General features: G+C 54.8%; 216 protein-coding genes, 1 rRNA gene and 3 riboswitches (1 of these 220 cut by a window edge). Of the genes, 60 read left to right on the top strand and 157 right to left on the bottom strand.

Annotated features, from left to right (window positions below; all coding sequences use genetic code 11):
- The 5 genes from QMF38_RS10810 to panD form a co-directional block, all read right to left on the bottom strand.
- Positions 1–966: the 5' portion of a type II secretion system F family protein gene (locus QMF38_RS10810; protein ID WP_281759480.1), read on the bottom strand. Its footprint begins 264 nt before the window's first position; the window shows 966 of its 1,230 coding nt (coding positions 1–966); its start codon is at positions 964–966; the stop codon falls past the left edge of the window.
- A gap of 35 nt (positions 967–1,001) precedes the next feature.
- On the bottom strand, positions 1,002–2,684 hold the full coding sequence (locus tag QMF38_RS10805) for a GspE/PulE family protein (protein WP_058094318.1): 1,683 nt from the start codon (positions 2,682–2,684) through the stop codon (positions 1,002–1,004).
- A gap of 77 nt (positions 2,685–2,761) precedes the next feature.
- Positions 2,762–3,901 carry a pepsin/retropepsin-like aspartic protease family protein gene (locus tag QMF38_RS10800; RefSeq protein WP_281759430.1) on the bottom strand — a complete coding sequence of 380 codons (1,140 nt, stop codon included), beginning with the start codon at positions 3,899–3,901 and terminating at the stop codon, positions 2,762–2,764.
- 209 nt (positions 3,902–4,110) lie between these two features.
- On the bottom strand, positions 4,111–5,154 hold the full coding sequence (locus tag QMF38_RS10795) for a homoserine dehydrogenase (protein ID WP_281759429.1): 1,044 nt from the start codon (positions 5,152–5,154) through the stop codon (positions 4,111–4,113).
- Between the two features lie 120 nt (positions 5,155–5,274).
- Positions 5,275–5,676 (bottom strand): aspartate 1-decarboxylase, encoded by a 402-nt coding sequence (panD, locus tag QMF38_RS10790; RefSeq protein WP_006445870.1) that lies wholly within the window; start codon positions 5,674–5,676, stop codon positions 5,275–5,277.
- Between the two features lie 284 nt (positions 5,677–5,960).
- On the opposite strand from panD, the gene QMF38_RS10785 reads away from it, so the two are divergent.
- Positions 5,961–6,632: a coiled-coil domain-containing protein gene (locus QMF38_RS10785; RefSeq protein ID WP_281759428.1), complete on the top strand. Its 672-nt coding sequence runs from the start codon at positions 5,961–5,963 to the stop codon at positions 6,630–6,632.
- 142 nt (positions 6,633–6,774) lie between these two features.
- Here the strand turns inward: QMF38_RS10785 and QMF38_RS10780 are convergent, their stop codons facing one another.
- From QMF38_RS10780 to QMF38_RS10770, 3 genes are all read right to left on the bottom strand, one after another.
- Positions 6,775–8,070, bottom strand: coding sequence for an MFS transporter (locus QMF38_RS10780; protein ID WP_281759427.1), 1,296 nt, complete (start codon positions 8,068–8,070; stop codon positions 6,775–6,777).
- A gap of 192 nt (positions 8,071–8,262) precedes the next feature.
- On the bottom strand, positions 8,263–9,333 hold the full coding sequence (locus QMF38_RS10775) for a LacI family DNA-binding transcriptional regulator (RefSeq protein WP_058094324.1): 1,071 nt from the start codon (positions 9,331–9,333) through the stop codon (positions 8,263–8,265).
- A gap of 453 nt (positions 9,334–9,786) precedes the next feature.
- Positions 9,787–10,290 (bottom strand): DinB family protein, encoded by a 504-nt coding sequence (locus QMF38_RS10770; protein WP_390854485.1) that lies wholly within the window; start codon positions 10,288–10,290, stop codon positions 9,787–9,789.
- Between the two features lie 218 nt (positions 10,291–10,508).
- On the opposite strand from QMF38_RS10770, the gene QMF38_RS10765 reads away from it, so the two are divergent.
- Positions 10,509–11,762, top strand: a complete 1,254-nt coding sequence (locus QMF38_RS10765) for an MFS transporter (RefSeq protein WP_058094326.1) — start codon at positions 10,509–10,511, stop codon at positions 11,760–11,762.
- A gap of 56 nt (positions 11,763–11,818) precedes the next feature.
- Here the strand turns inward: QMF38_RS10765 and QMF38_RS10760 are convergent, their stop codons facing one another.
- The 14 genes from QMF38_RS10760 to QMF38_RS10700 all read right to left on the bottom strand — a co-directional run bounded on the left by QMF38_RS10760 (position 11,819) and on the right by QMF38_RS10700 (position 28,044).
- Positions 11,819–12,763, bottom strand: coding sequence for an aminopeptidase (locus tag QMF38_RS10760; RefSeq protein WP_281759479.1), 945 nt, complete (start codon positions 12,761–12,763; stop codon positions 11,819–11,821).
- Positions 12,764–12,925: 162 nt separating this feature from the next.
- Positions 12,926–13,681 carry a hypothetical protein gene (locus tag QMF38_RS10755; RefSeq protein ID WP_058094327.1) on the bottom strand — a complete coding sequence of 252 codons (756 nt, stop codon included), beginning with the start codon at positions 13,679–13,681 and terminating at the stop codon, positions 12,926–12,928.
- 46 nt (positions 13,682–13,727) lie between these two features.
- Positions 13,728–13,813, bottom strand: a riboswitch (cyclic di-GMP riboswitch).
- Positions 13,814–13,941: 128 nt separating this feature from the next.
- Entirely contained in the window at positions 13,942–14,583 is a 642-nt protein-coding gene (locus QMF38_RS10750) for a tetratricopeptide repeat protein (RefSeq protein ID WP_058094328.1), read from the bottom strand.
- Positions 14,584–14,770: 187 nt separating this feature from the next.
- On the bottom strand, positions 14,771–17,137 hold the full coding sequence (locus QMF38_RS10745) for a hypothetical protein (protein ID WP_281759425.1): 2,367 nt from the start codon (positions 17,135–17,137) through the stop codon (positions 14,771–14,773).
- 375 nt (positions 17,138–17,512) lie between these two features.
- Complete coding sequence (gene rfbC / locus QMF38_RS10740; RefSeq protein WP_281759424.1) at positions 17,513–18,058, bottom strand: dTDP-4-dehydrorhamnose 3,5-epimerase; 546 nt, start codon at positions 18,056–18,058, stop codon at positions 17,513–17,515.
- Positions 18,045–18,908, bottom strand: coding sequence for a dTDP-4-dehydrorhamnose reductase (gene rfbD, locus QMF38_RS10735; RefSeq protein ID WP_058094332.1), 864 nt, complete (start codon positions 18,906–18,908; stop codon positions 18,045–18,047). Before rfbD ends, rfbC begins: the two co-directional genes overlap by 14 nt.
- Entirely contained in the window at positions 18,905–19,930 is a 1,026-nt protein-coding gene (rfbB, locus tag QMF38_RS10730; protein ID WP_281759423.1) for a dTDP-glucose 4,6-dehydratase, read from the bottom strand. Before rfbB ends, rfbD begins: the two co-directional genes overlap by 4 nt.
- Positions 19,931–19,966: 36 nt before the next feature.
- Entirely contained in the window at positions 19,967–20,710 is a 744-nt protein-coding gene (locus QMF38_RS10725; RefSeq protein WP_058094334.1) for a sugar phosphate nucleotidyltransferase, read from the bottom strand.
- A gap of 191 nt (positions 20,711–20,901) precedes the next feature.
- A complete protein-coding gene (locus QMF38_RS10720) occupies positions 20,902–23,055 on the bottom strand; it encodes a glycosyltransferase family 2 protein (RefSeq protein WP_281759422.1) in 2,154 nt (717 codons plus the stop codon).
- Positions 23,056–23,076: 21 nt separating this feature from the next.
- Positions 23,077–23,817, bottom strand: coding sequence for an ABC transporter ATP-binding protein (locus tag QMF38_RS10715; protein WP_058094337.1), 741 nt, complete (start codon positions 23,815–23,817; stop codon positions 23,077–23,079).
- An 11-nt stretch (positions 23,818–23,828) separates the two neighbouring features.
- Positions 23,829–24,593 (bottom strand): ABC transporter permease, encoded by a 765-nt coding sequence (locus tag QMF38_RS14870; protein WP_390854523.1) that lies wholly within the window; start codon positions 24,591–24,593, stop codon positions 23,829–23,831.
- Between the two features lie 257 nt (positions 24,594–24,850).
- Positions 24,851–25,651 carry a glycosyltransferase family 2 protein gene (locus QMF38_RS10710; RefSeq protein WP_058094339.1) on the bottom strand — a complete coding sequence of 267 codons (801 nt, stop codon included), beginning with the start codon at positions 25,649–25,651 and terminating at the stop codon, positions 24,851–24,853.
- The gene (locus QMF38_RS10705; RefSeq protein WP_198146627.1) at positions 25,623–26,603 is read right to left on the bottom strand and encodes a glycosyltransferase family 2 protein; all 981 of its coding nucleotides are present in this window, start codon (positions 26,601–26,603) and stop codon (positions 25,623–25,625) included. The genes QMF38_RS10710 and QMF38_RS10705 overlap by 29 nt, the downstream gene beginning before the upstream one ends.
- Positions 26,587–28,044, bottom strand: a complete 1,458-nt coding sequence (locus QMF38_RS10700; protein WP_281759421.1) for an undecaprenyl-phosphate glucose phosphotransferase — start codon at positions 28,042–28,044, stop codon at positions 26,587–26,589. The genes QMF38_RS10705 and QMF38_RS10700 overlap by 17 nt, the downstream gene beginning before the upstream one ends.
- 592 nt (positions 28,045–28,636) lie before the next feature.
- Between QMF38_RS10700 and QMF38_RS10695 the strand changes: the two genes are divergently transcribed.
- Complete coding sequence (locus tag QMF38_RS10695) at positions 28,637–30,925, top strand: O-antigen ligase family protein (protein WP_281759420.1); 2,289 nt, start codon at positions 28,637–28,639, stop codon at positions 30,923–30,925.
- A 126-nt stretch (positions 30,926–31,051) separates the two neighbouring features.
- Positions 31,052–31,534 (top strand): hypothetical protein, encoded by a 483-nt coding sequence (locus tag QMF38_RS10690; protein ID WP_058094342.1) that lies wholly within the window; start codon positions 31,052–31,054, stop codon positions 31,532–31,534.
- A 348-nt stretch (positions 31,535–31,882) separates the two neighbouring features.
- On the opposite strand, the gene QMF38_RS10685 is transcribed toward QMF38_RS10690, so the two are convergent.
- Entirely contained in the window at positions 31,883–34,165 is a 2,283-nt protein-coding gene (locus QMF38_RS10685) for a beta strand repeat-containing protein (RefSeq protein WP_281759419.1), read from the bottom strand.
- A 679-nt stretch (positions 34,166–34,844) separates the two neighbouring features.
- On the opposite strand from QMF38_RS10685, the gene QMF38_RS10680 reads away from it, so the two are divergent.
- On the top strand, positions 34,845–35,513 hold the full coding sequence (locus QMF38_RS10680; protein ID WP_281759418.1) for a YigZ family protein: 669 nt from the start codon (positions 34,845–34,847) through the stop codon (positions 35,511–35,513).
- A gap of 9 nt (positions 35,514–35,522) precedes the next feature.
- On the opposite strand, the gene QMF38_RS10675 is transcribed toward QMF38_RS10680, so the two are convergent.
- Positions 35,523–36,068, bottom strand: a complete 546-nt coding sequence (locus QMF38_RS10675; RefSeq protein ID WP_281759478.1) for a hypothetical protein — start codon at positions 36,066–36,068, stop codon at positions 35,523–35,525.
- Between the two features lie 316 nt (positions 36,069–36,384).
- Here QMF38_RS10675 and QMF38_RS10670 point away from each other — a divergent pair, with 316 nt between their 5' ends.
- Positions 36,385–37,023, top strand: coding sequence for a sigma-70 family RNA polymerase sigma factor (locus QMF38_RS10670; RefSeq protein WP_281759417.1), 639 nt, complete (start codon positions 36,385–36,387; stop codon positions 37,021–37,023).
- A gap of 95 nt (positions 37,024–37,118) precedes the next feature.
- Here the strand turns inward: QMF38_RS10670 and fabZ are convergent, their stop codons facing one another.
- From fabZ to QMF38_RS10535, 27 genes are all read right to left on the bottom strand, one after another.
- Positions 37,119–37,562 (bottom strand): 3-hydroxyacyl-ACP dehydratase FabZ, encoded by a 444-nt coding sequence (fabZ, locus tag QMF38_RS10665; RefSeq protein ID WP_281759416.1) that lies wholly within the window; start codon positions 37,560–37,562, stop codon positions 37,119–37,121.
- A gap of 15 nt (positions 37,563–37,577) precedes the next feature.
- A complete protein-coding gene (pgsA, locus tag QMF38_RS10660) occupies positions 37,578–38,117 on the bottom strand; it encodes a CDP-diacylglycerol--glycerol-3-phosphate 3-phosphatidyltransferase (protein ID WP_058094348.1) in 540 nt (179 codons plus the stop codon).
- A 130-nt stretch (positions 38,118–38,247) separates the two neighbouring features.
- Positions 38,248–39,036: a flagellar hook-basal body protein gene (locus tag QMF38_RS10655; RefSeq protein ID WP_281759415.1), complete on the bottom strand. Its 789-nt coding sequence runs from the start codon at positions 39,034–39,036 to the stop codon at positions 38,248–38,250.
- Between the two features lie 94 nt (positions 39,037–39,130).
- The gene (locus QMF38_RS10650; protein WP_281759414.1) at positions 39,131–40,342 is read right to left on the bottom strand and encodes a flagellar basal body rod C-terminal domain-containing protein; all 1,212 of its coding nucleotides are present in this window, start codon (positions 40,340–40,342) and stop codon (positions 39,131–39,133) included.
- A 48-nt stretch (positions 40,343–40,390) separates the two neighbouring features.
- Positions 40,391–41,410 (bottom strand): rod shape-determining protein, encoded by a 1,020-nt coding sequence (gene mreB, locus QMF38_RS10645; RefSeq protein ID WP_281759413.1) that lies wholly within the window; start codon positions 41,408–41,410, stop codon positions 40,391–40,393.
- Between the two features lie 94 nt (positions 41,411–41,504).
- Positions 41,505–41,813, bottom strand: coding sequence for a sporulation transcriptional regulator SpoIIID (gene spoIIID / locus QMF38_RS10640; protein WP_058094351.1), 309 nt, complete (start codon positions 41,811–41,813; stop codon positions 41,505–41,507).
- Positions 41,814–42,096: 283 nt separating this feature from the next.
- Positions 42,097–42,786 carry a M23 family metallopeptidase gene (locus QMF38_RS10635; RefSeq protein ID WP_281759412.1) on the bottom strand — a complete coding sequence of 230 codons (690 nt, stop codon included), beginning with the start codon at positions 42,784–42,786 and terminating at the stop codon, positions 42,097–42,099.
- A 79-nt stretch (positions 42,787–42,865) separates the two neighbouring features.
- On the bottom strand, positions 42,866–43,897 hold the full coding sequence (locus tag QMF38_RS10630; protein WP_281759411.1) for a SpoIID/LytB domain-containing protein: 1,032 nt from the start codon (positions 43,895–43,897) through the stop codon (positions 42,866–42,868).
- A 213-nt stretch (positions 43,898–44,110) separates the two neighbouring features.
- The gene (murA, locus tag QMF38_RS10625) at positions 44,111–45,406 is read right to left on the bottom strand and encodes a UDP-N-acetylglucosamine 1-carboxyvinyltransferase (RefSeq protein ID WP_281759410.1); all 1,296 of its coding nucleotides are present in this window, start codon (positions 45,404–45,406) and stop codon (positions 44,111–44,113) included.
- A gap of 65 nt (positions 45,407–45,471) precedes the next feature.
- On the bottom strand, positions 45,472–46,353 hold the full coding sequence (locus QMF38_RS10620; protein WP_281759409.1) for a YwmB family TATA-box binding protein: 882 nt from the start codon (positions 46,351–46,353) through the stop codon (positions 45,472–45,474).
- A gap of 159 nt (positions 46,354–46,512) precedes the next feature.
- Positions 46,513–46,776 carry a DUF1146 domain-containing protein gene (locus QMF38_RS10615; protein ID WP_083341290.1) on the bottom strand — a complete coding sequence of 88 codons (264 nt, stop codon included), beginning with the start codon at positions 46,774–46,776 and terminating at the stop codon, positions 46,513–46,515.
- A 112-nt stretch (positions 46,777–46,888) separates the two neighbouring features.
- Entirely contained in the window at positions 46,889–47,335 is a 447-nt protein-coding gene (gene atpC, locus QMF38_RS10610) for an ATP synthase F1 subunit epsilon (RefSeq protein ID WP_040288640.1), read from the bottom strand.
- Between the two features lie 33 nt (positions 47,336–47,368).
- Positions 47,369–48,775 carry a F0F1 ATP synthase subunit beta gene (atpD, locus tag QMF38_RS10605; protein WP_040288641.1) on the bottom strand — a complete coding sequence of 469 codons (1,407 nt, stop codon included), beginning with the start codon at positions 48,773–48,775 and terminating at the stop codon, positions 47,369–47,371.
- A gap of 38 nt (positions 48,776–48,813) precedes the next feature.
- Positions 48,814–49,674, bottom strand: coding sequence for an ATP synthase F1 subunit gamma (gene atpG, locus QMF38_RS10600; RefSeq protein ID WP_006445897.1), 861 nt, complete (start codon positions 49,672–49,674; stop codon positions 48,814–48,816).
- Between the two features lie 107 nt (positions 49,675–49,781).
- Positions 49,782–51,290 (bottom strand): F0F1 ATP synthase subunit alpha, encoded by a 1,509-nt coding sequence (gene atpA / locus QMF38_RS10595; protein WP_281759408.1) that lies wholly within the window; start codon positions 51,288–51,290, stop codon positions 49,782–49,784.
- Positions 51,287–51,850, bottom strand: a complete 564-nt coding sequence (gene atpH / locus QMF38_RS10590; protein ID WP_281759407.1) for an ATP synthase F1 subunit delta — start codon at positions 51,848–51,850, stop codon at positions 51,287–51,289. The genes atpA and atpH overlap by 4 nt, the downstream gene beginning before the upstream one ends.
- A complete protein-coding gene (atpF, locus tag QMF38_RS10585) occupies positions 51,844–52,338 on the bottom strand; it encodes a F0F1 ATP synthase subunit B (RefSeq protein WP_040288643.1) in 495 nt (164 codons plus the stop codon). The genes atpH and atpF overlap by 7 nt, the downstream gene beginning before the upstream one ends.
- A gap of 80 nt (positions 52,339–52,418) precedes the next feature.
- Positions 52,419–52,667 (bottom strand): ATP synthase F0 subunit C, encoded by a 249-nt coding sequence (gene atpE / locus QMF38_RS10580; RefSeq protein ID WP_006445901.1) that lies wholly within the window; start codon positions 52,665–52,667, stop codon positions 52,419–52,421.
- A 145-nt stretch (positions 52,668–52,812) separates the two neighbouring features.
- Entirely contained in the window at positions 52,813–53,577 is a 765-nt protein-coding gene (atpB, locus tag QMF38_RS10575) for a F0F1 ATP synthase subunit A (RefSeq protein ID WP_281759406.1), read from the bottom strand.
- Positions 53,578–53,585: 8 nt separating this feature from the next.
- Positions 53,586–53,987 carry a hypothetical protein gene (locus QMF38_RS10570; protein WP_040288645.1) on the bottom strand — a complete coding sequence of 134 codons (402 nt, stop codon included), beginning with the start codon at positions 53,985–53,987 and terminating at the stop codon, positions 53,586–53,588.
- Entirely contained in the window at positions 53,984–54,319 is a 336-nt protein-coding gene (locus QMF38_RS10565; protein WP_232302199.1) for a hypothetical protein, read from the bottom strand. The genes QMF38_RS10570 and QMF38_RS10565 overlap by 4 nt, the downstream gene beginning before the upstream one ends.
- Before the next feature lie 314 nt (positions 54,320–54,633).
- Positions 54,634–55,776 (bottom strand): non-hydrolyzing UDP-N-acetylglucosamine 2-epimerase, encoded by a 1,143-nt coding sequence (gene wecB, locus QMF38_RS10560; RefSeq protein ID WP_281759477.1) that lies wholly within the window; start codon positions 55,774–55,776, stop codon positions 54,634–54,636.
- 84 nt (positions 55,777–55,860) lie between these two features.
- Positions 55,861–56,490: a uracil phosphoribosyltransferase gene (gene upp, locus QMF38_RS10555; protein WP_058094360.1), complete on the bottom strand. Its 630-nt coding sequence runs from the start codon at positions 56,488–56,490 to the stop codon at positions 55,861–55,863.
- A 68-nt stretch (positions 56,491–56,558) separates the two neighbouring features.
- The gene (locus tag QMF38_RS10550) at positions 56,559–57,815 is read right to left on the bottom strand and encodes a serine hydroxymethyltransferase (protein ID WP_281759405.1); all 1,257 of its coding nucleotides are present in this window, start codon (positions 57,813–57,815) and stop codon (positions 56,559–56,561) included.
- Between the two features lie 112 nt (positions 57,816–57,927).
- A complete protein-coding gene (locus tag QMF38_RS10545) occupies positions 57,928–58,584 on the bottom strand; it encodes a TIGR01440 family protein (RefSeq protein ID WP_058094362.1) in 657 nt (218 codons plus the stop codon).
- On the bottom strand, positions 58,559–59,053 hold the full coding sequence (locus QMF38_RS10540; RefSeq protein WP_058094363.1) for a low molecular weight protein arginine phosphatase: 495 nt from the start codon (positions 59,051–59,053) through the stop codon (positions 58,559–58,561). The genes QMF38_RS10545 and QMF38_RS10540 overlap by 26 nt, the downstream gene beginning before the upstream one ends.
- 102 nt (positions 59,054–59,155) lie before the next feature.
- The gene (locus QMF38_RS10535) at positions 59,156–59,701 is read right to left on the bottom strand and encodes a manganese efflux pump MntP (protein ID WP_232302207.1); all 546 of its coding nucleotides are present in this window, start codon (positions 59,699–59,701) and stop codon (positions 59,156–59,158) included.
- A 211-nt stretch (positions 59,702–59,912) separates the two neighbouring features.
- On the opposite strand from QMF38_RS10535, the gene QMF38_RS10530 reads away from it, so the two are divergent.
- On the top strand, positions 59,913–60,779 hold the full coding sequence (locus QMF38_RS10530) for a C40 family peptidase (RefSeq protein ID WP_058094365.1): 867 nt from the start codon (positions 59,913–59,915) through the stop codon (positions 60,777–60,779).
- A gap of 14 nt (positions 60,780–60,793) precedes the next feature.
- On the opposite strand, the gene QMF38_RS10525 is transcribed toward QMF38_RS10530, so the two are convergent.
- The 8 genes from QMF38_RS10525 to rpmE form a co-directional block, all read right to left on the bottom strand.
- Entirely contained in the window at positions 60,794–61,525 is a 732-nt protein-coding gene (locus tag QMF38_RS10525) for a YoaK family protein (RefSeq protein WP_058094383.1), read from the bottom strand.
- Positions 61,526–61,880: 355 nt separating this feature from the next.
- Complete coding sequence (locus QMF38_RS10520) at positions 61,881–62,447, bottom strand: hypothetical protein (protein ID WP_281759404.1); 567 nt, start codon at positions 62,445–62,447, stop codon at positions 61,881–61,883.
- Between the two features lie 228 nt (positions 62,448–62,675).
- Positions 62,676–62,840 carry a hypothetical protein gene (locus tag QMF38_RS10515; RefSeq protein WP_006445918.1) on the bottom strand — a complete coding sequence of 55 codons (165 nt, stop codon included), beginning with the start codon at positions 62,838–62,840 and terminating at the stop codon, positions 62,676–62,678.
- 211 nt (positions 62,841–63,051) lie between these two features.
- Positions 63,052–64,140, bottom strand: a complete 1,089-nt coding sequence (locus tag QMF38_RS10510) for an L-threonylcarbamoyladenylate synthase (protein WP_281759403.1) — start codon at positions 64,138–64,140, stop codon at positions 63,052–63,054.
- A gap of 56 nt (positions 64,141–64,196) precedes the next feature.
- Positions 64,197–64,889: a stage II sporulation protein R gene (gene spoIIR / locus QMF38_RS10505; RefSeq protein ID WP_058094386.1), complete on the bottom strand. Its 693-nt coding sequence runs from the start codon at positions 64,887–64,889 to the stop codon at positions 64,197–64,199.
- Positions 64,890–65,006: 117 nt separating this feature from the next.
- Complete coding sequence (gene prmC, locus QMF38_RS10500; protein WP_281759402.1) at positions 65,007–65,921, bottom strand: peptide chain release factor N(5)-glutamine methyltransferase; 915 nt, start codon at positions 65,919–65,921, stop codon at positions 65,007–65,009.
- Positions 65,918–66,988, bottom strand: a complete 1,071-nt coding sequence (gene prfA, locus QMF38_RS10495) for a peptide chain release factor 1 (protein ID WP_040288772.1) — start codon at positions 66,986–66,988, stop codon at positions 65,918–65,920. The genes prmC and prfA overlap by 4 nt, the downstream gene beginning before the upstream one ends.
- Before the next feature lie 139 nt (positions 66,989–67,127).
- Positions 67,128–67,337 carry a 50S ribosomal protein L31 gene (rpmE, locus tag QMF38_RS10490; protein ID WP_134158834.1) on the bottom strand — a complete coding sequence of 70 codons (210 nt, stop codon included), beginning with the start codon at positions 67,335–67,337 and terminating at the stop codon, positions 67,128–67,130.
- 248 nt (positions 67,338–67,585) lie between these two features.
- Between rpmE and QMF38_RS10485 the strand changes: the two genes are divergently transcribed.
- Positions 67,586–67,771: a hypothetical protein gene (locus QMF38_RS10485; protein ID WP_157057198.1), complete on the top strand. Its 186-nt coding sequence runs from the start codon at positions 67,586–67,588 to the stop codon at positions 67,769–67,771.
- A gap of 118 nt (positions 67,772–67,889) precedes the next feature.
- Here QMF38_RS10485 and rho read toward each other — a convergent pair whose 3' ends face one another.
- The 9 genes from rho to pxpB form a co-directional block, all read right to left on the bottom strand.
- The gene (rho, locus tag QMF38_RS10480) at positions 67,890–69,185 is read right to left on the bottom strand and encodes a transcription termination factor Rho (protein WP_281759401.1); all 1,296 of its coding nucleotides are present in this window, start codon (positions 69,183–69,185) and stop codon (positions 67,890–67,892) included.
- A 401-nt stretch (positions 69,186–69,586) separates the two neighbouring features.
- Positions 69,587–70,234 carry a fructose-6-phosphate aldolase gene (gene fsa, locus QMF38_RS10475; RefSeq protein ID WP_006445926.1) on the bottom strand — a complete coding sequence of 216 codons (648 nt, stop codon included), beginning with the start codon at positions 70,232–70,234 and terminating at the stop codon, positions 69,587–69,589.
- 168 nt (positions 70,235–70,402) lie between these two features.
- Positions 70,403–70,765, bottom strand: a complete 363-nt coding sequence (locus tag QMF38_RS10470; protein ID WP_006445927.1) for a response regulator — start codon at positions 70,763–70,765, stop codon at positions 70,403–70,405.
- Positions 70,766–70,891: 126 nt separating this feature from the next.
- On the bottom strand, positions 70,892–72,508 hold the full coding sequence (locus QMF38_RS10465; protein ID WP_281759400.1) for a CTP synthase: 1,617 nt from the start codon (positions 72,506–72,508) through the stop codon (positions 70,892–70,894).
- Positions 72,509–72,607: 99 nt separating this feature from the next.
- Positions 72,608–73,129, bottom strand: coding sequence for a DNA-directed RNA polymerase subunit delta (gene rpoE / locus QMF38_RS10460; protein WP_006445929.1), 522 nt, complete (start codon positions 73,127–73,129; stop codon positions 72,608–72,610).
- A 220-nt stretch (positions 73,130–73,349) separates the two neighbouring features.
- Positions 73,350–74,138: an enoyl-CoA hydratase/isomerase family protein gene (locus QMF38_RS10455; protein WP_058094391.1), complete on the bottom strand. Its 789-nt coding sequence runs from the start codon at positions 74,136–74,138 to the stop codon at positions 73,350–73,352.
- 20 nt (positions 74,139–74,158) lie between these two features.
- Positions 74,159–74,923, bottom strand: coding sequence for a 5-oxoprolinase subunit PxpA (locus QMF38_RS10450; RefSeq protein WP_058094392.1), 765 nt, complete (start codon positions 74,921–74,923; stop codon positions 74,159–74,161).
- Between the two features lie 22 nt (positions 74,924–74,945).
- Positions 74,946–75,983 carry a 5-oxoprolinase subunit C family protein gene (locus tag QMF38_RS10445; protein WP_058094393.1) on the bottom strand — a complete coding sequence of 346 codons (1,038 nt, stop codon included), beginning with the start codon at positions 75,981–75,983 and terminating at the stop codon, positions 74,946–74,948.
- The gene (pxpB, locus tag QMF38_RS10440) at positions 75,958–76,677 is read right to left on the bottom strand and encodes a 5-oxoprolinase subunit PxpB (protein WP_232302208.1); all 720 of its coding nucleotides are present in this window, start codon (positions 76,675–76,677) and stop codon (positions 75,958–75,960) included. Before pxpB ends, QMF38_RS10445 begins: the two co-directional genes overlap by 26 nt.
- A 71-nt stretch (positions 76,678–76,748) precedes the next feature.
- Between pxpB and QMF38_RS10435 the strand changes: the two genes are divergently transcribed.
- Positions 76,749–77,600, top strand: coding sequence for a glycosyltransferase family 2 protein (locus tag QMF38_RS10435; RefSeq protein ID WP_281759399.1), 852 nt, complete (start codon positions 76,749–76,751; stop codon positions 77,598–77,600).
- 19 nt (positions 77,601–77,619) lie between these two features.
- Here QMF38_RS10435 and QMF38_RS10430 read toward each other — a convergent pair whose 3' ends face one another.
- Genes QMF38_RS10430 through speE form a run of 3 tightly spaced genes read right to left on the bottom strand, consistent with a single transcriptional unit; the run spans position 77,620 to position 79,802 of the window.
- On the bottom strand, positions 77,620–78,030 hold the full coding sequence (locus QMF38_RS10430; RefSeq protein ID WP_281759398.1) for a DUF1934 family protein: 411 nt from the start codon (positions 78,028–78,030) through the stop codon (positions 77,620–77,622).
- A gap of 54 nt (positions 78,031–78,084) precedes the next feature.
- Positions 78,085–78,972, bottom strand: a complete 888-nt coding sequence (gene speB, locus QMF38_RS10425; protein ID WP_006445936.1) for an agmatinase — start codon at positions 78,970–78,972, stop codon at positions 78,085–78,087.
- Positions 78,969–79,802, bottom strand: coding sequence for a polyamine aminopropyltransferase (gene speE, locus QMF38_RS10420; RefSeq protein ID WP_006445937.1), 834 nt, complete (start codon positions 79,800–79,802; stop codon positions 78,969–78,971). Before speE ends, speB begins: the two co-directional genes overlap by 4 nt.
- Before the next feature lie 150 nt (positions 79,803–79,952).
- On the opposite strand from speE, the gene QMF38_RS10415 reads away from it, so the two are divergent.
- Positions 79,953–82,001 carry a transglycosylase domain-containing protein gene (locus QMF38_RS10415; RefSeq protein WP_281759397.1) on the top strand — a complete coding sequence of 683 codons (2,049 nt, stop codon included), beginning with the start codon at positions 79,953–79,955 and terminating at the stop codon, positions 81,999–82,001.
- A 60-nt stretch (positions 82,002–82,061) separates the two neighbouring features.
- A complete protein-coding gene (locus QMF38_RS10410) occupies positions 82,062–83,252 on the top strand; it encodes a pyridoxal phosphate-dependent aminotransferase (protein ID WP_281759396.1) in 1,191 nt (396 codons plus the stop codon).
- Positions 83,253–83,341: 89 nt separating this feature from the next.
- Here the strand turns inward: QMF38_RS10410 and QMF38_RS10405 are convergent, their stop codons facing one another.
- Positions 83,342–83,584, bottom strand: a complete 243-nt coding sequence (locus QMF38_RS10405; protein WP_040288664.1) for a hypothetical protein — start codon at positions 83,582–83,584, stop codon at positions 83,342–83,344.
- Positions 83,585–83,739: 155 nt separating this feature from the next.
- Between QMF38_RS10405 and QMF38_RS10400 the strand changes: the two genes are divergently transcribed.
- The gene (locus tag QMF38_RS10400; RefSeq protein WP_281759395.1) at positions 83,740–84,543 is read left to right on the top strand and encodes a hypothetical protein; all 804 of its coding nucleotides are present in this window, start codon (positions 83,740–83,742) and stop codon (positions 84,541–84,543) included.
- Between the two features lie 358 nt (positions 84,544–84,901).
- Here the strand turns inward: QMF38_RS10400 and QMF38_RS10395 are convergent, their stop codons facing one another.
- The 4 genes from QMF38_RS10395 to moaA all read right to left on the bottom strand — a co-directional run bounded on the left by QMF38_RS10395 (position 84,902) and on the right by moaA (position 87,907).
- Positions 84,902–85,762: a hypothetical protein gene (locus QMF38_RS10395; RefSeq protein WP_281759394.1), complete on the bottom strand. Its 861-nt coding sequence runs from the start codon at positions 85,760–85,762 to the stop codon at positions 84,902–84,904.
- 252 nt (positions 85,763–86,014) lie between these two features.
- Positions 86,015–86,449: a hypothetical protein gene (locus QMF38_RS10390; RefSeq protein ID WP_040288667.1), complete on the bottom strand. Its 435-nt coding sequence runs from the start codon at positions 86,447–86,449 to the stop codon at positions 86,015–86,017.
- Positions 86,450–86,606: 157 nt separating this feature from the next.
- Positions 86,607–86,816 (bottom strand): hypothetical protein, encoded by a 210-nt coding sequence (locus QMF38_RS10385; RefSeq protein WP_058094399.1) that lies wholly within the window; start codon positions 86,814–86,816, stop codon positions 86,607–86,609.
- 56 nt (positions 86,817–86,872) lie between these two features.
- On the bottom strand, positions 86,873–87,907 hold the full coding sequence (gene moaA, locus QMF38_RS10380) for a GTP 3',8-cyclase MoaA (protein ID WP_281759476.1): 1,035 nt from the start codon (positions 87,905–87,907) through the stop codon (positions 86,873–86,875).
- 121 nt (positions 87,908–88,028) lie between these two features.
- On the opposite strand from moaA, the gene QMF38_RS10375 reads away from it, so the two are divergent.
- The 8 genes from QMF38_RS10375 to QMF38_RS10340 all read left to right on the top strand — a co-directional run bounded on the left by QMF38_RS10375 (position 88,029) and on the right by QMF38_RS10340 (position 96,103).
- Positions 88,029–88,436: a methylglyoxal synthase gene (locus QMF38_RS10375; RefSeq protein WP_040288670.1), complete on the top strand. Its 408-nt coding sequence runs from the start codon at positions 88,029–88,031 to the stop codon at positions 88,434–88,436.
- A gap of 29 nt (positions 88,437–88,465) precedes the next feature.
- The gene (locus tag QMF38_RS10370; RefSeq protein WP_281759393.1) at positions 88,466–89,716 is read left to right on the top strand and encodes an aminopeptidase P family protein; all 1,251 of its coding nucleotides are present in this window, start codon (positions 88,466–88,468) and stop codon (positions 89,714–89,716) included.
- A 237-nt stretch (positions 89,717–89,953) separates the two neighbouring features.
- Positions 89,954–90,943: a dihydroxyacetone kinase subunit DhaK gene (dhaK, locus tag QMF38_RS10365; RefSeq protein WP_281759392.1), complete on the top strand. Its 990-nt coding sequence runs from the start codon at positions 89,954–89,956 to the stop codon at positions 90,941–90,943.
- Positions 90,944–90,960: 17 nt separating this feature from the next.
- Positions 90,961–91,611: a dihydroxyacetone kinase subunit DhaL gene (gene dhaL, locus QMF38_RS10360; RefSeq protein ID WP_281759391.1), complete on the top strand. Its 651-nt coding sequence runs from the start codon at positions 90,961–90,963 to the stop codon at positions 91,609–91,611.
- Complete coding sequence (dhaM, locus tag QMF38_RS10355; protein ID WP_281759390.1) at positions 91,590–91,988, top strand: dihydroxyacetone kinase phosphoryl donor subunit DhaM; 399 nt, start codon at positions 91,590–91,592, stop codon at positions 91,986–91,988. The genes dhaL and dhaM overlap by 22 nt, the downstream gene beginning before the upstream one ends.
- 130 nt (positions 91,989–92,118) lie before the next feature.
- Positions 92,119–93,036, top strand: coding sequence for an alpha/beta hydrolase (locus tag QMF38_RS10350; RefSeq protein WP_281759389.1), 918 nt, complete (start codon positions 92,119–92,121; stop codon positions 93,034–93,036).
- A 334-nt stretch (positions 93,037–93,370) separates the two neighbouring features.
- Entirely contained in the window at positions 93,371–94,630 is a 1,260-nt protein-coding gene (locus QMF38_RS10345; RefSeq protein ID WP_281759388.1) for an MFS transporter, read from the top strand.
- A 27-nt stretch (positions 94,631–94,657) separates the two neighbouring features.
- On the top strand, positions 94,658–96,103 hold the full coding sequence (locus QMF38_RS10340) for a gluconokinase (RefSeq protein ID WP_281759387.1): 1,446 nt from the start codon (positions 94,658–94,660) through the stop codon (positions 96,101–96,103).
- Between the two features lie 11 nt (positions 96,104–96,114).
- Here the strand turns inward: QMF38_RS10340 and QMF38_RS10335 are convergent, their stop codons facing one another.
- Together QMF38_RS10335 and gnd are read right to left on the bottom strand one after the other, a co-directional pair.
- On the bottom strand, positions 96,115–97,143 hold the full coding sequence (locus QMF38_RS10335; RefSeq protein WP_281759386.1) for a LacI family DNA-binding transcriptional regulator: 1,029 nt from the start codon (positions 97,141–97,143) through the stop codon (positions 96,115–96,117).
- 140 nt (positions 97,144–97,283) lie between these two features.
- The gene (gene gnd, locus QMF38_RS10330) at positions 97,284–98,180 is read right to left on the bottom strand and encodes a phosphogluconate dehydrogenase (NAD(+)-dependent, decarboxylating) (protein ID WP_281759475.1); all 897 of its coding nucleotides are present in this window, start codon (positions 98,178–98,180) and stop codon (positions 97,284–97,286) included.
- 332 nt (positions 98,181–98,512) lie between these two features.
- On the opposite strand from gnd, the gene dapD reads away from it, so the two are divergent.
- Both dapD and QMF38_RS10320 read left to right on the top strand, forming a co-directional pair.
- Positions 98,513–99,217, top strand: a complete 705-nt coding sequence (gene dapD / locus QMF38_RS10325; RefSeq protein WP_006445958.1) for a 2,3,4,5-tetrahydropyridine-2,6-dicarboxylate N-acetyltransferase — start codon at positions 98,513–98,515, stop codon at positions 99,215–99,217.
- The gene (locus tag QMF38_RS10320) at positions 99,214–100,341 is read left to right on the top strand and encodes an N-acetyldiaminopimelate deacetylase (protein WP_281759385.1); all 1,128 of its coding nucleotides are present in this window, start codon (positions 99,214–99,216) and stop codon (positions 100,339–100,341) included. Before dapD ends, QMF38_RS10320 begins: the two co-directional genes overlap by 4 nt.
- A 236-nt stretch (positions 100,342–100,577) precedes the next feature.
- On the opposite strand, the gene QMF38_RS10315 is transcribed toward QMF38_RS10320, so the two are convergent.
- Positions 100,578–101,738, bottom strand: coding sequence for an aminotransferase class I/II-fold pyridoxal phosphate-dependent enzyme (locus QMF38_RS10315; RefSeq protein WP_281759384.1), 1,161 nt, complete (start codon positions 101,736–101,738; stop codon positions 100,578–100,580).
- Positions 101,739–101,850: 112 nt separating this feature from the next.
- Positions 101,851–101,931, top strand: a riboswitch (ZMP/ZTP riboswitch).
- 77 nt (positions 101,932–102,008) lie between these two features.
- Between QMF38_RS10315 and QMF38_RS10310 the strand changes: the two genes are divergently transcribed.
- Positions 102,009–102,866, top strand: a complete 858-nt coding sequence (locus QMF38_RS10310) for a bifunctional 5,10-methylenetetrahydrofolate dehydrogenase/5,10-methenyltetrahydrofolate cyclohydrolase (protein ID WP_281759383.1) — start codon at positions 102,009–102,011, stop codon at positions 102,864–102,866.
- An 18-nt stretch (positions 102,867–102,884) separates the two neighbouring features.
- On the opposite strand, the gene QMF38_RS10305 is transcribed toward QMF38_RS10310, so the two are convergent.
- The 3 genes from QMF38_RS10305 to QMF38_RS10295 are packed head-to-tail and all read right to left on the bottom strand — an operon-like array spanning position 102,885 to position 105,499.
- Positions 102,885–104,021 (bottom strand): FAD-dependent monooxygenase, encoded by a 1,137-nt coding sequence (locus QMF38_RS10305; protein ID WP_281759382.1) that lies wholly within the window; start codon positions 104,019–104,021, stop codon positions 102,885–102,887.
- A gap of 3 nt (positions 104,022–104,024) precedes the next feature.
- Entirely contained in the window at positions 104,025–104,774 is a 750-nt protein-coding gene (locus QMF38_RS10300; protein WP_006445965.1) for an ABC transporter permease, read from the bottom strand.
- Positions 104,771–105,499: an ABC transporter ATP-binding protein gene (locus tag QMF38_RS10295; RefSeq protein WP_281759381.1), complete on the bottom strand. Its 729-nt coding sequence runs from the start codon at positions 105,497–105,499 to the stop codon at positions 104,771–104,773. Before QMF38_RS10295 ends, QMF38_RS10300 begins: the two co-directional genes overlap by 4 nt.
- A gap of 94 nt (positions 105,500–105,593) precedes the next feature.
- Here QMF38_RS10295 and QMF38_RS10290 point away from each other — a divergent pair, with 94 nt between their 5' ends.
- Entirely contained in the window at positions 105,594–106,601 is a 1,008-nt protein-coding gene (locus QMF38_RS10290) for an NADP-dependent oxidoreductase (RefSeq protein ID WP_281759380.1), read from the top strand.
- Between the two features lie 87 nt (positions 106,602–106,688).
- On the opposite strand, the gene QMF38_RS10285 is transcribed toward QMF38_RS10290, so the two are convergent.
- Complete coding sequence (locus QMF38_RS10285; protein WP_281759379.1) at positions 106,689–106,991, bottom strand: hypothetical protein; 303 nt, start codon at positions 106,989–106,991, stop codon at positions 106,689–106,691.
- Between the two features lie 167 nt (positions 106,992–107,158).
- Here QMF38_RS10285 and QMF38_RS10280 point away from each other — a divergent pair, with 167 nt between their 5' ends.
- The 4 genes from QMF38_RS10280 to QMF38_RS10265 all read left to right on the top strand — a co-directional run bounded on the left by QMF38_RS10280 (position 107,159) and on the right by QMF38_RS10265 (position 111,741).
- Positions 107,159–108,115, top strand: coding sequence for a L,D-transpeptidase family protein (locus tag QMF38_RS10280; RefSeq protein WP_281759378.1), 957 nt, complete (start codon positions 107,159–107,161; stop codon positions 108,113–108,115).
- A gap of 96 nt (positions 108,116–108,211) precedes the next feature.
- Complete coding sequence (locus tag QMF38_RS10275; protein WP_281759377.1) at positions 108,212–109,714, top strand: ArnT family glycosyltransferase; 1,503 nt, start codon at positions 108,212–108,214, stop codon at positions 109,712–109,714.
- Between the two features lie 75 nt (positions 109,715–109,789).
- Positions 109,790–111,325 carry a DNA polymerase/3'-5' exonuclease PolX gene (locus tag QMF38_RS10270; RefSeq protein WP_281759376.1) on the top strand — a complete coding sequence of 512 codons (1,536 nt, stop codon included), beginning with the start codon at positions 109,790–109,792 and terminating at the stop codon, positions 111,323–111,325.
- Positions 111,326–111,459: 134 nt separating this feature from the next.
- Entirely contained in the window at positions 111,460–111,741 is a 282-nt protein-coding gene (locus QMF38_RS10265; RefSeq protein ID WP_040288683.1) for a hypothetical protein, read from the top strand.
- Between the two features lie 55 nt (positions 111,742–111,796).
- On the opposite strand, the gene QMF38_RS10260 is transcribed toward QMF38_RS10265, so the two are convergent.
- From QMF38_RS10260 to QMF38_RS10235, 6 genes are all read right to left on the bottom strand, one after another.
- Positions 111,797–112,333 carry a spore coat protein gene (locus QMF38_RS10260; protein ID WP_281759375.1) on the bottom strand — a complete coding sequence of 179 codons (537 nt, stop codon included), beginning with the start codon at positions 112,331–112,333 and terminating at the stop codon, positions 111,797–111,799.
- The gene (locus QMF38_RS10255) at positions 112,330–112,566 is read right to left on the bottom strand and encodes a hypothetical protein (RefSeq protein WP_281759374.1); all 237 of its coding nucleotides are present in this window, start codon (positions 112,564–112,566) and stop codon (positions 112,330–112,332) included. The genes QMF38_RS10260 and QMF38_RS10255 overlap by 4 nt, the downstream gene beginning before the upstream one ends.
- Positions 112,567–112,583: 17 nt before the next feature.
- Complete coding sequence (locus QMF38_RS10250) at positions 112,584–113,021, bottom strand: spore coat protein (RefSeq protein ID WP_006445975.1); 438 nt, start codon at positions 113,019–113,021, stop codon at positions 112,584–112,586.
- 105 nt (positions 113,022–113,126) lie between these two features.
- Positions 113,127–113,348, bottom strand: a complete 222-nt coding sequence (locus QMF38_RS10245) for a hypothetical protein (protein ID WP_281759373.1) — start codon at positions 113,346–113,348, stop codon at positions 113,127–113,129.
- A gap of 187 nt (positions 113,349–113,535) precedes the next feature.
- Positions 113,536–114,789, bottom strand: a complete 1,254-nt coding sequence (locus tag QMF38_RS10240) for an ATP-binding protein (RefSeq protein WP_281759474.1) — start codon at positions 114,787–114,789, stop codon at positions 113,536–113,538.
- Positions 114,790–114,809: 20 nt separating this feature from the next.
- Positions 114,810–115,727, bottom strand: coding sequence for a ketopantoate reductase family protein (locus tag QMF38_RS10235; RefSeq protein ID WP_281759372.1), 918 nt, complete (start codon positions 115,725–115,727; stop codon positions 114,810–114,812).
- 190 nt (positions 115,728–115,917) lie between these two features.
- Here QMF38_RS10235 and QMF38_RS10230 point away from each other — a divergent pair, with 190 nt between their 5' ends.
- The 6 genes from QMF38_RS10230 to QMF38_RS10205 all read left to right on the top strand — a co-directional run bounded on the left by QMF38_RS10230 (position 115,918) and on the right by QMF38_RS10205 (position 120,820).
- Positions 115,918–116,802: a substrate-binding periplasmic protein gene (locus QMF38_RS10230; protein ID WP_281759371.1), complete on the top strand. Its 885-nt coding sequence runs from the start codon at positions 115,918–115,920 to the stop codon at positions 116,800–116,802.
- A 57-nt stretch (positions 116,803–116,859) separates the two neighbouring features.
- Positions 116,860–117,513 (top strand): amino acid ABC transporter permease, encoded by a 654-nt coding sequence (locus QMF38_RS10225; RefSeq protein ID WP_006445980.1) that lies wholly within the window; start codon positions 116,860–116,862, stop codon positions 117,511–117,513.
- Positions 117,513–118,271: an amino acid ABC transporter ATP-binding protein gene (locus QMF38_RS10220; RefSeq protein ID WP_281759370.1), complete on the top strand. Its 759-nt coding sequence runs from the start codon at positions 117,513–117,515 to the stop codon at positions 118,269–118,271. The genes QMF38_RS10225 and QMF38_RS10220 overlap by 1 nt, the downstream gene beginning before the upstream one ends.
- An 89-nt stretch (positions 118,272–118,360) precedes the next feature.
- Positions 118,361–118,498 carry a hypothetical protein gene (locus QMF38_RS10215; protein WP_281759369.1) on the top strand — a complete coding sequence of 46 codons (138 nt, stop codon included), beginning with the start codon at positions 118,361–118,363 and terminating at the stop codon, positions 118,496–118,498.
- Positions 118,499–118,582: 84 nt separating this feature from the next.
- Complete coding sequence (locus tag QMF38_RS10210) at positions 118,583–119,587, top strand: asparaginase (RefSeq protein WP_281759368.1); 1,005 nt, start codon at positions 118,583–118,585, stop codon at positions 119,585–119,587.
- Between the two features lie 132 nt (positions 119,588–119,719).
- Entirely contained in the window at positions 119,720–120,820 is a 1,101-nt protein-coding gene (locus QMF38_RS10205) for a GGDEF domain-containing protein (RefSeq protein ID WP_281759367.1), read from the top strand.
- A 4-nt stretch (positions 120,821–120,824) separates the two neighbouring features.
- Here the strand turns inward: QMF38_RS10205 and QMF38_RS10200 are convergent, their stop codons facing one another.
- The gene (locus QMF38_RS10200; RefSeq protein ID WP_157057201.1) at positions 120,825–120,995 is read right to left on the bottom strand and encodes a hypothetical protein; all 171 of its coding nucleotides are present in this window, start codon (positions 120,993–120,995) and stop codon (positions 120,825–120,827) included.
- Between the two features lie 242 nt (positions 120,996–121,237).
- Here QMF38_RS10200 and QMF38_RS10195 point away from each other — a divergent pair, with 242 nt between their 5' ends.
- Positions 121,238–124,984, top strand: a complete 3,747-nt coding sequence (locus QMF38_RS10195; RefSeq protein WP_281759366.1) for a glycoside hydrolase family 13 protein — start codon at positions 121,238–121,240, stop codon at positions 124,982–124,984.
- Between the two features lie 69 nt (positions 124,985–125,053).
- Here QMF38_RS10195 and QMF38_RS10190 read toward each other — a convergent pair whose 3' ends face one another.
- The 6 genes from QMF38_RS10190 to QMF38_RS10165 form a co-directional block, all read right to left on the bottom strand.
- A complete protein-coding gene (locus tag QMF38_RS10190) occupies positions 125,054–127,390 on the bottom strand; it encodes a glycoside hydrolase family 31 protein (RefSeq protein ID WP_281759365.1) in 2,337 nt (778 codons plus the stop codon).
- Positions 127,391–127,443: 53 nt separating this feature from the next.
- Positions 127,444–129,162 carry a glycoside hydrolase family 13 protein gene (locus QMF38_RS10185; RefSeq protein WP_281759364.1) on the bottom strand — a complete coding sequence of 573 codons (1,719 nt, stop codon included), beginning with the start codon at positions 129,160–129,162 and terminating at the stop codon, positions 127,444–127,446.
- A 12-nt stretch (positions 129,163–129,174) separates the two neighbouring features.
- Positions 129,175–130,200 (bottom strand): LacI family DNA-binding transcriptional regulator, encoded by a 1,026-nt coding sequence (locus QMF38_RS10180; RefSeq protein WP_281759363.1) that lies wholly within the window; start codon positions 130,198–130,200, stop codon positions 129,175–129,177.
- A 38-nt stretch (positions 130,201–130,238) separates the two neighbouring features.
- A complete protein-coding gene (locus QMF38_RS10175; RefSeq protein ID WP_281759362.1) occupies positions 130,239–131,129 on the bottom strand; it encodes a sugar ABC transporter permease in 891 nt (296 codons plus the stop codon).
- Positions 131,129–132,094 carry a carbohydrate ABC transporter permease gene (locus QMF38_RS10170; RefSeq protein WP_281759361.1) on the bottom strand — a complete coding sequence of 322 codons (966 nt, stop codon included), beginning with the start codon at positions 132,092–132,094 and terminating at the stop codon, positions 131,129–131,131. Before QMF38_RS10170 ends, QMF38_RS10175 begins: the two co-directional genes overlap by 1 nt.
- A 73-nt stretch (positions 132,095–132,167) precedes the next feature.
- A complete protein-coding gene (locus tag QMF38_RS10165; protein ID WP_281759360.1) occupies positions 132,168–133,448 on the bottom strand; it encodes a sugar ABC transporter substrate-binding protein in 1,281 nt (426 codons plus the stop codon).
- Between the two features lie 345 nt (positions 133,449–133,793).
- On the opposite strand from QMF38_RS10165, the gene QMF38_RS10160 reads away from it, so the two are divergent.
- Complete coding sequence (locus tag QMF38_RS10160; protein WP_281759359.1) at positions 133,794–134,735, top strand: alpha/beta hydrolase; 942 nt, start codon at positions 133,794–133,796, stop codon at positions 134,733–134,735.
- A 1-nt stretch (position 134,736) separates the two neighbouring features.
- On the top strand, positions 134,737–135,492 hold the full coding sequence (locus QMF38_RS10155; RefSeq protein WP_281759358.1) for a pirin family protein: 756 nt from the start codon (positions 134,737–134,739) through the stop codon (positions 135,490–135,492).
- Positions 135,493–135,545: 53 nt separating this feature from the next.
- Here QMF38_RS10155 and QMF38_RS10150 read toward each other — a convergent pair whose 3' ends face one another.
- A complete protein-coding gene (locus tag QMF38_RS10150; protein ID WP_281759357.1) occupies positions 135,546–136,163 on the bottom strand; it encodes an NUDIX hydrolase in 618 nt (205 codons plus the stop codon).
- Positions 136,164–136,330: 167 nt separating this feature from the next.
- Between QMF38_RS10150 and QMF38_RS10145 the strand changes: the two genes are divergently transcribed.
- The gene (locus QMF38_RS10145; protein WP_281759356.1) at positions 136,331–137,518 is read left to right on the top strand and encodes an MFS transporter; all 1,188 of its coding nucleotides are present in this window, start codon (positions 136,331–136,333) and stop codon (positions 137,516–137,518) included.
- A gap of 74 nt (positions 137,519–137,592) precedes the next feature.
- Here the strand turns inward: QMF38_RS10145 and QMF38_RS10140 are convergent, their stop codons facing one another.
- From QMF38_RS10140 to QMF38_RS10120, 5 genes are all read right to left on the bottom strand, one after another.
- Positions 137,593–138,951 carry a hypothetical protein gene (locus tag QMF38_RS10140; protein ID WP_281759355.1) on the bottom strand — a complete coding sequence of 453 codons (1,359 nt, stop codon included), beginning with the start codon at positions 138,949–138,951 and terminating at the stop codon, positions 137,593–137,595.
- 174 nt (positions 138,952–139,125) lie between these two features.
- Positions 139,126–139,254, bottom strand: a complete 129-nt coding sequence (locus QMF38_RS10135; protein WP_269744860.1) for a hypothetical protein — start codon at positions 139,252–139,254, stop codon at positions 139,126–139,128.
- 89 nt (positions 139,255–139,343) lie between these two features.
- The gene (locus tag QMF38_RS10130; RefSeq protein WP_281759354.1) at positions 139,344–140,642 is read right to left on the bottom strand and encodes a glutamate-5-semialdehyde dehydrogenase; all 1,299 of its coding nucleotides are present in this window, start codon (positions 140,640–140,642) and stop codon (positions 139,344–139,346) included.
- The gene (gene proB, locus QMF38_RS10125) at positions 140,639–141,766 is read right to left on the bottom strand and encodes a glutamate 5-kinase (RefSeq protein ID WP_281759353.1); all 1,128 of its coding nucleotides are present in this window, start codon (positions 141,764–141,766) and stop codon (positions 140,639–140,641) included. Before proB ends, QMF38_RS10130 begins: the two co-directional genes overlap by 4 nt.
- A 93-nt stretch (positions 141,767–141,859) precedes the next feature.
- The gene (locus tag QMF38_RS10120) at positions 141,860–142,723 is read right to left on the bottom strand and encodes a fumarylacetoacetate hydrolase family protein (RefSeq protein WP_281759352.1); all 864 of its coding nucleotides are present in this window, start codon (positions 142,721–142,723) and stop codon (positions 141,860–141,862) included.
- Positions 142,724–142,985: 262 nt separating this feature from the next.
- On the opposite strand from QMF38_RS10120, the gene yicI reads away from it, so the two are divergent.
- Positions 142,986–145,307: an alpha-xylosidase gene (gene yicI / locus QMF38_RS10115; RefSeq protein WP_281759351.1), complete on the top strand. Its 2,322-nt coding sequence runs from the start codon at positions 142,986–142,988 to the stop codon at positions 145,305–145,307.
- 98 nt (positions 145,308–145,405) lie between these two features.
- Here yicI and QMF38_RS10110 read toward each other — a convergent pair whose 3' ends face one another.
- The 4 genes from QMF38_RS10110 to QMF38_RS10095 all read right to left on the bottom strand — a co-directional run bounded on the left by QMF38_RS10110 (position 145,406) and on the right by QMF38_RS10095 (position 150,782).
- Positions 145,406–145,612 (bottom strand): heavy-metal-associated domain-containing protein, encoded by a 207-nt coding sequence (locus QMF38_RS10110; RefSeq protein ID WP_040288800.1) that lies wholly within the window; start codon positions 145,610–145,612, stop codon positions 145,406–145,408.
- Positions 145,613–145,676: 64 nt separating this feature from the next.
- On the bottom strand, positions 145,677–148,070 hold the full coding sequence (locus QMF38_RS10105; protein WP_040288694.1) for a heavy metal translocating P-type ATPase: 2,394 nt from the start codon (positions 148,068–148,070) through the stop codon (positions 145,677–145,679).
- Between the two features lie 69 nt (positions 148,071–148,139).
- Entirely contained in the window at positions 148,140–148,418 is a 279-nt protein-coding gene (locus tag QMF38_RS10100; protein WP_006446007.1) for a metal-sensitive transcriptional regulator, read from the bottom strand.
- 177 nt (positions 148,419–148,595) lie between these two features.
- Entirely contained in the window at positions 148,596–150,782 is a 2,187-nt protein-coding gene (locus QMF38_RS10095) for a peptide ABC transporter substrate-binding protein (RefSeq protein WP_309298701.1), read from the bottom strand.
- 285 nt (positions 150,783–151,067) lie between these two features.
- On the opposite strand from QMF38_RS10095, the gene QMF38_RS10090 reads away from it, so the two are divergent.
- Positions 151,068–151,976 carry an AraC family transcriptional regulator gene (locus tag QMF38_RS10090; protein ID WP_100218577.1) on the top strand — a complete coding sequence of 303 codons (909 nt, stop codon included), beginning with the start codon at positions 151,068–151,070 and terminating at the stop codon, positions 151,974–151,976.
- A 59-nt stretch (positions 151,977–152,035) separates the two neighbouring features.
- Positions 152,036–154,120 (top strand): beta-galactosidase, encoded by a 2,085-nt coding sequence (locus tag QMF38_RS10085; RefSeq protein ID WP_281759350.1) that lies wholly within the window; start codon positions 152,036–152,038, stop codon positions 154,118–154,120.
- Between the two features lie 8 nt (positions 154,121–154,128).
- On the opposite strand, the gene QMF38_RS10080 is transcribed toward QMF38_RS10085, so the two are convergent.
- From QMF38_RS10080 to QMF38_RS10040, 9 genes are all read right to left on the bottom strand, one after another.
- Positions 154,129–155,343, bottom strand: a complete 1,215-nt coding sequence (locus QMF38_RS10080) for an ammonium transporter (RefSeq protein WP_040288802.1) — start codon at positions 155,341–155,343, stop codon at positions 154,129–154,131.
- Positions 155,344–155,346: 3 nt separating this feature from the next.
- Positions 155,347–155,712 carry a P-II family nitrogen regulator gene (locus QMF38_RS10075; RefSeq protein WP_006446013.1) on the bottom strand — a complete coding sequence of 122 codons (366 nt, stop codon included), beginning with the start codon at positions 155,710–155,712 and terminating at the stop codon, positions 155,347–155,349.
- A gap of 247 nt (positions 155,713–155,959) precedes the next feature.
- Entirely contained in the window at positions 155,960–157,474 is a 1,515-nt protein-coding gene (gene arfA / locus QMF38_RS10070; protein WP_281759349.1) for an arabinosylfuranosidase ArfA, read from the bottom strand.
- Complete coding sequence (locus QMF38_RS10065) at positions 157,474–158,676, bottom strand: sn-glycerol-1-phosphate dehydrogenase (RefSeq protein ID WP_040288697.1); 1,203 nt, start codon at positions 158,674–158,676, stop codon at positions 157,474–157,476. The genes arfA and QMF38_RS10065 overlap by 1 nt, the downstream gene beginning before the upstream one ends.
- A 72-nt stretch (positions 158,677–158,748) precedes the next feature.
- Positions 158,749–160,230: an L-arabinose isomerase gene (gene araA / locus QMF38_RS10060; protein ID WP_040288699.1), complete on the bottom strand. Its 1,482-nt coding sequence runs from the start codon at positions 160,228–160,230 to the stop codon at positions 158,749–158,751.
- 76 nt (positions 160,231–160,306) lie between these two features.
- Positions 160,307–161,020, bottom strand: a complete 714-nt coding sequence (gene araD, locus QMF38_RS10055) for an L-ribulose-5-phosphate 4-epimerase (protein WP_006446017.1) — start codon at positions 161,018–161,020, stop codon at positions 160,307–160,309.
- Positions 161,014–162,708 carry a ribulokinase gene (gene araB, locus QMF38_RS10050; protein ID WP_281759348.1) on the bottom strand — a complete coding sequence of 565 codons (1,695 nt, stop codon included), beginning with the start codon at positions 162,706–162,708 and terminating at the stop codon, positions 161,014–161,016. Before araB ends, araD begins: the two co-directional genes overlap by 7 nt.
- Before the next feature lie 87 nt (positions 162,709–162,795).
- Entirely contained in the window at positions 162,796–164,250 is a 1,455-nt protein-coding gene (locus QMF38_RS10045; RefSeq protein ID WP_006446019.1) for a sugar porter family MFS transporter, read from the bottom strand.
- Between the two features lie 370 nt (positions 164,251–164,620).
- Positions 164,621–166,588, bottom strand: coding sequence for a glycoside hydrolase family 127 protein (locus tag QMF38_RS10040; protein ID WP_040288702.1), 1,968 nt, complete (start codon positions 166,586–166,588; stop codon positions 164,621–164,623).
- 169 nt (positions 166,589–166,757) lie between these two features.
- Between QMF38_RS10040 and QMF38_RS10035 the strand changes: the two genes are divergently transcribed.
- The 3 genes from QMF38_RS10035 to QMF38_RS10025 all read left to right on the top strand — a co-directional run bounded on the left by QMF38_RS10035 (position 166,758) and on the right by QMF38_RS10025 (position 169,866).
- Positions 166,758–168,044, top strand: a complete 1,287-nt coding sequence (locus QMF38_RS10035) for an ABC transporter substrate-binding protein (protein WP_052012199.1) — start codon at positions 166,758–166,760, stop codon at positions 168,042–168,044.
- 114 nt (positions 168,045–168,158) lie between these two features.
- Positions 168,159–169,031, top strand: coding sequence for a carbohydrate ABC transporter permease (locus tag QMF38_RS10030; RefSeq protein WP_006446022.1), 873 nt, complete (start codon positions 168,159–168,161; stop codon positions 169,029–169,031).
- Positions 169,032–169,035: 4 nt separating this feature from the next.
- Positions 169,036–169,866: a carbohydrate ABC transporter permease gene (locus QMF38_RS10025; protein ID WP_100218578.1), complete on the top strand. Its 831-nt coding sequence runs from the start codon at positions 169,036–169,038 to the stop codon at positions 169,864–169,866.
- Between the two features lie 272 nt (positions 169,867–170,138).
- Here QMF38_RS10025 and QMF38_RS10020 read toward each other — a convergent pair whose 3' ends face one another.
- The gene (locus QMF38_RS10020; RefSeq protein ID WP_281759347.1) at positions 170,139–171,257 is read right to left on the bottom strand and encodes a GntR family transcriptional regulator; all 1,119 of its coding nucleotides are present in this window, start codon (positions 171,255–171,257) and stop codon (positions 170,139–170,141) included.
- Positions 171,258–171,382: 125 nt separating this feature from the next.
- Positions 171,383–173,611 carry a Tex family protein gene (locus tag QMF38_RS10015; RefSeq protein WP_232302351.1) on the bottom strand — a complete coding sequence of 743 codons (2,229 nt, stop codon included), beginning with the start codon at positions 173,609–173,611 and terminating at the stop codon, positions 171,383–171,385.
- A gap of 175 nt (positions 173,612–173,786) precedes the next feature.
- Between QMF38_RS10015 and QMF38_RS10010 the strand changes: the two genes are divergently transcribed.
- Positions 173,787–175,043 carry an MFS transporter gene (locus QMF38_RS10010; RefSeq protein WP_281759346.1) on the top strand — a complete coding sequence of 419 codons (1,257 nt, stop codon included), beginning with the start codon at positions 173,787–173,789 and terminating at the stop codon, positions 175,041–175,043.
- A gap of 117 nt (positions 175,044–175,160) precedes the next feature.
- On the opposite strand, the gene QMF38_RS10005 is transcribed toward QMF38_RS10010, so the two are convergent.
- Positions 175,161–175,772 (bottom strand): nitroreductase family protein, encoded by a 612-nt coding sequence (locus QMF38_RS10005; protein ID WP_281759345.1) that lies wholly within the window; start codon positions 175,770–175,772, stop codon positions 175,161–175,163.
- A gap of 124 nt (positions 175,773–175,896) precedes the next feature.
- Between QMF38_RS10005 and QMF38_RS10000 the strand changes: the two genes are divergently transcribed.
- On the top strand, positions 175,897–177,249 hold the full coding sequence (locus QMF38_RS10000; RefSeq protein ID WP_281759344.1) for a sensor histidine kinase: 1,353 nt from the start codon (positions 175,897–175,899) through the stop codon (positions 177,247–177,249).
- Between the two features lie 301 nt (positions 177,250–177,550).
- Here QMF38_RS10000 and QMF38_RS09995 read toward each other — a convergent pair whose 3' ends face one another.
- From QMF38_RS09995 to QMF38_RS09985, 3 genes are all read right to left on the bottom strand, one after another.
- Positions 177,551–178,315, bottom strand: coding sequence for an SDR family NAD(P)-dependent oxidoreductase (locus QMF38_RS09995; protein ID WP_074693861.1), 765 nt, complete (start codon positions 178,313–178,315; stop codon positions 177,551–177,553).
- A gap of 75 nt (positions 178,316–178,390) precedes the next feature.
- Complete coding sequence (locus QMF38_RS09990) at positions 178,391–180,301, bottom strand: DHA2 family efflux MFS transporter permease subunit (protein ID WP_074693864.1); 1,911 nt, start codon at positions 180,299–180,301, stop codon at positions 178,391–178,393.
- A 12-nt stretch (positions 180,302–180,313) separates the two neighbouring features.
- Positions 180,314–180,973 (bottom strand): HlyD family secretion protein, encoded by a 660-nt coding sequence (locus QMF38_RS09985; RefSeq protein WP_074693867.1) that lies wholly within the window; start codon positions 180,971–180,973, stop codon positions 180,314–180,316.
- A 213-nt stretch (positions 180,974–181,186) separates the two neighbouring features.
- Here QMF38_RS09985 and QMF38_RS09980 point away from each other — a divergent pair, with 213 nt between their 5' ends.
- Complete coding sequence (locus QMF38_RS09980) at positions 181,187–181,891, top strand: J domain-containing protein (protein WP_281759343.1); 705 nt, start codon at positions 181,187–181,189, stop codon at positions 181,889–181,891.
- A gap of 37 nt (positions 181,892–181,928) precedes the next feature.
- Positions 181,929–182,690: an SDR family oxidoreductase gene (locus QMF38_RS09975; protein ID WP_281759342.1), complete on the top strand. Its 762-nt coding sequence runs from the start codon at positions 181,929–181,931 to the stop codon at positions 182,688–182,690.
- A 228-nt stretch (positions 182,691–182,918) separates the two neighbouring features.
- Here the strand turns inward: QMF38_RS09975 and QMF38_RS09970 are convergent, their stop codons facing one another.
- Positions 182,919–184,229: a diguanylate cyclase domain-containing protein gene (locus QMF38_RS09970; protein WP_281759341.1), complete on the bottom strand. Its 1,311-nt coding sequence runs from the start codon at positions 184,227–184,229 to the stop codon at positions 182,919–182,921.
- 61 nt (positions 184,230–184,290) lie between these two features.
- A riboswitch (cyclic di-GMP riboswitch) is annotated at positions 184,291–184,378 on the bottom strand.
- 100 nt (positions 184,379–184,478) lie between these two features.
- Positions 184,479–185,600, bottom strand: coding sequence for a TDT family transporter (locus QMF38_RS09965; protein ID WP_281759340.1), 1,122 nt, complete (start codon positions 185,598–185,600; stop codon positions 184,479–184,481).
- 125 nt (positions 185,601–185,725) lie between these two features.
- Between QMF38_RS09965 and QMF38_RS09960 the strand changes: the two genes are divergently transcribed.
- From QMF38_RS09960 to QMF38_RS09950, 3 genes are all read left to right on the top strand, one after another.
- The gene (locus QMF38_RS09960; protein WP_281759339.1) at positions 185,726–186,616 is read left to right on the top strand and encodes a LysR family transcriptional regulator; all 891 of its coding nucleotides are present in this window, start codon (positions 185,726–185,728) and stop codon (positions 186,614–186,616) included.
- Positions 186,617–186,687: 71 nt separating this feature from the next.
- The gene (locus tag QMF38_RS09955; protein ID WP_281759338.1) at positions 186,688–188,091 is read left to right on the top strand and encodes an amino acid permease; all 1,404 of its coding nucleotides are present in this window, start codon (positions 186,688–186,690) and stop codon (positions 188,089–188,091) included.
- 149 nt (positions 188,092–188,240) lie between these two features.
- On the top strand, positions 188,241–188,585 hold the full coding sequence (locus QMF38_RS09950) for an AMP-dependent synthetase and ligase (RefSeq protein ID WP_281759337.1): 345 nt from the start codon (positions 188,241–188,243) through the stop codon (positions 188,583–188,585).
- Positions 188,586–189,257: 672 nt separating this feature from the next.
- Here QMF38_RS09950 and QMF38_RS09945 read toward each other — a convergent pair.
- From QMF38_RS09945 to QMF38_RS09845, 21 genes are all read right to left on the bottom strand, one after another.
- A complete protein-coding gene (locus tag QMF38_RS09945; RefSeq protein ID WP_281759336.1) occupies positions 189,258–189,614 on the bottom strand; it encodes a YciI family protein in 357 nt (118 codons plus the stop codon).
- Positions 189,615–189,779: 165 nt separating this feature from the next.
- Positions 189,780–191,045 carry a glycosyltransferase family 87 protein gene (locus tag QMF38_RS09940; protein WP_281759335.1) on the bottom strand — a complete coding sequence of 422 codons (1,266 nt, stop codon included), beginning with the start codon at positions 191,043–191,045 and terminating at the stop codon, positions 189,780–189,782.
- A gap of 255 nt (positions 191,046–191,300) precedes the next feature.
- Entirely contained in the window at positions 191,301–191,780 is a 480-nt protein-coding gene (gene rlmH, locus QMF38_RS09935; RefSeq protein ID WP_006446044.1) for a 23S rRNA (pseudouridine(1915)-N(3))-methyltransferase RlmH, read from the bottom strand.
- Between the two features lie 17 nt (positions 191,781–191,797).
- Positions 191,798–193,012, bottom strand: a complete 1,215-nt coding sequence (locus QMF38_RS09930; protein WP_237716385.1) for a S1C family serine protease — start codon at positions 193,010–193,012, stop codon at positions 191,798–191,800.
- Between the two features lie 92 nt (positions 193,013–193,104).
- Positions 193,105–193,911, bottom strand: a complete 807-nt coding sequence (locus QMF38_RS09925; protein ID WP_281759334.1) for an MBL fold metallo-hydrolase — start codon at positions 193,909–193,911, stop codon at positions 193,105–193,107.
- A gap of 48 nt (positions 193,912–193,959) precedes the next feature.
- Positions 193,960–194,799, bottom strand: coding sequence for a two-component system regulatory protein YycI (gene yycI / locus QMF38_RS09920; protein ID WP_006446047.1), 840 nt, complete (start codon positions 194,797–194,799; stop codon positions 193,960–193,962).
- Positions 194,796–196,109 carry a two-component system activity regulator YycH gene (yycH, locus tag QMF38_RS09915; RefSeq protein WP_006446048.1) on the bottom strand — a complete coding sequence of 438 codons (1,314 nt, stop codon included), beginning with the start codon at positions 196,107–196,109 and terminating at the stop codon, positions 194,796–194,798. Before yycH ends, yycI begins: the two co-directional genes overlap by 4 nt.
- Positions 196,106–197,872, bottom strand: coding sequence for an ATP-binding protein (locus tag QMF38_RS09910; protein WP_281759333.1), 1,767 nt, complete (start codon positions 197,870–197,872; stop codon positions 196,106–196,108). Before QMF38_RS09910 ends, yycH begins: the two co-directional genes overlap by 4 nt.
- Positions 197,873–198,562 (bottom strand): response regulator, encoded by a 690-nt coding sequence (locus QMF38_RS09905; protein WP_281759332.1) that lies wholly within the window; start codon positions 198,560–198,562, stop codon positions 197,873–197,875.
- Positions 198,563–198,585: 23 nt separating this feature from the next.
- Positions 198,586–199,044 carry a hypothetical protein gene (locus QMF38_RS09900; RefSeq protein ID WP_281759331.1) on the bottom strand — a complete coding sequence of 153 codons (459 nt, stop codon included), beginning with the start codon at positions 199,042–199,044 and terminating at the stop codon, positions 198,586–198,588.
- The gene (dnaB, locus tag QMF38_RS09895; protein WP_052012204.1) at positions 199,041–200,420 is read right to left on the bottom strand and encodes a replicative DNA helicase; all 1,380 of its coding nucleotides are present in this window, start codon (positions 200,418–200,420) and stop codon (positions 199,041–199,043) included. The genes QMF38_RS09900 and dnaB overlap by 4 nt, the downstream gene beginning before the upstream one ends.
- A gap of 9 nt (positions 200,421–200,429) precedes the next feature.
- Positions 200,430–200,873: a 50S ribosomal protein L9 gene (gene rplI / locus QMF38_RS09890; RefSeq protein WP_006446053.1), complete on the bottom strand. Its 444-nt coding sequence runs from the start codon at positions 200,871–200,873 to the stop codon at positions 200,430–200,432.
- 123 nt (positions 200,874–200,996) lie between these two features.
- Complete coding sequence (locus QMF38_RS09885; RefSeq protein ID WP_244885199.1) at positions 200,997–201,293, bottom strand: MazG-like family protein; 297 nt, start codon at positions 201,291–201,293, stop codon at positions 200,997–200,999.
- 165 nt (positions 201,294–201,458) lie between these two features.
- Positions 201,459–201,689, bottom strand: a complete 231-nt coding sequence (gene rpsR / locus QMF38_RS09880) for a 30S ribosomal protein S18 (RefSeq protein WP_040288723.1) — start codon at positions 201,687–201,689, stop codon at positions 201,459–201,461.
- A gap of 86 nt (positions 201,690–201,775) precedes the next feature.
- A complete protein-coding gene (ssb, locus tag QMF38_RS09875) occupies positions 201,776–202,249 on the bottom strand; it encodes a single-stranded DNA-binding protein (protein WP_006446056.1) in 474 nt (157 codons plus the stop codon).
- An 18-nt stretch (positions 202,250–202,267) separates the two neighbouring features.
- Positions 202,268–202,555 carry a 30S ribosomal protein S6 gene (gene rpsF / locus QMF38_RS09870; protein WP_006446057.1) on the bottom strand — a complete coding sequence of 96 codons (288 nt, stop codon included), beginning with the start codon at positions 202,553–202,555 and terminating at the stop codon, positions 202,268–202,270.
- A gap of 117 nt (positions 202,556–202,672) precedes the next feature.
- Positions 202,673–203,773 (bottom strand): redox-regulated ATPase YchF, encoded by a 1,101-nt coding sequence (gene ychF, locus QMF38_RS09865; RefSeq protein ID WP_281759330.1) that lies wholly within the window; start codon positions 203,771–203,773, stop codon positions 202,673–202,675.
- Positions 203,774–204,100: 327 nt separating this feature from the next.
- On the bottom strand, positions 204,101–206,143 hold the full coding sequence (locus QMF38_RS09860; RefSeq protein ID WP_281759329.1) for a molybdopterin-dependent oxidoreductase: 2,043 nt from the start codon (positions 206,141–206,143) through the stop codon (positions 204,101–204,103).
- A complete protein-coding gene (locus QMF38_RS09855) occupies positions 206,106–206,342 on the bottom strand; it encodes a DUF951 domain-containing protein (RefSeq protein WP_074693584.1) in 237 nt (78 codons plus the stop codon). Before QMF38_RS09855 ends, QMF38_RS09860 begins: the two co-directional genes overlap by 38 nt.
- A gap of 15 nt (positions 206,343–206,357) precedes the next feature.
- The gene (locus QMF38_RS09850) at positions 206,358–207,212 is read right to left on the bottom strand and encodes a mechanosensitive ion channel family protein (RefSeq protein ID WP_281759328.1); all 855 of its coding nucleotides are present in this window, start codon (positions 207,210–207,212) and stop codon (positions 206,358–206,360) included.
- A gap of 27 nt (positions 207,213–207,239) precedes the next feature.
- Positions 207,240–207,848, bottom strand: coding sequence for a hypothetical protein (locus QMF38_RS09845; RefSeq protein WP_281759327.1), 609 nt, complete (start codon positions 207,846–207,848; stop codon positions 207,240–207,242).
- Positions 207,849–207,941: 93 nt separating this feature from the next.
- Here QMF38_RS09845 and yyaC point away from each other — a divergent pair, with 93 nt between their 5' ends.
- On the top strand, positions 207,942–208,553 hold the full coding sequence (gene yyaC, locus QMF38_RS09840) for a spore protease YyaC (RefSeq protein ID WP_281759326.1): 612 nt from the start codon (positions 207,942–207,944) through the stop codon (positions 208,551–208,553).
- Positions 208,554–208,608: 55 nt separating this feature from the next.
- Here the strand turns inward: yyaC and QMF38_RS09835 are convergent, their stop codons facing one another.
- From QMF38_RS09835 to rpmH, 13 genes are all read right to left on the bottom strand, one after another.
- The gene (locus tag QMF38_RS09835; protein ID WP_040288730.1) at positions 208,609–209,127 is read right to left on the bottom strand and encodes a DUF4446 family protein; all 519 of its coding nucleotides are present in this window, start codon (positions 209,125–209,127) and stop codon (positions 208,609–208,611) included.
- A gap of 150 nt (positions 209,128–209,277) precedes the next feature.
- Positions 209,278–209,985 (bottom strand): DUF554 domain-containing protein, encoded by a 708-nt coding sequence (locus QMF38_RS09830; RefSeq protein WP_281759325.1) that lies wholly within the window; start codon positions 209,983–209,985, stop codon positions 209,278–209,280.
- Between the two features lie 50 nt (positions 209,986–210,035).
- Positions 210,036–210,887: a ParB/RepB/Spo0J family partition protein gene (locus QMF38_RS09825; protein ID WP_040288732.1), complete on the bottom strand. Its 852-nt coding sequence runs from the start codon at positions 210,885–210,887 to the stop codon at positions 210,036–210,038.
- On the bottom strand, positions 210,880–211,647 hold the full coding sequence (locus QMF38_RS09820; RefSeq protein WP_074693577.1) for a ParA family protein: 768 nt from the start codon (positions 211,645–211,647) through the stop codon (positions 210,880–210,882). The genes QMF38_RS09825 and QMF38_RS09820 overlap by 8 nt, the downstream gene beginning before the upstream one ends.
- A 219-nt stretch (positions 211,648–211,866) precedes the next feature.
- A complete protein-coding gene (gene noc, locus QMF38_RS09815) occupies positions 211,867–212,709 on the bottom strand; it encodes a nucleoid occlusion protein (protein WP_006446068.1) in 843 nt (280 codons plus the stop codon).
- Positions 212,710–212,864: 155 nt separating this feature from the next.
- Positions 212,865–213,584 carry a 16S rRNA (guanine(527)-N(7))-methyltransferase RsmG gene (gene rsmG / locus QMF38_RS09810; RefSeq protein WP_281759324.1) on the bottom strand — a complete coding sequence of 240 codons (720 nt, stop codon included), beginning with the start codon at positions 213,582–213,584 and terminating at the stop codon, positions 212,865–212,867.
- Complete coding sequence (gene mnmG, locus QMF38_RS09805) at positions 213,577–215,463, bottom strand: tRNA uridine-5-carboxymethylaminomethyl(34) synthesis enzyme MnmG (protein ID WP_281759323.1); 1,887 nt, start codon at positions 215,461–215,463, stop codon at positions 213,577–213,579. The genes rsmG and mnmG overlap by 8 nt, the downstream gene beginning before the upstream one ends.
- Before the next feature lie 36 nt (positions 215,464–215,499).
- Positions 215,500–216,879, bottom strand: coding sequence for a tRNA uridine-5-carboxymethylaminomethyl(34) synthesis GTPase MnmE (mnmE, locus tag QMF38_RS09800; RefSeq protein WP_309298700.1), 1,380 nt, complete (start codon positions 216,877–216,879; stop codon positions 215,500–215,502).
- A gap of 101 nt (positions 216,880–216,980) precedes the next feature.
- Positions 216,981–217,631 carry an RNA-binding cell elongation regulator Jag/EloR gene (jag, locus tag QMF38_RS09795; RefSeq protein WP_006446071.1) on the bottom strand — a complete coding sequence of 217 codons (651 nt, stop codon included), beginning with the start codon at positions 217,629–217,631 and terminating at the stop codon, positions 216,981–216,983.
- Between the two features lie 49 nt (positions 217,632–217,680).
- Entirely contained in the window at positions 217,681–218,679 is a 999-nt protein-coding gene (locus tag QMF38_RS09790; protein ID WP_281759321.1) for a YidC/Oxa1 family membrane protein insertase, read from the bottom strand.
- 12 nt (positions 218,680–218,691) lie between these two features.
- A complete protein-coding gene (yidD, locus tag QMF38_RS09785) occupies positions 218,692–218,910 on the bottom strand; it encodes a membrane protein insertion efficiency factor YidD (protein WP_040288737.1) in 219 nt (72 codons plus the stop codon).
- A 21-nt stretch (positions 218,911–218,931) separates the two neighbouring features.
- Positions 218,932–219,270, bottom strand: coding sequence for a ribonuclease P protein component (gene rnpA / locus QMF38_RS09780; protein ID WP_040288738.1), 339 nt, complete (start codon positions 219,268–219,270; stop codon positions 218,932–218,934).
- Positions 219,271–219,325: 55 nt separating this feature from the next.
- The gene (gene rpmH / locus QMF38_RS09775) at positions 219,326–219,460 is read right to left on the bottom strand and encodes a 50S ribosomal protein L34 (RefSeq protein WP_040288739.1); all 135 of its coding nucleotides are present in this window, start codon (positions 219,458–219,460) and stop codon (positions 219,326–219,328) included.
- Positions 219,461–219,942: 482 nt separating this feature from the next.
- Here rpmH and dnaA point away from each other — a divergent pair, with 482 nt between their 5' ends.
- From dnaA to QMF38_RS09735, 8 genes are all read left to right on the top strand, one after another.
- A complete protein-coding gene (dnaA, locus tag QMF38_RS09770; protein WP_281759320.1) occupies positions 219,943–221,340 on the top strand; it encodes a chromosomal replication initiator protein DnaA in 1,398 nt (465 codons plus the stop codon).
- 228 nt (positions 221,341–221,568) lie between these two features.
- Positions 221,569–222,690, top strand: coding sequence for a DNA polymerase III subunit beta (gene dnaN / locus QMF38_RS09765; RefSeq protein WP_058095369.1), 1,122 nt, complete (start codon positions 221,569–221,571; stop codon positions 222,688–222,690).
- A 2-nt stretch (positions 222,691–222,692) separates the two neighbouring features.
- On the top strand, positions 222,693–222,917 hold the full coding sequence (locus QMF38_RS09760) for an RNA-binding S4 domain-containing protein (RefSeq protein WP_281759319.1): 225 nt from the start codon (positions 222,693–222,695) through the stop codon (positions 222,915–222,917).
- Positions 222,904–224,016: a DNA replication/repair protein RecF gene (recF, locus tag QMF38_RS09755; protein ID WP_281759318.1), complete on the top strand. Its 1,113-nt coding sequence runs from the start codon at positions 222,904–222,906 to the stop codon at positions 224,014–224,016. The genes QMF38_RS09760 and recF overlap by 14 nt, the downstream gene beginning before the upstream one ends.
- 29 nt (positions 224,017–224,045) lie before the next feature.
- A complete protein-coding gene (gene gyrB, locus QMF38_RS09750) occupies positions 224,046–226,001 on the top strand; it encodes a DNA topoisomerase (ATP-hydrolyzing) subunit B (protein WP_281759317.1) in 1,956 nt (651 codons plus the stop codon).
- Positions 226,002–226,056: 55 nt separating this feature from the next.
- Complete coding sequence (gene gyrA / locus QMF38_RS09745; protein WP_281759316.1) at positions 226,057–228,531, top strand: DNA gyrase subunit A; 2,475 nt, start codon at positions 226,057–226,059, stop codon at positions 228,529–228,531.
- 252 nt (positions 228,532–228,783) lie between these two features.
- The gene (locus tag QMF38_RS09740; protein WP_281759315.1) at positions 228,784–229,575 is read left to right on the top strand and encodes a GNAT family N-acetyltransferase; all 792 of its coding nucleotides are present in this window, start codon (positions 228,784–228,786) and stop codon (positions 229,573–229,575) included.
- 398 nt (positions 229,576–229,973) lie between these two features.
- Positions 229,974–230,686, top strand: a 16S ribosomal RNA gene (locus QMF38_RS09735); the annotation flags it as partial.

Here is a 230,686-nt window from a genome sequence, read left to right as displayed (position 1 = left end):
CCCAGAGAGCGATCCGCCATCGCCCAAAGCGTCCCGAACCTGGCGCAAGGCCCTGGCCACATAGCGGTTGCCGACTGCATCGGCAGAGAGCGCGATAGCTTGTAGAGCCGGCAGTGCCGCATGAAAGAGCATTGCCAGAGTTCGCGAGACCTGTGCCATGGCTCGCTTTTCAAACAACTGCCCAAACACGGGCACGCGCAACAGCAGCCGATCCCGCCAGTACAAACTCGGACCATGTCGGTTGACAAACAGAACGGCGGCCACCAGCACCACAAACACGCTGAGGCCGATATACCACCTATGCGAGACCAGACTCGAAGCACCAAGCACCACTCGCGTCGGCCAGGGCAGTTGCAGGTGTTGCGCCGCAAACACTGTGACAAACGTCGGGATGACGCGTAGCAGCAAGAAAATCGAGACGAAAACGGCCATTACGGCTACCACGATGGGGTAGATCATCGCAGAGCGGATCTTCTCCACCGTCTCCCGCTGACGTTCCTGGTACCCCGCCGTATTCTCAAGTACCTCGTCAAGCGTACCGCTTGCCTCGCCCGCCCGCACCATCTGCACAAACAAAGCCGGAAAAACGCGTGGATACTCCGCCAGACTCTCCCAAAGGGGCCGCCCGTCGCGAACGCTTGCCCCAACCTGGGCAATGGCGCTTTTTAAGACGCCCTTTTCCGTCTGTTCGTGAAGCACCTCAAGCGCATTGACCAAGGGAACCCCTGCGCGCACCAACGTCGCAAACTGCCGGCAGAACGGGACAAACTGTTCCCGCTTCACGCCGCTAAAAAGCCCTAAATCGACGTTGATCTCGCGCGTCCAGATCGATTCGTCGACCGGCCGTAGCTCGACGACATACAAGCCCTGCTCGCTCAACTGGCGCACAGCCGCCGCCTCGTCTTCGGCCTCGATGCGCCCCTGCGATCGCTTACCCCGAACAGCCATCGCCTCGTACTGATACACACCCAACTTCGTTCTCTCCTCAACCTACGACCGAATCAAACGAATTCCAGTGCTCCCTCGGCGGCCGTCACCCGCAGCACTTCCTGCACCGTGGTCAGGCCCTGAGCCGCCTTCGCCAGCCCGTCTTCGAGCATCGTCGTCATCCCCCGCTCGCGCAAACGTTGCCTGTAATCATCGGCGGATTGTGCTGTCAAGATGAGGCCCGTCGTCTCGTCGTCCGCCTCCAACACCTCATGAATCGCCATGCGGCCGCGAAAGCCTGTATTGCCACAGGCGGGACAGCCGCGGCCTGCGACGAGTCCATCATGAGACATTCCGTAATGCGCCAAGAGCTTTTCCTCCATCGGCGTCGGTCGGTACGGTTGCTGGCAGCGCGGACAGACGCGGCGAACCAGGCGCTGCGCGACGACCCCGGTCAACGCCGAGGCAATCATATACGGCGCAACCCCCATGTCAAGCAGCCGAGTGACGGTGCTCACCGCATCGTTGGTGTGCAAAGTCGAAAGCACGAGATGCCCGGTCACGGCCGCGCGCAGAGCAATTTCCGCGGTTTCTTCGTCGCGGATTTCGCCAATCATCACAATATCCGGATCCTGGCGCAACAAGGCGCGCAAGCCGCGCGCAAACGTCAAACCCGCCGCCATGTTGACCTGCACCTGATTGACGCCATCCAGTTGGTATTCAATCGGGTCCTCAATCGTGATCACGTTCATCTCGGGCGTGGCCAAGCCTTTAAGCGCCGCATATAGCGTCGACGTCTTGCCTGATCCGGTGGGGCCGGTGATGAAAATGGCGCCATGCGGCCGTGCGAGCATCCGTTCAAACGCTGCAAGATGCTCACGCGAGAAGTCCAACTTCTGCAATTCGAACGTTTGGCCTGAGAGATCGAAGACGCGCATGACAACCTTTTCACCATGCGCCGTCGGCATCGTCGCCACGCGCACATCGAGTTTGTAACCGCTCTCCTCAAGCTCAAAGCGCCCGTCCTGTGGCAACCGCTGTTCCGCGATGTTCAATTGGGCCAATACCTTGACGCGCGCCGTCAAAGCGCTCTGCAGGTGCCGTGGCACCACTCGCTCCGTCCGCAAAAAGCCGTCGATCCGGTAGCGCACGCGAACGCCGTCGGCCTGTGGATCGAGATGGACGTCGCTCGCGCCCGCAGCGGCAGCCTCGACGAGGATCTGATTCAACATGCGTACGACGGGCGAATCGCTGCGCATCGGATCCGGTTCGGCTGCGGCAGGAGTCGGCTCCGGTTGCGCCCTGCGCACGGCCTCGTCAAATGTCTCTTGCAGGTGATAATACTTGCGAATCGCACCTTGGATATCGTGTCGCGTCGCAATGGAAGGCTCGATGGTGAGGTTGGTCGTCATCCGCAAATCGTCGATGGCATAGTAATCGAGCGGATCTGCCATCGCGACATACAGCCGATTGCCACTTTTGCGGTAGGGAATGACTTGATACGATTCGACCAGCCGTTCGGGGACCAGATGTAAAACAGCGGGATCGATCCGCATGTTGCTGAGCACGACATGGGGAATGCCGAGCTGAAATTCGAGTACCTCGACAAGTTGGCTTTCGCTGATATAGCCATTGTTGATCAGCACATCGCCAAGGCGAGACTGCGACTCGCGCTGATCCGCCAAGGCCTTTTGCAATTGCTCTGGCGTCAACAAACCCGCCTCGACGAGAATTTCACCCATTCGTTTGCGCGCCACCGGCCTTCACCCCTTAACCGGATGCAATAGGAAGCCAATCCGGCCGCCGCGGCGGCCAGATGGCGGTTGCTTATCGATCAATGAAAGATGGACAACATATTGTATTTTTGCGAGACGAACAAGTCGTACCCGTTCGCTTGAAAGAAGCCGAATCCGAGCAGCGAGATGCCGGTATAGCTTGGATCGACAATGCAGGGAATGTCGGCGAAGTGCTGCCCGCCGATGTCGAGCGAAACCTCGCTCATATATGCCTGATCTTGGCCACCAATGCCAGACACAGCAATGCTACCGAGGTTGGGCAGGTGCAACAGTTTAGCATCGGCCGCCGTGAACAGCGGTTCATAGGCGCCGGTGTCCAGTTGCAGGGTCAGATTGTCCTTGCCACTACTAGCGTTAAAAAAGACGCCGTTTTGGAAAGTCGTGATGGGCACCGAGGCGAGCAACGTCTCACCTGCGGCCTGTGGCGCAGCCGTTTGACTCGATGCAGCCGGTGCAAACTTCACCGCCGCCGTCTGCTGCACCGTCTTCCCCGCCGGATCAACCCAGGATACCGTGACATACGCCGTTTCCGCCGTGTTATCTTCGACGCCGTTGAACCACATGCCCGAGTAATCGGTCGCTGTATGCAAGGTCGTGCTGCCGCTGGAAGGCGTCAATGTGCTAAAACCAGTCGTCGTGATGGTGATGTTCTGGTTAGGTACAGTGTTCATCCCGTCCAAGGTCGCAATTTGCAGCGGAGCAGGGCTTCCCACTGTCGTATTCTGGGTATCGATCTCGATTTGATAATGATGGTTGACGGGCAAGCTGCTAAATGTGAACCCGCCGCCCTTAAGAGGCGTAGCCTTCACCTTCGCGGCAAGCTTTTGCCAAGGGACATACGTGGTGCCCCCGTAGACGACGCCCTGCACGTAGCCGCCGGTCACCGCAATTTTGCCACCGCCCAGGTCTTCATAGGGCGTTTTCATGGCCGCCATGCCGCTTAGCGCGACATACGTCGTATCGCCAACCGCAATGGCGTCGTACTGCTTGCCACCAATGAGCGCGCGCACATGTCCGTGCGCGAGCGCGTTGGTTTTTACGAGAGCGGCCTTGGTCGGAGCCTTCTGCACCGCCTTGCCGGCCGCGCGCTTCGCTGACGGCTTCGCCGCGTGTGTACCTGCTACGCGATGTTGCACCGTGTGCGGAGATACCGTTTTGGCCGAGACGGTCGCAGCCATGGGTGTTGCCACAAGAAGTCCTGAAACCACCAGGGAAGTCCAAAAAGAACGAGCTGTCTTCACAAAGAATGCCTACCTTCTCGAGATGGTCCAAAGGACATAACCTTCAGACGCAATCTGCTACGTAATTTGATTGGTAGGGTAATTCTGTGTCAAACTGGTCATTTCCTGCACGACTGCCACTGGGATTTACCGACTCCTATCGCCTTTCAGCCCTTGTCTGCGGATTCGCGCACGATTTGCAGCACGTCTTCCAACACGGCACTCGCCGTTGGCAAGGCTCCAGCCCCAGGGCCAATCAAGGTGATGGTGCCCACCACGTCCCCAGTGATGGCAATCGCGTTGTTCACGCCATCGACGAAATAGAGCGGATCGTCCGGCTGCAGCACCTGCAGGCCAACCGTGCAATGGACGATGCCATCCTCTCCCCAGACCGCCGACGCAACGTGCTTGACCTTGGCACCAGCCCGTCTTGCCGCTTCGATTTGTGCCGCATCGACGTTATCGATGCCACGCCGCGGCTTGGTCAATGTCGCCAAAGGTTTTCCGCTGTTTGCCGCCCCAACGAAAGGCTGACCGTCCGCGACGAATTCGGTTTGCAACAAATGCGTATCCACACGCAGTGCCTGCAGGAGAATTTGCAACTTGTAGTAGGCGTCGAAGCCCTCGACGTCCGCCGCCGGGTCCGGTTCCGCATAGCCCAAGGCCTGCGCTTCCTGCAACGCCTCGGCAAACGGCGCCCCCGTCTCCCACATGCGCGTCAGGATGTAGTTGCAGGTGCCGTTGACAATCCCACGCAAGGATTGCACGCGATTGAGTTCGAAGTATGTATGCAAAGTGTGCAAGACCGGAATGCCGCCAAGCACACTCGCTTCGTGGCGCAAGAACAGACCGCGCTTGCTCGCGAGATCGCGCAATTCCTCGCCGTAGAGGGCCATCAGGGCCTTGTTCGCCGTCACGACGGATTTGCCATTTTCGAGCGCGTGTCGCACGACATCATGCGCCACGTCAATCCCGCCCATGACCTCGATCACGATATCGACGTCGTCTGCCTCGCAGACGATCCGCCAGTCATCTGTCAACAGGTGGCGCGGTACATACTCTGGTCGCGGGCGCTCTAGATGCCTTACGGCGATGTGCGTGGCCGCTAGTTGTACGCCTTCCCACGCCCCTTTCCGATCCGCCAGCACTCGCAACACGCCGCTTCCTATGACACCACATCCAACAATCCCCAATCGCACCTGATTTGCCAACCGCCTCTCGCCGCCTCTCTCCATTATGTAAGACCATACCTGGTCAATGCTCTATTAAAAAAAGGGCACCCCTTCGGGATGCCCTTCCACTTCACCCAGTCACTGGCCCGTTTGCACCTGTTACGTCCGAGCTTCGGCCAAGCGCCGATTTTCCTCTGCCTCGCTGTCCAAATGCAATTGTATGCGATTGTTTTCATCGACCAGTACCACAGTTGGCTCATGCTGCAGAGCATCCGCATTTTCGTACATCGCATACGAAATGATGATGACCAAATCCCCTGGCTCTGCCAAACGTGCCGCCGCGCCGTTTAAGCCAATGACGCCCGTCCCCGCATCGCCTGGAATGACATATGTGTCAAAGCGCGCGCCCGTGTTAATATTGACCACTTGCACACGCTCATTTTCCAATAAATCAGCAGCTTCCATGAGCTGCGTGTCGATGGTGATACTACCGACATAATTGAGGTTTGTCTGCGTCACCGTCGCGCGATGGATCTTCGACTTCATCATCGTGCGAAACACGCCAACCCCTCCGTTTCCCATTCTGTGCTGTCGTCAAGGCTGAAAACCGCATTTCGCGGCGTTTTCCTCAGGCCATCTTACTCCCATCTACGCCCTATGACAAGTCAGAAGAGACGGCAACAATGCCAGTGGCTAGCGAAACTAAGCATCCGTCCACGTTACAGTGCGCGATAGGATCTACAAGATCTAAAGAAATCACACAATATTGGCTGGTCAAGGAGCAAGGCATCGTCTAAGATGAGCGGCAAGCAAACGAAACGCCATTGTACAGGAAGTGAGGATCTATGATGGAAGAGCGCTTTGATCGAATGGAGCGCATGATAGAGGACCTGATTCACCTTGTTGGAAATACGAAAGCAGATCTGACAGTGCAGTTTCAGCAATTGTCCAACAAGGTGGATCATTTGACGGATCGCGTCGATGATCTTACTGTTCGCGTGGATGATCTCACTGTTCGCGTGGATCGTCTCACCGAACGCGTCGATGATCTTACTGTCCGCGTGGACCAGCTCACCGAACGCGTCGATGATCTCACTGTCCGCGTGGACCAACTCACCGAACGCGTCGATGGTCTCACCGTTCGCGTGGATCAGCTCACCGAACGTGTCGATGGTCTCACCGTTCGGATGGATCAGCTCACCGTTCGCGTCGATGATCTCACTGTTCGGATGGATCAGCTCACCGAACGCGTCGATGATCTCACTGTTCGGATGGATCAGCTCACCGTTCGCGTCGATGATCTCACTGTTCGGATGGACGGCCTTACAAACACAGTTACCAATCTTAGTAAACAAGTCTACAACCTCGATGGTAACGTGGCCACCTTGACTCGTGACATGCAAACCGTGCAACAAACCTTGAAGCGAATGGACGGGGCATACGCCCTAACGGAAAAGCGCCTTGATTGGCACGCGGCGGAGATTGGCCGCCTGCGTGAGAAGGCGTTTCTCGCCTAATCACTCAAAGTGCCAGAACACATAGCCGCGATTTTCGCAGGCTCACACAAAAAGGCTACCCCGTTCCAGCGTTTTTCGGCCTTGGGGTAGCCCTTTCGCACCTTATTGTTTGCGCAATCCACCTTTTGCTAGGCAGCTCTACCTATTTAGAAATCTGCTGTCCCGGCATGGTTTGCTCGATGCCCGCACCTGGTTTGCGAGCGCGAACCGCCATCGTCAACAGGACGGCAACGACCAACGACAGTGCCATGAAGATGTAGGATGCATTCGGCCCGCCTGTTACGTTGTTCAGGTAACCAACGAAATAGGATCCCACGAACGAGCCCAAGGCCCCCATGCAGTTGATGAGCGCCATGGCGACGCCCGCGACATTGCTCGGTAAAAGGTCGGGAACAATTGCGAAAAACGGACCGTACGGTGCGTACATGGCGCCGCCGGCGATGACAAGAAGAATGAAGGAAGTGGTGAAATGCCCAGACCCGGAAACGTAGGACAGGTAAAAGGCCACCGCGCCGACGAGCAAGGAAACCCAGACGTACGCCTTGCGGGTACTCGGCCGGCGATCCGTCAGAAATGACGTTATCATCATCAAAATGGCGGCAAGTAGATACGGAACGGAAGATAACCAACCGGTGCTTACGATGCCCACATGCGAAGCCGCCTTAATCATCGACGGCAACCAGAGAACGAAGCCGTAGACGCCGATGCTCCAGAAGAAATATTGCAGACTGAGCAAGACAACGGGTCGGGAGGTGAACGCCTCGCGATAGTTCCGCACAGGGGTGATGCCTGCTTGTTCCGCCGCAAGCGCTGCCGCGACAGCCTGCTTCTCCGCCGCACTCAGCCACCTGGACTCTTCTGGTTTGTCTTTGACCACTGCCCACCAAATAAACGCCCATATGATGGAGGGCACGCCTTCAATCACAAACATGCCCTGCCAATGAAACCATTGAATCAGATATCCCGAAATGACCGACATCCATAAGACCGTGATGGGATTGCCAAGGATTAAGAACGTATTTGCGCGTGATCGTTCACCATTTGTAAACCAATGACTGATGAAGATCAGCATCGCGGGCATGACAACGCTTTCAACAACGCCGAGCAAAAATCGGTCTACGTAGAGCAACGGCAGATTGGTGATCACGCCTTGCAACGAAGCGAAGATGCCCCACAAAATGAGTGCCCAAAATACCAGTCTTTTTGCGCTGTACTTCTTTGCATAGTGCGCACCTGGTACTTGAAAGAAAAAATACCCGAGAAAAAATAGGGATGCCAATAAAGATGACGATGCCGCGTTCATATGCAAGGCCTGCTTTAATCCACCCGCCGCACCCAATCCATAGTTTGACCTATCGAGGTACGCCAGGCTGTACGTGATGAAAATCACCGGAATGAGCCGGGACCACCTTGAGCCTGGCAGCGACTGTTGCTCCATGTACATCTCTCCTTCTTGAAAGATGATTCACCCCTGCACTTGGCATGCGCTGATTGCGTGACATGTTCCACATCTTCGAGCATGCGCGAATCGAATGCTGACTCACCCCCTTTAAGCGTTTCGCGTACATCCAGAAGCGGCCGTGTATAGCGAGATGGCATATGGTATCGGTTCCACACTGGCGCGAGAAACTCATTCGCTATGGATTGCCTGCCTATTTGACGAGTGCGTGCGCATGGACTGCCCCGTGGCAACCTTCGGAGTTGAAGCTCTCTCCTGTAGCGTGGCCGCTACGTAAAAGCGCCGTGGCTCCCCCGCATCTCCAGCGAGCCGCGCAATCAGGCGATCTGCGGCCGTCACGCCCATCTCGTAGGCGGACTGCGATATGGTGCTGATCCCCACAATTTGCGCCCAGTCTGGGTCATCAAAACTGATGAGCGCGATGTCATCTGGAATGCGGTAGCCGAGACTCTGTATGGCTAATGCCGCCTTAAGCAATATCACGGCGTTGCCCGTAAAGACGGCCTTGGCAGTCGCCGTCTTACGACTGACAAATGCTTGAAGGAAATCAAGCAATGACGAGTCGTCGACAACTTGGAAGACGGCGCTCTCCTCCCCTACATGGCGCTCTGCAATAAATGAGTGGAAGGCTTGCACTCGTTCAATGCGCGTGCTGATGTCGGCGGTGGGCGCTGTCACATAGGCAATGCTGTGATACCCTTGGCGAACGAGGTAATCTAGAGCATCATATGTCGCTTGGGTATTGTCCATGCCGACGAGATCGACATGCATTCCGTTTACTTCGCGATCCAGGAGTACGACGGGCGTTTTTTCCTTTTGCAAGGCGAGTAGCATGCTTTGGTTGTACCCCGTCGTATGAAGGATGAGACCATCGATATGGTGTGAGCGAAGCGTACGGATATAGTTTTGCTCTTTGGTGGGATCATTGTCCGAGTTGCACACGAGCAAGCTGTAGTGGTGTTTGTGGCAGACGTCCTCGGTTCCGCGGAGGATGGCTGTCGTAAACGGATTGGCGATGTCCGCGACGATGATGCCAATGAGCCTGCTCTGCTTGGCCTTTAACCCGCGTGCCATTTGGCTTGGCTCGTAGTTTAAGCCTTGAATGGCCTGCTCAATCTTGCGATAGGTTTCCTCAGCGATGTATTCGGCTTGATCGCTGAGAAAGCGAGACACGGTTGTCTTTGATACGCCCGCTGCTTTCGCGACATCCGCGATGGTCGGCCGCCGACGGCTATCCTTCATCGGACATTCACCCTCTCGGTGTCTCTTACTCCGTTCCTCGCAAACTCATGGATATGCACAGTCTGCGGAAGTCATATGAAATCGGTTTCATATAATCACTATAGGCTGGCGGCAACGAGGGTGTCAATCCACCGTAAACGCTAGAAATAGGCGCAAACACGCAACATCCCAACGTATGGGCCATTTTTCCGGCCTACACATATGCGGCTCCCACGATGTACGGCTCTTCCTCTAGCACCAAACTTCAGGAAATGCCTTACTTGTGTATGCGGCCCTTACGTGCAGTAAACCAACCCTATAAACGTCCTAAGCTAAGAGCCCCAATATTCGCGGGTAACGCTGTAAATGTTATGGTGTTCCCATGTCCCATTGATGTTGAGATCATATTCCGAGAACCCCTCATCACGAAAGCCAACCTTTTCGAGGGCCTTTATGACTCATCATTCGCGCACTCTATCCCAAAACCAAATCTGTATCTGGAGGGACGTAACCAAGTTGTCGAGCCATCGCCACAATTTGGCCTTTGTGATGGAACTCATGCGTTTCCGTATGCGTCAGCAGCCATAACGGCGTGGTTGTTATCGGGGTCTCTTGCCATCGAACGTGATTTTGCACGTGTGCATCCCACTTGGAATGATAGACTTGCAAAAAATGGTCAACCGTTTCATTCACGAGTTCGAAGCGATCACGAACCCTTTGAACGTCCGAGTTTGTCACCTCATGATCCGACGCGAAAGAAAAATCATGCTGCCGTAATGCAAATGCACCTAGCCAATACAGGTAGCAATCTGCGACATGAATATACGTTTTTATGATGCTTCCGCTCCCGAACCCGGAAACTGGAGCCTGCAAATCTCGCAACGGAATGGATTCTAAAAAGACAAACAACGCCTCTCTTGTGGAACGAATCAGGTCATATTGTTGCTTAAGAAGATGATGCACTGTAGAGCCCCCCATTCTTAACCAATTATATCACTACTAGCCCGCCGCGAAGTCACATCTACCCATATCCACGCCCGTCACATCTTTCCGTTATGCGCAGCCTGGGTAATCCAGCAAAGCCAGATACATAGGTCCTATGACCCATTGCGCTTACTGTAAACAAACGCTAACTTGGAATCTGGCGCCCATGAGACAAGACGGGGTGTCAATCCTGTAAGTGGGAGCCCACACGCATGAATCGTTCACACAGCCAGACCCACGCACAGCCTCTTCCGAAAGAGTCCTATGCGTTTGTCCTTGCCAGTCTATTCAATTCGATGGGCAGTGCCCTCATCTGGCCCCTGACAACTATTTATGTGCACAATGTTTTACACCGCAATTATGCAGATGCCGGCATTGCACTGTTCTTTCAATCGCTGGCTACCATCGTCGGCCAGGTGATGGGCGGGGCGCTTTACGCTCGCCTTGGCCCCCGCAAGCTCATCATCGGCTCGCTCGTGTTGACCGGCTGTGCGCAGTGGAGCATCATCTTCGCGCGCACCTGGCCATCCTATGTCACCGCCATGACCGTCAACGCCTTTCTCGTTGCCATCACGATGCCCGCAGTCAACGGCTTCGTCGGCCAAAGGTGGCGGGCGGTGAGCACGCGGCTTTTCAACGTCATGTACGTCAGCAACAACGTGGGTGTGGCCATCGGCACGACGCTCGCAGGGATTCTTGCGTCCATCTCCTTTTCCTTTACGTTTCTCATCAATGGCCTATCCACGCTGATGTTTGCCGGCTTTCTGGCCGTATTTATGCGCCGCTTCTCCAACGACGAGTTGGCGGATTGGCAGGCGGGTTTTGGCGCTACACGCCAGCAAAGCCCCATCCTGCTGCTTACACGGTACCATTTGTACGCGTTTGTCGGCATCGGTTCCATGCTCGTGAACTTGGCGACGTCCGCTTGGAACTCCGGTGTCGCCCCCTACTTAAATCAGGCAGGGCAATCGCCCGCTTCGTACAGCCTGCTGTGGACCGTGAACGGGATTGTCATCCTCGTCGGGCAGCCGGTGACCAGCTTCATCAATCGGCGGCTCACACAATCCCTCGCGTCGCGGCTCACTGCAAGCGCTATCCTCTATGGCTGTGCCTATGCGCTCATTTTGGCGACCCACGCGACCTATGCGTTGCTCATGGTGGGCATGGTGGTTGCCACGCTCGGCGAAATGCTTATCGCCCCCACCATCCCCGCGCTCGTCACCACGACCGCACGAGAGCATGCCGCCTTTTATCTCGGCGTAGCCGGAGGCATCGGCAGCGGCGGCCGCCTCATTGGCCCCATACTCTTTGGCACCTTGTTCGATCACGCTGGCCTCCCCCCGATTCTCTGGGTGGCGATGGGCGCGTGCGCGATGGCCGTCATGGTCTTCATCGTGCAGCAGCGTTTGGGACAAGCGGCGCCCCATGCGTCTTATGAGACCACAGACGAGATGGGGCGATTGTAGCTGGCGCACGAGGCTCGGCACCACTCGCCTCATACCATAATCCGCAAGGTCATGTCTCACACAAGCAGTTTTCCGTTTTTCATCACCAGTTCGTCGTCGAGATACAGCGTCGGCGCCAGCATGACGACATCCAAGTGCACTCCCGCTTCCACAGTGCCGCCAAACGTCGCGTTGCTGCCAAAGGCCACATGCACCGTGCCTAAGGCCTTTTCATCTTCAAGAATCACACCCGTCAGCCGCGCTTTATCATTCGTGCCGATACCCAGTTCCGCGACGTTTCGGGCAGCGGGCGTGTCTCCGAGCATCGTAAGCCACTCGTCCGCGCGCTCACCCTCCGCCGCGACAAGCAACCCCTCGCGCACGGTAAGGCGCACCGGCGTCTGCACAAGCCCGATGCCCGCCAGCGATCCGTCCACGACCAACTCCCCTGTCGCCGTCCCTTCCACCGGCGCGAGATACGCCTCGCCGGATGGTGCATTCCCTGCTTCCCCTGGATTGCGATAGACACCCGTGCTCGCAATGCCGTGCCTGCCCGCCAAAGAACAGGTGAACACCGCACCGTCTTTTTCGATCCGTGCCACCCGCGCCCTCGTCAGCCGCTCGGCCACCTTATGCGTCAATGCGGCGACCGCGGAAAAGTCTGCCGTCATCGGGCCGTGTTCAAACATATCCTCCGTCACGCCCGGCATCGTGGCCACGCGCGCCCCCGCGTCGGAGGCCCGTTTTCGCGCCTGCGTATGCGTGAGTGATTTCCATGTCGGGCAGACCACCACATCCGCCGCAGCCATGGCTGCCGCAACCGCCGCCGGCGGCTCTGCTCCGTTTTTCGCGCGCGGCTCCATCTCCACAAGGATGGATTCCGCACCGATATCCTTCCCGGCCTGCCATAAACTGCGGCAAATCGCGTCCCGTGTTCCATCTGAGACAATCACTAACGTTTCGCCCGCCTGCAACCCCATCGCATTTACCAGCATGTTGCGCGCTGCATCAATCAATGCCATCGCCTGCACCATACCCTTCTCTTTTACTTGGACGACGCTCTTTCCTCATGCGTCCTTCATCATAACAAAACCCCACCCGCCTGTGCGGGTGAGGTCATGGTTGTTGTGATAGGGAAGAGTCAGTGCCAAGTCATCCACATGACATTCAGTTGTGACTATCCATCAACCTGCTGAGTTGCCTGTGCCATTTGACGCGTCCGTCGCATTGGTGGCGGTGTTGCCTGTCGAGTTGGTCGTGGTCACCGTTACGCCACCTGTGCTGTTCGCCGTCGTATTGCTTGTGGTGCTCGTGTTGTTGCTCGTAGACGTGGTTGCGTTGCTCGTGCTATTTGATGTGCTGACTGTCACGCCGCCAGTTGTGTTTGTGCTGCCAGACGCCTGAGCGGTACCTTCCACCTTGCTCCAATTGGCTTCGAGTTGCGCGAGCGCTTGTTGCACCTGTGCTTCATACGTGGCAATAGCCGCCGTGATGGCTGCTTGATTGCCTTTCGCTTTGGCAATGGCACGCTCAAGCTGCCCATGCGCCTGGGCAATCTTCACATTCGTCTCCGCCGTCAGCCGGTTTGCAGCCTGCATCAGAATCACGGGTTGCTTATCGTCATCACGCTTTTTCTGCTGATCCTTTGCATCCCGCTTGTCATCTTTAGCTTGCCACTTGCCGTGGCCATGTGCGTCATCTCCACTCGTATTCGCCGTGGTGTTGGCACTCGTAGAGACGCTTGCCGTGGAATTTCCGACGATGACATTTGATGTAGCGTTGGCATCGGTGTCCGCCGACCATGTCCAGCCTTGTCCATGTCCGGGATGCGCGCGATGTACGTCACCCCGCGTTGCGGCGTATGCGACCGATGTGGCAGAAGCAATGACAATCGCTGCAGCTCCGATAGACATCATAGATTTCTTTGTAAAGCGGCCCATGTCTGAAATCCTCCCGAAAAGGTCGATTGGCGGTCATTGGGCCCAAGCGGGCAACTGGCTGGCATCATCCACCTGGATGAAGCCCCTCTAGCTTTGCGTCCCATACTTTCGCATGGTTTGCTTTTGACCGGCCTACAACTAGATTTCGAGAGTAGGGAGGAGAGTACGGGGGTTCTGGTTAATCATTCCACACCGAAATATAGATTGCCCTAACCACATCGGTTACATGCAGTTAGGGCAAAGCTTCGATCACGCGAACATCACTTGCTGCTATTCGCTTTACTTGCGGATTGGCCGCCTTCTAAAGTTTGTAGTTCAGATTGTAAGGTAGCATAGGCCGGATCGGACGATTTGACCTTTTTCAATCCTGTCTCAATCACCGATTTTGCGGCTGATACATCTCCTAACTTGGCTTCTGCTGCGGCCAGTTGATACCAGCCAAACGCGTAACTCGGATCAACCTTGGTGGACTGCTCGTAATATGGGATTGCAGACTTTACATCGTTCTTCAGAATGCGATACACATTCCCAATTGCCGTTAATGCCTCACCCGAGTTCGGCTGCAACGCGGCTGCCCGTTTATAATACGTAATAGCCGTACTCGCATCGCCATTCATTAGCGCGCTTTGTGCCGCCGTCAACTGCGCTTTGTAGCTTTTAACATCCTTTTGCGCAATTTGGACCAGATGCTGTTGATTAGCCTTCCCGGCAATGGTTTTCGATCCCGTTATAAGGTTGTTGCCGTGTGTAACAGCCGTCTCGTTTGGATTGGTCAACTTAGCCGTCACTTTCGAATTTGTGCTATTGTTCGAAGACGCAGTATTAGTTTGTCCACACCCAGACAACGCTACAATACAAGCAATCATGCATCCAACTGAAGCAAACGCTGCTCGTTTCTTCATCCTATCTCCTCCGTTGGTCCGTGATGATTTGGGCCACGTAGACATTCCATACCACTACAACAAAACGTGTCTGTATGAAGGACATACAGACACCAGCAATCGTTCTATCAAATTGTAGCATAGAGTGCCTAGAAGGTCATTGCTTGGTCCACATTACCGCGTGATCACTAAAGTGGTAACGGTAATATCAATAATTAGGAACAAAGTACACGCTGCCCACGACCGACGACTGTGACGCCGCATAACCCGGTCCTTGAGCAATAACACTGACCGTAAAGTTTCCTCCTTGCCCATTCGTCATCTGTGCAAGTTCCTTAACATCGTCAGCGCTGAATGTATAAGACGTCGATGTCGACCAAAAACCGGCCTCATACGGATTATTTGAATCCGACGGGTTTTGCGCAACAAGCTGAATGTTGTATACGCTCGCTCCCTGAACTGGGTTCCAAGACACCGTGAGGTTTCCGTCGGCGTCTTCTCTCAGAGTTCCACCAATAGGCGCATCAATCTCCTGAATGTTGGCCGCTGTCCCATACGTTTGGGCGACAACTGATCCAGATGACGAAATACCAGACACCTGAATACTGTAGTCGCCAGACTGAATCGGCGTACCTGCAATACTCCAGCTGTACTCACCATTCTGATAAGTGACGTAATCTGTTGGAACACCACTCTCCCAACTTGATCCTCCTGATGATTGCGGGTTGCCTTGAATAAAATACATGGAAGCACCACCCATTGGAATCCAACTTACAATAAGTGAAGATGGATCGAATGTAGGTGCTTGATACGCGGAAACGTAGGTAGCCCCACTCGATCCGCCGTAGTTCGCGCCGGGCATTGAAGTCGGATTGACGCTGACCCCAGTTGCCTGGGACTGCAGACTATTTCCGTAGGGGATACCATCAACGTTCCCCGCATACTGCGCTTGTAACTGATAATTACCAGATGGAGCGGCACCAGACAAATCTAGATATCCATCACTCGCCAACGTCTGCACGTTGTACGTCTGAGCTGGATCGCCCGCAGTTTTCAGTGTCATGTCTATCCACGTTGCGTCGAGCGCAGGAGACCAACTCACGATATTGTTGTTGACAGAAAGGACGGGCGTAGCCAGCAGCCCATTTTCCGGTGGAGCACCCGGATCTACTTGCGCAATCTTCAATGGTTCAGTTGTTGCATTCTGTCCACTTGATGTACTGGTTCCTGATGTACTGGTTCCTGATGTACTGGTTCCTGATGTACTGGTTCCTGATGTACTGGTTCCTGATGTACTGGTTCCTGATGTACTGGTTCCCGATGCACTTGTTCCTGACGCACTGGTTCCTGCCGTACTTGGACTTGTCGCACTTGGAAGCCCGGGCAGGGATCCCTGCACACCCGTTCCTTGCACAGCGCTAACCGTACCCGTTCCAACCACGGTGACCGTAGCACTCGTCGACGCAATGGTCCCTACGTTGCCGTTCACAACTAGATTTACAGAAGCTTTTCCAGTTACATTCACGGTTGTCACACTGGCACCTTGCTGCACAGTAACCGCCGCACCACTTTCGGATACCTGGACATTGTTGACTTGAGTGCCAGGCTGCACAACGACATTGGCACTGGCCGCGACAATTACATCGGGAAAGGGAGTCGTACCTGAAAGCATAATCGATGGTGCGGACTCTATCAGCAAGTCACCAAGCGTACCACTGGCATTATCCAAGGATACAGCGTATTTTTCACTTGGCCCAATCTCAGTCGTCTGAATAGCGGTCCCACCATTCGCCACGATATGAACAGGGCTAGAGCTCGCTACGACGAGTTGCGGCGCAGCGACACCGTCCAGATGGATAGAGTGAGTAGCACCGGATTCTACAACAATCTGCCCTGTGACCGTAACATTCTTCAAAGTAACATCGCCATTCGATCCAGGGTTTAAATACACATTCCCGTTAATCCGTGCATTTTGAATGCGCGTGTTGGTACCAAGGACAATGACATTTCCATTGACATCGGTTGGAGATGCAGCATCACCGAGAGATTGATTTCGGTTTAGTATTTTTGGAAACGCACCCTTCGGCTGCAAAGACCACACATGTCCATTCCAAGCTGTAGACAAGTTGAGCTGAGTCGTTAAAAAGGTGAAATACCAGATTGGGAAGAATACAGTAGGTTTTTTTGAGGACGGATCGATAGCAACCAATGAATTAAGGCGGTGAATCAGCTTACCGTTGAGCAAAACACGAGTCGACCCGGTGCCGGCTGCACTCTGCCCGGAACCAACAGGCATACCTTCAGGAGTTGTAATGTTAAGTGTGTGACTAACACCATCCCACGTTGCATCAAGACCGAGTGACTTCAGCCCCTGCAGGAGATACCATATTGGCATATAGGTAGTTGTAACTTTCCCATCTTTGGCGACGACGGTTTGCACGTGTGCTGTGTACGATCCTACTTGCAAAGTAGCGGTTGCCCTAGTCTGTACATTGGCCATCGTCACAGGCACATAAGTCAAGGATCCGAGTGTAATCCCGACGGCTAGGAATGACGGCAAAGAACGCACTCCCATACAGCGCCCCCCTTAAAATCAAAATATATGTACGAGAGATAAATGATCGCCACCGAATATATCACGCCAGTCATTACCTATCAAGGAGGATTGCGTTGGGTTCACAGATGGGTGGCCACTTGTCGGCTTAGTGGCGACGATGCCCAAGATTTAATCCGCTTGTGGTTGGGCGCCTTAACCTTCTCGCTACCCCAAGTGCCGAGGCTATCTGCTTGAAAAGAGTGCACTGAACACTAGACTGCTGGAAGTGCGCATATGTGCCAATTGCCCCACGACACTCCCCCGACTCCCTATATGACAGGCCTCGCGGGGAGTGAGAAGCAAAGAGCATACCCAGCACAACCAGTTAAGCAGAGTGTTATACTGAACGCTCTATCAGAAATTCATCTCCGCCTCGCAAAACCGCGGGTGTTTTGCATCCTTTTCTGACAGTACCGCCTTCGTCGTAGGCCATGGAATACCTAGATCCGGGTCGTCCCATAGGATGCCTCGGTCATGTTCGGGTGAATAATAAGAATCAACCTTGTACATCACGTGTGTGTTGGGGACAAGCGTACAAAATCCGTGCGCAAAGCCTTTCGGCACATAAAGCTGCCTGTGATTGTCTGCAGTCAAAATCACTGCAACCCAGCGGCCAAACGTTGAGGAGTGGCGACGGATGTCGAGCACTACATCATAAATGGCACCTTGTGCGACACGTACCAGCTTTGTCTGCGCTGCGGGTTGTAATTGATAGTGTAAGCCTCGCACTGTTCCGGCGACAGCCGAATACGAGTGGTTATCTTGAATAAAATCCTCGTCTACACCCAGTGATGAAAATCCTTTCCGATTGTAACTTTCCGTGAAAAAGCCACGCCCGTCGCCAAACACATCGGGCTCTATCAGAAACACGCCTTCAATCCCCGTCTCAATTCTTTTCATAATAGACCTCCCTCCACTCCTGCATAAAGGCCTGTAGTGCATCACGCCATGGCCGTAAAGGCTCGAACCCAGAGGCGATGAGCATTGTCTGACCTAAAACCGAATATTTCGGTCTTGGGGCCGGCCTTGGAAATTCATCGGTCGTGCACGGAACGACCGGTGTTCGCAGACCCGCCTCCTTCAAAATGGCTTCCGCGAACTCGTACCATGAACACTGGCCACTATTTGTAGCGTGGTAAACTCCATAAGCCTCAGTCGCTACAAGATCTAGTAAGAAACGAGATAAATCCTTCGTATACGTTGGTGAGCCAGTTTGATCCGCCACAACTTTTAAGCGCTCGAGTTGCTCGGCCATTTTCAAAATTGTCTTCACAAAGTTACCGCCATAGCAGCCAAATACCCATGAAGTACGAACAATAAACCACCGGGTGGACAAGCCTTGAACCAGTAATTCTCCAGCGCGTTTCGACTTGCCATAGACGGATGTAGGGTTTGTATTGTCATACTCACCGTATGGACCGTCGGCATCCCCATCAAATACATAGTCTGTACTGATGTAGCACAACTTTGCTCCCGTTTCCTCCGCGACTATCGCCACATTTCGCGTCCCCAATGCATTCACCCGATACGCACTTTCAGGATCCGACTCCGCCAAGTCCACAGCCGTATAGGCGGCCGCATGTATGACTACATCCGGTTGCAACTCACGGACTTTCGAACGAACCAACGTGATATCCGTGATATCCATCTCCTGATGCGAAAGCCCAATGACTTCGACACCATTCCTTTGAGGATAGCGAACAAGTTCTTTACCCAGTTGTCCACTCGCACCCGTCACAAGTACTCTCAAAAGCGGCTCTCCCCCAATCGGGCACCGTACATCTTCTCGTAATAGTTCCGATACGTACCATCACGCACCGCGACCCACCACTCGCGATGATTGAGATACCACTCGATAGTCTCGGAGATACCCGATTCAAATGTGTAGCGTGGCTTCCAACCAAGCTCGGCACGAATTTTGCGTGCGTCGATGGCATAGCGCCGATCATGCCCTGGTCTGTCCGCGATGTGACGAATCAAAGACTCAGGCTTGCCCAAATACTTCAGGACAGTTCGCACAATGTCGAGGTTAGTCCGCTCGTTGTTCCCGCCAATGTTATACACCTCTCCACCTTTACCTTGGCGCATGACAAGATCAATGCCAGCACAGTGGTCCCAGACATGGAGCCAATCGCGAACTTGCTGTCCGTCGCCATACACAGGTAACGGTTTGTCCTCAAGAGCGTTGATGATCATGAGCGGAATTAACTTCTCAGGAAACTGGTAAGGACCGTAGTTATTGGAGCAACGGGTAATATTGACATCCATCCCATAGGTCTCGTGATAAGCGCGCACAATCAGATCTGCGCTAGCTTTGCTTGCGGAGTAGGGACTGTTTGGCTGTATAGGCGTCGTTTCCGTGAAAGCATCATCATCTGGGGCGAGAGTTCCGTAGACCTCGTCTGTTGACACCTGGACGAACTTTTTGACGCCGTACTTTTTCGCCGCGTCGAGAAGGACTTGTGTCCCCATGACATTTGTTCGCACAAACGCGCTTGGATCCAGAATACTCCGATCTACATGTGACTCCGCCGCGAAGTTGACAATTACATCAAAGCCTTGCTCAACGAGCGGCTCAATCTCGTTCGCATTTGTGATATCGGCCTTAACAAATGCATACTGCTTTGCGTCTACGTCCCTAAGGTTATCCAAGTTCCCTGCGTAGGTTAAAGCATCAATATTGACAATCTGGTCTTCCGGATGCGAAGACCGCATATAGCGAATGAAGTTACTACCAATGAATCCGGCTCCGCCAGTAATCAAGATTCTCATTGCGCCACCTCGAACATCTATGTGTAAAAACCTTTGTTATAGACTACCATTATCATATGGAGGGCCATAAAGAATGCTTTGGGCAAGTTCATGCGCTCTCGCCAACGACTTGTGGGTACCGGCATCCGTCCACCAGCCCTGAAGCACGTCATACGTAAGCAACCCTCGCCGCAGGTACTCATTATTGACATCTGTGATTTCGAGCTCGCCGCGAGCCGAGGGCTTCAGCGTTCGAATAATACTGAAAACGTCCGAGTCATACATATAGATACCAGTAACAGCATAGGAGCTCTTTGGTTTCGTTGGTTTTTCTTCAATACCTACAATGTGATCTCCGTCAAGCTCTGGTACACCATAACGCTCGGGATCATGCACTTCTTTGATCAATATCTTAGCCCCGTGTCGTTGCTGGTGAAATCGATGCACATATGGTGAAATATCATCTTCAAATACATTATCCCCAAGAATGACAACGAGTTGATCCTTACCAACAAACTCTTCCGCAAGTCCCAATGCCTGCGCGATACCACCCGCCTGATCCTGAACGCGATAGGTAAATTCAGCCCCAAAGGCATGACCGCTTCCTAACAAGTTCACCACGTCACCCATATGTTCCTTACCGGTGACCACTAGGATATCCCGTATATCGGAGGAGATAAACTTATTGATGGCATGATAAATCATTGGATATTTCCCAACAGGCAGGAGATGTTTATTTGTGATTTTTGTAAGCGGGTACAAGCGAGATCCTGTCCCGCCGGCTAAAATTACGCCTTTCATCCGAGTCCCCATCAGTACGCCCCTCTCAGAACCCTACAAATTAGGTATGCTCATCGACAAAATTATCATAGCCGTAACCGAACTATTTAAAGTGATCCACGCAGTGCGACCGTCACGCCTTTTCAAAGAAGCTATTCCGCATTGTGATCGATAACCTCGCCCCGTTTCGCCCCCCGTGTGCCCAAACATGCTTAAGCCAGCACCCTACTTAACTCTTCGTCAAAAAAAATCGATTTAACAACCTTATCATGGATCACCTCCAAACCTTTGGAGTAAGAGCTCCTACCCGTTCCAAGTGAACGTTTGGCATCATCCTCTATCGCCCAAGTGAGAAGCCCTACTGTTGAATGACTTTCCAACAGGTTGAATACAACCCTTAAGTCGCGCCTCGTGTGGTAAGTGCACCACAACTCAAAGATTGCACCGAGGGCTTCCTCGCTATGAATATTTTCGCTTTTTAGCAACTCCGCTAGCTTAACCTCCACCCCGTGGTCCACATTGTTGAAAGAGCGAAGTGTTCCACCTGTGAGATGCGCCACTGCACGACTTGAGTCAAAGCTAAAGTCTTCTTTATCGAGTGTTAGGAAAGGACTGTAATAGGGATCATCAATGATGTACTTGCTCCATTTTGCCCTAAGCATGTCCATCTCCCACTTTGTGACTCGAGGATCACGGGATGCAGACTCGTGGTGAATAAGCTGGGCATGTGGAGTTACCAAGTTTCTGTAGCCCAGTTCAAACACCCTAATGCAAAAGTCAACATCATTATAAGTGACTGGGAAATCAATCTGGTCAAAACCACCGGCCTCACTGAAAATGTGTTTTTGAACAGCTAGACACGCTCCTGTCACAGCTAGGTAATTCCTAACAGAGATCAAACTTCCAAAGTAACCGGGACTCGAATTAGGAAATCCTCGATGTGGGTGCGCCGCCGCTCCCCCGAGGCCCACGGCGATTCCTGAATGTTGAATGCGCCCGTTTGGATAAAGAAGCTTCGCTCCTACACACCCGACACCAGGCCGAGTTGCATGAGAAACCAACTCCTTTAGCCAATCCCGTGTAGTGACCTCTATATCGTTGTTCAAGAAAACCAAAACATCCCCTGACGCATGTGCTGCACCGACGTTGTTTAAACGAGAATGATTAAACTGGCCATCGTCGCGAACGACGGCAATCCCTTTGTCGCTTAAACACTGTAAATAGTTCAAGGTCATGTAATCACGACTTCCATTGTCGACGACTATCAACTCATAATTCTTGTAGTCGGTTCGCGTCAGTATACTGTTAACACACTGATGCAGTAAGTCTTGTCGGTCCCTTGTACATATAATAATGGAAACTTTAGGTTCGGAAGAGAGATTATACGTCACCCGGTAGTAACCATCTATGCCGGCTTGCTCAACGCTTGCACTAACCCTATTATGCGATAAATGCTCCTCTAGCGCACGGCGTCCCCGTTCGTACGCATATGGCTTCGCGTTTGACGCAAGGGCAACCGACCCCTCAATCATTCGCCAGTGGTAGGCTATGTAGCGGACGTGCCCGATTTTATCGGTCAGAGCTGACGCACGAAGAATCAGGTCGTAGTCTTGGGAACCGTCAAAATCGCTCCTCAAACCGCCTACTCGTTTTAGAAAATCAGCCCTATAAAGACAGAAATGGGTGATATAGTTATGCGAATACAAAAGGTCAGGTGACCAATCTGGCTTGCAGAATGGATCGCTTCTTCTACCGCGGGAATCAATCTTATCTTCATCGGTGTATATCACATCATAGGGCGCTTCCTGTATCTTGCGGACAACCATTTCTATCGCCCGAGGATCCAACTCGTCGTCGTGGTCTAGAAACCCAACATAATCACCCGTGGCCAACCCGATCGCTAAATTACTCGCATTGGAAATACCAGTACTGCCAGCTGAACAGACAACTTTGACCCTTTTATCACGAAGTTGATATGAGGCAAGCAGAGACGCAATTTCCTCGTCTGCAGGGAAGTCATTGCATATGCAAAGTTCAATATTAGGATAGGACTGACGGAGAACAGAGTCTACAGCTAGTCGTAAATATTCTGGCTTAACACGGTATACGGGCATCACGATAGAAATTAAACACTTGTAATCATCGTCCTCCCCAATGATAGTCGCATCAGCGGCCGTTACAACTGAATTCTCCATATACCTTACGAACCGCTGATAGCCCCACGTCTCCTGAGTGCTGAGACGAAGCTTTACTACTGAAGCAGTACCCATTATGCCTCTTTTGCGGACGGAGCCGGCGAGTTTTCTCCATTCACTCATCTTCGAGACTCTATATATAATTTCCCTAATGTACCGAATTGCTCCCATGCAAATACACCTCACTAAATCTTAAATTGAATTCAGATGCAAGTACGCCTGTATTTGTTCTTTCGCTGTCCCTACACTCGCCGTGCCATCTCCTTTCAGTAGGAGCACGTTCTCACACAACCGTTGTATGGAAGAAAGATCATGCGACACATACAAGACAGTAACTCCTCCTGCTCGTAGTTCAGAGATTTTTCTAAGACACTTTTCTTGAAAATTAGAATCTCCCACCGACAGAACCTCGTCCGCAATTAGCACTTCCGGCTGAGAGTGTACAGCTACAGAAAAAGCCAGACGCATATACATACCCGATGAATAATATTTGACTGGCACGTCAATAAACTTTCCATCTATGCCCGAAAAATCAACGATAGATTCGAGTTCCCTTTTCAATTCACTCTTGGTAAGGCCTAGAATAGTCCCATAAAGGAATATATTCTCCCTTCCTGTCAGATCAGGTTGGAATCCTGCCCCAACCTCCAAAAGCGACGATACCCTCCCCTTGACGGAAACAGTCCCTTTGTTCGGATAGAGGATGCCTGCAGCCATTTTGAGTATGGTGCTCTTACCAGCACCATTCGGACCAATAATCCCGAAAGTCTCACCCTCAGCGACCGCAAACGTTAAATCGCGCACGACCCCATGTCGGGTATGCTCTCCGTACTTCCTTCCTTTACCCAAGACTGACACAATTGCATCTTTAATCCCATTCGTTCTGTGGCCAATCAAGAAATACTTGGTAACTCTATCAAATTCTACAACCAAACTCCCACCCCTTACAGGTACTCAACAAGATCTCGTGACCACTTTTGAAACAATCCCATCGAGGCAATTAATAAAATTACTGATCCGGCAATACACAGGCCGAGCAAGTTCCATTCAGGAGGTTGACCGTAGAACAAAACACGACGATACGCCTCGATGTAGTCAGCCATAGGGTTAAAGTAGAGAATAATTCTTAGCTTCAATGGAACATGCGATAGAGGATACACAACAGGGCTTACGTAAAACCACGCCATTAATGCCACCTGCATAAGGTGATATACATCGCGAAACCTAACAGTCAGAATCGACAAGAGCAACGAAAGCGACGTCATGAAAATTAGCTGCGCCAACAAAATCAAAGGAAAATATAGTACATTGATGGTCAGAGATCTATGATAAGCCAGAATAGCAAATAATAATATAATTAACGTGAAGATAAAGTTTAAAAAATTTGATATAATTAAAGATATAGGTATTACCTCTCTGGGAAAGTATACCTTCGATATTAGTGACCCGTTATTTACTAATGAGTTGGTACTCGACAGCACACCAGACTGAAAGAAGTTCCATGGAAGTTCACCTATCAGAAGAAAAAGAGTGAAGTCTTTAATATCACTTCGTAAAATAAACTTGAATGCCACCACATATACCACAAGCATTAACATAGGATTCAACATCGACCAAATAAAACCTAAGAAAGAGTGCTTATACTGTAGACGCAGCTCTTTTAGGGCTAAATTCACCAAAAGTCCACGATATCTATAAACCTCATACATCTTCGTAATCAAATTATCATCTCCGTGTCATAGAACGTGCTATATATTTTCAGCTGGCGGAACATCAAACTCCACTGGATAACGTTTATCATGTAAACAGATGGGGTTTACGTGTCCAAAACCGAAGCATTCCGAATCAGACGATACGTCCCGCCTCACTGACAATTAACACAAGTTCGCATCAACTGTTACAGCGCTCACCCCCACCTCCAATGACACGGGATCTTGTCCCCTCACGTAAGCCATTCCACAAGCATCTAGATAAGTTTTATACCTGCCTTAACTACGTATCTCCACATTGATCCATAGAATGAAAGTCGTGACCTAATGGTACTCTTTCCCCCATTCCCGCCTTTAAGGTGCACCGTTGTGGCGTTACCCTCATACCAAACCTTAAAGTTGCATTCGATTATCCTGCGACACCAATCTACATCTTCCCCATACATGAAGTAATCTTCATCTAATCCGCCCACAATTCGATAAACCTGTTTCGGTACCATCATGAATGCACCGCAAATACATTCCACCTCATAACTTCCAAATTCATCCAGATAAGTAAGGTTATAACTCGAGAATAAGCGCGATTCCGGAAAAAGAAATGAGAGTCTCGTAAGCCTAGAAAAGCTATTCCACAGGGTCGGTAACGACCGTCTGCACGCCTTATCAATAACCCCGCTTGGTAATTCAAGCCTGCAACCAATCGCGCCTATCCCAGGGTTCTCCTTCAACCGTGCTAGGCAAACCTCAATAGCGCGTTCCCCGACAACCGTATCGGGATTAAGCAACAGGATGAAATCCCCATTTGACTCCTCCATCGCCCGATTGTTACCGTACGCAAACCCTCTATTTTCGGCTAGCGGTAACAGACGAAATGCCGCAAATACATCTGCGGCCGCTGACACTTGGTAGTCTTTCAGCCACTCTAACGTCCCATCAGTTGAACCGTTGTCAGCAACGATAACTTCCAAATCCCCGGAAGAAGAGCAGCGTTCCAAAGACGCAAGGCAATTTGGCACCACCCTCAGCGAGTTATATGTGAGAAGGATAACAGAAATCATGACTTTCCCTCCCTGCACCCTTCCTCGCTACTAGCTCGGACCGAACTCGCCAATGATATCGCCAATGAGCAACGATCAATCTGGTCGCAAACCACCACACATTTGGTCTTTTCAAAGCGAGCATCATATATCGACCCAATTCTACACAAATCGCCATGACAACGCCAAACGAAAAAGTTGGAACGTGCCGCACAAGTAGCGCAATTTGGTTTGCGAAGGAATGACCCGTAGCTATGACGCTCGGTCGAGTCCCGCGCTTCCACCCCCGCCCATGTATAGCGACAGCATCCGGGTTATATAAGAAGCGCCACGCAAATTGGCGGGCGCGCCAGCATAAATCCACGTCCTCCTTATATAAAAAGAATACACTGTCGAGTATGTCTCCACTCCGAAGCATCACATCCTTCAACATCGCGACTCGGTACACTGCTGCAGCCCCGCAGACACCCCAAACCTCACACATTCCTGACCATCGGTTATCATCCTTTTGCTCAGATCCCCGATCGCGCACATGATAAAAAGACCACATCTCGAGTCCTGCACTGTCGAGCCGCCCGTCTGGCCGACACAGTTTACCAGTGACACCACCAATCGACGCATCCGCGCACAGTGACTCAATCGCCTTCGCAACATACTCGGAGTCAAGCACCACGTCTGGGTTCAGTGTGATCACAACATCCATGCCACGGTCTATCGCCATACGAAACCCTACGTTATGCCCCGAGGCGTACCCAATGTTCCGGCCGATGGGCACCACATCAACACGCCCAGCCTCGACAATTCCAAGGGTGTCGTCCTCCGACCCATTATCGATCACGACCACTCGCTCAATGCGCGCCGTTTGGCTCGTAACTGCATCCAAGCACGCACGAATCACATTCGCACTGTTATACGTCACAATCTGCACTTGAATGCGTAATCCGATGTGACCACTGTCAATACGCATTCTCATGCACAAATCCATCCTTTATGGTCCTCCAGACAATCTGAATGTCCATCCAGAAAGACCAATTTTCGATGTACTCAATGTCATATCGAATTCGCTCGGCAATCGACGTGTCGCCCCGCCACCCGTGAACCTGTGCCCACCCCGTAATACCAGGACGCACACGGTGTTTAATCATGTACCTCGGTATTTCGTCTCGGAACTGCTCAACAAATACGGGTCGTTCGGGCCTCGGCCCAATGACGCTCATATCGCCGATAAATACGTTCCAAAACTGCGGTAGTTCATCGAGGCTTGTCTTCCGCAGAAATGCTCCTAGACGAGTGCGGCGCGGATCGTCCTTGACTGTCCAGCCGAGATCGCGTGTGTTCAACGATTCTTTATCGTCTCGCTCGACTTCAGACAAGTGATTGTCCCAGCGCATCGTACGAAACTTGTACATCTTAAAGACACGGCGGTTTTTGCCAACCCGTTCCTGCACAAATAGCACCGGCCCTGGTGAAGTCAACTTTACCGCTATGCAAAGACCTGCAAATAACGGAGAAAGTAAAATCATAACCATTGCACTAAATGTGATATCAAAGCAACGCTTGATAGCAGCGTTCATGGCGTCGTCAAGAGGAACGTAGCGAGTGTCTATCAGAGGCATATCGCCGAACGATTCGAACCTAGGTCGAGCAGGAAGCAGATCAAAGTAGTCAGGGAGAATTAAAGACTGCACTCCTACCGCTTCGCATGCGATAAGCACCTCCCCAAGCTCAGCAACGCGATCCCTTGGCATCGCAATGACCACTTGATCTACCAATTGCTGTTTTAACACACGAGCCACATCTTGTACATTGCCAATCTTCGGTACACCGTACCGCTCTCGTGAGGTTTGCCCCATATAAGCCGCATCATCGTCTTCGTGTTCAAGGTAACCGATTACCCTATAACCAAACCAAGATTGCCCCTCTAGAGCCTCAACAAACCTTGCCGCGGCCATACTCCAACCAACCAGCAAGACATACCGTTGATTGAGCCCGCGCATCCGCATTGCGCGTAACATCATTCGCAAGGCCAATCGCTCAAGTAACATGAGCCCAAAGTACGAAACAGCAAACAGAACGAGCACGTCACGCGAAAACTCCTGCATCTTTGCAAAATACAATGTCGCCATAAGCACGACAACGCCGATGACGAGGCTTTTCGCAATGTTGTACAACTCGAAGAACAGCGACTTTGCACGCATGGGTTGATATAACCCTGCCACACCGTTCGCTACCATAAAAATCGCAATACCAAAAAGCAGCGGTCCACGGTAATAAAGTAGCGGCTCATTACCACCATGCTGCAGCAACCCGGAATCAAACTTCAGCCACCAAGCCAGCAAAAAACTTGCAACAATAATGATGGCATCTAAAAACATCAACAAACGACGAAACATTTGCTGATATGTACGAAACATGCCATCACCCAACCCAAGTGCAGTTTGCTATCAATGGGAGTATAACGCATCCCGGTCAATTGGAAAAGTAAGTTTCGACATATTCCTGCAATTGGCGACATTCCTGATACCTTTGCTCCGGGAACGCACAGCGCAGTATTAAACAGAGGTCCAACAGGATGTGTTGAATTTGTCCTAACGTTAAAGCAATCGGTAGTTTGGATATATCGGAATTCATGACTCGATTGTATATGCCAGGAACTAATCAAAACGTGGCGGAACGCTGTATAAAAGGGATGGCACGGGGCAATACGTCATCGTCGTCTCCGCCCAAGGAGAGGGTTACGGCCCTTCCAACTATGCGGTTGCTGGCGTCATCGATGTTCAAGACGACCCAACTTCCAATTCCAAATTATGATTGTGGTGACTAGCAACTTGGGCTTCCTTCTTGCGGCTGCCCGCCTTCTCGGTGGGCAGCCGCTTGTCTATTGGAGAAGTGCGAGTATTGTTCGCAACCACTCTCTGGTTGCGGTGTCACTTCCCATCGAATCCTGGCGATTTGCCGTGGTAGAATAGACTTGTCTGTCATAATCTGTTGCATTGGAGGATTCAAGTGGCTATTCAACTTCGTTGGCGCGTGCTCACAACAGTCATAGGCTTCATCATTGCCGTTGGCATCTGTGCGCTCCCGTTTCTCTCAAGTGCGGTCTTCTTTCCACCAGGACAGTACACACTCGATGTCATCCTTGGAGCCATCCTTGCCACTCTATGTGGCTTCTTCGCTTTTCACAAACGATTCCGGGCCTGGGTGCTCAAAGATGAACATCTCCATTATGGCGATCTCGCCGTTCTCCTCCTTGTCTTACTGTATATTGTCGCTATCTTCTACGCTGCGGATTCCAATCTGGCGGTGACGGGTGCGCTCAATTACACAATCCTACTCCTACCCTATTTTGTGTTGCGACTCCGAAGTCTGCGACATTTGATTGGTCCTTGGATTGGCATTGGTTTTGCTGGAGCTTCGTTTGTTGTCAACGTGATCGGAATTCCGAATGGCTGGGGGCAGTTCCACACGCCATTTGCCACTGAAACCAATCCGCAAGGACAAATTCAGATTGCATCGCTATTCCAATATCACAACTCGTACGGTGCTTTTGTTGCCAGCATCGCAGTTGCTCTTTTGGTATGGAGCGCTCGCACGACCTGCACCTGGTGGAAACGTGCAGCAGCACTCATGGTGGCAGGGCTGAACATTGCCGGCGTTTTTGCAAGTGAATCACGAGGCGTTCTGGCCATCTGGGCCGTCGTTATGATTTTTACAGCCATTGGTATGCGCGAATTCAAGGAAAGCCCAACCGCCGTACGCAATCGATTTATTGGCGACTCGTACATCGCAATTGTGGGGGGACTGGCTGGTTACGAATTGGTCCACCATGCTATAACGCATCACAGCGCTACGAGTGGATGGGTCGGAATCCTCGTTTCTATCATTGTCCCGGGCCTGATTGCCTATCTGCGGCATCTTTGCAGGCGTCAAATTGGCCGGATGTCCGTGAAAACGGGCCTCATCGCCCTGATTGCCGTGGGCGTACTCGTGGCCGTCCTTGGCGCTTTGGCCAAGCATCATGCAATCGCACAGAAGCTATCTGCCTATAAAGTACATCAGCTCAGCGTTTCGCAACGATTCATTTTCTGGCGGGATGGCTTACACATCCTTGCACGTAACCCTGTGACAGGAAGCGGTTATGGCGCATGGGAAGCCATGTACATGCGTGTGCAGTCATATCCATACTACAGCAACCAATCCCACTCCTTTGGCGTGGATACCCTCATCAATGTTGGTATCCTTGGCGCGCTGTGCATGATTGCACTCGTATGGCCTATGTTTCGCAACATGATTTGGCCCCCACGCCACAACGCCCCATCCCGGCCTCCTCTCGTGTACGCGTTTATTGCTGGTGGTTGGATGGCTTTTTGCCATAGCCTCATGGATTGGGACATGGCTTTTCTATTTCTCTTAGTTTTGTTCTTCGCAGGTGCTGGTGCGGCCAGCGCATTAACGCCGCCTGTCCGTCTGTTATCTACACGTCGTGGATGGCAACTCGGTTTCTCTCTAGGAATTGGTGCCGTGTCCATTGCTGCATGTCTCGTCAGCATCGGCGGCGTAATATCCACGCGATTGGCCAACCTAGCTAGCGAAGAGTCCCCAGTCGCGGCACTTGGCACATATCGATCCGCCTTTGCCTGGGCTCCTTACAATGGCAATTATCTGGCGAATGCAGCCTCAGCATTGCTGCAAACAGGAGACACCGCGCAAAATCAGCAAACTGCTGAACAATGGATGGAAGAGGCCGAAGCACGTAGCCCTTATTCGTCGTCCTTTGCCGCCAACTACGCACAGTTGGCCTATAATCTCTCTAATTTTAAAACGGCGTACAAGCAAGCGAAACTTGCTGAAAAAAACGCGCCCTACTGGCCCAACAACATGTCCCTCGCCCTGTCGGCGGGAGTTGTCTATGGCCTTCAAACAGCAGCCGAAGACCCATTCTCGGCGAAGGCAGCACTGATTGACGTAGTCCATTTGTATAACCAGGCATTAATGTATCAGCGGCATGTTAATGCACTTCCGTCGTACCTTCCACCGTCTGTGCCTTACCAATTGAATGGGTTCAGCATCGTATCTGTCGCCGCCGCCGACTATCTACTTGGCGATCCCGCCGCCGCAGCCCAGCTTGCCGCCACGCAGATCAACAGCAACGTCCAGCATACACAGGAGACCGCCATCATCGTGCAGATGCTTGCGACTGACAATCCGAATCTACCAAATTTCGTGAAGGCACACCCGGACATTCAACCTTCCTACCAATTGTTGCGCACTGCACAACAGTATATTGGCAAGTAGCTGGTTCTATAGAACAACAAGCGCCAACGTTTCGCGTTGGTGCTTTTTTTCAGTCCGAAATTGTGGTATGAATAGAGTAGAATGCACGTGATGTGTGTCGAAATTTGCGATATGGGGGATTCTATCGTGGCTGTTTCTGTAACCAATATTCCTGGCATTACCTACAATTTACCGAGTGATATCAACTCCGGATCTCCCATCCAAGAGTCCCAATCTTCCTTCGCTGCTGAGTTGCAACAAGTTCAAGTCGCTTTACAGCAACTTGAAGCTAAAGATCCTGCTCCGTATCTTGGGGCAAGTTACTCACCGGCTCCTACAACACTACCTCAACCGGTGCAAGCCTATTGGAACGCATCGGAGACTCTTGCCTTAAACGAGGATGGATACGCAGAGTCACAAGCACAAGAGGTTCATCAGGACCTAGTTGTTGCCGGGCAGGACGCTCAACTCGTCCAGGGCACACAAGCATCCTTACTGGGTGCTAACATTGCGAATGGCGAAACTGCACTTGTCGGATATGACGGCAAAGCTTATTACGTGACCAATGATAATGGTCAAGTTTATGCTGCACTCGTCCCAGATGCCGTATCACCAACCCTTAACAAGTAAGGAGAGGACATTTACCTCCATTTTATGTTCGCGCCGCTCCAAACGGCGCGATTTTGTCGTCGTGGACGACATAACAGGATAGACTCGCTATTATCTCACATTTTCAATTCTCCTCAATCTGGTTGCTACCCAAGATTCCAACCGCCATCTTCAGAGAATAGTTGTGATCCGTATTAAAAGGCAACATATATTTAACAGGTCAACGAAGATCTGATGTCTACTCAAAATCGTGTACGGCCGACATGCAACCTTTATGGCGTGCAAAGCTGCTACTACACCTTCATAGCTTAAAGAAAGCGGCCTGGGCAACTGCCCAGACCGCTTTGTGCACAAGCAAAGATACTAGTATTACCAGTAGAGCTCGCCAACCGACACACCATTTGTAGTGTATGGATTGCTGGAGCCGATGTACACGGCACCATTCGAGCCGTACTGCGGGTTGATACCAGTGCCACCGTACGTATACACGTTGTAGGTCGCGGCAGCAGCTCCAGCCGGGATGGTGCTCGAGGACCACGCAAGAGACGTTCCAGCCCAATACGGTACCGTACCAGCTTGTAGCGTGAGCGTTACCTGCCCATTCGCATTCGTGTAGACAGTGAACCAATCAGCCGATTTGCTCCAAGAAATCACATTCGGCACGTATACCCCGTTGTAACCCAAGGAAGCGTCGTAGCTGTTGTCAAGAGCAACCGGCGTTTGCTGCGGAGCGTACGAACCACTTACGTCCTCGGTAAGCGGCGTACCATTTACCGCTGTAACCCAAACGTTTGCTTCGTTACCATCAAATGCAACGTTTACAGGTCCATTGGCGACAGGATTGCCGTTGCTATCCAATACCGTAAAGGTAACATTTGAGGAGTGATTGCTAGCATCGAGCAAATCAGTACGATAACTTTGAACGTTCGTCACGGAATTGGCCGGTGCAACCACTGTATACGTAGCAGTTGCCTTAGCTCCATTCTCATCCGTGATGGTCAGCGTCGAACTGCTGCTGCTGCTGATTCCGACGGAGAAGTACGGATTCGCAGACGTACCAACAGTGTAGCCGTCAAAGGTGAGACTATAATTGTTTAGCGAAGCATTATACGTCACAACCAATTGACCAGTCGAAGGTGTACCAGCCCCGATGCTGGAGAGCGACTTACCATTGATACTCGTAAAGTAACCGCTCGTAAGCGACAGATTGTAAATGTCACTTGCATCTGTCACCAGGCCACTCGACTGCTCAGGCAATACATACAACGTCTCACCTGTCGACAAGTTCGTCAGGGAATTCGGATATACGAACGTGGTGGACGGATTCGGCGACGTTGTCAAACCAAGCGTTGTAGCAGAAGCACTGGATGTCGGTGCGTTTGGATTCACATAGGTGATGCTGTTCGTGACCAGGTTGGTCGAACCAGCTGTCGCCGTAACGGTAAAGCTATCCGGTTGATAGTCATTCACATAAACAGTAGCCTCGCCGTTTGCATCTGTATATGTGCTAAACGTCGTACCGTTTCCGTACGTGTTGCCAATGGCAGAGCCGAGCTTCTCTCCCGTACTGGTTGAGAAGAACGCGGTCGACGAAGAGGTACCATTCAACTTAAACGTGACAGCCACACCGGATTGCGGTTTGCCATTCACATACGGCAGAGCAACGACCACCGGAACCACACCAGTCGATTCACTCGTCGGAGTCGAGATGTTCGCTTGGTATTTCCAGTCAGGGGTAATGACACCGTCGCTATTCGCGAAACCAACGTAAACCGGCGTTGCAGAAGAAGTCCCTGTCAACGGAGCTGTCAAGGATACTGCATAACTACCAATACCCTTTACTGTTGCACTTGCGACGCCCTGTGCGTTCGTAGCAACCGTCGCAGACCAACCCGTGGATGTCGCGGAAACCGCCACATTTGTCGTACCGTTGGTCACGGTCGGTGCATTTGCGCCCGCAAAGTTAAACGTCACGTTCGCATTCGGAACAGGATTACCATTTTGGTCTGTAACAGTCGTAGACACCGTTACACCGTTTCCTGTTTGGTCAATTGCTGGCGACGACAGAGAGCCAGTACCAACTGTTTGACCAGTCAACGAAAGTTGGCTCAGATTGATAGACGTCACCTGTGGAGTGCTGATGCTCAACCCCGTCTGTCCCTTGAACGTACCGTTAATGCCAAGAGCCGCCAGAATGTTGTCGATGTAATAAATCGGCATGTACGTTGTCTCTTGAGCGTTTGGACCACCAGCCGGATCCTTTGCAGCTTGTGTGTTGAACATCTTCACCGTGGTGCCATTTACGGTAACCGTAGTGTTGCCAGTTCCAACGCCGCCTTGTACAGAAATCTTGGAAGCGTCCACGCCAGGAGCCGTAATAGCCCAGGTATGCGTCGTACCATTCCAAGTCGCCGTCAACCCGATCTTAGCAAGCGCTTGGTCAAAATAGTAGATAGGGAAGAAGCCTGTAGTATTACCGGAGTCTTGGCCGGTCATTTCATATGGATTCGACAAAACTTGGCCATTTACCACAATCGGGAGCTGGCCAGCTTGTGTCAAACCAGCGGAAGACGATGTTGCAGCAAACGCAAGCGGGCTAGCTGCGCCGAGCACAACTGCTGCTGCAGCAAAACTCGTAAGTGTACGTTTCAAAACGTTTCTCCTCCCATGTTCAACAAGTGAGATGAGTACTGAAGATTGGTGACGAAGGTCACCTACCCTTGGCCATCGTCACTGTCCCTGTACGTCCATGTCGATATTCATACAATTCTATCAACCCTGGCTCAAGCCATCGTTCCATGTCACAGGCGCTGACGAATCTATTCGAATCGACATTCTCGACCTACAGGAAGACATCCCTCCCTTCAGTGTTATAGCACCAGAATTCTATGTCTCTAACTAACCCCACGTTTGCACGTATATAAAACGCGTGAGGCATTTTGAACAATCTGGCGACCAGTCTAATCTGCTTAGAAGATTATGTATCCTAAGACAGCAGCCTCAGTCTCGCATTATACGCTTTCTTTCCATGCAAGTAAAGTGCACGAAAGGAATGATAGCGCATTTTCATCAACTTTTTGACCTAATCAAGGTAACTTCCAGTGTCAGTCCTTTCAACCACGCTAAGTTATTCGTGGGGCCATTCTGTTTTGTGGGTGCCCTTCGAAAAAAATTAATTGTGGTTGTAGGCAAGCCGCTTCGTTGAAAACGTCGCTTCAAATCCACCATGGATCTAGACGTTGCCCACCCACCTTTCGTTTCACCATTCCGCAAATTATTTTGATTCCCACCTCCCTTCCTGCTACATTCGGTAATGGAGGGCGTTCTAGATATGCCATTTACAACACTTGTACAACATCACACAGACGAGATTATCGAGAAAAAATCGCGCTTCATCGCCGACGCATTTCCCATTCGGTCTGTCGCGGACGCCGAGGCGGCGATTCAGCTTATCCGCGACCAGCACCCCGGCGCACGCCATCATGTGTATGCCTATCGCATCGGAGTTGGCGTACCGTACGAGCGATTCTCCGACGACGGGGAGCCGTCGGGCACCGCTGGCCGCCCCGTTTTGGAAGTCTTGCGGCGTCAAGGCATCGACAACGCCTTGGTCGTCGTCACGCGCTATTTCGGTGGCATTCTGCTCGGCGCAAACGGGCTTGTCCGCGCCTATACAGAAGCCGCCGCAGCCGCCTTAAGCGCCGCCCCTAAACTCGCCTGTCAGCCCATGGTCGAGTTGAACGTGACGTGCGACTACAGCCACTACGGAAAGCTCGAATACCAGCTCGCCCAAACCGGGGTTGCCCTGCGCAACCCTGCATTCGCGGAGACGGTGTCCTTTCAGCTCATCATCCCGGCAGAAGAGGCCGACTCCATGACCCAACAATTGGCCGATTGGACAGGCGGGCAAGCGCACATCGAATGTCATCCGCCTGTCTACATGGGCCTGACACCAAGCGGCGAAATCGTTCGCGACGTCTGGGTAAATCCACCTTCCTGAGGCCTTGGCTTACACACTCGGATACGGCACGCTGCGTGCGCCCTGAAGGATCAAAGACGCCCTCGCTTCGCGCAGGCGCGACAACACCTTCGGCCGCGGCATAAGCACATCGATGGTCGCCACGTCGGCAATCATAAGTCTCGTAGCAGCCGGCGAAACGACGTCGGCGGCGACAATCGCGTCCATGCGAAAATAACCATGTGCGCCGTCGTTGCGGCTGATGGGTTCTCTCACCTTAAGCGGCGCATAGACGACATCGGCACTTGGAATGGCAAGTGGCACATACAGCGACACATGCAAATCCTCCTCACAGGCGCGGCGCAGGTCGCGCTGCGAGATGGAGAAATGTTGCAACATACTTCTCTTCACCCATTGAGAGCGCCAAGGTAGATAGAATAGACCGCGCGACGTCACGACCAATGTGTTGTTTCCATTGCAGTAGACAGGGATAAAGGCAAGCAAGTCATCCGCCAGTTGCGCAATGCCTGGCGCATCTTCGCGCACAAATACATCCGCACCAGCAATCGGGTGCACAGTTCCGTCAACAACCATCATCTTCACGCTGAGGGCTCCTTCCCATAAGACATCCATTCATTCAGTACAACTAACAACCTTGGTAACTCCTTCTATCGACAAAGTTTATTCTATCTCAACTAATTTTGTCAATTTATTCTTTGTATTTGAATTATTACAATAGGAGACTTCCCGCAAACTCCTTCCATCGCCGCGTCATGCACCGCTCCCCATATCCCAAAGCGAGACTCGTCATGTAGTCTACACGGTCTCTTCATCCGCGCGAAAAAGTCACCTCCTCGCTACACTCGTCCTGCATGCAATCACAACCGGGCCGGCCTGGAGAAACGAGGCTTATGTGAACTGGCTGGAGATGGATGTTACCCATTTGGTCATCGCGGCACAGCATCCGTGGGGGCAACGGGATCGGCAAGAACTGTTGACCGCATTTCTGCCGCTCTTGCGCCGTGTAGCGCGTATCTATCAAAGTGTCGCAGGCTATGACGAGGCGTATCAGGAGGCATGTCTCGCACTACTGCGGGCCATTGTGACGTACCGACCCGAAGCAGGGCCGTTTCCCGCCTATGCGAAGGCGCGCGTGCACGGCGACGTCCGTACCGCCATGCGGCGATTGTGGAGGGCGGCCGAGCGGCAGGCGTTTGCGCCACTGGCGACGAGCGATGACGATACCCATCCCACGGACATTGGCGAAACCCTCGCCCACGTTGCTCATGTCTCACACAACAGCGAGCCGTTCGGGGATGCCGTAGACAGGTGCCTGTTGCAAGACGTGATCGAACGCTTGGCGGCATCCGCGGGACTTTCGGCCCGCGAGCGCATGTGGCTCGACGCGGCACTTTGCGGCCAGACGACAGAAGAATTGGCCAAAGCGCAGGGCGTGAGCTACGATACCGCAAAGACATGGCGGCGGCGCGCCATCGAGAAGCTGCGGCGCGCGGCGGCGAGGGCCGGTCTCACGGCGAGCGAGATTCTCTGACGCCACAAGGATACTTCATACGGCAATCGGGCCATACAGCAAAAACAGCCTGCACCGTCATCATGACGTGCAGGCTGCCCTGTCAAGCGAAACCCTTACTCGGCGTCGACCAAGGCAAACAAGATGGTCGCTTCCGCAACCAACGCACCATCGACATACGCCTTGCCAACGCCCCGGCCAATGCGGCCCTTTAAGCGGTCAATCTCGACTTCCATATCCAACTTGTCCCCAGGGCGCACCTGTCCGCGAAAGCGCGCGCCATCGATGCCCGACAAAAGCGGCCGCTTGCCCGCAAACGCAGGTTGCGACAGGATGGCGACGCCCCCAAGCTGCGCCATCGCCTCGACAATCAAGACACCAGGCATGATTGCATATTCCGGAAAGTGCCCCGTAAAATGCGGCTCATTCGCCGTCACGAGCTTATAGCCCTTGACTTTGCTACCGTCGATCTCGGTGACGCGATCAACCAATAAAAACGGGTAGCGATGCGGCAGGATCTTTTGAATCTCCTCGACATACAACGGCAAAGACAGTTCCAATCGACGCACCCTCCATCAATAGACGCGGCGTCGCACCGCGATGATTTCCATGCTAAGCACATAGCGAATGGTCGTCACATAGGACAAGCCCACCGTAAACCATAATACAATGTCCCCGCTTTGCAGATTTGGCCAGGCAAGGATGGACGAGCAGATCGCCAGATAATAAAAGCAGGTGGTCACCTTGCCCCAGACATTGGCCTTCGGCACGGCGCGCTTGCCTTGAAAGTAGAAAAACGCAGCTCCGAGGATCATCAGCACGTCGCGCAATACGAGCAATCCCGCGACGAGCCACGGCACGCGCCCAGAGGCGATCAACGTGAAGAGCACCGCGACCATCATCAGCTTATCGGCAAGTGGATCCAGCAATTGTCCGGTATACGTTTCTAGCTTATAGGTGCGGGCGATGTAGCCGTCGAGGACGTCGGTGAGACCAGCGAATAAGAGGACACAAAGCGCGATAATTTTATGAGGACTTGCGGTGGCGTAAAAAGACCAGACATAACATGGAATTAAGAGCAGGCGGAGCAACGTCAGCAAGTTCGGCACATTCACGCGTTCTACCCTCCCAGCCCACATGGCCATCTACCGGCGGACTGACCGCCAAGCATACCCATTATAGCAATCCCTGCTAGGACGGCAAAGGCGAGACGGTTGGCGATAAGCCTTCCGACCCGCCTTGGCATCAACCGCCATTTTGGCGAATGCTATCGGCGATACTCAACATCTGGTTAGCGATGGTCACGCTCTCAGCGTTCTCATCGTACAAATTTTGCGCCTCTATCATGTTTGACATCTGTTCCGATTCGTTGACATTGCTCGTGAGCAAGGCTCCTTGCACCAGCTTCGATTGCGTCGCCGGGCTCGCCTGCCCACCCGCCGCAAGGCTGTAGAGATTGTCCCCTTCCGGGATGAGATGTGCCGATGGCTGCCCGATTTCCACCACGGCAATGCGCGGCCCGGTTTGACTGCCAAACAGGATTTGGCCGTTTGCACTCACCGTCATCGATGTCGCGTTGGCTGGCTTAAGAATCGGCTGCCCCGTCGTGGACAAAACCGGATCGCCCGTTTGTGTGGCGAGCTGAAACTGCCCGTCGGGCCGCTTGCTCCAAATGAAGTCCCCGGCGCGCGTATACAACTTGCCCTGCGGCCCTGCAACGACGAAAAACCCCGGCCCGTTGATGGCGACATTCATCGGATTGCCGGTCGTCTCGAGATTCATATTCGCAAAATTGCGCCCTTCGCCTTCGGCTAGGACGCCGGAGCCGCCGCGCCATCCCGGCGGTGTCACGCGATTGGCGGCGCCTTGATCCGTCTCGTTGCCATAGACCTGCATGGTCAGGGCGTCGGCAAACGTCCCCTGATCCTCCGCGAAACCAGGCGTCTCCAGGTTCGCTAGATTGTCGCCAATTTGGTTCAGCCACTGATTGGCTGCCGTGAGACCGCTGAGGCCATTCCACAGCGTCTGTCCCATCTTGATCCTCTCCCTCATCGTCACAGCACACTGGGTCGCATCAACACGTCGTGCCAAGGGTAGCGCGCCCTGCTGTCATCAAGGAGCCTGTGTATTAGGCCCCATTCACCTTGCCGATATCGTTGACGGCCGTGTTGAGCAGGGAATCCATCGTCTGCACGACGCGCTGATTCGCTTGGTAGGCGTTCACCGCGGTGAGCATCTGAGTCATGGTCGACGTTGGATCGACATTCGACTGTTCAAGCGCCCCTGCCTCAAGGCGGCCCGTGCCGGTTTGTAACAAAGGCAAGACACTGGCCGGTGTATAGCTGCCTCCCACCATCAGCTCGCCTTCGCCAAGCGGCGAAATCTGCGTGACATCGGCATTGACGAGTCCAAGATGCCCGCCTTGCACAATCTGGTTGTTGGCGCCATAGACGCGATAGGACGGTTGCCCATTTGCGTCGTACAGTGCTTGTCCATTCGCGCCAAACAACTGCGTCCCCTTGTACGCCGGGTTGACCTCGATGCGGCCTCCCACAATCGGCTGCCCATTGGCAGCAAGCGGCATGACGGTGTGCCCCGTGGCATCGACGAGATTGTTGTTCGCATCGAGCTGCAAAGCGCCATCGCGCGTGACGGAAATCCCTTTTGTCCCGCTTGCGTCGGTGTAGTTGACCGGCAAAAACGAATGGTACCCCATGTTGTCCGTCGTGCCCACGCGAATCGAGTACGGATCCGTCGTTAACGTGCCTGGCGTGTACACCACCTGACCCTGTGCGTTGGCAATCACGTAGGAGGGATTGCCGTTTGCATCATAATCCGGTGAGCCATCCGCGCCGACGAGTTCCTTGCCTTGATATTTCGGATTGCGGATGGCGTAAAGCCCTGCGACAAGCTGCGCGTTCGCATCATACACCGCAAGCGGCTGCCCGTTGTCTGACAGGCGGCCGTTTGCTCCGACCGTCACCTGCCCCGACGCAGGCAATGCCCCGTTTGGCCCCTGCACATAGGCCATCGGACCGGTGGGCAAAGAATCGATGATGGCGAGATCTAAGGCACGGCCAGTCGTTTGCACTGCGCCTTCGGAAAAGACCGGGACGCCTTCCTGAAAGTCGACGCCCGTCCCCATTTGCCCGATATAGGTGCCACTTGCCCCCGAACCGTACGAAATACGTTCCATATCCTGAACCGGGTCCTCAATGAGTTCGCCGAGCGACTCTTTAAACCCCGGCGTCTCCTGATTCGCCAAGTTATTGGATAACAGTTGCTCCAGCCGTTCATTGACGTCCATGCCTGCCGACGCCGTCGTAAGTCCCGGAATCATGGTTAGACCTCCATTGCTCGCGTGCCTAAAAAGTGCGTACGGGCCGCGTCAGCGCCGCGCCCGCTTGCGTCCTTTGTCGCGGTACTTGTTCCATTCCGGGCTTTCCAGTACGCGCCCCGTGCCAATGACGACACAATGCATCGGGTTCTCCGCGATATGCACAGGTACCTGCAATTCGTCCTTCATGAGCTTGTCCAACCCGTCGACAAGTGCACCGCCGCCAGTCAGCATGACGCCTTTGTCGAAGATGTCGGCCGCCAGTTCCGGCGGCGTCTGTTCCAGCACGGACTTGGTGGCCTGTACGATGGCGATGACCGGTTCCTGCAATGCCTCGCGCAGTTCTTCCGCATGCACCGTAATGGTCTTCGGCAGTCCCGTGACCATATCCCGGCCACGCACGTCGGTGCTGTTGGTGCGCCCGCCCGGATACACCGTCGCCAGCTCTTTTTTCAACTCTTCCGCCGTGCGTTCACCAATCATCAAGTTGTACTCGCGGCGGATATGCTTGACGATGGCTTCATCCAGCTTGTCCCCGGCGATGCGCAGCGACGTCGACGTGACGACGTCGCCCAGCGACAGAACCGCAATATCTGTCGTACCGCCGCCGATATCGACCACCATGCTGCCGCTCGGTTCGAAAATGTTGAGTCCCGCCCCGATGGCGGCAGCCTTCGGCTCCTCAATCAAATCCACTTGTTTAATGCCGACCGCTTCAGCCGCTTCGCGCACGGCCTTCTGCTCGACCGACGTAATGCCAGCCGGCACACAGATCATGACGCGCGGTCTGCCGAACATGCTTTTACCTACTGTTTTATTTAAAAAGTGGCGAAGCATGATCTCCGTGATTTCAAAGTCTGCGATCACCCCTTCGCGCAACGGCCGGATGGCCACAATGTTGCCCGGCGTGCGCCCCAGCATGCGACGAGCCTCTTCGCCGACCGCAACCACTTGCTTCGTCACCTGATCTATCGCAACGACGGAAGGTTCATCGAGTACAATCCCTTGTCCTTTGACGTGCACGAGCACGTTTGCGGTTCCCAAGTCGACACCAACATCCCTAGAAAACATTTGCAGCGAGTCCTCCTAAGATTAGAGCGTGCATGATTGAGGGAAAGACGTTCGTATCCTCGAACATATAGAGTGGGAATGCAAGGATGTAGTTCTACAGCCCGCTTGAAACTCCTCTGCGCGATTCGAAGTTTTTCGACCCCGCCTGCACTTCTTCTTCCCTATGATACTTCATTTTGGTCGCCTCGCCACCGCGCAAATGGCGAATGGACTTGTGATATTCAAGAATTTCTTTGACACGATTCGCCAAGTCGGGATTGATTTCTGGCAGGCGTTCCGTCAAGTCCTTGTGCACAGTGCTCTTTGAGACGCCGAATTCGCGCGCGATTGTGCGTACTGTGTTACGCGTCTCGACAATGTACTCTCCAATTTTAAGAGTACGCTCCTTGATGTAATCATGCACTCCCCTCGCCTCCCCACTGCAGGTCAGTTGGTCTGTTACATGTATATGAGGGGGTGTACACCGTATGCGCAGGGGGCCTGGCCATTTCGAATTCTCTGTGCAAATTCGACAGAATACTTCCTGGGAAATAAATCGGAGCCGAACGAGATCGAATTTCCGGGAAATTGAGCAGATAGAGACGAGAGAGGGCGGATCGAGAAACTCGTGTAAAAGCTTGCGATAACAAGAAAAAACCGCCCGCATGATACGGGCGGAAGGTCCGCTGGCACGGCCCGAATGGAGATTATTGCTTCGGCAATACCGTCTCTGGATCAATCGGCGAACCGTTAAGATTGACTTGGAAGTACAAGTGATTGCCTTGGCTTTGCTCAAACACGTTGGTCGACGTGGTGCCGATGGTGTCTCCCGCCTCGATGCTCTGACCTTGCTTGACATCGACCGATCCGAGCGATTGATACGTCTCCGTATACCCATCTGGAGAACTGACGACAACTTCATAGCCATACAAGGGCTGGTTGGATACGGATTCTACTGTTCCTTTTTGCGCAGCGACGACGGTAAACGTTTGGCCACCTTTGGCCTGAATATCGATGCCCTTGTGCGGATAGTACGTGTTATCGTAGTCAACCAGGGCCTTTTCCTGTTGTGTTGCGCTGCCGTGAATCGGGTAGAATCCCATCGTCACGCTCGCGTCAGTGCCTTCCTGATATGGCCACAGCCACGGTTCCAAGCCTGCAGACGTCGTCTGTGTCGTGGTCTGCGACGTGGTGTTGGTCTCGGTCGGCTGCACCGACGTCTGTGTGCTACCTGACTGACTTTTCGCGTACATCAGACCGATGATGACCGCTGCCGCACCGAGATAGATTGCGGGATACAACCAACGCTTCGACATCCATCGTTTCGCATTGCTCGGGCGCCCGTTTGGTGCGTCCGGCGTTTGATTTTCATGGTTTGGATGTTGTTTGTCATCCATGTGGCGCTCACCTCAGTAGTGAGTCTCGCCACGAAAACTAGAGTCTATACCTAGGGACGAAAAATTTGGCTAGATTTACTTACCCTTTTCTTCCAGCCGGTGAACCGGCATCGGTAGCGGTTTGCGAGAGCTTCGCACCTGGGTAAAAGTGCGCAAGAATCGCCTGCCACGTCCACCCTTTGGCCGCGAGCAACGAAGCTTCATGCAGGCTCATCCCGAGGTCGTTGCCGCGCCCATACGTCGTGATCGTCACCTGGTCTTGTGTGAGATGCCAGACAAAGTCGCTCGATGGGAGTTGCAGTAGATTTGCAAACGACTGCCCGGTCATGGTCTTATTGCCGATCCGCACGGCGGTGACAAAGCCGTCTGCCCCTCGCTGTACCTGCAGCGAATCGGTGCTGGTGATATGGGTGCCCAGGGCTTGGTTGAGCGCCGCGATGGAAAACGTGTTGGTTGCCGTATCGCTTGGGCTTGCCTCATCGTCTGGGCAAGCGACAGCCTGCAAATAGGGTATGTCTTGGCCGAGGGCGGCCAATCCCGTGCGCGTACGCCCCGTCGAGATGGCGCACATAAAGGCGAGAATCGGCTGCTGATTGAACGTCAGGATGCGCCCGCCCGTCATTTCAATAGCAGTTTGGATGCGCGTGATGAACGCCAGGGCTCGGCTCGTCCCGATGGCCGATTCCAGTTCGTCTTCGGTGGCCACAGGGAGATCCAGCGCCGGGTCGTCGGTCAGTTCCGCCCCGTGCTTGCGGGCGAGTGCGGCTGGATTTGCGATGGCCCGCTCCGCGTAGGTGCGCGTCGCCACAGCGGCCGCCTCCAGGCTTGCCAGCGGTGCATCCGGCGAACACTCGGCGCTAAGCACTTCTAAAATGTAGGTGTTGAGCGGGAGGGTAGAAACTTGATTAAGCGACGGATCATAGACGCGAATATCGGTGGTGGCGTCTGGGCTTTGAATCCAGGCACCGACGTTGGGCATCGGGCTGTGCTGAAACAGTTTGGCGATCCCGATGGGCAAAAGAATCATCGCGATAAACGCGAGCGTGACGCGCACCGCAAATTGCAACGGGCCGTTCTCTCGCGACGGATGATGCGGCGTGGGCTGGGGCATGGGCTGGGTCTCCTCTCTGCGTACGGATTGCGACAAGGCTTTGTGTGTGCCGCACAGCGGACAACCTGTTGCCAAGAGATATGCCAAACAGCCGCCCAATATGCCAGGTCAGCGAAAAAATCGCGACTTCGTACAGAAAAAACGCCCTTGGCAGAGTCGCCAAGAGCGTCGACGATATACCGTTGTCCAGCCATCCGCCTGAAGAGACGCGGTTCAGCCGACCGATTTTGCCGATTGCCCGATGTCCTCAAAGCGCTCGATGGCCGCACCGAGCCGCTTAAACTTCGCGACGAGATTATCATAGCCGCGGTCCAAGTGATGCAACCCATGAACCTCCGTCTCACCTTCCGCAATCAGGCCGGCGATGACCAGAGCCGCACCCGCACGCAGATCCGTCGCGGTCACGCGCGCACCAGACAGGCGTGCCACGCCGTCAATAACCGCCGTGCGCCCTTCGATATGAATGTTGGCGCCCATGCGCTGCAACTCGGCGACATGCATAAAGCGGTTCTCGAACACCGTCTCTGTGACCATGCTCGTGCCCTGCGCCACCGTCAGCGCCGCGACGATTTGCGCCTGCATATCCGTCGGATAAGACGGGTAATAGTGCGTCTTGACGTCCAAAGGCCGCATGCGCCCGCTTGGACATGGCCAAACCTTGATGCCGTCCACCCGATCTTCGATGGTCGCTCCCGCCTCTTCCAACTTTGCAATGAGCGACATCAAATGGTGAGACAGCGCGTTTTCGACATACACGCCACGCCCAATCAGCGCGGCGGCAACGAGAAATGTCCCCGCCTCAATCCGATCCGGAATCACCGCATGCGTCGCCCCACTGAGCGCATCCACACCGTCAATCCGAATGATATCCGTACCCGCACCGCGCACGCGTGCGCCCATCGCGTTCAGGTAATTGGCGAGATCCACATTCTCCGGTTCCTTCGCCGCATTCTCGATGATGGTCTGGCCTTTCGCCAATGTCGCCGCCATCATGATGTTTTGCGTTGCGCCGACACTCGGTACGTCGAGATAGATGCGCGCACCGTGCAGGCCGCCGCGCGGCGCCCGCAAATGGACAAACCCGTTTTCCACGACGCTCGTCGCACCTAAGGCCTCGAGCCCTTTAATGTGCAAATCGACCGGGCGCGGTCCAATGTTACAGCCGCCCGGCAACGCGATCATCGCCTCGCCAAAGCGCGCCAAAAGCGGCCCGGCGACGACGAACGACGCCCGCATGCGGCGGACGAGCTCCGCCGGGGGCGTCACGCTATACAGGCTGCGCGCATCGACGCGGACCGTCGTTCCCTTCCAGTCGATTTTGGCGCCAAGCGCGGCCACCGTATTGGCCATGTTTTCGACGTCGAGCAGGTGCGGGACTTCCTCGATTTGGCTCACGCCATGCTCTGCGAGCAGGCTGGCGGCCAAAATCGGCAACACCGCATTCTTCGCCCCACTGACGCGAACCGTGCCCTCAAGTGGGCACCCGCCTTGAATCACTATTTTTGCCATGCCGTAACCTCCGCAAAGGCTCTCTTCGACATCCTCGTCACGAAGCGTTACGTGGACGTGTCGTATTAGTACGCGGTGGTGATGATGGGCGATCCGACATAGACGTCGGTTCCGTGGCGGAACGAATCCTGGTGAATCGCCACCTGCACGTTCATGCGCCGGTTGTCACCTGTCAAAATGTAGACAGGCGCCTTCGGGCTGTAGCCAGAGATGCTCGTCTCCAGCGGCGTGCGCAGCCCTTCCACCGTATTCGCTCCGACAGCCGCAAGCCCCGCCATCGCCATCCTATCCGCATCCGCCTCATCGACTTCCTGCGAATAGAAGCCCGATATGTATGCGCTCATCTGCGGCGTCCCATCCACCGTTGCCACCATGTGCTCCACTTGGTCATATTGCGACGAAAACACCGTCTGCGTCAAGTTGGATCCCAACGCCGTGATGGTCAGCACCGTCTGTGGCGCCGAATCCACGCCGTTGCCATTCACGCCAGGCAGACTCGTCAACACCAGTTGCACACGTGTTGCATTGGGCCATTGTCCGTCCACTTGCCAGAACGATTCATTGCTCAATTGCCGAGAAGTTATGTTCGCGTTCGTCAGACCGAACTCCTGCACCAACTGACCACCAATAGACGCCAGTTGTGTTACAGGCAGGAACTCATTGTTGAGCGTGGTCCAATCGTGTATACCATATCCTGTGGCTTTTGCATTCGTTGCCGCCAAGGCCGCATCGAGAAACGCGTACTGCGCCGCACCATCGGTCTCGTTTTGTGACGAGGCCGCCGTCGCAGCCGAAGTGGTGGCCGCCTGGACATTCGGCGCCGCCGGGTGATGTACCACCGCAGCACCGACAATCACGCAGATTCCTGCCCACATCGCCTGTTTCAGCCGGCGTTTGATCCGCCGCTTTACGAGTCGCGCTCTCCGCTGTTCCTTAGTTTGTGCCACGTGGATAACCTCCATCCAGTCCGGGAGAAGATTGGGCGCCATGCCGCGCCTTTCGTCTGTTCCCAGTCTGGACGGAATCACGTCAGTCTAAACATCGAAACACGAACTTTGATAGGTTTCGTAGATGGTTTCGGAAAGTCGTCCGTCTTACGCAAATCGTCACAAACTGCCGTTGAGGAGTTGAATGGAGCCAAGGAGCAACACCGCGACCAGCACAGTGAGAATGCCGCCAACCAAGGCGAGAAAAAAGCGAAGCAACTGCGCCTGCCCACTGAGCGGCTGCCGTACAATGTTCTCCCACTTCAAACTGCCAAGCGCCCACCAGACGCCAATCACGCCGATGAAAAACAGCAACAACACAAGCATCCCATCCGCCGCGAGCGTCACATTGACGTGCGCGGTCCCTGGCATCGTCGTGTTCAAAGGGAAGGCTCCCCTTTCCATCTACAGCGTGAATAAAACAGGCCGCCCCAGCGCAGTATCTATGTCGATTCTGCGAGAGACGGCCTTGTCTCTATCTCAATCCTACCACATCTTAGGCACGCGCTGGTGTCGCCGTCAAAAATCCATTTAAACGCTGGTGTTCAGCGATGGCTTCCAGGCGCAGGTTGGCGCGCACCAAGGCAGCGCGTGCGCGCTCCGCCTCCGCGCCTTCACCACTTTGCGCAAGGCGCTTTTCCGCACGCTCCTTCGCCAATTGGGCGCGTGCCGGATCGATATCCGCCGGCAGTTCCGCCGTATCGGCGAGCAGCGTGATTTTGTCCGGCAACACCTCGACAAAGCCGCCGCTGACCGGCACGACATCCTCGCGCCCGTCCTCGAGCTTGATGCGCACAAGGCAAGGCTTGACCGCGGTTGCGAGCGCCATGTGGCGCGGCAGGATGCCGAGCTCACCGTAACCACCCTGCAAGGTCACCATGCGCACATCCATCGCCAGCACCATGCGTTCGGGCGTCACAATCTCCAACGGTACGGTTATCATCCCGCTCACCTACCTCTCCGAGACGTCACCATCTTACGACGCGTAGCCGTCCTTCTTCGCCTTCTCGATGACATCTTCGATCGCGCCGCAATAGCGGAAGTACGTCTCAGGAATGTCGTCGTGCTTGCCTTCGAGGATCTCGCGGAACGAGCGAACGGTGTCCTGCACCGTCACGTACTTGCCCGGGATGCCCGTGAAGACCTCGCCGACGAAGAACGGCTGTGACAGGAAGTTCTGGATTTTACGAGCCCGTGCAACGATGAGGCGATCCTCGTCCGTCAACTCGTCCATGCCAAGAATGGCGATGATGTCCTGCAGCTCGCGATAGCGCTGCAACACCGCTTGCACGCCGCGGGCAACTTCATAGTGCTCCTGACCGACGATGTCCGGTTGCAGGGCGCGCGATGTGGACGCCAGCGGATCGACAGCCGGGTACAGACCCATGTCGGCGATGCGGCGGTCCAGGTTGGTCGTCGCGTCCAAGTGCGCAAACGTGTTGGCCGGAGCCGGGTCGGTGTAGTCGTCGGCCGGCACGTAAACCGCCTGAATCGACGTGATGGAACCTTTGACAGTTGAAGCAATGCGCTCTTGCAATTGGCCCATTTCCGTGGCCAGCGTCGGTTGGTAACCGACGGCCGACGGCATACGGCCGAGCAACGCGGACACTTCGGCGCCCGCCTGCGTGAAACGGAAGATGTTGTCGATGAAGAACAACACGTCGCGTTCTTCGACGTCGCGGAAGTATTCGGCGAGGGTCAGACCCGACAAGGCCACGCGCATACGCGCACCGGGCGGCTCGTTCATCTGACCGAACACCATGCTCGTCTTGTCGAGGACGCCAGAGTCCTTCATTTCATGATAGAGATCGTTACCTTCGCGCGTGCGTTCACCGACGCCGGCGAACACGGAGTACCCACCGTGTTCCTTCGCGATGTTGTGAATGAGCTCCTGAATCAAGACCGTCTTGCCGACACCTGCACCGCCAAACAGACCGACCTTACCGCCCTTAACGTACGGTGCGAGCAAATCGACGACCTTGATGCCCGTCTCGAAAATCTCCGTCTTCGTGGTCAACTCGGAGAAAGACGGCGCCGAGCGGTGAATCGGCCAGTGTGCCGGCGTTTCGACAGGCCCCTGCTCGTCGATGGTTTCGCCCAGCACGTTGAAGATGCGACCCAAGGTGCCAGCGCCAACCGGCATGCTGATGGGCGCGCCGGTATCGACGACTTCGACGCCGCGCACAAGGCCGTCGGTGGACGACATCGCGATCGCGCGGACGACATTGTCACCCAGGTGCACCGCCACTTCCAGCGTCAGGTGAATGGACACCTCGCCCTCGTAATCGATGCGCAGGGCATTGTTGATGGCCGGCAGTTGCCCGTCCGGAAAGCGGACGTCAACGACCGGACCGGTGATTTGCACTACATGTCCTTTGCTCACGAAGTTCCCTCCTTACGCACATCGCCGCAGGGCGGGCATTAGCGCAATGCCTCCGCGCCGCCGACGATTTCCGCAATCTGTGTCGTAATGGCTGCCTGCCGCGCCCGGTTGAGCGAGAGCGTCAGGTCCGAGATGAGTTCCTTCGCGTTGTCGGTCGCGTTGCCCATCGCCGTCATGCGCGCTGCGTGTTCCGACGCCTTGGCGTCCAGCACAGCCTGGTAGACGAGCGTTTCCGCATAACGCGGCAACAGAGCGGCCAACACCGCTTCTTCATCCGGTTCAAACTCATATATCCGACGCGGGCCCTTTGCCTCGTCAGCGAGGCTGTCGAGCGGCAGCACCTTCTTCACGATGGGGCGCTGCGAAGCCGCGTTGATAAATTCGTTGTAAATGAAGTACAGCTCGTCGAACTCCGCGCGCTCGTACGCGCTGACAACCGCCTCTGCGAGATGGCGGATGGAGTGATATGTCGGGGAGTCCGCGAGATCGACCACATCGGCGGCGACAGGGAAGCCGCGGCGGCGGAAGTAGTCACGGCCGCGTTTGCCAACCGCATAAATGGCGAACGACGCCTTGTCCTTTTTGCCGAACTCTTGCATCGCCGCACGCACGACCTGTGCGTTGTACGGCCCGGCCAACCCGCGGTCGGCGGTGATGACGAGATAACCCGTGCGCTTCACAGGGCGGGACGCAAGCAATGGATGCTTGACGTGGCGCGCCGATTGCGAAAGGTTGGCGAGCATGTCTTGCATCTTCGCCAAGTATGGCTTCGACTGCTGAACAGCATCTTGGACGCGGCGCAGTTTCGCTGCCGCCACCATCTCCATCGCCTTCGTAATCTGCGACGTGTTGCGCACGCTTTTGATGCGGCGCTTGATGTCGCGCATATTTTGTGGCATTGTCCGAATTCACCACCTTGGGAGGTCGTCGCCGACCCCGTATCGTGCACTCGCGCCGCGCGGCCCGCATATTCCGGGCCGCGCCGACAACGTCACCGTTCTATCCGTCAAGCGACAAACGTCGCCTTAAACTTGCCAATTGCCTCTTTCAAGAGAGCCACTGTATCGTCTTCGAGGGACTTGCGCTCCTGCATTTGGGCAAACACCTGTGGGTATTCGCGATCCAAGAACGCCAGCCATTCGCGTTCGAACTTGAGCACGGCTTCCACGGGGACGTCATCCAAATAGCCGTTGACGCCCGTCCACAACGATGCGACCTGGCGGTCAAACGTCAGCGGATGATACTGCGGCTGCTTCAACAGCTCGGTCATGCGCTCGCCGCGGCGCAACGTGTCCTGCGTCGCCTTGTCCAAGTCGCTGCCAAACTGCGTGAACGCCTGCAACTCGCGGTACTGCGCGAGATCCAGCTTCAGTGTACCGGCGACCTTCTTCATCGCCTTCGTCTGTGCCGACGAACCGACGCGAGACACCGAGCTGCCGACGTTGACAGCCGGGCGCACGCCTGCGAAGAAGAGATCGGCCTCGAGGAAGATCTGGCCGTCCGTGATCGAAATCACGTTGGTCGGAATGTAGGCTGAGATGTCGCCGGCCTGCGTCTCGATGAACGGCAGAGCCGTGAGCGATCCGCCGCCGTTTTCCTCGTTCAACTTCGCAGCGCGCTCAAGCAAGCGAGAGTGCAAGTAGAACACGTCGCCAGGGTACGCTTCGCGGCCGGGCGGACGGCGGAGCAACAGCGACATTTCGCGGTAAGCCGCCGCTTGTTTCGACAAGTCGTCGTAAATGACGAGCGCGTGCTGGCCGTTATAGAGGTAGTACTCAGCCATCGCACAACCTGCGTACGGCGCGAGGAACAACAGTGGAGCCGGCTCCGACGCGCTCGCGGCCACGATGGTGGTGTACTCCAGGGCACCATGGCGGCGCAGGGTCTCGACGACCTGTGCAATCGTCGACTGCTTCTGGCCGATGGCGACATAGATACATTTCACGTCTTTGCCCTTTTGGTTGATGATGGTGTCGAGAGCAATCGCCGTCTTACCCGTCTGGCGGTCGCCGATGATGAGCTCGCGCTGACCGCGGCCAATCGGCACCATCGAGTCGATGGCTTTAATGCCCGTCTCGAGTGGCTCGTGCACCGACTTACGAACGATGACGCCAGGTGCCGGCGATTCGACCGGGCGATACATCGACGTCTCGATGGGGCCCTTGTTGTCGATGGGCTCGCCCAGCGCATTGACGACGCGGCCAAGCAGAGCGTCGCCGACAGGAACCTGCACCAAGCGGCCTGTGCGCTTGACCTGCTCGCCTTCCTGGATACCGACCACGGAGCCGAGGACGACGACGCCGACGTTATCTTCTTCGAGGTTTAAAGCCATGCCGTAGGCGCCGCTTGCAAACTGCACCAGTTCCCCGGACATGACGTTGTCGAGCCCGTACAGGCGCGCAATTCCGTCGCCGACGGACAGCACCGTGCCAGTCTCGCTGACTTGCACCTGCGCATCAAACTGCTCTATCTGTTGTTTGATCAAGGAACTGATCTCATCCGGACGAATACTCAACGTGTTCCCTCCTTACGGACTGCACCGTTCAGCAGGCGCTCGCGAAACTGGCGGAGGGCGTTTTGCGTCGTCGCGTCGAGCACGCGATTGCCCACCTGAATCCGGTAACCCGCAATCAAATCGGCATTCTCGCGGACGCGCGGCACAATTTGCTTGCCATACGCCTGCGACAAACGCGTCACAATCGCCTGTTCCTCCGCCTCCGTCAACGGCTGTGCCGTCTCGATATCGATTGCCAGCCGACCGTGCAATTCATCGACCAGTTCGCGGTAGCGCGACGCGATGGAGCCGACGTATGCGCCGCGCCCTCGCTTGAGCAACATCGCTAAAAATCGGCGCACATCGTCGCGCAACGACCCGGTCACAATTCGCTCTATCGTCGATAGCTTCACATCTGTCGGAAGAATCGGGTTGGACAACAACTGTCTGAATGGCTTCGAGACGCGGATGGCCTCCGCGATTTGCACAAGTTGCGCGTCGATCTCGTCGATGACGCCATGCTCCTGCGCAAATGCGAGCAACCCGCGCGCGTAGCGATTGACTACCGCGCCGCTCAGCATACGAGTTCACCCAACCGCTTTTCTGCCTCGGCCACCATTTCGCGATGCAGTTCCGGCGACACGTGGCTATGCAACAGCTTCGCCGTCAACTCGACAGACAACTCTGCAACGCGCTGTGTGACGGCTGCCAACGCTTCGTCGCGCTCGCGAACGATAGCCTGGCGATTCTCCTCCAGAATGCGAGAGGCTTCTTCTTCCGCCTTCAACAAAATCTCTCTCGCCTGCTCATCTGCGCGCACGCGCGCCGCATCAAGCAGGTTCTTGGCTTCCTTGCGGGCCTCGTCGAGCAACCGACGCTGCTCTGCCAACAGGCTGGCCGCTTCTTCGCGGCTCTTCTCCGCTTCGGTAATCTGCGATTCAACGTGTTGTCTGCGCTGTTCTAACATTTTCGCCAACGGTCTAAACGCAAACCGCTGGATGAAGAAGAACACAATCAGGAACGAAATAATGGAAAAGATAAACGTCCCGACCTGAAAGACGCCACCCATGTGCGACGACACTCCCTTCTGCTATGGATTCGCGCTTCGCCAGGGCCCAACCGCGCCGTGGAATCGCTCCAACGGCGAACTTAGAACGCACCCTTGGTGAAGAGAATGATGATACCGAACGCCAACGCGATGACCGGGAATGCCTCAACCAACGCGACGCCGAGCAGGGCGCTTGCAAAGATAGAACCACGTGCTTCCGGCTGGCGGGCAACGCCTTCGACATACTTGCTCATGACAAGGCCGTCGCCGACGCCCGAACCAACAGCCGCCAAGCCCAACAAGAGTGCGACGGCGATGTCGTAAATCGCTTTTACCAAATCCAATTGCATGTCAAGATATCCTCCTTAGTCGCTGTGAATGGTATGAATTGCGCCAACACTGCGCACATTGTGCAGATAACATCGCGCTTTGCGCGACAATACCATCTCACATACGGGTATGCATGTCCGAACCGCCGCGGGTAAACGGCGGCCGTCAATGGTGAGCGTGGCCTTCGAACGATTTGTTGCCGACGTACAGACACATCAGGATGGAGAACACATACGCTTGAATCGTTGCGACAAACCCACTGTAGAACAACCACAACACGATGAGCGGCAACTGCCACGGAATCCAGTGCAGCGCGAATGGTGCGCGCAACATGATGCCAAGTAGCGCTTCACCGGCAAAGATGTTGCCGTAAAGTCGCATGCCGTGCGTCAACGGATTCGTGATTTCTTCAATCACCGCCAGCGGCGATGGGGAGTAGAAATGGCGCAGCCACTGTTTCGGATGGCGCAAGCCGCGCGCATGGCTGATGACCCAGACCATAATCGCCAAAGCGAGCGCCATGCTCATGTTCGACGTCGGCGAGTCAAACAATTCGATATCGCCTTTGGAACCGGCGAGATCGGACGGAGTCAATCCCCACACGGACATGTGCGGATTGAAGTGCACCGTGATGCTCATAATGAGCCCGAGCCAGTTCGCGACGAACAAGAAGAGCAGCATGACGAACGCCAGGGGCAGAATGAAGTTGACCGATTGTTCGGTCGGCATCGTCTCGCGCGCCATGTTGGTCGCAAACTCAGCCGCCCATTCGATCAGATTCTGCAAGCCGCGCGGCCGCCGCATGTCCATGCGAGCCAGGCCCACACGCAACACGACGAAAATAATCAGCCCCGTCAGAAAAATGGTGGCGATCACCGTGACATTGGTCTGCCAAATCGTCCCCGCGAATAGCGTTGGGAATACCGGCACTGTCTCACCTACTTTTCTGTGGATTGGTCACTCGGGTTCCTGGCATAACTGTACAATCCGGCAAATACGAAGGCGAACCCCAGCACATACCCAACGAGCGCAGTGTACGGATTGAACAGCGTTTTAAATTTCAGGGAAATGATCATGATGAGGACGATCAGCACGAGGCGCGAGAACATCCCCAGCATCCCTGACGCAAACAGAGCCGGCCCTTGCATGTTGTCGTTGTGATGTCCTTGGCGAATCATGCTGAGCACGACAAACAGACCGCCGAACTCTCCAAGCAGGAGTCCGCTGAAGATGGTCCGCAACCCACCTAGAACACCCAAACATACTGCAGTCAGGCCCATAAACACCAACCAAGAGACGGTAATGGCGCGCAGGCGTTTGTTCAACCGTTCTACATTCATGGCCTGTCTCCTAGAATCTGTTTGGCGAGGAACGCAAGCCCCGAAGCACCGACGACGACACCGACAATGACCCCGAGAATCGTCAGCCAGACATGATGGGTCTGTGCGCCGATGTAGTGTCCGAGGATGCCAAACCCGACAATGCTGCCGCCAAGTTGTAGAATGGCTCCAGAGAAAACAGCAAACGTTTTCCAGACACTAGGTTCTTGACGCGCACCGCGCGCCTTTTGACGCTGTTCGTCTGCGAACGCACACACCACCCAGTACAGGATGAAGAGAGGGACATAATTGATGAATGTAGTCTCATCGCGGTGTTGGTTGTGCGATTTCACCAACCATTATTCATATGATTACCGTTTGCAAGCCAGGATAACCATACGAAGGAAGGCGTTTCCAGAAACGGATGCGCTAGCTCACCTGTCTCGTAGTCTGAAACACCCGGTTTTTACGGTGAAATGCCAGAACCCTCGCCTATAGTACACTAGCGCGAAATTCGATGTCAACGGCTGTGCCAGGCTTCAACATCGCCGATCGCGACAGGATTTCTACGTTTGTTCACAATTCGGCGGCCAAGTCAAATCCGATTGGCCGCCGCTTTGCTCCTGCCCCATATTTGGAATTGAAAGCGCAAGCAACAGCCGTTTCCTTAAAACAGTCGCTCGCCCTCTAAATAGCGAAACGGCTCTGGCCGTTGTGCACGCCCGAAATGATGCAGAATCGCCTGGACAATCCGCTCGGAGGCGCGACCGTCGCCGTACGGATTCTTCCGCCCCGCCATGTCCGCGTATGCGGCGGCATCGGTCAACAAGGTGCGCGCCTCATGAAAGATGGCGTCTTCGTCGGTCCCTACAAGCTTCAAGGTGCCCGCCTCGATGCCCTCCGGCCGCTCCGTGGTATCGCGCAAAACGAGCACCGGCACGCCGAGCGACGGCGCCTCTTCCTGAATGCCGCCCGAGTCGGTCAGGATGAGTGTCGATCTCGCCATAAAATTGTGGTTGTCCACAACGCCGAGCGGATCGAGCAAGTGGATGCGCGGATGGCCGCCGAGAATGGTAAACACCGTATCGCGCACCGTCGGATTGAGGTGCACCGGATAGACAAGGTGGATGTCATCGGCCAGATCCACCACACGGCGCGCGGCTCGGCAGATGTTCTCCAACTTTGCGCCCCAGTTTTCACGGCGATGGGACGTCATATAAATGAGCCTGCGCTCCGCCGGCATCGCATCGAGCACCGGATGCCGATAATGCTCGCGCACCGTCGTGCGCATCGCGTCGATGGCCGTGTTGCCCGTGATAAAAATGGCGCTGGCCGGTCGCCCTTCGCGCTCCAGGTTGGCCGCGGACAAATCGGTCGGCGCAAAAAACAGGTCGCCCAGCACATCGGTCAATTGGCGGTTCATCTCTTCCGGGAATGGGCTGTACTTTTGGTATGTCCGCAACCCCGCCTCGACGTGACCAATGGCAATCTGCTGGTAAAATGCGGCGAGCGCAGCCGCAAACGTCGTCGTCGTATCGCCGTGCACAAGCACGATGTCAGGCTTGCGCTCCGCCAGCACCCGCTCAAGCCCGCGCAAAGCCTTGGTGGTGATGGTGGCAAGCGTTTGATTCGGCTCCATGATGTCGAGATCGTCATCCGTTTTGACGTCAAAGACCTCGAGTACCTGATCCAGCATCTCACGGTGCTGGGCCGTGACGCAGACGAGCGACTCAATCTCCGGGTGGCTTTCGAGGGCCTTGACCAAGGGCGCCATCTTCACGGCCTCCGGGCGCGTGCCGAATACGGTCATGACGCGCACTGGCGCTGTACTCAAATGTGGTTCCTCCTTCGCCCTGCATGCGCCCGCCACGACCCGGGCAGCTCAAGCAGGGTTTCACTTCGTGCCAAACAGCCTGTCCCCCGCGTCACCCAGCCCCGGCACGATATAGCCGTGGTCATCAAGATGGTCGTCCACCGCCGCCACGTAAATCTCGACGTCCGGATGCTGCTCTTGCACCGTCGCGATGCCTTCCGGCACGGCGACCAGGCACATCAGCTTTGGTTCGCGTACACCGCGCTGTTTGACGGCCGTCAGTGCAGCTGCGGCCGATCCACCCGTCGCAAGCATCGGATCGACAACAATGACATCGCGATCCGAAACGTGCGCCGGCAGTTTGCAGTAGTACTCGACGGGCTGCAGTGTCTCCGGGTCGCGGTACAGGCCAATATGACCGACTTTCGCAGCAGGGATTAAGTTCAAAATACCTTCGACCATGCCGAGCCCCGCTCGCAAGACTGGCACAATCGCCAAAGTCTTACCGGCAATCACCTTTGTCTTGGCCGTCGCCACAGGCGTTTCCACCGTGACCTCGGTCAAAGGCAAATCCCGCGTGATCTCGTATACCATGAGCATGGCCACTTCCTGCACAAGCGCTCGAAACTCTTTCGTGCCCGTGCGCTTATCCCGAATGTGTGTCAACTTGTGTTGGATGAGTGGATGGTCCAGTACGTGGACTTGTCCCAATCGGAACGCCCCTTTACGCAAGTTCACCGCCCGTTTCCGGGCGGCTCGCTATGTCGCTTACATGTTCGTTATTCTACATAGGAGAGGTTCGGATACAGCGGGAAGCGCGCCGTCAATTCGGCCACCTGCTCCCGGGCTTGCGCCTTGACCTCGTCCGTGAAATCGCCCTGCAGGACGAGTTTGAAGATGTGCGAGATATCCATCATCGCCCCAACGTCCATCCCGCGCGAGGTCGCCGCCGGCGTGCCGACGCGAATGCCGCTCGTCACCATCGGACTTGCAGGATCAAACGGAATCGCATTTTTGTTCACCGTGATGCCAACCTCATCGAGCCGCTTTTCCGCTTCCTTGCCCGTGAGACCGACGTTACGCACGTCAATCAGCATCAAGTGGTTGTCCGTGCCACCCGACACGAGCGTGAAGCCATGGTGTTGCAGAGCGGTCGCCAAGGCTTGCGCATTCTTGATGATCTGTTGCTGATACGTGCGAAACGCAGGTTTCAAGGCCTCGCCAAACGCAACCGCCTTAGCCGCGATCACGTGCATCAGCGGGCCTCCCTGAGTGCCTGGGAAAATGGCTTTGTCAACGGCCTTCGCAAATTCCTCTTTACAGAGGATGAGGCCGCCGCGCGGGCCACGCAAAGTCTTGTGTGTCGTCGATGTCACAAAGTGCGCGTGCGGCACCGGGGATGGATGCAAACCTGCCGCAATCAAACCTGCGATGTGCGCCATGTCGACCATCAGGTAGGCGTCCACCTCGTCCGCAATGGCGCGCAACTGTGCGAAGTCGATCACGCGTGGATAGGCGCTTGCGCCAGCGACAATCATGCGCGGTTTGTGTTCAATAGCCAGCCTGAGCACTTCGTCATAGTCGATGCGGTGCGTCGTCTCATCGACGCCATAGGCGACAAACTTGTACAGTTGACCGGAAAAGTTGACCGGGCTGCCGTGTGTCAAGTGGCCGCCGTGCGCCAGGTTCATGCCCAGAACGGTGTCACCAGGCTTGAGCACGCTGAAGTAGACCGCCATATTGGCCTGCGCGCCGCTGTGTGCCTGCACGTTGGCGTGTTCTGCGCCAAACAGTTGCTTGACGCGGTCAATGGCCAGTTTCTCGACGACATCGACATACTCACAGCCACCGTAGTAGCGGCGACCAGGGTAGCCCTCGGCGTATTTATTCGTCAACACCGAGCCGAGCGCGGTCAACACCGCCTCGCTCACGAAATTTTCGGATGCAATCAGTTCGATGTTCCCTTGTTGTCGCTTTAATTCCTGCTCCATGGCAGCTGCGACCTCAGCGTCAAAGCGCTGCAGATTTGTCGACAATTTGCGCACTCCTTTCACTCTTGGCGCACGCAAATTGGCGTGCAGCACAAGCCCTTGTTCGATTTCATCTTCATCTTACGGTTCGCGAGCGGAGTGCACAAGGGGAGTTTTGTCAATTGTCGATATCTGCAGAAGCATGGTGAGAACCATCCAGCCCCGCGCGCCTGCGCGCTTCATCGCGATCGTACACAGCGCGCGTCCCCCCCACGAGCGGCGGGCGCGATCTCGCCATCGTCACATGCGCCTTGCCAATCTCCCGCACCTGGCTGCGCACAGGCACGGCAACCGGGCGCAAGTGCATGCCAATCAACGTATCGCCGATGTCCACGCCCACGTCCGCTTCGACGGCATCGACGAGACAGGCGTCCGCGATGGCCCAATACGCCGCGGCCGCGACCGCGCCGCCTGCCCCCGGCACCGGAATCGCAGACACTTCGCGCCACCCGCGCCGTTTTGCGTACCTTTCTGAGACGACAAGCGAGCGGTTAAGGTGTTCGCAACATTGGAATGCGACTTCGCACCCCGCCTCTGCCGCAAACGCCTGAATGACGTCGACAATGGCCTGCCCAACGGCCATCGACGTCGCGGTGCCGATGCGTTCGCCCACGACTTCACTGGTCGAAGCGCCAATCACCAAAAGCGTGTCGCGGCCGATGCGCGCCGCCCGGTACAGATCAGCCAGCACAATGGGCAAATCGCGCCGCACCTGTTCGATGGCCCAGGCTTGCTTGTCGAATGCGGCCTCAGTTGGCTTGGTTGGATCCGCCATCGCGCGAAGCCTCCTCCCGCAACCGCATAAACGCTTGCTCCACCAGCGCGAACAAGGAATCGGCACAGGCCTCGTAGGCGTGTTCGTCGCCACCAAACGGGTCCATCACGTCGCTTGCCTGTTCCTCCGGCTGACGGTGAGCAAACGCGGTCAGCGTATAAACTTTGTCCGCAGCCTCTGGAAACATGTCGCGTAAGGCCTGCCGATGACCTTGTGTCATGACGAGGACGACGTCAGCCTGCAGCAGCAATTCGCGCGTCAATCGCTTGGCGGCGTGTGTCGGCGCAACGACATGTCGCCTAATTAACGCGTCGACGGCATGCCGCGTCATAGGCTGGCCGTCCAAAGCGTACAAACCTGCTGAATCGACGGTCCAAGAGACGCCTTCCTGTGCCGCCAGATGGCGCAGGAAGGCCGCAGCCATCGGACTGCGGCACGTGTTACCGGTGCAAACAAATAAAATGTTCATCTTCGTCACCTAGATTATGGCGTTCAGATCATGCGCTTTAGGATTCTATTTTCAGTATATCCGTGCCAGATTCGCCGATGCAATGAACGCCCAAGGCCACCGTTAGTGCAAAAAGCCGATACCACAAAGAATAAGAATGCACGCACCCGCCAACTCGCCATAATGGCCGATGGCCTGGCCGAATTTGCGCCCAATGGCAAGGCCAGCCCCACACATGCAACAACTGACCACGCCAAACGCGATGGCCGACGCGGCCCCGTAAGCAGCACTGCGAAGTCCGAGGCTAAAGCCCACCGAGAGCGCGTCGATCGACACACTCGCCGCAAATACCGCCAGTGAGAACAGGCTATCGATGGTGCGTGGACGCTTCTCTTCTTTTGAGAACAGCGTGTGATACGCCATATGTACGCCAAGGCCAATGATGAGCAAAGCGCCAAACCACTTCGCGACGGCCCCTAAATAATCGCCAATCCAATCGCCGAAGCCGATACCGATGAGCGTCAGCGCAACGTGAAAGACACCAATAAAAGCACACAGCTGCACCGCCGTCTTGCGTGATATGGAGCCAAGGCCGACCCCAATGCTCAAAGACAGCGCATCCATGCCTAAGGCAAAGGACATCATCATGATTTCCAAGAGATCGTCCACATGAGACAAAGCGGCGCCTCCTTTGCTAACTAGTCCCATGTGTATGCGTCGCCTGGTGGACTCATGCGGGCAAGCTCACATCCGATGTAAAGCTGCCGACCGAACACCGTTAAAAGAAGCATAATCGGCGCCGGTTCCACACAACCTGTGTATACATTCCACTTATAGGAAGCTGGTGTCCGAGTTGCAGCGATTTCAAAGATGCGCAACCATGACCTTTGCACTGTGTCTTTACGCGTCTTCGCTCGCCCTTTGCGCACCACATGCCAGCGCTGCGACAACGGCAACACAGGTGCGGCCTGCCCAACCGCAGGTGACGTCTGCGGCCACGGCCCACATCGTGCAGGTCGTTGCCACGCGTGTCGATCCGGCGGACAACTCGCTGGTGCTCATCGTCACCCGCGCGGCAGCTGGCGATCACGGCGACGGCGCGATCGACATTGCGCACCGCGCGGGGTTGGCCAATTACGCGCACGCACATCGGCCGAAAGACGCCAACCCCGCAACCATGCGCATCCTTGCCGTGGATCAAGACGGGCATATCGTCGCTGCCGCTAACGTCGGTCAGCCCCGGCGAGTGGCCGCGGACGTCGACGACGAAAGCGCCGAGTTGTCGTTGGGCCAATCCCTGCCCCTGCCACCTCCTGGCACGGAGCTCGATCCGCAAGGGCAACCGATAGCTACCTTGTCTGCGCCCGATGAGGTAAAGACATCGGCCGTCATCCGCGCAGCGGAGAGCCTGATTGGCAAGCCGCTCGTTTGGGGAGCCAGTCCCGAGGCGGGCGAACGAGGATGCGATCCGGCGACATTCGTCGCCTACGTGTACCATCATGCGCTGGGCTACATCTTGCCGGACGATCTCATGCAGTTGTGGGATACGGTTGGTGTCAGTGTGCCGGTTTGGGATTTGCACCCTGGCGATCTTGTGTTTTTCGACAGCGGCTCGGTGGTAGGTATTTATTGTGGTGACGATCAGATGATTGCTTGCGACGCCCAATTGGGCGCCGTCGCTCGGGTATCCATTGGTCCAGAGAGCAATTGGGGCAAGCGCATTGCAGACGTCCGGCGGCTTTATTAAAGCGCGGATTGGGATTACATGGACATCTGTTGACTCTGCGAACGGCCTTGTAGGTGGCCTGTCAGAAGGACAATCACGACGATGGCAATCGGGGCCCAGACCGCCTCATAGGACCATTTGGCGATGATGGCACTCGACATGGCGGCGCCAATGCCATACGCGACAATGGCCGAAAGCCACATCCAGACGAGCGCGGCGGCCGTCGGTTCAAACGCCTTGCCGTCAGACGTGACAGCCTGGGCGCGCGCCTTACCAACAGCTTTCCAAACGGCCGTTTCGACCAATCCCGTCAAGGTGCTCGTAATGACGGTCGTCGTGATCCCATTGATCCCGACGCGGCGCGCAGTCGAGCCTTGTACGCCCATGGCGAACGCCAGGACGAATAAAAGCAGATTGACGATACGCTTCTGTTCTGTGGCCGGCAGACACTGCGTCAACAGCCAGAACGCGAACAAGGCGGCCAATTCGAGGCAGAGAGTACCAGTCACGGCGCGGCTCCAGCCAGTTTCACGCCGATGGCCGGTCATGACAAGAGCCGCGCCCGCCGCACCGACGGCAAACCCGATGAGTGCGACGGCATAACGCACTGCGAGTCCGCCGTGCCCGCCGGCGACGGCAATGCCGCAAAGAACCGTGTTACCGGTCATGGCGGCAGTGAAGACTTGACCCAGCCGCAGGAAGCTGATGGCGTCCACACAACCCGAAACCACGGTCAACAAGATTAACAGCACGCGCGTAGTTGACATGTTCAGCACAGGGTCTCTCACACCTCTCTAGCGTCGTCGTATGTCAAAACGGCATTAGAAGAAAATTTCGTCAGTTCCTCGATCTTTGCTCTATCATACCACGCATCCACTAGCGAATTCCCCTCGCAATCTTCGACGAAATGCGGGATAATGACTATAAATTTGACAAAACGAGGCGATAGGCCATGCTTAAACGGCCATTCACATTGAATAGAAAACGATATTGGCAAGCTGGGATTGGCGCCGCGGCTGCCATCGCCGTTGCGCTCTGCGCTTGGTGGGATGTAAGCGGCGGAACGCCACGGGCGGAGAACATGGGAACGACAGTTGCCGTGACCACGGCCACAACGCCGGTTCATCTCGTGCCAACCAATGAACCTGCTTGGTCTCCGAATGAACAGGTGACAAACGCGGCTACCAATCCTCTGTTGACACAGCCGAATGTGTCAACAACGTCGCAAACGGCCAGTTCAGGCGGTTCCTCGAGCTCACAAGCCAGTGTTGGGACAAGCTCAAGCGGTGGCTCTGTCAGCGTGAGCTCGCCGACAAACACGACCGGAACAACCAACACGACAAATGTGACGAGTACAAGCAATATAACCGGGACGAATACAACCGCCACAAATAATACAGTTGGTACCCCGCCTGCGAACAATTCGAGTTCGACCAACGCGACGGGAAATGGTACGTCCAGCACCGCGCCTGCACCGACGAATGGCTCGTCTGGATCGAACTCCGGTGCTGCGGGATCGTCGAATGGCACGGCGTTAGGCGGATCCACGGGCGCAACAACGGGTGGATCTGCGGCGAATACCAATACAACCAGTGCCACTCCTCCGGCAACCGGCGTGCAGACAAGCACTTCGGCAACTGGCAATAGGAGCGGATCCGCAGAAACCCCGATGGTGACATCGGGGTCCACCGCAGTCACCACAAGCAATACGACGGCTTCTGGGCAAGCGCTTTCGCCCGCGAGTTAACCTGGAAACTCCATGACATGCCAAAAGGGATGAATGCCCCACCAAATACAAAAACCCAGTGCGACTAACCACGCGCGCTGGGTTTTATGCTTTCTTTTGAAACACATCAACACATCCAGACAATCTATATCAATGCAAACCGAATGATGAAGGCCGAATAACTCAACAGGTTAAGCAGATGTGCGCTGGCCTTTTGCGGCTGCTTGAGCCAACAACGCTTCTGCTTCCTCGGAATCCTTGTGCACCATCTTGTCGACGAGTTTGTTTCCAATCAACAAGGCTGTACCCACAACCACAATCAACGCAACAGTGATGACCGTCAAAACGATCTGCATTCTTCTCATCTCCCGTTTGCATCTTTCCTGCTTTGCAAGGCCATTATATCGGCTGTTCTTGCGCTAGTCAGTCGATGAAAACGGATTCAAACCACTTGTCGCACTTTGTTCGAATCGGTGCCGAAGTTTCGCCACACATATGGAATATATTATATCAAAATCCCTAAACATCCACTTCACAAACACAGACACCGGACGCGCGAGCGGGAGCTCATTCGACTCGCCGCACGCGGCCCGATGCAGCTTTTTGCAAGCGATTCATGACGGCTGTGCTGATCCCATGCGCGGGATCGACCCCATATACCAAAATATCCGTTGCCCCGACCTTATCGAACCTGCGCAACAAATCGTAAAGTGCATGTGCCAAGTTTGCCGCATAGTCGTCGGCGGGAAGCGCGGCCATGCGCGCTGGCGGCAGGTGCCATTCAAAGCGGCTGACAAAGTCCTGTGGCGCGATGAGCGCGGGAATCGTCGTTGCCGCATCCGCCCCGTCGCCTTCCCCCTCGAGAAATGCCCGCATGGCAGACGCGATTGCCGCCTCCTCACCCCACCATACATGAACCCGCGCATTGGGCGCATAATGGCGATACTTCATGCCAGGCGAAAGCGGGGCGGCGTCGAGATCAAACACGTCGGCCGCAAACAGGACGGGACGCTGTACGGTTCTGGCGATCATCTCTTGCGTGATGCCACCTGGGCGCAGTATGCGTGCACAGTCTGGCTCAAGCAACAACACGGTCGACTCGACACCGATGGCGCTCGGCCCGGCATCGATCAGCCAATCGATGACGCCCCCCAAGTCTGCGGCCACTGCGTCGGCAACAGTCGGACTGGGACGGCCGGAGATGTTGGCGCTGGGCGCGGCAACGGGGACGCCGGCCTCGGCGATGAGCGCGCGCGCAACCGGGTGGTTTGGCATGCGCACGCCAACGAGTTCTTGTCCTGGTCGCACCGCTGGCGCAATCTGCGGCCCCGCCGGCAGAAGCAGGGTCAAGGGTCCAGGCCAAAAGGTCTGCATCAACTTGCGTTCGTCCGTACGCAGCTGATAGCCAGCTGGTAAACAAGTTTCAAGTTGGTCTTCGTTCGCAATATGGACAATCAGCGGGTTGTCGACGGGCCTTTGTTTGGCCGCAAAAATACGGCGCACCGCCGTGTCGTCAAGCGCGTTGGCGCCAAGGCCGTACACCGTCTCCGTCGGAAATGCAACCAGGCCACCCGCCCGCAAGCTCGCCGCCGGTTCCGCTACGCGTCGACGCAGTTGGGCAACGTCGCGCAAATCGTCGATTGCACACCTGTTCATGGCCAACCTCCTCTACCCTCAAAACCTGTCATACGCGATAAGCCATTGATGAGCTCTTAGTGAAACATGTGGGTCAATGCATGGTAGATTTCTTCACCGTGATCGACCGTCCACAACCGCACCTGTACAGGTTGCTTTTTGCCCGAAGCCGTCGGCACATCAATGGTCTCCAGCGGCGGCAAGTCCGGGAACGATCCGGTATTCGGAACGGCATCCCCCTCGGTGATGTCGACGAAGCACAGCGGCGGATAGAGCACACACCACCAGTTAGCACCCTGCCCTTTGCCAATGATGATCCGCAAGGCGTCATAATTGCCCGCGGGGTACACGTCGTTGCCGTAGATTTTGGTCGGAAACGGCACCTCACCAACATTCGCCGAGATGGGCTCGTACACGCCATGCTGGTGCTCCACCGCAACGGCAGTCGCCCGAATCTGATCCAAATGCGCCTCGACGATTTGCTTGGCTTCGGCGGCAGATGTCGCATGCTGCACGAGCTGGCCGACTTCTTCCACGACAGCGTTGCGAATCTCCAGCTTCAATGTCTGGTCTGCTGCACTGTCGCTGTTTGCGATGATGCGCAAACGCAACGCGTCCTGCGGAATGGTCGTAGCATGCGGCGTCGCGATGCCGTGCAACAGGTTGTCGCTTGCCTCGCTGCCTGCTGTGTGTGCCATCACCGTCCGCCCTGCTCCGATACACAACGCCGCCGCCATCAAGAACCCAACCCAGCGCTTCGCGACTCCCATCTGCCATCCCTCCTGCATTCTCTAGCAGTCAGTATGGTCAGAGGCTAGCGAAGTTAAACAGGCTGGTAGAAAAAATGCTAGATTCGCCGAAGGCCGTGCCAGGCCCCGCTCCTCGCCTTAGGTCGCGTGGCGGACAATCGTCACCACGCGTTCGATCCCGCGGAGATCGCGAATCACTTCGATGGCAAAGCCATCCGCCCGCCAATGCGCAAACAGATCTGCGACCTCGGGCGCTTGTCCGCAACCGACCTCAAGGAACAATCCTGCCTTGCCGGTATCAAACACGCTTTTCGGCAAGGCGGCAAACTGCCTGTAGAACATCAGCCCATCTGCGCCGCCATCAAGCGCGAGGCGCGGTTCATATGCGGACACGGAAGGCTCCAGGCCAGCGATGTCAGCACTTGGTATGTACGGCGGATTCGAGACGATGGCGTGCCATCGACGCCCTGTTGCGGCCTGTGCAATCAACCATTCTCGTCCATCAGCCAGCACCCATTCGACGTCGGCCCCTAGGCGTTCCCCATTTTCTCTCGCGATGGCAAGCGCGTCTGCAGCGAGATCGACCCCAGTCACGCGCGCCTGCGGGCACGCGAGCTGCATGGAGATGGCGATGCAACCAGAGCCCGTGCCGATGTCCGCAACCTGTGCGCCCGCGGGCAACGCGCGTAAAAAGCGCACGGCAGCATCCACCAGGATCTCGGTATCCGGGCGCGGGATGAGGCAACCCGGACGGACGGCGAACGTGTGGCCGTAAAAGTCGGCACGGCCAAGGATATAGGCGATGGGCTCGCCGTCGGCCCGGTGCGCCGCCATCTCGGTAGCCAACCGGGCAAGCTTGGGATCGACATCTTCCTGCAACGATTGAAGCAGTTGTAGACGCGTCCAACCTGCAGCGCTGCGCAGGATTTGCTCTGCCTCACTCTGCGCCTGGTGGACCCGCTCGTCAGGGGCGAGATCGACATAGGCGGGTGACCGGGACAACTGCTCCGCCAGCCTGTGCAGCAACGCCGCGACCTGCACGGACTTCGTCATGCCTCTTCCGCCTGCAACATGGCGGCCCGATCCGCGACGATGAGCCCTTGAATGATTTCGTCCAAGTCGCCGTCGAGGACGGCCTCCAATCTGTGCAGCGTCAGGCCAATCCGGTGATCCGTGACGCGACTTTGCGGGAAGTTGTACGTGCGGATGCGCTCGCTCCGGTCCCCTGTCCCGACCTGGCTCCGGCGCGCCGCCGCCTGTTCCTCCTGCTGCTCGCGCATCGCCTTTTCGTAGAGTCGGGCACGCAGGACGCGCATCGCCTTCTCGCGGTTTTTCAACTGCGACTTCTCATCCTGGCACGAGACGACGATGCCCGTAGGCAAGTGCGTGATCCGCACGGCTGATTGCGTCGTGTTCACGCTTTGGCCACCAGGCCCCGTGGAGCAAAACGTGTCAATGCGAATGTCTTTCTCCTGGACGTCGATCTCGACCTCTTCCACCTCGGGCAAGACAGCGACCGTCGCCGTCGACGTGTGGATGCGACCGCCCGACTCCGTAACGGGAACCCGTTGCACGCGATGCGTCCCGCTCTCAAACTTCAATTTGGAAAACGCACCCTTGCCATGAATGGCCATCGTCACTTCGCGAAAGCCGCCCATGTCGGTGTAGTTGGCGTCGATGACTTCCACCTTCCAGCCATTTGCTTCCGCATAACGCTGGTACATGCGCAACAACGTGCCAGCGAACAAAGCTGCCTCTTCGCCGCCAGCCGCCGCCCGAATTTCGAGAAACACGTCCTTATCGTCATTTGGGTCTTTCGGCAAAAGCAAGATTTGCAGTTGTTCCTCGAGCCTGGCCCGCTCGGCCTGCAATTCGTCGAGTTCTGCACGCACAAATTCGCGCATCTCCTCGTCCAGCTTCTCCTGCAGCATCGCCTTCGCCTCTTCGATCGCGCCGCCAACCTGCTTCCACTGGCGATACGCCGCAACAGTCTCCGCTAAATCCGCCTGTTCCTTCGCGTATGTGCGCAACTCGGCGGGGTTGTTCATCACCTCAGGGCGACAGAGCAAATCGCTCAGGTGCTCATAGCGCTCCTCCATACTTGCCAGACGTTCGAACATCGCCATCACCTCCCGCCTCATGCCTCATCAAAATAACGAAAACGCGTGCACGACAAAAAAGCCAAAGTCAACTCCGCCAAACGCCGCGCCGTCGCCGGGCGGCCATGGAGCCAACCATGGCTTTTTCGCTGCACGCTCATTACCGCTGTGCTTGCAAACCGTACTTCTTGTTGAACTTGTCCACACGGCCGCCTGCGTCGATCAACTTCTGCTTGCCCGTGAAAAACGGATGGCACTTCGAGCAAATTTCTACGCGAATCGCCTCTTTGGTCGAACCCGTTTCAAACGTTTCGCCGCAAGCACACGTCACGGTGACTGTATGGTAGGACGGATGAATACCCGTTTTCATATTTGTTCACCCCTATCTCGTTAAAACACACTGCAATGAATTATAACAAAGATGCAGTGATATGTCACGCAATATGGCCATCTGCTTTTTGGAATATACATGCACACCATTTTACAGATGGCGATCACGCATATAACTTTGGAGAACTTTTCAATATGAATCAAATGTTTTCTGTCCGTTATGGAGACAAACTCGGCTGCCCGATATCCTGAACTTGCAGCACAACACAATGCAAAGGATGGATGCAGATGAAGAACAAATTCATGATTTCCTGTCTGGGCGTCATCGGTTCATTGTTTGTCATGGCGAGCCCAGCGTACGCCGCCGTTGCCAACCACAATGCACCTGGCGCCGTAACCGCTGCAACCACAACGTCTACAGCCACTCCGTCATTTGGCTTCCTGCCCGATTGGCCGGATGACGATTGGGAGTAAGCCGTGTATGACACCCGCCAGAATTGCCCACGGGCCTGCCCGCCTGTGGGCTTTTTTGCGACATACGTTCGACCGTACAGGTCACGTAACGGGATATCATCGGAACAAATACGCGAAATCAGCTTTGCGCTCCGACCGGTGGATTTGCTGGTGCAGCGGGCTTGCGCTCCGCAGGACGGTTGAGAGATAAGCTATCGAGAAACTCTTTGTTCGTCTTGTAATGCTTAAACTTGCGCAAAAACATCTCTGTAAAGTCTTGGTTGTCACCCATCGACTTGCGAATTGCCCAAACCTTTTCCAACTCATCTTTCGGCATCAAGGCTTCCTCGCGGCGCGTGCCCGAGCGGCGGATATCGAGCGACGGGAAGACACGTTTTTCCGCCAGCTTCCGGTCAAGATGCAGCTCCATATTGCCGGTACCTTTAAATTCCTCATAAATGACGTCGTCCATGCGCGACCCGGTATCGATCAAGGCGGTCGCCAAAATGGTCAGGCTGCCACCCTCCTCGACATTGCGGGCTGCACCGAAGAATCGTTTCGGTCTGTGAAATGCAGCGGGATCAATACCACCAGAAAGCGTGCGTCCAGACGGCGGCACGACAAGGTTGTATGCGCGTGCAAGTCTAGTCAAGCTGTCGAGGAGAATAACCACATTTTGCTTGTGTTCGACGAGACGAAGGGCTCGTTCAAGTACCAGTTCGGAGACCTTAATGTGATTTTCAGGAAGTTCATCAAACGTGGACGCCACAACTTCACCTTTCACGGACCTTTGCATGTCTGTGACTTCTTCCGGGCGCTCATCAATCAAAAGGACAAACAAGTGCGCTTCCGGGTAGTTGGCCGCAATACTGTTTGCAATCTCCTTGAGAAGTACCGTCTTGCCCGCCTTTGGCGGCGCCACGATAAGTCCGCGCTGCCCAAATCCAATAGGCGCAAACAAGTCAATCACACGCGTCGCAAGTTTTTCGGAGGTCGTCTCCATGATGATGCGCTCACTTGGGAAGAGTGGCGTGAGTGCCGGGAAGTGCAGGCGTTCGGCAGCGGCTTCCGGACTATAGCCGTTGACAGCTTCGACGTGAAGCAGGCCAAAGTACCGTTCATTCTCCTTAGGCGGGCGCACCTTGCCACTGACGAGGTCACCGGTGCGCAGGTCAAAACGGCGAATTTGTGACGCCGCCACATAGATGTCTTCCTGACTCGGAAGGTATCCAACCGGCCGCAAAAAGCCGTAACCATCCGGCATGATTTCGAGCACGCCAGCGGCAAACATCAGACCGTCGCGCTCCGCTTGTGCCTTAAGAATGGCAAAAATGAGTTCTTTTTTCTTCATGGTTCCGTAATACGGGATTTGAAACTCTTTCGCGTACTTGTATAACTCCGTCAGCTTTTTCTCTTCGAGTTCACGGATATCCAAAATCGTCCCTCACATTCTTTTTACGCTGTCTGATAGCAACCTCGGATCTGTATTTGCACATCTATATCAAACAAACCGACTGCCCTGTTCACAGCCGTTTGCATGCAAGCGTTTGTATCCATGTACTTCTGGGGACCGGATTGGCTTTTCGTATGTTTGAGGCGTTCTAGCTACACTCTTTCATTGTCCGATTCAGAACATCAGGAAACGAGATGAGAGAGGTGTACGTGTGCGCCAGTGATGAGGTGCACGGAAGATGAAGCGTATCCCCCCACGGAATCGAATGATTCTGCGGCTATATGTAGTATAAACAGCTGCGGGCCGTTTCACAAGCGGTGGACGTGTATCGTCGCCGAAGAGTACACAAAATGGGGCACCGGTGAACCCGGCGCCCATCAGCCTTACTTCTTTTGGAGTTTGCTCCAGTCTGCCAGGAAGCGTTCGATACCGCGATCCGTCAATGGGTGCTTGACCATTTGGTCGTACACAGCAAACGGAATCGTCGCGATATGAGCGCCTGCTTTTGCAGCCTGCGTGACGTGCATCGGATGGCGAACGCTCGCAGCGATAATTTCGGTCTCAATGCCATGAATATCGAAAATTTGAGCGATGTCCGCAATCAACTCGACGCCGTCGACACTGATATCGTCCAAACGGCCAATGAACGGGCTGACAAATGCCGCACCTGCACGTGCTGCCATCAGCGCTTGGTTCGCACTGAAAATCAGGGTGACATTCGTGCGAATGCCGCGTTGAGCCAATTGATGCACGGCCTTCAAGCCCTCAACCGTCATCGGCACCTTGATGACAATGTTTTTATGAATCTCCGCGAGTGGGAGCGCTTCTTCCACCATGCCCTTCGCATCGAGGCTGACAACCTCTGCGCTGATGGGCCCGTCGACGATCTCGACGATTTCCTTCAACACTTGAACGAAATCGCGACCTTCTTTCGCCACGAGGCTCGGGTTGGTCGTGACGCCGCTCAAAATCCCCATCTCCGCCGCGCGACGGATTTCGTCGACATTCGCGGTGTCAATGAAAAACTTCATTGCTCCTCATCCTCTCCTAGACTGTTTATGGAGCCGCCCGCAGGGTTCTTGCGGCCGCCCGCCTCATGCGAGATGAACCGCCGGACGACTTCTTTACGGATATATCATACCATGTTCACGCGGGATCATCTCTCCGAAGCAGCCTTGTCCATTGTAAAACTCGCCTGGCTAACTGTCCAATTGCGATCGAACAGCACGGCGCAATTCATCAATGTCAAATGGCTTCGTAAAATGCGCGACAGCCCCCATTTCCATCGCTTCGTGAATTAAATCCAATTCGCCGTACGCCGTCATCATGATGACCTTGGAGTCCAGCTCGAGCTTCCGGATGTTGCGCAAAATTTCGAGCCCATCCATGCCGGGAATCTTCATGTCCAGCAGGATCAGGTCAGGCTTCTCTTGCTCCGCGATTTGCAGCGCAGTTACCCCGTTTGGCGCCTGGAAAATTTCATATCCTTCCCGCTGCAACACTTCTTGAAGAAGGACTCGGATGCCAAACTGGTCGTCGACAACCAGTACCTTGTACGCCATGCAAACACCCTCTTCGTTAGCTCAACTCGTCACGAGTAATGTTCGGCACGCCTGAAAAGAACTCCTGTCAAGCCTGTTCAGGCGAAACCAGATCAGGCATTGACCGTCGTCCTGCGGCCGTCTGTGTTAAGGGCGCTGCTGATCGTTTTGGTACCGGAGGCTCGCCGTCACAAATTCGCGGAACAATGGCTGCGCGCGGTTGGGCCGCGACTTGAATTCCGGGTGGAACTGCACGCCGACAAACCAGCGATGCTCCGGGATTTCAACGATTTCGACCAGCCGGCCGTCCGGCGACGTACCCGTGACGCGCAGGCCGTGTGCTTCTAACGTCTCCCGGAAGTCGTTGTTGAATTCGTACCGATGGCGATGGCGCTCGGAGGCCCATTCAGATTGGTACGCCGCACGCGCATTCGAATGGTCCAACACGCGACACGGATAGGCCCCAAGGCGCATCGTGCCCCCTTTATCTTCGACTTCCTTCTGTTCAGGAAGCAGATCGATCACCGGGTATGGCGTCGCCGGATCGATCTCGCTGGTATGCGCCCCCGCCATATTGGCGACATGCCGAGCGTACTCGATCACGGCAATCTGCATGCCAAGGCAAATACCAAAGTACGGGATATTGTGCTCGCGCGCGTAGCGGCACGCGATAATTTTGCCCTCGATTCCGCGATCGCCAAAGCCCCCTGGAACGAGAATGCCACCCACGCCGGACAACAGCTCGTCCACATTTTCCGCCGTAACGTCTTCCGAGTTGACCCAGCGAATTTGCACGCTTGCGTCGTTTTCAAAGCCGCCGTGTTGCAACGCGGCAACAACACTGGCATATGCGTCAGGGAGAGCGACATACTTGCCCACAATCGCGATCTCGACCTTTTGATGCAGCCGCTTGATGCGCTCAACCATCTGCTCCCACTCGCGCATGTCGGCTGGCGGCGCGACGATGCCGAAGTGGCGCAGGACGATATCATCGAGTCCCTCTTCCCGCAGCCAAAGCGGAACTTCGTACAGCACGTCAGCATCCCGCGCCTCGATCACACTGTCTTCGTCTGTATCGCAAAACAGGGCAATTTTGCGTTTGACGTCCTGGCTGAGCGGCACTTCCGTGCGGCAGACGATGATATTGGGGCTGATGCCGATACTGCGCAGTGACGCCACGCTATGTTGCGTCGGCTTGGTCTTGACTTCGCTCGCCATGCGTAGATATGGAATGAGCGTAACATGGATATACAGCACGTTATTGCGCCCGACTTCGCCCTTCATCTCGCGAATGGCTTCAAGAAACGGCTGGCTTTCAATATCGCCGACAGTGCCGCCGATCTCGGTGATGACGATGTCGGTGTCAGGCTTCGCCGCCTGCATGACGCGTTCCTTGATCTCGTTGGTGACGTGCGGGATCACCTGCACCGTGCCGCCCAGATAATCGCCGCGGCGCTCCTTCTGAATCACCGACCAATAGATGCGGCCACTCGTGACGTTGTTGGCTTGGCTCAAATCGTTATCGATAAACCGTTCGTAGTGGCCAAGATCCAAATCCGTCTCAGCGCCGTCATCGGTGACAAACACCTCACCATGCTGGTAAGGGCTCATCGTACCCGGGTCGACGTTGATGTATGGATCAAACTTCTGAATCGTGACGTTGAGGCCGCGGTTCTTCAGCAACCGGCCGAGACTGGCGGCGGTGATGCCTTTACCTAACCCGGAAACCACGCCACCGGTCACGAAAATATACTTTGCACTCATCACACCCGTCCTCCTCAAGTTGGTCCCATGGCCTACAGGCACACAAAAACAGCGTTCCGGATGCATCCAGAACGCATAGCGAAGAAGCGAGGGAGGACGTCAGTCCTCCTCTTCCTCCTCGTCATCCTCATCCTCGTCGAACAGCGGTGATTCTTCATAGTCTTCATCTTCTGCCAGTACTTCTTCCTCGTCTTCGTCGACCGTTTCGTCGAACCCAACTTCCTCGTCAACCGGCATCTCTTCGTACTCGCTCTCTTCATCGAGCACGCTATCTTCAAATTCTTCTTCGTCTTCGTCCTCGTCACCGAAGGCGTCGCCCGTCTTGCGGATGAACTTCTTGCCGCCGAGGCGTTCTGCCGTTCTGTCGGTCGGATACCAGCGGTTAAGCCCCCAAATGTTCTGACCGATGCAGACAAACCGCCCATCGATGTTGATCTCCGTAAAGACTCGCGCAATGACCTCTTTGACTTCATCGTCCGACATGTGGCGCAAGTCCTGAATTTCCTTCATGATTTCACGAAAATAGATTGGCTCCTTGCGGGCCTTGAGAATCTCGTACACGAGTTCGACCAAAGGCATTTGCTGAATCTCGTGATCCGGCCGCGCCAACGCAATTGCCATGTTACGACCTTCCCTTCTCACCGGGCTGCTACACCAACCACGCCTACCCATCACAAATACATGGATTATAGCACAGCCAAAGTGGTGACGCTATGTGTTTAGACCACCAAATCGGCGTCTGAAATCGGTTCACCCGTCAGTTTCTGCAACCATTTTACCCAACTATAGGTACATCCACACAATGACCTTGTCTGCACAGAGCTACGCGATAGACAACGGCTCACATCGGCTTCGATCCGCCGAACTCTGGTTTGCGCTTCTCGCGAAACGCCGCCATGCCTTCACGGGCATCGGGCGTCGCAAAACAAAGGCCAAACTGCGCAGCCTCCAGGGTCTGTGCCCGCTGCGGATCGCTACCTACACCTGCGTAAGCGAGGCGCTTGATGGCCGCGACCGCCGACGCCGACTGGCCTGCAAGTCGCTTCGCCAGTTCCATGCCCGCCGCAACGAGTTCTTCTTCCGGCACGACCCGCGACACAAGGCCATAAGCCAGCGCCTCGTCGGCAGCGATGCGCTCTCCGAGCAGCATCATCGGAAGTGCGCGGCCAAGTCCAATCGTGCGCGGCAGGCGGAACGTGCCACCAAAGCCGGGATTGATGCCAAGTCCGACCTCAGGCAGCGCAAACTGTGTACCCGTCGCGGCGAATCGGATATCACACGCGAGTGCCAACTCCAGTCCACCGCCGAAGGCCCCACCGTGCACCAGCGCGACAACCGGAATGGGCAATTGCTCAAGTGCGGAAAAAATCCGTTGGCCGAGCCGCGCAAACGACTCTGCCTCCGCAGGAGAGAGCCCTTGCATCTCTGCGATGTCCGCCCCCGCGCAAAACATTTTTCCCTCGCCGCGAATGACCAGAGCGCGGACTTCCGAATGGCCGACCAACATCGCGAGGTGTGCGCCAAGCTCCGACAACACAGCCCGACTCAAGGCATTGCGCGACTGCGGCCGGTTAAGCGTCAAAACGCCGACTTCACCTTCGACACGCCAACTGATAAACGATGCTTCCATCTCTTCCCCAATCCCTTCGTTTACGCGTTTGTGTATGTTGCTACGCGCACGCCTGCTGCCGCAAGGCGGTCGCGAATGCGTTTGGCAAAGGCCAATGCCTCCGCCCCATCGCCGTGAAGACAAACCGTGTCTGCCCGCACCTCGACCCATTCGCCGGTTCGCGCACGCACTTTCCCGTCACAAATCATGGTTAGTACCTGTTCACAGGCTTCCTCCGGATCCGCAATGAGCGCATCTGGGTGCCGGCGCGGTGTCAGTCGTCCGTCCGCCTCATAGCGACGATCCGCAAACACTTCGTGGCAGACGGTCAGGCCGAACTCCACCCCCGCATTTGCCAGACAACTGGCAAATGGCGCGTACAAGGCCAGCCCCGGATCAAAATCGGCGACCGCCTGCGCAATGGCGTGGGCGATCTCCGCATCGACAGCCGCGCGATTGTATAAGGCGCCGTGCGGCTTCACATGGTGCAAGGTCGTGCCTGCGGAGCGCAGAAAGCCCGAGAGGGCCCCGATTTGGTAGAGCACATAGACGTACACTTCATTGGCCGAAAGTCCCATGTCTCGGCGCCCGAAGCCTTGTAAATCAGGGTATCCAGGATGAGCGCCGATGGCGACCCCTGCATCGATGGCGAGGTTGACGCTCGTCCACATGACATGCGGATCTCCTGCATGCAAGCCACAGGCAAGATTCACCGAGGTCACATATGGAAGCAACTGTTCGTCCGCACCTAAGACGTAAATGCCATAACCTTCGCCGAGATCGGCATTTAAATCGACCGTAAGCAAAGCTCCTTCCCCCACTTTCCTTTCACGCCTCGATCAAGGCCGTAGCATGCGCGCGTATTTGTCCCAGCCAGGCGCGCAGCATGCGACGGTGACGGCGATAGAGTGTGATGGCGTCGCCAAACGAAATCTGGCTAAACCGCAGTTGCGCACCTGGCCGAATTTGCGCTAAACGGTCGAGATCGACATTGATGACGGTCGCGATTTTGGGATAGCCGCCTACGGTTTGGCACTCTCGCAACAAGACGATGGGCTCCCCGGAAGAGGGCACCTGCACCGATCCCGGCAACACGGGTTCGGACGTCATCTCGCCGGCAGGCACTGCGATGGTTTGTCCAAGCAAGCGCACGCCCATGCGATCGGACTTGGCATCCACACGAAAGGGCGCACTCCAGAAGGTCTTTTTGGCCGCAGACGAAAAGGCGCTCGCCTGCTCGCCGGCAACCGCACGTAGCCAAACGGGATCGTCCCTATCCCCGGCCTGCGCCCAGGCTCCCGCGGACCATTTCGCGACATAGGCATCCGTCGTCACCGCTCGCCAGGGACCATCTGGCCGATTGCGCGCGACAGGCCGATAGACAAGCCTGTCGCCCGCCGAAAGCGGCTTGCCGATGCCATAGCGGGCAAGCGTACTGCGGCTCCCTAATATCTTCTCTGTCTGCCAGCCGCCGTGAACGGCCAGATAGGCGCGGTAACCGCTTGCGGCCGCGCCAATGCGCAACCTGCTGCCTGCACACAGCCAAATGGGTCGCGCGGTCGGCAATGGCGTGCCATCTGCGGCAAACAGCGCAAACGCTCCGCCGCATACTGCAACGACGGCGCTCTCCGGAAAATCGATCTCCGGTCCCACTGCCGTGCATTCGATCACGGCCGCATCCGCCGCGTTGCCCACCAATGCGTTAGCCAACGCGGCAGACGTCGCGTCGAGCACACCGCCCAGGGGTACGCCATAGCGCATGAAACCAACGCGCCCTTCGTCTTGCACCGTGCTGTACAGCCCTGGCTGTGCCACGCTTGCCTCAGCCAGCGACCGTTCCTCATGTGTACGCTCGACGGATCCCATCGTATTCCTCCTCGTCGATGGCCCGAAACGTCACACGCATGCCCGGCTCCAGCCATGTCGGCGGCCAGCGCGCCGGATTGAACAAAGGCAATGGCGTGCGGCCGATAATTTGCCATCCCCCAGGCGTCGCAAACGAGTAGATGCCCGTCTGCCCTCCGGCAATGCCGACAGATCCCGCTTCAACCCGTGCCCGCGGTGTCGGCTTGCGCGGGGCGGCAATGCGCGGATCAAGCCCTGTCAAATATGGAAACCCAGGTGCAAAGCCAATCATTGCCACGTCGTACGATCCCGCCGTGTGCAGACGGACGACTTCGTCTGGTGCAAGCTTGGCGTGCCGCGCGACTTCCTCCAAATCCGGGCCGAACGATCCGCCATAGCACACGGGGATGGTGATGGCACCCGGCCTTTCTGCGTTTGCACTGGCTGCGGTGGCGTCATCGAGCGCGGCGTCCACACGAGCCCATAATGCATCGGGCGAGATTTGATCCGGATCGAAATAAATGGCGAGCGATCGGTAGGCGATCACGCAATCGCGCACACCGGGCACCTGTGCAAGATGCTTTCGCAAGATCTGGTCTATGGTCAACAAGACTGCCGTGGCTTTGCTGGACGCACTTGGCAAGGACTCTGGCAGGCGAAGCAGCAAGGCCGTATCGCCCATCCACGAGCGTTCGATGCTCCATGTTTTTGTCACCGGCGGCACGCCCCTGTCTCCATCGTTTACACTCATTCTAGCGAATTCAAGTCGCAGAAGGGTGGAGAACGATGTCGCAGATGCAAAGAAACATCGCAAATGGCGGCACAGTGGATGGCGGCTCACCGCGCGTGACAGTGCTGATTCCGGCGTATAACCGGGCGGATTTGTTGCCGACGGCAGTGGCAAGTGTACAAGCGCAGACAGAAGCGCGCTGGCGATGCATCGTGATCGACGACGGGTCGACGGACGATACACGCGAGGTGGCAACGAGCTTTGCCCACGCGGACGAGCGGATAGAGGTATTGGCGCTGTCGGAAAACCGCGGCCTTGGCAACGCTTTACAAGCAGGCTTAGAGCGTGTGAAGACGCCCTATTTTGTCATTCTCGACAGCGATGACTGGTTTTCGCCAGAGGCCATTTCCCGCTGCCTAAACATGATGGAACAGGCAGATGAGGACGTATCACTCGTCTGTGCAGACGGTGTGTATTGGGTTCAGGCGGAAGACGGCAGTTTGCACCGGGATCGCGTGCAAAAGGGGCAGGCGTTTGCGGATAAGTACGAGTTTTTCTGTTATGGGCCGAATCTCGTGCCGCGCTTTTTGCGCACCGAGGCCGTACGCGCCGTAGGCGGCTTTGAGAACGATCCCGCGGGCCATGGCCGCTACCTGGAAGATAAACTGCTGTTGCTCAAACTGATTGCACATGGTCGGTTCGCGTATGTCGAGCAGGAGTTGTACAACATCCGCCAGCATGCACACAACATGACGCACCCAAGTGATCGCGCGCGGTTTCAGGCCATTAAGCGCCAAATGTATGAGCGCATGATGCGCGAATGGGGAGACGAATACGAGATTGAATGGGAGGAGCATCCGGAGGGTTGGTTGGATGTCAAAAGGTTGCACCCGCGGCGCAGATCGTAAGCGACCGGCTGGGAGCGGATCAACGCGGCCGTTCCCAGCGGATCGTGAGCTCGATGCGTTCCGGCTGTTCGCCCTGCCCTGCCATGCGCATGCGATAGGCAAGCTCAATGGCACCGCCAACAGGGGAGATGTCGACCGCGAGGCGCTGTGTACACGTCTCGACGGCGAGGGCGCCGTGGCCGACGGCCATCCGCGATGCCGCGATGTCTCCGGCACGAAACGTGTGTGTCCAATCGACGGCACCACGGCGCATCCAGGTGACGCAGTTGGGCTCAATGCGCAAGGTGATGGATGCGACCGCGTCTGCGGGCTCCTGCCAGTGCAAGAAGTGCACACCCCGGCGCTGGTACCAGACGGCCGCTTCGACCACCGCGTGCTCCGCGCCGCTCTCCCCCTGCGCCTTGGCATCGGTTTGGCGATGCCACGTCACGGTACAATCCCACTTTGCCGCATCCTCGCGGTCAGCTAACCAAAACATCGGCCATCAGGGCACAAACGCGAGCAAGGCCTCGCGAATCAGCTTGGCGGCGAGAATCTGCGTCTGCTCGGTGGGATCGATCTGTGGCGCGACCTCGACGAGATCAAAACCAACGACGTTGAGCGACTTCATGTATTGAATGGCACGAAAACCTTCGGGCGCGAAGATTCCACCGTGCTCTGCGGTGCCTGTGCCAGGGGCCGTCGCGGGATCGAACACGTCGATGTCCCATGTCACGTACACTGGCTTGCCATGGAGTTCAGGCAGCACAGAACGCAGAGGCGCGGCCAACTCGAATGGCGCAAAATGCGTATTTTCCCGCGCCCAAGCAAACTCTTCCCTGGTACCGCTGCGAATACCGAACTGGTAAACGCGATCCGGCCCGATGGCGTCGCAAACTTTCTTGATCACGGTCGCGTGCGAAAAAGGCTCGCCTTCGTAGTGATCGCGCAAGTCTGTGTGCGCGTCGATATGAATGACGCGCAAGTCGGGATACCGCTCGATGGCAGCTTGAATGGCTCCCCACGAGACGAGGTGCTCGCCGCCTAGGCCGATGGGCAGCTTGTCCGCCTCGTACAGCGCCTTGACGTATGCATAAATGCGCTCGATGCTCGCTTGTGGGTTGCCAAATGGCAACGGGACATCCCCCGCGTCAAAATAGCGGATATCGCTTAAGTCCCGATCAAGATACGGGCTGTATTCCTCAAGGCCCAGGCTGACTTCACGAATGCGCGCTGGACCAAGCCGCGCACCACTGCGAAACGACACCGTCCAATCCATCGGCATGCCATAAATCACAGCTTGTGCTTCATCGAAATCATGGGTGGCACCTATGAAGACATTGCCACTGTACGCAGGCAAAAACGGTTGCTTCACATCAAATGGAAAGCTCATTCGCCGACAAGCTCCTTCACAAAGTTCGGCAATGCGAGTGCCGCGTGATGAATGCCGAGATTATAGTACTTGGTATCCTCGACGCGAACGGCCTTGACGTCCTCAGGGCGATGCACCTTGCTGCCCATCGTGAAGCTCCACATGCCTGTTGGATAGGTCGGTACAAACGCCACATACAACTTGGCAATGGGGAACGTGCGCGCGACGTCACCGTAAACCCGGCGAATCAGCTCCTGGTTGACAAACGGCGATTCCGTCTGCGCTGCCATCAAGCCATCTGGTTTTAAGGCCGTATGTACGGACTCATAAAACGACTTGCTGAACAAGCCTACCGCAGGCCCGACCGGATCGGTGGAGTCAATGAGGATGACGTCGAATTCACCAGGATGCTCCTCCACGTAACGAATGCCGTCGACCACCTGTACGTCGACGCGCGGATCCGACAAGCCAGCGGCGATTTGCGGAAAATAGGTCTTAGATGCCTCGATGACACGGCCATCGATCTCGGCAAGCACCGCCCGCTCGACAGATGGATGCTTGATGACCTCGCGAATAATGCCGCCGTCACCCCCGCCCACGACCAATACGCTTTTCGGATTCGGGTGCGTGTGCAAGGGTACGTGCGCCAGCATCTCGTGGTAGACGAACTCGTCTTTATCGGTCGTCATCACACAGCCATCGAGCACCAGCAGCTTGCCGTACTGAGCCGTTTGATACACGTCGAGCTGCTGAAATTCGGTGCGCTCGCTATGAATCGTCTTTTCTATCCGCAAACCAATCGAAAGATTTTCATTTTGAAGCTCTGTAAACCACAAATTCGATTGCGCCATATGTATCCACCCTTTCTCGCGACGGTATTATACCAAACTCACAGGTTTGGTAAACGAGCGAGCGCGATCGCAGAAATATGGAATAGTATTCCTGCCCATGATGTACAATACCTGGAAACGGAATTCTTTCCTGTAACCGGAGGTGGCAGCATGGACCGATCCTGGCCTTCGTTCGCGGCGGACAAGCGCGAGGCAACTAAAGTGTTCCGCCGCCGCAAGTCGACGGCGCGGATTTTGCTGTCGGCCTTCTTTATCCCGCTTGGCATCGGCTTTGGCGGCATGTCCTTGCTTTTGCTTGGGTTGCGGCTGATGCCTTTGCCCGCGGGCGGCAGTGCGATGCCTACAGAAATTGAGAGCGCCGACGGCACGCGGATTGCAAACTGGACGACAACGGGTGAAGCGCCGCAGAACGTTCCACTGGCGAAGATCCCAGAACCACTCATCGCCGCAACTATCGCCGTCGAAGATCAAAATTTCTACCACGATCACGCCATCAGCCTCAAATCGACCGCCCGTGCACTGATCGTTAACCTACGTCACGGCGGCGTGGTTGAAGGCGGATCGACAATCACCCAACAACTCGCCAAAAACCTGTATCTGTCACAGGATCGAACGCTATCGCGCAAACTTCGCGAAGCCTTGTTTGCCATCCAGCTCGAATTGCATAAATCAAAAGACTGGATCCTGGGCCGCTACCTGAACGTCGTGTATTACGGCCACGGCGCATACGGCGTACAGGCGGCAGCGAAGCTGTATTTCAACAAACCCGTTCAGGATCTCGATCTCGCGGAGTGTGCCATGCTCGCCGGACTGCCAAAAGGCCCGTCCATCTACTCGCCCATCGATCACTTCGAGCGGGCCAAACAGCGCCAACGCGTGGTGCTCCAACGGATGGTTGCCACGGGTTACCTGACGCCGGCACAGGCACAGGCGGCCGCAGCCGAGCCGATCCACGTCGCCGTGCATCACACACCGGTCGTCACGGCGCCGTATTTCACCGATCTCTCCGTCCGCGAAGCCAAACGCGTCGCCCATTTAAGCGACGCTGATCTCGATGCGGGTGCGGTGCGCATTAAAACGACGCTCGATCCGCTCTTGCAACGAGCCGCCGAGCGCGCCATTGCATCGACACTGCCTGCAAACAGCGGCATTCAGGCGGCACTGGTTGCGATGGATCCGAAGACTGGCGCGATTCGCGCCCTGGTGGGCGGACGCGATTTCCGGACAAGTCCGTTTAACCGGGCGTTGGCGCCGCGGCAACCGGGATCGACTTTTAAGGCGGTCGTCTACAGCGCGGCGCTCGAACACGGCTGGACGCCGGCCAAGCAAGTCGACAGCAAATTGACGACCTTTGTCTATGGAACGTCGCCCGCCGACAGGTACACGGTGCACGACTATGCAGACGTGTACGCCGGAAGGCCTTTAACATTGCGCGAAGCGATTGCGCGATCCGACAACGTGTACGCGGTGCACACCAATCTCGCCATCGGCCCGCAAAACGTCGTCGAGATGGCACACCGATTGGGCATCTCCGATCAGATGAAGCCATACCCATCGCTTGCTCTGGGCGTTTTCCCTGTATCGCCCGTCGAGATGGCAGGTGCATATGCGGCATTGGCCAACGGTGGACTGCGGGTGAGCCCGCACGTTGTCGACGAGATCGACACGCCGGAAGGCCGGACGGTGGTCGACGCACCCAGCGCACGCGTTCTGTCTTCGGATGTGGCATTTCAGATGTCCGATCTGATGCAAAGCGTATTGGGTGAGGCGGGGACGGGCTATGGAGCGCGGCCGTACTTACACGCGCCGGCGGCCGCCAAGACAGGTACCACAGACACCGACGCCTGGATGGTAGGCTATACGCCAAACCTCGTCTGCGCCGTGTGGGTAGGCTATGACTCGAACCGCCCGTTGTCGGTGCCTGAATCGCATTTGGCAGCGCCGATTTGGGGGAAGTTCATGGGGACGGCGCAAGCGCACATGCCCGGCGGTTGGTTTACGGCACCTGCCGATTTGAAAGCTGTGCGGATCGATCCGCTGTCGGGCGGCGTGGCGACGCCGGAATGCCGGATCGCAGAAACCGACTACTTCCGCCCAGGTACGGAACCGACCGAGCCATGCCCGTTGCACAGCCCGTCGACGCCGCAAGAGGCAAAGCCCAAGTCCGGTTTGTTTGGTTGGTTGCGCAAGCTGTTCTAAGCGCGCCGGAGCCGAAATTGTGTGCTACAATGGCGGCAACACATGTAGGGGGCGTGTCTTGTGGAACAACGTTTGTCCGCGCGAGTACGAAATATTCGACCTTCGGCGACGATGGCCGTCGACAGCAAGACCAAGCAATTGCTGGCAAAAGGGCAGCCGGTTATCAACATGAGTGTCGGCGAACCCGACTTCGATACACCCGTGCCTGCGGCGTTTGCCGGTGTGCGCGCCATCGTCAATGGCCAAACGCGCTATACCGAAGCAGCCGGTACCATCGCATTGCGCAAAGCGATTGCGCAAAAACTAGCGGCGGAAAATGGCCTATCGTACGCACCTGAGCAAATCATTGTCTCCAATGGCGCGAAGCATACGCTTTACAACATCTTCGCAAGCATTCTCGACGAAGGCGACGAAGTGGTTTTACCTGCGCCATATTGGACGTCATACCCCGAGCAGATCAGCGTCGCTGGCGGCAAGCCGGTCATTGTGCAGTGCGGTGCACAAGCGGGCTTCAAAATGACCGCAGAAGCGCTGGAGAAGGCCATTACAACTAGGACGAAAGCCGTTCTCCTCAACTCGCCGTCCAACCCGACGGGTGCCGTTTATCACGAAGAAGAATTGGCGGCGCTCGGCGAAGTGTTGCGCCAACATGACGTGTATATCGTCCTTGACGAGATTTACGAACGCCTGGTTTACGGGGTCAAACAGGTCAGCTTGGCGGCCGTTTGCCCAGACTTGCACGACCGCGTACTCGTGGTCAACGGCTTCTCCAAGGCGTTTGCGATGACCGGTTGGCGGCTTGGTTACGTCGCGGCGCCAGCTGATGTGGCGAAGGCCATCGCCAGCTTTCAAAGTCATTCGACTGGCAGCCCAGCGACGATGTCACAGTACGCCGGACTGGAAGCGCTCAAACATTTCGATCCCGGCGTCGTCGAAGTCTTTCGACGTCGGCGCGACACCTTGGTTTCCGGCCTCAACAGCCTGGATGGCGTCCGTTGTCTGATGCCAGAAGGTGCATTCTATGCCTTCCCGGATGTCACGGGTGTGTTCGGCTCGAAGTACGATGGTCAAACCATCGAATCGAGTAGCGATTATTGTGAGTTACTCCTTGAACATGCACTCGTGGCCAGCGTACCTGGCGAAGCGTTCGGCGCCCCGGGTTACGTGCGCTTTTCCTACGCTGTTGCCGACGGCGATGTCGTCGAAGCCATCGACCGGATGCGAGCCTTCCATCAAAAGTTGACGCGCTGAGCGACCTTCGTCTTCAAATATGCATGAGCCGCCCAAAAGGGCGGCTTTTTGCGGATTGATGAAGAATGCGGCTACTTGGTCGGGCAAACTCATCTTGGCTCGCTCGATGAGCCCGGCTCTGCCGGATGAATTTCTCCTTCGTGATCGAGAATTTGATGATCATTTTGAATGGCAATTAGCCCAGCTTGGTCAAGCTCATGCAGGACTTCGAACAGACTGTCGCGTTTTGCCTCCGGAAGCGATCTGACAAATTTGTTGATATCCTGCCCCGGCGCCAATTGCACAAAATGAACGCCGCCGTACTTCGCATATAGGTCTCTGCGATATGTCAATCAGGCCAGCTCCTTTCCCCACTGCACACTTCGTCCGTAGTCTGTGCGCCAAGGCATGGGCTATGCACGCGCGATGGACGCTGGTCCGCTGGCACAGAGTCGTGGCGACCGCCATACGATGTAGGAGCATCGATGGGGAAGCGAGGTGTACCCCGATGAATTCGAAACGCCCTGCGGGGAAAACGACACAAACGCGAAAGGCGGCGACGAGGCCTGAGCGCGGCCAATCGGCGCCAGGGCCCGCTCTGCGGCTTCCTGACGCGGTGCTGACCAAAAGCAGAGGTCCGCGTTCGGCCGCAGGTCCAAAAGGGCGAAGCAGTGGCCCTCGTAAAACACAACAGCGATCAAGCCAAGGCGGATCGTCGTCCGTCGCTACCCCGAGCAAAAAGTCGCCCTCACTCTCGCAGTTGCTATCGCCGAAAAACATGCAGGACACCTTAAAAACGGTGGGCAATCTGCGGAATATGGTGAAGAATTGGCTGAACTATTTGCAACAGGCGGACAAAATGCTTGATACGGTCTATGTCACTACGGGCACGCTCAAAGAGAGCGGCGTTCTCGATAAACTGCTTAAACACCGTGGCAAAAATTTGACCACCGAAGATTTCACCAGCATTCTAGCAGCCTTGATGGCGTCTCCACTCGGCGCAGGTTTGCTGGGCGGATCGAACGACAATGAAAGCAATCAAGCGACAAAGGCGAATCAGCAGCCTGTTCAAGCACAGCCGCAGCAACAGCCACCACAGCAACCTGCGCAGATGTATGCGGGAGCACAGCCGTACCAGACACCGCCGCCTGCACCTATGTATCCACCACAGAATGCGGCACCCGGCTATCCAAACGCCTACGCGCCGCCCGGCAGTTATCAGGCACCGGTGTACGGCCCTGCACAGCCCTATACGCCGCCGCCCCTGCCCCCTGGAAACGGGCAGCAAAGACCACAGCCTGAGGGCGAATAGGCGCGTGCGACAAAACGATTTTGGGGGAATTCGGCTGTCCTTGCCTCTATGGCAGGCAGCTATTTTTTGTGTTGACTGGACTCAAGAGCAAAGGGCCTTCATGGGATGCCCTGGCTGACGATGGTCAGCGTTTGGCCCGAAGGTTTGGCCCGAAGGTTTGGCCCGAAGGTTTGGCCCGAAGGTTTGGCCCGAAGGTTTGGCCCGAAGGTTTGGCCCGAAGGTTTGGCCCGAAGGTTTGGCCCGAAGGTTTGGCCCGAAGGTTTGGCCCGAAAAGCCAACCGCACGCGCTGGACCAACAGGTTTTAATTTAGGACTCCATTGTGCAAAGAGAGCTGTGCATGCATCAGCGGCCCAGTTGTTACGGTGTCCTGTGCCGCATCATCTGACGCCCAACCGGCCATGGCGCGAAATGAGGTCTCGCACAAACGCCCAACAACGCCATCAACAACCCTGAGTTAAAGTCAGTCGCAAATGGCTCGAAAATTTGGCCGAATGATTGACCGAACCACCAGAACAGAATAGACAGGATGATGGAGAGCGAGGCAGCGAGCCGAGTTCTGTATTTGAAGAGAAGCATGCTTCCTAGGGCCAGTTCAATGAGCCCTAGCACAACCGATACAATGGCTCCCGCTTTGCCGATGGCCGCTGCCAGCCAAGGCGTTGCGATAACCCGCGTCAAGCCGGTTGGTGTTAAAAAGCTAGGCTGCAACTGCATGACAAATCCGGCGACCATTAAAATCGCCAGTGAAATTTGCGCAAAACGGATGCCTCCGGCTCGCCAGTGACGCGAATTACCGTCGTCTGTCGGCCAAATGGATATGCCAATCAATGCGTAGATGAAAACCGCTCCAGGTGCACCTGACAAAAGCAACGTTTGGCCGGTAAATATTTGTCCAACGCCTTCGCCAAATACCCACACAATGCTACTCCAAATCACTGACGCGATGATGGCTGGCTTCAGGCAGTAGTTCGACATCATGGCGACGCCCAGTGCCAGTTGCACCAGTGCAAACAGCGTGTCCCATACAACGATGTGCCCAGTCACAACGTGGGCACCCCAATTCACCAAGGTTGAAATCCAACGGGGCTGACCTTCGGCTGTGGGTAAAATGACTTGTTGCACGAAGGATGGGCTGAACATCTGCGGTTTCAGTTGAAATAACCCGTCAAGAAACCAGATGCCTCCCAAGATGGACTGCACCGCACGACGTGAAACCATCGACTGTCCCCTCCTCGCCGCCTTACTTTGATTTTCTCTCCGCAAGTCAGCCCGACACAAGCCGTTTCCATGAACAACTTTGTATGTTTTGTCGATCCGCCATGGCAGCGTCTTAACATCTCTTATCCGCATCGGATGCTCTAGCTCTAGATAGGCAAATGGACCTACCAAAGCATTCCGTGCCAAATCGAACTCAGGAACGCTGACGAAGATAGCAAAGCGCCCGAGGCTATATCCCCGGGCGGCTCTAGTTCAGTCCTTTGTATTTTTCGGAACGAACTTCTTGATTTCCTTGAGCGTCTTATCGTCGACATTCTTGCCATACTTCTTGACAATCTCGTCGACGCTTGCGTTCGGCCCGTTCTTCGTGGCATCTGAGTATGCCTTGACGAACTGCTTGATGCGTTGTTCGGGAACCGGCAAGCCAAGTTTGTCTGCGAAATTTTTCGCCAGCGACTCGACCTGATTCGGGTCACGCCATTGATCTGGCGTCACCTTTTTGACGTCGTCGAGAATTTGAAAAATCGCTTTGCGCTTGCCAGCGAGGTTGTTTTTCAACGTGTCCAGCGATCCCGACGGAGCCGCCGCCACTTGCTGCGCTTCCGGCGCCGGCGACGCAGGAGCCGCAGTCTGCCGCTTGGGCCGCGATGAGCCTTTGCGGTTTCGTTTATTTGATGAAGCCGCCATGTCGCATCCTCCTTCTCCGTTTCGCTCCTAGCGGAGCCTCTCCTCAACGTATGTTGAAAGGCCGCAGGATGTCTCAGCGAAACGCCCGAAAGCGACAAAAATCAACGACTTCCGTCAACTGGTGAACCAACAACTGGCGAAGCAAGGTTGGATGCCGTTATTGCACCTTGCGCACATGCGGGCTACGCAGCCGAATATCGACTGCCGCGGCGAGAATCATCGCGAGCACCATCAAGGCCCCACCGGCACAAGCGAGAACGCCTTTGCTCGACGCCGCAAGGACAAGCATGAAGCCCACAATCATCAGTAAGCTAAGTCCTACGAACGCCAACACAAACGTCCGTACTGCACGTTGAACCGCCTTCATTGCAGAGTCCCTCCATCGCAAGTGCAATCGTTCACATCCTCGTTTATACAGGATCTTCAGCCACCAACGCGAGACATTTCGACTTTGCCCATCCGCTTCGTCTCCTGCGTGCGCAGGGCCGAGTATGCATCGCGGCGTCGACGCCACAGGCTGGCAAGAAACTCCCGCACCTCGTCGTCGGAAGCGCCGGATCGCAATAACGGCCGAAGTGGCTTCCCACTGGTGGCGAACAGACAGGTGTACAGTTCGCCGTCGGCCGTCAGGCGCAGGCGGGTGCAACCCCCGCAAAACGGATGACTGACCGAGTGAATGACGCCGATCTCGCCCATGCCATCGAGATATCGGTAGCGCGTCGCCACCTCGCCGGGCACGCGCGGCGGCACGGCCTCCAGCGGATGAACTTCGCCAATTGCGCGCAGGATTTCCTCCGCTGGCACCACGTCCTCCAAACGCCACCCATTACTTGTGCCGACATCCATGTATTCAATAAATCGCACGATTACGCCTGTACCGCGAAAGCGCTCTGCGATGGGTACAATCTCCGACTCATTCCAGCTGCGGCGGACGACCACGTTGACCTTCACGGGTGTCAAACCTGCCGCAAGCGCCGCGTCAACGGCCTTGAGGACGCGTTGGACGGGAAAACCAACACCGTTCATACGCGCGGAAATGTGCGGTTGGAGTGCATCCAGGCTCACGGTCACCCTGTGCAAACCTGCGTCAGCCAATGCCTTTGCACGGGCCGGTGTCAGTAAACTCCCATTTGTCGTCAGCGCGATATCTTGAACGCCTTCGATCTCCCGAATGGCGCCCACGATGTCGACAATCTCTTTTCGCAACAACGGCTCCCCGCCAGTCAGGCGAATCTTCTCGACGCCAAGTTCCACGAGAAGGCGCGCAGTGCGTACCAGTTCTTGCGTGGTTAGCAACTCATCGCGCTGGAGAAATGGGTGGTTGGGACCAAACTGATCGATTGGCATGCAGTAGGGGCAGCGGAAATTGCAGCGATCCGTCAAGGAAATTCGTAGATCGCGCAAGGGACGTGACAGTGCATCAAGCAACTTGTGCTGATCTTCCCTCGTGTCGGCCATCGGCCAATCCCCCATTTCTATCCCCATTAGTGTACCACGCAATACGCAATCCTCCATCATTCCCCCAATGTGCTGTTTGCGGTACACTGATAGCGTGAAGCATCGCCGAGGAGGCAAGACGATGAACGTAGCATTGATAGCGCATGACAACAAGAAAGACGACATTGTAAACTTGGCCATCGCGTACCAAAACATTTTGAAGAACGTCAATCTCTTTGCAACCGGAACCACGGGACGTCGCATCCACGAGGCAACGGGACTGCCCGTCCACCGCTTTCAATCCGGCCCGTATGGCGGCGACCAACAGATTGGCGCGATGATTGCGAACGACGAGATGGATCTCGTCATCTTCTTGCGCGATCCACTCACCGCCCAGCCGCACGATCCCGACATTACGGCCCTCCTGCGCATCTGCGACGTACATAACGTGCCAGTGGCAACGAACCTGGCGACGGCAGAGGCACTGGTGCGTGCGATGGAACAGGGACTGGTTGATTTCAAGCCGCGCGGCCCTGAAACCGACCGCTGAATCCACTCGCGAAAAAGGAGTGAAAAACCATGACAGAATCGCAGGCCTATGCTGAGCGCCGCCGGCGGTTATTCGAACTTTTGCCCGAGCGGTCGTTGGCCCTGCTATTTGCCGGTCAAGCGCCTTACATGTCAGGAGATCATCCATATAGTCCGTTTCACGTCAATCGCAATTTTTTGTATTTGAGTGGCATTGCGCAGGAGCACTCCATCCTGTTGCTAGCAAAATTGGACGGGCAGGAGCAAACCCTGCTCTTTACCGAGCACGTCTCACCTACCGAAGAAAAGTGGACAGGAAAGCGCTTGTCCGACGATCAAGCAAGATCCACCTCCGGCATCGAGACGATTCAGGACGTCGCCCAGTTTGAAGGGACACTCGGCAGACTTCTGCGCACGGGAGAATACGAACAACTTTATCTGGATGTCGAACAAGACAACTGGGCGCAGACAGAGACGCCGGCACACCGCTTTGCCCGCACGTTCCGCGACAAGTACCCGGCCGTGCCGATTCGCAATCCTTATCCCCTCATCTGTCGGTTGCGCAGCGTGAAGGACGAGGGCGAGATTGCCCAGATTCGCGAAGCCTTGCGCATTACAAAGGACGGCATTCTGCGCATGATGCAGCATGCCAAACCGGGTATAAAAGAATATGAGTTAGAGGCGCATTTCGATTATGCTCTGCGTTCGCAAGGAGTGCGCGAGCACGCGTTCCCAAGCATCATCGCAGGCGGCGAACGCGCAACGGTATTGCACTATGTGACCAACGACCAGACCATTGCGGAAGGCGACTTGGTGCTTTGCGATCTCGGTGCGGCCGTCGGCGGTTATTCAGCGGACATCACGCGAACATTCCCGATTACCGGGAAATTCACCGACCGCCAGCGCCAGTTGTACGAAATCGTGTTAAAGGCGATGGAGGCGACTTTTGCGGCCATCCGACCAGGGGTTACGCTCGCTGAACTCAATGATGTGACGAAGTCTACATACGCACGGGAACTGAAGGCCATTGGCCTCATTCAAGAGGACAGCGAGGTTTCTCGTTATTACTACCATAGCGTCAGTCACCGCCTTGGCCTCGACACGCATGATGTCGGATCTCCCAAATGGCCGTTGCAGCCGGGCGATGTCATCACGGTCGAACCAGGCCTGTATGTCGCAGAAGAAGGCATTGGTATCCGCATCGAAGACGATGTCGTGGTGACAGCGGAAGGATATATCAATTTATCAGAGGATATCCCGAAGAGCGTGGATGATATCGAACGGCTGATGGCGAATCGCTAAGGTTGCATGGGGTGGGTTCCGCCCACCTCATGCCCCTCCCCTCATCCTATGGGTTGCATCTTCTAGCGCGCCAGTTTAGACTTGAGATAGTCATGAAAGCGCATCCACACAAGTTCATTCGCGTATGGCTTGAGCACGGGAATGGCCACACTGCTTCGCCTTATCAAATTGGGGGCGGATGCTCTGTGGCCATTGTTGTACCCATCGCGATGGACGTTGCCAAGGGAGGCTTGTCTTATGAAAAAACTGATGAACCAGCCGGATCAATACGTCGATCAGATGCTGGAGGGCATCGTCGCGGCTCATCCAGAACTCAAACGCATTGCTGGCACACAGGTGATTGTCCGCGCACATCCAAAGGCCAAGGTGGCATTGGTCAGTGGCGGTGGCAGCGGCCATGAGCCCGCACACGCAGGCTATGTCGGTGAGGGCATGCTCGACGCGGCTGTCTCCGGATCTGTCTTCACATCTCCGACGCCGGATCAGGTGCTTTCGGCCATCCGCGCGGTGGATCAAGGGCAAGGCGTGCTGCTTGTCATCAAGAACTACACAGGCGACGTCATGAACTTTGAAATGGCGGCTGATTTGGCGAGCATGGAAGGTATCGCGATTGAAAAGGTCATCGTCGCCGACGACGTCGCTGTCGAAAACAGCACCTATACGGTCGGCCAACGCGGCATCGCGGGAACGGTCTTCGTACACAAAATAGCCGGTGCGGCGGCGGAAGCGGGAATGGATCTGGCGACAGTGAAACGGATTGCCGAGAAAGTGATTGCAAACGTACACAGCATGGGCATGGCCCTGTCGCCGTGCACCGTGCCCGCGAGCGGGAAACCCAGTTTCGTCCTCGGCGAAGACGAAGTGGAGATTGGCATCGGCATTCACGGCGAGCCAGGGACACATCGCGAAAACCTGCGTCCTGCCGACGAGATCGTCGACACGTTGCTGGATCGCATTCTCGCGCACAGTGGCGTGGTGGCCGGAGATCAGGTCGCCGTCATGCTCAATGGCCTCGGCGCTACGCCGCAAAGTGAACTCTACATCGCGTATCGCCGCGTGGCTGAGCGCCTGGGAGCCCACAATATCGCAGTACACAAGGCGTTGGTTGGGGAATATATGACGTCTCTCGAAATGGCCGGGTTCTCCATCTCGCTGCTCAAACTGGACGACGAATTGATGAGTCTGCTGGATGCCCCAGCCGACACGCCTGCCTATCGGCAGCGTTGACGAAGGAGGTGGCACAGATGCTGACGTTGGAGACTTTGCAGGCGTTCATTCAGGCCTATGCCGCCCGTCTCGCAGAACTTTGTACCGTTTTGGACGATCTCGATAACCGCATCGGCGATGGCGATCACGGCACGAACATGGCCCGCGGATTCCGCACAGCGGCGGATCGCATCACAGGCGAAACGTTTGCGGACCTTGGTGCGCTGTGTCAGGCTGTCGCGATGGCTTTGCTCGCAAGCGTCGGCGGCGCCTCGGGACCGCTTTACGCGACAGTGTTTATGCGGTTCGCACAAAGCTGGAAGGATTGCACGAATGTCGACTTTGGGCAGGTGGCTACAGGCGTCGCCAGTGCCTGCGAAGGCCTGCGGGCGCGCGGCAAGGCCGAAGTCGGCGAAAAGACATTGCTGGACGTATGGACGCCTGCGTCCGAGGCACTCGCGGCACAACCCGACGAAAACGGCATGCGCGCGGCAGTTGCAAGTGCAACAAAAGCCGCCCTGGCCTCGCGCGACATTCCAGCCACAAAGGGCCGCGCCGCGTACTTGGGTGAGCGCAGCGTGGGTACGTGCGACCCCGGAAGCATCTCTAGTGCCGTGTTCTTCGAAGAACTGGCCGATGCCACCGTAGGAGGTGTGACGAAAACCTCATGGCAAACGTCAGCCTGGTAATCGTGTCACACAGCAAGCAGCTCGGGGAAGGACTCGTGAAATTATTGCGCCAGTTGGCGCCTGGGGTCGACATTCACGAGGCAGCTGGCCTCGGTGACGAACTTGGCACCGACGCGACGGCCATCATGGCTACGTTGCAACAGTGCCCAAACACCCATGACATCCTCGTCTTTTTCGATCTCGGCAGCGCCGCAATGAACGCGGAGATGGCGTTGGAATTGGCACCTCCATCTGTCGCCGTACGCACGCGCATCGTCGATGCCCCGCTTGTGGAAGGGGCCGTCGCCGCCGCGGTCGCAGCCAGAAGCCAGTTGCCGCTCGATGACGTGATTCAGCAAGCCGAAGCAGCGCGAACCATGCACAAAATGCTGGGCTGAGCCGCCAGACTCATGCATGAAGAATGTGTCCACTCGGCCGCTCGCCATTGCCTAGCGGCATGATCGCCCGGGCATGGCGCCGAGCGCGGTCGAGTGGCGAATATGATCTGTCCATTAGGTGGTGACATTTGTGCGAAGGGCGATTCGCATCTCGGCGATGGTTGTTCTCCTATTGGCATTCGTCGCATGGATTGCAACGCTGGCTGTTTCCTACGTCGTCTGTAAACAATTGACACACCCCACGCGCAAACCGGTAACCGAAACGCCTGCGATCGATGGATTGGCCTATCAAAACATCCGTTTCCCATCCCGCATCGATCACCTATCGCTTTCCGGATGGCTCATTCCGGCCGCGAAAAAGACGGATCGCATCGTGATTGAGGCACACGGATACAGGCAGAACCGCATCCTGGATCACCCTGCGCTGCCCGTCGCCAAGGCGTTGCATGATGCAGGCTTCGCGGTGCTCATGTTCGACTTTCGCGATGAAGGCGATTCATCCGGCAACGAAGTGAGCGTTGGCGAGTACGAGGTGCGCGATTTGCTGGGCGCGATCGACTACGCGCACGCCCACGGGTACGCTGAGATTGGTATCATCGGCTATTCGATGGGTGCTTCGACCGCGCTTGAGGCGACCGCGCTCGATCCAAGTGTCGGTGCAACGATTGCCGACAGTCCCTTCGCCGATCTGCAAACCTATTTGCAACAAAATATGGGGACGTGGACGCACCTCCCTGCCTTTCCGTTTGACGCGGAGATTTTTTGGGAGGCCAAACACATATTTCACCTCGATCCGACTGCGGTCGATCCGTTGCGCGATCTCGCCTCGGCCAAGCCGCGCCCAATTCTGCTGATTGCAGGTGAAGCCGATACGACGATCCCGATGCAAAATAGCGAGGAAATCTACGCAGAATTGAAGCACAACCCAGAAGACAGATTGTGGCTCGTACCCAAGGCCGTGCACGTCGGCGCTTATGACGTCGAGCCGGGCCCCTATCTCCACCGAGTTGTACAATTCTTCTCCACTTACCTACCTCGTGCACGTTGAATCGTGCGTGCCCGACGCAGACGACTTCCTGATTCGGCGGCATTGGTTGGAATACCGTAACTTCCCCTTCAGTTCTTCGGAATACCACCAGGCCGCCCGCAGTCACCCGCATTTGTCAAACAGCATCGCGGGAAAGCCCTTTCCACGAAATCTCATTGCATCTGTGCGCAAACTGTCGTAGATTATGTATAACGTTTTCGTAAAACGTTTTCCTTATTTGTGCATGCCGCTCACTTGCGCTTTCGTCGGATGCCATCCACGCTCGCGGATGTGGCAGCGGCCTTGAGGAAATTGTAAAAAAGCGCCCATGGCGCAACGAAAGAGGGGGAACATCATGAAAAGGTGGGGCATTGGCCTGTTAATCGGCATTGGCGTCCTCATCAACTACTTTGACAGGACAAACCTGTCTGTCGCGCAACAGCCGCTATCCAATCTATACCACTTAAATGATGCACAGATGGGCATTATTCTTTCGGCATTTGGCTGGTCCTACGCGGCGTTTCAGTTGCCAGTCGGCGCCTTGCTCGACAAGGTCGGCGTCAAATGGCTCAATCGAATTGGCGGTATCATTTGGTCCATCGCCACATTTATGACCGCGCTTGTCAGCGGCATGGGACTCATCATTCTATCGCGCGTGCTGCTCGGTGTCGCCGAAGCGCCGGTCTTTCCTGCGGCGTCTAAAGCGACAGGTTACTGGTTTCCTGTGCGCGAACGCGGACTCGCAACATCGCTCTTCGATGCTGCAGCGAAGTTCTCCAACGTCATTGGCACGCCGCTCATCGCCTGGGCCGTTACACAGTGGGGTTGGAAAGGCGGCTTTTGGTTCACCGGCATCCTCAGCGTTCTCTACCTGATTGCGTATTGGATCTTTTATCGCGATCCGAAAGAGGCGCGCCTGTCTCCTGAAGAAGCGCAATTGCTGCGCGAAGGTGGCGCCCAAGAGGTCGGCGAGGCGGAAGGCGGCGTTGGCCGTAACTTGGCCTACCTGCTGCGCCAGCGCAAAGTTTGGGGCTTAACACTGGGTTTTGCCGCTTACGGATATTCGTTTTACCTGTTCCTGACCTGGCTGCCGGGCTACCTTGAGAAGCAGATGCATATGTCCATTCTTAAGTCCGGCTGGTACACGGCGGGTCCGTGGCTCGTCGCGACCATCACCGACTTGCTCATTGGCGGTTGGCTCGTCGACAAACTGATTCAGCGCGGCCATGATGTTACGCGCGTGCGGAAAACGGTGCTCGTCATCGGTATGATTTTGGGACTCGCCGTCATCCCAGCAGCCTTCACGTCGAATCCGAATGTCGCTGTCATTTGGATTGCCATTGCGCTTGGCGGACTCGCATTCTCCGCACCCATCGGTTGGAGTATTCCATCGCTGATCGCGCCGAAAGGGACGGTCGGTACAGTCGGTAGCATCATGAACTTTATCAACAACCTGATGAGCATCATCGCGCCAATCGTCACTGGCTTCGTCGTGCAGCGCACCGGTTCTTTTGAATCGGCGTTTGTCATCGCGGGTATCGTGCTTGTCCTTGGTATCTTGTGTTACGTATTCATGCTCGGTAAAATTGACCAGATCCCAGAACAAAGGGTGTGACCCAAACTGAACAGCAACCTGTGTATCGTGGGGCTCGACATGGGCACCACGTCGCTCAAAGTTGTCGCATATACGCTGGCTGGCGAGGAACTCGCCAGCCGTTCGACGTTGATGGAGACGCATACCGATACGCACGGGCAGGCCGTGCAGGACCCCGAGGCCATCGTGCGCGCAGCAACCTCAACACTGACGGAGTTGGCTGCCGATCTCGCCGCACAAGGCGCCGCCATTGCGGCGATTGGCATCAGTGCCGCGATGCACAGCCTGATTGCGCTCGATGACCACGATATCCCCCTCACCCCGGCCATGACGTGGATGGACGCGCGCCCACACGCACAGGCACAAGCCTTGTGGCAAACCGAGTTGGGCAAGGATGTGTACCGACACACCGGCACGCCCGTCCACGCCATGGCACCGGTCGTGAAACTGGCCTGGCTACACGCGGACCAGCCTGAGCTGTTTGCAAAGGCCAGGCGCTTCGTGTCCATTAAGGAATACGTTTGGCACAGTTGGTTTGGCACCTGGGAGGTCGACTACGCCATGGCCTCTGCCACCGGCTTGCTCGACATCCAAACGCGCACATGGTACGATCCCGCACTCGCATACGCGGGCATTCGCAGCAGCGCGTTGTCGACCTTGGTTCCGGTCGACTTCGCCCGGCCCGCTTCGGCTTTGCCTTTTGCGGATCAATTGCCGCTTTCCGATGCAGCCCTATGTGTCATCGGCGGATCAGATGGAGTCCTCGCTTCGCTGGCCGCTGGCGCCACCGACGGCCGCGTCATGGTATTGACACTTGGCACCAGCCTGGCTCTGCGCACGGGACACGACGAGCCGTCGACAGATTTGGAGAGCCGGTCATTCTGTTACATCTTGGATGATCATCGCTTCATTCTGGGTGGGCCGAGCAACAGCGGCGGGGTCGTTCTCGATTGGCTGTACCGCAACGTGTTATCCGAAAGCGGAGAGGGATTTGCGGAAAAGTTCCCCGCCCTCTGTGCAGAGGCCGGAACGACAGAGGTCGACGACCTCTATTGCGTTCCTTACATCACAGGCGAACGAGCGCCGATTTGGGACGAGACGACGAGCGCCGCGTTCGTCGGGCTCAAAGTCTACCATCGCCAACCGCACCTCATGCGAGCCGCCATCGAGGGCATTCTCTTCAATGCGTACTGGATTGCGCAACAACTGGTGAAACAGCGAGGAAAGCCAGAACTGCTGCTGGTGTCGGGGAAACTGTTTCAACAACCGTGGGTTTTGTCATGGATTGCCAACTTATTCGAGTTGCCGCTCGCCACGCAAGCTGAAATCGATGGTGCGACCTATGGCGCCGCCATGGTGGCCGCCCGCCGCGCCGGATTGGCCTTGGCCGCTCCACCGCTCCAACTGCTACCGACAAAGGTGGATGCAAAGGCTTCACAACAGGTGCACCGCCGTTACAAACAGTGGCGCGAACTGGTGCAAAAGTTGCTCTGAGAAGGCCGTAACTACAGGGTCGATCCGCCCGGTACGATGCGCGATGGAAGGATGATTTGGGCGACTGCTGCCGGTTCCTCACTGGCCGCTTCGCCGCCATGGACGCGCGCAAGGAGAAGGCGCCCAGCCTCTGCCCCCATCTCTTCAACAGGTTGGCGCACGCACGTCAGGGTCGGGTCGACGAGTTGCGCCCAATCCGGTTCGTCGAACGTGGCCATCCCTAACTTCCCCGGTACCGCTAAGGGCAATTGGCGCAACAATCGATATAACTGCATCATAATGAGGCCGTTTGCCGTATAGACGGCAATCGGCTCACCCTTATAGGCTTCTGCCATCTCACGTACGGCGCGTGCGGCCCGCTCCATCGTGCCAACATTCTGTCGATTGACATGAATCACTGTCGCGTTGGCTTTTCGCGCCACACAAGCGTCCTCATAACCGTGCAGGCGCTCGACGCGAGTGGGAATCCCAGCTTCGTCTTCGGTCACGTAGACCACATGGCGATAACCTCTGTCGAACAAGTGTAAAGCCATTTCGCGAGAGGCCTCGCGATTGTTGGTCGCAATGGTATGTGTACCCGCAATCGCAAAAGCCCGATCCACCAAGACAACGGGCATCTGCTCGGCCGTCGCCGCGAGCAAATCGCCGTTCTCTCCCCCAGTCTGCAACACCATCGCCTCGACGCGCTGCGCCAGCAACGACTGCACGACGTCTCGCTCAATCGCCGCGTCACCGCCCGTTTCACTGACGATGAGATGGTACCCACTTTGTGTCAGGATGAGGCTGAGAGAACGCAAGAAACCTACACAAAACGGATAGCTCATGTTCACCACGACAGCTGCAATCGATTTTGTGCGACTCGCCTTCAAGCCTTGCGCCAGCGCATTCGGCCGGTATCCCAACTCTTCGATCACCGCGCGAATGCGTTCCCGCGTCGTCTCGCTCATCGATTCATAACGCCCATTTACGTAGCGAGAAACCGTCGTGATCGACACACCAGCGCGATCCGCCACATCTTGAATGGTCACCCGTTTTCCCACAATCCTGTTCCCCCATCGCCAGACCCTATGACAACAGGCGGTAGAATGGATCCACCGCCTGCATGTCCTTTATCCGGGCCGTTTGAACAAGTGGCTTATCCCCCGTTTCAAACGCCCATCTATCGATCTCGCCGCAGGTCTTACACCTTTTCGACCGCGTGGCCGCCGAACTGGTTGCGCAACGCCGCCTGCACTTTGCCCGTAAACGTATCGTCCTCCTGCGAACGATAGCGCATCAGCAAAGACATCGCGATAATTGGCGTCGCCGCCTGAATGTCGAGGGCCTCCTGCACCGTCCATTGACCTTCACCAGACGAGTGCACGACACCCTTGATTTGATCCAAGCGCGGATCGGCACGGAACGCTTTTTCGGTGAGTTCCATCAGCCAGCCGCGAATGACGGAACCGTTCGACCAGCAGCGTGCGACTTCCGCAAAGTCATAATCAAACGGGCCCTTTTCGAGCACCTCAAAACCTTCGCCAATGGCGGCCATCATGCCATATTCGACGCCGTTGTGCACCATTTTGCAGTAGTGGCCACTGCCAGCACGTCCCGTGTACACATAGCCGTTTGGCACTGCCGTATCGCGGAACAGCGGCTCGATGGTCTTGAAGACTTCGGCGTCGCCGCCAATCATATAACAAGCGCCGTGACGGGCACCTTCCATACCGCCCGACGTCCCGACGTCGAAAAAGTAAATCCCCTGCTTGGACAATTCCTCAGCGTGGCGGACGCTCTCTTTGTAGTACGAGTTCCCGCCCTCGATGATGATGTCGCCCTTGCTGAGCAGTGGCGTGAGTTGATCAATCAGGTTGTCGACCGGCTTGCCGTGCGGTACCATCAACCAAACGATACGCGGAGACTCCAGTTTGGACACCAAATCGGAAATCGATTCGGCTGGCGTCGCCCCCGCCTCGGCCAAGCGCGCAACGGCGTTCTTGTCGAGGTCGAACGCAACCACCTTGTGATTGTGATCCATCATGTTGAGGGCCAAGTTATGCCCCATCTTGCCAAGCCCAATAAGCCCGACTTGCATAGAGAACACCCTTTCCTACTCCTAGTCAGCTGTCTTTCTGATTTCAGTGTCCCGGCCGCGTCCTCTCCCTATACCAACGGCCGACTGGACAGAAGCGCCGATTTGCGATCACGCAGATATGTACCTTGCAACAAACGCTGTTCCACAAGCAGGTTTGCGCGATATACTTGGCACGTGGCGAACCCTACAACGAGTGCATTTGGCCCGCGTCTTTCTTTGTGCCGTTGCGAACGCCCTTGGCGCTTCCTCCTGCACACAACTTCTATCATACCACATGCTGCGCCCGGCTACTTCCGCGCGCAGCTGCAGAAGCTGACAAAGGAGTTCAAACCATGCAAACAGCTGAAGAGATCATTCGCTTTATCGCAGAAAGCAAGAAGAAGACACCTGTGAAAGTATATCTTCGTGGCCAATTGGAACACATTCAATTCCCCGCCTCCGTGCGGCCGTTCGTCGACGGGAAAGCAGGGGTGGTATTCGGTGAGTGGAGTGACATCGCAGCACTGCTCGAAGCGAACCGCGAAGTGATTGAGGACTTTGAAATCGAGGCGGATCGCCGCAATAGCGCCATTCCACTTCTCGATACCAAGGACATTCCGGCGCGCATCGAGCCTGGCGCCATCATCCGCGACAAAGTGAAAATCGGCGAAAATGCGGTCATCATGATGGGCGCCATTCTGAACATCGGCGCAGAAGTCGGGCCTGGCACGATGATCGACATGGGTGCCATCCTCGGTGGGCGCGCTACGGTTGGGGCCAACTGCCACATCGGTGCGGGCGCGGTGTTGGCAGGCGTGATCGAACCACCTTCGGCACAGCCGGTCATTGTCGAAGATGGCGTGCTCATCGGCGCCAACGCAGTCGTTTTGGAAGGCGTGCGCATTGGCAAGGGCTCCGTCGTGGCGGCGGGCGCCGTCGTCATCGAGGATGTGGCGCCAGGCACGGTGGTTGCTGGCGTTCCCGCGCGGGTCATCAAGCGGATTGAAGACGTCGACAGCAAAAAAATCGAGCTGAAAGAGGAACTGCGGCGCCTATGAGCCGAATTGACGTTCACGCGGCGCGGCGGGCCCTTCATCGCATTCCAGAGCTCGGTTTTCAAGAGTACGAGACGCAGGCGTATTTGCTGTCGTTGTTGAACGGGCTGCCGAAGGAACATCTGTCGATTGCGACTTGGCGCACGGGGATCATCGTCCATATCCGCGGCTCTGAGCCCACAGCGCGCATTGGTTACCGCTGTGACATCGACGGCCTGCCAATTCGCGAAGAAACAGGCTGCGACTTCGCCTCGACACATGAGGGGATGATGCACGCCTGCGGGCATGACGTACACATGGCGATTGCGCTTGGCTTGGTCGATCACTTTGCGCACGTACAGCCTAAGGACGACTTGGTCGTTGTCTTTCAACCAGCGGAAGAAGGCCCTGGCGGTGCACAGCCGATGCTCGCAAGTACGGCGTTGCAAGCTGTGCGCCCGGAGAAGATCTTTGCTCTGCATGTGCAGCCGGATTTGCCAGTCGGCGAGATCGGCATCCGGCCGGGCATCCTGTTTGCCAACACGTCGGAGCTCTTTATCGATCTCGTTGGCCAAGGTGGCCATGCGGCGTACCCGCACCGAGCCAACGACATGGTGGTTGCCGGAGCTCATCTGGTTACGGCGTTGCAATCGATTGTGGCACGCAATGTCGATCCGCTCGATGCGGCGGTCATCACGATTGGCCGCCTCGAGTCTGGCACGAAGCAGAATATCATCGCTGGCAAGGCGCGGCTTGAGGGGACGATTCGCGCACTGGCGGCGGCTACGATGCCACGCATCAAACAGCGGATTGAGGCCTTGGTGGCGGGTATCGGTGAAATGTTTGGCTGCGCGACCGAAATCGACTACGGTGCAAATTATTATCAGGTCTTTAACGATGAGGAACTGACGCAATCGTTTATGGACTTTGTCAGCAGACGAGATTTAGCCGTCGTGCGCGAGGTGCCGGCGGCGATGACCGGCGAGGACTTTGGGTATTTCTTGAAGGAGATTCCCGGTTTCTTGTTTTGGTTGGGCGCGTCGACGCCGTACGGACTGCACCATGAAAAAATGCTGCCCGACGAACGGTGCATCGATACGGCGCTGCGCGTCCTTATCCCGTATTTCAGCGAGCGCGGCTACCGCTGATTCGATGAATGCATACTCGTCGCGGGCGTTGCACTCACATCCAATGTTCGATGAAGTACCGGTGCACGCTCGACAGCATGACGAGGATGGCAAGTAGGGCAAAAATCACGGCGCCAACGGCGACTTGCGTTTTTCTCGACTTGGATCGCATCGCTTCGCCCCCAACCGGATCAGAATTCGGGCTTAGCTTGAGCCAACCCCACGCGTTTCATACGCAGGGGTTGGCTTTTTTGCGGTCACGCCCGGCGTTCTTTGGCGACAAAGGCCTCGATGCGGCGAAGCGCTTCGCGCAGCATTTCGGGATCACATGCGTACGAAAGGCGGACATGCCCCTCGCCATACGGACTGAAAGCGTCGCCTGGAACGACGGCGACACCTGCCTCGGCGAGCAATCGGTGTGCGATGTTCTCTGACGTGTCGCCCAGCGCAAGGGCGAAGGCGGGAAATGCGTAAAACGCACCGTCCGGGCGCACGAGTGGGATCTCCATGGCGGTAAACGCGGCGACGACGAGATCGCGATTGTTGCGATACAACTCGCGCATCGGACGGGCGTCGTCAGCCCCTTCGGTCAGCGCGGCGAGCGCAGCGCGTTGGCTGATGGAGGACGCACAACTGACGCCATATTGGACAACCTTAGCCATCTCCGCGGCCACGTGTGCGGGTGCAAACGCGAAGCCAATGCGCCAACCGGTCATACTGTGTGATTTGGACAGGCCGTGGATGACGATGGTGCGCTCGCGCATGCCGGGAAGCAAAGCGACGCTTTGCAGATGGCCGGCAAATTGCAGTTCGCAGTATATCTCGTCCGATATCACCCACACCTTGGTGTCGGCCAGCACCTCTGCCAGGGCCTGCAACCGCTCAAAGGGATAAACGACGCCGGTCGGGTTGACCGGGGACGCGAGGATGACCATCCGCGTGCGCGGCGATATAGCCCGCCGCAGCGCTTCTGGTGTGAGCAACAGCCCGTCTTGTCGCGTATCGACGTAGACCACCCGGGCACCGAGCAGTTTGACGATACCCTCATAGCCCGGATAGGCAGGTGCGGGAATGATGACTTCGTCGCCCGGCTGCACAAGCGTGCGCATGGCGACATCAAGCGCGTGCGTCGCCCCGACGGTGACGAGTATTTCCGTTGCGGGATCGTAATCGAGACCTACGAGACGGCGATAATAAGCCGCGGCGGCTTCGCGCAACGCCAGTGTGCCGCGATTTGGCGTATAGCCCGTATCGCCCTCTGCGATGGCCTCTTGCGCGGCAATCCGAATGTGTTCGGGCGTTGGCAAGTGCGGCTGGCCAATGGTCAGCGACAAGGCATTCGGATACTTGGCGACGAGCTCAGAAAACTTGCGAATCCCCGAAATCTGAATGGCTTGTGTGCGCGATTGAAACTCCACGTCAAATCCTCCTTCGCGGCAGTTGTGCCGGCATCTGGCCGTGCGGGGCGCTTGCAGGCCGCCGCGATCGCTGTTATATTCACTGTGGATAGCGTAACACGAAACTTCAATCACAGCGCTGTGTAACTGGCGGCTTTGCGTGGAGCACCACGAGGAAGCACAGCGAAAACAGTCGACCGCCTGGGCAGAACGTTACCCAGGCGGTCTTTTGCGTATATACAGGCATACTGAACATAGACAAACGCGGATACGTTTGCAGGAGGGGTAGACATGGCAGAACAGTTACTTGGTCGGCCGGTCGCATTGGCGCTCAGTGAGGACGTTGCCGCTGAGGCCGCGATTTGGCAAGCTCGTGGCATTCAACCGAAGCTGGTTACGCTGCTCGTCGGCGATGATCCCGCGTCCAGCGTCTATGCTGCACAAAAGCGGCGCACGGCAGAGCGCCTTGGCGTCGAATTCGAGATTGTTCGCTTGCCACAAACGTGCGACACACATGAGCTCATTCGCCGCATCGAGGCGTTGAACGCCGATCCGCTGGTCCACGGCATCATGATTGAGATGCCCTTGCCTGGTGATGTCGATGTGCAACGAGTCGTCAGCGCGATCGACGCCCTGAAAGACGTCGATGGCCTCTCCCCATGCCACTCCATTGCCAAACCCACGCCGGAGGCCGCCCTGTACCCGGCCACGCCACTCGCCTGCATTCGCCTGTTGAAGCACTATGGTTACAAGCTTCAAGGTGCCGACGTCACGCTGGTCGGCTGCGGCCAGACAGTTGGCTTGCCGCTGTTGCACCTGCTCATCGCCGAAGGTGCAACCGTCGCTGCATGTCACGAATTCACACGCGATGTCAAAAGTCACTTGCAAAATAGCGAGATCGCCATCGTGGCTGTCGGTAAAGGTGGCTTGTTGCATGGGGAGATGGTTCACGGAGGCCTGACTGTCGTTGACGTCGGCATTTCGCAGGGCGAAGACGGCGAGGTACAGGGCGATCTCGCTCCCGAAGCGGCGCCCTTGACCAAGGCCTACACACCCACGCCTGGCGGCGTCGGAACTGTAACAACCGTGCAGATCTTTGCCAACCTCATGCATGGCATGAAGCTACAGCACGATGCTGGCATGCTATAAACGATGGCACAGATTTTTTCACGGTCGGCCAGTTGACCCAAGCAACCGCCGCCACAGCAGACGACCGGCCATCGGCGCCGCAATTCGGAACAGGGCGTTTCGCATATGGATCATGCCTTGATTTTGCCACTGCATGACATCGCCAAACTGCCGTGTCACATAAGCCATCTCGCGAACCCTCCTTCGTCGCTGGGCTGCATAGATGCGAAACGCTGCCGGGGAGACACCGACATTTCGTACGGCGCGCAACCACGTCGCAGCGTCCTCCACCGCCAACGCGCCGCCAAATCCCAGATTCGGCGTGATGGCGTGTGCCGCATCACCCATGAGCACGATGCGCCCCTGGGCCAGCGGGCAGCCTGGTGGGAGGTCCTGCACACGGTGGCGCAAGACATCTGCGTCCGGCGTTGCCGCGATGCATGCGCGCACGGGCGGCGGGAAACCAGCGAAAAGCCGCCGCGCAACGTCCCAACCAGCATCCTGACCGCCGAGGAGCCGATCATTCACCGTCGCGAACCAGTAGGTTGCATGCGGCGAAATGGATGCATAGCCAAAGCGCACACCCTCTCCCCAGTACTCCCACATGGTTGCCGGATCGACCACAGGTCCCTGGGCAATCCCACGCCATGCCATATAGCGCGTCGGCCGCGGTTGTACGGGACAAATATCGTGTCGGGCTTGCGAATGAATGCCATCCGCGATAACAGCCGCATCATAGGCGAGCCTGCCGCGCGATCCCTCGACCATCACACCATCTGTCTGCGCAAAGACCCTTTGCACGCGTGCGCGAGCGATTGTCGGCCGCAAAAGCGCTTTATACATGGCAAACAGCAAAACATCGCGCCTGACACAGACCGGAAAGTATCCATGCTGTTTGCGCATCCAAACAAGCGGCAACTCGTACAACACCGCCCCCCGCTCCGTTGCAATTCCCCCGTGGGTAATGGCGTTCGCTGCAAGTCCGCTACCCAAATCGCGCATGCCAAGCTCGCTCAAGGCGCGAAGAGCGTTTGGCCACAGCGTGATTGCCGCGCCACCAGCCAATGGATCTGCGGCTGCATCGAAAAGTTGAAACTCGACATCAAGCTGCCGACACGCAAGTCCCGCGGCGAAGCCCGCAATGCCCGCCCCGATAATTGCCACGCGAGCCGTCAAGGTTCACCCCTCCCGCAATTGCTGATGGGCCGTAAATAGCTTTGGATACGTTAAGAAGCCGATGACAATACTCGTCATGGCCGATCCCGCCAAAATACAGAAGAGGATCATCAATTGATAGCGAACGGCTTGCACCGGATCGGCCCCCGCGATGATTTGGCCAGTCATCATGCCAGGCAACTGGACGAGGCCTGTCGTTTTCGTCGAGTCGATAGTCGGAATCATACCCGCGCGAATGGCCTGTTTCAGTCGAGGGTATATGGCCTGTTTAGGACTGCCGCCAAGTGCCAGGACAGCCGTAATCTCCGCACGCCCATTCTCCACTTCGCGCTGCAACCGATTGAGCAAGAGACCTGCGGCGACCATCGAGTTGCCGATGATCATCCCCGTGATGGTGATGACGTATCGCGCTTGAAACGGCACAACGCCAATCCCCAGCAACAGCCCTTGGGTAACGATCTCGGTGACGACGAGGCCTATGAGAATGGACCAGATGACACCGGGGATGCCCTTCGCGCGGCCGCGTGCATTCCATGCCGCCACTGCGATGATCAGTGCGACCATGAGCAAGATAAAAACGGTCCGATGCGACGCAAAGACAAACTTCAGTATGTATCCAACCACCAGCAACTGAATGGCCGCACGCACCGCTGCGATCACGATGTCGCGCTCGACGCCAAGGCGCAACCACAGCGAAAGCACGAGTGACACGACGACAAACAGCAGCGTGAATGAGAGTGACAGATAACTCACGCTTCCCCCTCCTCTCCTTGGGCAAGAAACGATCGCAATTCCGCAGTCGCAGGTTCCACCAACAGGCGCTCGGCAGGTCCATCCTCGACCAAGCGCCCAGCTGTCAAGAACCATATATCGTCCGCCACTCGCCGAGCCTGGCGCAAATCATGTGTCACCCAAAGCATCGTGGTATGCAAGCGGGATCGGATTTCAAGCAGCGTTTCTTCTACCTCCCGCTTTGCATGCACATCCAGCGCCGAGGTGACTTCGTCAAGTAGCAGCACTTCCGGTTCCATCGCGAGCGTCCTCGCTAAAGCGACACGTTGTTGCTGGCCACCGGAGAGATCGCTCGCAGGTTTCGTCAGTAATTCTCGTGGGAGATCGACCAGTTCGAGAAGCCGCCCCGCATCCGTCAACGGACGATTGTGCAGTTTCAGCCCAAACAACACGTTGTCTTCGACGCTGCCCGGAAACATCGTGGCGGCTTGAAACACCATTCCGACCTTTTGCCGCAATCGTTGCACCGGCCAGTCGCGGATGTCCTGACCATCCACCTCAATCCGCCCTGCAGTCGGCGTACGCAACAGATTGCATAGTGACAACAGTGTACTCTTGCCCGCACCTGATGGACCGATCACGGCCGCGGTACGGCCTCTTGCCAAGGTTGCAGTGACACTTTGCAGCAACCACTTATCGCCGCTTTGATATCCGACGTCCGCCATGTGTATCGCCACTTCATTCACAGATTTCTCCTCCGTCCTCCGCATGTTGTATACTGGCTCGGTGCAAGACTGTTGCAAACAACTTGGTCGTGCACGACAAATGGAGGTGTTCCTGATGTCTGACACACAAGCCGCTCGTATTGTGTTGGCGAAGCGCCCTACCGGTACGCCAGCCCCAGATTGTTTCCGCACGGAAACGGTCGCCCTCGGTGAGCCTGCCGACGGCCAAGTACTGGTCAAAACGCGTTATCTCTCTGTCGATCCCTATATGCGCGGGCGCATGAATGACGTCAAATCGTATGTGCCGCCCTATCGCCTCGATGAACCGATTTCCGGAGGTGCCATCTGCGAAGTTATCGCCTCGCGCGCTTCTCACTTACAGCCTGGAGACCTCGTGCTCACGCAGACGGGCTGGCAGACACACGCCCTCCTTGCAGCTGAAAAGGTTCGCAAGCTCGATCCTGTGCCACAACCTGTGACACTTGCCCTTGGGTTGCTCGGCATGACCGGTTTGACGGCGTATTTCGGCCTCATCGATATTTGCGATCCGAAGCCGGGCGAGACCATCGTCGTCTCGGGTGCCGCCGGTGCCGTGGGCATGGTCGTCGGGCAAATCGGAAAAATCCTTGGCTGCCGTGTGGTCGGGATCGCCGGATCGGACGCCAAAAACCGATATCTGACCGACGAACTTGGCTTTGATGCGGCCGTCAATTATAAATCGCCCACGTTCTATGAAGACATGAAGAAGGCATGTCCCGACGGAGTCGATGTGTATTTCGACAACGTGGGTGGCCCGGTCACGGACGCGGTGATGAAACAAATCAATGACTTTGCACGCATCTCAGTATGCGGTCAGATCTCATTGTACAATCTTTCCGAGCCTGACGTTGGTCCCCGTATCGCGCCCATCTTGCTCACACGCAAGGCAAAGATGCAAGGGTTTATCGTGGGAGATTACCACGCCCGCTTTCCAGAGGGCATGGCTCAGCTATCGAAATGGTACAACGATGGCAAATTGAAGTCCCAAGAGACCATTATCAAGGGTTTCGACAGAACCATCGAAGCATTTTTGGGGCTGTTCACCGGTATCAATACCGGCAAGCTCATTGTGGAAGTCGAATAAGCTCATTGCGAAGGGTTTCGTCAAAACAGAGGGCAAGCCGCATGTCTAACGGCTTGCCCTTTTTCCGCTTCAAACCTGTAATCCAGATCACCCGTGCCTTTTGTTAGAGCCATACCAAAGATGATCATGAAAAAACTGACGATACATCCAAAGGGTAAGTACCCCGCCAAGTGCACAATGAAGCGCGAGAAACACGTATTTCCCAAGGAAAGGATGCGGCGAGTACAAATAGCGAAACGCAACGACGCCAACCAATTCGAAGTTGAACGCAAACAGAATACCGACCGTCAGTAGCGTCAACAGAACCTTGGTAATTCCGGACATGGTGCGAATCGCAAATGCCCCCCAAACTGCGACACGTTCTTTCGAGGATATGATTATAGCACGCAAATGGCCGAGCGTCACTGAATAGAAATAAGCGTTGATGACGCGGCGTTCGACAGCATGTGACGCACAGTCCTTGTTAGACTGAAAGCTGCAGTATTCGCGACATGAACAATACGTCACAACATACAGTTGTTTCCGGTCAGATCGGACGCAGGATGGAGAGATGGCAGATGCGCAAAACATGGTGGACACGTTGTTTGTCAGCGGTGATTGCCGCTACGGTGTGGCTCACGCCTTGGGGCATGTCGGGAGACGACAGCGCCTCCTTACAACCCGTCCTTGCAGCCCAGACGACATCGACAAAGAGCGCATCAAGTGTCACGACCCACGCGACAAGTCACACAACCACCAAGCTCAAACAGGCAAACGTACCGCAACCGCCAAAACCAGTTGTTATCGCCATCGGATCGACAGGCAATGCGGCTCTTTGGATGAACGAAGCGATGGCGGAGTTAAATCTGCTGCCTTTGACGTTCAAACCAGCAAACGGCGAAAGCCCGCAAGCCGCGTGCAAGCAGCTCGAACTTGCGCTTGCCGCCGGCACGTTGACGCCAATAACCGGCTCATGGTCATGGAAGACCGCAGAACCACAGAGCCTGGTGCAACTGTGGAACCCGAACCTTGCGTCAGCGATCACAGAAGGCGCCATCATGGCGTTTGAGTCCGCACATGGGCTCGCGGTGGACGGCATTGCAGGCCCACAGGTGGACAGCGCGTTGAAGCAGGCGTTGATCTCGGATCAGGCGGTCTCATCCCAGCCTTATACGTATATCACAGTCAGTGAGGCACGACCGGAGACGCTGCGCGTCTGGCAAAACGGGAAAGTGGTCTTGACGACGCTCGCCAATACGGGCATTGCTGCTTCGCCAACTCCTATCGGAACGTTCCCGGTATTTGCGCAATATCTTTCACAAGACATGCGCGGTAAGGATCCAAACGGCGTTCCCTACAATGACCCAGGTGTACCCTATGTGAGCTACTTTAATGGAGGCTGCGCCATCCACGGCTTCGTTCGCGCTGGCTATGGCTATCCGCAAAGCCTTGGCTGTGTCGAATTGCCGCTCAGCATTGCAGGAAAGGTGTTCTCATACATCCATATTGGTACGCTCGTCACCATCCAAAGCTAGATAGGTTAGCTCGATAACAGGTTGATTTGGTAGAATGGGCACAATCTCTTTCAAGATTTGCAACGTAAAGGTGTCTATACGTTCAAGGAGCTCATGATGACCAAAACGACCCTTGCCTACGGCCAGCCGAGCAATGAGATAGATCATCCAAAACGTCTCGACTGGCCGTTGTCTGCATTGCTTTTCATCTCTATCTTGATACATCTGCCCACGCTCAACATGCCACTTATTTCAATTGATGCCTGGCGGCAAACGGACGAAGAGAGTATTGTCTACCACTTTGTACATAACTCGATGAACATCCTCCATCCTGCTGTCTTTTACGATGGTCTGGGCCCTCAGCGCGTACAACTCGAACTACAAATCATACCTTGGCTCACAGCCTGCTTGGTGCACGTTCTCGGTTGGCATATATGGCTTCTCCACCTCATTCCGGACGCCTGTTTTAGCTGTAACGTGTGGTTATGCTACCGAGTGGCCCGCGCCTTCTCTGCACCCGTGGGCATTGCTCGCACGGCAGCGGCCGTGTATCTGCTGATTCCCTATGACATCTACTATGGACAAGCCCTCATGCCAGAAGTGGTGATGACCACGGGCATGTTGCTTGCCGTGTGGTCCACACTCTGCTACGCAAAAAAGCCCACCTGGGGAAGATCAATTCTAACTGGACTGGCCATCTGCCTGATGTTGCTTGCGAAACTCCCATCCGCGACCGTTCTTCCCGCCTTGGCAGTTGTCGTCATTGGACAACAGGGTTTCAGCATCCTTGCCCGCGCACGGACCTGGGTACCCGTCTTCTTCGCCATTGCCATCACCTGGCTGTACACCGCGTACGAAGGCAAGCAGGCCGCACACGCATTCATCACAGGCGATACACATGCCTATTTGCTACAACACCTTGGCGACGTCTTTCATCCACAAACGTATCTGCAGGCAGGTTGGTTTGGGGCGACGACAGCCGTCGGCCTCGCCGTCGCGGCAGCCGCTTTATATGGCTGTTTTTGTGCATGCCCCAACGCCCTTGCCCCGTTTCGCCAAGCCTTTGTAGCCTGGCTGAGCGGCGCTTTTCTCTTCACCGCCTGGGTCGCTACACACAATGCCTTGCATTACTACTACATCGTTCTCACCGTGCCGGCCGCGCTGCTCGCCAGCTTGGGTATATGGCAATTGTGGCGATCCCGCCGCCAGCCATTGCGCGCGTTGGCTGCTGCCATCGTCGGTGGCGCTGTGACGATAAGCGTTCTGGCAACCCCGACTTACTATCAGCCTGCAGAAGCGTCCGCGTATCGGCTTGGAAAACAGTTGCAGGCCGAGCTTCCCGCCAACGAAGGCATCGCGCTCGTCGCATCAAGTCCCATTCTGTTTGACTACGCGAAACGGGGCGGTTGGCGCTGGTACGGCGGCGACAAAACCGCCGCCTATGCACAGTGGTTGCAGCAGAAGTGGAAAGTCGGTGCGGGTGTCGCCGTGATCGAAGACCCTAGGGCATATCCGGACTTATCCGAGTGGCTCAAGAAGCAATACGGCACGCAAGTCCGCGATGGCCATCTGCTGGCTTGGCTGCCGCCGCGTGGAATGACGAAGGACGGCCACGCTTAAAATACATTGCAAATCCGTGAGGACTTTGGCTCCTTTACATGCACAAGCAATCCATTTGCCAATCGGAGGTACTGTATGCCCAATCGCCACCGCCGCCCAGATCCAACAGAAGCCTTACAACTCCTTGGCGTCCCTCGCGAAGTCGCGGAACTGTGTGAGCTGCCCGGCGTCGGCCCGAAGATTGCCGCCGACTTATATCGCCGTCATCGCATTGCAACGCTCGAAGGTTTGGCGGAAGCTCTGAACCGTTCGCCGCGGACATTCCAGTCCTATGGTCACAACACCGTCGATCGCTGGCAACGAGATCTCCCTGTCCTACTGGAACGTCGTCACAGCTGGCCCATCGCCCTCGCCGCTCCGCAAGCAGACGCCATCTGTGCAGAATTGGCGAACCTCTCCGGAGTCACGGCTGTATCCGTGACCGGCAGCGTGCGACGCCTTGCGGCCATGAATCGGTGTATCGAACTCGTGGTTGCATGTGCGGATCGATCCGCCCTTGATGCGTGGTGCCAGAAGGCTGGCGCTGTGACACGCATGCCTGCCGATTATCCATCGGCCATCGCAACCATCCGCTGTACGACAGGCAGTGGTGCGGACGAATTGCCGGTGCTGATCCACGTCGCATTGCCGGAGGCGTTTGCGGCCGCACTGTTGCAAAGCACCGGCGATCCGACTCATGTCGAAGTCGTCACGAAACTTTTGGCAGAAGCCGGTTTGACGTGGAGCGAAGCGGGACTTATGCATCGCGAAACAGAATCCATTCCGATTGCCTCTGAGGCGGAGCTATACGCCCGCATTGGCTTGCCCTGGTTGCCGCCTGAGCTGCGGGAAGGCGAAAGCATGCTACAATCCCCGTCCTTCCTCATACAGCAAGCGGATATTCGCGGCGATTTGCACATGCACAGCACGTGGAGCGACGGCTCGCTGACCATTGCCGAATTGGCAGAGACCGCTGAACGCATGGGCTACGAGTATATCGCCGTGACGGATCACTCGCAGTCGCTCACCATCGCCCATGGCTTGACACCGGATGATTTGCGGCGTCAACGCGGCGAGATCGAACAAGTGCGCCGGCGCGCCAAAGTCCATATCTTGCACGGCTCGGAAGTCGACATTCTGGCGGATGGAAGGCTCGACTTCCCTGATGAGGTACTTGCCGATCTCGACATCGTGATCGCCTCCATCCACACCGTGTTCACGCAATCGCGCGATACGATGACGCGGCGCATCCAGCGCGCTTTGGCGAATCCACACGTGCACATCTTGGCCCATATGCATGGCCGGCTGATTGGCAAGCGATCCGGCTACGCGGTCGACACGGAACAGGTGCTTGCGGCTGCAGCACACCATGGCGTGATGATTGAGCTAAATTCCAATCCGAATCGCCTTGACATCTGGGATGAGTGGATTCGCAAGGCGGTGAAGCTTGGTATCGCTATCCCCATCGACACGGATGCGCACGAACCCGGCGAGATGAACAACATCACTTATGGCGTCCGCATGGGTATCCGGGGGTGGCTACCCCAGGCCCAAGTGCCCAATACCTTGTCCTATGCAGAGCTTAAACAGCGACTTGACGCGCGACGGATGCAGGCATCGGTCAAAGGGTAGATACAGTTGATCACAAAGGTGTGGCAGATGTCCGAATTTCACATGATAGCTCCTGACCTGCAGATGGAAAACCTGTAGACTAGCAGTTGTGAGCCGCCAACAGCGGATAGACAACGAAGCTAGGGGGCTTTGTGATGAAGTTCGTATACTGGGTGATTGCCGTTATCATCATCATCGGAGGTTGTCTGTGGCTATTTAACTGGTTGCGCAGGTCCGACAGGCCAAGCGATGACTATTTTGCATTACTCGAAAAGTTGCAGGCTCGTCCCGACGACAATGCCTTACGGGAACAAATTTATGCAGTAGGCCGCAAGTTCTACAAAAACCGAATGAGTGGAATTGACGATGCCATTCAAATGGATGTCGATCTCGCTTTGCGCGGGGAACTCAAAATGCCTGTTGACGACAGGTACTGAGCCGCCGGCAATGGCCGCCGCAGTATGGAGACGGCCATTGCCACGCGTCGAAATCTCAGGCGACTTCCAGTTTGGCGACAATAGCCGCCAACACTTGCAGCAGCAACTGAAGCTGGACGGCCAGCTCGGTTGCAACCACCTGAACGCGCACCGCATACGCGTTGTCGACGCGAATCACGCGGCGAATCCGCTGTGCTGTGCAGATTCGTGCAAGCAGGTCTTCCGTCACCTGCGAAGCCGCGTTTCCATCAGCGACGGACACGCTGAGAACAATCGCCAAGGCCAATTCAAGAGCAGCTTGCAGCGATAGAGCCGCTTGCAAGTCGTGGCTGTTAATTTCGACGTTTGCCGAGTCTTTTACAATGATGTCGAGAATGGAGGACTCGTTGTCGTCGATTTCGAGAATCGCATTCTGTGCGATGCCGGGATCTCCTAATGGCAATTCGGCCTGCGGCAACTCGCACGACTTGTCGACGTCGTAGTCAAAATCCGATGCCACAGGGCGAACCGTTGTGCGTCCTGCGTTAAGCAGCGGCATACGGTTGTGATGTCGCCGGCGCCGGACATTCCGATGTGTGTTTTTCCCCTTCACCCAACGATGCCTCCTTCTTGGCCGTTTGCGCGACCCTCGGCTTGGGTCTGCTTCTGGAACGCCCAAACGAGCCGCCTTCTAGGTTTCGTTTCGCACCCCGCGGTGGACGCTTTAGGACCCGTTTCCTCTGCATTGGACTCCGGCATTCCCATGCGCGCCATGGCGTCGCGATATGCCTCTTCCAATACAGCGCGGATGCGCTCCAACCGCTGGTTTGGTTCCGTTTCGTGCATACGCTCCCCTCCGCCAATCACAGGATTTCAAGCTTTGCAATGAGTGCCAAAAGCACTTGCAGCAGCACTTGGATATTGACACTTGCTTCCGTTGCCGTCGCTGTGACCGTCACGTTGCGGGAATTCTCGATGACGGTGCGTTGCTTAATGCTCTGGCGAGTCCGGATTCGTTCAAGCAAGTCCTGTGCGATGTTGTTGGCTTCATTGCCATCGGCGATCGCGATGCTCAACACGAGTGCGATGGCCAATTGAATGGCCACCTGGAGATTGACGGCCGCCTGTGTGTCGACAGTGGTGACGGTAATTTCACACGAGTCCTTAATCAGAATGTGCTCGTCGTTGAGCTGCTCTGTGCGGGCCGATTCCGTCGCTCCCTGTGAGACACCGCCGAGCGTTGTAGCACACGGATGTGCCTGTTGTGGATCGAGTGCAGACCAAGTTGTGTTGGTTGCCAATTTTCCTCACTCCTTCTTTGGAATTACCACACTGTATGGAGTCTCCTGATCAGCCGTAAAGGACAGGTTCCCTAGGACAAACTCGCCAAATTTCCGTGCAGTGCGTCATTTCTTTCGCTTCGACTTTACTTCCTCACTTGAGGATACCTTTTGCGATTGCAGAAAGTCCTCGACTTGTGCTTGCAGCGTATGAACGAGATCGCGCAGTTTGTCCCGCTCTTCGGGCGAGATGGGCTTGCGCTTTGCTTGCGAGATGTTGTGCTTGCGAAACACGTCCTCAATAAGTAAATCCGTCAGGTTTTTCGTCACATTGTCCATGTCATGCATGAGAGATGCCTCCTTAGACTCAGATGTCGAGCTACAGTATGCAGGGGTCGCCATCCTGTCCACGACGACCGTCCTACTGACCCGTTAAAATGGTTGATGGTGGAATTGCCAACGCGAGACACCGGCTCGCCTATGCAACAAAAAAACGTGCGGCCCTGAATAGAACCGCACGCTCACGCAATTTCATTTATCTTGATTCTTCGGGTGGCACTGGCAGTCGGATCACCACGGTCGTCCCTTTGCCGGGCTTGCTCGCGATTTCAAGCGACCCCTTGTGTTCTTCAAGAATGCGTCGGCAAATCAAAATGCCAAGTCCATTGCCGCTCGCCTTCGTCGAATAAAACGGACTGCCAATGCGCTCGAGTTGCTCAGATGTCATGCCTGGACCTTCATCGGTAAATTTGACGACCACTTGGCCATCGTGCCGAAACGCACGCACAAATAGACGCCCGCCCTGTTGCATCGCCTCAATCGCGTTTTTCATCACATTGATAAAAACGCGCTTTACTTGATTGGAGTCGCCTGTCGTCCATAAGGGTTCATCCCCGATTTGCCGGACGATCTCGACGCTATGCATGTTCGCTTGCGCATGCAACAGCGCGATCGACTCCTCCAAGCGTTTTCGGACGTCCAGTTGACCGTGCGTAATAGGCTGCGGCTTGCCGAACAACAGCATCTCTCCGACAACGGCCTGAATGGATTGAAGTTCAGACTCCATAATTTCGCAGTAACGTGCACGATCCTCAGGTGCCGCCTGTGGCATCAACTTCGTGAAGCCAATGAGCGCCGTCAACGGATTGCGGATTTCGTGTGCGACGCTCGCCGCCAATTGGCCCAAAGCGGACAGCTTTTCCGCGTCGTAAAGCATCTGTTGCGCTTGCGCCAGTTGACTTTCGGCACGCTTGCGCTCGGTGACGTCAAGATGCGCCGAAATGATGGCGGTCTGTCCGCGATAGCGAATGGTGCGCGCGAGCAACGCCGTGACAATCTCGCGACCGTCGAACGTGCGCATGCGCCGTTCAAGCAAAGGTTTGCTGGCTGTTCCAGTTCGCATGATCCATTCGATCTCGCGACGAACCTCATCGACATCATCTGGATGGATCACATCGAAAACCGGTTTGCCCAAGATTTGCTCAAAGGAAGCCGCACCGAGCATCCATATCGCTTCCCGATTGGCATACACCCAGCGGCCAGCGACGTGCACGAAGATAGGAAATGGCGCATCATCCAGAAACGTTCGATATTCCAATTCAAGTCGGCGCGCTTGTCGCGATAAGCTGTACGTACAAGCGGCGCCTATCGCGAGCATTCCGACAAACCGAAGCCAAACCGAGAACGCCGGCAATTGCTTGCCGTAAATGCTAGATAGAATATAGTTTGCTCCAAAATGCCACACGAGCGCGGCCACGATAAAATACAAGGTGTACACCGCCGGCGCCATGCGGTCCACGCGTAACCGTCTCACGGAGAAGCGGACGTGATTGCCCGAATTGCGTGATACAAAACCTCATTGACCGGCGTGGGTATGCCTAGCTGACGCCCAATCTGACATACCTTCCCGGCCAACTGTTCAACCTCGGTGCTTCTTTTGGCCTCGACATCTTGCAACATCGACGTTTTTCCGGTTGGTGCCATCGCATGTAGCACTTCATCAAAACGAGCGATATCATCTTCTGAAAGACCAATGCCAAGCTGTTGCGCGATGGCAATCACCTCGCGCATGGCCATCGCCATGACCGTATGCGCGTCTGTAGATTGCTGAAAAACCCCGTAGGGCGCTCGTAGAATCGCCGATGTTTGGTTAACGCCAACGTTCACCATAAATTTCCACCAAATAGTACGCAAAATATCCTCGGGAATTTCATAGCCAATACCTGCGCGCTCAAACAGTTCTCGCACACGCTCGACCGCTTCCGCTTGTTCTCCCGACGCATCTCCAAAGCTGATATAGCCCAGGTTGCTAAACGTCACATCTCTGCCGTTGCGAACGGCATCGATGGCGATGCAGACGGCATGCAGGATGGGATTGCGCGGGTAGGCAGCGCGGATGTCGTCTTCACTTGCAATACCGTTTAACAGAGACATGAAGATGGTATTGGGCCCGACTTGCCTGCGTATATCGTGCAGTGCCTGCTCCAAACCATCATATTTAACCGCAATCAAAATCAGATCAGCCGGTTCCACATCTGCATCCGGGAGTACATAAGGAAACGCGATTTCTTGGCCGTTAACCACAACAGGACGCTCGCAGTATCGACTTTTGCGTGTTTGGTCAACAACCACGCTCAACTCTGTCTCTGGAGCCACGAGCAGTCGACTGCCGTAAGCAGCTCCAACCGCCCCCAGTCCAATCAGCGAAACGCGGCGAATTCGCTCCATTCTCAACTCACCTTTCTCCATCTCTAGCATACGACATGGTGCAAGCCCAAACATCTACAGATTAGGATACATGCGTCCTGTCACCGCATGTTTTTCTGCATTCTGTGTCAGGATAATGTACGTGGACAATTGCATAAAACCGAAGTTTGTATTTATAATTTTGCAGACTAGAATTCATAGGGGTGAAAATGTGAAAAAATCCATCATGTCTTTAACCGGTGCAGCTGCCCTCGTCTGTGCGCTTGTCACAGGTTGTGGCACTGCAGCTTCGTCCAACAATACGGTCAGTTCCACGAATACAACTTCCAACACCGCAAATGCGGGTGCCGCATCCATCTCGGGGACCAAAACGTCGGCACTTGGCTTAAACGCTGTCGTCAATCCCAATGCCATGCCAAAGCCTGGACAGGTCGTGATTGCCGTCGACGATACCTATCCGCCGATGGAGTATACCGATCCAAGCAACCCGAACAAACTGATTGGTTTCGATATCGATCTCGGCGACGCCTTGGCCAAGTACTTGCACGAAAAGGTCGTCTGGAAGCCGACGTCCTTTGACGGTATCGTCGAAGGCCTGAAGGCAGGCAAATACGACATGGTCATCTCGACCTTAAACGATACGCCGCAGCGCGAAAAGCAAATCGACTTTGTCGACTACATGAGCTTCGGCCAAGTCATCGTCGTGAAAAAGGGACATGCAGGCAACATCAAGACCATTGCCGATTTGAAAGGAAAGAAAGTCGGCGTTGAAATTGGCACCACAAGTCAAGATGCCCTACAAAAAGAAGGTGGCATCGACGTCAAGGAGTACAACACCTTCCCAGACGCATTTCAGGACTTGGCTGATGGCCGGTTGGCTGCCTGTGTCGTCGATGAAGTTGTCGGTCGCTACTACGTGAATCTGCAGCCGAACAACTATCAAATTGCCGGTAAACCGTTCCTGTCCGAGCCTGTCGGCATCGGCATCAACAAAAAGAATGCCAGCCTCGACGCGAAGGTGAAAAAGGCCATTGCCCAAATGAAAAAGGACGGAACTTACAACAAGATCTATACGTACTGGTTTGGCGCTCAATAACGATAATCCATTCGCCCGCGTTCTGACGCGGGCGAGCGTTTGCTAAAGGAGTGTAGTATGAACTTCTTTCAATTCTTAGCGACGTACGCCGGGACATTTGCGCAAGGTGCGCTTGTCACGGTCGAGTTAACCCTTTGCGGTCTTATTATCGGTCTTATACTCGGCGTCCTGGTTTCGTTGATGAATTTGTCACACATCTGGCCATTTCGCTGGTTCGCCCGGCTCTACACCTGGGTTGTCCGCGGCACGCCACTTCTGGTTCAACTGTTCATCGTCTACTACGGCTTGCCACAAGTCGGGCTACAATTGACGCCATTTCTTTCGGCCATTATTGCGTTGGGACTGAACTCGGCAGGCTACGTCGCGGAAATTATTCGCGCTGGCATTCAGTCCATTGATCCCGGCCAAATGGAGGCCGCCGAATCACTCGGCATGCGTTATGGTCAGGCCATGCGCAGAATCATCTTCCCGCAGGCCTATCGCCGCTTACTACCGCCTATTGTCAATGAATTCGTCGCCTTGCTCAAAGACTCGTCGCTCGTCTCGACCATCTCGATGACCGAGCTCATGCGCATTGGACAAACGGTGAGTTCCTCCACCTTTCTACCCATGCAAAGCTACATCACGGCTGCTTTATTCTATCTGGCCATGACCAGTATTATCGTCTTCTTCTCAGGAAAACTCGAACGTTGGCTGGAGGTGCGCGGATAATGCCATCGGACGAATCAATCATCTTGCGCGGTCGCGCCGTGAGCAAGTCCTTCGGCCCGCTCGTTGTGCTTGACGGGATCGACATCGACGTGCGCCGAGGCGAAGTCGTCGCCATCATCGGCCCCAGTGGCTCCGGCAAATCGACGCTCTTGCGCTGCTTTAACGGCCTGGAGACGCCGACAAGCGGCAGCATCGAGGTGGCCGGTGAACCGCTTAGCCGCAACCGGCGTCAACTGGCCAAACAGCGCGAACATCTTGGCATGGTATTTCAGCGATTTCACCTGTTCCCGCACCTGACAGCTCTGCAAAATGTGATGGAAGGCCCGCTGACGGTCAAGAAAATGGATCGTCGCCAGGCCATGGACAGAGCCTACATGTTGCTTGAGAAGGTCGGTTTGCGCGACAAGGCCGACGCATACCCATCGAAATTGTCAGGAGGTCAACAGCAACGCGTCGCTATCGCGCGAGCCCTGGCGATGGAACCGGCCGTGATGCTGCTCGATGAACCGACCTCAGCGCTCGATCCCGAACTGGTTGGCGAGGTGTTACAGGTCATTCAAAGCTTGGCCAGCGAAGGCATGACAATGCTTCTGGTCACCCATGAAATGGCGTTTGCTCGCCACGTAGCGGATCGTGTCATTTTCATGGCAGACGGAAAAATCGTCGAAGAAGGCCCGCCAGATGCGTTGTTCGATCGGCCACAGTCGCCTCGCACACGACAATTTTTGCAAAACGTAGCTCGGCCCGCACAAATGTGACGGGCCGAACTTTTTATGAACTTCTGACGCCCAAACTCATATTTTTGCGCCTTCTGGGGTATCCCTTACAGAAAAAGGAGGTTTTGCAGATGGACGAGGATACCCCGAAATTCGTCATTGAGCAAACGGTACAGCGCGTGGAGGCGCGCGAACTTCCGTCAGACCCCCAGGTGGCGGGTAACCTCGCGGCCGCTGCCGAACGTCCTCGCGAGGAGGAAGAGGCATAGTCCCAAGGACTCTGCCTCCTTGCACCTCTCCTTGTGGTACACTCATCACATCTTCATTTTGCGCTCTACATGGAGAGGAACGTGATGAACATGTCCCACCTCGTTCGCGTAACCCGCGGTTCCATCGACGAAAGTTGGCATGACGCAGCCGTCGTCGTGACACATGCAGACGGTCGGCGTCTGGCGCACGCTGGCGAGATTGACTTCGTGACCTTCGCCCGCAGTTCATGCAAGCCCATTCAAGCCATCCCCACCGTCGAGGCAGGTGCGCTTGCCCGCTATGGCCTGGATTTGGCCGATCTCGCTCTATTCTGTGCTTCGCACAGCAGCGAGCATATCCATACGGATCGCGTGCAATCCATCCTCGACCGAATTGGTCTCGATGCTTCTCTGCTCGTCTGTGGACCGCATCCACCGCACAGCCACGAGACATACGAGGAGATCATCCGCAAGGGTGGAGAATTGACCGCTATACATAGCAACTGCTCGGGAAAACATGCCGGCATGCTCACCTATTGCGCAGCCACGGGATCTGATCCGGCAACGTACGCCGATGTTTCACATCCTTTACAACAAAAAATCCTGACAACGCTCGCCGAACTGGCCGAAGTCCCACAAAGCGACATCATCCTCGGCGTCGACGGCTGTGGCGTCCCTGTGCATGCCATACCGTTGCCCGCATGGGGGCGCGCCTTTGCAAAGTTTGTTCGCGATGGCGAAGCACACGGTCCGGCGATGCGCGAAATTCTTCAGGCCATGGGGAGCCACCCGGAGTTGGTGGGAGGCACGAAAGACCGCTTCGATACCGACTTGATGCGGGCGACTTCGGGACGCATCGTCGCCAAAGGGGGAGCCGAGGGATTCCTCATGATCATCGATACGGCGCAGCGTGCGTCCGTGGTCATCAAGGTGCGCGACGGCAACAGCCGGGCGATCCCGCCTATCGCGCTTCGCGTACTCCTCTCCCTCGACGCCCTTACGCCGACGGAACGCACCCAGTTGGCGCCATACGAGAGGCCCATCGTGCGCAACACGCAAGGACGCGAAGTCGGCGAAATCATCGCGGACTTTGAGCTCGTACGCGCATAATTCGCGCATCATCGGTTTCGCCACCTACAGCCGTGCCCTGTCGTCATGGCTGTAGGTGATTTGCTCAACCTTCCAACAGAAGCAGGAACTTGTCAATCGATGTCGAACATCGTTGCCTTGGTGGTGATACGCGTGGCACTGGATCGTGACGATCAGCAAATGCGTCGATGGGAACGCAAAATTGCGATTGGGTATCGCATGTTCATCGGGCTATACGCCCTTGCGGGTGCAGGTACCTTGCCCGTCGCGTGGCTGATCGCACGCGCCAGTTTTTTTTCATACGTGCAATCCCATCTGCTATACCCGCTTGTGTTGCTGGCTGTCGTGGAAGGCTGTGTGGAATGGAGCTTGCGTCGCCTGCGACGTGGTCGACAAACGCTCTTGATTGTCACAGGAGTCCTGCTGGCAGGCATTGCAATCTATTTCAATCCGCGGCTTCATGCAATCGAGTCGATTCTCTTACTGCCTGTTTTAGCTTCTGTCTTTTTTCTAAGCCCTAAGAAAGTATGGCTCGCAGGCATTCTTGCCATGCTCGCAGAGTGTATTCTGTACTGGCTCAATCCGTTTCATGGCCATGAGTCGGGCACCACGCCGTACGACTTGATCACATTTATTGTGGAGCTTGTCGGCGAAACCGTCGTCTGCCATGGCATTATTGCGCGCGGGGCGGAAATTTGGGAGGAACTGCGCAAGCGTGGCCGTTTGGAAACCGAGCTACTGGTGCGGCAAATCGTCTCCGAGAAGGATGCCAAGACGGATGCTCTAACGGGTTTGTACAATCGCAAGTCGTTTAACGAATATCTCGAATTTGCCCTGCGCATCAGTGCAGAGACGGATACGCCGTTGCATTTAGCCGTGATCGACATCGACAACTTCAAACAGGTCAACGACCGCCATGGCCATTTGGTGGGAGATGATATTCTTCGCCGCACCGCGCGAGCCGTTGAAGAACACCTGGCGGCCGGAGATTTTCTTGCTCGCTATGGCGGCGAAGAATTTGCACTCATCATCCCCGAAATGAGCCATGAAGAGGCGGTCGCCCATGTGGAGAAAATCCGCGAGTACATCGCGAACATTCATCATGCAGAACTGACTACGCAGCACGCGACTGTAAGCATCGGACTGAGCACGTATGTGCCGGGCGAAGATAGCCAGACCCTGTTTCAGCGCGCTGATCAATGTCTTTACCAAGCCAAAAAGTCTGGGAAGAACCGAACCATTGCACACCCCTGACAGCTCAGTCTTGCAAAGGTCCAAATTCAATTTCGCTCCATTCCTCGGTCTCACCCGAATCCCACTCGATGACCAGCGTCCTTAATAGACAAGCTGGGTTTGTGATAATACCAACAACTTGGCCCGACTCGTCGCGCTCCGGATGCTTGACGGTATCACCAACGCACTTTCGCATCATACGTCCCCCCAACTTCTTTACGCCTGTAAACCTGACCGCCACATATGTGCTGCCATACCATCATACGCATCAACAAAAGGGGTTGTAAGCACTTTCAACTCTATGCTATCTTCATGAATGATGCAATGTTCATATGCGTCAGCCAGTTGTGCAAACGATTGCACAAACAGACTACTCTCTTCACACCATTGCACACCCGCATTGACGCTTGTGACAAAACGACACAAAGGGGGATTTTTGTGGGCCAAATCAGAAAAACGGCCGTCGCGACGCTCATCGCCCTGTCCGCGGCTCTGCCAACAGCCGGTTCCGTAAAGCCAGTGTTCGCCGATGCAAACGATTCGACACCGTCCATCCAAATTACTTCGGGAAACGACGCGAGAGCTGGCGTGGCGAGTGACACCCTCACCGTCGCCGTGAGTGGTATGGACATTGTCGGAACCACCCCAGACGTCACCTTGGCAGGCGCAGACGGCTCGACGCGCAATCTCACCACCGATACGACCGTCGCCGACAATTCGACACTGCATGTCGAATTGCCCATGGGGGACAGTGGTTTAGGTGCGGGCACGTATACCCTGACGGTCTCTGCTGGTGGCGCCAGCGCATCCGCGACGCTCACCATTGAGCCGTATACCAGCGCAAGCACCATTCAGTGGGACGGTATCTACACGGACGATTCTGCAACCTACGTCTCCATCCCCAATCCAAGCCCGGGGCAAAACGTCACCATTCGCCTTCGCGCCTACAGCGGCAATTTGACCAAAGTCGTACTGAAGGCGTACGACACTGCACAGAGCAAATCGTTTGACGTCGAGATGACGCCGACGTCGACGTTTGGCCCTTATCAGCTGTGGTCGGCGACTGTGCCGGCGTCGAATGGAGGTACTATCTATTATCGGTTTGACCTGTATGACGGCAATGACTTCGCTTGTCTTTCCGGCGATGGCCTGCACACAAGCGACGACACGAATCAAAACTTTCCCCTCCCTGTAGGCGCTGTGACGCTGTCCACAACCGACGCAAATCCAGGAGACACGGTGACGGCCTCCGATCCCGTAGGGGATTTCTCGGGCAGCGGCCAGAGCCAAACGACCGTCAACTTCCTCGACCAGAGCGGGAACGTCGTCGCAACGACGACCGGATCAAACGCAAGTTGGTCGAGTGTCGATTTCACAGTGCCAAAAGATGTCCCCAACGGACTCTACACGGTCGATCTCGATACCACCGCCAAAGACGCGGATGGTGTGACAAACGTCTCGCTGGATCGGCAGGTGCCACTTTTGGTCGGCCCGGAACCAGCCTGGATGCAGAGCTTTTACCACGACTCGTACAGTTCGTTTTATCGCAGTCCGTTTGGTGCTGTGGCCACCGGCACACCCGTGACCCTGCGCCTGCGTGGACCTGTAGATTTAAAATCGGCGCTCCTTCGGCTATGGGGTGCAAACGGAAGCGAGTCTGAACTCGACTTGCCGATGCAGCCACTCGCGATGTCCGCGACGGAGATCGAACAGGCAACCGGCACGCCCGATGCCACACAATACAGTTGGTGGACCGTGACCATCCCCGCCTCCGATGTGACCACCGCGGGAACAATGTGGTATCAGTTCGCAGGACAACTGGCAAGTGGCCAAACCGTGTACTATGACGACAACGGAAACCAGCTGGAGGGCCCTGGCCAACCCAGTTTTTCTGCCAGCGGGCCCAGCTATCAGTTATCTGTCTACAACCAAGGATTTACGACACCCGACTGGTTGAAACACGCGGTCATCTACGAGATTATGCCGGATCGATTCTACAACGGCGACATAGCGAACGACGAAAATCCAAAGACGCAAAAGGGTATCTACACAGATGCCGCTGGTCAGGAAACGCTGGGCCCTATTCAATTTCATCAAGATTGGAATAGTCAACCGTACGATCCGAATATCCCGGCTTCCAGCGATCCAGCCATCCAGGCTCTGCGTGGCAACGGTCAGTGGAACATCGACTTTTTCGGGGGCGACCTGAAGGGAATTCAGGATAAGCTGGATTATCTGAAAAGCCTTGGCGTCAATACCCTTTATCTCATGCCTGTGTTTGAGGCCGAGTCCAATCATAAATACGATACGGCCGATTACATGAAGATCGATCCGGGGTTTGGCACCGCTCAGGACTGGCTGAACCTCGCAAAGGCTGCCCATGCAGACGGATTTCACATCCTCCTGGACGGTGTGTTTGAAGACACCGGATCGGACAGCGTGTATTTCAACAAATTCGGCAACATGGGCAGCCTTGGCGCCTGGCAAGCTTATGTGCAGAATCAACCGAATCTCTCGCCCTACTATAGCTGGTACGAGTGGACCAACAACCCAGCGAATCCGTACAACGGCTGGTGGAACAACGACACGTTGCCGCAGACAGATACGAATAACCCTTCATTCCAGCAATTTATTTACGGCGGCAAAGACGCCGTCGCGAAGCATTGGTTGGCGCTTGGCGCCGATGGCTGGCGCCTCGATTCGGCGGACAACAGCAACTATAACGTCACATGGTGGAGCAATTTCCGCAACGCCGTAAAATCGATTGATCCTAACGCCGCAATCGTCGGGGAAATATGGAACAACGCGACAAACGACAACGGCACGGACTGGCTCACCGGATCGACCTTCGACAGCGTGATGAATTACTCATTTCGCAACGCCGTGATCGACTTTTTCCGTGGAACGTACAACGACGGAAGCGTCCAACATCACGCGGTCGACGCAGCGGGATTCAACCAGGAACTGATGCGCCTGTACAGCGAGTATCCTTTGCAGTCGTTCTACGCGATGATGAACCTCGTCGACTCCCAAGATACGATGCGGATTTTGACGGTTCTCGAAAACGCGCCCGAGCCAGGCTCCATGAGCGCCTTGCAACAGGCCACCTATCAACCCACGGCAACCGATCAGCAACTGGGTATCAAGCGCCTGGAGCTCGTGTCTGACCTGCAGTTTGGCTTCCCGGGCGATCCGACCATCTGGTATGGTGACGAAGCAGGCGTTTCGGGTTACAGTGATCCGTTGTCTCGTGACACGTACCCATGGGGCCATGAAAATGAGACTCTGCTCAACCACTATCGCTTGCTTGGCGCGATTCGCGCGGCCAACCCTGTGCTGCAAACCGGCACGTTTACGCCCGTGTACGCCCAGGGCGAGGTCTATGCGTTCGCACGCACCATCCAAGGCGGCCAGGACGTATTTGGCAAGCCCGCAGCCGACGCGTCGGCGATTGTGGCACTGAACAACCAAGACCAAGCGCAAACCGTGAGCCTTCCGGTTGCGGGCGTGATCGCCAATGGGACGAAACTTCTGGACGAACTCAACGACCAGTGGTACACCGTGGAGAATGGGGCTGTGCAACTGACGTTGGCGCCATACGAAGGCGCTATTCTGGTCACGCCCACAGCGAATCCTGTCGCATACCTGCAGACAATCAATGGGCAAACCTCGATTGCCTGGACGCCGGTGGCTGGGGCGAACGGATACATGTTGCTCCGACGCCAAGGCGATGTATGGGTACCCGTGGGTCGCCCGCTTTCGACGAACACGCTGTCTGCGCCGGTAACCCAAGGTGCAACCGCCGTCGACTATGCGGTTGTGGCCCTGCCACCCGTGGCACCAGGTGTCGGCCTTAGCTTTGGCCAAGCGCTACAGGCGGTTACGGTGCCGGCAGCATCGCTCAGCCAGCCCCAAGTGCAAGCGGATGTACAGCAGAGCGGGATCAGCCTGCGCATCACACCGGTGCCAAACGCGACACAATATGTCGTCTATGTACAACAGCCCGATGGATCTTATCAGGCCGTCGCAACTATGGCGGCACATGGCGATGTCCACCTCAGGTTGCCTGTGGCGCCTGGAACACAGTCCATATCCGTGCGCGTCGCGGCGCAAAATGAAGACGGCCAGGCTGTGACCGATCCGATGGTGATTACGATAAAGCCATCCGCCAAAGCACAGCGCTAAGCCACACAACAAACAGGGCGTAACCTGGCGGCTACCCGCCGGGTTACGCCCTGTTGTCTTGTCCTCCTATCATGCCAATCTGTTCAGGCTGACCTCGAAAGACGAGCCGCGGCCGATGGCTTCAGAAACCGTCCCATCGCGCCAGTGCATACGAATCAGGCACTCCTCGTCCGCCTGCCCATAACCATCGTGGGTCGCATTCGCTCGCACGAGCACGTGGTCTGGGTGAAATTCCGCAGTGAGTTTGCGATCCCGATAGCGCCCCTCGCGATAGGCAAACGTCAACCCGTCGTCCTCATAAAGGCGCCCTTCCCCAACTTCGCCCGCCTTACCCTCGTATATTTCCAAGGCCAGTTGACCGGGGCGATTGCTTTCGCCGAGATCGACCGGAATGATGGACCCTGCTCGGACAAAAAGCGGTAATGTGGCAAGCGGCGCATCGACCAAGACGTGCCGCCCCCCATCGAGGTGTTCACCCGTCCAGTAGTTCACCCACGTTCCCGCTGGCAGATAGACGGCTCGACAGCGCAAATCCGGACGACACACGGGCGCGACGAGGATGTCGCATCCGACAAGAAATTGATCGTCAAGGTTGTAGGTCGCGGGATCGTCAGGATATTCGAGCACCAGCGGTCGCATGATGGGAACGCCTGTTTCACTTGCCTCCCGGAACAACGTGTACTGGTATGGCAAGAGTCGATAGCGAAGGCGAATATACTTGCGCACGATGTGCTCAATGTCTTCGCCAAACGACCAGGGCTCCTGACGCAGCGTCTCCAGCGCGCTGTGGTTGCGGAAAAACGGGAAGAACGCGCCCATCTGGGTCCACCTTGCCAGCAGTTCTCCGGTCGTATGATGCGCGAATCCCCCGACGTCCGGGCCGCCAAACGCAATACCGGACATGCCCATGTTTAAGACCATCGGGATGGCCATCGCCATGTGTTCCCAGAAGCTGCGATTGTCTCCGGTCCACACTGCCGCATACCGCTGTACGCCACTGTACCCCGCCCGTGTCAGAAGAAAGGGGCGCTCGCCGCCGAGTTTTTCGGCGAGTCCTTCGTATGTCGCTTTCGACATCAGCATGCCATACAAATTGTGCAATTCCCTGTGTGTGCGTGGGTGACCGTTGTTGCGGTGCATCACCCCGATATCCATCGTCTTCGTCTCGTTGAAGACGGCCGGCTCATTCATATCGTTCCAGATGCCGCGAATGCCTCGTTGCAGGTAGAAGTCGTGTAGATCCGCCCACCAGCGCCCGACGCGATCGTCCGTAAAATCGGGAAAGGCGCTCGGCCCCGGCCACACATCGCCAATAAAGATGTCGCCTTCGACCGACTTACAAAACACGTCGTTGGCGATCCCGTCGCGATACACGTGATATTCTGGGTCTCGCTTAACCCCCGGATCGACAATCGTCACGACGTTAATGCCCATGTCCCGCAGTTCGTCGCACATCTGTTGCGGGTTCGGAAACCGATTTCGATCAAACGTAAACACGCGGTAGCCGTCCATATAGTGAATGTCGAGATAAATGGCATCAAGCGGGATCTCCTTGTCTTGAAACGTATGCGCCAATGCCAATACTTCGTCCTGCGTCTCGTAACTGTACCTGGACTGGTGGTAGCCCATAGCCCAACGCGGTGGCAACTGCATGCGCCCCGTCAACCGGGTGTATGCCGAGATCACGTCTTTAAGCGTCGGCCCTGCAAACAGATAGCAATCAAAGCCGCCCGTCGCGGCCGACACCTCGTAAGCAGGAAAGCGCGATCGAAAATCGAACTTCGTCTTGCCTGGATTGTCGAGGAACAGGCCCGACGCAACGCCTGCATCAAAGCGAATGACGAACGGAATGGAGACGTACAAGGTCTCCATTTCTGGAACATGCGGGGCATACACGTCCGAATTCCACATCGTGTAGGCCTCGTGACGCTTATCAAGGCCCCCTGCTTCCTCCCCGAGCCCGTAAAAACGCGTGGCCGGCGCCGCTTGCAACACGGCACCCACGCCGCCTGTGGCCGGTGAAAACAGCTGCATCCCCGCCGCAGCCAAGCTGCCCCTGCTATCGGTGACGTCAAACTTGCCAAGTTGCCGGTCAATCCTTACCGTCCACGACTCAAGGCGAAGTGTGACCTCCGCATCCGTCTCCTCGACGGCACACCTGTCTGCCCTAGGCTGCACTGCATCCGGCAGCACCGCGACGGTGGAAGCCGGAATATGTCCACTGTCGTCACACAATACCAAACGCAGGATGTCGTTTGAGATGGCCTGTAATGCCAATTTGCGCTGTCCAAGCGTCAGCGTGACACCCCAGTCATGCGCCTGCCATCCCTCCAAAGGTGCAAGTGCTCGCTCTGCGAGCACCGGTTGTTTCACTCGATCCGGTTTGATCGATTCACTTGTCTGCATGTCTGCACCTCGTCTCTAGCATTCACTCCGTGTCGGGCGTTCTGCGCGCCCGCTCATCGCCAAACTGTGATTGCACAACCCTCGCTGAATGCCAAAGCCTGCTCGCCTTGCGCGACATAGGGCTCTGTTTGTTCAGCAAAGAGGACCCTGGCCGTTTTAGGTATTCCCGCTCCAAGGCGGTCGGGCGCCGCAAACTGAACCCACACGCGCTCCCCCGTTTGCCCTTCGCGAACATAGCGCAACAAGCCGGGTTCCGCACGCTCCATCCGCATGAGCCCACCCGCCAAGGCCGGTTCCGAGAGTCGCAGCTTGACCAACCGCTTGACAATGTCCAGCAACGCCTTGTCCTGGCGGTCCTCGTCCCAAACCATGCCTCCGCGGCACAGCGGATCGGCCCCACCTTGCATGCCGATCTCGTCGCCGTAGTAAATCATCGGAATCCCCGGAGCCGTCATCAGCAACGCCATGGCCTGCACGACGGCCGCGACCGATCCGCCGGCCAACGTTCGTATCCGCTCGGTGTCGTGACTCCCTAGCAAATTGAACATCGCGCGCTGCGCCTGCGCGGGATAAGCAAATTGCCAATCCGTCACGCGCTTTGCAAACTCGTCCTCGGCTACCCTGCCGCGCACAAACAAGTCGAGGATGCACTCGCGCAGCGGATAATTCATGACGCCGTCGAATTGATCCCCTTGCAACCAGGGCAAGCTGTTGTGCCATACTTCGCCGATGATCAAGGCATCCGGCTTTGCTCGCTTTACCGTTTCGCGAAACTTCCGCCAAAAGACGTGATCGATCTCGTTGGCAACATCCAGCCGCCAGCCATCGATGTCGCACTCCTCCAGCCAATACTCGGCCACCTTGAGCATGTAGCGCTCGACCTCTGGATGAGCGAGGTTGAGCTTTGGCATATTGCGCAATTTGGTCGCGAACGTCTCATAATTGACCGCTTCGGTGTCAATCTCATCGCCCTCGATAAAAAACCAGTCCCAATAGCGAGACTTGCGGCCATTGCGAATGACATCTTGAAACGGCCGAAAAGAATATCCGCAGTGATTCAATACTGCGTCGAGCACGACGCGCATCCCCCGCGCATGTGCGTCAGCCACCAAGGCTCGTAAATCGTCCTTGGTGCCAAACTGCGGATCTATCTCAAAGTAGTCCGCTGTATCGTACTTATGGTTCGATCCCGCCCGGAAAATGGGGGTCAGGTAGACAAGGCGAATCCCTAATTCATGCAGGTAATCGAGCCGCTGCCGGATGCCTGCTAAATCGCCGCCGTGAATGCTGGTGGAAGTAGGCGTGTCGTACCAACCACACGCACCTTCCGGCGTGATCAGCGGATTGCCGTTTGCAAAACGCTCGGGGAAAATTTGATACGCTACCGTTTGATCCACCCAATCCGGTACGGTAAAGACATCGCGCGGGCAAATGTATGGAATATAAAAGGGCACCGCTTCATCGAGGTCGCGCGTCCACCCCATCTCACCGAACCACTGCGATACGTTCTCAGCCAAAACAACCTCGAATGCGTATTTCAAGCGCCGTGTCGGCACCGGTACATCTGCGACAAAGTAGTCAAAGTGTGTACCTTGCCCCGCGCCTTGCATGGTCAGTACGTCGGTATAGGTGGTCTCATATTTATCTCCGTAATGTACCCTTATCTCCTGCATCTCATAAGGCCTGTGCACCTGCACGACAAGGCGGACAACCTTTTGCCCAAGCGGGTACGCAAAGGGACTATTAGACTGATGCTGCAGACCAATGTCCATCGGGCCATCTCCTTACCCATTGCGCGCTGCGGCGTGAGCGCCGCAGGAATAGCGAATGACCAACTCAAAGTCCACGATTTCCGAAATGTAAGCCGGGCTCCCCGACTCGATCTGTTTCAATAGCAGTTCGGCACAACGCACCCCTAGTTCATGCATGTTGACACGGACGCTCGTCAACGCGGGATTGGCCAATTCCGCCAAGCGAATGTCATTAAACCCGACAATCGCCAACTCCTCAGGCATGCGAAAGCCGAGTTCAGCAGCGGCGCGCATGCCGCCAAACGCGAGTACGTCGTCGGATGCCAGCACGGCCGTCGGACGATCCGACATCGCCAAGAGCCGCATCATGCCCAGATAACCGCCTTGTTCAAGGAAAAAGCTCGATACTTCAAGCCTTGGGTCCGGCTCAATCCCCGCCTCCAGCAGTGCATTGCGATAACCTGTGACGCGGTCAATCGTAACCACCATTTCAGAAGCGCCGCCAAGAAAACCAATGCGCCGGTGCCCGAGGTCGATTAAGTGTTTTGTGGCGCAGTGTGCGGCCTCCACATTGTCGTTGTTCACCCAACTCACAGGAATCGGATCAGCAGGACGGCCGAGCAGCACAGCCGGAAATTTTTGATCAGACACGCGGCGCAAGACCGGATCGCCCGGGCGCGTGCCCAAGAGCAACAGCCCATCGACACGCCGACCACGCACCATGCGGTCGACGACCTCTTCCTCGTCGCGAGCAGACGTCGAGAGCACCGTATCGACGCCGTGCTCGCGCGCCACTTCGGACACCCCACTCATCCACTCGGCAAAGAACGGGTTGACGAAAAACTGATTCATCGAGGGGGGGATCAAAATCCCGATAGCGCCAGTGCTATTGGTCACCAATCCGCGTGCAAACACGTTTGGATGGTAATCGAGTTGTTCGAGAGCCTCGCGCACACGTCGCTTTGTCTCCTCCGATATCCGCGACGAATTCGAGAGCACCCGCGATACAGTCGACGGTGACACATTGGCCAAGCGTGCTACATCTTTGATAGTAGCCATGGCGTTGATCCCCTCTCAAAACGCAAATTAGCTTGTCATTATCCTTTCACCGATCCGGCGACCAAGCCGGTCGTCAAATACTTTTGCGCCAACGCGAACACAGCGGCGAGCGGAACGGCAGACAAAAGCGCCGCAGCGGCAAACTCACCCCAGTTCTTTGCGAACTGGCCGCTAATCAAATTGTACATGCCGACGCCGAGCGTGTAGTTGCTGGGCGACTGCAAGATCGTTCCCGCAAACAGGTATTCGCCGAATGCCCCGACGATCGTCAAGAAGAATATGACGACGAGCATCGGTAAACACAGCGGCAGCTGTACGCGAATGAACCGTTGCCACGTGTTTGCACCATCGATCAGGGCTGCTTCGTCGAGTTCCTTCGGGATTGAGTCCATGAACCCTTTTAACAACCAGACGTTGAACGCGCTGGCCCCCAACATCACCAGAATATAGGATCCAAGATAGTCGATCATGTTCAATTTGGCGAGCGCCGAATAAAACGCCGCGATCGACAGGATGTTCGGAAACATTTGCAACAGCAAGAGCACCATTAAACCGTATTTGCGCCCGTAAAACCGCAGCTTGGAAAACGCGAATGCGGACAGAGCCGTAATGAATGATTGGGCGATGGCGACCGTTAAGCCAACGATCAAGCTGTTGCGCACCCAAACGAGGAACTGGCCGCCTTGAAACAGCGCTCTGTAGTTTGCAAATGTCGCGTGCGCCGGGAAAAACGACACTGAGATGTACGAGTTCGACGGGTCGAATGACGCTGTGAAAACGAACCACATCGGGATGAGCACGACGATGATGACCGCCCAGATGATGACGCGCGATATCCAAAGGCGCAACAGTTGCCCGGGCTGCAAGCCCCGCTTGCGCGGGCGCGGCGAGGTTCCCGCTTGTGAAAGACTGCGATGCGTGACCGCCATTAGGAATCGACCTCCTGGAACGCCCCGGTGTAGCGCATCTGGAGCCAACTGATAAACGCGACGAGAATAAAGAGCAAAACAGCGATGGCAGAGCCGAGATCGTAACGGTTAAACGACAAGGTCATTTTGTATGCGGCTGAAGCCAGAATGTCAGTTTGCCCAAGGAAAGGATTATTCGAATTCGGTGGACCACCGCCAGTCAGCAGGTAGGTCGCGTTGAAATTGTTAAAGTTAAACGAAAACGACGGAATTAACAGGGGCAAGGAAATGCGCCAGACGGATGGCATCGTCACGTACCGAAAGACCTGTGTCCAGGTGGCGCCGTCGATTTCGGCTGCCTCGTATTGATCCGTCGGGATCGACTGCAATGCACCTAGACAAACCGTCATCATATATGGAAATCCAGCCCACACGTTTGCGATGATGATGGCCACCCTCGCCCATGTCGCGTTGGTCAACCACGGAATGCGTGGCAAACCGAAAACGCCGTGGAGCAGGCCGTTGATCTGGCCGTATTGGTCGTTGAGCAGCCCCTGCCAGGCAAGCATTGTGATGAGCGTGGGAACGGCCCAAGGAATGATGAGCAAGGTCCGATATACCGTGGCTTCCCGCATATGCTTGTTATTTAATAACACCGCAAGCGCAAGCCCTACCAAGTAGCTGAAACCAGTGGCACACAACGCGTAAACGATGGTCCAAATGAGCGTCGGTATGAACAAATTCGATAGCGGATCGTGTGGGTTGAGCAGCTCTTTATAGTTCTGCAGGCCCACGAACTGATAGGAAGTAAAATGCATCTGATTGAAATTTGTAAACGAGATATAAATCGTATAGAAGATCGGGACAATACTTAAAACGCATATCGTCACGAGCGCCGGAGATAGATATCCGTACGCCACCCAATCCACTTTGCGGCGCCGCTTGCGAGCTACTGGTGTCGTTCCCGTCTGTGCAACAGCAGCCACGTGTACCACCTCCAGATATAGCAAGAGCCGACCAGCGGGGCGGCCGGCTCCTGAAACAAGCTGTCACGACGGTTTATCCTTGGGCCAAGATGCCCTTTTGGATGTTTTGCACAAAGTCCTTACCGCCTTGTTGCGGCGACACCTTGCCCGCGATGATATTCTGCAGGATGGTGTCCGCTGTCCACACCGCTTGCATTTGTGGGATGTTCGGCATCGGCACCGAGTTTTTCAAAGCCGCCGTGAACGCCTTAAATGCAGGATTGTTTTGTACGGCCGGCGATTTCTGTACACTCACAAGAGCCGGGATCTGTTGTGAATCCGAGAAGTACGTCTTTTGCGCACTCGCATTCGTCAAAGCTTGCACCAGACTCCAGTCCGCTGGCTGGGTCTTGCTCTCCTTGTTGACAAACGCCGTGATCACACCGAGGAACGGAGTCGCAGGTTTGCCGTTTGGCAACGTCGGCCATGGCGTGATGCCGTAGTCGATTTTTGCCTTTTCGATGTCGCCTGTATCCCACGGACCACTGACATACATGCCAATCTTGCCGGCCAAAAACTGCGCCTTGGCGATAGAACCGTTCACGCTTGGCGTCATCCACTTGTATTTGCTGTCCATGTCATGCATCAACGCATACGCTTTGACCGATCCGCTGTTATCAAGACCAATGTCGTTGGGATTTAACGTGCCGTTTGTATCCTTGAACACATAACCGCCCATGCCGCCAATCAGCGCATAATCGAAATACAGGTTTGCCTGATCATACATGAAACCATGCGCATTCGCGTCCTTCACAAACGCAGCCCAGGTGGTCGGTGCTTGTGGCACTAACTTTTTGTTGTAGTACAGAGCCGCAACCTGAACGGAGACCGGCACAGAGTACATCGTGCCATTGACTTTCACGGCATCCAAAGTATTTGCCGCATACGCCTTCGTATTGATAATGCCGTTTGGCACGGACGCCATCAGACCTTCTTCGGCAAACGTCCCGTTGTTGTCATGCGGCATGCCAAACACGACATCGGGGCCTTTGCCCGTGCGCGCCGCCGTCGCGTAAAACTGAAATCCCTTAGGATTGGAGCTTTGGTCGACGACATTGACCGTGTCGCCATGTTGCTTTGCCCATGCCTGCGCGATTTTCTTGACGTCGGTGAGCTGAGGACCACCGGCCCAAGACCAGACGGTGATGGTCTGCCCTTTCGGCAACGTGCTGGCGGCGCCAGTATCGGCTTGGCCTGTGCTGGTGTTTGCAGCATTGGCTGTGTTGGTGCCGCTGTTTGTGCCGCAACCGGCTAAAACGCCGCCGGCTAGCGCAAACGCCGCCACACCCGTCGTGACGATTTGCCACTTTTTCATCTCAAAACTCCCCCTTGAAATACACAACTCTTTTTTCCCTAGGACTGACTGAGATGATGCAAACGTTTGCACGTAGTATACCGCTTACATAAGGCGCGATCAAGAGTCAATTTTGTCTTTCTATATCCACAAATCATTTTCATAACAGGTATATGAATAGCGCGATATCATTTTCTGCAGGAAGACACGTTCTGTTCAAACGTTACCACAGGCACGAACGGTTCGTCGGTAATCCACAGGCAAATGTAACGCTGTGGTCACATTTCTTGTATTCCTGCGACAACTGATACAATGGCGATAGATGTGATGCTCCATACTGAAGGCGCAGTGCAGGAGGTTGCCGATATGTCACTTGATCCAGTGATTCGCGAATTCCTCGACCGCTTACACGCGATACCCACACCCCCACTGACCAATATGACTGTGCAGGAATACCGCCAACGCCAAATGTTCAATTCTGCGCCCAACATGCCGATTGCGGAGACACGCGATTTCGGCATCGCACTGCCGGATCGAACGTTGGCTGTTCGCATGTATCGACCCGCAGAACTGCACCTCCCATCGCCCGCGCTGGTCTTTTACCACGGTGGCGGCTGGGTGCTCGGCGACATCGAATCACATGATCCAATCTGCAGAGTGGTTGCAAATGTGGCCCATTGCGTCGTATTTTCAGTAGATTACCGCCTCGCGCCAGAGCACAAGTTCCCCGCTGCGGTTGCCGACGCGTATGATGCTCTTGCTTGGATTGCAGACCACGCCGCATCCTTCGAGCTTGATCCCGGCCGCATTGCTGTGGGGGGCGATAGTGCGGGTGGTAATCTGGCCGCTGTGGCATGTATCCTCGCGAAGGAACGCAAGACGCCACGGATCGCTTACCAGTGGCTGTTGTACCCGTCGACTGGCTACCACCCCGCGCATCCGCCGGCATCCATCGAAGAAAATTGCGATGGCTATCTTCTGACCGGCGAGCTGATGTCATGGTTCCGAGACCACTATCTGAACAGCCAGGAAGACTTCTTTAATCCATATTTCGCACCCATTCTTTATCCCGATTTAAGTGGTCTTCCGCCCGCCTGTATCGCGACAGCCGAGTACGATCCGCTGCGTGATGTGGGTAAAATGTACGCCGATGCATTGCGCGAGAAGGGCGTACCTGTCATTTATCGCAATTTCGCAGATCTCATTCACGGCTTTGCGCAATTCCACGGTATATCGCCGGGAGCAACCACAGCTTTACAATGGTGTGCGCTAGCGTTGCACGATGCCTTCTACAAGGAGAGACAATAGGATGACTTGGTTAAAATACCCTGGGGGACAGCGCGCAAGCACGATGGGACAGGAGCATGCCCGCGTCTTTCCCACGCGCCACACGCCCTACATCGATCCATTTTTATTGCTTGATCACTTTGCCGTTGAAAAGCCTTACGGCTTTCCGGATCATCCGCATCGCGGCTTTGAAATTTTGACATATGTCCTGGAAGGGGCATTGGCCCATGCAGACAGCGCGGGCCACGAGAGCGTCATACCGGCAGGAGGTGTACAACACGTCGTAGCCGGCAAGGGCATTGTACATTCCGAGATGCCGGGCACCGATGGGATCGACAGTGGATTGCAACTTTGGATTAACCTGCCGCGCAGTGAAAAAGGGATCGATCCGGGTTACGAGGACATCATGCCTGCCGCACTACCGCGCGAACAGATTACCCCAGGTGTTGAGCGCACATGGATTGTCGGTGGATTGTCACCTGTCAAGACGCGCAGGTCCATGCAGTTTGAAGATGTGACCATTGCCGCAGGACAGACACACACGTTGCAGGTACCGACAGGCTACCAAGGATTTATCTACGTTCTTGCCGGCCACGGCTACCTGGGCGAGGATGAAACGCCCATCAACAAAGGAGATCTACTCGTCTTTATGGCCAACGGCGACGTCGAGAGCATGCCACTGACGCCGGTACGCGCGGGAGATGATCTGCGGGCCGTGTTTGTGTTCGGCGAGCCTGTCGGCGAACGCCCCATCTTCAATGGACCCTTCGTAGATTAAGACAGACGCCCGGGGTAAGGGGTACATGTGCTGCATGTGCCCCTTTATTCTCATCATAGAACGTGAAAGTACTGCCAGAGCAAGCGGTAATAATCGGGCTCTCTGTGGACGAGATCAACCATTTGCACCTCACAGACATCATGCGTCCACCCTTCATCGGTCCACTGCGCCCCTTCGAGAACGGCGCTTTGTGACTTGCCGTCGACCAACTCCTTGAAGCTGTTCACCGCAATTCGGTAGAGCCCACTCACTTCATCGGCAGCCACTTGAAACCTGTGCACATCGTGCACGTACCCACAGCGTAGGACGAAGACATGGCTGAATTCATTGTCAATAACGCCGTTCTTACGAAAGTGATGCCTCGCCACGCCAAGCTTGACCAGTTGACTAGGAGAAATCGCAACTCCAAGTTCCTCCTGTAGCTCGCGCACGCCATCCTCCGGCAATTCCCCTGCCGCCAGGTGCCCTGCACAGCTCACGTCCCATTTACCTGGGTTGGTGTCCTTGCTCGGGTGCCGACGCTGTAGCAACAACATGTCTTCCCCAGCGATACAGTCGTACAGCCAACAATGAAACGTCTGGTGCCACCACCCCGCCTCATGCACTTGGGAACGCGGTGCCGTACCTATGCGGTTCATCTGTTCATCCAAGACGTCGAGCAACTCGTCCATCGTGTCACGTCCGTTTCCGTATCCTTTTGTCTTTCATCATAACACGCTGTTCTTATCTGAACCGACGCGCTGGTCTAGGCCTAAGACGCATCTAGCCCCGTGCCCCGAGATGGAGTACGATGGATCACAGTCTCGCAAACGGATTCCCCATCAAGGAGGTTGTTCTGTTGCCTCTCTATGTTTGGCTCGCCTGTGGTATGTATCTCATGAACGGGATGGCAACGGTCGCACTTGGCAGTGTATTACCAGTCTTCATTCACCACTATCAATCGTCCTATATGTTTGGTAGCGATCTCGTCTTTGCACAATTTGTTGGCTATCTTGTCGGCGTCCCACTCTCACCGGTCCTCGTCAAGACGCGTGGCTACCCTGCAGCGATTGCCATGGCAGCAACCGCGACAGGCATTGCAGAAATCGTTTTTGGCGCCCTACCGGCTGTTTGGTGGTGTATTGCGATGTCGTTCATCAATGGTGTTGGCATGGCTCTCTTACAAGCCACCATTTCGACATCGCTCGTCGAGTGGTTTCCCACCAGCCGCGCCGTCGTGATGAGTCGCACCGAGGCTGCTTTTGGGCTTGGTTGTGTGATCACCCCGCTCTTGGCAAGCTGGTTTATCCGCGTCGGCATATGGCGACTGGATTTTTTTGTCGTCGGGGCACTCGCTGTCCTGCTTGCGACGATCACGTTCATGACGCCGATTGTGCAGCCAGAACACCACAGAGGCCCAATCGACGCACCGACCGCAGCCGTGAATATTGCCCGGCGGTCTGAGAAATGGCTGCTCTTTGCTCTCTTTATGTTCGCCATCCTCGTGTACGTCGGCGTCGAGTCGTGCGTCAACAACTTCTTCCCCGCCATTTTTGCGAACCACTTGCACCTCTCGGCAAGCACCGCGTCGCTTTCCGTGAGCTTGTTTTGGATAGCGATGGTCATCGGCCGCATGGCCACAGGTTGGATCATTCGCAGATTGCCATACCGCCCATATCTCATGTTGGCGACCGGTGGTACGCTCGTCGTGATCTTGGCAATCGCGGCGACGCGTTTGCCGTTTGTTGCGTATATCGAAGCATGCGCCACCGGCATCTTCATGTCTGGCATCTATGTCGTCACGCTCGTCTTTGCCAATCACTCATTCCCGGAGATGACCGCCCTCGTCACGCGCCTTGTCACCTTTTTTGCCGGAATTGGCGGCGCCATCGTGCCTACCGTTTTCGGTTGGCTGATCACGCGTTCCAGCACTGTTGTCGCGGTACTTTGTCTCGGCGCCTTTGCTGCCATTCTGTTGATGACCATCGTCACCGCAAGTGCCTTTACACGATCGCGATCGCGCCTGTCACAAAGCACCGCTGGATGAACGAGCAAAGGGCGGTCTCCCGCCCTCTGCCACCTTACCGAACATACTTGGCATGTGCCTAGACTGTCCTGCATCTATGCCAGCAGAATTGCGACGACCGTCGCCACCGCCAAGCCGCAGATGACGGGAACGAAGTTGCGGCGCGTCAACTCCTCCGGATCGCACCCTGTCACACCTGCAATGTCGAGTACGCCCCACGGAACCAAGGTGCCACCACCGCTCCACACGGAGCCCATCTGACCGAGCGCAGCAAGCACGGCCACGTTCGCACCAATCGGCGTGCCTAACGCTTGCGCCAATGTCCCTACCAACACGAGACCGGAAAAGCCCGAGCCGTCCAATCCTGCGATCACGCCGACTAGCACGATAATAATCGCCACCGGCGCAACCGAAAGCGGCACATGTGCGGCCAGGGCCTTGCCAAGATCGAGCAGGAAACCAGGCGCACCATTGCCTAAGATCTGCGGCGAAACGTCAGGAGAGCCCATAAAGAAAAATCCTGCGATAGGGATAACCGGCGCGAAGACGCGGATCGAGAAAATAAACCCATCCTGCAGGAACGTCATGACCGCGGCTGGGGCCTTTAGGCCGTACTCCAAAATCGCGATCGCAAGGAATAATAGAAGTGCCACACCGCCAATGAATGCGGTTGCGTCACCGCCCCGCAAAGGCAGGAGAATGGTGGTCAATATCGTCGCCAGAAAAGCCAATGGCACGACGACGGCGGCAAATTTGGCGGCAGCGCCAAACTCGGTGCGCACCTGCGCCGCCTGCACTTCGCCCACGGATAGCTTGCCGCGGCGCATATCGCGACGCAAGAACAGATAGCCAAGCACCGTGCTGACCACGCCTGTTGCCAACACCAGCGGCACGCTCGCCTGCAGTACCGAAGTCACCGAAACACCTGCGGCCGAACTGGTCAGCTTGGGTGCACCTTGAATGACAAAGTCACCGGAAAGTGCAATGCCGTGGCCGAACAGGTTCATCGTCATGGCCGCGCCAATCAGCGGCAAGCCTGCACGCATGGCAATCGGCGTCATCAGCGGCGCGACCATCATCGTTGCCGGTGTCGGCCAGACAAACAGCGAGACGGCACCTTTGATCAGCCCTGTACCCCAAAAGGCGACGCCAGGCGTTTTAACGGAGTTGCGAAATGGCCGAAGCAGGAGTTGGTCCGCCCCAATCCGCTCCATCAAGCGCAACAGCGCGACCATCAGGCCAATGATGATGATGATCCCCAAGAGGTTTGTTGCACTCGCCAAGTTCGCATTGTACAGCGTCTGCAACCCTTTCACGAAACTGTGCGTGTACACCCAGCCGATGGCGAACGTACCCAACACACAGATGGGTATGACGCCTTTGCGCAGAGCCATCCCAATGATGACCAGGACGACCACAGCCAGGTAAATCCAATGTGAAGGCGTAAGATGCATGCCATGCCCCCCCAACCCGTATAGGCTGATGTTGGGGCATCATATGGCGAGCGCTGCAACAGGGTTACGAGTTGCACGCGGCAATTTGCGATGGACGTGCTGGTATGAAAACGGCGGGCCGCTCACTCTGGCGGCCCGCCGTTTTCTGCGTGCGATGTACGCAACACTTACCGCTTAGTACATGCCGCCTGCACAGCTACAGCTGCTTGCAGCGACACCGACAGCCGGTACTAAGAGGAAGAACAATACGAAGATAATCAAGAACACCACTGCCCAGCGCGTGTATCCACCAAATGTACCCATGAACCAATTCCCCTTTCGGTTAGGAATGGTCCATCGTACGTCCGCATTTGTATCGACACAACCGACAAGGGCCGTGACCTTTTACACACTTACTTGCGCACTTGTCCGTCTCCGTGCACGACGTACTTGTAACTCGTCAATTCACGCAGTCCCATCGGCCCGCGCGCGTGCAATTTTTGCGTCGAAATGCCGATCTCGGCACCAAACCCAAACTCAAAGCCATCGGTGAAGCGCGACGATGCGTTATGATACACCACCGCCGCGTCCACCCTCCGTAAAAACTGTTGAGCCGCTGCCTCGTCTTCGGTCACAATCACTTCCGAATGCAAGGTCCCATAGCGCTCAATATGCGCAATTGCGTCGTCCAACGAATCCACCACGCGGACGGCGAGCGTCAGTGCGAGATACTCAGTCGCCCAGTCCTCCTCGGTTGCATGTTTTACGCCATCCGTGAGGCCGGCTTCGGCTAGCACTGCATACGCACGCTCACACACGCGCAACTCGACACCTTTGGCACGCAGAGCCTTGGCAGCCTGCGGCAGCCAGACCTTTGCCACGTCCTGATGTACCAAAAGCGTTTCGGCGGCGTTGCAGACAGACGGGCGATGCGTCTTCGCGTTGACGACAATGGGCGTGGCCTTGGCAAAGTCCGCCGCCTGATCGACATACACATGACAGTTGCCGACGCCCGTTTCGATGACCGGCACGGTGGCGTTTTCGACGACGCGCCGAATCAAACCTTCGCCGCCGCGCGGGATGGCGAGATCGACCAAGCCGCGTGCACGAATGATGAAGTCGACCGTTTCGCGCTCCGTCCGCTCAATAAGCAACACGGCATCGCTTGGCAAACCGGCCGCCGCGATCCCCCGGTGCAATGCCCGCACAATCGCCTGATTGCTTTGCAACGCCTCGCGCCCCCCCCGCAACACGGCCACATTGCCGGTCTTCAATGCCAACCCAGCCGCGTCGACCGTGACGTTTGGGCGAGCTTCGTAAATCATCGCGACAACGCCCATCGGCACGCGGAGCTTGCGGATATCCAGGCCATTCGGGCGCACAAAGTGCTCCATCTGCTCCCCCACTGGGTCCGGCAGTTCAATGAGAGCCTCCAGCCCAGCCACCATCTGCTCGATCCGCCGCTCATCCAGGGCAAGCCGGTCGATCCGCGCTTCCGGTTGCCCTGCTTCGCGAGCCGCGGCGACGTCGGCCGCATTCGCAGCAAGGATTGCCGCGCGATCCGCCCACAGGGCCTCCCCCATCTTGCGCAGGGCGTCATTTTTCTGTTTGGTCGGCGCAATGGCCAGCGTGCGCTTCGCCGCTTGGGCGCGCCGAAGCACGTCGGCGACCGCTTTCTGCAGCTCCAGCGCGCCATCGAAAATCTCCGTCATCTCGCATTCGCCTCCATCACGAGCACCATGTCGTTGCGGTGTACCACTTCGTGCACGTTGTGCAAGTCCTCACCGGATCGGCGGCGCGCCAGCAAATCGTCGAGATCGCGAGCGGAAAAACTCGTGATGCCCTTGCCCACCGGATCGCCCTTTACGTTTTGCAGAAGAATGACCGCTCCTTCTTGGAAGTCACCGGTGACCGAGACAATGCCAGGCACGAGCAAGCTCCCTCCGCCTGTGAGCAGCGCGTGCACGGCGCCGGCGTCAATGGTTAGTGCACCTTCTGGCTTCGGCGCGTGCATCAGCCACGACTTGCGCAGGCTCACCGGTTGCGCAGCCGGCAAAAAGCGCGTCCCCACAGGCTCGCCGGACAAGGCGCGGCGCAACACATCGGGTGTCTGTGCGCTGGCGATCACGACTTCGACCCCCGCCTGTACCGCCGCCTTGGCAGCGGTCATTTTCGTGCGCATGCCCCCCGTGCCGACGGCACTGCCCGCACCCCCTGCCAGCCGTTCGATCTCGTCCGTGATTTCAGCGACCTCATCGATGCGCGTTGCCTCCGGATGTGTGCGCGGATTGGCCGTGTACAGACCATCGATGTCGGTCAGCAAGACGAGTTTATCCGCCTCTGAGACCAACGCAGCAAGGCCCGCGAGTGAGTCGTTGTCGCCAAACCGGATTTCCTCAACGGCCACCGTGTCGTTTTCGTTGATGATGGGTACGATCTCATGTCGCAGCAAGGCCTGCACCGTGTTCCGAATATGCACAAACCGCTTGCGATCTTCGACATCCGCGCGCGTCAGCAGCAACTGCCCCACATGCAGACCCTCTCGCGCAAACAGCCGCTCATACTCCTCCATCAGCGCCGTCTGCCCAACCGCCGCGGCCGCTTGCTTCTCCGGCATCGAGATACGGGCACGCTGCCAGCCTAGCTTGCCAAGCCCTGCAGCAATCGCACCCGAAGACACCAGCACGACGTGCCAACGCCCTTCTCTTTGTAGCTCTGCGATCTGCTTGACCAACCGTTCCATCTTCGCGACCGACAACACCCCAGCGCCATCTGTCAAGGAACTCGATCCGACTTTCACGACAGCCCGTTGCCGACGCCTCGCTCCGATACTCATTGAACTTCGCCTCAACTTGTTTGTAGTGCTGGAATCCACAGGGTGTTTGTTCTCAAGCTGTTCCTCATCAGCTAGGTTTCCATGACCGAGTAACTAGCGCGCAAGGCGCGTACATAACCGTCCAAGCCCATCAATTTCACAGACAATCTCGTCGCCGGCATCCAACCAGCGCTGTTCTGCCATACCGAGAATGACCCCTTCCGGTGTACCTGTATAAATGAGGTCGCCCGGCTCGAGCGTCATGACCTGCGACAAATCCGCAATGACTTCTGCAACGCTGAAAATCATGTCGGCCGTCGTCGAATCCTGGCGCAGTTCCCCATTTACCCAGGTACGCAGGCGCAAAGCCTGCGGGTCTGGCACTTCGTCCGCCGTCACCAGGTACGGGCCAAGCGGTGCAAATCCATCAATGGCCTTGCCGTACAGCCACTGGCTATTGCGCATCTGCAAGTCGCGGGCACTCAGGTCGTTGCCGACAGCGTACCCGTACACTGCCCTTAAGGCGTCCTCGACGGACACCTGACGGATGCGCTGTCCGATCACGGCGACAAGTTCAACCTCATAGTCACATTGCTTGGCAACTGGCGGAATCGTCACCGTTTCCCGATGCCCAGACAGACTGTTCGAAAATTTGGTGAAATATACAGGCGATGCCGGAATCGCCATGTTCGACTCCACGGCGTGCTTGCGATAATTGAGCCCTACGCAAATGATTTTATCTGGATGGGTAACAGGCGGCGCAAACACGACGTCATCCACAGATAGGGCGACACTTCCTTGCGCGTACACTTGCCGAAGTTGCGCCGTGGCCTGCTCGCCCCCTGCCAGCGCAGCCATGACACTCAAAGGCGCCTCGACACCGAGTGCATGCGCGCTGGCTGCGACGTCGACGACATGGTGGTCACGCACCAGCCCTAAACGGACGGCTCCGTCCTGGTAAAACGAACATAGTTTCATGATCAACGGCACCTGCCTTTTCGTTCAGATTGCCGAAATAGAATGGCTTTCAACCATTGTACCAAAGCCCACACGCTGGAACGATATGTGACGTGTCAATTTATGGAGTGTGCAAACATTTATGCGTCGGAAAACTACCAAAAACGGCCGTCATCATGATCAAAAATCGCAAATTCCCCGCAAAAAGTTTTGATATAATCCCGACAATCTAAACAATTTGGACTCCGCCATCGGCAAAGTCTGAACGCTTGGAGTGACCACCATGAAATTCAGCGACGGCAACTGGCTCAATCGAAAAGGGGTTTCTGTGCACAACCCTGCGCTCGTTCATGACGCCGTGATCGAGCAGAACGCAGTAACGCTGTACACACCATGTAAGCCCATTCACCACCGCGGGGCCACTTTGGATGGGCCCTTGTTGACCATCCGCTTATCTTCGCCGATGAAGGATATCATCCGCGTGCAGGTACAGCATTTTAAAGGAAAAAGAGATCCAGGGCCGGCATTTCAGCTTCACGAAGAACCATGCGCGATTGAGATTGCCGAGACAGAAGATACCATCGAGATGACTAGCGGTTCTCTTAAAGTTCGGGTACAGCGCAATCCATGGTCGATGTCGTTTATCAATGACCGCGGCCTCCTTACCCAAAGCGGCAACAAGGGCTTGGCATACGTGATCGACAACGGCGTTGCGCACATGCGGGAACAGTTGGGCTTGTCGGTAGGCGAGTGCGTGTATGGTTTGGGTGAGCGTTTCACCTCGTTTGTGAAAAATGGACAGACGGTGGACATATGGAACCGCGACGGTGGCACAAATTCGGAACAGGCATATAAAAACGTGCCTTTCTACTTGACCAATCGCGGATATGGCGTATTTGTCAACCATCCCGAGCTGGTTTCCTACGAAGTTGGGTCCGAGGTTGTCTCGCGCGTGCAGTTTAGTGTCGAAGGCGAATCACTGGATTACTTCGTCATCAACGGGCCGACGCCCAAACAGGTGCTTGAACGTTATACATCGCTCACAGGCAAGCCTGCCCTGCCCCCCGCTTGGTCGTTTGGCCTGTGGCTGACCACATCATTCACCACCAATTACGATGAACAGACGGTCAATCAGTTCGTCGATGGCATGGCGGATCGCAAGATTCCGTTGCGCGTGTTTCACTTTGACTGCTTCTGGATGAAAGAATTTGAATGGTGCAATTTCGAATGGGATCGGCGGGTCTTTCCAGATCCCGAAGGGATGCTCTCGCGGCTGAAGGCCAAGGGCTTGAACATCTGCGTCTGGATCAATCCATACATCGCACAAAAATCACCGTTGTTCGACGAGGCGGCTGCTCTTGGCTACTTGCTGAAACGGTCGAACGGCGACATCTGGCAATGGGACCTATGGCAAGCAGGCATGGGCATCGTAGACTTCACCAACCCCGCGGCGTGCGCTTGGTTTGCAAACAAGTTGAAGCGGCTCATCGACATGGGCGTCGACTGTTTCAAAACAGACTTCGGCGAGCGCATTCCGACAGATGTCGTTTACTATGACGGATCGGACCCGCTGAAGATGCATAACTACTACACGCATTTGTACAATCAGGTGGTCTTTAACACGCTTAAACAACACGTTGGGGAGCACGACGCCGTCGTCTTCTCACGATCCGCCACGGCTGGTGGTCAACAGTTTCCCGTGCACTGGGGCGGCGACTGCAGCGCGACCTACGAGTCGATGGCCGAAAGTCTGCGCGGCGGGCTGTCGCTCACGCTGTCGGGTTTCGGCTTTTGGAGCCACGACATCGGCGGATTCGAGGAGACGTCGACGCCGGATTTATATAAGCGCTGGACAGCGTTCGGCCTGCTCTCCAGCCACAGCCGACTGCACGGCAATGCATCGTACCGCGTGCCATGGATTTACGACGAGGAGGCCGTTGACGTCCTGCGCCATTTCACAGAACTCAAGTATCGCTTGATGCCATACCTATACGCGGCCGCCAAAGAAGCGGCTTGCACAGGCATCCCCGTGATGCGTGCCATGTTGCTTGAATTCCCGGACGATCCCGCATGTGACTACCTGGACCGGCAATACATGCTCGGCCCATCACTGATGGTGGCACCCGTGTTTCAGGAGGACGGCTTCGTTTCGTATTACCTTCCACACGGAACATGGACGCACCTGTTGACTGGCGAAGTGGTTGTGGGCGGCTCGTGGCGACGTGAGCGGTATGATTATTTTAGCCTGCCGCTATTTGTGCGGGAAAACTCGATTTTGCCCTTCGGGTCACGAGTGGATCGCCCTGATTACGAGTTTGCAGATGGCGTCGAGTTTCACGTGTTCCAAGTGCAAGAGGGTGCTGTGGCGAACTTCACATTGTATGGAGCCGCTGGCGACACTGTGGGATCGCTCATTGTGCAACGGCGTGGAGGCGTGATCGAGCTGGTTCCAGACGGCCTTGCAAAGCCGTGGACCGCTTGTTTGCGCGGAGCATCTGCTCAAGTGGCAACAGTCGACAGTGGAACCGTGGAACAAACGGAACTTGGGCTACGGGTTACGCCGGGCCATCCATCGCACGGTGTGACCATTCGGCTACAGGTTTGAACGGACAACCTGACGGTATGTGCCGAATGGTAACGATACTGAAAAACATGGCCCGGTTGAATGTCGGGCCATGTTTTCATTCGAGCTTATAACGCACTTTAGGCAACGTCGTAACCAGCGTCTTCAATGGCTTCCTTCAATTGCTCCACCGTTACCTGTGTATCGTCAAAGGTGACGGTCGCCTGATGTTGTTCCAAGCTGACGTCGACGTTTTGCACACCTGCAATCGCGTGCAACGCCTTGGTGACGGACTGAACGCAGCCCGAGCAAGTCATGCCTTGGATGGCGATGGTTGTTGTAGCCATGCAATCCCCCCCTTTCTTGCCTTCCTTATGTTCGATGAAAGGTATGATCGCGAAGCTCTCGGCTTCAATAACCATCCCCCTTCATCGCGAGATGGGCGCGCTTGAGCAGAAGACTGTTGGATACGACCGATACGGAGCTGAGTGCCATCGCAGCGCCAGCAATCATAGGACTCAACAGACCGATAGCGGCAAGCGGGACACCAAGGATGTTGTAGAAAAATGCCCAGAACAGGTTTTGGCGAATCTTTCTCATCGTCAGGCGCGAGAGCAAGATGGCACGAACAACGCCGTACATCTCGGATCGCACGAGTGCGATATCTGCAGCTTCGATGGCGACATCTGCACCCGTACCCATGGCGATGCCGATATCCGCCGCCGCCAACGCAGGGGCATCGTTAATCCCGTCGCCCACCATGGCCACGATTCGACCTTGCTCCTTGAGCTCCTTGACTTTCGTCGCTTTGTCCGCAGGCAGAACACCCGCGATGACCCGCTGGATCCCCACCTGACTCGCCACCGCATGTGCCGTGCGCGCATGGTCTCCCGTGATCATCCATACGTCGATGCCCATACGAGTAAGTGCCTGCACAGTCCTCTTGGCATCTGATTTAATTCGATCCGCGATACCGAGGACACCCGCGAATGATCCGTCGATGGCAACGCAAACCACGGTCTTCGCCTGTTCCTCTAAATTGGCAACCATCGTCGGGTTAAGCCCTGCGATACCCTGTTCCTCAAGCCAACTGATCTGACCAATCAAAACTTGATGTGCCTCGACGGTACCGACAATGCCACGCCCTGGAATGGCCTCAACGCCAGTTGCAGCTGTATCCGCAATACCGCGCAGATTGGCGTACTCGGTCACCGCTCTCGCAAGGGGATGTTCGCTTTGCGCTTCCAACGCCGCCGCAAATCGGATCAATTGGTCGCTATCCATTCCTTCTGCAGGAAGGACATCCGTTACACTAGGTTTGCCTTCCGTGATCGTCCCCGTTTTATCAAGAATCACCGCATTCACCTTGTGTGCCAGCTCCAAGTGTTCGCCGCCCTTGATCAAGATCCCGAACTCTGCCCCAAGGCCTGTTCCCACCATGATCGCGGTCGGAGTCGCTAAGCCTAGTGAACACGGACAAGCGATAACCAGTACCGCAACGGCCGCCAGGAGCGCGTGGCTCCATGTGCCAAACAGACCCCAAAGAAGAAACGTCACGACCGCAACACCCAACACCGTTGGCACGAAAATACCTGAAATCTTGTCGGCCAACCGTTGCACGGGCGCCTTCGATCCCTGTGCCTGATCGACGAGTCGGATGACTTGTGCCAGTGCCGTGTCGGAGCCCACGCGGGTTACCTGCATTGTGAATGCATTCAACTGATTTACGGAGGCACCGTAGACTGGATCGCCAGCTGTTTTGCTTACCGGTACGGACTCACCGGTCAGGAAGGATTCATCGATGCTGGGAGAGCCTTCGACAATAAGGCCGTCGGCGGGTACTTTCTCCCCCGGACGGACGCGCAATACGTCGCCAACACGCAATTGCTCAACAGCTACGTCCACTTCCTGACCGTCGCGAATCACATGGGCCTCTTTTGCAGCAAGGCCAGCGAGTGACTCCACGGCAGACGCCGATTGTTGTTTAGCCCGCGCCTCCAACAACTTACCCATGAAAATAAGCGTGATAACGGTTGCCGAGCTATCGAAGTACGTATCCGAATGACCCAAGGCAGCCAGGATTGTGCTGTACACGTAAGCGACAGATGTCCCCAAGGCCACCAGGACATCCATGTTTGCGGCACCACCACGCAGAGAATGATATGCACCTTGGTAAAATCTCCAGCCTACGTAGAACTGTACAGGCGTCGCGAGGGCAAAACTCAACCAAATTGGCAAAAAGGCATGCCCGCCAGCCAGCATCACAAACATCTGGATGACAAGCGGCAGTGTCAACACGACCGAGCCCCAGAACGTATATAAATCGCGGCGATACCTTGCTTGCCGGCGACGGCGTTCGTCAACTTCATCGACGTTTTTCATCGCAACAGCGCCATACCCAGCCTTTTCAATGCGTGCAATAATGCCTTGCTCGTCGATCAGGCCAGGAACAAACGCTACGGTGCCCTTTTCGGACGCAAGGTTCACCTGTACAGACGCCACGCCGTCAGCGCGGCCCACGACCTTTTCAATGCGCGCCGCACAGGCAGCACAGGTCATACCAGCAATTTTGAATTCTGCTGTCCTCAAAGGAACGGCATAGCCGGTTTTTTCAATTCGTTCTTTGACGGTACGCCAATCCATCCCTGGACCAACCACAACCATCGCTTTTTCCGAGGCGAGATTGACATGACATGACTGTACACCGTCTAAACGTGAAACCGTCTTTTCTATGCGTGCTGCACACGCGGCACACGTCATGCCCTCGACGGGCAAGACCAGTTCTTTTGCCCCTTGTTCCCCCATCATCAAGCACCCCCTTCAGTAAAGACTTGTGGTGGAGATAGGCCTGTTGAGCCTGTATGGAAAAGCAAATCACTTGATAAACTGCCGAATGACATCCATCAACTCGTCAATCTTTTCATCTTCCGATGTGTGGTGATGGATGGCATCTGCAACGCAACCGCGCGTATGGGCTTCCAGAATCGATAACGCAACTTTGTGCGTCGCATTTTTAATGGCCGCCAACTGCGTGAGTAGGTCGACACAATACCGATCTTCTTCGATCATCTTCTGAACACCACGCACCTGTCCTTCAATCCGGCGCAGGCGTGTCAGCAAATCCGCTTTTTCCTTCGCGTAGGGATGACTCATTCGATTCACCTCGCTCTCGTATGTACTATACCCCTGTATGGTATACGAGTCAAATTAACTTATTCATCCGACCGTCCCATAGGTGTCACACGAAAAAAACACCAAAAGGCCGTACCGCAAGCGACGTTCGGTACGGCCGATTTGCACTTTGCCTTAGCAACGAGTGAGTTGGACTACTTACTTGGCCGAAAGGTACTGCATTTGATAAAAGCCACCCCAGGACCAAGGATTGGGCTGTGCCCCGATGACACCCGTGCGCTCCAAATAATACGTCTCCCCGTAGAACAGCGGGATCGTATATCCTTGTTGAATGAGCTGCGTCATCAATTTGGCCGCTGTGGAAGCGGAGGCAAACATGCTCGGGCTGTTTTGGTACTCTGCTTGCCACATGCGCCAGTTCTTCACATCAGCAGACTCGTTTTGATCCCAGTACACTTGCACGTCGAGGCTCGATGTATTGATGCCACCACCACCAGATCCTTCGGTGTAAGGTGCGACGAACTTCCACGCTTGGACGTACGCCGCGTGCTTTGCCGTGGCAGATTTCGCTTGGTTCCAACTATTCACAATTTGATTCCACTGTTGCGTCAAGCTTAACGATCCCGGTGGATCCATGATGGAGCGCCACTGTGCCGGCTGTTGCGACGTCCACTTGTTAAGATAGGCAATATCTGCCTTCGCGGCTTTCACCAGCGCCGACCACTGGCTCCACTTCACACCCTCATTCGGGTTATTGGGATCGCCGTACTTTTTAATCGAAGCTGGATCATACGGCGTGTTGTACCACGGCAGGACGTGCTGTACAAATTGATTCGAGTAGCCGTACGTACCTGGCCAGTAGACCCCTTGATCGCCGCCAAGGTTGAGAGACGCCGGATCGAGATCGTTTGTGCCACCAACGGCCACATTGTAACCGGGCTGAATATTCTGCTGTGGCCCGCCGTACGTCAAATTGCCCCAATCGGTTGCATTCAGTTGCACAATCTTTGTCTGAATCCCGAGGTTTTGCTGTAACTCTTCCTGCACCGCTTCGGCAACAGGCACAGACTGCGGGCTCGAGCTTGGTACCTCGGCGTACAGATAAATGGTGGGCAAACCTTTGCCATTTGGGTATCCTGATTTTGCCAGCAACTGCTTCGCTTCCGCAATATTTGTCGCTATACCCTTCTCATATTTCGCCGTTGGCCAGCCAGGTACCGAGAACGTATTCGTAATGCCACCCATGCCGCCGAGCACGTCGTTCACGATTGGCTGACGATCAATGGCCATCGCAATCGCCTGGCGCACGGCCGGCTTATCCAATGGCGACGGCACAGCTGAATTGTCGTATTGCAAGTAGGTAACACCGTAATCAGGTGCCTTGTTCATCTCCGACTGCAGCTGACCATGGGTCTTGACATATTGCAGATCCGAGGTCGAACCAATGGTCGTGACATCGATTTTGTTCGCCATAAAATCCTCGACCGAAACGCTTGTCCCCGGCAGGACGTCGATCTCTTTGGCGCTACCGAAGTTCACCTCACCCGGATGGCCCACATACTTCGGATTGCGCACGAGGATGAGCGGACCGTTTGCTTGGAACGACTTCACCGTGTACGGAGCATCGCTGACAAAGTACTGTGGTAAAAACCAGTTGGTCGGATGCGCCTTGGCCACCTGCTCATTGATCGGCATCGATCCCGCTTCGGCGAGATCGCCCAAGATATAGTGCGGTGCGGAGGTGGTGATTTGCAGCGTATAGTTGTTGATCACCTTGAGTCCGACGGCGCTTGCCGGAACGGTGCCGGCGTGATAGGCGTATGAATTTTTCACGACGTTAAGCACGCTGAGCCATAACTGGCCGTTCGGATTAGACGGGGACATCTGGCGCATATAGGCGTAATAGAAGTCCTGCGCCGTCACCGGCTGACCATTTGACCAGCGCGCGTCTTTTCGCAATGTAAAGGTCCATGTTAAGCCGTTGTTCGACAACTTGTAACCAGCGGCGATTTTGGGCACGATTTCATTTTTTTGATTGTAGCCATAGAGTCCTTCCATGATGGTGCCCTGATCGACGAGAATCTGTGCACCCCATTGGGACGGATCGAGCGATGTGAGCGATGTCCCCGTTGGTGCTGAAATGCGGACGACACCGTTGCTTACGCTTGGGCCAGCAGATACACTCGCCGCAGGCACTGCTTGCGCTGTCATCGGAACGCCGCCATCGCCGTCCCCCCTCGTCACCAAGATGACCACCCCAGCAGCAATGACGCCTGCCGATACCAACAATCCTGCCGCTTTCTTGCGCGATCTCGGCACAAAGACCACCCTTTCTTCTGCGATTCGCTGCGTATGCAACACCGCCCAGCCCGATAGCGCTTTCACGGAAGAGCAATTCTTTACGGCAACCAAATGTCGCCTGGCGCTCTCCAGATGCACAGTTCAGGTGGGACGCGGGCTGTTGAATGGAATTATAATCACGTCTTTGCAACCTGCGCCTAACGATTCTGATGCAAAGTGGTATCTTTTTGACATTTTCGCTCCCTTTTCCGATACGTCTCTCTACTTGACAGATAAGGCCTTCTCGCCCATCCTGAAGAACGGATACGTTGAAATTTTCTGGTCAATGACTTGTATCCTGAAGGCGCTTGCAAATGGGGGTGATGCGCCTTGGATGTTCGCGATCTGCTTGAAATGCGCACACACGGGGATACGATGTTCCACCTGCAGGTATATGAAGTCGTTCTCACGCGAGGCCCTTATCAGCAGACCGTCAACTTACATTGGCATGCGGAAACTGAATTTGTGTTGGTCACCGAAGGTACCGTGCGCTTTCGCGTCGGCCACCAGACGTTTGACGTCCCGGCAGGCCAGGCGGTGCTCGTCAACAGCGAAGAACTGCACAGCATGATTGCACCAAACGATGCCCCTAGCGTGTGCCAAGCCATTGTCTTTGACCTGGAACTCCTCTGTAGTTGCGGATACGACCGCATCCAGCATCAGTTCATACAACCGCTGATCGACAAACGGCGCCGTTTCCCCACCCGAATGGAAGTGAAATGGCCTTTCGAACAACGGATTGTCGAACAACTGTATGAAATCGTTCGTTTGTATGGCACAAAGGTCACCGGCTATGAACTTTTCATAAAGGCGTGTCTTTATCAAGTCATCGCCGAACTTGTCACGCATGACATGCTCTTGGGGGATTGTAGCAGCCAACACCTCGACGATGAGCGATCCGCCCGGCTCAAAAGGGTGCTCACCTATATCGAAGACCATCTTAGTGAGCGCCTGCGGCTCGAAGACTTGGCCGCTCAGGCTCACATGAGCGAAGGACACTTCTGCCGCTTTTTTAAAGAGATGACGCAGCAAAAGCCTATGCAGTATATCAATGAACGCCGAGTCAATCTGGCCGCAAGACTCTTACAAGATCCCCAACGCAGCATCACATCTGTTGCCATGGAACTCGGATTTCATGACGTCAGCTACTTTATCAAGGTGTTCCGGGCACACAAACACTGTACACCGCTGGCCTACCGAAAACGGCTGCTCCAACACATGAGCAAAGACAGCACATAAGTAAAGAAATCTGACATACCTATTCTATCAGTTGATATTTCACACAGGGAGTGAAAGCAATGGCCCGTTATCCACTGATTCATCCAAAAGTAAAGAGCTTCTTACACGGGGGTGACTACAATCCAGAGCAATGGCTGGATCGCCCAGATATTCTCGAGGAAGACATTCGGTTGATGAAGCAAGCGCAGTGTAACGTGGTCTCGATTGGCATTTTTGCATGGGCTGCCTTAGAACCTGAAGAGGGCGTCTATCGGTTCGAATGGTTGGATGATGTACTGAATCGCCTTGCCGCGAACGGTATTTTCGCACTCCTGGCTACCCCCAGCGGCGCACGTCCTGCTTGGATGTCGGCAAAATATCCAGAAGTGCTGCGCGTCGAAGCAAATCGTCAGCGCAACTTGCATGGTCAGCGCCACAACCACTGTCCAACGTCGCCCATCTACCGCAACAAGGTGCGCGAGATGAACCACCGCTTGGCCGAGCGCTATGCTCACCATCCGGCGGTCATTGGCTGGCATGTATCCAACGAGTACGGCGGTGAATGTCATTGCCCACTTTGTCAAGACGCGTTTCGGGCGTGGCTGAAACAGCGCTATGGATCCCTCGAACGGCTGAACCAGGCGTGGTGGACCGCGTTTTGGAGCCATACCTACACCGATTGGTCACAAATTGAGTCACCTGCACCTCATGGAGAGAACCAAATTCACGCGATGAACCTCGACTGGAAGCGGTTTGTCACGACCCAGACGGTCGATTTTTGCCGCAACGAGATCGAACCACTTAAACAAATCAATCCCGACTTACCGGTGACGACGAATTTCATGGGCACCTACCCTGGTCTTGATTATTGGCAGTTTCGCGACGTGCTTGATGTCATTTCGTGGGATAGTTACCCCCTTTGGCATCGCGAATCGACGCTCATCGGCGAAGCGGTACGCACGGCGATGATTCACGATCTCAATCGCTCTCTCGGCGGCGGGCAGCCCTTCCTGCTGATGGAGAGTACACCGAGCGTCACCAATTGGCAGCCCATCAGCAAGTTGAAACGTCCAGGCGTTCACTTGCTAACATCCCTGCAAGCCATCGCCCACGGCGCCGACTCGGTTCAGTACTTTCAGTGGCGCAAAAGTCGCGGATCCTGCGAGAAGCTGCATGGTGCCGTGGTCGATCACGCAGGTCATGCCAACACCCGCACGTTCCGCGACGTATCAGAGGTAGGCGACATGCTGCAAAAGATCAGCGAGATCGCAGGCACGAGTCCAGAGGTACAGGCGGCCGTGATTCTCGATTGGGAGAACCGATGGGCCATCGAAGATGCAAAAGGTCCACGAAACGCGGGAATGCATTACGAGCGCACGGTCATCTCTCACTATCAAGCATTGTGGGAACTTGGCATTCCGACCGATGTCATCAACATGGACTGCGACTTTTCTCGCTATAAGCTGGTGATCGCACCCATGCTGTACATGGTACGCCCAGGCGTGGCGGATCGGCTGCGCGCGTTTGTGCATAGCGGTGGTACCCTCGTTGCAACCTATTGGTCAGGTGTTGCCGATGAGAACGACTTGTGCTTTCTGGGCGGGTTTCCCGGGCCACTACGAGACATCCTGGGCATCTGGTCAGAAGAAATCGATGCTCTATACGACGGAGAATCGAATCGAGTCGAATGTTGCCCGGGCAATATCCTAGATCTCTCTGGCTCGTACAAGGCGTTTGAGCTGTGTGAATTGATACACGCGGAGACAGCAGACGTCTTGGCCACCTATCAAGAGGATTTTTATACGGGCCGCCCGGCTGTGACGGTGAACCATTACGGCGAGGGCGTAGCCTATTACGTGGCGGCGCGATTGGAAGATGCATTTCAGCATGACTTCTTCCAAGCGGTCGTGCAGGCAAGTGGGCTCGAGCCTGTCGTTCGCTCGCAACTGCCCGCTGGCGTTAGCGCACAGGTGCGAACGGACGGGGCCCTAGATTACGTATTCCTGATGAATTTTACGCCCGTCGAAGCGAGCGTGCTGTTGGATAACAGAGCGTACGAACCGCTGTTTGGGACGGCACCCGAGAACGGCCATGTGGTTTTGCCCGGGTATGGCGTCTCCGTGCTCAAGCGGGCACACATAGCGAGTGCATCGTATTCCTCGTGACGTAACACTCAGATGTCTGTGAACCGTTCCAACTCGTTGTACGCCGGAATGCCGTGCGCGACAATGTCCAGGCCTTCTTCCTCTGTGTCGATCGCGACACGCAGGCCGATGGTGCGCTTCAGTGCGAGGCCAATGGCGAGCGACGTCAACAGCCCCCAACCGGCGTACACGAGACAACCGAGCAACTGTACCAACAGCAAATGAACCGATCCTGTCGTGAAGAGACCATGCCCCGTGTCAAACAGGCCAACGCAAAACGTCCCCAACACGCCGCCGGCACCATGGACTGCGAAGGCACCAACGGGATCGTCCACCTTCCACGTGTCCAGCCAGCCCGTTGCAAACACGACTAGCACGCCGGCGGCCAAGCCAATCACAATGGCCGCCCAATGGCCGACGTACGCACAACCCGCTGTAATCGCGACCAATCCGGCCAAAACACCGTTGATGGTCATACTCGGATCCGCGACCTTGAACTTTGTCATCGTCAGCAGGACGGCAGAGACGCCACCCGCGGCCGCGGCCAAAACGGTGTTTAATGCAATGCTCGGAAGGAGTACATTGAACGCACTAAGCGTACTTCCTGCATTGAAGCCAATCCAGCCAAAGCAGAGAATAAAGGCTCCGGCAGAGGCAAGCGGAATATTGCTTGGCGCAAACACGTTGACGCTACCATCGGCGTTGAATCGCTGACTGCGTGGCCCGACCGTGTAGGCGAATCCCAGGGCCATAAAGCCACCCATAGCATGAATGGCTGCCGAACCTGCGAAATCCTCCATGCCCAGATTGGCCAGCCAGCCATTCTGCCCCCACACCCAGTGCGCCGAGATGGGATAGATGAGTGCACAGACCAGTACGACGATCACGACATATGCCGAAAATTTCATTCGCTCCGCAACTGCCCCGGAAATGATGGACGCAGTGGCGATGGCAAAGCCTATTTCAAACAGAACGAACGCCGCCTGTGGCAGGTGAGCCGGCGCAATCAAGCTGCCCAAGCCAATGAGATGAGCGTGATCGCGCCCGAACAGGAAATGGACGCCCACTACATAAAACGCAAGAACTCCGAATGTAAGGTCGACAAACACTTTCATCGTGACGTTGACCGCATTCTTGGTGCGTACGAAACCCGCCTCGAGCAGGCTGAAGCCGCCCTCCATGAAGAGGACCAGGCCGGCGGCCAGCACGACCCAGATAGCGTTGAGCGCGGTTTGTACAGACAACAACTATTTGTCCTCCCTCTTCTGGTTCAACTCGTCGATGGTCTCGTCCACGTCCCCCGTGCGAATGTTATATGCTTCGAGGATGTCATAGACAAAAATCTTCCCATCGCCTGTTTTGCCCGTTTGTGCCGCATTGATAATGGCGCGGATGGTTGGCTGAATATAGTTGTCTGACACCACGATCTCCAGCTTGATCTTCGGGTGCAGATTGATGTCGTACACGTGGCCGCGGTAGACACCGACGGCATCCTTTTGTTGGCCGCGTCCCTGCACCGGAATCACCGTGAATCCAGACACGCCAACCTGACGCAGCGCCTTGATGGTGGGCTGCAACTTTTCCGGGCGAATAATGGCGTCAATGCGTTTCAAACAAACTTCCTCCTCAATCGTACAACCGGCATAAGGACTATCCCATTCCCTGCCCGCTGTAACTGTTTAGCAGTGTACTTGTCTGATTCGGGTTTGTCCATGGCGTATGTAAGCTTTCCTAACATACCCGCAGCATAAATTGCGAAATCGTCTGAATTGGACTACCCTTGCGCTAGCATATAGCATATTCGCCACACAACAAAAGGGCCCTGAACAGGCAGGGCCCTTGCACAAAACCATCTTTCGATTAGGGTTCCACGCGCAATCGAATGACGTTCCAAGACAGTTTGGGTAATGGAGCGAAGAGCAAGCCGCCATCGACCTTTGCGCCTTGTACGTGCTGCGGTATCACTTCCTGCGGCTCTGCTTTCGTGTTCGCCGCTTTCAAATCCGAATGCACAAGCACCGTATGCTCGATCACGCTGGCTTGAGAAAACCCGCGGATGTCGCATTCCAACTCGATGCCGCCATCTTGCGAGCGGTTGACCGCAAAAATGGTCAACTCTCCGATGTCCTGGTTCCACACTGCAACGCTCTCGACCAGCGGCACGTCGGTAAATTCCTTACAATCGTACTTCGGCGATTGTAGCGAGCAATGCATCACTTTCCCTCTGCCGTACCGCGAAGCGTGCAAAAAGGGATAGTAAATGGTCTGTTTCCACGACACCCCGCCGTTCTCCGTCATGATGGGCGCAATCACATTGACCAACTGAGCAAGGCACGCCATCTTCACCCGATCCGCATGGCGCAAAAGCGTGATCAACAAACACCCGACAACGAGCGCATCTTCGAACGTATAAACGTCCTCCAGCAACGGCGGGCCAACCTGCCACGGTGCAACTTGTTTGTCCGCGTCGTTTGAGTGAAACCACACATTCCACTCGTCAAACGAGATGTTGATGGTCTTCTTGCTGCGTTTTTTCGCTTTGACATAGTCACATGTCGCAATCACCGAACGGATGAAATGGTCCATATCGAGTGATTGGGCAAGGTACGTCGCGAGGTCATTCTCGCGATTTCCGTAGTAGCTGTGCATTGAAATATACTCGACGTGATCGTATGTGTGTTCGAGGACAATTCGCTCCCAATCGGGAAACGTAGACATCTTCGAGCCAGAACTACCGCATGCGACGAGCTCTATCGACGGATCGACCCATTTCATGACCTTAGCCGCTTCTTCAGCGATCCGCCCGTATTCGTCGGCCGTTTTGTGCCCAATTTGCCACGGGCCGTCCATCTCGTTGCCCAGGCACCACACCTTGATGCCGTGTGGTTGTTCATAGCCATGCGATTTTCGCAGATCGCTCCAATAACTGCCGCCAGGATGATTGCAGTACTCGACAATCTGCTTCGCTTCGTCGATACCACGCGTGCCAAGATTGACAGCCATCATGACTTCGGAGTTTGCTCGCTTGGCCCACTCGACAAATTCGTTGACACCTACACGATTGGGTTCCAAGCTTCGCCAAGCGAGATCGAGTTGGGCGGGCCTGGACGCAAGCGGCCCCACTCCATCTTCCCAACGATAACCTGACACAAAGTTGCCTCCCGGGTAGCGCACGATGGGCACCTGGAGTTCGCGCACCAGTTCGAGGACGTCCTGACGGAACCCCATCTCGTCGGCAGACGGGTGGTCAGGCTCGTAAATACCCCCATATACGGCGCGCCCGAGATGCTCGATGAACGACCCGAACAACCTTGGATCGACATCGGCGAGCTGGTACTGCGGATCAATCGTCATGCGTGCAATCGACTTGGACATTATGCATTCTCCTTGTGGAAAGACATGGGTTCCTTCAAAAACCGGAGCATCGTATATCGATTTCGCAGCCTGTGCGCACGTGTAAGACTCGCGGCCACCAAATGAGCGTCAATCCCGAGTTCTGCTGGCTCCTCGGCCCCGCCAGCAAGCCGAATCCACGCGCGGATATCGTCGGCCGACGGCAGACCTGCGAGCAAGCGAGATACTGCTTCGACCTGCTCGCCACATCCTTCTTGTCCCAACTGCCCTTCTAAGCTCTGCATGGCCGCTAGCACATTCTTTTTGTACGTTTCTGCGATCACGGCGCTCGCCGCCCCCACCTTCAAGCCATGAAGCACCTGTGGTTTGCCTGTGCGCAACAACTCCATCTCCCAATCATGAGACAAATGATGTTCACCTCCAGAGGCGGGATGAGACTGCCCGAACAATAGCATGGCAAGGCCCGATAGAATTAAAGCACGCATCAGGATGGAGAGCCCTTCCGGGCCACCAGCTTGGATCTCATGCACGTGATCGACACAAGTTTCTAAGGCCTTGGCCGTCAGTGTCGCAATCCACGGACAATAGGGCTCATCAGCAACCAGATGTCCAAAATTCCAATCGGCAAGCGATGTGAACTTCCCAATCATGTCGCCAAATCCAGACGCGGCCAACCGCCTTGGCGCCTGCACCAATACGTTCACGTCGGCGAACACCGCAATGGGTGCTTGCGTTTGGAATGTCTGCTTCACCCCCCGTACAATCAACGGCGCCCCCGCCGACGTGAATCCGTCGACCGACGCGGCGGTCGGGACTGAAATAAACGGTATCTTCATTTTAAAACTGCAAAAACGCGCGATGTCATGAACCGTCCCGGCGCCGACCGCCAGTATCGCTTCGGTTTGAGGCGAGCATGCAAGAAAACCTTGCACGAGTGTCCGCTCATCAGCCACGACGTCGCCATTCACATCGGGCTCCATGATGCAGACACTCGAGGTCACAGCGAGCTCTTTCAACCTATTGGCCAATTCCTGCCCCGCCGCTCGAAACGTGTTTGCATCGGCAAATATACATACATGTCGAAACGAAGATTGCACAAATGCCGCAGCCCGTTGCAAAGCATCCGGCTCCACGACAATTTCGCGAATCTCGATAGGATGATGTGTCAGCCCACATGAACATTCGGCTGCGAGGCGATTCAATTCCTCAATCGTCCAATCCATAGCGCACTCCACTCTCCCTTGAACACAAACAGGGCTGCACCACGCAGCCCTTATCTATCCGTCTGAAACGCATCACCGATAACACACTTCATTCCAGCGCAGCTCATTTTGAATAGAGACCGGATTCGTCGTCTGGTCGATCACGATGCATTCCACGCCTGCCATTTGCGCAAAATCCCGAAGTTGCTCGACGTGCACGCGATACGAAAAACAAGTGTGGTGCGCGCCCCCAGCCAAAATCCAACTCTCCGCAGCTGTGGATAGCGAAGGCAACGGTCGCCACAATACGCGTGCAACTGGCAATTTGGGCATGTCCCTATCGGGTTGTACCGCATCCACTTCGTTGACCACAAGGCGGAAACGATGCCCGAGATCGACGAGGGTCGCCTGCACGGCGCGGCCACTCGCCCCGTCGAACACAAGGCGTGCCGGATCTTCCTTACCACCAATCGACAGGGGGTGAACCTCGATACGTGGGCGCGTCGCTGCAATCGTCGGACAAACTTCCAACATATGTGCACCGAGCACCAATTCATTCCCCGGTTCGAAGTGGTAGGTGTAATCCTCCATGAAGGACGTGCCTTCGCCGCGCGCCATAACCTTCATCAAGCGGACGAGTGCCGCCGTCTTCCAATCTCCTTCGCCACCGAACCCATAGCCGTCTGCCATCAAGCGCTGTACAGCCAAACCAGGCAATTGCCGCAACCCATGCAAATCTTCAAAGGTTGTCGTGAATGCATGAAATCCGCCCTCTTCCAGAAAGGCACGCAACCCTAGTTCGATACGCGCCTGCTCGCGAACCGCATCGCGCAGTGCCCCTTCCGATCGCGCCGCCGGATCGAAGTCGTACAACGTCTCATACTCGTCCATCAATTGATCGACCTGTTGCTCAGAGATAGCCTGAACGCGTTCGACAAGATCGCCAACACCATAGCCGTTGACCGACCAGCCCAGTTGCAGCTCCGCCTCCACCTTATCTCCCTCGGTGACGGCCACCTGTCGCATGTTATCACCAAAGCGAGCGACGCGGATCTGCCTGCTCTCCGCAAAGGCCGCCGCCGTCTGCGCCCAATCGCGAATACGCGCCTGCACAGCTTCGTTCTGCCAGTGGCCAACCACGACTTTGCGCGCAATGTTCATGCGGCTGACCATGAAACCAAACTCGCGATCGCCATGCGCAGACTGATTCAGGTTCATAAAATCCATGTCGATGCTGTCCCACGGAATGTCGCGATTAAACTGCGTATGCAGGTGCAACATGGGTTTGTGTAGCACCGACAAACCATGAATCCACATCTTTGCCGGAGAGAACGTATGCATCCAGACGATTACCCCCGCACAGCGATCGTCCGCATTGGCCTCGAGACAAAAGCGCCGAATTTCCTCCGAGTCTTTGAGCACGGCCTTAAAGGTAATAGCATGAGCCGGCTGGACGACTTGGGTAAGCGTCTGCGCGACCTCGCGAGCATGTCGTTCGACTTCTTCCACGACCTCCGGCCCGTAGAGAAACTGACTGCCTACAGCGAACCAAAACTCATAAGACTTCAAATGCATGTTTGCATCCTCCATTTTGACGACTTGTTTGATACGCCGGAAGTCCCTTGGCCACAGCCACCGTTGTCCGGACAAGTCAATGTGTGCTTACGCGATTCGTTTGCCCGTAATACGCATGGGCACCGTGTTTCCGGTAATAGTGTTTATCAAGGAGAAATTGATCAATGGCGGCCCAGTTCTCGTTCAAGCGAACCGTATTGAGCGCCATCTTTGCGACAATTTCAAGGACAACCGCGTGATAGACCGCATCCTGAGGATCTTTCCCCCAGCAAAACGGCGCGTGATTGGCGACGAGAATGCCTGGCATGGCTTTCGGATCGAGTCCCAACTCTGCAAAGGTTTCGACGATCACGTTGCCTGTCTCTAACTCGTAAGCCTGCTCCACTTCGGTTTGCGTCAACTTGCGAGTGCACGGGATATCCCCATAAAAGTAGTCCGCATGCGTCGTGCCTAAAGCCGGGATCGGCATGGCGGCCTGTGCCCACATCGTGGCCCACGGTGAGTGGGTATGAACGATCCCGCCAATTTCGGGGAATGCCTTATAGAGTACGAGATGTGTTGGCGTATCAGAGGATGGGCGCAGATCGCCCTCGATGACGTTGCCGTCAAAGTCGACGACCACCATATCCTCCGCCGTTAACTCTTCATAAGGCACGCCGCTAGGCTTGATGACCACAAGGGAATCCGCCCTTGAAATACCGCTCACGTTTCCCCACGTAAAGGTGACGAGTTCATGTTTAGGCAATGCGAGGTTGGCTGCCAACACCGCTTGTTTCAATTCCTCTAGCATACCGGCACCTCATCCTTTGTCGTTGCACTTTTCAGTTGCTTCAAAGCCTTCATCACGTTGTTCTCTCCGCGCCCGAAATAGTCATACAAGCGCGCATACTCGGCGTACAGCACGTCATAGACCTTCACGGCATCTTCTTGCGGCACATAGGCATCCGGCTTTACGCCCCCCATTTCGCGGGCGGCATCCTGGATGGAGTCGTAGCCACCGTTGGTCTTGCCCGCCGCAACCGCCCCAAACATGGCCGAGCCCAACGCAGGAGTCTGCGACGATGCGCCAATGCGAATTGGCATGTTCAACACATCGGCGTAAATCTGCATCATCAGGTCGTTCTTTTCAGCGATCCCGCCGCAGGCATAAACCTCGTCAACCGGCACGCCATGTTCGCGGAACGTCTCGACAATCATCCGCGTTCCAAACGCCGTCGCCTCAATCAACGCCCGATAGATTTCCTCCGGCTTTGTGGCAAGTGTCGCGCCAAGCAACATGCCAGTTAAATCGGCATCCACTAAGGTCGAACGATTGCCGTTCCACCAATCAAGCGCCAGAAGCCCACTTTCACCGGGACGCAAAGCTTTTGCTCTTTGGGTAAGCAACTGGTGAATACCTACCCCCTGGCGCTTCGCTTCTTCCGCATAACTGACGGGTACACACTGTTCGATGAACCATTCGAAATGGTCCCCGACGCACGACTGTCCAGCCTCGTATCCCATATACCCAGGGATAATCCCGTCCTCGACAACGCCACACATACCTGGCACCATGCGTTCTTCCGTCCCAAGCAAGACATGGCACGTCGAAGTCCCCATGATCATCAGGAGTTTGCCCGGTTCCGTAATCCCTACAGCCGGCATTGAGACGTGCGCGTCGACGTTAGCAACAGCGACTGGCGTGCCTGGTTGAAGCCCTATGAGGTTGGCCGCCACCTCGGTCAACTCACCGGCGCGCGTGCCAATGGGCCGAATCTCTCCCCGCAACTTGTCGTCGATGACGTTTTCCAACCGCGGATCGAGCGCACGAAAGAAGTCTTGGCTGGGATACCCGTCGCGTTTGTGCCAAATGGCCTTGTACCCTGCAGTACACGAGTTGCGAACCAGCTTTCCGGTCAACTGCATAACGACCCAGTCTGCGGCTTCCACCATGAAGTCTGCGGCATCATAAATTTCTGGCGCCTCATTGAGGATTTGCCATAGCTTTGGAAGCATCCACTCAGACGATATTTTGCCTCCGTATCGCGCCAAAAAAGTCTCGCCGCGAGAATTTGCGATCTCGTTCAGGCGATTCGCTTCGTCTTGTGCTGCGTGGTGTTTCCAAAGCTTCACGTAGCTGTGCGGGTGGCTTGCAAACTCAGGACGCATACAAAGCGGCGTGCCGTCCGCTGCGATAGGCAACATCGTGCAAGCCGTAAAGTCAATGCCTATACCGATGACGTCAGCGGGTTCCACGCCAGCGGCTTGGAGGAGTTGCGGAATCGTCTCATGCAATACCTCTAAGTAGTCGCCAGGGTGTTGTAAGGCCCAGTCGTCTTCTAAGCGGGTCACGCCATCCGGCAAATACGCGTCCATGACGCCGTGCGTATATGCCTTCACAGCCGTCGCCACTTCACGACCCGTTCCTATTTCCACCAAAACGGCTCGCCCAGACTGTGTACCGAAATCGACCCCGATGCTGTACTTCGCCATATTCATCACCACAACCCATCGATTAGTGGAACCGCTCTCACTAACAAATTGTACTTACAACTACGAAGGATAACAACGACTTATTCGTACAAGTTAGCGCGAAAAATTGGCCTTTTGCACTGAATTCGGGTCTTGTGCGGAAGATCCCTTGCGCATCGAAGCCTTGCCACGCATCCAAAACTGTTCAATTTCCTCAAGCGACTTGTTTTTCGTCTCCGGGACGAGCGTGCTCACAAACACAAAGCAAACTACATTGATAACTGCAAAGATCCAGAATGTATCAGCACCGCCAAGTCCATTGAGCAACATGGGCGTAAATTGACCAATGGCCCAGTTTGCGCCCCATAGGAAGATGGTCGCAACGCCTGCAGCTCGTGCCCGCAGGTGATTCGGGAAGATTTCCGGAATCATGATCCACGGGATAGGACCCATCGAAACGCTGAAGGCAGCGGTAAAGCCCATAATAAAGAGAATCAACCAGAAACCGTTGGAAATGTGGAAAAAGAACGTCGCCCCCATTAAAGCCATGAATATCGCCATCAGTGCGGAACCAATTTGCATGAGGCGGCGGCGGCCAACGCGATCGATCAAAAACACCGCAACGACTGTGAACACGACCCACATGGCACCAAAAAAGGCTTGGATGGAAAAGTCGGAGTTTAAACCGAAGCCAACCATTTTAAAGATTTCAGGCCCATAATATGTGACCGCATTCATGCCAATGACTTGATTGAACAAAGCAAGCAGAATGCCAACCACGAGCGCCTTACGCAGACCTGGTTTAAGCAAATCGCCAACGCTACTACTAGCTTCATTGCGCAGTGAGTCCTCAATGGTCTGCAACTCGGCCTTCGCGACGGACTCCCCGTTGATTTTCGTCAAGATAGCGAGGGACTGTTGACTGCGCCCGGCCTTAACCAACCAGCGCGGGCTTTCTGGAGCAAACAACAACACGAAAAAGAAAATCGCAGCTGGCACCGCACCGAGCCCAAGCATCCACCGCCACCCGGTGTGTGTGTCCCATGCGACGGTACCCGACCTTTGGATGAGAAAATTGGTTACATACGTTGCGGAAATGCCGATGATAGTAAGCAACTGATAGAGCGACGAGAGTGCACCGCGAATACGAGGGGGCGCACATTCGGAGATGTACGTGACCGACAGAGATGATCCCATACCGATGCCCAAACCACCAATGATACGTGCAACAATGAGTACGGTTACATCAGACGAAAACGCTGACACGATGGCTGCAATTGCAAACAAGAAAGCCGCTGTCATCAGGACCTTGCGCCGACCGATGCGATCACTCATGAAGCCGGATACACCAACACCTATCACACCGCCAATCATAATGCTGGATATGACAAGGCCTTGCATGAATGCACTCAGGTTATAGAGCGTTTTCAAGAACCCAATCGCACCAGAAATCACGGCCGTATCGTAACCGTACAGTAAACCCCCAAGAGCAGCTGCGCAAGAAATCATGACGACATATAGAGCCGAGCCAGTCTGGTGAGGCCTTCCTTGTGATATGGAGCGACTCATCGATAATTCCTCCTTCCGGGTACATCAAACTTCTCGCGAAACACGATTAACCATAGTCACCATGGGCAATAAACGACCGACTAGCCCCCTCCCGCGTAGAATCCGTTTACAAATGTTCGGATGAATATTAGTTATACTGTATTTGTACGTACAACTTGTAGGATAATGCGCTTTATTGGCTTTGTCAATCCAAACTGATTTTGTGATGGTCCAGAGGCTTGGTGGAGGCAGCACGATACGCAAGGTTTTCCTTGGCAGATGCCGCGACAATATGAGGGAGTGTATAGTGGAGGCTGGCGATAAGAACATGCCCCAGGCAGGGTTGCTAAAGCCCTGCCTGGAGGCTATACACAAAATCCCTAGAACGAGTTCACCTGCATGTTTGGGACCTTAACCAGACCGCCATTTCGCCCGAACCGCGATTCCCCCATAAGAAATACGGAATAGCTCGTATCTGTGAAGACAGTTCCGACTCTGTCTCCGCATTCAATGGTCGATATAGTACGTCACTTGGCCACGCCGAGTCGTCGCGGCGAGTGGCATCGACATCGATCACGACAGCTTGCACACCCGCGACGTCGCACCGTTGTTCTCTAAGTTGTGCATGTGTGTCGATGGCTATTGCAGCGAGATTGGCTCCGTTGTCAGCCTCCTCCACGCAATAAACGATTGGCCCTCGCTCAATGGCAACCATTCCATTTGTGGCACGTACCTGTGGGTGGCTTACTATAAATGACGCCCTCATAGGCAGGTCAAGTTCCAGTACATCTCCATCAGTCCATGTACGTTCAATTTCGATGTAACCATCCTTTGTGGTCACGGAGGCAATGGACAGCAAATTGCCATTCACGCGTACCGAAGGCGTATCAGCACACCAACTGGGAATTCGTAAAGCCAGAGAGAAATTCACGGGGCCTTCACCCAGTGCTACACGAAACTTCACCCGGCCCTGCCAAGGCATTTCCGAATCCTGAATCAGTACAATTTTTCTCCCACCGACCGAAAAGCTCGCTTCACTACCAATGTAAAGATGTACATATACCTTGCCTTTTTCCTCGTCGATGGTGTAAATGTAGTCACCCAGCGACATCATAAGTCTTGCAACATTGGGCGGGCAACAGGCACATCCGAACCACGCCTGACGTACGGGCTTTACATGCTTGCGGTCCGGATTTTGAATATTTGCTGGCGGCCACAAAGCCAGGGGATTCACATAGCAGTAGTGCTTCCCATCCAATGCCATGCTACCTATGACGACGTTATATAGCGCACGCTCCATTACGTCAGCATACTCACGTCTCGGGGAGATTCTTATCATCCTGTTTGCAAAAAAGATGAGCCCAATAGATGCACACGTTTCCGCATAGGCAGTCTCGTTCGGTAAATCATAATCAAAGGTGAAAGCCTCACCATGGCTAGTGGATCCAATACCACCTGTGATATACATTTGGCGTTTAGTTACATTATTCCACAATCTCTCACACGCCGCCTTCAAATCCTGATCGCACGTAAGTTGTGCAATATCCGCCATGGCTGTATACATGTACATTGCACGAACAGCATGACCAACTGCTACCTGCTGGTCCCGTACAGGCTTGTGCGCCTGGTGATACGCGAAATCTGGTTCCTCTTGTTTATACCATCCCCAAAACGAAGAACGACCTCGACTCTCCCACTCTTGACGCAGAAAATTAGGATCAGTCCCCCGAGCATCGATGAAGTATTTTGCAAGATCAAGATACTTTGTGTTCTTCGTCACGATATACAGCTTGACGAGAGCAAGTTCGATCTCTTGGTGACCATCATAACCATGAATCTTCCCCTCCCCAGAACCAAATGTGTCCGCGATGTAGTCCGCGAATTTGCACATAGCATCGAGCAACTTTCGCTTTCCCGTAGCTAGGAAATAAGCAACCCCAGCTTCAATCATGTGGCCAGCACAATACAGCTCATGGCAGTCCATTAAATTAGTCCAACGGTTTCCGGGTTCCTGAATAGTAAAGTATGTGTTCAGATACCCGTCCGGTCTTTGAGCCGCTACCACGAGGTCGATTACCTTGTCCGCCATAACCTCCAAGTCCGGATCCCGTTTCTGACGTAGCGCATGCCCCACCGCCTCTATCCATTTAGCAACGTCACTATCTTGGAACACCATTCCTGTAAAGTTCCCTTTTTCGAGCCCAGCTGCAATTCGAAAGTTGCGAATGGCACCGCTTGGTTCGCTACCAGGGATGTTGTCACTTAATATATCCAGCTGGTATGGCAAAACAGTCTCACGAACAAGATCTTGATAAGGTGACCAAAAGCGCGATTTTAGTTGTACGTACAAATTATTCATCGTTATCACGTTCCCTTCTATCGATCTCGGTAGACCTGCTGCCCTACACACCAAGATAACCATGGGAAAGGGAAAAAGAAAGCGCTTGTATTCCTTTTTTAATGAAGTTATACTGACAAGTGAATTACACTCTTTGAATTGTCCGCACAAATTAAAAGGGGGCCTTAACATGGTTAAGCAACAATGGCAAAGGGCATGTCTGTTTGTGTCTGCTAGTGCACTCACAGTTGGCGTGGTATCGGGCTGCGGTACCACTGATACAGGCGCTGCAAGTAGTACAACCACGCCAACAAAGAATGCGGCTGCATCTTCCCAGAAAATCACTATCACTGAAATGGACTATTATACTGGTTCACTTGCGTCACAAGGGCTTAACGACATTGAGAAGGAGTTTGAGAAGACACATCCGAACATAATTATCCAGCGGATACCAGTTCCATATACAGAGTTACTCCCTAAATCTTTGCAGGAAGCACAAACACACACACTACCAACTATGGTTATATGCGACAACCTCAATATTCCAACCATGGTAGCAGCCGGTGCGCTTACTCCTCTTACCAAACTTGGAACAATCGATAAATCACAATATCTTGCCGGCCCGCTAAAGACAGTGACTGTGAACAATCAGATATATGGGCTTCCCGTAGGCAGCAATGATCTTGCTCTTTTCTACAATAAAAAAATGCTTTCAGCAGCGCACATCTCACCACCTAAGACATGGTCACAGTTGCTGACAGACTCAAAGAAATTATCCAAGGGTTCTGTATATGGTATGGTTTTTTCCGCACCAAATAACGAACAAGCTACCTGGCAGTTTGCACCCTTTCTTTGGACAAATGGAGGAAGCTACACGCAATTTAGTAGTGCTCGGGCTATCCAGGCAATACAACTGTGGGAAACACTAGTGAAGGAGGGAGGAGCGTCACCATCGGTGGTTAATTATAGTCAGAATGACGTCTATGACGAGTTTGCTTCTGGTCACGCAGCAATGATGGAAATGGGGCCATGGGAAATCCCCTCCCTCAAGGCTGCCCACGTTGATTACGGGGTTGTCCAGTTGCCTGTTCCCAAGCTTGGCCAGAAGGCAATCAGCCCCATAGGTGGTGAAGATTGGACCATTACAAATGACGGATCTCCTGCACAACAAAAGGCAGCTTGGGAATTTATCCATTGGCTACAGCAACCTCAATTATTGGCTCATTTCGATAGTCTTGAAGGATACGTACCAGCGTATATTCCCGCAATGCAATTATTACTGAAACAAGATCCGTCTCTTAAGCTCTTCGCTGATGAATTGAATAATGCCCTGCCACTCACCACTGGACTGGGTACTCAACTTCCGAACGTGTCCAACGCGGTAAGTACAGCGTTGCAAGCAGCTATTAGCGGCTCACAAAGCCCAGCACAAGCTGCGAAGACCGCTTCCCAAGCAATCCAACAGTATCTACACTGACACGATGGGATCAGTTGCATAGTCTAGGGTCCTGGAATAACCCCAGGACCCAGCCTTTTCCGCACTGCAATTTTATATACCATATCTAGGAGTGGCATTTGGGGGACTTGTGAGATGCCTAGTAAAAAAGTATTTGCCTACCTCTTATTAATACCGAGCATAGTTTACCTCATAGCGGTATTCGGATACCCAATTGTATATAATTTACTAATCAGTTTCACAAATTACTCAGTATATTCAATCCCCGGATCGGGCACTTCATTCGTTGGATTTTCCAACTACGCATCGGTTTTTCGCAACCCTATTTTTGGAACAGTGCTAATCAATACCGTCATCTTTGTCGTTGGCTCAGTATTTGCCCAACTCGTAATAGGCACATTATTAGCCATACTGTTTAACAAGAAGTTCCCTATGAGTGGAATTCTGAGGTCGTTAATTATTATTCCATGGCTAATTCCACTTCTTGTTTCGGGTACGGCCTTCAAGTGGATGATGGATCAAGAGAATGGGGTAATAAACTGGCTCTTACTGTGGCTACATGTTATTCACCATCCCCTAGGATGGCTCGTGAACCCGCACCTAGCACTTATATCCGTAACTATAGCCAATATTTGGATAGGTATACCGTTTAATATGGTCCTTATATACAGTGGTTTACAGGAAATACCACAGGAGATATTGGAGGCCGCACACATTGATGGCGCTAATGCGTGGAAGAGATTTTGGAGAGTGTCCCTACCTTCAATTAAATCAGTGATATCGATAACGGTTCTGCTGGGCCTAATATACACTCTTAAGGTGTTCGATATCATCATGGCCCTTACCGGCGGCGGTCCGGCCAACGCATCGCAGATCTTCGCGACATGGGCCTATCAACTGTCATTTCAACAATTTCTTTTCAGTCAGGGCGCGGCTGTTTCGAATGTCATGGCTGGTATATCAATTGTGCTAATGATTCTATATCTCCGTGTATCAAGGGAGGATTAAACATATGCAGTCGTTACGAACCTCAAGACAGACCGTAGTTCGCATGTTCGTTGCTTTCATTGCAACGATCCTAATGCTGTTTCCCCTTTACTGGGTAATCATATCGTCGCTTGAAACAAATTCAGATATCTTACACGTTCCTCCATTTTTGTATCCACCTCACCCATCCTTGGTAGCATATCGAGACGTCTTTCTATCACAACTCCCCCACCTCGTAAACAGTCTAATAATCGCAATTGGCGCTTCGGTTCTATCACTACTTGTTTCGACTCCTGCAGCTTATGCGTTGGGACAGTTCAAAATAAGGGGTGAGAAACTTTTTATAATCCTATTCCTAATATCCCAAATGATACCTGGTATTTCGCTGGCTAATGGACTATTCCTTATTTTTAATAAGATCGGCCTAATTAATCATTACTTTGGTGTTATTGTGTCAGATTGCACCTTTTCCATTCCATTTGACCTGCTTGTAATGCGGGGCTTCATGCAACAAATCCCCAAGGACATAACTGAAGCGGCATTTATTGACGGAGCCACTGAACTTAAGACCTTCTACAAGGTCATAATACCGTTAAGCAAGAACGCCATTATTACTTCAGGGCTGTTTTCGTTTCTGTTCGGCTGGAGCGACTTTCTCTTCGCCATCACACTTCTCTCAAAAGAAAGTATGCAACCAATCACGGTTAGCCTATATAACTATATAAGTAACTACAGCCAGTCATGGAACGATATGATGGCGACATCAGTCATAGCATGCATTCCCGCAGGAATATTGCTTGTAGCAGCTCAAAGATATATCGTTGCTGGTATTTCAGGAAGTGCCCTCAAAGGGTGAATTCGAATTACATAACGCTTACAAGGGGTCTATGAAACAGACTTTCGTTAATACACGGAGCTAAAAAACCAGTAGCTATGACACCCTCGCCTTTAGAATAGGCCTACAGTGAGTCACTATGGCGAGGGCTTATTTCTATTGGTCGTTGACACGCAGATTTGTCGGACCGGAGCGACGGCACAACACTAGCGACCTAAATTGAAGCAAACGTTAGCCCCATGATTACTTGTTCCTAGACCCCCAATGCACCGTGAAATTACCTTGTACGACTGCTAGGCGTTCCTCGCCGTTGACTGCCTGACCACCAACTTCGGCTCATAGACGATGGATTGCGGATTCTCGCCATCGCGTTTGCCACGGTCAATGGCACGCATCACCCATTTCGCCGCATCCAAACCCATCTGCATCTTGGGATGCTCCACGGTTGTCAACTTGATCTCCGTCGCCTCGGCCAAGTACGAATCATCGTAGCCTACCAGTGATATATCATCCGGTACACTCAACTCCAATTCCCGCATGATATCCAACACTCTTATGGCCAACTGGTCGTTATAGCACACCACGCCCGTCGGGCGCTCGTTGGTATCCTGACTCAGTACCTCCCGTACACGGCGAAGTACGTCGCTACTCTCCTCCTCTGTCCGATACGTGATCAACATCTCCGGCGCCACCGAAATATCCGCCTCTCGACACGCGTCAATAAACCCCTGCATCCGATACACGCCCTGCAGATCGTCCGTCTTAAACACGCCCATCAACCGACGATGGCCTAACTGAATCAAGTGCTCTGTTGCCATCCATCCACCTTTTTTATCGTCCACAATGATATGCGGGGGATCCAACTGGGGATAGAACTGGTTGATCATCACATACGGAATCTTTCGACGCTCCAATTCCAGATAGTAACGGATGTTAGGGTTGTACGTACTACTCTCCGTCGGCTCGATGATCAGTCCGTCTATAGGCCTGCTCAACATCGACTGCAGACACCGCGCCTCTTTCCCAATGTTGTTGTACGTACACGCCAGGATCAACGAGTACCCCTTACTCGTCACATGCGACTCAATTCCGCGGATGATGGACGGAAAAATATAATCCGAGATGTACGTCGTGATCACACCGATATACTTGCCGCTCTCCTGCACTGCCGGGCCACTCGTTGTACGCTCTTCCGGCGGATACGCACAAAACGTACCTGCGCCTTGCTCCCGATACAACAGCCCTTCGTGCACCAAATCCCCCACCGCTTGCCGAATTGTATGTCGGCTCACGCGGAACATCTTGATGAGCTCGTTCTCCGAATAAATCTTTTCCCCCGGTTTTACTTTCCCACTCCGGATCCACTCTTTAATTTGTTCTTTGACCACCACGTACTTTGCGGGCGTGCTCATCACGTATCACCAATTCCTATATAAAATCCGTACAAGTCCGTTGGTTCATTGTATCCTGTGTGTAGAAGCACGGCAAATGGGACGTCCACCATCACAAGTGGACGCCCCACGAGCATCTGTAAAGCTTATTGCTTGCTTTGCAACCCTTTCATCGACAGCCCGATCCGCCCGCGTGCCGCGTCAATGTGAACCACGCGGACACGAACGACGTCACCAACCGTCACAACGTCGAGTGGATGTTTGACAAATGTATCGGCAAGCTCGGAAATATGCACAAGCCCGTCGTTTTTCAGCCCAATGTCGACAAACGCGCCAAAGTCCACCACATTCCGCACTGTTCCGTTTAGTTCCATACCCACCGACAAATCCTCCATGCGCATCACATCTGTCCGCAGAATCGGCGGTGGCACATCTTCACGCGGATCGCGGCCTGGACGTTCGAGAGCATCCAGGATGTCGCGCAACGTCGGCACACCGGTGCCAAGCTCCTGTGCCAACTCGGCAAGTGGCAGGCGGCGGGCAGCGGCAATCAGGGCTCGACGCTTAGAAGTCTCGCGCAAGTCAGTCGGATTGGCTTCCAACCTGGCCAACAGACGCTCGACGACACCGTATGACTCCGGGTGAATGGGCGTTGCATCCAAAACTTCATCGCCATCCATGACGCGCAGAAAGCCAACGCACTGTTCGAGCGTCTTCGGCCCTAGGCGTGGAACTTTGGCCAACTGGTTGCGCGTGCGGAATCGCCCATTTGCCTCACGGAACTGTACAATGTTGCGTGCCGTTGTACGGTTCAACCCAGCAACGTACGACAACAGACTGGCCGAAGCCGTATTGACATCGACACCGACCTCATTGACCGCTGTCTCGACGACCGCGCCAAGTTGTTCTCCGAGCCTCGCCTGTGAAACATCGTGTTGATACTGGCCGACACCAATCGACTTTGGATCGATCTTGACCAGTTCCGCAAGTGGATCTTGCAGACGGCGCGCGATGGAAATAGCACTTCGCTCAGCGACATCAAGGTTAGGAAATTCCTCGCCCGCCAATTCCGATGCAGAATACACGCTTGCCCCCGCCTCCGACACCATCACATACGCGATCCGCCAGCGACCAGATTGTGCGTGCCAAGTGCGAATGCAATCTGCGACAAACGCCTCCGTCTCGCGTGACGCGGTTCCATTGCCAATAGCGAGCACGTCGATATGATGCCGCTCGACAAAGGAAAGGAGGACTTCCTCGGCCTCTGCAACGCGATTTTGTGGTGGTGTCGGATAAATCACGGACACCTCTAAAAGCTTACCTGTATCGTCGACGGCAGCTAGCTTACAACCCGTCCGATAAGCCGGATCAACCCCCAGGACGCGCTTCCCGCGCAGAGGTGGTTGCAACAGGAGACTGCGCAAATTCGCACCGAATATCCCGATGGCATGCTCTTCCGCCCGCTCCTGCAACTCGGCCCGCACCTCGCGTTCCACCGCTGGCTGAATCAGCCGCTTATAGGCATCTAGCGCCGCCCGCGCCAGCAAGCCTGCAACTGTATCGGTATCCGGCTTGTCCGATCCGGCATAACGGCGATACAAGCGAGCGACGATGTCAACCTCTGGAGCGGCAATGGAAACGTGTAAGGCTCCTTCGCGTTCACCCCGATCCATCGCCAGCACTCGATGCGGCGGCACACTTACAAGAGGTTCTTCGTAGCGGTAATACTGCTCATAGACTGTCTCTGCACTTTCATCGACCGCCGAGCTCACCATTTTGCCATGTCGCATGGTAATCGTGCGAATGAAACGACGGTTGTTGGCATCATCCGAAATCGCTTCCGCCAAGATGTCCAATGCACCCTGTAGGGCTGGTCCAGCCGACTCGACGCCTGCTTCGACGTTTACATACGTCTCAGCTTCCTGCATGACCCTTGCCAAAGGCGTTGCCCGCTCCACCGTCTGAAGCCATTCCGCAAGCGGGCCTAGTCCACGCTCGCGAGCAATGGAAGCGCGTGTTCGCCGCTTGGGACGGAATGGCCGATAGATGTCGTCGATCTCGGTGAACGTCTGTGCCACCTGAATGGCTTGGCGCAGTTGACTCGCCTGCGGTTCGGTGGCTAAAGCGCCTTGCTCCGCAAGCAGCCGCAGCACGTCCTGACGACGCGCCTCCAGGTTTTTCGCCTGTTCGTACTCCCGTGCAATCGAGCGCAATTCATTTTCGTCGAGCTCGCGAGTCATTTCCTTCCGATAGCGAGCTATGAATGGAATGGTATTGCCCTCATCCAACAGGCGAAGCGCCGCTTTGACCCGGGCTTCCGCAATACCAGTCTTGTCCGATACGATTCGCGCGTAGTTTGGTGGTGTCTCCAGCACTTGCTCCAACTCGTCTGTCTCCTTCACATTTCGCTACGCAAAGTCTACCGAAAAACTGGCTTGCTTCAAACATCTCGCGCTCGAACCGGTAAGATCACAATGGCGAAAGCGCATTCGCGCCAACCAAGCTCTTCATGTATGATGATGACTAGATTTTCTTTATTGAGGTGCCATGATGGCTTTCACCCAAGTTCGAGGAAACGCCCGCAGCTGTGTGTTGGCGGAGCCGTTATTCGTCATCCCATATAACATGTACACCACCTATGCATCCGTCTACATGCTCGACCTGCATGTATCCGATGCTGGGCTTGGTATCGTTACCACCATCAATCTCATCTTGCAAATGTTGTCCGCTTTTGTCAGCGGGTATCTGACGGATCGCATGGGCAGACGAAAAGCCCTTTGGTTGTATGATATTGTGAGTTGGTCATTCGCGACATTGGTATGGGCTGTCTCGCAAAACGTCTGGTGGTTCTTGCTTGCGGCTGTGCTCAACGGGTTTCAACGAATACCTGCGACTGCTTGGTATTGCTTATTGGTCGAAGACACGCCTGTCGACAAGCGGACCTGGGTATTCACAGGTCTTCAGATTGTCAGCGTTGTCGGCGGTCTGTTTGCACCTATTGGGGGCATCCTGGTCAACCATCTCTCTCTCGTGCCAGCGACGAGAGTCATGTACTTGTTCGCTTGTCTGAGCATGTCCGTTATGATTTATGTGCGCCATCTCGGTCTTCGCGAAACCGACATTGGCTTACGCAAGATGACGGAGCGCCACACCTTTGACGCCCGAAGCGAATGGCACAGTTACATGGCCGTTGTGCAGCAAATCGTGAAAAACCGCAGGCTGTTGCTTCTATTTGCGGTCTATGTATTGTGGAACATACAAACCACCATTCGCACCACATTCGTTTCGGTGTACCAAATTGACTATCTCCACATTCCAGCCTCACTGATTTCGCTTTTTCCGGCCATCTCGTCGCTTTCCATGATGGCCCTGTTGTTTACGGCGGTTCCTCGTTTCCGTGAGGAACACGCAGCGCGGTGGATGAATGCTGGTTTCGTGCTTATAGGACTTGCCAATCTTGTCCTTATCATCATGCCCGAAAGCAACTTTGCCTGGGCTGTTGTAAGCACCATACTCGCAGCCATTGGCACAATCATTGCTAACCCGTTTGTCGAGTCTGTGGTCGCCAATGCCATGGATGACGAACAACGTGCAACCATGCTTTCCGTGCTCAACGTGATGATCCTTGCTTGCACATCGCCCGCAGGCGTGATCGGCGGTTACACGTATAGCATCAACCCGCAAATCCCCATTGATTTGGTGATCGTGACTTTTGTTATGAGCATCATACTCGTATGGATGGCCAATCGCAGACAAACATCTGAAATCACAAATAGTCGCCATACGGATTTGGGAAACGGTGTGTAAACATATGCACGTGCTCTACAATGCGAAATAGGGGTTCATTCAGCGTAACACTAAATCTCCCACCTCTATGCTAAACGCCTTCCGCGATGGCTCACGGAAGGCGTTGCTGTTTCGACGTTAGCGGAACACGCGCATACGTGCTTCCACCGGTTGTACTTCCTTTGTGCGTGGTTGTTGCGTTGGCGAGCCAAACGGCATTTGCGCGATCATCCGCCAAGTCTCTGGAAGCCCCCACTCGGCCTTGACGCGTTCTTCCACCATGTTATAGTGCTGAAGGCTTGCGCCTAATCCTTCTGCCTCAAGCGCCACCCAAACGGCATACTGGTGCATGCCATTGGTCTGCTCGGACCAGACTGGGAAAAGTTCTTGGTTTCTTGGGAACTTCTGCTGAAACCCTTCCACCACGGCTTGATCTTCAAAAAATAGGACGGTTCCATACCCGTTGCGAAAACCTTGCAACCGCTCCTGGGCACTGCGAAACGACTCGGCAGGCATGACGGCCTGCATCACTTCTTCGACAATCTCCCAGAATTTTTTGTGGTGCTTACTAAGCAACAATACCAGTCGTGTGCTTTGCGAGTTGTACGCAGATGGCATATGCCTGACAATGTCGGCCACAATCTGCTCCAGCTTCGCATCCGGAATGGGTGAAGCGTTGCTGATACCGTAAATGGAGCGCCTCTCCCGCAATACCGTTAAAAGGTCTTTATTGGCTGTCAACGTCGTCATAATTATCCTTCCCCCATCCTGTCCAAATCGACGCCAAAAAGGACTATCCAACGGCCATAGGCCAACGTTATTATATCCGATGTGCATGTGCACATGCCGACCATCGCCGAGGAAGTGTTGTTACTTGGATTCGTTTCACTTTTGGATTGACTTGGCCTGTGTCGTACTGCCTCTACTGGTGTTGGACGCCTGGCACCTGCGCAGCACCCTGCCTCCAACGCGTACCTATCAATCGCCGTATGTGGCAGGGACCCTATTTGTCGCGTCGGCCATCGCCAGCAACTTTTTTGCGTTCCATATCGGTTCATCGGTCGCCGTCAACTTCAGTATCGTGTCACTCACGTTGAATTTCTTCCTCTTGACCCCACTGTGGTCACTATTCTGGATGTTCGTGTACATTGTCGTGCAAATTGCCCTTAGCGTGTACCTCATGAGCCACGGACACCTTTCATGGCATTCGGTAATGCACACAATGCACATACTCCCGAAGTCACTTGCTGTGGTGATGGTGTACATCAGTCTCATGATGCTATGTTCCTATGCGACAAAATCGGAGAACCCGTATCGGCGCAGCTATTGGTTCGCTCTCGCGCTCTTTTTCTACGCCAGCCTAGATTTCGTCATTGTGCAGCGCGAGCACCAATTGATTGGCTTTCCCATTCAGCTGTTTGTCACGTACGTACTTGGCTTCATCGCGCTGTGGCTGATCTGCGTGCGTCTTGTCCATGCGGTGCAAGCCGTAGACGCTACCAAATCTGCCGCCAGAACGCGGGAACAGTATGAACTCATCGGCCAGCTTGCAGCCTCAATGGCACACGAAATCCGCAATCCAATAACGGTCGTGCGTGGCTTTGCACAGCTGATGGCACATCACCCGGAGACCTCTGCGACACATCGAACGTATTTGGATACCATCATTGCGGAACTGGATCAGGCGGACGCCATGATCGCCAGTTATCTGCAACTTGCCCAAATGGGTACTGACGAGGAGAAATCGCAGATCTCCGTCAAGGCCGTCGTCGACAATGCCTTGCATCTCTTGATGCCTTACGCTCAATCACACGCCGTTACGCTCTATAGCGAGTGCGATGAAAACGCCATGGTGTTCGCGGATCGAGATTGCTTGTTGCAGTCAGCCATACACCTCATCAAAAACGCGATCGAATCTCACGATCGCGCAGGAATCGTCAACGTATCCGTGCAGATTGAAGGCAAATGGGTCGTTTGGCGTATCGCGGACGACGGGCGCGGCATGGACGCCCAGACTTTAAAATGGCTTGGCCAACCGCATTACACGACGCATTCGAATGGAACCGGCTTAGGATTGACCTTCGTCTATAAGACTGTGCACGAACTCGGTGGCAACGTGGAGGTTACGAGCCAAGTCGACCATGGCACGACGTTTCTTGTGCGCATTCCGAAAGCCAATTCGATGGCCACTCGCAAAGCCACGCATGCAGCCCCGGTACAGCCCTAAACAACGGCCTGGCCGGGGCGCGGTCCACATCATTCCCCTTTCTATTGGGCATTCAATGAACTACATGTCTGTCATATCCACTTGCGACAACCGGATCGCGAATTGTCTGGGGAGAAGGAAGCGGAGACGCATGTCAAAGATATGCGCGGACGGGGGATACGTGGCGCGATCGAATCCTGATTGCGACGTACTACCCGCTCGCAGTTCGCCGACGTCCCAACTTGGAAATCCACCGGCAAGAAGATTGGCGATTGCTACAAGAGCTGGACAAACCGTAATGGCAACTGGGCCAGAGCCGACCTTATCTCGCCGTCCAGCCGCCATCAACAACCAAAACGGTACCATTGACTAAACCTGCGGCATCGGAAGCCAGGTACAAGACCGCAGCGGCCACATCCTCAATGGTCCCGACCCTTGCCACCGGAATGCGTGAAACCACCGATTCACGAAATTCCGGTTGATCAAGTCTCTCCGCCGTGCCCGGCGTATAAATGAATGTCGGCGCGATGGCGTTGACCGTGATGCCATAAGGTGCCCACTCAAGTGCCAAGACCTTCGTCAGCATGTTGACGCCGCCCTTTGATGCCGAGTAGGCCGCATGCCGTTCAATCCCGACGATGCCTGCCTGTGAACTCATCTGAATGATACGCCCCTTACCCTGCCGCATCATCAACTTCGCAGCCTCTTGGCTACAGAAAAAGACGCCCTTCAGATTGACAGACATCATCTCGTCCCAGTCTTCCTCGGTAACGTCGAGGGCATCGTGGTTATAACCGAGGCCTGCATTGTTGACAAGCACATCGAGCCGCCCGTACTTACCGTCGATCACGCTGAACGCTCGGCGGATGTTGGCGACGGATTTGACATCCAACAACAGCGGCTCAATTACACCCGTCCCGTCACCCCCTTCGCGCGCAAGCGATTCGAGTGCACTTGCATCGCGGCCAGCGGCGATGACCGTGGCACCAGCTGCCGCAAGATGTTGTGCCAACCCACGCCCAATGCCCCGCGACGCCCCCGTGACGAGCGCAATTTTCCCATCTAATCGAAAGTTCAGTGATCCCATGCATGCATCCCTCTTTCCACGAAAACAACGCTGCAAAACGCATAAGGCGTTTGCAGCGCTGTGCCACAGCATATTTTATTGTACCGGTTCTGGCTCTCGTTCAACATCCGGATGCGAATCGATATCGTCAAATTCATCCTCAGGAATGTCGCCGTCGAGCGGAGAAGCCGGATCCCCTTCGGTCAAATCTCCCTCTTCATGCGGAGTCGACCCGTCCTCTTCTTGCGTGGATACCTCTGTATCCTCTACGGACAAGTTGTTTTCACCTACCGCGTCGACCGCCTCAGCTTCCTGTTGTCGCACCGCGTCAGGCAGGGACTGCGCACCCTTGGCCCCAGCCTCGGTAGATCCTCCACCCGCGCCAGCCACAGCTTGCGCCGCTTCCGGAGCCTTCACGCGGCGAATGAAAAAGGCAAGCACAAATGCGAGCAAAGAGCCCATCGTCGCCCACCAGAACGCATCGTTGATGCCTTGGATGGTCGACTGCTGCATTGCAAGCTCGTACAACACCTCGTGTGCCAACTGCGTCGCTGCGACGGTCGAATCGTGTAACTGCAGCGTAAAGTATTGCACAAGCTCGTGGAAAAACCCACTCACCGACGGATTGTTGTTCGTCATGACGTTCTGATATTCTGCGTAATGCACTTTCGTGCGATCCGTCATCACCGTCACCAACACCGCCGTACCAATGGACGACGCAACGGTTCGCGCGGTGTTCGATGCCGACGTTCCGTGTCGGTAGAGGTGTCTTGGCAACTGGTTCATACCTGCCGTTTGTACAGTCATCGCGAGCATCGACATGCCAAACATGCGCAAGGTGTATAGCAGCATGACGTGGCCGTAAGTGGTCTGCGCGTTGAGTTTTGTGAACTCGTACGTTGCGACCGTCGTGATCGCTAGCCCAAGTACGGCGAGCGGACGAGCGCCGATGCGGTCGAACACGGCACCGGAAACAGGTGCCATCACACCCATTAAGATGGCTCCTGGCAACATCAGAAGGCCGGACTGCAACGCCGTAAAACCACGGATGTTTTGCAAATAAATCGGCGTCAGGATCATACCACCAAACATGGCCATGTTGATGACACAACCGACGATGGTGGTCAAGGAAAACGTTCCGTACCTAAAGACGCGCAAATCGAGCATCGGGTCCTTACAGGTCAGCTCGCGAATCACGAAGATGACAAGGAAAACACCGCCAATGATGAGCGAGACATCTACAGTTGAATTGCCCCAACCCTTATTACCCGCTTCACTTAAGCCATAGAGCAAACTCACAAACGCGATCAACGACGTAATCAAACCAATGCCTTCAAACTTCGGACGAACGGGTTTCGAGACGTTCTTAAGCACGAAGATGGCGATGATCATGTCGAGTAAGCCGAGCGGGATGATGACCCAGAACAACAGGCGCCACGACCAGTGCATGATCATCCACCCGGACAGGGTCGGACCAATGGCCGGCGCAAAAAACATCGCAATAGCCATCGTCCCCATGGCTTTGCCGCGTTGCTCGGCCGGATAGAGTTCCAAAATGACCGTCATGAGCAGTGGCATCATGACTGCTGACCCGGATGCTTGAACAATACGTCCAATGATCATCATAGAAAACACTGGTGCAATGGAGCATAAAAACGATCCGGCGACGAACAATGACATCGCAGAAATAAACAGCTGCCTCGTCGTAAACGTCCCCATCAGAAAAGCCGTGATGGGAATCAGAACGCCGTTGGTCAGCATGTAGGCCGTCGACAGCCACTGCGCTGTGGTGGCATTGACGTTAAACGCCGACATCAAATGCGGCAAAGCTACGTTTAACAGGGTTTGGTTCAAAATGGCGACAAAAGCGCCAAATATGAGTGTTGCAAGAATCGAACCCCGGTGCGGATGGCCATGCGCCGCTTCCTGCGGCGGGGCGCCAGCTGCACCGGGCGAGGCGGCGATGACCGCCTGGTTCGCGGTCGGTTGCAGCGTGTCGTTCGACATTGAGCTCACCTCTTACTTATGGATGCGAACCGTCGCGCTCATCCCCGGGACCAATCCACTGCCGGCCGTCGTCCCGAGCGAGATGGTCACCGGTACGACCTGCGTCACTGGTGTGTAGTCAGCCGTCGTGCTTTGCGTTGGCAGAAGCGAGAACGTACCCGCTGTCGCATCGCCAATTTGGGTTACTGTACCGTTGATGGAACCTGCTTTGCCAGCGACGTACACGTCGACTTGCTGGCCGACTTTGACCTTGTCGATCAGCGTTTCTTTGACGTTCGCCACGACGTACAAGTGACTCATGTCATATGCGTAGGCAAGCGGCGTGCCCGCAGCAACAATCTGGTTATTGACCGCGTCGTCCTGCGCAATCGTCCCGGCTGCGGGCATTGTGACTGGAATGTCGACCACCTTGTTCCCCTCTTGCGTCTGTACTTCAGCTACCTGTTGTCCACTGGTGAAATTCGTCCCGACATTGCCTTGCCAATTGATCAATTTGCCGGTAGCAGGCGCTGCCACGGTAATTTGTGTCCCACTGATTTGCGCATCGTCCGTCTTCAAATACAATGTCGACTGGTTGTAGAAGTAGTAGCCCGTGATGGCCGCCGCAACCAAAACGACGAATAGAATGATGTTAAAGACGATGACCTTACGAAAACTGTTTGCTGGGTTCATACGCTTCCTCCTCGTATTCGCGATCCCGATATTGCCTTTGCGGCTTTTTTGATCGCTATCTTTTTAGAGAGTGTACTATTTAACCACTATGTATATTTAATATATTTAGGTGTATGAGTCAAGGGGCTGTTGTGGAAATTGTTTCAGTTGTTTGTCCGTGCCGTGTTACAATGTATATGAATGCCATCGCTATGGATGAGGGGCGTGTCTGGAGTGGGCGATACGGTTGTGTTTAAGCAATGCGCATCCTGTCGAACCACAAATCGAATTCGTGTCGAAAGTGGCCTCAGCTGTCGCTGCGGCAAATGCGGATCGCCAATTGCGCTGACGCACTACGAGGTGCTCGGTATCCCGTCCTCCGCGTCGGCAAGTGAGATTAAAGCTGCTTATCGACGCGCGGCGAAGACTTGGCATCCCGATGTACACCCGGATCGCGCATTTGCTGAACGCCAATTTCGAAAGATTGCGCAGGCATTCTCCACATTGAGTGATCCACGCATGCGCGAACAATATGACCTGTCACTGACCGCATCCACGGGTGCAACAAACGCTCCGTCTGACGGCAGCAGAGTTAAAGATACAAAGGCGAGATCGACGCCCCACAAACCCAAAGAGCACCGCAAGCAGACGCGAACCGAGGGCAAAACGCAGGCGAACGATAGCGCTAAGCCACAGGGCCCCATCTGGCGACGCTATAACTGGGGCACCGCGCAGATGCCATCGCCGACACAGCGGAATTGGCTTGGCTATGCGCTTGCCGGAGTCGGTGCGTTTACGACATTGACCATTAGTGGCGCGATATTTACAGGCTTGTTTGGATCGAAATTGGCGCTCGTGATACTATTGGGACTCGCCATGGTTGGGGCACTTCAACTTCTCTATCTGTTGACGAAGCTTGGTGTCGATTCCGAAGCCTAACCTGGCTCTTCACACCGACCGGAAGGGAGCATCCCTCATGCGAGAAAGCGGCAATACCATCCTGATCACTGGCGGCGCCTCGGGCATCGGCCTAGCGTTTGCCGAGCGCTTTTTGGAAGCCGGAAATCAAATTATCATTTGTGGACGCCGCGCTGACAAGCTAGAGGAAGCAAAGGCGAAATTCCCTGCACTCCACACGCGTGTCTGCGACGTCGGCAACGAACACGACCGCGTCGAGCTGTGCGACTTACTTCTCCGCGAATTCCCGAACCTGAATGTCCTCGTCAACAACGCCGGCATTCAGCAGTGGGTCAACGTGCAGCGCACGGAGGAGGAATGGGCGCACTTCCATCAAGAAATCGCCATTAACTTCGATGCACCCATTCATCTTACCCTGCGCCTGCTCCCACACTTACTCAAACAACCACATGCAGCTATCATCAATGTGTCGTCCGGTTTGGCCTTGGCGCCTGCAACGTGGGCTCCCATCTATAGTGCGACTAAGGCGGCACTCCACTCGTTCACACAGAGCCTGCGGTTGCAACTGGAAGGCACCAAGGTGGACGTTATTGAAATCTTGCCTCCAGCCGTCAATACCGATCTCGGTGGTCCCGGACTCCACACATTTGGCGCGCCCCTCAACGAGTTCGCCGATGGCGTCTTTGCGTCACTCCGACGCGGCGAGATCGAAATCGGCTATGGTGATTCCGAACGGCGATTGCACGCCTCGCGCGAGGATTTGGCAGAGGCGGCACGACAAATGTGGCTGGGTTTCCGCAAGCGAAATCCAGAGTTTTAAGCGGGTCACCCGTCAAGTCCGTTCGCACCCGCGGCGGATGATTGAGTTCAGACTGCGGAAGGCGGCTGCGGCGGATAGGCCACAAAGCCCTGCAAATGGCCGCAGCCTATTCGCGCCGCAAGGCATCTCACTGCTCCCGCTGTTTGATCACAACGGCAACGCCAATCTCCGCAAGATTCGACACCGCACGCGCCACGGCGAGAAGATTAGGTACAAGCGCCAATGCACTCACGTCTGCCTCTGCGCAAGATGGATTCGATACTGCTGTCCCCCATGCTCTTTTGCGGAATACATGGCCATGTCCGCGTACCTCTGTAACGTGTCGACGTCCGAGCTGTGGTCCGGGCAAATGGCCGCGCCAATGCTACAACCAATGGTCAAAAGCTCGCCGCCGACGCATAGTGGCTCTTGGAATCGAGCTAGACAGCGTTCCGCCTGCTCTCGTACGTCGCACTCCCCTGTCACCGGATCGATCACGATGGTAAATTCGTCGCCACCCATGCGGTATACGGTGGCCCCATCCGCCGTAGCTTCCCGCAAGCGGGCCGCGATGGCCTTTAGTGTCTCGTCACCAAAGTGATGGCCAAACGTGTCATTCACATTTTTAAACCCGTCGAAGTCAAGCAACATCACAGCGAGCTTGGTCTGTCCTTCCAACGCCTTCGTGACGCTATCTGCAAGGTCCAGCTCAAACCGCTGTCGATTTGGCAGACCGGTCAACAAGTCGGTATACGCCATCTTGAATAACTCACGTTGGTGTTCTTTGCGCTCTGTGATGTCAATGGTTAACCCCTCGACGAAGACGGGCCTTCCGCAATCGTCATAGCGCGGATATAAACTGTTGGCAACCCAGCGCACCTCGCCATCCTTGCGAATAATGCGGTACTCCGTGCGGATGGGGCCCGGCCCGTTCAATGGTACATAGGCGAGTTCGGTGTCGTCTGGATGAACCACCTCTAGCCAAAGCATCGGGTTTTGGCGGAATTCTTCATGAGTGTACCCATAAATCTTTTCGCCGCCCTTGGATCCATAAACGACCCTATGGTTTTGAATGTCGTGCGCAAACAGACAAACATCGACCGTGTCCAAGATTCGCTCAATCGTGGTTTTGGCTTGCTCCAGTTGAGCAGAGAGCTCGGTTGTTCGAAAGTCCTCCGTTGCAAACGCGAGCACACCTTGGTATTGACCGGCTTCGTCATATTGCGCATAAGCCCAAACGACAACATCGATGGTCTGGCCTGATTTGGTCTGGCGTTTCACGAGTCTTCCATTGACGGATCCATGCCGGCGTACGTGGTGAACGAGTTGTCTAGCCTGTTCCCGCTCATCGTCAGGCACAAAGGGTACCTCGCGGCCGATGACTTCGTCCTCAAGCCACCCGAATATGCGTTCGGCAGGCGGCGACCACACGGTGACTCTGCCCTGTGGATCGACACCGTAAACGGCGATGGGAGCCTGCCTAGACAGCCAGGCAAAGGGATCGCGAGAGGAAAGGCCACTTGAATGCACATTGGATGATCGCCTTGGACTTTGGTTCACACAACTTCCCCATCCCATCCTAAAAAATAAAAAATCCCTAGCAACGGTGCCGCAGGGATTTGGGTGCAACTCGGCCATCATGGGCAGCATCTGCCTGTAGACCCGTAGCTTTGCGCCCACACCTTTCGATGTGTTTGCCGACTGGTTATCTGATCGATTGTGTTTAATCATATTGTACATCGTCGACAAGGAGGATACTAGGGGGCATGCGTAAGGGGCGCGGCTCTTTGCGTACACCCCATCTTACCGTTACGCTCGCTTGGCCTGCGCGCAAACATGCTCACTGCCCTCCAACTGGTGCGCCGCTCGCCATGTCATGAGTTCCCCTTTGACGATTCCCATCGTTGTACGCACAAAGACAACTGTAAAACACACCCACAAGATGGCAAGCTGGACGACCCCCGCTATCGCATAAAACGAATGTCCCATAAGGTGGTCAAGGGCATAGGTTCCACTCGTAAAACTGCCAATCGGAAATACGTAGCTCCACCAGCCAAGGTGAAACGGCAGTCCATCTCCGCGACGAGTCACGTGCAAAAGCGTATGCATTGTCGATATGAGAATCCACCAAACGCCAATGCCCCACATGGCCATCGCAAACACCTCGGCAAATGCATGCAAGGCGTTTGCATACGCCCCAAACAGATGACTTGCCTGAATAGGCAAGCCGCACATCGTCCCCATCGACATGCCAATAGGCCCAATTTCCACCCATAGGCTCGGTGCCTCCTGGCCACTCAAACGGCGATGATATACCAAACGCGCATAGACCAAGGTGCTCATCAGAATAAATAGAAAGAAGGTCACGCCGAACATGGCAACGATAACAGCCAACATGGCAAACTGCACTGCGCTTCCACCCACGTATGGAAGGAGATTGGTTCCAGTAGCCGCCGCAACAATCGGTGGCACCAACGGAATGAGCCATGAGGCTACCGTCTCTTCGCGTTCGACGCGATGTTCGGCAAACAAAAGGTATGGAACAACAATGACCGTGAACAGCGACGCCAATGTGCCAGCCAGCCAGATACCGATGCTGATGTGAATTGCTAGTAAACGTGGCAAGAGGTGGGTTCCAATCAAAAAGTAATCGTTCCCTACCACGTTTAATCCCATGGCGAATGCACCATAAAAAAGCGCTCTCCCAGGTTTACGGAAGTCGTCCACCGCAGTTTCCGTTGCGAGCACCCAGCGCAAGAGCCACATGACAAATGCAGATATAAACACCACGTTCAACGCCGCAAACAGAGTGACGCCCACCACATGTTGCAACGGGATGGTTATGGGTGACGTGTATGTCAGAGCAGCAACAATGCCAATGCCCATTACCGTTGTGAACCAATTTAACCCGAATTGTCGAACGACGCGCATACAGGTCTACCCCCTTCTGTGCTAATCGTCTTTATGGTATGTCTTGTTAACGATTAGGTAAAATACATAATGTCAATATAGGTGATAAGGAATTCATTATCTTTATGTCACAAGGGGGGCATTGCGTGGATTGGCAACTTCGCGTGTTTGTCACCGTCGTGGAAGAACAAAGTTTCACACATGCCGCAAAGAAATTGCACATTAGCCAACCGGCCATCAGCCAACACATTCAAGCGCTCGAACAGCGACTCGATGTCCGCCTGCTCGATCGCGAACGGCGAAGGATTCGCTTAAATCCTGCCGGCGAGATTGTCTATCGACATGCAAAGGAAATCCTCGCGCTATACAGTCGCATGGAACGCATGCTAGAGGAAGCCAAAGAGGAGCCATCCGGCTCCCTGCGCATCGGCGCCAGCCTTACTTACGGCGAATATGTGCTGCCGCATGTGATTGCCTCGTTTCGCAAGCGGTACCCGATGATTCAACCTATCGTCGAGATCGCAAATACACAAACCATCGCCCATCGCGTAGCGGTGCGCGATCTCGATATCGGCGTGGTGGAAGGTCGCGATGTGGTGCACGATGACGTGGAACTGACGCCTTTTGCCGAGGACGAGTTGGTCGTTGTATGCGCGAAGAACGCGCCGTGGCCGCCTGAAGGTGACGTCACCCCGGCTGATCTCGCGGCAGCCAACTGGATGATTCGCGAACCTGGCTCAGGCACGCGGGAATTTGTCGATCAGCTCTTTATCCGCCTCGGTATCGCTCCCACGTCTGTCGCCGAGTACAATAGCACGCAAATCATTAAAGAATCTGTGGAGGCCGGACTTGGCATTGCACTGTTGTCGCGCTGGGTCGTTCGCAAAGAGCTGGCATGGGGAACGCTGCGCATCGTACCGGCACTCCACGAACCCATCACCCGCTGGTTCTCGATTGTCACGCGGCGCTCCGCGTTTGAAACGAGGGCGACCATCTTGTTTCGGGACTTTTTGCAGAGTGGGCAAAGTTCACCATAGGCTGGAATCCTACACAAATGTCCCTGCCTCGGCCATAGGGTAAGCGTAATAGCCTACCTGGTGGTGATGGCATGGACAACGAAATTGGAAACGCATCGCGCAGTGAACGGCACTTGCGGCGGGCACTCTCGGCCCGTCACGTGCAGATGCTCGCGTTTGGCGGCGTGATTGGTGTCGGACTCTTTTATGGGGCGACCGTCTCCGTACGACTCGCTGGCCCATCCGTGATCCTGGACTTCGTGCTGTGTGGCGTGATGGTGGCCATTGTGATGCGCGCTTTAGGCGAAATGACGGTTGCCGATCCGTCCGCGGGATCGTTCGCTATGCTTGCGAAGCACAGATGGGGTGATAGGCTCGGGTTTGTGACGGCAGGCATGTGGTGGTTTTACTGGGTGGCGACCGTGATGTCGGAGCTAGCCGCCATCGGCAAGTTAATTCAATTTTGGGCGCCAAATGTTCCGGCCTGGTTGCCAGGTCTGATTGCGCTCGCGTTATTTACGCTATCCAACCTGCTCATCGTGCGCATGTTTGGCGAGATCGAATACTGGTTCGCCGTGCTGAAGGCCTTGGCCATCGCCGTCTTTATCGTGTTTGGTTTACTCATGATGGCGACCCCCTGGTTGCATACTGGCGGTCCACTAGGTATCGCAAACCTGTACGCACACGGCGGCTTTCTGCCAAACGGATGGCTGGGAGCCGTGATGGCCCTGTCGCTCGTCGTGCAGGCCTACAGCGGTATCGAAACGCTTGGCGTCGAGGCCGCGGAAACAGCCAACCCGAAACGCACGTTGCAACGCGCCTTTCGCAGCGTGACCTGGCGAGTACTCGTGGTGTATATCGGATCCATGTTCGTCATGCTTTGTGCCTTCCCATGGACTTACCTCATTGACCATAACGGCAGTCCGTACGCCCTGATGTTTGCACGCGCCGGCATCCCGATTGCGGCAGGCCTGGTCAACTTAGTCATCGTATGTTCCGGTTTGTCGTCCTGCAATACGGGCCTTTATGGTGGTAGTCGTATGCTGTATGCCATGGCTCGACAAGGACATCTCTCGAGTGGACTGGCGCGCCTGAACCGAAAAGACGTGCCCCACGTAGCTGTCTGGCTGACGTCACTGGCCATCGGAATTGGCATACTGATCACGTACCTAAACTCAAATTACGCCTATGTATGGATCACCAGTGCCTCCGCATTCGCGTCGTTGTGGACCTGGTTTATCATTCTATTGCTGCATGTCACCGGGCGCAGGGTAACCATGACATCTGCATCGATCACAGAACATTCCACATTACGCCGACCAATTCTGTCCTACTTCGGCATGTGCTTGCTCGTCGGCACGTTCGTGTTCATCGTCCTATCGCCACTCACGCGCGTATCCGTCTTTTCTGGAGTCGTGTTTCTGTTGATTGTATGGATATACGCACTTGTGCGCTTTCGCGGTGCTAAAGGCGATCACGATGAGGCCAGACGGTAACACATCCAAGATCCACCCCTACACAGCCTACAAAGGTGTGCATGGGGCAAAGCGCGATCGCACTTGCAAATTGGTATACACCGCCCTGGACCGGGCATTCTAGCCTTCGAATTGAGTTTACCAAGTTTGTGTAAAACGGAGGCTTGTGCATGGATAACCTGAACACGACGTACACCTATCTGAGCCAGTGTCGACAAACGGTACAGCAGTTGATGCAGCAGACCCAACAAGCGTCGATGCAGTATCAACAAATGATGCAACAAGAACTACAAAACGCCCAAACGCTCGAACAGCTGGCGCAACGAGAACGCCAAGCCGCGCAAATGATCCAACAGGCGTTACAAGGGCACCAGATGGTCATGCAACAACTGCAACACATTCAGCAAATGTGTGACAGGTTGGGCGCGGAAGTACAATCCGCATACCAGCGCCCGCTATCCACGCCCGCTTACGGCCAGACACATACGCCGAATTTCCCCATGTTTCATCAGTGATTGGCAACGTGGCTGCCCCACTCTTATCGGGGCAGCCACTCCAACCGTGACGGTTGATAAACCTGCGGTGATGATGGTAACCATGGTACGAGCCATCGCTAGTCTACATTTTAAAATGGTTGAAAGCAGATAAAAACTGCCCTCTGAGGCTGTATGCAACGTTAAGTGGTTGACAATCGTACAGCTTTGACGGACCATCTCGATAACGCTTTCAGGATGTCTCTGAAACAGGAGGGCACATATGCAAGAGAACTTCGTTCGTTTTCTACATGATTACACGTGGACAACAGCGGCAAACCAGCTCCCTGAGGCCACACGCCAAGACTGGGTTCAATCCTCCATCTGCCTGAATTATAAGGAGGTTATCCACCTGTCCGAAAAATGGAACAAGGATTCGCTTCGTGCCTAGGATCTCTATCCAAAATCACATGGAATTATGCCGTTCTTATACTCCCTCTCATGAATGTATGCGACAGTGCATTCTGAACCAGGAGCAAGGCGGCACTTTTTGTGTGGTTTCAATCGTATACCCACAAAATCGCTCTTGTCCGGTCAAGAAGACCTGCGCACAGTCATGCCCCCACAACGATGTTGAATCGCCGAAGTGCCAATCAAAATGACGGCAACGCCATCACCTCGCGTATTTCCACCAATAAATCCTCTAGATACCGATCACGCTGAATGAAACTGCCGTACTTGGATTTTCCGATTGCAAGCCCTCGATCCATCAGCGGCAAGCCTAAGTGCAACGCTCAAATCAGGAGCATCAATGATCCATATTCCAGCGACATACTCCTTTGATTCTGAGGATGGCCCGTCAATGACAACGGCAGCTCCACTGCGGTTGTCTATCACAGTGGCCGAATTCGGAGATCCGAGACCGCCGGCGAAAAGCAAGTAGCCATCGGCCATTAGTCGGTCATTGAAGGCGTCGATCGCCGCTCTCTCGTCCGAGGTTGCCGTGCCATTCGTAAGCTCGGCATCGGACCGAATGGTCATGTCATCCATCACGAAAAGTATGTACCGCATGTCAGGCTATCCCCTTAGAGCAATGAAATGGCACAACGTAAACGCACGGTTCTATGTACTTTCAGCTGCTTCAGAGACTGACCATATCCATTCTCGGTTTTGGAGTGTCCACTGTATTGACTCAATACCAAACACTCTTGAATAAAACCTGGTTAACTCACCCCCTTATAATGACACATCTAATTGTTTTAGGATGCTAGGATGTTGTAAAACAAGCAGCATGACGATAAGGCAAACGAGAGACACAAACATTTGTGTGTGTAACCAGAAAAGCGACGGTAATCTCCGGGTCAGATCATTGAACAAGAACGTCACCGGCAAGGTCTGAAGACCGTATGCAAGTGCGATGATAGCGAGGTACCGCGACTTGATACTGACGTTCATCCGTTCTGCCATGTAGAGTCCGGTTAACATTGCAGGTAATGTGAAAACCATATGCGGTTGTTCAAGCAACGGCGATACCGAGATGGGTAACATCGACGTGAGCCCTACACTTACGTGAGCCTCGGTGTGCTTGGCCTGACGAATCCTCCACACAATGGCCGCCAAGACCGCTACGGCGTAGATATTGAAGGTGAACTGGAGCATAGGTTGGTGGTATAGACCCTTCAGATGAACTAGGAAAAGTTCCATCACCCCGAGTAGCGACTGATTGTATGGTGCCGGCCCATTTTGCATACTGTCGTGGCTAAATTGTAGGAAGTGGATAGCGTATCCAAACGTGCTCCCAGGTCCCAACCAGCACCATGATGCCAGTATGATCAAAGTACCGAACACAGCTGTGTACCATATCGTCCTCCATTTTCGCTGCATGGCAAGCGGGAGCAAAATGACGATGGGGGTAACTTTCACCAAAATAGCCAGGGCTATAGGCAGTGCAGCGACGGTCTCTAATTTACGTCGATATAAAAGATAGAAAGCGAGCGACAAGAAGCCGAACAGCACCGTATTCACGTTGCCCACAGCGAGGTCCAATTGAAATGGAGTCAAAGTCATTACTGCAACCATGAGACCCAACAGATAACCACGGCGCAATCTCCCCCACAACAGCTTCGCCGTCCAAAATACGCCGAATACGCCACATAGAACCGTTAACAACCGCCATACGGCCAGCGAAACTCCAAAAGGCAACCAGGCGAGCCAGGAGAATAACCAAGCAAATTGCGGTGGATAGACATATTGATTGTGCATATCCATTGGATAGTGGTGAGTTTGCAGAAATGCACGCTCCGAAGTACCACTGTATAATGCGGCCCATGTCACGTGCCCCTCGATGACATGCAGGAATGCCGTATAAAAAAACGCATAATCATAGCCCAGGAAGTGGATATGCGCTAAACCCGTCCATTCCTTCCAAACACACACGATTACGATCACGATGGCACAGGAGAACCACCATAGCCGCAGACGTCCCAACCACAGCACACTCACCTACAAGCCCTCTTTCCAGTTAGATTTCCAAAATGCTGAGTTGGCATCACAGTATTCATAGTTTACAAGGCGCACCTCGAAATGGTCTTTGTTTGCTCCCAGCGCCTGTAGGCATCCATACTGGTCATAAGGGCATGTACAATTATCACGAAATCGGATAACGATTATCGGTTAGTGCGTTTATGGCATAGACATGTGCGCAACTTAGCGACAACCTTCCATTCAGCCGTGCAACACAGTACTCTGATCCTCAGTTTACTTGTGATACGGTTCCCCCCGCATAATCCTAATCCCGCGATATAACTGCTCAAGCAGCACCACTCGCGCCAGTTGATGTGGCAGCGTGATCGGCCCAAAGCTCCAGCGCATCGTCGCCTGTTTCCGCAGGCGGTCGTGCACACCACAAGATCCGCCAATCACAAACGCGAGTCTCCCGTACCCCTGCGCCTGCAAATCGGCATACGCCTGGCTCCAACCGTCCGATGAAAGCTGCTTCCCACCAATGTCGAGCACGATGACCCCGTCGCGGGGGCGTAACAGCTTCTCAATGCGATCCGCCTCCCGCGCCAAAGCCTGCTGCCTGTCCGCTTCACTCATGCGCTCCGGCACCGGCTCGTCCGGAACCTCGTGCATGGTCAGCTCGACATAAGCCGAAAGGCGCTTCTCGTATTCGCGAAGCGCCTCCAGCCAATAACGCTCTTTCACTTTCCCTACCGCGATCACGGCAACCTGCATGTTCCCCGTCCCCTGCTTTACGGAGAGCCCACATCTCCCGTCGTCAATTGCGTGTCCATCGAGCCAATTTTCACTCGCATCGTCACAAGGCGAGAGTCCCGGTACACCTTCAGTGTCACCGTATCCCCCGGCTTCGTCTGGAACACCTGCGTCCGCAAGTCAGCCATCGTGCGAATCGTTGTCGCATTTAAACCGACGATTACGTCATTGGAGCGCAGGCCTGCGGCACGTGTCTCTGGAGAAGTGACTTTCTTAACCCACACACCGTAATCCACCGGCACGTCCGGCCACATCTGTTGTGGCAGCGAAGTCAATGAATACGCCTCAATCCCAAGTGCGGGATGAATTGCATGCCCAGTTTGCATGAGTTGCTTGGCCACGACTTTAACTTCGTTTGACGGAATTGCAAAGCCCATACCTTCAAAATTTTGCGCAACGATTTTGCTGCTATTGATGCCCATCACATCGCCATGAATGTCGACCAACGGACCGCCGCTGTTGCCCGGGTTAATGGCCGCATCTGTTTGAATAACCGTCTGGTAGTCCAAAGTCTGTTGAGTTGCCTCATCCTGTACTGGCATGATGCGCGACTTGGCGCTTACAATACCGCTTGTCACCGTATCCGCAAAGTCAAGCCCTAACGGCGTGCCAATCGCAATTGCTGGTTCCCCCGCTTCAATTTTATCGGAATCGGCAAAATTGATGGCGTCAACGCCTTTGAAAACGCTGGCCGGAACCTTCAACACCGCGAGATCGGTGTACGGGTCCGTTCCCACGACCTCAGCGTTGTAGTGCTTGCCTGAATCGCGAACAATATCCACCTTTGCAGCGCCTTCTACCACGTGATTGTTCGTAACCAGATACGCTGACTTATCATCCTTATAAAACATGACACCAGTACCAATGCCGGTAGCCTGCAACTTGGATTGCTGCGAGAAAAAATTAGAGACCAGTTGATAGTTCTCGACTCCAACCACATCCGGTTCGACCTTGCGAACCGCTTGTGTGACATCACTTGAAATTTGGATGGTCATCGGCTGCCCAACTAACCGTGTCGCCATGGGCTTTGGCTGAGCCACATGGTGGCTTTCTGCAGAAACGCGTGTCAACCCGATGGTCAAAGCAGATCCTGATAGTGCCGACAAGGCGACCACTGTCATCCAGCGAGCTGCGCTCCCTGACCATAAGCGCCTCGAGCGGCGCGATTGCTCTCTGTCCTGGTTTCCGTTCACCTCAACACCCCTCCTGCCGGCCTGCGTGGATGGGGCCAACACCGTACCACGCGATCATAATCAGGGGTTATTTTGGGCGTTGAGGCATGGGATCATACTCTTGCCCGGGAAATTTCCGTTAACGTCGTTGCCTCTTGGCGGCTCGTACGTTTAAGTGTAAGGACCTCAGCCAATCTGGGTCTGGCGTCGATCACGATTTGCTCGACAGTCAATTCGGCCAGATCGGGCAGATTGTTATCTGCGCTTAGATGAGCCAGAAAGACCTCAACAGGCGATTCCGGGAGGATGTCGATTAATGCGTAACCTGCGTCGACGTTAGACAAGTGGCCTTTATCACCGAGAATCCGCCGTTTTAGGTGCCATGGATACCTGCCGGCGCGTAGCATGTCCGTATCGTGATTGCTTTCAAACACATAAGCGTCACAGTTTTGCAGAAGCTCCTTTTGGCGATCACTGACGTACCCAAGGTCAGTCACAACGGCAAGGCTGGCATCAGGCGTATCAAAGCGATATGCCACGGGTTGCTCGGCGTCGTGCGACACGGCAAAAGGCGTGATTTGGATATCGCCGATGGTGAACGACTCTTCTTCGCGAACCACTTGAAAGCGGGACTCATCTTCCAGTCTCGCCTTATCTGGCAGGTTTGCGTATGTACCTTCAGTCATATAAATTGGAGCTTGACTTTTTTTGCATACCTGTGCCAAACCGCGTACGTGATCGTCATGCTCATGTGTGACTAAAATGGCAGTGAGATTCGATATTTCCTGGGTACAGGCGAATTGCAATCGCGTCTGCAACTGCTTGCCGCTGATGCCTGCATCAAGCAGAATCTTGGTCTCACCGTCCTCAATATAGACGGCATTGCCATTGCTCCCGCTCGCAAGTACTGAAAAACGCACTACCGGAACCTCCTTACGGTTGCAAGACCGTATTTGTATCGAAAATGACTAAAATGCGGTGGCCATTTCGACCTCTCCCGTAAACGCATTGACGTAATAGGTTCCTGCAGTCGTTACGATGCGCCACACCGGAAACCAGTAGCTTTGTAGCACCTGCTGGTTTCCTGACGCAACCTGAACTTTGCGCGCATATCCGAGATCGACCCTGACGACCGTACTGCTCGTCGCCGTATCGGTTTTATCAACTGCGTCGGCCAAACTGTCCAAGGCGTCCAATGCACTGATGACTGGCTTCGGTGAACTATTGGCCACAACATGTTCGACCAGTGTCTGACTGTACGCCACCAAGAGCCCTTTGGATTCTGTACTGACAATGGCCGCATCAAAAATCGGGTAATTGTCCACCATCTCATAATACACCGCATGATTCGGATCCGACGAGATGGGATCCGGTGTGTATTCACTGCCCCGATATACGTAGGACAGCACCGTATGTGTCGTTGTAATCTGCATAGGACTTTGGTACTCAACCGTCCAATTGCCTTGTGCAGTGACGGTAATGCTACCCTGGTTGGTGGTCACACCCACATTTCCTGTATAGGTCAACTTGCCTTTTACATTTGGGAATGCAGCCTGTACCAACGCACTCAACTTGGGATTGGCAAGGTCCGCCTGAAAGGTCACAAGGTTGGGTTGCCCACTTGGCACCTGCGTGTCCAAACTGAATCCGTGGTTCGCCAGTAGCGTCTTCGTATTGGCAAGCAAGTCCGCAGGCGATTCTGCATAATCACTTGCTAGCTGCCTCGACTCATACAACTGCCACCCAAGCACGGCGTCCAGAACAATAAACAGTGCAATCAGCCACGACTTTGCAACCTCCCAATTCACGCCAACCCCTCCGCAATGATAGCGCCATTCACGGCATCCAAGACCCAGACGTCGCCACCGTTGTTGGTCACATAATAAGCCGGCTCCAGTTCTATCTCACCTGCGGGCATACTCTGGCGCACCGGGACATACCCAAGTTCCACGTGAAACGTATGCACATTGACGCGTGAACCAAGCCTCTCCAGAGACGAAATTAGTTGACTTTGCCCGATCACGCTAACTTGAGTTTGCCTTACGACTGTTGAGAGCGTCCATAATGGACGATCAAACTCGAGTACGTGCCCACTCTCAATGTCGAGATTATAGTCGGCCGCATTGTCGAGAATCGGGTAGCCATCGACAAACTGCGCGAACGACAACGTCGGGCCATTCAAATTGACGGTCAACATGCCAAGCAAGTCAAACCCAATCAGATTCTCCGGGCCGCCCCCGTGCGCGTGCAGGAAGTCGATTGCGGTGAGATAGTCTTCCGAATGCAGGCCCGAAGCTCCTGCATTCGGATCCTCATATTCCAGCTGGTCTGCACCCTTGTCGATTTGCACAGCTCGACTGCCGTCAGTCCAGAGTGTCGTTGAAGCGTTTTCTTGGATCTTGGTGATTGCTTGTGGATTGAGGAAAAACGACTGAATGAGCGGCAAGGCCTCTGGTTCCGTATAGCTATACACAATGCGTTGCATGTGTCCATTCTCAGGAACCCTGCTTTCTCCCTCAAAGTCGTCCCAAACGCTGTAGGGAGCCGCTTCTGCTTCACTTTGCGCCGTGCTCTCAAGTGACGACACGGAAAGAGTTGTTTGTTCTATGAAGATTTGCGTCTGCCCGCCCGCGTCGTTGCCTATCAACGCCATGTTACAAGTACGCCAACCTGACATTGCATAGATCACGATGGTGCGGCATTGCCAACCGACCAACTCCTGCCCTAGACCATCCAACCATGCCTTGCCGATAGCCCCGTTCAGTGGAATACCAAACTGAAAGGAAACGCGCAAAGTGGCACTGCTCGGCATGGCGGTGCTCACAATCGGATGCATCGGTCGAGCTGTGAGCAATTGTCCTGTCCAAAATGCATACGCTGCACTACCTGGCCGGATCACAGTATGTCTATCGCCTGTCTCCACGTCTATCTCATATGGCCGGATCGTTTGCCCCAAACTCGGCGTCGCCGCGATAGGTAAAGAATGTGGCTGGGCCAGACCAATCTCGCTCCCTTCTTGGAGATTGTCTGACCACAGCAAAAAGCTCAAAACCATGCTGCTTGCCACCAACAGGACGAGAATCGCCGTTTTTAACGTGCGTAGGAAGGATGGCATCATAGGGTCCCCTCCTCTGCGCGCCGCAATGAAACGTACGCCGTCGTCCCTTGGTTGGGTTGACTGACAATGCGGATTTCCCCACCCATGCGCTCAACCATCTCACGAGCAAGCGCAAGGCCAAGGCCTGTCCCGCCGCGACGCCGACTGCGCCCCTTTTCAACCCGGTAAAACCGCTCAAAGACATGGGGCAAATCCTCAGCAGGGATACCTATGCCGTTGTCCGACACAGCAAACGTGACAACTTCGTCAGCCGCTTTTACGTGGACGTCGATCTCACCGCCAGGCGCGGTATATTTGAGCGCGTTCGAAATCAGATTGTCAAGGACGCGATTGACCATGTCGCTATCTCCATACACAGCCAAGGACGCCTCTGTGGGTCCGTGCACGCGATATCTCAATTGCTGACGCGAGGCTTGTAGCGCAAAGCGTTGTGCCACCCCGGCAAGTAAAGGTTGAACCCGTAACGCTTGTAGCGCAAAAGCCTTTGACCCACCGCGATCAAGCCCCGACAGTTGCAGCAAGTCCCGCGTGAGGCGTACCATGCGGTCCGTCTCTTCTGCGATCACGCCTAGGAACTCCTGCCTGGTTGCGTGTTCATCGTCATCGAGATCGCGCAGAACTTCGATGTATGACTTCACGGTCGTCAGCGGCGTGCGCAACTCGTGCGAAACATTGCTGACGAAGTCGCGACGCGCTTGCTCAAGCTGTTCCTGCTCTGTGACATCCCGCACGACAGCCACGAAGCCATCAATTTGGCCGCGCCGCTGGATACTCGTCAGGATGATATGAAAAATGGCATTGCCAACAACGCGCACTTGGCGAACACCAGATGATACATCTGCCTTCGCCATGTCATCGAGCTCTAGGAGCGCGAGCGCTTCGTCCTCTTCGTTCGCAGCAGTCCGCAGCATTTGCCTGGCTGCCCGATTCATCATCAACACCTGGCACGACGAATCGAGGACAATGACGCCCTCACCCATCGACGTGATGACGGCGCGCAGGCGTTCCTGTTCCAGTCGATTGCTGGCAAGCGCCTCGTCGAGTTCATCCGCAAGATGGTTGATGGACGCAACGAGTTCTCCAAACTCGTCGTTCCCACTCACCGTCAGTCGCTTTGAAAAGTCACCTTTTGCCATAATCTGTGCCTGCCGCGTCACTTCCAGCACAGGACGCGTGAGGGCACGTGCGACGACCATGCCAAGAATGACGGTAAGCACAAGAACCCCCATCGATCCGGTGTAAAAAATGCTGGTGGCTTGATGAATCGTCTCGTATGTGGATTGTATGGATAATACGTATTCGAGGATGCCAAGGTATGACCCGTGGAGTTCAATGGGAACCGCAATCGCCAACAAGTGGCTCTTTGAGACTGGGTCATAACGTACAGATTGGGCGTTTGAGTGATGTAATAACGCCTCTGTTGCGACAGAATCAATGCGTTTTTGTCCAATTAACGCCCCACCCGCGGTGGTGTACATCACGTAGCCATCCTGGTTCAGAACGTACACGGTTCCGTTCAAAAACTGAGGAACCGATTGCAGGACGGTCGTAATGGATGTGCCCACACTTTTGGCGTCGCTTTGGATTTGTGGCGCCACCAAGGTTGCCATAAGTTGAGCTTGGTTTTTGGCCGCCGCGGCTTGATTGTGAATCAAGGAAGACGTCAGGGCGCGTACGAAGTACGCACCAATCAGTTCGACCGCAAACAGGATGAGCAAGGTGTACACCAGTACAAGTTTGACGCGCAGACTCCGCCAGCGCATTTATTCGTTCCTCACATAGTAGCCGACGCCGCGCCGTGTCATGACATAGCGCGGCTGGCTCGGATCAGGTTCCAGTTTTTCGCGCAAGCGGCGAATCGTCACATCGACCGCTCGCGTGTCCCCCACATAGTCGATGCCCCAAACCTGGTCGACGAGCTGTTCCCGAGTAAATACGCGCCCAGGGTGAGCCGCGAGCAATGCAAGAACTTGGAACTCGCGATGGGTCAGCGAAATGGGCTGTCCACCCTTGGTCACGCTATACTCTTGCAGGTCGATGACGAGATCCTGCACAATATATCGCTCGCTCTCCTTGCCATCGTTCAACACGTCGCCGGCGCGCCGGAGGTTCGCCTTGACACGCGCAAGTAACTCTCGCGTGCTAAAAGGCTTGGTCACATAATCATCTGCACCAAGTTCCAAGCCAAGTACCTTGTCGACTTCGTCGTCCTTAGCGGTCAGCATGATGACAGGTATACCCGAGGTCTGGCGTACAGTGCGCAATACATCAAAACCGTCTAACTCTGGCAACATCACGTCGAGCAACATCAAGTCCGGCGCATGTGCACGCCAGAGATCGATCGCCTCGCGCCCGTCGTATGCGCATGTCACGCGGTAGCCACTGCGTTCGAGTGCAAAGCGTAGGATATTGGCAATAGGCTCTTCGTCCTCGACGACCAGAATGTGCTGCACATGACGCCCTCCTTTCGACGGTGTCAGTGGCTTACCCAAATGATTTGTGGATGAGTCAATATCGGCGCATACTGCCCCAGCTTGTATAACAGCACCGCATAAGGATCCGAAATGGTTCCGCTACTTAAATCCGGGGCGTACAGGCCGAGATCGAATATAGGCGGTCCAAACCACCACGGCTTGACTGTGACATATGCGCGTATGTGGGGCGGCAGAACAGACGCCGCATAGCTCGGAATGTCATACACGTACGCAAAGCGCGCCCAAAATGCAAGCAATAGTAGCAGTACGAGCGCAATTGCCGCCCGCGTCCAAAACTGTAGGCTGCGCAAGGCGCGCCATGCCTTGACGCGACGCACGCGCGCTCGCCTGCGCCGACGCCGGCGCTTTTGCTGCTTAAGCATCATTTCGCGGCGCTCTTTCCGCGTCAGTGTGCGCGGCACCGTCAACCCTGCTAGTTGTTCCGATTCGTCGTTGTTCATGGTCCGCTATGCGCTTTCTCCAGATTGACAAACTTGTTGTAGTTTTTGAGGAATACCAACTCGACCTTGCCAGTTGGGCCGTTACGCTGCTTTGCAATGATTACCTCGACGATGTTCTGACGCTCTGTCTCCGGGTCATAGTAATCATCGCGATAGAGAAACGCGACAATATCCGCATCCTGTTCAATGGAGCCCGATTCGCGAATGTCAGAGAGCATCGGACGCTTATCCTGGCGCTGTTCAACCGAACGGCTCAACTGGGCCAGCGCCACGATGGGAACCTCCAACTCGCGCGCGAGTTGCTTGAGCGACCGGGAGATATCCGAGATTTCCTGTTGTCGATTTTCGCCAGAGGATCGACGGCCGTGAATCAACTGCAAATAGTCGATGACGACGAAACCAAGTCCATGCTCCATCTTCAATCTGCGCAGCTTGCTGCGCATGTCCGGCACGGTGATGCCCGGCGAATCGTCGATGTAAATCGGCGAATTCCCTAAGGTGGTCACGCCCATGGACAGCTTGGGCCAATCGTCGTCATCCAGTGTACCGTTACGCAACTTATGGCCGTCAATATATGCCTCTGCACAGAGCATACGTTGAACGAGTTGGTCTTTTGACATCTCAAGAGAGAAAATGGCAACGGGCAACCCACTGCGCACTGCCACATTCTGCGCGATGTTCAGAGCAAACGCCGTCTTACCGACAGAGGGACGCGCTGCGACAATGATGAGGTCAGACTTTTGAAAACCGCTCGTCATCCTATCCAGTTCGCTGTAACCCGTTGGCACGCCTGTGATGTTGCCATCGCTCTCATAGAGTTGTTCGATCCGCTCGAACGTCGTCTGCAATACATCGGAGATATGCGTGAAATCCCGAGTCCGCTGAAACTGCCCGAGCTCGAGAATCGCCCGTTCAGCATCTGCCAGAACGTCTGCCGCCGGTACCTCCTGCGCGTAGCCTGCCTCCGCAATCTGCGTAGCAGCCGCAATAATCCTGCGCAGCAAGGCTTTTTCACGCACAATTTCTGCGTATTGCACGACGTGTAACGCCGTCGGCATCGCGGCAGCGAGATCGGCCAGGTATTCTGCGCCACCAACGGCATCCAGCGCGTCGTCGCGCGTGCGCAAAGCCGCTGCCACGGTGACCACGTCGACTGGGTTCCCTGCATCATAGACGTCGCGCATCGCCCGAAAAATAGACTGGTGAGCCGCTCGGTAAAAATCGTCCGGCTCTAGTATTTCAAGCGCCTCTGCCACGGCGTCTGGCGAAATCAGCATTGCACCCAGGACAGCCTGCTCCGCCTCAACTTGCTGCGGTGGCATTCGAAGCCCTGTATCCGCAGCGGGCGACGGCCAGAGAGCACCCTCATTCACCATGGCCATCCGTCATTCCGCCTCGACGTAGACAAGCACCTGTACGTGAACCTCCGGATGGAGTTTAACGGTCACACGGTGCCCTCCCAAAGACTTAATGGGTTCACCGAGGCTGATTTTGCGCTTATCGACCGTAAAGCCCTGCTGTTTCATCGCGTCAGCAATATGCTTGCTCGTGATGGCCCCGAACAGGCGTCCACCTTCGCCGGCTTGCGTTTTAACAACAATCTTTTGATTCTCCAGCTGTGCGCCTAATTGTTTCGCATCAGCCAGTTCTTGTGCCTTGTGACGCCTGTCCTTCTCGCGTTTCTGCTCCAACTCGCGCAAAGCGGCAGGTGTAGCCTCCTCGGCCAACCCGCGGGGAAACAGGAAGTTGCGAGCGTACCCTTCACTCACATCTTTGAGTTCGCCTTGTTTACCTTGGCCTTTTACATCTTGCAACAGGATCACTTTCATCGTACCGACCCCCAATCAAAATCCATCGTATCGCCGCATGGTTGCGGGCGCAAATGCAAAACCGACCAACATCGGTCACCTTCGGATCTGACAGGTTCATCTCACCGACAACCGCCGTACATCCTAGATGCGACCACGGAGATGGCGCACGATGTCCGCCATTTCGTCTCGCCGCGGATTGTCTACGGACGGCGCGTCCTGAAAGGCCGCTATGACTTCGCGATCGATCCGGTGCGGTGCAATTCCCATTTGAACACCCAGCAGGTATGCGAAGCCAACAACGCCAGCCAACGCTTCGGTCAAAAGTGTCTGGTTGCCCGATTGGACGCTGCGTAAAACTTCAACCGCCTGCTGCACCAACTCGATCCGATCATGCTCCACAGCCTGCAGCTTTCTCGTCAAGTTTGTCTCCGCTTCCATACCCGTCACCGCGCTACCTCCCAATTGGTGCACTCGGCAAATCTTATATCTTTACGCATTCCACAAACTCACGAATAAGTCCTGCTGGGCCAAGACGAAGAAAGGCCGCCCGAAATTGCGGGCGATCCGCAATCCCGAACGGCCATTCGCCGTACGTTAGACAGCTCACTCTGTGGTGTATGGCAACAATGCAACCTGGCGAGCCCGCTTAATCGCGACCGTCACCTGGCGTTGATGGCGCGCGCAATTCCCGGAAATGCGCCGCGGGAGGATTTTCCCACGCTCCGTCAAGAACTTGCTCAAACGGCCTATATCCTTGTAGTCTGCGTAGTCAATCTTATCGACGCAGTACTGACATACTTTGCGGCGCTTTCCACCACGACCTTTACGCGGCATTCCACTCACTCCTCGTCGTTTTCTCCAGCGGCCGTACGCCTGTCCCACACGCTCGTGCGAGCAGTGTCAGCCTCTGGGCATCGAAATCAAAAAGGCAAATCATCTTCCGAAATATCGATAGTTTGGCTGTCATCCGCAAACGGATCGTCTTCGTAAAGAGGAGCTGAACTCCGATCAGGACGTGGCCTGTTCATTGGTGTTGAACCACCACCGAACCCACCAGCTGACTGTGCAACATCCGATCCGCGATCCAAAAAGCGAACGGTTTCCGCGACAACTTCCGCAACGCGGACCTTTTGACCTTCGCGATTGTCGTAGGTGCGAATCTGAAGGCGACCATCGACCGCTGCCAGTCTGCCCTTTTGCAGATACTGTGCGACAATCTCGGCCTGCTTCTGCCACACGACAATATTGATAAAATCAGTCTGGCGCTCACCGCTCTGCCCGGAACGCATACGATCTACCGCCAGTGTAAACGACGCAACCGCCGTTCCATTGTTGGTGTAGCGCAGTTCAGGATCCGCCGTCAGCCGTCCTATTAAAATGACCCGGTTCAGCATCGTTTTCCCCTCCGCGAATTACTCACCCACGCGGACTGTCAAATAACGAACGACATTTTCGTCGATGCGCATTACACGTTCGAGCTCTTTGGACACATCTGTGCCCGCCGTGTATTTAAACAACACGTAGTAGCCCTCACGGTTGCCTTCGATTTCGTACGCCAAACGACGCTTGCCGATCTCTTGAAGTTCGTCGATTTGACCGCCTTGTTCAGAGATGAGCGTTTGATATTTCTGAACCAACTCAGAGGTCTGTTCAGACTCCAATGTTGGGTTCACAATGAACATCGTTTCGTACTGACGCATACCGTGACACCTCCTTCTGGTCTGATGGCCCCTTGCGGAGCAAGGATGTTGGCAGCATAGATCATGCACCGATTGTCTATGCTATCACGAACAGTCCAACATCACAAGCCAATTTCATCAGACATTGAAACGGAAGTGCATCACGTCGCCGTCTTCTACAACGTAATCCTTACCTTCTAAACGAACCTTGCCCTGTTCTCGAGCAACTTGGTAACTGCCGGCGGCTATCAGATCCTCATAAGCGACTACTTCTGCGCGGATAAAACCGCGTTCGAAGTCGCTGTGAATGACCCCTGCTGCCTGTGGGGCCTTGGTCCCGGTTCGAATCGTCCACGCCCGAACCTCCGGTTCGCCAGCCGTAAAGTAAGTACGTAGCCCAAGCAATTGGTAGGCCTTGCGGATTAACCTGTCCAGACCTGCTTCGGAGAGACCGAGATCCGACAAAAAGGCATCCCGGTCTTCGCCCTCCAGTTCAGCGATTTCCGACTCTAACTGCGCACAGACAACGACCACCTGTGCACCTTCCGTCTCTGCACGCGCTTCGACGGCTTTGACATGCACATTGTCCGAACTGTCGGCAGCATCTTCTTCGCCAACGTTTGCTACATACAGAACTGGCTTTCGCGTCAACAAGTGAAGATCCCGCAGCAAGGCCTGTTCCTCGTCGTTGAGCTCGACAGATCTAGCTGCTTGTCCCGCTTCCAGAGCTGCCGCGATGCGTTCTAGGGCCTCCGCCTCCAACTTAAAGCGCTTATCGCCACTCTTCATGTTCTTCTTCGTTCGCTCCAGCCGCTTTTGCACGGTCTCGAGGTCGGCTAAGATCAACTCGAGATCAATGGTCTCAATGTCTCGGATGGGATCAACAGAGCCCGATACATGCGTGATATCACCATTTTCAAAACAACGAACGACGTGGACGATGGCATCGACTTCGCGAATATGACCAAGGAACCGGTTGCCCAGTCCCTCGCCCTTGCTTGCTCCTTTGACCAAGCCGGCAATATCGACAAATTCGAAAGCTGTCGGCACAATCCGCTTTGGATGTACAATCTCCGCAAGCTTTTGAAGCCGCGGATCCGGCACCTCCACGACGCCGACATTTGGATCAATTGTGCAAAATGGATAGTTTGCGGCCTCTGCCCCGGCCTTTGTGATGGCATTAAACAAAGTCGACTTGCCTACATTGGGCAAGCCTACAATTCCAGCCTGTAGTGGCATGTTGACACCTCGCCGTGTTCTTTGCAGGATAAGTATAGACGGTTGTCCCCAACTGGCAACACACAATTGGAGATTTCTCAACATTCGGTACCGACAATCAAAAAAGTTTGCAAATCCGTTCGCAACCCGGACGTTTACCTGGATAGAGAATCTCCACGTAGGAATACTAATCCACTGAGGAGGTGATTGCGAATGCTGCGTCGACTTTTGCGTCGATTGAGGGTCCGCAAGCTCTCACCGAAAGCATTGGCCATCGAAACTGGACCCTCCGCTCGTGTGAACCGGACAAGACCCCGTTATCATGCGTCGTAATTCCTATACCTACACTCACTTCCCGGTAGTTGCCGGGGCAATCGCGGAGAGCTCTCGCTGAGAGGGCTCTTCTTCATGTGCAGGAGCACGGACAACACTGCAAAAACAATCGTATTGAGCGCTCTGGCTGCCAAAGTCCGCTTTACGCGTATCGGTAAAGTCGTTTGCGGTCACACCTTGCCCAGACCAACCAATCTCAAGGCGCACCGACTTCGCGTGCCCTGCAGCTTGCACGCGAGCAATTGCCCGAATACGAGCACGTTCATTTTCTACATAAACAAAATCGCCGTCGGCAATCCCCTGCTCGTACGCAATCCCCCGACCAATCTCGACGATTGGGCACTCACCGCGGCCTTCCGGGAACGTCTCGCGCTGCGACAACTGCCACTTGCGCGGGTGAATCGTGAGAAGGACATACGGATACATGTCAGTTCCCCGTTGCAACTTGTCGATCTCGATCCGCGCAACCGGATGATGGCCATCGGCAACTGCCAAACTCGATGCAAACTCAAACTTTCCACTTGGCGTACCAAATTTATGATCCGCCCAGGCCACCGCCGGTACATCCAATTTGACAAAGCCTCGCTCTTTCAGTTCCGCAACTTTTTCCTGCGGCCATGGCGACAGCGCCCTGTTAATCCACACATCCACACTGCCCTCCATGATTTCCGGCCTGCCAAGGGCACAAGCGAGATCGGCAAAAATCTGCCAATCTGGCTTTGCTTCCCCTCTTGGCGCAACGACTGGTTTCACGTAGCTGACATAATCGTGCCACATCGTCGTGTAGGCGACATCCTCTTCCTCCAAGACGTTGGTACACGGTAGAACATAGTCGGCCATTTCTGCCGTTTTGGTCATGAACGTGTCGATCACGACTTTACACCGTATCGATGCGAACGCCTTGCGGAACAAAGCCGAATCGGGCACTTGTAGCACTGGATTCGTACGCGTCACAAAAGCAACGCGGATCGGTGGATTCGCCGCAAGAATGTCAGCTGCCTGTGTCGCCCGTTCAAATGCACGAACGTCAGCTTTACTACGCCCGGTCAACGCCTCTTCGTCGAAGAAGCTTGCAAGTTGACGCTGCGCATAGCTGACACCACCGCCCGGAACCCCTACGTGCCCCGTTGCAGCGACTAGTGCGTCAATGGCACGTACCGTCTGTCCGCCTTGCGCATAACGTTGCATGCCAATGCCGAGAATGGTTGCCACTGGCCGCGTACGGCCGTATAACTCAGCCAACCAGTATATGTCTTCGACAGGCACGTCGGTCAGCGAAGCAACCGTTTCCGGATCATACATATCGAGTTCAGCGGCAATCGCGTCCCAGCCAAGCGTAGCTTCCCGGATAAAGTCGTGATCGAGCCAATTGCGATCTCGGCAGACGCGGAGCGCCGCCAGAGCCAGTAGGCCATCCGTGCCTGGGCGCGGATAGATACACTTGTCTGCCCGGCGCCCCAGATCCTGCGCCAGCGGACTGATGACCACCAATTGTGCGCCACGTGCTTGCGCGGTCTTGATAAAGGGTGTCATGTGTACATTGGTGTTAGCCACATTGCGTCCCCAGACGACGATGGCCTGTGCATGCTCCGCCGTATCCTCTGGAGCATGGCTGTTTGCCCTGCCAAAATCGTACGTCTGTGCCGTAAGTCCCGCGTCCCAGCACAAACTCCCGACCGTTTCCGTACAACCGCCGAGGCCGTAAAAGAACCGCTGATTCAAATTCTTCAACAGCGTTCCGGATCCCCAATCGTAACAATGAAAAATGCCGTGATGCCCCACTTCATCAAGTGTCGCCTGAACCTGCACAGCGATCTCCGCGATGGCCTGCTCCCAAGAGATATGAACAAATGTGTCTCCCACTCGCTTGAGCGGATGCAGTACTCGGTTCTCACTGTTCCTTCGAATACTTAGTTGCCTTCCGCGATTGCACAAAGCACCCTTTGTGATAGGATGGTCGGGATTGCCTTCGAGCTTAATGTTCCCTTGCCCATCAACCTCTGCAAGAATGCTGCAGCTGTCATAACAGTCCATCGGGCATGCTGTTTTGACTTTCATCCTTAGCCTCCTCCCCTTTCACCAGTACACTGCGAATCAGCCGCTCAAACCGCGCCCTCGGGATCAACACACTGTGGCCGCACTTTTGACACTTAATACGAATATCCATGCCTAAACGGATGATTTGCCACATGTTCTCTCCACACGCATGTGGCTTCTTCATCTTTACAATATCGTTGAGTCCAAACGAGATTGGCACAATATCGCCCCCTTCTCATTCGGTCGCCAATTCACCCACGCCATGTGCATAGCCACCCTCGGCTTCAGTTCGCTGCAGCGCATCAAGTGCTTCCTTGATCCGTTCTTGTGCCTCTCGCTGTACGGACGAATTTTTGGTCGGCGCACAAATCGCTGTGGCACGAACCACCACAGTTGAATTGGACATTTCCTGAACCCCAAGCACGTGGATATCACCCGTCAATACATCCGGTTGCTCGCGCTTCATGGTGTTAAGCACATGTTCCATCACGGATTTTACGTCATTGACATCCGAATCGTACGGCACGGTGATGTCGATCACGGCCGTGGAATAGGTTCGCGAGAAGTTGGTAATCGTCGTGATTTGGCCATTCGGAATGACCTGAACTTCTCCGGTCCAAGCCTGCACACGAGTCAAGCGAACACCAATGGACACAACCGTGCCCGTGAAACCATTGATTTGAACCGTATCTCCCACAGCATACTGATCTTCAAATAAAATAAACAACCCAGTGATGACGTCTTTGACGAGACTCTGAGCCCCAAAACCAACGGCCACACCGACAATCCCCGCACCAGCGAGAATGGCGGAGACGTTGACATGGAAAATCGCCAACACCTGTACCACGAACACAAAGTACACTGTGTAACGAATCACGTTTGCAAACAAGGATTCCAAGGTCGCCTTCCGCCGGGATTCCATGCGCGCGTGCATGGCGAGCATTCGCTTCATGACACGAATGCCTGCGCGGATGATTAGCCTTGCGAGCAAGTAGAATACGACGATCTTGACGACGTCCCAGATGACGACTTCCACGCTTGGCATGTCACTAAAGGCCTTGTCCTCAATATGCTTCCAGAACGACTGCAATCGTCCACCCCCTGTCCCGCATTATGCTCATGATATCATAATACGCAGACCTGGTAGGGCACGCAGAAGGATGTCCAACCCTTGATAACTCAGCGAATCGATGGCATGTTTGGCGATTGGCTGAAGCGGTTGTATCCAGTCTAATGTCACGAGCAGGCATAGCGTGGTAGCTGCAACCCATAAGCCAGCAAACGCCGCGGCAAGATTGCGAAACAACTGTTCTCCCACAAGATGTTGAGCATGTTGTGGCTCATCCCAAATCGCCTCTGCAACTGAGTCCACCGCAACAAAGACCATAAAGACCGCCCAAGCCATCATAATGGTGATCAACACATGGAGCACCTGTAAGCTCAGCCATCTTGAATAGGACGATGCATCAGCATTCGAAGCAGGAACAGACGGTACCACATGTTGCATCCACCCGACGGCGTGGGTATTTAGGGATATCTCCTGCATAAGCCATGAGAAAGCCGATCCTGTTTCAATGAATGTTCGTACAAACCATGGCGTCAGGTGTACAGCCACATACATCGAGGTCAATATGGCCGCCACATACAGAAGCGCTTGCTCTGTTTGCTTCGTTCGAACCCACAGCCAGATCCAGCAAGCCTCCGCGAGTAAACACAAATCGATCACGCTTGTCTCCCCTAATTTACAGGAATCTTGGACAGGTATAGTTGATGGTACGCCTACGTATACTGGGAATATTCCATGCTAGGGGGATATCCCGTGAACAATCGGCAGATAGAATCTCCTGCAATTGAAACCGGGGACGTGATCGGCCGCGTTTCCTTGGACGACACCTTCGCAGCAGACAAACTCGAAACGTATTTGGATGGCATTCTCGGCTCGGTTCAGTCACAGCGCATTCTTATTGTTTGTGTTGGTACCGATCGATCGACAGGCGATGCATTCGGCCCCATTATCGGTTCACGCCTTGGCCACAATCTTCGCATTCCCTCCATCGACATATTCGGTACTTTGGACGAGCCGGTGCATGCCGTCAATTTGAGTGCAACCTTGGAACGAATCGAAACCATGTATCATGAACGGCCTTTCATTATCGCGATCGACGCGTGCCTTGGCAAGTTCGATCACGTCGGTCACATTGCCGTTGAACGCGGTCCCTTGCGTCCTGGGGCCGGCGTTAAAAAGGTTTTGCCGGAGTTTGGGGATGTAACCATCACGGGAATTGTGAATGTCAGTGGCTTCATGGAGTACTTCGTGTTACAAAACACGCGACTTGGCATTGTCATGCGCATGTCGGACATCGTGGTCCAGGCATTATCGTCGAGTCTTCAAAAGTGGCAACACTCCGTAGCAATGCGAATGGGGATGTGAACGAACAACGTGTTCACATCCCCATTCGGCGACATTATGAAACCTGCAATGACAGTTATGAAATTCTCGCTGGCTGGCGCTCCAATGTCCCCATCGCGCCGGAAATCACGCTTTGCTCCTCCTCTGTCAGAAGGTACGGGGATTCTCCTGCTTCAATCGGCTTGCCGTACGTTACAGAATCTTCTCGGCCATAGATAGATGTCAAAACGACACCATCCCCCTGGTCGTCGAGGAATGCAACTGAATAGCTTAAATCACTGCCCACCTCTGAAAACGCATTATACCGACGAATCACAGGAGTGGAGACCTTTTTGTTCAAGGCTTTCTCCAACTGGGAGATATGCACCTTGGCAGCATCCAATTGCGCTTGCAGCGATTTCACAGCATCTTTGGTCTCCGTAAAGACCTGTTCCAAATCCGCGGCCGAACTGATCTCCCGCAGTCGGTTAAGCTTGCGACGCAAACTTGAGGCACGCGCCAAACTGGACACCGCAAGGATAAAACAAATGATGGCCACTGCACCGCTCGCTAACGCGATATCCAGGGTGTACGGCTGAAGAGAAGCTAAGTTCATTGTAACGTTTCGTCCTTTCGCAAAAGGATACATACTGGATGGATTACAGATAACCCCCGAATTCGCGAACGGTTGTAGTATAGCGTGATCGCCAACCCTTGCATCATCCAATCATTGGTTGTATTGCCCAACCCAGATCGGGCCACAATGTCACCAAAGGGCGTGAATGGCATGCACAATCTCTTTACAGAGAGGCGCCAGTACGATAGCGGGCAACATATTACCAACAGCGATTTTTGTTAACCCACTGATATTCAAGCCAATTGCAACAATCAAGAGGCCCCCTGTGGCCGTAACGGTGTCGATAAACATTGGTGTATTCAGCACATTGCCGACCAAGTGTGAGACAAAGGCAATTGTGCCTTGGTACAAAAAAACGGGAATGGCTGATAGACCAACGCCCAAGCCGAGTGTAGAAGATAAGACAACCGCCATAAAACCGTCTAACATCGACTTGGCGAGCAATGTACGGTGCTCACCTTGGATCCCATCCTGGATGGCACCGACAATCGCCATAGAACCGATACAATACAACAGAGTAGCTGAAATAAAACCTTCTGCAATGGGCCCACGATATATTCGCGTAACCGCTCGTTCCAGTCGATGTGCAGCCCTGTTCAATCCGCCCTCTATGTTCAATAACTCCCCCAGAATCGAACCAGCAACGATAGAGATAATGATTAACAGGATGTCGGACATATCGCTGAGAGCCATACTAAGACCAATGATGATCACGCAGAGTGCAAGTCCCTTAGTCACCGTATCGCGCATTCGGTCCGGAATCTTTGGAAGCATCATACCTATCGTCGTTCCTAGGATGATGGCTAATGCGTCCACGATCGTCCCGAATAGAAACATAGGTTCACCTCAACCTTTACAAACCAAAGCCGTTACAGCAAGCTTCAGGTTCATGGTGCATGCAAAAGCATTAAGTCCATAATGCGTTTCAAATCTTCATCCGAGAAATACTCGATCTCGATTTTCCCCCGCTTTTTCCCCGGTTGTATACGGACTGATGTACCGAGATATGCTTGCACCTGTTCTTGATATCGTCTGAACTCGGCCGGTAAGTTATTTGATTTTGTTTCACGTGAAACTTTCTTCTTAGGTTCGTAAATCACGGTTTCTAATTTGCGAACACTCCACTCTTCCCGCACTGCTTGCTCCGCTAAACCTAATTGCAAGCCACTATCTTCGACAGAAAGCAACGCTCGGGCGTGTCCCATCGACAATGTTCCACGTGAAACCATATCTTGAATCTCACTCGGCAATTGTAATAAACGCAGCATATTGGTGATATGACTGCGGCTCTGACCAACGCGCTTTGCCAACTCGTCTTGAGTCAGATCGCACTTTTCAATTAAGTTGGCATATGCGTCTGCAATTTCAATGGGATTCAAATCTTCTCGTTGCAAGTTCTCGATTAATGCAATCTCCATGAGAAGGACATCGCTAAAGTCACGAACCACCGCAGGAACAACCTGCAGTCCAGCAAGCTTGGCGGCTCGAAAGCGCCTTTCACCTGCCACAATGTCAAAACCTTTAATCTCACTCTTACGCACAATCAGCGGTTGAATGATCCCGTGCTCTTTAATCGAATTGGATAGCTCTTGAAGCTTCTCTTCGTTAAACGTCCGTCGAGGTTGATACGGATTTGGTCTCAAATCGCGAATGTCAACCGACACAACTTTGTCCTCATCCGAGACACTCAGTTGCGGAATTAAAGCATCTAGCCCGCGCCCCAAACCACGTTTAGTCACGCCCTATCACTTCCTTCGCCAATTCCATGTAGGATTCGGCTCCACGTGACTTTGGATCATAGTGAATAATAGGTCGACCATGACTTGGCGCTTCACTCAAACGAACATTCCGTGGAATAATTGTCTTGTACACCTTATCGCGAAAGAATTTCTTAACATCCTCAATCACCTGCAAACCCAAGTTGGTTCGCGCATCCAGCATGGTCAATACGACACCCTCGACCTCAAGTGAAGTATTCAGATGCTTTTGCACCAAGCGCACGGTGTTGAGTAATTGACTCAAGCCTTCTAGGGCGTAGTACTCGCACTGAATCGGAATCATCACCGAGTCCGCTGCCGTCAAGGCGTTTACGGTCAACAACCCAAGTGATGGTGGGCAATCGATCACGATATAGTCGTACTGATTGCGCATGGTTTGAATAGCACGCCGCAAGCGAACTTCGCGTGAAATCGTCGGCACCAATTCAATTTCGGCACCGGCGAGCTGAATGGTTGCAGGCAGAAGCGACAAATTTTCCAACCCTGACGGCATAATCGCATCCGCCATCGCGACGTCGTTGATAATGACATCGTACACACAGTACTTCACATCCGCCTTGTTAATCCCGACGCCGGACGTGGTATTTCCTTGCGGATCGATGTCAATGAGCAAGACGCGCTGATTCAGTGTTGCTAAACACGCGCCAAGGTTGACTGCAGTTGTCGTCTTCCCCACGCCACCTTTTTGATTTGCAATGGCGATAACACGGGCGTTGGACACAAACAGTCCTCCTTACTAATACGTGGGTGACGAAACGTCACGGACTTTTATCATTCTACTTCAAAACGGAATGGATGTGGCGAAAAAAGTATGGAGAAAACAACGCATTCTAGCATACACCCAGGGGAAAGAGATTGCGAATCAGCGGCCTTTACGGCCGCTTTCACGCAAACCGAAGATAAAAGGGTATGATTTCAATAGTCAGGAAACGTGCACTCATCAGACCGACTTAGGTACACGAATCGTAAACTGATAGAACGCCTCTTCATCTGACTCTTCACACACGACGTCTAGGCCAGTCTGCTGAATCATCTCCAGTGACTGACGTATCGTATTCACTGCCAAACGCACATCTTTCGATAGTGCACGTCGGCGCGTTTTAGAACGCTTGCCCCCCGCTGTCTCAAGCGACGTCAGCTTGGCTTTTACGCGTTCTTCCATCTGTTTGACATTCCAACCTTTTTCCAAACACTCATTCAACAGTTCAATCTGCACTTCCTCGGTTGGTAAAGCTAGCAAAGCACGTGCATGGCGTTCCGTGATCTGCTTGGTTAACAGAGCCTGCTGTACCGTCTCCGGCAAATGCAAAAGACGCAATTTGTTTGCAATCGTAGACTGTCCCTTGCCCAATCGTTGTGCAAGGCTCTCCTGTGTCAAACCGTGCAGTTCAAGCAACTGCTGATAAGCCACCGCCTCTTCGATTGGCGTGAGTCCCTCACGTTGCAAATTTTCAATCAACGCCGCTGAAGCCGTTTGCGCATCGTTCATGTCGCGTACAATCGCTGGAATCGTCGACCAACCAAGATGACGTACCGCCCGCAAGCGACGTTCCCCCGCGATCAACTCGTACACATTACCCTTCTTTCGAACGACAATCGGCTGAATGACGCCGTGTGTGTGAATCGTTTTCGCCAACTCTTCAATCGCTTCTTGATTGAAGATGGTGCGTGGCTGATATGGATTCGACACAATGTTTTGGACAGGGATATCCACTACCTGCGTCTGTGCATTCGCGCTGCCGGAATCGCGCAGACTGATGAATCGTCCCCAAGATTCCCTCATGATGACCCCTCAATTCCGATCAACAAACGAGTATCGACACTCATTGTCGAATTCACCATATAAGCCCCGGATTCCTTCATGGTGACAAACGTTCTCATATATTTACAAAAGACTCACGGAACTGACACGATTCGACATACCGTGTCGTTCACATGTCACAAAGGCTGCTTGCTCGGTACACCGGCTCGCCGGGGATAGGACTTCGACACAAGTTGCAACTGGATAAATGAAGCTAATGTCCGATTCCCTAACCCTCGAGGCAAATCATATGTCAACGGCTCCAGTAGACGACAATGCAACTTGGTGGCGGCGCGTTTGGCATCGTCGAACTCCTCATGTACAAACGAGGGTCCCTTATAGCAGATGCCTGCACCGCCGGGCTTCAGAAAAGGAGCCATATACTCCATAAGCACGTTGGCGCGTGCCACGGCCCTTGCCAAAGTCACATCAAATGTACCCCGCCACGCCGAATCGCGACCCATATCTTCTGATCTACCATGAACACACTCCACGTGTTTCAAACCGAGATCGGCACAGACTTCTTGCAAAAAGTGAATCCGCTTTTGAAGCGCATCGCATAAGACAAACGACATGTTGGGATAAGCAATCGCCAATGGAATGCCAGGGAACCCGGCTCCCGACCCAATATCGATAGCACGGCTCCCTTGTCTTGCCGCCTCTTGCCACACAGGTAGCTTTGCGACAGCCAGACTATCGTAGAAGTGTTTGATATATACCTCATCCTCATCAACAATACCGGTCAAGTTGATGCGTTCATTCCAGTCGACGAGCATTTCATAATAACGAGCAAACTGCCTTAACTGGAACTCGGTCAACGCGACGGGCCACGCGAGCCACTCCATATCATTACCCATGCATCATACGTCCTTCGTACGATTCAAGATAGACGAGCAGGATAGAAATATCCGCAGGTGTCACGCCTGGTATACGCGACGCCTGCCCCACCGTCCGCGGTCGAATCCGCGACAATTTTTCGCGAGCTTCCATCGCCAATCCCCGGATCGAAGGATAATCGATATCATCGGGCAGAACCCGATTTTCCAAACGCTTCTGACGTTCAATTACTTGGGCCTGCTTTTGGATATACCCAGCGTACTTCATTTCAATCTCGACTTGCTCCTGTACTTCAGGATCAAGTTCAACGCCACCTGTCGGATCCATCTCCCTTACCTGCTCATAGGTCAATTCCGGTCGCTTCAGCAATTGAGCGAGTGTTGCCCCATCCTCCAACGGCTGCGAACCATACTCCATCAGCTTCGGATTGGCCTCCGTCGGCTTCACCCGCGTCCTGGACAACCGTTGTAATTCTTGTGCAATGCCCTCTCTCTTCCGCATCATCCGGCTATACGCCTTTTCCGGTAAGAGTCCAACCTGATAACCAATCTCCATCAACCGAAGATCCGCATTATCGTGCCTGAGCAAAAGCCTGTACTCAGCTCGTGATGTCAACAGCCGATACGGTTCATTGGTGCCTTTGGTGACGAGATCGTCAATCATCACCGCGATATACGCATCCGATCGCGATAGTACAACAGGTTCCTTGCCTTGTACCTTGCGCGCAGCGTTGATGCCCGCCATAATGCCCTGTCCTGCAGCCTCTTCATAGCCGGACGTACCATTGATTTGGCCCGCCGTAAACAGTCCTGCGACTCGCTTTGTCTCCAACGACGGCCAGAGCTGTGTCGGAACGATGGCATCATATTCGATCGCGTACCCTGGACGAAGCATCTCCGCCTTTTCGAGGCCAGGAATACTATGCAACAACTGAATTTGCACATCTTCAGGCAAACTCGTCGACAACCCCTGTACATACCATTCGCACGTGTTAGGCCCTTCTGGCTCCAAAAAGATCTGATGGCTCGGCCTGTCGCGGAAACGCACAACCTTGTCCTCAATTGAGGGGCAGTAGCGAGGACCCGTACCTTTAATCTCGCCGCTGAACATCGGAGCGCGATCGAGATTTTCTAAGATGATGGAATGCCCTGTTTCCGTTGTACCAGTCAGCCAACATGGCACCTGCTCGCGTATTGGCGTGTCTGGGTCGAATGAAAAGTGTTTGGGCACTGGATCTCCAGGCTGTGCAATTAGCTTGCTGAAGTCGATGGAATTTCGATTGATTCGCGGGGGTGTGCCCGTCTTAAAGCGAACCAGTTGAAACCCGAGATCAAGCAATGAGTCCGACAGTTTGACAGCCGGCATCTGCCCATTTGGACCACTCTCATACGAAACATCCCCGATAAAAATACGCCCGCGCAAATACGTTCCCGTGGTCAACACGACTGCCTTTGCGTGAAACTCCTGCCCACTCTTTGTGACGACACCATAGACAGCGCCATTTTGCGTCAGTAACTCTTCGACCAAAGCTTGCTTCAGATCAAGGTTCTCCGTCCGCTCCAACGTCCACTTCATATTCAATGCGTAATACGCCTTGTCCGCTTGTGCACGCAATGCTTGAACTGCAGGCCCCTTACCCGTGTTTAACATCCGCATCTGAATGTAGGTGGCGTCTGTGTTGCGAGCCATTTGCCCACCAAGCGCATCGATTTCACGAACGACAATACCCTTTGCAGGCCCACCAATCGACGGATTACACGGCATGTAAGCGATGGTATCCAAGTTAATGGTCAACAGGAGCGTCTTACAACCCATCCGTGCCGAAGCCAAGGCCGCCTCACAACCGGCATGGCCCGCACCAATCACGATCACGTCATATTCGCCGGCAAAAAACCGCATCTCTATTCACCTCTTTCCGAAACTAAGAACTCGTTTCTATTTACCTAGACAAAATCGCGAGAAAATCTCGTCCAATAAATCTTCCCCTGCTTCTTCGCCAATCGCGTAGCCAAGCTGGGCATACGCCGCTTGCAGCGCAACGGCGACCAGGTCGAGTGTAGCACCTGCGGCAGCTGACTCCATAGCGGAGGACAAATCCTGCTTTGCCAATTGCAACAATTGCGTCTGACGTGCATTCGCCATATAACTCACGTCCATATCCACAGCGATGTCCCGTTCAATCACGTCAATTACGCGATCCGCAAGTGCATCGACGCCCTCTCCTGTCATCGCCGAAAGATAGACGACTCCCTCCGACGCCAACCCCTCGATCCACGCTCGCGTTTCGGGTCGCACTCCCCGGTCAGCCTTGTTTACCACAACAATCCGCCGCAATTTACCCGTTTCGCTTGCAAGTGCGCGATCGTCCTCATTTGGCAGTTGACTACCGTCGTAGACGAGAAGGACCAATTCAGCATCGGCCATCGATTGGCGTGATCGATCAACGCCGATTCTCTCGACCACATCTTCGGTTTGTCGGATGCCAGCCGTATCCATGAGTTTAAGTGGGATACCACGCAGATTGATATATTCCTCGAGCACATCTCGCGTCGTTCCTGGAATATCCGTGACAATCGCACGCTCCCTCTGGAGCAGCGCGTTTAACAGCGACGACTTACCGACATTCGGACGCCCGACAATGGCCGTTGTGACACCTTCGCGCAACACTCGCCCGAGCGCTGCCGAGGCTATCAGTTTGTCTATCCGCCTTAACAGGCCTTCTCCGACAGTCAACACCTGTTGACACGCAACGTCTTCGACATCGTGTTCTGGGTAATCAATAGTTACCTCGACATGTGCTTGAAGCGCCAGCAACTCCTTGCGAATGGATCGCACCTCGTCACCAAAGCGACCCTCCACTTGGCGCAACGCCATTTTGCCCGCAAATTCGGTCTTGGCTCGGATTAAGTCGATCACGGCTTCGGCTTGTGACAAGTCCATTCGTCCATTGAGAAATGCCCGCTTTGTAAACTCTCCTGGCTCCGCCATGCGAGCGCCTGCCGCGAGACATGCCGCAAGAACGGTTTGCAACACATGCACGCCTCCGTGTACTTGCAACTCGAGCACATCCTCGCCCGTATAGCTGTGCGGACCTGGCATCCACAGGATGATTACCTCATCGAGTGGGTCTTCCGAATCTGGCTGCACAACGCGGCCATAGCGCATGGTGCGCCGAGCCAATCGTATCGGCTTCCCCGATGCGGTACGCACCAGCTTCTCGCCAATTGACTTCGCCATCTCACCACTGACACGAACAATTCCAACACTGCCTTCTCCGATCGCCGTTGCAATGGCCGCGATGGTATCCTCCTGCACACTCTCACCTCCACCCATCGTAACAAGAAACCCCACTTCGCAGCGGGGTCACTCGAAAATCGTTCAGTTCTATCCAACGGTTCAGCTCTCCGTCGACTCCGTCAATCGACAAAATGATTCCGCTTAGGTGCCACCTTCACTCGTCGGTACGGTTCTTGACCTTCACTCAATGTCGTAATATCGTCCCGCCCTTGTAGATATGTGTGAATCCATTTGCGATCCGCAGACGGCATCGCCTCTAAGGAAACCGGCCGGCCTAAGCGAACGGCTCGCTCCACCGCCTGGTCAGCCATGCGTCGCAAGTTTTCTCGCCGACGTTGCCTGTATCCCCCGGCGTCTACGGAAAACTTGACCACCGAATGGGCATTGCGATTTGCAACGAGATTGACCAGGTACTGCATCGAGTCAAGCGTCGATCCGTGACGTCCAATCACAATCGGTAGCGCATCTTCTGCACACGTTATGGCTAAAGGTACTGCCCCATCCTCTGTCAACTGATTCTCGGCCGTGACATCTGCGGAGATCCCCATTTTCTCGAGCAAGCCGTGCAAGAACTCCTTGGCCATATCAAGCGGAGTCTCCATAACACAAACCTCCACCTCAGCATCCCTGCCACCGATAAATCCAAAGAGCCCCTTCACCGGCTCAGAAATCACGCGAATCTCCGCCTGCGATCTCGAGACGCCAAGGCGGACAAGCGCCGATGTAATCGCCTCTTCAACCGTACGTCCGGTTGCGACCACTTTTTTCATCTAGGCCACTCCCTCAGTCAACACGTTGCACGCGACCCTCGCTAACCGTTTAATCCACCGTCTCTGTGTCCGAACGACTCGTAGACTGATCCTGTTGATCAACTTGTTTGGGAGCACTTGATTTACGCTTCTCTGACTTGCTTCCGCTCGCCGAATCAGCCTTCGACATGTCTTTGTCACCGCGGTTTGCCTTCGCGGGCGTCGTGCGATTTGACCCCTTCGGACTCGTTGAAACCTTGGCAGACCCGCGCTTCTCCCCCGCAGACCGAGCAGGTGCTGCAGCCGTCGCAGACGCTCCTGCTGGCGCCAAAGTACCTTTAGCAGTTGGGCGAGTGATGAAAAAGTACGTTTGAATCGCCGTGATCAGGTTGGTGTAAATCCAGTACAACACAAGTCCGCCTGGCAAGCGCGCCCCGATAAAGAAAATCATCACGGGCATCACAAACAACATGGCGCGCTGTTGCGCGGGCTGGTTGCGCATGGTCAACCACGACGATAACAGTGTCGACAAGCCGGCTAAAATCGGCAAGACGTAGTAAGGGTCATGCTGTCCCAAGCGAAAAATTCCGAGGAACGTGCTCTCACGCATATTGGGATTGCCCAATATAGCGCCGTAAAACGCGTACAAAAACGGGAGCTGAATAAGCATTGGGAAACAGCCCGCAAGCGGATTGGCGCCCATCTCTTGATACAGCTTCATGGTTTCTTCTTGAATCTTCTGGTTGTCACCCTTGTACTTGGAACGAATCTTCTGAATCTGCGGTTGCAACTCCATCATGACTCGTTGATAACGAAGCTGCCGAATAAACAACGGCAGAATGATCAAACGGACGATGATGGTCATAATTAGGATGGCAATCCCGTAGTTATTGCCGAGGTGTCGAGCAAAGAAATCCATCAAGTCCGAAATGCCATGAAGGATAGTACCCCATACGTTATGCGGCCAATGGCCAGGTTTGCTTGGGTACATACCGCACCCGGTTACGGCCAGCACCACTACCGCACTGAGTAAAAACGTCCACTTTCTCTGCGTGCGTTTTGACTTCAACCAGATATCCCCCTACTTTGCCTGCGGAACTTCGTCAACGCCGCCTGGATGCCATGGACCGCATTTAACCAATCGGCGAACCGCGAGCCAACTACCGTAAACAGGCCCAAATCTCGCAACAGCTTGTACAGCGTATTCAGAACACGACGGAGTAAACCGACAAGTCGGAAGCGTCATCGGTGAAATAAACAACTGGTATGCGCGAATCAACTTAATCAGCAACCATCGCATCCGTACTCATCCCCGGTCACATCATATCACGATTTTTGACTTGTGGAGGAGCTTCGACACATCTTGATACAAAATTTGAAAATCCGCGTCGGCAGCGTCTGTACGGCATACCACTACAATATCAATGGACTTGTCCTTCAACTCTGGCAACCACGTCTGAAAAACCGCCCGCAACACACGCTTTAAACGGTTGCGAACGACCGCATTGCCAACCTTTTTGCTTATCGAAAAACCAACACGCACACCATCTTGACGATTGTCGCAATAATACAATACAAGTCTTGCTGTCGCAAACGACTTTCCTCGCCGAAACACACGGCGAAAATCGCGATTTTCCTTTAAACGAAACTGGCTCTGCAAAACCCAGTCCTCCAGTCCCGGTACATTCATCAAAAAAGGCCACGAAACGTGGCCCTTACGCTGATAGAACTTTACGGCCCTTGGCGCGACGTGCGGCCAAGACGCGACGACCGTTCTTTGTCGACATCCGCTTACGAAATCCGTGGTTCTTTTTGCGCTTCCGTACATTCGGTTGATAGGTCGGCTTCATCAGGACACCTCCCTCTTAAGACAAAAGACAGACGTTAGGTACATTACACAATGATACTCCTCTTGTCAATCGAACAGCCATCCACCTATCCACATGTGGATAACACATCTCATAACTCTATTTTGTTTTCCACAACCTCGCCCCATCCACAGCAACGTACACATTTCCACAACCCAAATCCACTTCGACACCCTTTGCTATGGATTGTGTGGAAAAGATACATTTCGACATTGCTCGACTCTGAATTCATCTGCTATGATAAGCCCTATCGTTATCCACAGACGCTGTGTATGATTCGCTTATATCCACAGCTTTATCCACAGGTTGTGGATAACCTTTCCCACAGCCTATTTATATGTTGATAGATTCGTAGAATATATCCACAGGGACGCCTCTTTGAAGGATTGCCGTCACTTGTCATTCCTCGACTCCCAGGTGCTGTGGATAACTTTTTCTTTCATCACTAGGGGGCTTCTTGTCATATGAGTGCAGGCTTAGACGCGACGTACCTTGATACCCTCTGGGATCAGGTGCTGATCATGCTCAAGGAGCGCTTATCCGGCCCGACATTCAACATCTGGTTTGAAGAGACAAAGATTGTACGGCTAGATGAGGAAGCGCGCATTTTATATGTCCTTGTGCCGTCTACCTTTGTACGAAACTGGATTGAACAGCGCTATACATCCATGATTCAAAACCTCATTATTGCGCTGACAGAGCAGGAGTATCGGATTCGATTCGTTACGCCTTCTAAAGAAGAACAAACGGCGGCAACATTGGAGACGCCAGCGGCGGATCGCCAACCTGCGCAGACAGCTGGACAAGCGGCGACCGAAGAGGACGGGGATACCACCGCGTCTCTCATCCCTCGCTACACCTTTGAGACCTTTGTCATCGGTGCCAGCAACCGATTCGCACATGCCGCGTGCTTGGCTGTCTCGGAGCGACCGGCACAAGCGTACAACCCATTGTTTATTTATGGCGGTGTCGGCCTTGGCAAGACGCACCTCATGCACGCGATTGGGCACTACGTCAAAGAGTACAACCCGTTGGCCAAGGTTCGCTATTTGTCATCCGAGCGCTTCACCAATGAATTCATCACGGCCATTCGCGACGGCAGTACAGAACTGTTTCGAAGCAAGTATCGCTCGATAGACGTCCTGCTGATCGACGATATTCAATTTCTTGCAAACAAAGAACAGACCCAGGAAGAGTTTTTTCACACGTTCAACAGCCTTCATGAAGCGGGAAAACAGATTGTCATCAGCAGCGATCGCCCGCCGCGTGAAATCCCAACACTGGAAGACCGCTTGCGATCGCGCTTTGAATGGGGGCTCATCACCGATATTCAGCCGCCAGATCTCGAAACCAGAATCGCTATCCTGCAGCGAAAGGCGAAGTCCGACGGACTCGATATCTCCGAAAATGTACTTGCGTATATTGCGGATCAGATCGACTCCAATATTCGCGAGCTGGAAGGAGCACTCATTCGTGTCGTCGCGTACTCGTCGTTGGTCAATGAAGACGTAACGCCCGAACTTGCACAGGTGGCGCTAAAAGATATTATTCAGCCCAACCGGCCGCGCGCCGTCACGGTCAACCAGGTACAAAAAGTCGTCAGTGATCACTACGGCCTGCGCATCGACGACTTACGTGGCAAAAAGCGCACGCGCAATATTGCGTTCCCGCGCCAAATCGCCATGTATTTGACACGCGAATTGACCGACATGTCGTTGCCACGCATTGGAGAGGCGTTCGGTGGGCGCGATCACACTACAGTCATGCACGCTTGCGATCGCGTCGCGGAGGAAATGGAGAAAGATGCGGACTTGCGTGCAACCATCGACCGACTGGCAGAGGCCATCCGCACGCTTATGTGAATCTGTACACAACTATGCACATGTGGACAACGTAATTTATGCACTTATCCACACGGTTATCAACAAGCTGTGTATGATATATTTCTTCATGATCCGACACTTATCCACATGATTCACCGCACCTATGACTATGAATACGATCTTGTTAAAGATCTAACCTACTTATTCTAAATTAAGAAAACGAGACACCTAAGGCTCATCTTCAGCCTCAGGAAGGAGTCGACGTGCATGCGTTTTGCCATTTCCAAAACGGCGTTGGTACTTGCGATACAAACCGTTTCGAAGGCTGTGGCAGTCCGTACCCCGAAACAGGCATTGACAGGGATTTTGCTTGAAGTTCGCGAACATGAACTCATTGCAACGGCATATGACTTGCAATTGGCGATTCAAATGCGAATCCAAAGCGATGAACATAATCAGCTGACCGTGCTTGATCCGGGCTCCATCGTGCTGCCGGCGCGTTACTTCAGCGACATTGTCCGCAAACTTCCGGACACACAAATCACTATGCATGTTGCGAGCAACTATATGACTGAAATTTCATCTGGTAAGGTGCAATTCCATCTACATGGCATCGATGCCGATGAATTCCCCGAGTTACCCAAGTTTCTCGGTATCACAGGAGCCCAAATCCCATCATCCACACTCGCAAGACTGATTGAAACGACTGCTTTTGCCACGGCGACGTCGGAAGTGCGTCCCATTTTGACAGGGATTTCGATCACGTGTAAAAATGACGAACTGACTTTTGTCGCAACCGATGGTCTGCGCTTGGCCAAACATCGCGTCGTCCAAGCCGATCTTCCAAACTGGGAAGCCGTTATACCAGGAAAGTCACTGGTTGAACTAGCCAAGATCTTGCCGGACAACGATGAGCCAGTTGATATCTATCTGACGCCCAGCCACAGTTTGTTCGTTTGCGGACAGACCAGTTTTTATACACGCTTGCTCGAAGGCACGTATCCTGATACTTCTCGCTTGATCCCTACATCAGCCAAAACCGAACTGGTCGTATCAGGTGATGAAATGCTCGGCGCGATTGACCGGGCTGCTTTGATTGCGCGCGATCGCGATAACAACATGGTTCGCCTTGAAATGGAACAGGACGCCATTACGGTCTCATCCAGCTCGCCGGAAATCGGCAATGTCTCAGAAACGGTACAAGTCCTGCAGAGACAAGGGGAAGACCTGCAAATTGCATTTAATGCGCGCTATGTCATGGATGCGTTGCGAGCTCTCAACGCAGCGGAAGTCAACATTCGGTTTAACGGTCCAACACAGGCATTTGTCATAGAAAAGACAGGCGACTCATCGATCCTCCAGCTGATTTCGCCAGTGCTGTGGAGGTAAACATGGACGTACGCATAGAAGATGGGTACATCACATTGGGGCAGCTTTTAAAACGACTCGACATCGTCTCTTCGGGCGGAGAGGTTAAGGCCTATCTCGCAGGGCGATCCGTTCGTGTCAATGGTGAGCCAGAACAACGCCGCGGACGGAAGTTGGTTCCTGGCGACATTCTCGTCATTGGCGCAAAGACCTACCGACTGGTCGGAGATGAGCATGCAACTCCATAACCTATCTTTGCTTAACTTTCGCAACTATGAAGAGCAGTCGCTCACCTTCAGTCCTGAAGTCAACGTGTTCTGCGGCGAGAATGGGCAAGGTAAGACCAATGCGCTTGAGGCGATGTTGTTGCTGGCTGTAGGTAAATCTCACCGTACGAATAAAGACAGGGATATGGTTCGTTGGGCTGCCGATACGGCCACGATCACTGCTGACATTGAGTGTCGTACGGGTTCTCGTTCGCTTCGCCTTGAGCTTGGAGGAAACGGTCGAAAAGCGTATATCAATCGCCTTCAGTTAGGGAAAATGACCGATTTTATCGGTCATTTTCAGGTTGTACTCTTTGCGCCAGAGGATCTCCAATTGGTCAAGGCAGGTCCTCGTGAACGCAGGCGGTTTCTCGATGTGGAACTCGGACAAACCCAGCCCTTATACTTGCACCATCTAACCCATTACAACCGCACACTTGTACAGCGCAACAAGCTTTTGAAAGACGGTGCGAGTGACCCAACTCTTTACATGTCCTTTGACGCACAGCTTGCTCATCATGGTGCCCACATACTCCACCGTCGACTGCGTTTTCTGGAAGAGTTACAGCGTTACGCCAAGCAGATTTACGAAGAAATTTCCGAAGGACGTGAAGAGTTCACTTTCCGCTACGCGAGTTCAGTTGGTGAGGTTCAAGAAGGTCTGTCAATTGATGAGATTGCAGAACGAGTAGAACAGGCACTGGCCAGTAAGCACTCGACAGACATGAGGATGGGATACACATCGGTCGGTCCGCACCGCGACGATTTGCGGCTTTATTTAAACGGCCAAGATGTCCAAAGCTTTGCCAGTCAGGGACAGCAGCGGACCATTGCGCTCGCTTTGCGCCTGGCCGAGATCGACTTTATGTATCAGGAACTAGGCGAATATCCTGTGTTGCTCTTGGACGACGTACTCTCTGAGTTGGACGATAGGCGACAGCGAAATCTTGTGTTGTCCATGAGCCGAAAGGTACAAACGATGATTACAACGACGAGCCTATATCACCTAGAGCGAGAGCTGGCGGATGGCGCCCGGCTCTTCCGAGTCGCTTCTGGTATAATAAGCTGTGATAACGTCTGAACGAGCAAAAACTCGGTGATTCTGTAAAGATGAACATCCGAGAGGTTTTGCTCTGTCTTGACGTGAGTGTGGAGGGAACCCAGTTGTCAGAACAAGTGTACGACGAGTCGCAAATAGAAGTCCTGGAAGGCTTGCAGGCTGTGCGAAAACGCCCTGGTATGTACATCGGATCGACCAGTGTTAAAGGCCTGCACCATCTGGTCTGGGAAATCGTCGACAACGCGGTCGACGAAGCACTGGCGGGGCGATGCACGAGAATCGTCGTCCAGGTTCACCCGGATAATAGCGTCAGTGTTATAGACAACGGCGCCGGGTTTCCCGTCGGAATTCACGCCAAGACAGGGCGGCCGGCGGTTGAAACGGCTTTAACGGTCCTGCACGCCGGTGGGAAGTTTGGTGGTGCCGGATATAAAGTGTCAGGTGGTTTGCACGGCGTTGGTGCATCCGTTGTAAATGCTCTATCCGAATGGCTGAAGGTGGAGGTTCATCGCGATGGCAAAATCCACGTCCAAGAATACGAGCGCGGAACTCCGCTTTATGATTTAAAGGTTGTTGGTGAGACGGATCGGACAGGCACGACGGTTACGTTCCGGCCGGACCCAGAGATTTTTACGGAGACCACAGAGTTTTCCGCGGAGACTTTGCAAAACCGTTTGCGGGAGCTGGCGTTTTTAAACGCTGGGCTCGAAATTGTGCTCGAAGATGAACGCGAAGGTGGCAAGCGATTTGAGTACCACTACGAGGGTGGCGTCAAGGAGTTTGTCCTTTACTTGAACCATTCAAAAGACGTTCTGTTTGCTGAGCCAATTTACGTACAGGGTGTCAAAGACGAGGTCACGGTCGAGATCGCCTTACAGTATAACGATGGCTATAGTTCCACCTTGTACTCGTTCGCAAACAACATCAACACAGGTGAAGGCGGCACGCATGAAGCGGGCTTTAAAAGTGCACTGACCCGCATTATCAACGACTATGGTCGTCGCAATAACCTCATCAAGGGCAGTGACGGCAGTTTGACGGGTGACGACGTTCGCGAAGGGCTGACGGCGGTTGTCAGCGTTAAGGTCCCGGAACCACAATTTGAGGGACAAACAAAGACAAAGTTGGGCAATAGCGAAGTCCGCGGGATCGTGGAAAGTTTGTTTGGGGAACGCCTACAAATCTTTCTCGAAGAGAATCCGGCCGTAGCTCGGAGAATCCTCGAAAAATGCGTGCTCGCGGCCCGCGCTCGAGAAGCTGCGAAACGAGCCCGTGAACTTACTCGCAACAAGAAGATGGAAGTCACAAGCTTGCCCGGAAAGTTGACGGACTGCGTTTCAAAGGATCCGGAAGTGTCCGAACTGTACTTGGTTGAGGGCGACTCAGCCGGCGGATCGGCAAAGGGCGGGCGAGATCCACAAACACAAGCCATCCTGCCGTTGCGAGGAAAGATTATCAATGTCGAAAAGGCCCGTTTGGACAAGGTATTGTCCAACGAGGAAATTAGGGCCATTATCACCGCGTGTGGCACAGGCATTGGCGACGAATTTGATTTGAGTAAAGCACGCTATCACAAAATCGTCATCATGACGGATGCCGATCACGACGGCAGCCACATTCGCATTTTGCTGCTGACATTGTTCTATCGGTTTATGCGACCGCTTATCGATGCAGGCTATATCTATATCGCACAGCCGCCGCTTTACAAGATCGAGAAGGGCAAAGTCATTCGCTATGCGTACTCGGATGCACAACTGGAGCAAGCGTTGCAAGAAATGGGCCGACAGGGCGTGAAATTGCAACGGTATAAGGGGCTCGGGGAAATGAATGCAGATCAACTCTGGGAGACGACGATGGATCCAGAGTCCCGCACCCTGCTGCAAGTTACGATGGAAGACGCCATGGACGCCGACATGATCTTCAGTACCTTAATGGGCGACAAGGTCGAACCGCGCCGGGATTTTATTGCAGAGCACGCGCGCTATGTGCGGAATCTCGACGTATGATCGCGCTCTACTAAGGGGAGCCCAGATGGGGAATTTCCGATGAGGGGTGAATGGCATGGCAGAACAGAATAGTTCTCGCGGCGTCCTACCGGTCGATATCAGTCAGGAGCTGCGAAACTCGTTCATGGATTACGCGATGAGCGTCATCGTTGCCCGGGCAATTCCCGATGTCCGCGATGGCCTTAAGCCTGTCCATAGAAGAATTTTGTATGCGATGTACGACGCCGGCATGACGCCGGACAAACCGTATAAAAAATCGTCGCGTATCGTAGGTGACGTTCTCGGTAAATTTCACCCGCATGGTGACACAGCCGTATACGACGCACTGGTGCGCTTGGCGCAGGATTTCTCGACGCGGTATCCACTAGTCGATGGCCACGGTAACTTTGGCTCCATCGATGGCGATTCGGCCGCTGCCATGCGGTATACCGAATCTCGTATGTCTGCGATCGCGCTCGAGTTGCTACGCGATATCAATAAAGAGACGGTCGACTTCATCCCGAACTATGACGAGCAAGAGCAGGAGCCTGTCGTTTTGCCCTCGCGGTTTCCGAATTTGCTTGTCAACGGATCGAGTGGCATCGCTGTGGGCATGGCGACCAACATTCCGCCACACAACCTGCGTGAGGTCATCGATGGTGTCATCATGCTTATCGACAGACCTGATGCCACGGTTGACGATCTCATGAAGGTCATCAAAGGCCCCGACTTTCCGACAGGTGGTTTGATTCTCGGCCGTGATGGGATCCGCAAAGCGTATGAGACGGGACGAGGATCCATCACAGTTCGTGCGGTCACGCACTTTGAAGAGATGTCGGCAGGCAAAACGCGCATTGTTGTCACGGAAATTCCATACCAACAGAACAAGGCGCGCATTGTCGAGAAAATCGCGGAATTGGTGCGCGATAAGAAGGTCGACGGTATTACCGATTTGCGCGACGAAAGTGATCGGAAGGGCATGCGCGTCGTGATCGAGTTGCGGCGCGACGTGCGGCCACAGGTCGTGTTGAACAATTTGTTTAAACACACGAGCCTGCAGGCGAGCTTTGGGGTTATCAACTTGGCTCTGGTCAACGGCGAGCCAAAGATTCTGACGCTGCGGGAGACGCTGGTCCATTATCTCAATCACCAGCGCGAAGTCGTACGGCGACGTACGCAGTATGATCTAAACAAGGCCGAAGCGCGTGCACACATTCTGGAGGGACTCCGGATTGCGCTCGATCACTTGGACGCCGTGATCGCACTCATTCGAGCATCGCAAACGGTTGATGAAGCACGCGAAGGTCTGATGACTTCGTTCGGTCTCTCCGAGGAACAGGCGCAGGCCATCCTCGACATGCGCTTGCAGCGTTTGACTGGCTTGGAACGTGAAAAAATTGAGCAGGAATATGCGGAGTTGATGGAGCGCATTCGCTACTTACGTTCCATTTTGGCTGATGAGTCGTTGCTCTTGGGCGTGATTCGCGATGAGCTGAAGGAGATTCGCGACAAGTACGGAGATGATCGGAAATCGAAGATCATCGCGGCGGAGGGCGAGATTAACGAGGAAGATTTGATTCCCGTGCACGACGTCGTGATCGCAATCACGCATCGCGGCTATATCAAGCGGATTCCACTTTCGACGTACCATAGCCAGAAGCGCGGGGGACGTGGCATGTCGCTCATGGGAACGCGCGATGAAGACTTCGTCGAAGGCTTACATGTCACATCAACGCACGATTATCTTTTGTTTTTCACCAATCGCGGGCGCATGTATGCCATTAAGGCGTACGACGTGCCGGAGTTCAGCCGGCAGGCGCGTGGCATTCCGATCGTGAATCTGCTGAATGTCGAGCAAGATGAGAAGATTAACGCTGTGATTCCTGTGAAGTCGTTGGATCCGGCCGAGATCGAAGGGATCAATCTCGTCTTTGCAACCCGCCAGGGCATCGTCAAGAAGACGCCGCTCAGCGAGTACTCCAACATCCGCAAGAACGGCTTAATTGCCATCAATCTTCGCGATGATGATGACGTGGTTGGCGTTAAATTGACAGACGGAACAAAGGAAATCATGATGGTGACTCGCCAAGGCCTAGCCATCCGCTTCCCTGAGACTGACGTTCGTCCGATGGGGCGTGCCGCAACAGGCGTCAAGGGCATCTCGCTTGGTGCCAAGGATGAAGTGATTGCCATGGACGTTGCAGAAGACGATCACGATGTCCTTGTGGTCACGTCGCGCGGCTACGGCAAGCGTACGCCGGTGCAGGAGTATCGTGCGCAGTCGAGGGGTGGCAAAGGAATTAAGACCATCAATTGCACTCCGAAAAACGGGCAGGCTATTGAAATGTGCATGGTTACTGCGGACGACGACCTGATGATCATTTCGCAATCAGGCGTCGCAATACGCATTCATGTGCGCGATATCTCCACGCAAAGCAGGAATACGCAAGGCGTGCGATTGATCAACGTAGATGAGGGACAGGAAGTGGCTTCCGTCAGCCGGGTGGTCGCGGATGATGATGCTGACGAAGGCGATTCGTCAAGCGAATGAGTCGCGCTCGAGTGGGTGGTCGTACGTGCCGCCCACTGGAGATACTCGCCTTAGTTTGCTAGGATGAAATCCGAGGAGGAGACGCCGATGACCAATGTGCTTTGGACGTTTCTTGTGCATACGGCAGCTATGTACCTTGCGTTTGCAGTTTTTGTGGTACTCTGTTTCATCGTCGTGAACGCGCTCGTCAAAGAATAACGAAACATGCTTGGCTGCCGGTTACTGCGGCGGATCGGGAAATGAGGGGAAAGAATGTTCCGGAAGTTGACCGCTTGCGATCACGACCGGGTGATGCCGTTCTTGACGCGCAGACCGTCGCAGAATCTGTTTCTGCTTGGTGATATTGAGGCACACGGTTATGATGCGCCGTTTCAGGAAGTGTGGGGGTACATCGACGATCAGGGCGATGTACACACCGTGCTCTTGCGCTACTTCGGCAGCTATATTTACTCAACAGAAACAGGAGAAGGCTCCGAAGAAGTCGTGCGCATTCTCGCGGCGAACACCGCATGGACTTTGCTTCAGGGAGATTCATTGTCGCTTGCGACATTTCGCAAGGCTGTTGGGTACATACCTAGTCGTACACGTGAGTTCCACTTTGCAGAACGCAAACCCGGTGCGCCACGTCCGTCCATAGATACCTCATTGGTACAGGAAGCGACGCTCGATCACGTTGACGCATTGTTGCAATTGCGACGAACCATCGTCGAGTTCGCGGATAGCACAACGACCCGAGAAAGTCTCAGGCAATCCATTCAATCGCGGACGGGACTGCACTACTTTGTGCCCGGCGAAGCAGGAGAACTTGCATCATCCGCTTCCACTGTCGCCGAGAATTCGCTTTCGGCAATGGTAGTAGGTGTTTGCACCAGGCCCTTGTATCGAGGACAGGGATATGCCACACAGTGCTTGGCTAAAATCTGTGAAACGTACGACCAGCGTGGCAAGGGACTTTGTTTGTTTTACGATAATCCGAAGGCGGGTAGGATCTATCAACGGCTTGGGTTTGAAGAAATCGGAGGCTGGACACAGTTCTATCGCTGAACTGTTGGACAGTCTCTTTTTTGAGACGTTGACACAGGCGGCGAAGGGTGTTACTATGCTTTTCGCCGCTGTGATGGCGGCGCTCATCTTGCCAAACTACGCGTTGTGAGGTTCCTCAAAGATGAGTTGGTTCACCAACATCTTCTAGTGGACAATCTCCATCCTGCGTAGTATAGTAGTCGATGCCGCTTGGGACGGCGCCCTACGGCAACGCCCGGTGGCCAGTCGGTCAAGATGCTGAGCTCGCCAGTGAGTGAGCGATGCAAAACTTACCGGTTGACGATGAAGTGTGAGATGTGATATATTGATTGGGCTGCCTCGAACGGCAGCGTCGCTCCTTGAAAACTAAACACACACCACGCCAGTTCATCTGTCTCGCGTATGCGAGATAGTGAGATTTCATTGAGAGTTTGATCCTGGCTCAGGACGAACGCTGGCGGCGTGCCTAATACATGCAAGTCGTGCGGACATCTTCGGATGTCAGCGGCGGACGGGTGAGTAACACGTGGGCAATCTGCCTTTCAGACCGGAATAACACTCGGAAACGGGTGCTAATGCCGGATAGGTCACGAGGAGGCATCTTCTTGTGAGGAAAGCTGCAAATGCAGCGCTGAAAGAGGAGCCCGCGGCGCATTAGCTAGTTGGTGAGGTAACGGCTCACCAAGGCGACGATGCGTAGCCGACCTGAGAGGGTGACCGGCCACACTGGGACTGAGACACGGCCCAGACTCCTACGGGAGGCAGCAGTAGGGAATCTTCCGCAATGGGCGAAAGCCTGACGGAGCAACGCCGCGTGAGCGAAGAAGGCCTTCGGGTTGTAAAGCTCTGTTGCTCGGGGAGAGCGATAAGGAGAGTGGAAAGCTCCTTAGGAGACGGTACCGAGTGAGGAAGCCCCGGCAAACTACGTGCCAGCAGCCGCGGTAATACGTAGGGGGCAAGCGTTGTCCGGAATCACTGGGCGTAAAGCGTGCGTAGGTGGTTGTGTAAGTCTGGAGTGAAAGTCCATGGCTCAACCATGGGATGGCTTTGGAAACTGCATGACTTGAGTGCTGGAGAGGCAAGGGGAATTCCACGTGTAGCGGTGAAATGCGTAGATATGTGGAGGAATACC

This window comes from Alicyclobacillus hesperidum subsp. aegles (assembly GCF_027923525.1).
GTDB lineage: Bacteria > Bacillota > Bacilli > Alicyclobacillales > Alicyclobacillaceae > Alicyclobacillus > Alicyclobacillus aegles.
The sequence above is the reverse complement of the archived record's forward strand: the minus strand, read 5'-3'. Positions and strand labels throughout refer to the sequence as shown.

What these genes read in the sequence shown, in the direction of transcription:
- wecB (WP_281759477.1), bottom strand. Translation starts at nt 55,776, where the DNA reads ATGACCGTATTCGGCACGCGCCCGGAGGCCGTGAAGATGGCGCCCTTG.
- atpC (WP_040288640.1), bottom strand. Translation starts at nt 47,335, where the DNA reads ATGATAACCGTACCGTTGGAGATTGTGACGCCCGAACGCATGGTGCTG.
- QMF38_RS10065 (WP_040288697.1), bottom strand. Translation starts at nt 158,676, where the DNA reads ATGGATTGGACGATTGAGGAATTGAATCGCCTCGCAGCCGAATGTTCA.
- QMF38_RS10375 (WP_040288670.1), top strand. Translation starts at nt 88,029, where the DNA reads ATGAACGTAGCATTGATAGCGCATGACAACAAGAAAGACGACATTGTA.
- QMF38_RS10020 (WP_281759347.1), bottom strand. Translation starts at nt 171,257, where the DNA reads ATGAGCACGCCCGCAAAGTACGTGGTGGTCAAAGAACAAATTAAAGAG.
- QMF38_RS10530 (WP_058094365.1), top strand. Translation starts at nt 59,913, where the DNA reads ATGACCTTTGCACTGTGTCTTTACGCGTCTTCGCTCGCCCTTTGCGCA.
- rpmH (WP_040288739.1), bottom strand. Translation starts at nt 219,460, where the DNA reads ATGAAGCCGACCTATCAACCGAATGTACGGAAGCGCAAAAAGAACCAC.
- spoIIR (WP_058094386.1), bottom strand. Translation starts at nt 64,889, where the DNA reads ATGGGAGTCGCGAAGCGCTGGGTTGGGTTCTTGATGGCGGCGGCGTTG.
- QMF38_RS10770 (WP_390854485.1), bottom strand. Translation starts at nt 10,290, where the DNA reads ATGGGGGGCTCTACAGTGCATCATCTTCTTAAGCAACAATATGACCTG.
- QMF38_RS10515 (WP_006445918.1), bottom strand. Translation starts at nt 62,840, where the DNA reads ATGCAGATCGTTTTGACGGTCATCACTGTTGCGTTGATTGTGGTTGTG.
- QMF38_RS10135 (WP_269744860.1), bottom strand. Translation starts at nt 139,254, where the DNA reads ATGGGTACATTTGGTGGATACACGCGCTGGGCAGTGGTGTTCTTGATT.
- rpoE (WP_006445929.1), bottom strand. Translation starts at nt 73,129, where the DNA reads ATGGCAATTGCGTTGGCGCGGCCGGATCACGAGATTCAGCAAATGCCT.
- QMF38_RS10445 (WP_058094393.1), bottom strand. Translation starts at nt 75,983, where the DNA reads ATGGGATCCGTCGAGCGTACACATGAGGAACGGTCGCTGGCTGAGGCA.
- QMF38_RS10030 (WP_006446022.1), top strand. Translation starts at nt 168,159, where the DNA reads ATGCCTAGTAAAAAAGTATTTGCCTACCTCTTATTAATACCGAGCATA.
- QMF38_RS10545 (WP_058094362.1), bottom strand. Translation starts at nt 58,584, where the DNA reads ATGGCGGATCCAACCAAGCCAACTGAGGCCGCATTCGACAAGCAAGCC.
- QMF38_RS10720 (WP_281759422.1), bottom strand. Translation starts at nt 23,055, where the DNA reads ATGGGAGCAATTCGGTACATTAGGGAAATTATATATAGAGTCTCGAAG.
- QMF38_RS10650 (WP_281759414.1), bottom strand. Translation starts at nt 40,342, where the DNA reads ATGATTCCGGGACTTACGACGGCGTCGGCAGGCATGGACGTCAATGAA.
- QMF38_RS10635 (WP_281759412.1), bottom strand. Translation starts at nt 42,786, where the DNA reads ATGGATGACAAACAACATCCAAACCATGAAAATCAAACGCCGGACGCA.
- speB (WP_006445936.1), bottom strand. Translation starts at nt 78,972, where the DNA reads ATGAGCTTTCCATTTGATGTGAAGCAACCGTTTTTGCCTGCGTACAGT.
- QMF38_RS10755 (WP_058094327.1), bottom strand. Translation starts at nt 13,681, where the DNA reads ATGGGCCGCTTTACAAAGAAATCTATGATGTCTATCGGAGCTGCAGCG.
- QMF38_RS10245 (WP_281759373.1), bottom strand. Translation starts at nt 113,348, where the DNA reads ATGCATGACATGGACAATGTGACGAAAAACCTGACGGATTTACTTATT.
- QMF38_RS10175 (WP_281759362.1), bottom strand. Translation starts at nt 131,129, where the DNA reads ATGGCGGTCACGCATCGCAGTCTTTCACAAGCGGGAACCTCGCCGCGC.
- QMF38_RS10345 (WP_281759388.1), top strand. Translation starts at nt 93,371, where the DNA reads ATGAAAAGGTGGGGCATTGGCCTGTTAATCGGCATTGGCGTCCTCATC.
- QMF38_RS10710 (WP_058094339.1), bottom strand. Translation starts at nt 25,651, where the DNA reads ATGATTTCTGTTATCCTTCTCACATATAACTCGCTGAGGGTGGTGCCA.
- QMF38_RS10750 (WP_058094328.1), bottom strand. Translation starts at nt 14,583, where the DNA reads ATGAAGAAACGAGCAGCGTTTGCTTCAGTTGGATGCATGATTGCTTGT.
- QMF38_RS10235 (WP_281759372.1), bottom strand. Translation starts at nt 115,727, where the DNA reads ATGGAGCGAATTCGCCGCGTTTCGCTGATTGGACTGGGGGCGGTTGGA.
- QMF38_RS10210 (WP_281759368.1), top strand. Translation starts at nt 118,583, where the DNA reads ATGAACATGTCCCACCTCGTTCGCGTAACCCGCGGTTCCATCGACGAA.
- QMF38_RS09995 (WP_074693861.1), bottom strand. Translation starts at nt 178,315, where the DNA reads ATGGGATCACTGAACTTTCGATTAGATGGGAAAATTGCGCTCGTCACG.
- rlmH (WP_006446044.1), bottom strand. Translation starts at nt 191,780, where the DNA reads ATGCAGGTTGCCGTGATCGCGGTAGGGAAAGTGAAAGAGCGTTATTGG.
- yidD (WP_040288737.1), bottom strand. Translation starts at nt 218,910, where the DNA reads ATGCGATGGTTGCTGATTAAGTTGATTCGCGCATACCAGTTGTTTATT.
- QMF38_RS14870 (WP_390854523.1), bottom strand. Translation starts at nt 24,593, where the DNA reads ATGTATGAGGTTTATAGATATCGTGGACTTTTGGTGAATTTAGCCCTA.
- atpE (WP_006445901.1), bottom strand. Translation starts at nt 52,667, where the DNA reads ATGCAATTGGATTTGGTAAAAGCGATTTACGACATCGCCGTCGCACTC.
- QMF38_RS10085 (WP_281759350.1), top strand. Translation starts at nt 152,036, where the DNA reads ATGGCCCGTTATCCACTGATTCATCCAAAAGTAAAGAGCTTCTTACAC.
- QMF38_RS09830 (WP_281759325.1), bottom strand. Translation starts at nt 209,985, where the DNA reads ATGTTTCTATTCGGGACGATCGTGGACGCATTAGCCATCATCCTAGGA.
- QMF38_RS10045 (WP_006446019.1), bottom strand. Translation starts at nt 164,250, where the DNA reads ATGAGTCGCTCCATATCACAAGGAAGGCCTCACCAGACTGGCTCGGCT.
- QMF38_RS10765 (WP_058094326.1), top strand. Translation starts at nt 10,509, where the DNA reads ATGAATCGTTCACACAGCCAGACCCACGCACAGCCTCTTCCGAAAGAG.
- QMF38_RS10395 (WP_281759394.1), bottom strand. Translation starts at nt 85,762, where the DNA reads ATGGTTTCACGTCGTGCGGTGCAGTCCATCTTGGGAGGCATCTGGTTT.
- dhaL (WP_281759391.1), top strand. Translation starts at nt 90,961, where the DNA reads ATGCTGACGTTGGAGACTTTGCAGGCGTTCATTCAGGCCTATGCCGCC.
- araD (WP_006446017.1), bottom strand. Translation starts at nt 161,020, where the DNA reads ATGCTAGAGGAATTGAAACAAGCGGTGTTGGCAGCCAACCTCGCATTG.
- QMF38_RS09965 (WP_281759340.1), bottom strand. Translation starts at nt 185,600, where the DNA reads ATGCGCGTCGTTCGACAATTCGGGTTAAATTGGTTCACAACGGTAATG.
- QMF38_RS09885 (WP_244885199.1), bottom strand. Translation starts at nt 201,293, where the DNA reads ATGGAAGCGGAGACAAACTTGACGAGAAAGCTGCAGGCTGTGGAGCAT.
- QMF38_RS10485 (WP_157057198.1), top strand. Translation starts at nt 67,586, where the DNA reads ATGAAGAACAAATTCATGATTTCCTGTCTGGGCGTCATCGGTTCATTG.
- QMF38_RS10240 (WP_281759474.1), bottom strand. Translation starts at nt 114,789, where the DNA reads ATGGCGCCGGCGGTGTACACCTTGTATTTTATCGTGGCCGCGCTCGTG.
- QMF38_RS10800 (WP_281759430.1), bottom strand. Translation starts at nt 3,901, where the DNA reads ATGGCTGCGACCGTCTCGGCCAAAACGGTATCTCCGCACACGGTGCAA.
- QMF38_RS10280 (WP_281759378.1), top strand. Translation starts at nt 107,159, where the DNA reads ATGCGCAAAACATGGTGGACACGTTGTTTGTCAGCGGTGATTGCCGCT.
- dnaB (WP_052012204.1), bottom strand. Translation starts at nt 200,420, where the DNA reads ATGGTGAATGAGGGTGCTCTCTGGCCGTCGCCCGCTGCGGATACAGGG.
- dhaM (WP_281759390.1), top strand. Translation starts at nt 91,590, where the DNA reads ATGGCAAACGTCAGCCTGGTAATCGTGTCACACAGCAAGCAGCTCGGG.
- QMF38_RS10180 (WP_281759363.1), bottom strand. Translation starts at nt 130,200, where the DNA reads ATGGCTACTATCAAAGATGTAGCACGCTTGGCCAATGTGTCACCGTCG.
- mreB (WP_281759413.1), bottom strand. Translation starts at nt 41,410, where the DNA reads ATGTTTTCTAGGGATGTTGGTGTCGACTTGGGAACCGCAAACGTGCTC.
- dhaK (WP_281759392.1), top strand. Translation starts at nt 89,954, where the DNA reads ATGAAAAAACTGATGAACCAGCCGGATCAATACGTCGATCAGATGCTG.
- atpH (WP_281759407.1), bottom strand. Translation starts at nt 51,850, where the DNA reads ATGCTGAGCGGCGCGGTAGTCAATCGCTACGCGCGCGGGTTGCTCGCA.
- QMF38_RS10160 (WP_281759359.1), top strand. Translation starts at nt 133,794, where the DNA reads ATGTCACTTGATCCAGTGATTCGCGAATTCCTCGACCGCTTACACGCG.
- QMF38_RS09950 (WP_281759337.1), top strand. Translation starts at nt 188,241, where the DNA reads ATGGATAACCTGAACACGACGTACACCTATCTGAGCCAGTGTCGACAA.
- QMF38_RS09910 (WP_281759333.1), bottom strand. Translation starts at nt 197,872, where the DNA reads ATGCGCTGGCGGAGTCTGCGCGTCAAACTTGTACTGGTGTACACCTTG.
- QMF38_RS10785 (WP_281759428.1), top strand. Translation starts at nt 5,961, where the DNA reads ATGATGGAAGAGCGCTTTGATCGAATGGAGCGCATGATAGAGGACCTG.
- QMF38_RS10385 (WP_058094399.1), bottom strand. Translation starts at nt 86,816, where the DNA reads ATGAAGGCGGTTCAACGTGCAGTACGGACGTTTGTGTTGGCGTTCGTA.
- jag (WP_006446071.1), bottom strand. Translation starts at nt 217,631, where the DNA reads ATGAAAAAAGTGGTCGCAACCGGACGTACGGTTGAAGAGGCGATTACA.
- yicI (WP_281759351.1), top strand. Translation starts at nt 142,986, where the DNA reads ATGAAATTCAGCGACGGCAACTGGCTCAATCGAAAAGGGGTTTCTGTG.
- QMF38_RS09975 (WP_281759342.1), top strand. Translation starts at nt 181,929, where the DNA reads ATGCGAGAAAGCGGCAATACCATCCTGATCACTGGCGGCGCCTCGGGC.
- QMF38_RS10010 (WP_281759346.1), top strand. Translation starts at nt 173,787, where the DNA reads ATGGCTTTCACCCAAGTTCGAGGAAACGCCCGCAGCTGTGTGTTGGCG.
- QMF38_RS10680 (WP_281759418.1), top strand. Translation starts at nt 34,845, where the DNA reads ATGCCATTTACAACACTTGTACAACATCACACAGACGAGATTATCGAG.
- QMF38_RS10455 (WP_058094391.1), bottom strand. Translation starts at nt 74,138, where the DNA reads ATGGAAGCATCGTTTATCAGTTGGCGTGTCGAAGGTGAAGTCGGCGTT.
- dnaA (WP_281759320.1), top strand. Translation starts at nt 219,943, where the DNA reads ATGAGTGCAGGCTTAGACGCGACGTACCTTGATACCCTCTGGGATCAG.
- QMF38_RS10705 (WP_198146627.1), bottom strand. Translation starts at nt 26,603, where the DNA reads ATGAGAATGCGTATTGACAGTGGTCACATCGGATTACGCATTCAAGTG.
- QMF38_RS10035 (WP_052012199.1), top strand. Translation starts at nt 166,758, where the DNA reads ATGGTTAAGCAACAATGGCAAAGGGCATGTCTGTTTGTGTCTGCTAGT.
- QMF38_RS10525 (WP_058094383.1), bottom strand. Translation starts at nt 61,525, where the DNA reads ATGTCAACTACGCGCGTGCTGTTAATCTTGTTGACCGTGGTTTCGGGT.
- QMF38_RS10400 (WP_281759395.1), top strand. Translation starts at nt 83,740, where the DNA reads ATGAATTCGAAACGCCCTGCGGGGAAAACGACACAAACGCGAAAGGCG.
- QMF38_RS10655 (WP_281759415.1), bottom strand. Translation starts at nt 39,036, where the DNA reads ATGGGACAGACGCTGTGGAATGGCCTCAGCGGTCTCACGGCAGCCAAT.
- QMF38_RS10435 (WP_281759399.1), top strand. Translation starts at nt 76,749, where the DNA reads ATGTCGCAGATGCAAAGAAACATCGCAAATGGCGGCACAGTGGATGGC.
- QMF38_RS10265 (WP_040288683.1), top strand. Translation starts at nt 111,460, where the DNA reads ATGAAGTTCGTATACTGGGTGATTGCCGTTATCATCATCATCGGAGGT.
- QMF38_RS10760 (WP_281759479.1), bottom strand. Translation starts at nt 12,763, where the DNA reads ATGGCATTGATTGATGCAGCGCGCAACATGCTGGTAAATGCGATGGGG.
- arfA (WP_281759349.1), bottom strand. Translation starts at nt 157,474, where the DNA reads ATGTCCAAGTCGATTGCACGCATGACGATTGATCCGCAGTACCAGCTC.
- QMF38_RS09990 (WP_074693864.1), bottom strand. Translation starts at nt 180,301, where the DNA reads ATGTCGAACGACACGCTGCAACCGACCGCGAACCAGGCGGTCATCGCC.
- araA (WP_040288699.1), bottom strand. Translation starts at nt 160,230, where the DNA reads ATGCATTTGAAGTCTTATGAGTTTTGGTTCGCTGTAGGCAGTCAGTTT.
- atpF (WP_040288643.1), bottom strand. Translation starts at nt 52,338, where the DNA reads ATGGGTGGCGTCTTTCAGGTCGGGACGTTTATCTTTTCCATTATTTCG.
- speE (WP_006445937.1), bottom strand. Translation starts at nt 79,802, where the DNA reads ATGGCGCAATCGAATTTGTGGTTTACAGAGCTTCAAAATGAAAATCTT.
- dnaN (WP_058095369.1), top strand. Translation starts at nt 221,569, where the DNA reads ATGCGTTTTGCCATTTCCAAAACGGCGTTGGTACTTGCGATACAAACC.
- dapD (WP_006445958.1), top strand. Translation starts at nt 98,513, where the DNA reads ATGCAAACAGCTGAAGAGATCATTCGCTTTATCGCAGAAAGCAAGAAG.
- mnmG (WP_281759323.1), bottom strand. Translation starts at nt 215,463, where the DNA reads ATGCGGTTTTTTGCCGGCGAATATGACGTGATCGTGATTGGTGCGGGC.
- QMF38_RS10270 (WP_281759376.1), top strand. Translation starts at nt 109,790, where the DNA reads ATGCCCAATCGCCACCGCCGCCCAGATCCAACAGAAGCCTTACAACTC.
- yycH (WP_006446048.1), bottom strand. Translation starts at nt 196,109, where the DNA reads ATGATGCCATCCTTCCTACGCACGTTAAAAACGGCGATTCTCGTCCTG.
- QMF38_RS10570 (WP_040288645.1), bottom strand. Translation starts at nt 53,987, where the DNA reads ATGAATGTAGAACGGTTGAACAAACGCCTGCGCGCCATTACCGTCTCT.
- QMF38_RS09945 (WP_281759336.1), bottom strand. Translation starts at nt 189,614, where the DNA reads ATGCGGTACATACTTTTCGTGATGGATGACATGACCATTCGGTCCGAT.
- QMF38_RS09835 (WP_040288730.1), bottom strand. Translation starts at nt 209,127, where the DNA reads ATGAACTTAGCTTCTCTTCAGCCGTACACCCTGGATATCGCGTTAGCG.
- QMF38_RS10780 (WP_281759427.1), bottom strand. Translation starts at nt 8,070, where the DNA reads ATGGAGCAACAGTCGCTGCCAGGCTCAAGGTGGTCCCGGCTCATTCCG.
- QMF38_RS10390 (WP_040288667.1), bottom strand. Translation starts at nt 86,449, where the DNA reads ATGGCGGCTTCATCAAATAAACGAAACCGCAAAGGCTCATCGCGGCCC.
- QMF38_RS10155 (WP_281759358.1), top strand. Translation starts at nt 134,737, where the DNA reads ATGACTTGGTTAAAATACCCTGGGGGACAGCGCGCAAGCACGATGGGA.
- atpG (WP_006445897.1), bottom strand. Translation starts at nt 49,674, where the DNA reads ATGCCACAAAATATGCGCGACATCAAGCGCCGCATCAAAAGCGTGCGC.
- rplI (WP_006446053.1), bottom strand. Translation starts at nt 200,873, where the DNA reads ATGAAAGTGATCCTGTTGCAAGATGTAAAAGGCCAAGGTAAACAAGGC.
- QMF38_RS10215 (WP_281759369.1), top strand. Translation starts at nt 118,361, where the DNA reads ATGGACGAGGATACCCCGAAATTCGTCATTGAGCAAACGGTACAGCGC.
- moaA (WP_281759476.1), bottom strand. Translation starts at nt 87,907, where the DNA reads ATGGCCGACACGAGGGAAGATCAGCACAAGTTGCTTGATGCACTGTCA.
- QMF38_RS10105 (WP_040288694.1), bottom strand. Translation starts at nt 148,070, where the DNA reads ATGGGGGAACAAGGGGCAAAAGAACTGGTCTTGCCCGTCGAGGGCATG.
- QMF38_RS10370 (WP_281759393.1), top strand. Translation starts at nt 88,466, where the DNA reads ATGACAGAATCGCAGGCCTATGCTGAGCGCCGCCGGCGGTTATTCGAA.
- QMF38_RS10275 (WP_281759377.1), top strand. Translation starts at nt 108,212, where the DNA reads ATGACCAAAACGACCCTTGCCTACGGCCAGCCGAGCAATGAGATAGAT.
- QMF38_RS10465 (WP_281759400.1), bottom strand. Translation starts at nt 72,508, where the DNA reads ATGAGTGCAAAGTATATTTTCGTGACCGGTGGCGTGGTTTCCGGGTTA.
- QMF38_RS10190 (WP_281759365.1), bottom strand. Translation starts at nt 127,390, where the DNA reads ATGCAGACAAGTGAATCGATCAAACCGGATCGAGTGAAACAACCGGTG.
- QMF38_RS10745 (WP_281759425.1), bottom strand. Translation starts at nt 17,137, where the DNA reads ATGGGAGTGCGTTCTTTGCCGTCATTCCTAGCCGTCGGGATTACACTC.
- araB (WP_281759348.1), bottom strand. Translation starts at nt 162,708, where the DNA reads ATGAATATGGCGAAGTACAGCATCGGGGTCGATTTCGGTACACAGTCT.
- QMF38_RS10255 (WP_281759374.1), bottom strand. Translation starts at nt 112,566, where the DNA reads ATGCACGAAACGGAACCAAACCAGCGGTTGGAGCGCATCCGCGCTGTA.
- fsa (WP_006445926.1), bottom strand. Translation starts at nt 70,234, where the DNA reads ATGAAGTTTTTCATTGACACCGCGAATGTCGACGAAATCCGTCGCGCG.
- QMF38_RS10185 (WP_281759364.1), bottom strand. Translation starts at nt 129,162, where the DNA reads ATGGACATTGGTCTGCAGCATCAGTCTAATAGTCCCTTTGCGTACCCG.
- noc (WP_006446068.1), bottom strand. Translation starts at nt 212,709, where the DNA reads ATGAGGGAATCTTGGGGACGATTCATCAGTCTGCGCGATTCCGGCAGC.
- rfbC (WP_281759424.1), bottom strand. Translation starts at nt 18,058, where the DNA reads ATGAAAAGAATTGAGACGGGGATTGAAGGCGTGTTTCTGATAGAGCCC.
- QMF38_RS09955 (WP_281759338.1), top strand. Translation starts at nt 186,688, where the DNA reads ATGGACAACGAAATTGGAAACGCATCGCGCAGTGAACGGCACTTGCGG.
- rpmE (WP_134158834.1), bottom strand. Translation starts at nt 67,337, where the DNA reads ATGAAAACGGGTATTCATCCGTCCTACCATACAGTCACCGTGACGTGT.
- ssb (WP_006446056.1), bottom strand. Translation starts at nt 202,249, where the DNA reads ATGCTGAACCGGGTCATTTTAATAGGACGGCTGACGGCGGATCCTGAA.
- QMF38_RS10110 (WP_040288800.1), bottom strand. Translation starts at nt 145,612, where the DNA reads ATGGCTACAACAACCATCGCCATCCAAGGCATGACTTGCTCGGGCTGC.
- QMF38_RS10675 (WP_281759478.1), bottom strand. Translation starts at nt 36,068, where the DNA reads ATGATGGTTGTTGACGGAACTGTGCACCCGATTGCTGGTGCGGATGTA.
- murA (WP_281759410.1), bottom strand. Translation starts at nt 45,406, where the DNA reads ATGGCAAAAATAGTGATTCAAGGCGGGTGCCCACTTGAGGGCACGGTT.
- QMF38_RS10510 (WP_281759403.1), bottom strand. Translation starts at nt 64,140, where the DNA reads ATGAACAGGTGTGCAATCGACGATTTGCGCGACGTTGCCCAACTGCGT.
- QMF38_RS10140 (WP_281759355.1), bottom strand. Translation starts at nt 138,951, where the DNA reads ATGCATCTTACGCCTTCACATTGGATTTACCTGGCTGTGGTCGTCCTG.
- prfA (WP_040288772.1), bottom strand. Translation starts at nt 66,988, where the DNA reads ATGTTCGAACGTCTGGCAAGTATGGAGGAGCGCTATGAGCACCTGAGC.
- QMF38_RS10415 (WP_281759397.1), top strand. Translation starts at nt 79,953, where the DNA reads ATGGACCGATCCTGGCCTTCGTTCGCGGCGGACAAGCGCGAGGCAACT.
- rsmG (WP_281759324.1), bottom strand. Translation starts at nt 213,584, where the DNA reads ATGGGTAATGATATGGAGTGGCTCGCGTGGCCCGTCGCGTTGACCGAG.
- QMF38_RS10130 (WP_281759354.1), bottom strand. Translation starts at nt 140,642, where the DNA reads ATGACGGAGATTTTCGATGGCGCGCTGGAGCTGCAGAAAGCGGTCGCC.
- QMF38_RS10320 (WP_281759385.1), top strand. Translation starts at nt 99,214, where the DNA reads ATGAGCCGAATTGACGTTCACGCGGCGCGGCGGGCCCTTCATCGCATT.
- QMF38_RS09740 (WP_281759315.1), top strand. Translation starts at nt 228,784, where the DNA reads ATGTTCCGGAAGTTGACCGCTTGCGATCACGACCGGGTGATGCCGTTC.
- rpsF (WP_006446057.1), bottom strand. Translation starts at nt 202,555, where the DNA reads ATGCGTCAGTACGAAACGATGTTCATTGTGAACCCAACATTGGAGTCT.
- rfbB (WP_281759423.1), bottom strand. Translation starts at nt 19,930, where the DNA reads ATGAGAATCTTGATTACTGGCGGAGCCGGATTCATTGGTAGTAACTTC.
- QMF38_RS09900 (WP_281759331.1), bottom strand. Translation starts at nt 199,044, where the DNA reads ATGAACAACGACGAATCGGAACAACTAGCAGGGTTGACGGTGCCGCGC.
- QMF38_RS09760 (WP_281759319.1), top strand. Translation starts at nt 222,693, where the DNA reads ATGGACGTACGCATAGAAGATGGGTACATCACATTGGGGCAGCTTTTA.
- QMF38_RS10120 (WP_281759352.1), bottom strand. Translation starts at nt 142,723, where the DNA reads ATGAAACTATGTTCGTTTTACCAGGACGGAGCCGTCCGTTTAGGGCTG.
- QMF38_RS10540 (WP_058094363.1), bottom strand. Translation starts at nt 59,053, where the DNA reads ATGAACATTTTATTTGTTTGCACCGGTAACACGTGCCGCAGTCCGATG.
- QMF38_RS10220 (WP_281759370.1), top strand. Translation starts at nt 117,513, where the DNA reads ATGCCATCGGACGAATCAATCATCTTGCGCGGTCGCGCCGTGAGCAAG.
- QMF38_RS10200 (WP_157057201.1), bottom strand. Translation starts at nt 120,995, where the DNA reads ATGCGAAAGTGCGTTGGTGATACCGTCAAGCATCCGGAGCGCGACGAG.
- QMF38_RS10005 (WP_281759345.1), bottom strand. Translation starts at nt 175,772, where the DNA reads ATGACGACGTTGACAGCCAATAAAGACCTTTTAACGGTATTGCGGGAG.
- proB (WP_281759353.1), bottom strand. Translation starts at nt 141,766, where the DNA reads ATGAGTATCGGAGCGAGGCGTCGGCAACGGGCTGTCGTGAAAGTCGGA.
- QMF38_RS10025 (WP_100218578.1), top strand. Translation starts at nt 169,036, where the DNA reads ATGCAGTCGTTACGAACCTCAAGACAGACCGTAGTTCGCATGTTCGTT.
- gyrA (WP_281759316.1), top strand. Translation starts at nt 226,057, where the DNA reads ATGGCAGAACAGAATAGTTCTCGCGGCGTCCTACCGGTCGATATCAGT.
- QMF38_RS10630 (WP_281759411.1), bottom strand. Translation starts at nt 43,897, where the DNA reads ATGCCCCAGCCCACGCCGCATCATCCGTCGCGAGAGAACGGCCCGTTG.
- ychF (WP_281759330.1), bottom strand. Translation starts at nt 203,773, where the DNA reads ATGCCACTACAGGCTGGAATTGTAGGCTTGCCCAATGTAGGCAAGTCG.
- QMF38_RS10290 (WP_281759380.1), top strand. Translation starts at nt 105,594, where the DNA reads ATGTCTGACACACAAGCCGCTCGTATTGTGTTGGCGAAGCGCCCTACC.
- QMF38_RS10225 (WP_006445980.1), top strand. Translation starts at nt 116,860, where the DNA reads ATGAACTTCTTTCAATTCTTAGCGACGTACGCCGGGACATTTGCGCAA.
- QMF38_RS10040 (WP_040288702.1), bottom strand. Translation starts at nt 166,588, where the DNA reads ATGAATAATTTGTACGTACAACTAAAATCGCGCTTTTGGTCACCTTAT.
- QMF38_RS10775 (WP_058094324.1), bottom strand. Translation starts at nt 9,333, where the DNA reads ATGAAGGATAGCCGTCGGCGGCCGACCATCGCGGATGTCGCGAAAGCA.
- QMF38_RS09860 (WP_281759329.1), bottom strand. Translation starts at nt 206,143, where the DNA reads ATGAAAGTCAAAACAGCATGCCCGATGGACTGTTATGACAGCTGCAGC.
- QMF38_RS10150 (WP_281759357.1), bottom strand. Translation starts at nt 136,163, where the DNA reads ATGGACGAGTTGCTCGACGTCTTGGATGAACAGATGAACCGCATAGGT.
- QMF38_RS10700 (WP_281759421.1), bottom strand. Translation starts at nt 28,044, where the DNA reads ATGTTTCGTACATATCAGCAAATGTTTCGTCGTTTGTTGATGTTTTTA.
- QMF38_RS10725 (WP_058094334.1), bottom strand. Translation starts at nt 20,710, where the DNA reads ATGAAAGGCGTAATTTTAGCCGGCGGGACAGGATCTCGCTTGTACCCG.
- recF (WP_281759318.1), top strand. Translation starts at nt 222,904, where the DNA reads ATGCAACTCCATAACCTATCTTTGCTTAACTTTCGCAACTATGAAGAG.
- QMF38_RS10470 (WP_006445927.1), bottom strand. Translation starts at nt 70,765, where the DNA reads ATGGCGTACAAGGTACTGGTTGTCGACGACCAGTTTGGCATCCGAGTC.
- rpsR (WP_040288723.1), bottom strand. Translation starts at nt 201,689, where the DNA reads ATGCCGCGTAAAGGTCGTGGTGGAAAGCGCCGCAAAGTATGTCAGTAC.
- QMF38_RS10100 (WP_006446007.1), bottom strand. Translation starts at nt 148,418, where the DNA reads ATGAGTCATCCCTACGCGAAGGAAAAAGCGGATTTGCTGACACGCCTG.
- QMF38_RS10310 (WP_281759383.1), top strand. Translation starts at nt 102,009, where the DNA reads ATGGCAGAACAGTTACTTGGTCGGCCGGTCGCATTGGCGCTCAGTGAG.
- gnd (WP_281759475.1), bottom strand. Translation starts at nt 98,180, where the DNA reads ATGCAAGTCGGGCTTATTGGGCTTGGCAAGATGGGGCATAACTTGGCC.
- QMF38_RS09985 (WP_074693867.1), bottom strand. Translation starts at nt 180,973, where the DNA reads ATGAACCCAGCAAACAGTTTTCGTAAGGTCATCGTCTTTAACATCATT.
- prmC (WP_281759402.1), bottom strand. Translation starts at nt 65,921, where the DNA reads ATGACGAAGTCCGTGCAGGTCGCGGCGTTGCTGCACAGGCTGGCGGAG.
- QMF38_RS10165 (WP_281759360.1), bottom strand. Translation starts at nt 133,448, where the DNA reads ATGAAAAAGTGGCAAATCGTCACGACGGGTGTGGCGGCGTTTGCGCTA.
- gyrB (WP_281759317.1), top strand. Translation starts at nt 224,046, where the DNA reads ATGAACATCCGAGAGGTTTTGCTCTGTCTTGACGTGAGTGTGGAGGGA.